210 protein-coding genes, 2 tRNA genes, 1 other RNA gene and 1 pseudogene (2 of these 214 only partly in view) are annotated in these 230,686 nt (G+C 32.2%); 139 read left to right on the top strand and 75 right to left on the bottom strand.

Translation table 11 applies throughout. The features are described 5' to 3' along the window. The 14 genes and pseudogenes from K337_RS0111215 to K337_RS18345 form a co-directional block, all read left to right on the top strand. Positions 1-117 carry the final stretch of a hypothetical protein gene (locus K337_RS0111215; RefSeq protein WP_028856692.1) on the top strand. The gene continues 315 nt to the left of window position 1, outside the view, so 117 of the gene's 432 nt are visible here — the last part of the coding sequence; the start codon falls outside the window, past its left edge; it ends in the stop codon at positions 115-117. Between the two features lie 27 nt (positions 118-144). Continuing rightward, positions 145-609 (top strand): hypothetical protein, encoded by a 465-nt coding sequence (locus K337_RS0111210; RefSeq protein ID WP_028856691.1) that lies wholly within the window; start codon positions 145-147, stop codon positions 607-609. A gap of 14 nt (positions 610-623) precedes the next feature. Next, entirely contained in the window at positions 624-1,067 is a 444-nt protein-coding gene (locus K337_RS0111205) for an FMN-binding protein (protein WP_028856690.1), read from the top strand. A 16-nt stretch (positions 1,068-1,083) separates the two neighbouring features. After that, positions 1,084-2,364 (top strand): electron transport complex subunit RsxC, encoded by a 1,281-nt coding sequence (gene rsxC / locus K337_RS0111200; protein WP_028856689.1) that lies wholly within the window; start codon positions 1,084-1,086, stop codon positions 2,362-2,364. Further along, positions 2,357-3,883 carry an RnfABCDGE type electron transport complex subunit D gene (locus tag K337_RS0111195; RefSeq protein ID WP_028856688.1) on the top strand — a complete coding sequence of 509 codons (1,527 nt, stop codon included), beginning with the start codon at positions 2,357-2,359 and terminating at the stop codon, positions 3,881-3,883. Before rsxC ends, K337_RS0111195 begins: the two co-directional genes overlap by 8 nt. A 23-nt stretch (positions 3,884-3,906) precedes the next feature. Beyond that, positions 3,907-4,353: an NADH-quinone oxidoreductase subunit NuoE family protein gene (locus K337_RS0111190; protein ID WP_028856687.1), complete on the top strand. Its 447-nt coding sequence runs from the start codon at positions 3,907-3,909 to the stop codon at positions 4,351-4,353. A gap of 129 nt (positions 4,354-4,482) precedes the next feature. After that, the gene (locus tag K337_RS0111185; RefSeq protein ID WP_028856686.1) at positions 4,483-4,887 is read left to right on the top strand and encodes an SRA domain-containing endonuclease; all 405 of its coding nucleotides are present in this window, start codon (positions 4,483-4,485) and stop codon (positions 4,885-4,887) included. A 70-nt stretch (positions 4,888-4,957) separates the two neighbouring features. Further along, positions 4,958-5,662 (top strand): biotin--[acetyl-CoA-carboxylase] ligase, encoded by a 705-nt coding sequence (locus K337_RS0111180; RefSeq protein ID WP_028856685.1) that lies wholly within the window; start codon positions 4,958-4,960, stop codon positions 5,660-5,662. A 12-nt stretch (positions 5,663-5,674) separates the two neighbouring features. Next, positions 5,675-6,565 carry a potassium channel family protein gene (locus K337_RS0111175; RefSeq protein ID WP_028856684.1) on the top strand — a complete coding sequence of 297 codons (891 nt, stop codon included), beginning with the start codon at positions 5,675-5,677 and terminating at the stop codon, positions 6,563-6,565. Positions 6,566-6,744: 179 nt separating this feature from the next. Further along, entirely contained in the window at positions 6,745-7,788 is a 1,044-nt protein-coding gene (mnmA, locus tag K337_RS0111170) for a tRNA 2-thiouridine(34) synthase MnmA (RefSeq protein ID WP_028856683.1), read from the top strand. Next, entirely contained in the window at positions 7,785-8,234 is a 450-nt protein-coding gene (locus K337_RS0111165; RefSeq protein WP_028856682.1) for a hypothetical protein, read from the top strand. The genes mnmA and K337_RS0111165 overlap by 4 nt, the downstream gene beginning before the upstream one ends. A gap of 90 nt (positions 8,235-8,324) precedes the next feature. Beyond that, entirely contained in the window at positions 8,325-8,501 is a 177-nt protein-coding gene (locus tag K337_RS0111160; RefSeq protein ID WP_028856681.1) for a 4Fe-4S binding protein, read from the top strand. 105 nt (positions 8,502-8,606) lie between these two features. Further along, complete coding sequence (locus tag K337_RS0111155) at positions 8,607-9,566, top strand: KpsF/GutQ family sugar-phosphate isomerase (RefSeq protein ID WP_037029355.1); 960 nt, start codon at positions 8,607-8,609, stop codon at positions 9,564-9,566. Between the two features lie 75 nt (positions 9,567-9,641). Next, positions 9,642-9,842, top strand: a pseudogene (locus K337_RS18345) (DUF1858 domain-containing protein). Between the two features lie 77 nt (positions 9,843-9,919). On the opposite strand, the gene K337_RS0111145 reads toward K337_RS18345, so the two are convergent. After that, the gene (locus tag K337_RS0111145) at positions 9,920-10,669 is read right to left on the bottom strand and encodes a TSUP family transporter (RefSeq protein ID WP_028856679.1); all 750 of its coding nucleotides are present in this window, start codon (positions 10,667-10,669) and stop codon (positions 9,920-9,922) included. 487 nt (positions 10,670-11,156) lie between these two features. Here K337_RS0111145 and brnQ (K337_RS0111140) point away from each other — a divergent pair, with 487 nt between their 5' ends. Beyond that, positions 11,157-12,446, top strand: a complete 1,290-nt coding sequence (brnQ, locus tag K337_RS0111140) for a branched-chain amino acid transport system II carrier protein (RefSeq protein ID WP_037029353.1) — start codon at positions 11,157-11,159, stop codon at positions 12,444-12,446. Between the two features lie 274 nt (positions 12,447-12,720). Next, positions 12,721-13,626, top strand: coding sequence for a DMT family transporter (locus K337_RS0111135; protein WP_028856677.1), 906 nt, complete (start codon positions 12,721-12,723; stop codon positions 13,624-13,626). Positions 13,627-13,739: 113 nt separating this feature from the next. Here the strand turns inward: K337_RS0111135 and K337_RS0111130 are convergent, their stop codons facing one another. Both K337_RS0111130 and K337_RS0111125 read right to left on the bottom strand, forming a co-directional pair. Beyond that, complete coding sequence (locus K337_RS0111130) at positions 13,740-14,438, bottom strand: response regulator (RefSeq protein ID WP_028856676.1); 699 nt, start codon at positions 14,436-14,438, stop codon at positions 13,740-13,742. An 84-nt stretch (positions 14,439-14,522) separates the two neighbouring features. Further along, entirely contained in the window at positions 14,523-16,055 is a 1,533-nt protein-coding gene (locus tag K337_RS0111125; protein ID WP_028856675.1) for a sensor histidine kinase, read from the bottom strand. Positions 16,056-16,554: 499 nt separating this feature from the next. Between K337_RS0111125 and tyrS the strand changes: the two genes are divergently transcribed. Then, positions 16,555-17,772, top strand: coding sequence for a tyrosine--tRNA ligase (gene tyrS / locus K337_RS0111120; protein ID WP_028856674.1), 1,218 nt, complete (start codon positions 16,555-16,557; stop codon positions 17,770-17,772). Positions 17,773-17,836: 64 nt separating this feature from the next. Here tyrS and pdo read toward each other — a convergent pair whose 3' ends face one another. After that, positions 17,837-18,475: a protein disulfide oxidoreductase gene (pdo, locus tag K337_RS0111115; RefSeq protein ID WP_028856673.1), complete on the bottom strand. Its 639-nt coding sequence runs from the start codon at positions 18,473-18,475 to the stop codon at positions 17,837-17,839. 172 nt (positions 18,476-18,647) lie between these two features. Between pdo and K337_RS0111110 the strand changes: the two genes are divergently transcribed. From K337_RS0111110 to K337_RS0111100, 3 genes are all read left to right on the top strand, one after another. Then, complete coding sequence (locus tag K337_RS0111110) at positions 18,648-20,186, top strand: ATP-binding protein (protein WP_028856672.1); 1,539 nt, start codon at positions 18,648-18,650, stop codon at positions 20,184-20,186. Then, positions 20,183-20,851: a response regulator gene (locus tag K337_RS0111105; protein WP_028856671.1), complete on the top strand. Its 669-nt coding sequence runs from the start codon at positions 20,183-20,185 to the stop codon at positions 20,849-20,851. The genes K337_RS0111110 and K337_RS0111105 overlap by 4 nt, the downstream gene beginning before the upstream one ends. Before the next feature lie 63 nt (positions 20,852-20,914). Beyond that, positions 20,915-21,364: a hypothetical protein gene (locus K337_RS0111100; RefSeq protein WP_028856670.1), complete on the top strand. Its 450-nt coding sequence runs from the start codon at positions 20,915-20,917 to the stop codon at positions 21,362-21,364. Between the two features lie 118 nt (positions 21,365-21,482). On the opposite strand, the gene K337_RS0111095 is transcribed toward K337_RS0111100, so the two are convergent. Continuing rightward, positions 21,483-21,698, bottom strand: a complete 216-nt coding sequence (locus K337_RS0111095) for a hypothetical protein (protein WP_028856669.1) — start codon at positions 21,696-21,698, stop codon at positions 21,483-21,485. Positions 21,699-21,953: 255 nt separating this feature from the next. Here K337_RS0111095 and K337_RS0111090 point away from each other — a divergent pair, with 255 nt between their 5' ends. The 11 genes from K337_RS0111090 (at position 21,954) to K337_RS0111040 (ending at position 33,336) form a co-directional block, all read left to right on the top strand. Beyond that, positions 21,954-22,328 carry a hypothetical protein gene (locus tag K337_RS0111090; protein WP_028856668.1) on the top strand — a complete coding sequence of 125 codons (375 nt, stop codon included), beginning with the start codon at positions 21,954-21,956 and terminating at the stop codon, positions 22,326-22,328. A gap of 22 nt (positions 22,329-22,350) precedes the next feature. After that, complete coding sequence (locus tag K337_RS0111085) at positions 22,351-22,884, top strand: hypothetical protein (RefSeq protein ID WP_028856667.1); 534 nt, start codon at positions 22,351-22,353, stop codon at positions 22,882-22,884. 149 nt (positions 22,885-23,033) lie between these two features. After that, positions 23,034-24,335 (top strand): 2-hydroxycarboxylate transporter family protein, encoded by a 1,302-nt coding sequence (locus K337_RS0111080; protein WP_028856666.1) that lies wholly within the window; start codon positions 23,034-23,036, stop codon positions 24,333-24,335. A gap of 131 nt (positions 24,336-24,466) precedes the next feature. Continuing rightward, positions 24,467-25,465 carry a LacI family DNA-binding transcriptional regulator gene (locus tag K337_RS0111075; protein ID WP_028856665.1) on the top strand — a complete coding sequence of 333 codons (999 nt, stop codon included), beginning with the start codon at positions 24,467-24,469 and terminating at the stop codon, positions 25,463-25,465. Next, complete coding sequence (locus K337_RS0111070; protein ID WP_028856664.1) at positions 25,462-26,409, top strand: ROK family protein; 948 nt, start codon at positions 25,462-25,464, stop codon at positions 26,407-26,409. Before K337_RS0111075 ends, K337_RS0111070 begins: the two co-directional genes overlap by 4 nt. A 166-nt stretch (positions 26,410-26,575) precedes the next feature. Continuing rightward, a complete protein-coding gene (locus K337_RS0111065) occupies positions 26,576-28,249 on the top strand; it encodes an alpha-glucosidase (RefSeq protein WP_028856663.1) in 1,674 nt (557 codons plus the stop codon). 19 nt (positions 28,250-28,268) lie between these two features. Next, positions 28,269-29,903, top strand: coding sequence for a PTS transporter subunit IIBC (locus K337_RS0111060; protein ID WP_028856662.1), 1,635 nt, complete (start codon positions 28,269-28,271; stop codon positions 29,901-29,903). A 12-nt stretch (positions 29,904-29,915) separates the two neighbouring features. Next, on the top strand, positions 29,916-30,701 hold the full coding sequence (locus K337_RS0111055) for an endonuclease/exonuclease/phosphatase family protein (protein WP_028856661.1): 786 nt from the start codon (positions 29,916-29,918) through the stop codon (positions 30,699-30,701). Between the two features lie 118 nt (positions 30,702-30,819). Further along, positions 30,820-31,722, top strand: a complete 903-nt coding sequence (locus tag K337_RS0111050; protein WP_028856660.1) for a patatin-like phospholipase family protein — start codon at positions 30,820-30,822, stop codon at positions 31,720-31,722. A gap of 86 nt (positions 31,723-31,808) precedes the next feature. Then, positions 31,809-32,495, top strand: a complete 687-nt coding sequence (locus K337_RS0111045) for an undecaprenyl pyrophosphate synthase (protein WP_028856659.1) — start codon at positions 31,809-31,811, stop codon at positions 32,493-32,495. Then, positions 32,485-33,336, top strand: a complete 852-nt coding sequence (locus K337_RS0111040; RefSeq protein WP_028856658.1) for a phosphatidate cytidylyltransferase — start codon at positions 32,485-32,487, stop codon at positions 33,334-33,336. Before K337_RS0111045 ends, K337_RS0111040 begins: the two co-directional genes overlap by 11 nt. A gap of 169 nt (positions 33,337-33,505) precedes the next feature. Here the strand turns inward: K337_RS0111040 and K337_RS0111035 are convergent, their stop codons facing one another. The 12 genes from K337_RS0111035 to K337_RS19250 all read right to left on the bottom strand — a co-directional run bounded on the left by K337_RS0111035 (position 33,506) and on the right by K337_RS19250 (position 42,875). After that, positions 33,506-34,645 carry a transposase gene (locus tag K337_RS0111035; RefSeq protein ID WP_084140860.1) on the bottom strand — a complete coding sequence of 380 codons (1,140 nt, stop codon included), beginning with the start codon at positions 34,643-34,645 and terminating at the stop codon, positions 33,506-33,508. Between the two features lie 434 nt (positions 34,646-35,079). Beyond that, entirely contained in the window at positions 35,080-35,523 is a 444-nt protein-coding gene (locus K337_RS0111030) for a hypothetical protein (protein WP_028856656.1), read from the bottom strand. Positions 35,524-35,574: 51 nt separating this feature from the next. Then, positions 35,575-35,952 (bottom strand): hypothetical protein, encoded by a 378-nt coding sequence (locus K337_RS0111025; RefSeq protein ID WP_028856655.1) that lies wholly within the window; start codon positions 35,950-35,952, stop codon positions 35,575-35,577. Then, positions 35,942-36,109 carry a hypothetical protein gene (locus K337_RS19890; RefSeq protein ID WP_156877360.1) on the bottom strand — a complete coding sequence of 56 codons (168 nt, stop codon included), beginning with the start codon at positions 36,107-36,109 and terminating at the stop codon, positions 35,942-35,944. Before K337_RS19890 ends, K337_RS0111025 begins: the two co-directional genes overlap by 11 nt. Then, positions 36,106-36,720: a hypothetical protein gene (locus tag K337_RS0111015; RefSeq protein WP_028856654.1), complete on the bottom strand. Its 615-nt coding sequence runs from the start codon at positions 36,718-36,720 to the stop codon at positions 36,106-36,108. Before K337_RS0111015 ends, K337_RS19890 begins: the two co-directional genes overlap by 4 nt. A 257-nt stretch (positions 36,721-36,977) precedes the next feature. Continuing rightward, the gene (locus tag K337_RS0111010) at positions 36,978-38,867 is read right to left on the bottom strand and encodes a hypothetical protein (protein WP_028856653.1); all 1,890 of its coding nucleotides are present in this window, start codon (positions 38,865-38,867) and stop codon (positions 36,978-36,980) included. A gap of 16 nt (positions 38,868-38,883) precedes the next feature. Then, positions 38,884-39,867 carry a hypothetical protein gene (locus K337_RS0111005; RefSeq protein ID WP_028856652.1) on the bottom strand — a complete coding sequence of 328 codons (984 nt, stop codon included), beginning with the start codon at positions 39,865-39,867 and terminating at the stop codon, positions 38,884-38,886. 47 nt (positions 39,868-39,914) lie between these two features. Continuing rightward, positions 39,915-40,757 (bottom strand): hypothetical protein, encoded by an 843-nt coding sequence (locus K337_RS0111000; RefSeq protein WP_028856651.1) that lies wholly within the window; start codon positions 40,755-40,757, stop codon positions 39,915-39,917. Positions 40,758-40,773: 16 nt separating this feature from the next. Continuing rightward, complete coding sequence (locus K337_RS0110995; RefSeq protein WP_028856650.1) at positions 40,774-40,962, bottom strand: hypothetical protein; 189 nt, start codon at positions 40,960-40,962, stop codon at positions 40,774-40,776. A 5-nt stretch (positions 40,963-40,967) separates the two neighbouring features. Then, positions 40,968-41,345, bottom strand: a complete 378-nt coding sequence (locus K337_RS0110990) for a DUF1353 domain-containing protein (protein WP_028856649.1) — start codon at positions 41,343-41,345, stop codon at positions 40,968-40,970. Beyond that, positions 41,345-41,602, bottom strand: coding sequence for a hypothetical protein (locus tag K337_RS0110985; RefSeq protein ID WP_028856648.1), 258 nt, complete (start codon positions 41,600-41,602; stop codon positions 41,345-41,347). The genes K337_RS0110990 and K337_RS0110985 overlap by 1 nt, the downstream gene beginning before the upstream one ends. Positions 41,603-41,606: 4 nt before the next feature. Beyond that, positions 41,607-42,875 carry a rolling circle replication-associated protein gene (locus K337_RS19250; RefSeq protein ID WP_028856647.1) on the bottom strand — a complete coding sequence of 423 codons (1,269 nt, stop codon included), beginning with the start codon at positions 42,873-42,875 and terminating at the stop codon, positions 41,607-41,609. Between the two features lie 439 nt (positions 42,876-43,314). Between K337_RS19250 and K337_RS0110975 the strand changes: the two genes are divergently transcribed. The 5 genes from K337_RS0110975 to rseP are packed head-to-tail and all read left to right on the top strand — an operon-like array spanning position 43,315 to position 47,909. Further along, the gene (locus K337_RS0110975; protein WP_211226090.1) at positions 43,315-44,478 is read left to right on the top strand and encodes a 1-deoxy-D-xylulose-5-phosphate reductoisomerase; all 1,164 of its coding nucleotides are present in this window, start codon (positions 43,315-43,317) and stop codon (positions 44,476-44,478) included. 48 nt (positions 44,479-44,526) lie between these two features. Further along, entirely contained in the window at positions 44,527-45,567 is a 1,041-nt protein-coding gene (locus tag K337_RS18335) for a metallophosphoesterase (RefSeq protein WP_169712885.1), read from the top strand. Continuing rightward, positions 45,560-46,216 (top strand): GDSL-type esterase/lipase family protein, encoded by a 657-nt coding sequence (locus K337_RS19245; RefSeq protein WP_051251727.1) that lies wholly within the window; start codon positions 45,560-45,562, stop codon positions 46,214-46,216. The genes K337_RS18335 and K337_RS19245 overlap by 8 nt, the downstream gene beginning before the upstream one ends. 2 nt (positions 46,217-46,218) lie before the next feature. Next, positions 46,219-46,893: a dTMP kinase gene (locus K337_RS0110960; RefSeq protein ID WP_028856645.1), complete on the top strand. Its 675-nt coding sequence runs from the start codon at positions 46,219-46,221 to the stop codon at positions 46,891-46,893. Then, entirely contained in the window at positions 46,890-47,909 is a 1,020-nt protein-coding gene (gene rseP, locus K337_RS0110955) for an RIP metalloprotease RseP (protein ID WP_028856644.1), read from the top strand. Before K337_RS0110960 ends, rseP begins: the two co-directional genes overlap by 4 nt. A 58-nt stretch (positions 47,910-47,967) precedes the next feature. Here the strand turns inward: rseP and K337_RS0110950 are convergent. Next, positions 47,968-48,044: transfer RNA gene (locus K337_RS0110950), tRNA-Arg, on the bottom strand. 347 nt (positions 48,045-48,391) lie between these two features. On the opposite strand from K337_RS0110950, the gene K337_RS0110945 reads away from it, so the two are divergent. Continuing rightward, positions 48,392-49,609 carry a DUF819 family protein gene (locus K337_RS0110945; protein ID WP_028856643.1) on the top strand — a complete coding sequence of 406 codons (1,218 nt, stop codon included), beginning with the start codon at positions 48,392-48,394 and terminating at the stop codon, positions 49,607-49,609. 68 nt (positions 49,610-49,677) lie between these two features. Here K337_RS0110945 and K337_RS0110940 read toward each other — a convergent pair whose 3' ends face one another. Next, positions 49,678-50,241, bottom strand: a complete 564-nt coding sequence (locus tag K337_RS0110940) for a pentapeptide repeat-containing protein (protein ID WP_028856642.1) — start codon at positions 50,239-50,241, stop codon at positions 49,678-49,680. Positions 50,242-50,846: 605 nt separating this feature from the next. Between K337_RS0110940 and K337_RS18325 the strand changes: the two genes are divergently transcribed. Further along, complete coding sequence (locus tag K337_RS18325) at positions 50,847-52,763, top strand: OPT family oligopeptide transporter (RefSeq protein WP_051251726.1); 1,917 nt, start codon at positions 50,847-50,849, stop codon at positions 52,761-52,763. A 37-nt stretch (positions 52,764-52,800) separates the two neighbouring features. Next, positions 52,801-53,142, top strand: a complete 342-nt coding sequence (locus K337_RS18320; protein ID WP_037029349.1) for a PqqD family protein — start codon at positions 52,801-52,803, stop codon at positions 53,140-53,142. A 72-nt stretch (positions 53,143-53,214) separates the two neighbouring features. On the opposite strand, the gene K337_RS18315 is transcribed toward K337_RS18320, so the two are convergent. Both K337_RS18315 and K337_RS19240 read right to left on the bottom strand, forming a co-directional pair. Next, the gene (locus tag K337_RS18315) at positions 53,215-55,275 is read right to left on the bottom strand and encodes a transglycosylase domain-containing protein (RefSeq protein WP_051251725.1); all 2,061 of its coding nucleotides are present in this window, start codon (positions 55,273-55,275) and stop codon (positions 53,215-53,217) included. A gap of 107 nt (positions 55,276-55,382) precedes the next feature. Continuing rightward, entirely contained in the window at positions 55,383-55,784 is a 402-nt protein-coding gene (locus K337_RS19240; protein ID WP_051251724.1) for a DUF2914 domain-containing protein, read from the bottom strand. A 268-nt stretch (positions 55,785-56,052) separates the two neighbouring features. Between K337_RS19240 and K337_RS0110915 the strand changes: the two genes are divergently transcribed. Genes K337_RS0110915 through K337_RS0110905 form a run of 3 tightly spaced genes read left to right on the top strand, consistent with a single transcriptional unit; the run spans position 56,053 to position 59,454 of the window. Further along, positions 56,053-57,114: a Fe(3+) ABC transporter substrate-binding protein gene (locus K337_RS0110915; RefSeq protein ID WP_028856641.1), complete on the top strand. Its 1,062-nt coding sequence runs from the start codon at positions 56,053-56,055 to the stop codon at positions 57,112-57,114. Between the two features lie 4 nt (positions 57,115-57,118). Next, a complete protein-coding gene (locus K337_RS0110910; protein WP_037029753.1) occupies positions 57,119-58,732 on the top strand; it encodes an ABC transporter permease in 1,614 nt (537 codons plus the stop codon). A gap of 2 nt (positions 58,733-58,734) precedes the next feature. Further along, a complete protein-coding gene (locus tag K337_RS0110905; protein WP_037029348.1) occupies positions 58,735-59,454 on the top strand; it encodes an ABC transporter ATP-binding protein in 720 nt (239 codons plus the stop codon). 77 nt (positions 59,455-59,531) lie between these two features. Here the strand turns inward: K337_RS0110905 and K337_RS0110900 are convergent, their stop codons facing one another. Next, positions 59,532-59,915: a cupredoxin domain-containing protein gene (locus K337_RS0110900; protein WP_051251722.1), complete on the bottom strand. Its 384-nt coding sequence runs from the start codon at positions 59,913-59,915 to the stop codon at positions 59,532-59,534. Positions 59,916-60,057: 142 nt separating this feature from the next. Here K337_RS0110900 and K337_RS0110895 point away from each other — a divergent pair, with 142 nt between their 5' ends. Beyond that, the gene (locus K337_RS0110895; RefSeq protein ID WP_028856637.1) at positions 60,058-60,618 is read left to right on the top strand and encodes a manganese efflux pump MntP; all 561 of its coding nucleotides are present in this window, start codon (positions 60,058-60,060) and stop codon (positions 60,616-60,618) included. 82 nt (positions 60,619-60,700) lie between these two features. Here the strand turns inward: K337_RS0110895 and ctlX are convergent, their stop codons facing one another. From ctlX to K337_RS18305, 3 genes are all read right to left on the bottom strand, one after another. After that, positions 60,701-61,651: a citrulline utilization hydrolase CtlX gene (gene ctlX / locus K337_RS0110890; RefSeq protein ID WP_037029346.1), complete on the bottom strand. Its 951-nt coding sequence runs from the start codon at positions 61,649-61,651 to the stop codon at positions 60,701-60,703. Between the two features lie 139 nt (positions 61,652-61,790). Then, complete coding sequence (gene sstT / locus K337_RS0110885; RefSeq protein WP_037029344.1) at positions 61,791-63,026, bottom strand: serine/threonine transporter SstT; 1,236 nt, start codon at positions 63,024-63,026, stop codon at positions 61,791-61,793. A gap of 356 nt (positions 63,027-63,382) precedes the next feature. Further along, complete coding sequence (locus K337_RS18305) at positions 63,383-65,092, bottom strand: flavocytochrome c (protein WP_051251721.1); 1,710 nt, start codon at positions 65,090-65,092, stop codon at positions 63,383-63,385. Positions 65,093-65,313: 221 nt separating this feature from the next. On the opposite strand from K337_RS18305, the gene K337_RS0110875 reads away from it, so the two are divergent. Continuing rightward, positions 65,314-65,745, top strand: a complete 432-nt coding sequence (locus tag K337_RS0110875; RefSeq protein WP_028856634.1) for a MarR family winged helix-turn-helix transcriptional regulator — start codon at positions 65,314-65,316, stop codon at positions 65,743-65,745. 47 nt (positions 65,746-65,792) lie between these two features. Here the strand turns inward: K337_RS0110875 and K337_RS0110870 are convergent, their stop codons facing one another. The 10 genes from K337_RS0110870 to K337_RS0110825 all read right to left on the bottom strand — a co-directional run bounded on the left by K337_RS0110870 (position 65,793) and on the right by K337_RS0110825 (position 75,206). Then, positions 65,793-66,041, bottom strand: a complete 249-nt coding sequence (locus K337_RS0110870) for a hypothetical protein (RefSeq protein ID WP_028856633.1) — start codon at positions 66,039-66,041, stop codon at positions 65,793-65,795. A 22-nt stretch (positions 66,042-66,063) separates the two neighbouring features. Next, entirely contained in the window at positions 66,064-66,624 is a 561-nt protein-coding gene (locus K337_RS0110865; RefSeq protein ID WP_051251755.1) for an NUDIX hydrolase, read from the bottom strand. A 113-nt stretch (positions 66,625-66,737) separates the two neighbouring features. Continuing rightward, the gene (brnQ, locus tag K337_RS18300; protein ID WP_037029343.1) at positions 66,738-68,015 is read right to left on the bottom strand and encodes a branched-chain amino acid transport system II carrier protein; all 1,278 of its coding nucleotides are present in this window, start codon (positions 68,013-68,015) and stop codon (positions 66,738-66,740) included. A 234-nt stretch (positions 68,016-68,249) separates the two neighbouring features. Beyond that, the gene (locus K337_RS0110855; RefSeq protein WP_028856631.1) at positions 68,250-68,939 is read right to left on the bottom strand and encodes a DUF554 domain-containing protein; all 690 of its coding nucleotides are present in this window, start codon (positions 68,937-68,939) and stop codon (positions 68,250-68,252) included. A gap of 109 nt (positions 68,940-69,048) precedes the next feature. Then, positions 69,049-70,458 carry a sensor domain-containing diguanylate cyclase gene (locus K337_RS19235; RefSeq protein ID WP_051251720.1) on the bottom strand — a complete coding sequence of 470 codons (1,410 nt, stop codon included), beginning with the start codon at positions 70,456-70,458 and terminating at the stop codon, positions 69,049-69,051. 188 nt (positions 70,459-70,646) lie between these two features. Then, the gene (locus tag K337_RS18290; protein ID WP_051251719.1) at positions 70,647-71,585 is read right to left on the bottom strand and encodes a DMT family transporter; all 939 of its coding nucleotides are present in this window, start codon (positions 71,583-71,585) and stop codon (positions 70,647-70,649) included. 151 nt (positions 71,586-71,736) lie between these two features. Then, on the bottom strand, positions 71,737-72,048 hold the full coding sequence (locus tag K337_RS0110840) for a PTS lactose/cellobiose transporter subunit IIA (RefSeq protein ID WP_037029341.1): 312 nt from the start codon (positions 72,046-72,048) through the stop codon (positions 71,737-71,739). Between the two features lie 48 nt (positions 72,049-72,096). Beyond that, positions 72,097-72,405, bottom strand: coding sequence for a PTS sugar transporter subunit IIB (locus K337_RS0110835; RefSeq protein ID WP_028856629.1), 309 nt, complete (start codon positions 72,403-72,405; stop codon positions 72,097-72,099). A gap of 63 nt (positions 72,406-72,468) precedes the next feature. Continuing rightward, complete coding sequence (locus K337_RS18285; RefSeq protein ID WP_037029340.1) at positions 72,469-73,797, bottom strand: PTS sugar transporter subunit IIC; 1,329 nt, start codon at positions 73,795-73,797, stop codon at positions 72,469-72,471. Further along, positions 73,797-75,206: a glycoside hydrolase family 1 protein gene (locus K337_RS0110825; protein ID WP_028856628.1), complete on the bottom strand. Its 1,410-nt coding sequence runs from the start codon at positions 75,204-75,206 to the stop codon at positions 73,797-73,799. The genes K337_RS18285 and K337_RS0110825 overlap by 1 nt, the downstream gene beginning before the upstream one ends. A gap of 213 nt (positions 75,207-75,419) precedes the next feature. Between K337_RS0110825 and K337_RS0110820 the strand changes: the two genes are divergently transcribed. From K337_RS0110820 to K337_RS0110810, 3 genes are all read left to right on the top strand, one after another. After that, the gene (locus K337_RS0110820; protein WP_028856627.1) at positions 75,420-76,256 is read left to right on the top strand and encodes a replication initiation protein; all 837 of its coding nucleotides are present in this window, start codon (positions 75,420-75,422) and stop codon (positions 76,254-76,256) included. Positions 76,257-76,767: 511 nt separating this feature from the next. Further along, entirely contained in the window at positions 76,768-77,901 is a 1,134-nt protein-coding gene (locus K337_RS0110815) for a betaine/proline/choline family ABC transporter ATP-binding protein (RefSeq protein WP_028856626.1), read from the top strand. Beyond that, on the top strand, positions 77,888-79,435 hold the full coding sequence (locus K337_RS0110810; RefSeq protein ID WP_028856625.1) for a glycine betaine ABC transporter substrate-binding protein: 1,548 nt from the start codon (positions 77,888-77,890) through the stop codon (positions 79,433-79,435). The genes K337_RS0110815 and K337_RS0110810 overlap by 14 nt, the downstream gene beginning before the upstream one ends. 510 nt (positions 79,436-79,945) lie before the next feature. On the opposite strand, the gene K337_RS0110805 is transcribed toward K337_RS0110810, so the two are convergent. Then, on the bottom strand, positions 79,946-80,473 hold the full coding sequence (locus K337_RS0110805) for a GNAT family N-acetyltransferase (protein WP_051251718.1): 528 nt from the start codon (positions 80,471-80,473) through the stop codon (positions 79,946-79,948). 322 nt (positions 80,474-80,795) lie between these two features. Between K337_RS0110805 and K337_RS0110800 the strand changes: the two genes are divergently transcribed. Beyond that, the gene (locus K337_RS0110800) at positions 80,796-81,170 is read left to right on the top strand and encodes a hypothetical protein (protein WP_051251717.1); all 375 of its coding nucleotides are present in this window, start codon (positions 80,796-80,798) and stop codon (positions 81,168-81,170) included. Positions 81,171-81,261: 91 nt separating this feature from the next. Here K337_RS0110800 and K337_RS0110795 read toward each other — a convergent pair whose 3' ends face one another. Continuing rightward, complete coding sequence (locus K337_RS0110795; protein WP_028856622.1) at positions 81,262-82,089, bottom strand: MerR family transcriptional regulator; 828 nt, start codon at positions 82,087-82,089, stop codon at positions 81,262-81,264. Between the two features lie 126 nt (positions 82,090-82,215). Between K337_RS0110795 and K337_RS0110790 the strand changes: the two genes are divergently transcribed. Further along, on the top strand, positions 82,216-82,833 hold the full coding sequence (locus K337_RS0110790; RefSeq protein WP_028856621.1) for a GNAT family N-acetyltransferase: 618 nt from the start codon (positions 82,216-82,218) through the stop codon (positions 82,831-82,833). Between the two features lie 138 nt (positions 82,834-82,971). On the opposite strand, the gene ssrA is transcribed toward K337_RS0110790, so the two are convergent. The 3 genes from ssrA to K337_RS18280 all read right to left on the bottom strand — a co-directional run bounded on the left by ssrA (position 82,972) and on the right by K337_RS18280 (position 84,722). Continuing rightward, positions 82,972-83,319, bottom strand: a transfer-messenger RNA (tmRNA) gene (ssrA, locus tag K337_RS19610). A 34-nt stretch (positions 83,320-83,353) separates the two neighbouring features. Then, the gene (gene smpB, locus K337_RS0110780; RefSeq protein ID WP_028856620.1) at positions 83,354-83,800 is read right to left on the bottom strand and encodes an SsrA-binding protein SmpB; all 447 of its coding nucleotides are present in this window, start codon (positions 83,798-83,800) and stop codon (positions 83,354-83,356) included. Positions 83,801-84,083: 283 nt separating this feature from the next. Further along, a complete protein-coding gene (locus K337_RS18280) occupies positions 84,084-84,722 on the bottom strand; it encodes an outer membrane beta-barrel protein (RefSeq protein WP_051251716.1) in 639 nt (212 codons plus the stop codon). 200 nt (positions 84,723-84,922) lie between these two features. Here K337_RS18280 and K337_RS19230 point away from each other — a divergent pair, with 200 nt between their 5' ends. The 6 genes from K337_RS19230 (at position 84,923) to K337_RS0110745 (ending at position 91,931) form a co-directional block, all read left to right on the top strand. After that, positions 84,923-86,080, top strand: a complete 1,158-nt coding sequence (locus tag K337_RS19230) for an RNA polymerase factor sigma-54 (RefSeq protein ID WP_028856619.1) — start codon at positions 84,923-84,925, stop codon at positions 86,078-86,080. After that, positions 86,073-87,404: a sigma-54 interaction domain-containing protein gene (locus tag K337_RS0110765; RefSeq protein ID WP_028856618.1), complete on the top strand. Its 1,332-nt coding sequence runs from the start codon at positions 86,073-86,075 to the stop codon at positions 87,402-87,404. Before K337_RS19230 ends, K337_RS0110765 begins: the two co-directional genes overlap by 8 nt. Positions 87,405-87,621: 217 nt before the next feature. Then, positions 87,622-88,758, top strand: coding sequence for a mandelate racemase/muconate lactonizing enzyme family protein (locus tag K337_RS0110760; RefSeq protein ID WP_028856617.1), 1,137 nt, complete (start codon positions 87,622-87,624; stop codon positions 88,756-88,758). A 15-nt stretch (positions 88,759-88,773) separates the two neighbouring features. Next, positions 88,774-90,387: a BCCT family transporter gene (locus K337_RS18270; protein ID WP_084140857.1), complete on the top strand. Its 1,614-nt coding sequence runs from the start codon at positions 88,774-88,776 to the stop codon at positions 90,385-90,387. Next, the gene (locus tag K337_RS18265) at positions 90,362-90,766 is read left to right on the top strand and encodes a UxaA family hydrolase (protein ID WP_245584883.1); all 405 of its coding nucleotides are present in this window, start codon (positions 90,362-90,364) and stop codon (positions 90,764-90,766) included. Before K337_RS18270 ends, K337_RS18265 begins: the two co-directional genes overlap by 26 nt. Then, positions 90,756-91,931, top strand: a complete 1,176-nt coding sequence (locus K337_RS0110745) for a UxaA family hydrolase (protein WP_028856616.1) — start codon at positions 90,756-90,758, stop codon at positions 91,929-91,931. The genes K337_RS18265 and K337_RS0110745 overlap by 11 nt, the downstream gene beginning before the upstream one ends. Before the next feature lie 76 nt (positions 91,932-92,007). Here K337_RS0110745 and K337_RS0110740 read toward each other — a convergent pair whose 3' ends face one another. From K337_RS0110740 to K337_RS0110695, 10 genes are all read right to left on the bottom strand, one after another. Next, positions 92,008-92,790, bottom strand: coding sequence for a Cof-type HAD-IIB family hydrolase (locus K337_RS0110740; protein ID WP_037029338.1), 783 nt, complete (start codon positions 92,788-92,790; stop codon positions 92,008-92,010). Between the two features lie 8 nt (positions 92,791-92,798). Then, a complete protein-coding gene (locus K337_RS0110735; RefSeq protein ID WP_028856614.1) occupies positions 92,799-94,565 on the bottom strand; it encodes a hypothetical protein in 1,767 nt (588 codons plus the stop codon). Positions 94,566-94,574: 9 nt separating this feature from the next. Then, on the bottom strand, positions 94,575-95,183 hold the full coding sequence (locus K337_RS0110730; protein ID WP_028856613.1) for a metallophosphoesterase family protein: 609 nt from the start codon (positions 95,181-95,183) through the stop codon (positions 94,575-94,577). A gap of 249 nt (positions 95,184-95,432) precedes the next feature. After that, complete coding sequence (era, locus tag K337_RS0110725; protein ID WP_028856612.1) at positions 95,433-96,329, bottom strand: GTPase Era; 897 nt, start codon at positions 96,327-96,329, stop codon at positions 95,433-95,435. 70 nt (positions 96,330-96,399) lie between these two features. Next, entirely contained in the window at positions 96,400-97,257 is an 858-nt protein-coding gene (locus K337_RS0110720) for a tyrosine-type recombinase/integrase (protein ID WP_028856611.1), read from the bottom strand. Positions 97,258-97,261: 4 nt separating this feature from the next. Further along, a complete protein-coding gene (gene recN, locus K337_RS0110715) occupies positions 97,262-98,920 on the bottom strand; it encodes a DNA repair protein RecN (RefSeq protein ID WP_028856610.1) in 1,659 nt (552 codons plus the stop codon). Then, on the bottom strand, positions 98,914-99,708 hold the full coding sequence (locus tag K337_RS0110710; protein ID WP_028856609.1) for an NAD(+)/NADH kinase: 795 nt from the start codon (positions 99,706-99,708) through the stop codon (positions 98,914-98,916). The genes recN and K337_RS0110710 overlap by 7 nt, the downstream gene beginning before the upstream one ends. A 142-nt stretch (positions 99,709-99,850) precedes the next feature. Then, on the bottom strand, positions 99,851-100,969 hold the full coding sequence (locus K337_RS0110705; protein WP_028856608.1) for a murein hydrolase activator EnvC family protein: 1,119 nt from the start codon (positions 100,967-100,969) through the stop codon (positions 99,851-99,853). 4 nt (positions 100,970-100,973) lie between these two features. Next, positions 100,974-101,825, bottom strand: a complete 852-nt coding sequence (locus K337_RS0110700; RefSeq protein ID WP_028856607.1) for a cell division protein FtsX — start codon at positions 101,823-101,825, stop codon at positions 100,974-100,976. Beyond that, complete coding sequence (locus K337_RS0110695) at positions 101,818-102,468, bottom strand: ATP-binding cassette domain-containing protein (RefSeq protein WP_028856606.1); 651 nt, start codon at positions 102,466-102,468, stop codon at positions 101,818-101,820. Before K337_RS0110695 ends, K337_RS0110700 begins: the two co-directional genes overlap by 8 nt. A 224-nt stretch (positions 102,469-102,692) precedes the next feature. Here K337_RS0110695 and K337_RS0110690 point away from each other — a divergent pair, with 224 nt between their 5' ends. From K337_RS0110690 to K337_RS0110675, 4 genes are all read left to right on the top strand, one after another. Beyond that, entirely contained in the window at positions 102,693-104,768 is a 2,076-nt protein-coding gene (locus K337_RS0110690) for a DNA topoisomerase (RefSeq protein WP_028856605.1), read from the top strand. A gap of 236 nt (positions 104,769-105,004) precedes the next feature. Then, positions 105,005-105,919 (top strand): S66 peptidase family protein, encoded by a 915-nt coding sequence (locus K337_RS0110685; protein WP_028856604.1) that lies wholly within the window; start codon positions 105,005-105,007, stop codon positions 105,917-105,919. Beyond that, a complete protein-coding gene (dacB, locus tag K337_RS0110680; protein ID WP_028856603.1) occupies positions 105,916-107,412 on the top strand; it encodes a D-alanyl-D-alanine carboxypeptidase/D-alanyl-D-alanine endopeptidase in 1,497 nt (498 codons plus the stop codon). The genes K337_RS0110685 and dacB overlap by 4 nt, the downstream gene beginning before the upstream one ends. Positions 107,413-107,824: 412 nt before the next feature. Further along, the gene (locus K337_RS0110675; protein WP_028856602.1) at positions 107,825-108,988 is read left to right on the top strand and encodes a M20 metallopeptidase family protein; all 1,164 of its coding nucleotides are present in this window, start codon (positions 107,825-107,827) and stop codon (positions 108,986-108,988) included. Positions 108,989-109,043: 55 nt separating this feature from the next. Here K337_RS0110675 and K337_RS0110670 read toward each other — a convergent pair whose 3' ends face one another. After that, a complete protein-coding gene (locus K337_RS0110670) occupies positions 109,044-109,583 on the bottom strand; it encodes a helix-turn-helix domain-containing protein (RefSeq protein WP_028856601.1) in 540 nt (179 codons plus the stop codon). Positions 109,584-109,837: 254 nt separating this feature from the next. On the opposite strand from K337_RS0110670, the gene K337_RS0110665 reads away from it, so the two are divergent. The 8 genes from K337_RS0110665 (at position 109,838) to speB (ending at position 117,471) form a co-directional block, all read left to right on the top strand. After that, positions 109,838-110,941, top strand: coding sequence for an ABC transporter ATP-binding protein (locus tag K337_RS0110665; RefSeq protein WP_028856600.1), 1,104 nt, complete (start codon positions 109,838-109,840; stop codon positions 110,939-110,941). Beyond that, positions 110,942-111,778, top strand: coding sequence for an ABC transporter permease (locus K337_RS0110660; RefSeq protein WP_028856599.1), 837 nt, complete (start codon positions 110,942-110,944; stop codon positions 111,776-111,778). A gap of 2 nt (positions 111,779-111,780) precedes the next feature. After that, complete coding sequence (locus K337_RS0110655) at positions 111,781-112,554, top strand: ABC transporter permease (RefSeq protein WP_028856598.1); 774 nt, start codon at positions 111,781-111,783, stop codon at positions 112,552-112,554. Positions 112,555-112,569: 15 nt separating this feature from the next. Beyond that, positions 112,570-113,589: an extracellular solute-binding protein gene (locus K337_RS0110650; protein WP_028856597.1), complete on the top strand. Its 1,020-nt coding sequence runs from the start codon at positions 112,570-112,572 to the stop codon at positions 113,587-113,589. A 293-nt stretch (positions 113,590-113,882) separates the two neighbouring features. Continuing rightward, the gene (locus tag K337_RS0110645; RefSeq protein WP_028856596.1) at positions 113,883-115,319 is read left to right on the top strand and encodes an aminotransferase class I/II-fold pyridoxal phosphate-dependent enzyme; all 1,437 of its coding nucleotides are present in this window, start codon (positions 113,883-113,885) and stop codon (positions 115,317-115,319) included. Between the two features lie 2 nt (positions 115,320-115,321). Continuing rightward, positions 115,322-115,756 (top strand): adenosylmethionine decarboxylase, encoded by a 435-nt coding sequence (gene speD, locus K337_RS0110640; RefSeq protein ID WP_028856595.1) that lies wholly within the window; start codon positions 115,322-115,324, stop codon positions 115,754-115,756. 19 nt (positions 115,757-115,775) lie between these two features. Continuing rightward, positions 115,776-116,633: a polyamine aminopropyltransferase gene (speE, locus tag K337_RS0110635; protein ID WP_028856594.1), complete on the top strand. Its 858-nt coding sequence runs from the start codon at positions 115,776-115,778 to the stop codon at positions 116,631-116,633. Beyond that, complete coding sequence (gene speB / locus K337_RS0110630; protein WP_028856593.1) at positions 116,623-117,471, top strand: agmatinase; 849 nt, start codon at positions 116,623-116,625, stop codon at positions 117,469-117,471. The genes speE and speB overlap by 11 nt, the downstream gene beginning before the upstream one ends. A gap of 59 nt (positions 117,472-117,530) precedes the next feature. Here the strand turns inward: speB and K337_RS0110625 are convergent, their stop codons facing one another. The 5 genes from K337_RS0110625 to K337_RS19885 form a co-directional block, all read right to left on the bottom strand. Continuing rightward, positions 117,531-118,805: an ArsB/NhaD family transporter gene (locus K337_RS0110625; RefSeq protein ID WP_028856592.1), complete on the bottom strand. Its 1,275-nt coding sequence runs from the start codon at positions 118,803-118,805 to the stop codon at positions 117,531-117,533. Between the two features lie 19 nt (positions 118,806-118,824). Then, the gene (locus K337_RS0110620) at positions 118,825-119,748 is read right to left on the bottom strand and encodes a PTS sugar transporter subunit IIA (protein ID WP_028856591.1); all 924 of its coding nucleotides are present in this window, start codon (positions 119,746-119,748) and stop codon (positions 118,825-118,827) included. A 218-nt stretch (positions 119,749-119,966) separates the two neighbouring features. Next, complete coding sequence (locus tag K337_RS0110615) at positions 119,967-120,635, bottom strand: FadR/GntR family transcriptional regulator (protein ID WP_028856590.1); 669 nt, start codon at positions 120,633-120,635, stop codon at positions 119,967-119,969. Between the two features lie 109 nt (positions 120,636-120,744). Next, on the bottom strand, positions 120,745-123,441 hold the full coding sequence (gene ppdK, locus K337_RS0110610) for a pyruvate, phosphate dikinase (RefSeq protein WP_028856589.1): 2,697 nt from the start codon (positions 123,439-123,441) through the stop codon (positions 120,745-120,747). Between the two features lie 183 nt (positions 123,442-123,624). Beyond that, entirely contained in the window at positions 123,625-123,798 is a 174-nt protein-coding gene (locus tag K337_RS19885) for a hypothetical protein (protein ID WP_156877359.1), read from the bottom strand. 168 nt (positions 123,799-123,966) lie between these two features. Between K337_RS19885 and K337_RS18260 the strand changes: the two genes are divergently transcribed. From K337_RS18260 to K337_RS0110450, 31 genes are all read left to right on the top strand, one after another. Next, the gene (locus K337_RS18260; RefSeq protein ID WP_051251715.1) at positions 123,967-125,037 is read left to right on the top strand and encodes an AI-2E family transporter; all 1,071 of its coding nucleotides are present in this window, start codon (positions 123,967-123,969) and stop codon (positions 125,035-125,037) included. A 32-nt stretch (positions 125,038-125,069) separates the two neighbouring features. Further along, positions 125,070-125,966, top strand: a complete 897-nt coding sequence (locus tag K337_RS0110595; protein WP_028856588.1) for a fumarylacetoacetate hydrolase family protein — start codon at positions 125,070-125,072, stop codon at positions 125,964-125,966. 219 nt (positions 125,967-126,185) lie between these two features. Then, positions 126,186-126,611: a hypothetical protein gene (locus K337_RS0110590; protein ID WP_028856587.1), complete on the top strand. Its 426-nt coding sequence runs from the start codon at positions 126,186-126,188 to the stop codon at positions 126,609-126,611. A gap of 152 nt (positions 126,612-126,763) precedes the next feature. Continuing rightward, positions 126,764-127,825 carry a heat-inducible transcriptional repressor HrcA gene (gene hrcA / locus K337_RS0110585; RefSeq protein ID WP_084140855.1) on the top strand — a complete coding sequence of 354 codons (1,062 nt, stop codon included), beginning with the start codon at positions 126,764-126,766 and terminating at the stop codon, positions 127,823-127,825. Then, a complete protein-coding gene (gene grpE, locus K337_RS0110580) occupies positions 127,818-128,357 on the top strand; it encodes a nucleotide exchange factor GrpE (RefSeq protein WP_028856585.1) in 540 nt (179 codons plus the stop codon). Before hrcA ends, grpE begins: the two co-directional genes overlap by 8 nt. Positions 128,358-128,430: 73 nt before the next feature. Beyond that, a complete protein-coding gene (gene dnaK, locus K337_RS0110575) occupies positions 128,431-130,257 on the top strand; it encodes a molecular chaperone DnaK (protein ID WP_028856584.1) in 1,827 nt (608 codons plus the stop codon). 172 nt (positions 130,258-130,429) lie between these two features. Then, positions 130,430-130,882, top strand: a complete 453-nt coding sequence (locus K337_RS0110570) for a GNAT family N-acetyltransferase (RefSeq protein WP_028856583.1) — start codon at positions 130,430-130,432, stop codon at positions 130,880-130,882. 35 nt (positions 130,883-130,917) lie between these two features. Next, positions 130,918-131,790: an aldose 1-epimerase family protein gene (locus tag K337_RS0110565; RefSeq protein ID WP_028856582.1), complete on the top strand. Its 873-nt coding sequence runs from the start codon at positions 130,918-130,920 to the stop codon at positions 131,788-131,790. 100 nt (positions 131,791-131,890) lie between these two features. Then, positions 131,891-133,033, top strand: coding sequence for a molecular chaperone DnaJ (gene dnaJ / locus K337_RS0110560; RefSeq protein WP_028856581.1), 1,143 nt, complete (start codon positions 131,891-131,893; stop codon positions 133,031-133,033). Between the two features lie 210 nt (positions 133,034-133,243). Then, positions 133,244-133,546, top strand: coding sequence for a preprotein translocase subunit YajC (gene yajC / locus K337_RS0110555; protein ID WP_084140854.1), 303 nt, complete (start codon positions 133,244-133,246; stop codon positions 133,544-133,546). A 35-nt stretch (positions 133,547-133,581) separates the two neighbouring features. Then, entirely contained in the window at positions 133,582-134,067 is a 486-nt protein-coding gene (locus K337_RS0110550; protein ID WP_028856579.1) for a hypothetical protein, read from the top strand. 422 nt (positions 134,068-134,489) lie between these two features. Further along, on the top strand, positions 134,490-135,566 hold the full coding sequence (gene glpQ, locus K337_RS0110545; protein WP_028856578.1) for a glycerophosphodiester phosphodiesterase: 1,077 nt from the start codon (positions 134,490-134,492) through the stop codon (positions 135,564-135,566). 59 nt (positions 135,567-135,625) lie between these two features. Then, complete coding sequence (locus K337_RS0110540) at positions 135,626-136,645, top strand: C4-dicarboxylate TRAP transporter substrate-binding protein (protein ID WP_028856577.1); 1,020 nt, start codon at positions 135,626-135,628, stop codon at positions 136,643-136,645. Between the two features lie 123 nt (positions 136,646-136,768). After that, positions 136,769-137,251, top strand: coding sequence for a TRAP transporter small permease (locus K337_RS0110535; RefSeq protein WP_028856576.1), 483 nt, complete (start codon positions 136,769-136,771; stop codon positions 137,249-137,251). 24 nt (positions 137,252-137,275) lie between these two features. Then, the gene (locus tag K337_RS0110530) at positions 137,276-138,562 is read left to right on the top strand and encodes a TRAP transporter large permease (protein ID WP_028856575.1); all 1,287 of its coding nucleotides are present in this window, start codon (positions 137,276-137,278) and stop codon (positions 138,560-138,562) included. Between the two features lie 7 nt (positions 138,563-138,569). After that, entirely contained in the window at positions 138,570-139,364 is a 795-nt protein-coding gene (locus tag K337_RS0110525; protein WP_028856574.1) for an HAD-IIA family hydrolase, read from the top strand. A 121-nt stretch (positions 139,365-139,485) separates the two neighbouring features. Then, positions 139,486-140,205 carry an MgtC/SapB family protein gene (locus tag K337_RS18255; RefSeq protein ID WP_051251714.1) on the top strand — a complete coding sequence of 240 codons (720 nt, stop codon included), beginning with the start codon at positions 139,486-139,488 and terminating at the stop codon, positions 140,203-140,205. A 199-nt stretch (positions 140,206-140,404) separates the two neighbouring features. After that, positions 140,405-141,838, top strand: a complete 1,434-nt coding sequence (locus K337_RS0110515) for an NAD(P)/FAD-dependent oxidoreductase (protein WP_028856573.1) — start codon at positions 140,405-140,407, stop codon at positions 141,836-141,838. 154 nt (positions 141,839-141,992) lie between these two features. Beyond that, positions 141,993-143,246 (top strand): NAD(P)/FAD-dependent oxidoreductase, encoded by a 1,254-nt coding sequence (locus tag K337_RS0110510; RefSeq protein ID WP_028856572.1) that lies wholly within the window; start codon positions 141,993-141,995, stop codon positions 143,244-143,246. 11 nt (positions 143,247-143,257) lie between these two features. Next, the gene (locus K337_RS0110505; protein ID WP_028856571.1) at positions 143,258-143,602 is read left to right on the top strand and encodes a DUF1667 domain-containing protein; all 345 of its coding nucleotides are present in this window, start codon (positions 143,258-143,260) and stop codon (positions 143,600-143,602) included. Between the two features lie 286 nt (positions 143,603-143,888). Beyond that, positions 143,889-145,658 (top strand): phosphoenolpyruvate--protein phosphotransferase, encoded by a 1,770-nt coding sequence (gene ptsP, locus K337_RS18250; RefSeq protein WP_051251713.1) that lies wholly within the window; start codon positions 143,889-143,891, stop codon positions 145,656-145,658. Further along, a complete protein-coding gene (locus tag K337_RS0110495) occupies positions 145,633-145,902 on the top strand; it encodes an HPr family phosphocarrier protein (RefSeq protein ID WP_028856570.1) in 270 nt (89 codons plus the stop codon). The genes ptsP and K337_RS0110495 overlap by 26 nt, the downstream gene beginning before the upstream one ends. Next, positions 145,892-146,767, top strand: a complete 876-nt coding sequence (gene ispH, locus K337_RS0110490; protein ID WP_028856569.1) for a 4-hydroxy-3-methylbut-2-enyl diphosphate reductase — start codon at positions 145,892-145,894, stop codon at positions 146,765-146,767. The genes K337_RS0110495 and ispH overlap by 11 nt, the downstream gene beginning before the upstream one ends. Beyond that, positions 146,760-148,370 carry a S1 RNA-binding domain-containing protein gene (locus tag K337_RS0110485; RefSeq protein WP_028856568.1) on the top strand — a complete coding sequence of 537 codons (1,611 nt, stop codon included), beginning with the start codon at positions 146,760-146,762 and terminating at the stop codon, positions 148,368-148,370. Before ispH ends, K337_RS0110485 begins: the two co-directional genes overlap by 8 nt. 224 nt (positions 148,371-148,594) lie before the next feature. Beyond that, positions 148,595-149,662, top strand: coding sequence for a DUF1254 domain-containing protein (locus K337_RS0110480; RefSeq protein WP_028856567.1), 1,068 nt, complete (start codon positions 148,595-148,597; stop codon positions 149,660-149,662). A gap of 104 nt (positions 149,663-149,766) precedes the next feature. Beyond that, positions 149,767-150,393 (top strand): Crp/Fnr family transcriptional regulator, encoded by a 627-nt coding sequence (locus tag K337_RS0110475; RefSeq protein ID WP_028856566.1) that lies wholly within the window; start codon positions 149,767-149,769, stop codon positions 150,391-150,393. Between the two features lie 87 nt (positions 150,394-150,480). After that, positions 150,481-150,969 carry an LA_2272 family surface repeat-containing protein gene (locus K337_RS0110470; RefSeq protein WP_028856565.1) on the top strand — a complete coding sequence of 163 codons (489 nt, stop codon included), beginning with the start codon at positions 150,481-150,483 and terminating at the stop codon, positions 150,967-150,969. 135 nt (positions 150,970-151,104) lie between these two features. Further along, on the top strand, positions 151,105-151,650 hold the full coding sequence (locus tag K337_RS0110465) for a glycine zipper family protein (RefSeq protein WP_028856564.1): 546 nt from the start codon (positions 151,105-151,107) through the stop codon (positions 151,648-151,650). Between the two features lie 181 nt (positions 151,651-151,831). Further along, complete coding sequence (locus K337_RS18245; RefSeq protein WP_037029336.1) at positions 151,832-153,418, top strand: AbgT family transporter; 1,587 nt, start codon at positions 151,832-151,834, stop codon at positions 153,416-153,418. Positions 153,419-153,622: 204 nt separating this feature from the next. After that, positions 153,623-154,114 (top strand): nitroreductase family protein, encoded by a 492-nt coding sequence (locus tag K337_RS0110455; protein ID WP_028856563.1) that lies wholly within the window; start codon positions 153,623-153,625, stop codon positions 154,112-154,114. A 449-nt stretch (positions 154,115-154,563) separates the two neighbouring features. Further along, the gene (locus K337_RS0110450) at positions 154,564-157,218 is read left to right on the top strand and encodes a hypothetical protein (RefSeq protein WP_028856562.1); all 2,655 of its coding nucleotides are present in this window, start codon (positions 154,564-154,566) and stop codon (positions 157,216-157,218) included. Positions 157,219-157,949: 731 nt separating this feature from the next. On the opposite strand, the gene K337_RS0110445 is transcribed toward K337_RS0110450, so the two are convergent. Next, positions 157,950-159,734 carry a cation:proton antiporter domain-containing protein gene (locus K337_RS0110445; protein WP_028856561.1) on the bottom strand — a complete coding sequence of 595 codons (1,785 nt, stop codon included), beginning with the start codon at positions 159,732-159,734 and terminating at the stop codon, positions 157,950-157,952. A 184-nt stretch (positions 159,735-159,918) separates the two neighbouring features. Here K337_RS0110445 and K337_RS0110440 point away from each other — a divergent pair, with 184 nt between their 5' ends. From K337_RS0110440 to kdsA, 5 genes are all read left to right on the top strand, one after another. Beyond that, entirely contained in the window at positions 159,919-160,782 is an 864-nt protein-coding gene (locus K337_RS0110440) for an RluA family pseudouridine synthase (RefSeq protein ID WP_037029335.1), read from the top strand. A gap of 136 nt (positions 160,783-160,918) precedes the next feature. Further along, entirely contained in the window at positions 160,919-161,875 is a 957-nt protein-coding gene (locus K337_RS0110435; RefSeq protein WP_028856559.1) for an ornithine cyclodeaminase family protein, read from the top strand. Positions 161,876-161,960: 85 nt separating this feature from the next. Continuing rightward, positions 161,961-163,433 carry a UDP-N-acetylmuramoyl-L-alanyl-D-glutamate--2,6-diaminopimelate ligase gene (locus K337_RS0110430; protein WP_037029334.1) on the top strand — a complete coding sequence of 491 codons (1,473 nt, stop codon included), beginning with the start codon at positions 161,961-161,963 and terminating at the stop codon, positions 163,431-163,433. A gap of 67 nt (positions 163,434-163,500) precedes the next feature. After that, positions 163,501-164,274, top strand: coding sequence for a YdcF family protein (locus K337_RS0110425; RefSeq protein ID WP_028856557.1), 774 nt, complete (start codon positions 163,501-163,503; stop codon positions 164,272-164,274). A gap of 106 nt (positions 164,275-164,380) precedes the next feature. Beyond that, positions 164,381-165,220, top strand: a complete 840-nt coding sequence (gene kdsA / locus K337_RS0110420; RefSeq protein WP_028856556.1) for a 3-deoxy-8-phosphooctulonate synthase — start codon at positions 164,381-164,383, stop codon at positions 165,218-165,220. 58 nt (positions 165,221-165,278) lie between these two features. Here kdsA and K337_RS0110415 read toward each other — a convergent pair whose 3' ends face one another. Continuing rightward, the gene (locus K337_RS0110415; RefSeq protein WP_028856555.1) at positions 165,279-166,001 is read right to left on the bottom strand and encodes an FCD domain-containing protein; all 723 of its coding nucleotides are present in this window, start codon (positions 165,999-166,001) and stop codon (positions 165,279-165,281) included. A gap of 294 nt (positions 166,002-166,295) precedes the next feature. Between K337_RS0110415 and K337_RS0110410 the strand changes: the two genes are divergently transcribed. From K337_RS0110410 to K337_RS0110345, 14 genes are all read left to right on the top strand, one after another. After that, on the top strand, positions 166,296-166,607 hold the full coding sequence (locus K337_RS0110410) for a (2Fe-2S)-binding protein (RefSeq protein WP_028856554.1): 312 nt from the start codon (positions 166,296-166,298) through the stop codon (positions 166,605-166,607). Further along, positions 166,607-167,707 (top strand): NAD(P)/FAD-dependent oxidoreductase, encoded by a 1,101-nt coding sequence (locus K337_RS0110405; protein WP_028856553.1) that lies wholly within the window; start codon positions 166,607-166,609, stop codon positions 167,705-167,707. The genes K337_RS0110410 and K337_RS0110405 overlap by 1 nt, the downstream gene beginning before the upstream one ends. After that, the gene (locus K337_RS0110400; RefSeq protein ID WP_156877358.1) at positions 167,700-168,200 is read left to right on the top strand and encodes a 4Fe-4S binding protein; all 501 of its coding nucleotides are present in this window, start codon (positions 167,700-167,702) and stop codon (positions 168,198-168,200) included. The genes K337_RS0110405 and K337_RS0110400 overlap by 8 nt, the downstream gene beginning before the upstream one ends. 4 nt (positions 168,201-168,204) lie before the next feature. Then, positions 168,205-168,468, top strand: coding sequence for a (2Fe-2S)-binding protein (locus K337_RS0110395; protein ID WP_028856551.1), 264 nt, complete (start codon positions 168,205-168,207; stop codon positions 168,466-168,468). A 5-nt stretch (positions 168,469-168,473) separates the two neighbouring features. Beyond that, complete coding sequence (locus K337_RS0110390) at positions 168,474-169,652, top strand: NAD(P)/FAD-dependent oxidoreductase (protein ID WP_037029333.1); 1,179 nt, start codon at positions 168,474-168,476, stop codon at positions 169,650-169,652. A gap of 82 nt (positions 169,653-169,734) precedes the next feature. After that, a complete protein-coding gene (locus K337_RS18240; RefSeq protein WP_051251712.1) occupies positions 169,735-171,156 on the top strand; it encodes a sodium:solute symporter family protein in 1,422 nt (473 codons plus the stop codon). 2 nt (positions 171,157-171,158) lie between these two features. Further along, positions 171,159-171,506, top strand: coding sequence for a RidA family protein (locus K337_RS0110380; protein WP_028856549.1), 348 nt, complete (start codon positions 171,159-171,161; stop codon positions 171,504-171,506). Between the two features lie 453 nt (positions 171,507-171,959). Continuing rightward, a complete protein-coding gene (locus K337_RS0110375; RefSeq protein ID WP_028856548.1) occupies positions 171,960-172,880 on the top strand; it encodes an ABC transporter permease in 921 nt (306 codons plus the stop codon). A gap of 10 nt (positions 172,881-172,890) precedes the next feature. Next, the gene (locus K337_RS20380; protein ID WP_028856547.1) at positions 172,891-174,063 is read left to right on the top strand and encodes an ABC transporter permease; all 1,173 of its coding nucleotides are present in this window, start codon (positions 172,891-172,893) and stop codon (positions 174,061-174,063) included. A gap of 8 nt (positions 174,064-174,071) precedes the next feature. Beyond that, on the top strand, positions 174,072-175,070 hold the full coding sequence (locus K337_RS0110365) for an ABC transporter ATP-binding protein (RefSeq protein ID WP_028856546.1): 999 nt from the start codon (positions 174,072-174,074) through the stop codon (positions 175,068-175,070). Between the two features lies 1 nt (position 175,071). Next, complete coding sequence (locus tag K337_RS0110360; RefSeq protein WP_028856545.1) at positions 175,072-176,082, top strand: ABC transporter ATP-binding protein; 1,011 nt, start codon at positions 175,072-175,074, stop codon at positions 176,080-176,082. A 94-nt stretch (positions 176,083-176,176) separates the two neighbouring features. Beyond that, positions 176,177-177,841 (top strand): peptide ABC transporter substrate-binding protein, encoded by a 1,665-nt coding sequence (locus K337_RS0110355; protein WP_028856544.1) that lies wholly within the window; start codon positions 176,177-176,179, stop codon positions 177,839-177,841. A gap of 241 nt (positions 177,842-178,082) precedes the next feature. Continuing rightward, positions 178,083-178,478 carry a MerR family transcriptional regulator gene (locus K337_RS0110350; RefSeq protein WP_028856543.1) on the top strand — a complete coding sequence of 132 codons (396 nt, stop codon included), beginning with the start codon at positions 178,083-178,085 and terminating at the stop codon, positions 178,476-178,478. A 97-nt stretch (positions 178,479-178,575) separates the two neighbouring features. Beyond that, on the top strand, positions 178,576-179,742 hold the full coding sequence (locus tag K337_RS0110345; RefSeq protein WP_028856542.1) for an iron-containing alcohol dehydrogenase: 1,167 nt from the start codon (positions 178,576-178,578) through the stop codon (positions 179,740-179,742). Positions 179,743-179,803: 61 nt separating this feature from the next. On the opposite strand, the gene K337_RS0110340 is transcribed toward K337_RS0110345, so the two are convergent. Then, on the bottom strand, positions 179,804-181,420 hold the full coding sequence (locus K337_RS0110340) for a putative manganese-dependent inorganic diphosphatase (RefSeq protein ID WP_028856541.1): 1,617 nt from the start codon (positions 181,418-181,420) through the stop codon (positions 179,804-179,806). Positions 181,421-182,231: 811 nt separating this feature from the next. Here K337_RS0110340 and ligA point away from each other — a divergent pair. Further along, entirely contained in the window at positions 182,232-184,262 is a 2,031-nt protein-coding gene (ligA, locus tag K337_RS0110335; protein ID WP_028856540.1) for an NAD-dependent DNA ligase LigA, read from the top strand. Between the two features lie 43 nt (positions 184,263-184,305). Here the strand turns inward: ligA and K337_RS18235 are convergent, their stop codons facing one another. Beyond that, positions 184,306-185,139, bottom strand: a complete 834-nt coding sequence (locus K337_RS18235; RefSeq protein WP_037029330.1) for a type II secretion system protein — start codon at positions 185,137-185,139, stop codon at positions 184,306-184,308. A gap of 117 nt (positions 185,140-185,256) precedes the next feature. Beyond that, positions 185,257-186,867, bottom strand: coding sequence for a ClC family H(+)/Cl(-) exchange transporter (locus K337_RS0110325; RefSeq protein WP_028856539.1), 1,611 nt, complete (start codon positions 186,865-186,867; stop codon positions 185,257-185,259). A gap of 389 nt (positions 186,868-187,256) precedes the next feature. On the opposite strand from K337_RS0110325, the gene secA reads away from it, so the two are divergent. The 3 genes from secA (at position 187,257) to K337_RS0110310 (ending at position 190,987) form a co-directional block, all read left to right on the top strand. After that, positions 187,257-189,962, top strand: a complete 2,706-nt coding sequence (secA, locus tag K337_RS0110320; RefSeq protein ID WP_028856538.1) for a preprotein translocase subunit SecA — start codon at positions 187,257-187,259, stop codon at positions 189,960-189,962. Positions 189,963-189,965: 3 nt separating this feature from the next. After that, positions 189,966-190,706, top strand: a complete 741-nt coding sequence (locus K337_RS0110315; RefSeq protein WP_051251711.1) for a hypothetical protein — start codon at positions 189,966-189,968, stop codon at positions 190,704-190,706. Between the two features lie 83 nt (positions 190,707-190,789). Continuing rightward, positions 190,790-190,987, top strand: a complete 198-nt coding sequence (locus K337_RS0110310; RefSeq protein ID WP_028856536.1) for a cysteine-rich CWC family protein — start codon at positions 190,790-190,792, stop codon at positions 190,985-190,987. A 107-nt stretch (positions 190,988-191,094) separates the two neighbouring features. On the opposite strand, the gene K337_RS19605 is transcribed toward K337_RS0110310, so the two are convergent. After that, positions 191,095-192,407 (bottom strand): IS3 family transposase gene (locus K337_RS19605; RefSeq protein WP_425414008.1). Its coding sequence is split into 2 segments (ribosomal slippage): positions 191,095-192,017 and positions 192,017-192,407, totalling 1,314 coding nucleotides; the frame shifts between segments, so codons are not numbered across the junction. A 123-nt stretch (positions 192,408-192,530) separates the two neighbouring features. After that, entirely contained in the window at positions 192,531-194,027 is a 1,497-nt protein-coding gene (locus K337_RS0110295) for a sensor domain-containing diguanylate cyclase (RefSeq protein WP_028856535.1), read from the bottom strand. Between the two features lie 451 nt (positions 194,028-194,478). Here K337_RS0110295 and K337_RS0110290 point away from each other — a divergent pair, with 451 nt between their 5' ends. The 10 genes from K337_RS0110290 to K337_RS0110245 all read left to right on the top strand — a co-directional run bounded on the left by K337_RS0110290 (position 194,479) and on the right by K337_RS0110245 (position 207,056). Then, entirely contained in the window at positions 194,479-195,366 is an 888-nt protein-coding gene (locus K337_RS0110290; RefSeq protein ID WP_051251710.1) for a DMT family transporter, read from the top strand. 95 nt (positions 195,367-195,461) lie between these two features. Beyond that, the gene (gene uvrB, locus K337_RS0110285) at positions 195,462-197,438 is read left to right on the top strand and encodes an excinuclease ABC subunit UvrB (RefSeq protein ID WP_028856533.1); all 1,977 of its coding nucleotides are present in this window, start codon (positions 195,462-195,464) and stop codon (positions 197,436-197,438) included. Between the two features lie 17 nt (positions 197,439-197,455). Further along, a complete protein-coding gene (locus K337_RS19225) occupies positions 197,456-198,595 on the top strand; it encodes a GTP pyrophosphokinase (RefSeq protein ID WP_051251709.1) in 1,140 nt (379 codons plus the stop codon). Next, a complete protein-coding gene (locus tag K337_RS0110275) occupies positions 198,592-200,052 on the top strand; it encodes a diadenylate cyclase (protein ID WP_028856532.1) in 1,461 nt (486 codons plus the stop codon). The genes K337_RS19225 and K337_RS0110275 overlap by 4 nt, the downstream gene beginning before the upstream one ends. Before the next feature lie 72 nt (positions 200,053-200,124). Next, positions 200,125-201,324: an exodeoxyribonuclease VII large subunit gene (gene xseA / locus K337_RS0110270; protein WP_037029328.1), complete on the top strand. Its 1,200-nt coding sequence runs from the start codon at positions 200,125-200,127 to the stop codon at positions 201,322-201,324. Then, positions 201,325-202,218, top strand: coding sequence for a tetratricopeptide repeat protein (locus tag K337_RS19220; protein ID WP_051251708.1), 894 nt, complete (start codon positions 201,325-201,327; stop codon positions 202,216-202,218). A gap of 70 nt (positions 202,219-202,288) precedes the next feature. Continuing rightward, positions 202,289-203,344 carry a DNA-processing protein DprA gene (gene dprA, locus K337_RS0110260; RefSeq protein ID WP_037029326.1) on the top strand — a complete coding sequence of 352 codons (1,056 nt, stop codon included), beginning with the start codon at positions 202,289-202,291 and terminating at the stop codon, positions 203,342-203,344. 27 nt (positions 203,345-203,371) lie between these two features. Further along, positions 203,372-205,993 (top strand): type I DNA topoisomerase, encoded by a 2,622-nt coding sequence (topA, locus tag K337_RS18220; protein WP_084140852.1) that lies wholly within the window; start codon positions 203,372-203,374, stop codon positions 205,991-205,993. A 122-nt stretch (positions 205,994-206,115) separates the two neighbouring features. Beyond that, positions 206,116-206,601, top strand: a complete 486-nt coding sequence (locus K337_RS18215; RefSeq protein ID WP_051251707.1) for a ferritin-like domain-containing protein — start codon at positions 206,116-206,118, stop codon at positions 206,599-206,601. Positions 206,602-206,843: 242 nt separating this feature from the next. Continuing rightward, a complete protein-coding gene (locus K337_RS0110245) occupies positions 206,844-207,056 on the top strand; it encodes a hypothetical protein (RefSeq protein WP_028856529.1) in 213 nt (70 codons plus the stop codon). A gap of 82 nt (positions 207,057-207,138) precedes the next feature. Here the strand turns inward: K337_RS0110245 and rpsI are convergent, their stop codons facing one another. After that, entirely contained in the window at positions 207,139-207,528 is a 390-nt protein-coding gene (rpsI, locus tag K337_RS0110240) for a 30S ribosomal protein S9 (protein ID WP_028856528.1), read from the bottom strand. 20 nt (positions 207,529-207,548) lie between these two features. Next, a complete protein-coding gene (gene rplM, locus K337_RS0110235; RefSeq protein WP_028856527.1) occupies positions 207,549-207,965 on the bottom strand; it encodes a 50S ribosomal protein L13 in 417 nt (138 codons plus the stop codon). A 422-nt stretch (positions 207,966-208,387) separates the two neighbouring features. On the opposite strand from rplM, the gene malX reads away from it, so the two are divergent. The 3 genes from malX to K337_RS0110220 are packed head-to-tail and all read left to right on the top strand — an operon-like array spanning position 208,388 to position 212,568. Next, complete coding sequence (gene malX / locus K337_RS0110230) at positions 208,388-209,956, top strand: maltose/glucose-specific PTS transporter subunit IIBC (protein WP_245584881.1); 1,569 nt, start codon at positions 208,388-208,390, stop codon at positions 209,954-209,956. Positions 209,957-210,009: 53 nt separating this feature from the next. After that, positions 210,010-211,158, top strand: a complete 1,149-nt coding sequence (locus K337_RS0110225; RefSeq protein ID WP_028856525.1) for a MalY/PatB family protein — start codon at positions 210,010-210,012, stop codon at positions 211,156-211,158. A 48-nt stretch (positions 211,159-211,206) separates the two neighbouring features. Next, positions 211,207-212,568, top strand: a complete 1,362-nt coding sequence (locus tag K337_RS0110220) for a helix-turn-helix domain-containing protein (RefSeq protein ID WP_028856524.1) — start codon at positions 211,207-211,209, stop codon at positions 212,566-212,568. Positions 212,569-212,635: 67 nt separating this feature from the next. On the opposite strand, the gene K337_RS0110215 is transcribed toward K337_RS0110220, so the two are convergent. Then, positions 212,636-214,477 (bottom strand): PTS fructose transporter subunit IIABC, encoded by a 1,842-nt coding sequence (locus K337_RS0110215; RefSeq protein ID WP_028856523.1) that lies wholly within the window; start codon positions 214,475-214,477, stop codon positions 212,636-212,638. A gap of 332 nt (positions 214,478-214,809) precedes the next feature. On the opposite strand from K337_RS0110215, the gene K337_RS0110210 reads away from it, so the two are divergent. Together K337_RS0110210 and K337_RS0110205 are read left to right on the top strand one after the other, a co-directional pair. Next, on the top strand, positions 214,810-216,900 hold the full coding sequence (locus K337_RS0110210; RefSeq protein WP_028856522.1) for a BglG family transcription antiterminator: 2,091 nt from the start codon (positions 214,810-214,812) through the stop codon (positions 216,898-216,900). A 13-nt stretch (positions 216,901-216,913) separates the two neighbouring features. Further along, on the top strand, positions 216,914-217,891 hold the full coding sequence (locus K337_RS0110205; protein WP_037029324.1) for a type I phosphomannose isomerase catalytic subunit: 978 nt from the start codon (positions 216,914-216,916) through the stop codon (positions 217,889-217,891). Between the two features lie 119 nt (positions 217,892-218,010). On the opposite strand, the gene K337_RS0110200 is transcribed toward K337_RS0110205, so the two are convergent. The 3 genes from K337_RS0110200 to recJ form a co-directional block, all read right to left on the bottom strand. Continuing rightward, a complete protein-coding gene (locus tag K337_RS0110200) occupies positions 218,011-219,054 on the bottom strand; it encodes a hypothetical protein (protein WP_028856520.1) in 1,044 nt (347 codons plus the stop codon). A gap of 278 nt (positions 219,055-219,332) precedes the next feature. Beyond that, positions 219,333-219,420, bottom strand: a tRNA-Ser gene (locus K337_RS0110195). A 342-nt stretch (positions 219,421-219,762) separates the two neighbouring features. Then, the gene (gene recJ / locus K337_RS0110190) at positions 219,763-222,333 is read right to left on the bottom strand and encodes a single-stranded-DNA-specific exonuclease RecJ (RefSeq protein WP_037029323.1); all 2,571 of its coding nucleotides are present in this window, start codon (positions 222,331-222,333) and stop codon (positions 219,763-219,765) included. A 206-nt stretch (positions 222,334-222,539) separates the two neighbouring features. Here recJ and K337_RS0110185 point away from each other — a divergent pair, with 206 nt between their 5' ends. After that, positions 222,540-223,289, top strand: coding sequence for a nitroreductase family protein (locus K337_RS0110185; protein ID WP_028856518.1), 750 nt, complete (start codon positions 222,540-222,542; stop codon positions 223,287-223,289). 86 nt (positions 223,290-223,375) lie between these two features. Here K337_RS0110185 and K337_RS0110180 read toward each other — a convergent pair whose 3' ends face one another. From K337_RS0110180 to K337_RS0110155, 6 genes are all read right to left on the bottom strand, one after another. Next, entirely contained in the window at positions 223,376-223,726 is a 351-nt protein-coding gene (locus tag K337_RS0110180) for a rhodanese-like domain-containing protein (RefSeq protein ID WP_028856517.1), read from the bottom strand. Between the two features lie 66 nt (positions 223,727-223,792). Next, complete coding sequence (locus K337_RS0110175) at positions 223,793-224,083, bottom strand: ArsR/SmtB family transcription factor (protein WP_028856516.1); 291 nt, start codon at positions 224,081-224,083, stop codon at positions 223,793-223,795. A gap of 152 nt (positions 224,084-224,235) precedes the next feature. Next, the gene (locus K337_RS0110170; RefSeq protein WP_028856515.1) at positions 224,236-225,012 is read right to left on the bottom strand and encodes an ABC transporter permease; all 777 of its coding nucleotides are present in this window, start codon (positions 225,010-225,012) and stop codon (positions 224,236-224,238) included. A gap of 4 nt (positions 225,013-225,016) precedes the next feature. Further along, entirely contained in the window at positions 225,017-225,631 is a 615-nt protein-coding gene (locus tag K337_RS0110165; protein ID WP_028856514.1) for an ATP-binding cassette domain-containing protein, read from the bottom strand. A 12-nt stretch (positions 225,632-225,643) separates the two neighbouring features. Then, positions 225,644-225,946 carry a PadR family transcriptional regulator gene (locus K337_RS0110160; RefSeq protein WP_028856513.1) on the bottom strand — a complete coding sequence of 101 codons (303 nt, stop codon included), beginning with the start codon at positions 225,944-225,946 and terminating at the stop codon, positions 225,644-225,646. A 119-nt stretch (positions 225,947-226,065) separates the two neighbouring features. Further along, positions 226,066-227,931 (bottom strand): transglycosylase SLT domain-containing protein, encoded by a 1,866-nt coding sequence (locus K337_RS0110155; protein WP_028856512.1) that lies wholly within the window; start codon positions 227,929-227,931, stop codon positions 226,066-226,068. 304 nt (positions 227,932-228,235) lie between these two features. Between K337_RS0110155 and mutL the strand changes: the two genes are divergently transcribed. Further along, the gene (gene mutL, locus K337_RS0110150) at positions 228,236-230,161 is read left to right on the top strand and encodes a DNA mismatch repair endonuclease MutL (RefSeq protein ID WP_028856511.1); all 1,926 of its coding nucleotides are present in this window, start codon (positions 228,236-228,238) and stop codon (positions 230,159-230,161) included. A 135-nt stretch (positions 230,162-230,296) separates the two neighbouring features. After that, a protein-coding gene (gene rlmH / locus K337_RS0110145; RefSeq protein ID WP_028856510.1) for a 23S rRNA (pseudouridine(1915)-N(3))-methyltransferase RlmH crosses the window boundary here: on the top strand, positions 230,297-230,686 show its 5' portion. 81 nt of this gene lie beyond the right edge of the window; 390 of the gene's 471 nt are visible here — the first part of the coding sequence; its start codon is at positions 230,297-230,299; the stop codon falls past the right edge of the window.

The following is a 230,686-nucleotide window of genomic DNA, read 5'->3' as shown; positions in this document are numbered from 1 at the left end:
GTAGACACCATAGCAGGAGCCACAGTCGTGTGTAATAAGTTTAATAAAATGACTGTGTTTTTAATAAAAAAATCTGAACAAGGGAAAATAGGTAAGTTTGAAGGTTGGTTTCATTAAGAGTAAATTATAAAATAGGAGGAAGCTATGAAGAAAATAATTTTATATCTAATTATGGCAACGAGTATTTTAGGAGCACAATTGATGGATGGACATTATGTAGCACAGGAAGCCAAATATTATGCAGATGGATATGCGGCAATTACCAGTATTAGGGTAAAAAATGGTGAGATAGTAGAAGTAGTGGCAGACCTGGTAGACAGAAAGGGAAACTTTGTCAGTGAGGATAAAAAGTATAATGAGGAGATGCTGGCTGTAACTGGAACCGATATGAAAGAGTTTTCAATGAGAGTCCCTGAAAAATTTATGAATTCATTGAAAGAAAGAGATGCCGTGGCAGGAGCATCTATGGAAAATGTTGATTTTCAGATGCCATATATAGATACTCTGGCAGGAGCTACAAGTTCCAGCAAAAAATTTAAAAAGATGATGAAATTTTTGGTGAAAAAGGCAGAGTCTGGAGATACAGGAAAACATAAAATTAAATTATAAAAATAGGGGGTACTATGAAGAAAATAATTTTATATCTAATTATGGCAACAAGTATTTTAGGAGCACAATTGATGGACGGGGAGTATTTTGTACAGCAGGATGAATATCCCCATGGATGGGCCTCAACTGCAGGTATTAGGGTAGAAGACGGAAAGATAGTGGAAGTTACAACTGATAAGGTTAATAAAGCAGGGAAATTAGTCAGCCAAGATGTAAAATATAATGAGAAGATGAGGGCCAAATCAGGAACTGATCCCAAGGAATATTCGGTAGTACTGACTGAAAATTTTATGGAAGGTTTGGAAAAAAAATCTATAGGAAAAGATGATTTTCAAATGCCGGAGATCGATATTGTAGCAGGGGCTACAAGTTCGAGTAAGAAATTTAAAAAAATGATGGAATTTTTAGTGGAGAAGGCAGAGTCTGGAAAGACTGGAGATCATAGGATGAAACTATAGATTTAGGGGGAAGGTCATGTTTTTAAAACCTACATTTTTTAGAGGGGGAATCCACCCCAGAGAGAAAGAGATAACTTCCGATAAAAAAATTGAACAGATGCCAGAGGTCGGGACGTATAGAGTAACGACCCTGCAGCATATAGGCGTCCCTGCGACTGTCATGGTTAAAGTAGGAGATCAAGTAAAAAAATACCAAAAGATAGGTAGAGCAGAGGTGAAATTTTCTGCCTTTATTCATTCTCCTTGTTCAGGGAAAGTTACCCATATAAAAAAAATTCATATAAAGGGACGGGAAGCAGAAGAGATAACTATAGAAAATGATTTTTTAGGAGAAGAATTTAAGAGGAAAAAGCTACAGAGTTTTACTCCTAAAAAATTACAGGAATTGGTGGATGATCTGGGGATAGTAGGTCTTGGAGGAGCTACCTTTCCTACTCATATCAAACTGGAAGGCAAGTTAAAAACTATCATAATAAATGGCGTTGAGTGTGAACCATATTTAAATGCTGATAACAGGATAATGATCGAAAATACAAATGAAATCTTAGAGGGAATAAAAATTCTTATGACAACATTTGAGATGGAAGAAGGAATAATAGGTATAGAGGAAAATAAAGCCGAGGCCATTGAAAAAATGGAAGAAGGCGTAAAGGAATATCAGGAGATAAGGGTTCAAAAATTACCAACTATATATCCCCAGGGAGGAGAAAAACAGCTTATAAAAGCTCTGCTGAAAAAGGAAATAAAATCTTTTCCAAGGGAGCTAGAGGCTATAACTTTAAATGTAGGGACTATTCTGGCTATCTACAGAGGGGTAACCCATGGAACACCAATAGTCGAACGTATAGTTACAGTATCTGGAGAAGGGATAAGAGATCCTAAAAATTTATCGATTCCTATTGGAACACCAATAGAAAATATTTTAGATTATGTAGGGCTTAAAGAGGATACAGCGGATAAAATCATAGCCTGTGGGCCTATGATGGGTCATGAAATAGGGGAAACAGATGTTACCTCTAAAGGAATGAATGGAATTTTGGCCTTAGGGAAGGGAAAATTTCCTCCTAAATTACCCTGTATAAGGTGTGGCAGGTGTGTAGATGTGTGTCCTATGGGACTGCTTCCACTAGAATATGACAGACTGGCAAAAAAAGGGAAGTATCATCAGATGGAAAAAGAATTTTCCCTGTCTTCCTGTATAAAATGCGGCAGCTGTGAATACATATGCCCCAGTCAGGTTCCTCTGATGGAGGCTATATTTTTAGGGTTGGAAAAGGGAAGGGATAGCGATGATTAAGACAGCTCCTTATATCAGTTCAGAGAATACAACTCAAAATATTATGATAGAAGTCGGGATAGCTCTTCTTCCATGTGTGGCAGTGAGCATCTACTTCTATGGGATAGCAGCAGTAAAGATCCTGTTAGGGACAGTAATATTTTCATTTTTTACTGAAATTTTTTGGCAAAATATAAAAAAAGACAGGATGCGTGATGGGAGCGGGATAATAGCCGGATTGATTCTGGGGCTGTCTCTCCCGTCTACAACTCCATTTTATGTAGCAGGAATAGGAGGAGTTGTAGCTATTTCAAGTAAATATATATTCGGAGGGCTGGGAAAAAATTTATTTAATCCGGCAATCTTGGGAAGGTTATTTTTAATGATATTATTTCCCATGTATCTTTATCAGGTAAATAACTTTGATGGAACCGCCGGTGTATCCCTCTACCCTGTGATAAAATATGGAGGGCTTTCTAAAATTATAAGTGACTTAGGAGAACCTTTATTTTATAGGGATTTAATCCTGGGGAACAGGCTGGGAAGTATCGGAGAAAGTTCTATGATAGCAGTTTTTTTAGGGTATGTTTATCTGGTCTATAAAAAAACCATAAGGTGGGAGTGCCCTGTAATTTTACTGGGAACAATATATATGTTGAATAATTTTGTTTCTCCTAATCCATTTGTAAATATGATTCTAGGTGGAGGATTGTTTGCTTCGGTATTTATAGCGACAGATCCAGTTACCAGCCCGTATACCAGGGTAGGATATGGTTTTTATCTGATGTTGATGGGAATATTGATTTTCGGGATAACGGAGTTTACCAGTCAGCCCACAGGGATAACCATGGGGGTATTAGGAGCAAATTTAATGGTTCCTATAGTCAATAGATATACTCCAAATAGAGTCTTTGCCAAATCTTATCCATATATTAAACTTTTAAAATTAATTTCGATCAGTGGTTTAGCTATAATGGGAGCACTTTATGTGATTACCTATGAAGATGAGAAGATGATTCCTAAGGGGATAAACTATATAAATTTAAGAAAATATTTCGGAAGTGATGTGGAGTTTGAAGATAAAATAATTGAGAATGGATTTGTCTATTATCCCTTAAAAAAAGATGATCTGAATGTAGGAACTTATGTTGTAGGGGACTCCAAGGGATATGGAAAGGAAAGGATAGGTTTTGATCTGGCTGTAGACACAGAACACAGGATAAAAGGGCTGACAATAACTCATGAGAAGGAAACATGGAGATTAGGGGATCAGATCTCTTCTTCTTACTGGCAAGATCAGTGGATAGGAAGAGATAGCAGCTATAAGTTTAATAAAGAAGTTGATGGATTTTTAGGAGCTACATATACTTCTAAAAATTTACATAGAACCTTTAAAAAAATCTTGAAAACTCATGAGGGACTCTTTGGTAGTGGTTATTCTGAAATAGATGGAAACGGAGGAGCTACCTATATGGAAAAGGCAGCAACAGATCCAGAAGAGACAATAGATATAGACGGAAAAGGTGGAGCTACAGAATAGAAAGATAAAAGGAGAGGGGAAATATGGATCTACATAAAGAGGTAGAAAAAATTATAGAAAATTTAGAGGATAAAAATAATGAATTAGAGGTTTTGGAATTTATTCAAAATTCTCAGGGTTATATATCTAAAGATATGATAAAATTTGTTGCAGATAAGATGGATAAGTTTGATTTTTCTGTTGAGAATACAATTAAGTTTTATCCCCACCTAAAGGGTGAGGGGAAGCAAATTATAGAAGTGAAGGTCTGCACTCATACAGCTTGTAAAAATAATGGCAGTGGGAAGGTCCTGGAAGAAGCTAAAAAAATATTAGGAGTAGAGACAGATGAAATCACTTCTGACGGGAAATACAAATTAATGACTCAGAGATGCTTTGGCCAATGTGGAAAAGGTCCTAATGTAAAGATAGGCGATGAGACCTATAATAAGGTAACCCCTGAAATACTAGATAATTTACTAAAAAAATAGAAAACCTAAAGGGTTATAATAGACATGAATTTATGATTAGAGGTATTTAAATAAAATAAGGGCTTTTACTTCTCTTAACTTAGGGGAAGTAAGGTGAGGTCTGATGAGGATAAAAGAAGGAGATATAAGATGTTAATAAAAGATTTAAAGGTAGATCAAGTTTTAGAAAATAAGGAGATAGCAGAAACTTTTTTATGCTCTAATCAAGGGGGAGTAAGAAAGAGCAAGAAAACCAATACGATAGTCTTATTGGCTAAATTTAATAATTGTTCATATAAACATAGGAAAGATGGAGATGTCTTATATTTTACCGGAATGGGTAAAAAAGGTGACCAGGAGATGAAAAGACAGAATAAATCTATCCTAAATGCCAAGGAAGAAGGATTTGTCCTTCACCTTTTAGAGTTATATGAAGATAAAAAATATATCTATAAGGGGGAAGTAGAATTGATTTCAACTCCTGTAATAGAGAGACAATTAGACGATAATAAAGAGGAGAGGGATGTATTTATGTTCCCCCTAAAGGTAAAGTAAAACAATTAAAGGACACTGATCACGGTGTCCTTTTTAATACTGGCTTTACTCACTAAATAGGAGGAAAAGGATGAGAATATTTCACTTTGATGAGCTGGGATCAACCAGTGACTATTTGAAGGAAAAAAAAAATAAAAAACAATGGGATCTGGTTATAGCAGATATTCAAAGTTCTGGACGGGGACGTAGAGGAAATCTTTGGGTATCTCCCCCAGGAGCAGGACTATTCAGTTTTGCGTTAAAGGAAGACTCTAATCTAAGTATGGAAGAGTATAGCAAACTACCTTTGATTGTAGGAATTGCATTGTTAGAGGGATTAAAAAATATAGTAGAATTAGACTATAAATTTAAATGGACCAATGATGTCTATCTTTCCGATAAAAAACTGTCTGGAATCTTGGTAGAGAAAGTAGGAGATTTTTTTATTATAGGAATAGGAATAAATATAAATAATTTAGAATTTTTAGGAGAGTCTAAAAATGGCATTTCCTTAAAAAGTGCAACTGGTGAGAAATATGAAGTTCTGGATACAATAAAAATAGTTGTAAATTCATTTGAAAAATATTGGAACAGATATATAAGGGGAGAATGGAAGGAAATTTTATACGAGATAAATGAAAAAAACTATCTTTTGAATAGAAATATAGAGATAGAATTTTTAGGGTCTAAAATATCTGGTATAGGAGGAAAAATATTACCAAATGGAAGATTAGAGGTAGAAACTCCAGATGGAATAAAAGAATTTATGGTAGGAGAGATTCATATAAAATTATAAAGGAGGCTGTTGGTGAGAAAAAAAGTAAAAAAAGGACTGAAAAATATAATAATTCTTATGATCCTCTCTATTCTTTTAGGAATTACCCTGAGGATAGATGCAGACATAAATGAAAATTTAAGAGTTAGAATGTATTATAGTTTAGCTATATTTATGAATTTAATCCCCATAGCCTATTTTTTACTTAAATTTAGAATGGCTAAAAGAAGACCGATGTTCTTCATAGGGTTTACATTTTACTATCTGATAATTTTACCTATATGGATAAGCTTTTCCTTCGAAGAGGGAATGGTAGGAAAATTTGGTTTAACAAGAGATAATTTAACATCATTAAAATGGGTAATAATATTAAATTTAATACTTTTATTGATCTCCCAATTTTTTATAATTAAATATGTATTTGTAGATATTTTATCTGGTAAGAGGAGAGCTAAGAGTGATGATATTGGGATAGTTCTTCTAACTTATATAACGCTTGGAATAATTTTTGGTTTTTTCTATATATTGTTGATAGAAAATAACCCCAACGCCTTAGATGGAATGGTATCAAAAGGTTTAGGAGCAGGAGGTCTCTACTTTAGAGGAATGTACTTTAGTTTCATAACCTTAACCAGTGTAGGCTATGGAGAGATAGTTCCAGTATCATTGGCTGCTCAGACACTGACTATATTAGAGAGTGTAATGGGTGTTTTACTCCTGAGTTTTTCATTGGGAATTGTATTTAGTTCAAACCTGAATATAAAGGAGGAACAGGAGAAAAAAGAAAAGTTGGAGAAAAAAAATATAGATAAGGATATTTCTCCGGAAAAATATAAGGCATTGAAAAGAAAGTTAATGGTAGAGTTTGAACAGAGTTTGGATAGGAATATCGAAAGGTATATTGAGGAAGAAGATCAAAATTAAATTAGAGTAAAAAAAATGATGTAAATCTGTGACAAAATAATACCCGTAAAGGACATCACCAATATACTACTCGCAAGGGGTATCACCAAGATTTCTAAAGATTATTGCATAATCTAAGAATCTTGAGATATTAGTTTACTTTGTAAACATAGGATATTGCGAAAAAAGGAGAATAAAAAATGGAAAAAGTAATAGTTGGATTAAGTGGAGGAGTTGATTCCTCAGTAACCTCATATATTTTGAGGGAAGAGGGATATGAGGTAATAGCAGTAACTCTCCAGGTAGATAAAAAATCCCAGGGTGAGATAGCAGAAGCTAAAAAAGTAGCGGATTCATTAAAAATAAAACACGTAGTTTTAGATGTGTCGGAAGATTTTGAAAATATAGTGATTAAGAATTTTTTAGATGGATATAGCGGGGGAACAACACCATCTCCTTGTGTAGTGTGTGATGAGAGAATAAAGATAAAAACTCTAATAGATTATGCAGATTCAGTAGGAGCCAAATATATAGCTACAGGACATTATTGTAATTTGGAATATTCTCCAGACATGGACAAATATCTCCTAAAAAATGCAGCAGATATACGTAAAGATCAGACCTATATGCTCTACAGGTTAGATGAAGATACCCTAAAAAGGATGAAATTTCCATTGTATAACTTTACAAAAACAGAGGTTAGGGAGATGGCTAAAAAAATAGGATTGGTAACTCACAATAAAAAGGACAGCCAGGGGATATGTTTTGCTCCAGAAGGATATAAAGGGTATCTGCAAGAAAAATTGAAAGATAAGATAGAAAAGGGGAACTTTGTAGATGAAGATGGGAATATAATGGGGACTCATGATGGATATCAGCTCTATACTATCGGTCAGAGAAGAGGTTTGAATCTAAAAAAACCAAGACCTTATTTCATACTGGATATAAGACCTTCTAAAAATGAGATCCTTTTGGGAGATTATGAAAAACTCTTTATAAAAGAGGTGGAGCTGATAGACTATAAATTCGTAGTTGAGATAGATAAATTGTTGGAGGTAGAACTCATGGGGAGGCCGAGGTTTTCAAGTCATGGGTTTATGGGAAGGTTAAAAAGAGTAGCTAAACCTGGTGAGGAAGACAGGATATATTTTGAATATGAAGAAAAAAATCCCCAAAATGCTAAGGGACAGCATATGGTGTTATATTATGGTAAATACCTCATAGGAGGAGGAGTTATAGGATGAAAAAAATATTGATAGTATTAATAATTTTAACCTTTATAGGGTGTAGCAGAGCGGAGAAAAAAACTGAAAAATTAGTTTTTAATAGACAAATGATCCAGGTTACTATAGATAGTTTAGAAGAGTTAGATCTTGGGAATGATTCAAAAATAACTTTTAAATTATGGGGATACGACCTGTATGTGGCTGATGTCAGTGCAACTTTATTGAAAGAATATAAATATAATCTTTCGAAATTACCGGTGACCTATGGGATAGACTATGAAAAAAAATGGGATAAAAAAATAGAACCTGCTGGAAGTGATAAATATGGATACTATATAACTTTGGAGATGGAAAGCCCAGATGGAAAGAAATATAAGGTAGATTACGAAGCTACAGATAAAGGTTATTTTGGGACTAGAAAAACTAAGGTTGAGGAACTCTCAGGAAAGATCTATATAAAATAAATAAAATAAATTATTATTTTAATATTTTAAATTTATAGAGTATACTAAAAATAGTTATATGGAAATAATAAGTAATCAAGGAGGGAAAAAATGTCACACAGAATAAGAAAAGATGAGTGTATTTCATGTGGAGCATGTGAAGATGTATGCCCAGTAACTTGTATTTCAGAGGTAGAAGATGGTAAGAGATTGATAGATGAGGATGCGTGTATCGATTGTGGAGCATGTGCAGGGGTATGTCCCGTAGCTTGCATAGATCAAGTATAAGATTATTAGAGGGTTAAAATATTCTATGAATATTTTAATCCTCTTTTTTATAGATGAATAAACTAAAAAAAAATGATATAATAAACAAAAACAACAGGGGGAATAATGGATATAAAAAAATATGCTCAGGAAATATTTGATATTGAAATAGAGGAACTAAAAAAAGTAAGAGATAAGATAGGAAAAGAGATAGAGAAAACAGCTAAGCTGATCATGGACTGTAAAGGAAAGGTTGTTGTTACAGGAATCGGAAAATCTGGAATAGTAGGGAAAAAAATAGCTGCAACCCTGGCTTCTACAGGAACGTTGACAGTGTTTATGAATTCAGCTGAAGGTCTTCATGGAGACCTTGGGATGGTAGATAGAGAAGACGTGGTAATAGCTATCTCAAATTCAGGAAACAGTGATGAAGTGGTATCTATAATTCCGTCTATAAAAAAAATAGGTGCAAAATTAATAGCTATGACTGGAAATAAAAATTCTAAATTAGGAGTGCAATCTGATGCTATATTGGATATAGGTGTAGAGAGGGAAGCTTGTCCTATGAACATAGCTCCTACTTGTTCGACTACAGCGACTATAGTTATGGGAGATGCTTTAGCATCAGTACTTATTAAACTCAGAAATTTTAAACCAGAAAACTTTGCTGTGTATCATCCGGGAGGAAGCTTAGGAAGAAGGCTCCTTATGAAGGTAAAAGATGTAATGCACAGTGGAACTGATCTTGCAGTTGTAGAAAAAGATACCAATATAGATGAGATATTAGTGACTATGACAAAGAAAAAATTAGGAGCTGTCTGTGTGTTAGAAGATGAAAAGATGGCAGGAATAATAACAGAAGGGGATATTAGGAGAGCATTGGGAAATAAAGAGGAGTTTTTTACCTATAAAGCTGTGGATATTATGATCTCAAAATTCACCTATATTGAAGCTGAAAAAATGGCTGTAGATGCATTGGAGCTCATGGAAAATAGGGAAAGTCAAATCTCAGTTTTACCTGTATTAGATGGGCAGAAATTAATAGGAATGGTAAGGATTCATGATTTGTTAAATAGTGTTAATTAATCTTGACAAGATTACTATGATAATATATACTTTATACATTAAGAGAACATAATATTGATTTTAGGAGGAGTAAAAATGGTAAATAAAGATATGAACATATTAGAAGCTGTACAACAGTATCCAGTAATCGTTCAAGTATTCCAAAGATACGGACTTGGGTGAGTAGGTTGTATGGTAGCCTCAGGTGAGAGCTTAGGAGAAGGAATCGCGTCACACGGATTAAATGCAGATGTTGTAATCGAAGAAATGAACAAATTAATCGAAGAGACTAAGTAATTTTATCAAGTGATTTATATAAAAAAGACCTTTGAAGATTTCAAAGGTCTTTTTTTTTACATATTTTATAATTTTTATTAGATAACCATGCCATAAACCATCTTGCTGGCCATTACTAAAGACATAACGATAAAGATCGGTTTTATAAATTTAGCTCCATTTTTTACAGCCATCTTAGATCCTAATTTAGAACCTAAGATCATAAATACAGTGGAGATAAGACCATATCTAAGGTCTACTTGTCCATTGTATAAAAAAGTAAGTAGAGCTGCAATACCGGTAGTTAAATTTAAAACCTTAGTATTAGCAGTAGCAACGGTGAAATCAAATTTAAAGATTTTGACTAAACCAAACATAAAAAATGTTCCTGTTCCGGGACCAAAAAATCCATCATAAAAACCTAATATAGAAGTTAAAACCTTACCTAAAAATTTATTTTTAGGAGTAAATCCATTAAAGGAATTAGTCATTCCTACTTTTTTAGAAACAACAGTATAGATAGCTACTCCAAAAATCATAAATGGAATTATCATCTCTAAAATATCAGGCGTAATAAATTGTAAAGCAGTTACACCAATAACTGCTCCTACAAATGCAAAGGGAATCATAAGTTTAAGTAATTTAAAATTTAATTTATTACTTTTAAAAAATTCATGACTGCTGACCATTGTTCCAGCAGAAGCAGCCAATTTATTTGTTCCTAAGGCAAGGTGTGGGGGAAGACCAACTAATAACAGTGTAGGAGTACTGATCAGACCTCCGCCTCCAGCAATAGAGTCTATAAATCCAGCGATAAACATACCTAATCCAATCAATAAAATTTCCATAATACCTCCATAATTTTTAATAACTAATATAATATAGCAAAATCAAGAAAAAATCAAGTACAACTATATCAGATAAAAGTAAAGTTAAAATATTAATTATAACAAATAATTAAGAAAAATTTATATTTATTGTTTTTATTTTACTTTAGGTGATAAAATTTATAATTTTTATTAAAACATTGTTAAAAAAATATCAAACTAAAAATAATTTTTATTTAAAATGTTAAAAAAATAAACGTTTTGAATTAAAAATGAACTAAAACATTGTTAAAAAATAATCAATTATTGATTTAACCGAAATATAGTTGTATATAAGTGATGTAGCTAATGTGTTACTGAACTTGACTTTTTAGTAATGTTGTTATAAAAAAATGGACAGGTTTGGATTTTGAATGATAATTTATAAAATGAATTACCATCAAGATGTTTATTTTTTTTAAGTGATAATGTTTATAAAATTTTGAGTAAAATTTTTTTAGGAGGTTTTATGAAAAATAAAGATGTGTTTATATTTGGTTTAGCAATATTTGCCATGTTTTTTGGAGCGGGGAATTTGATATTTCCACCAGAAATAGGTATGGTGTCTGGAAAAGAGTGGTTAAAGGCTGCTATAGGTTTTTTTGCAACGGGGATATGTCTGCCTGTCTGTGGTCTACTGGCTTTTAGCCAGGTTGGTGATATAGATAATTTTGCAGTGAAAGTATCGGATAAATTTAATACGGTATATTTTATGCTTTTGATTATAGCGATAGGTCCAATGTTAGGGATTCCAAGGACTGGGGCTACAGTATATGAGATGGGAATAGTACCAAATTTCGGAAATATAAATTCATTGCTGGTTTCTTCTATATATTTTTCCATTGTACTTATGTTGGTTATAAAGCCTACTAAATTAATAAATACAATAGGAAAATATCTTACTCCGATAATTCTTGGTATATTGGCAATTATAATAATAAAGGGAATTTTATTTAAAATAGGAACACCAGGGGCAAAAATGATAGAGCAAAGTGCATTTTCTTATGGTTTTTTAGGTGGATATCAGACTATGGATGCCATTAGTTCTGTTCTTTTGGGAATAATAGTTATAAAGGGACTTAAGGAAAGCGGGTATACAGATATAAAGGTTCAAAAATCTATGATTATGAAGTCAGGGTTGATAGCAGGATTGGGGATGGCTTTGGTATATGGAGGACTCTTATACCTGGGGTCTATGGTAAATGGAAGCGGACAGACATTAAATAGAACAGGGCTGACGATGTATCTTGCTGTGGCTACTCTAGGGAAATTTGGAAAGATTGCCCTTGGAGTTTGTGTAACGGTGGCATGTTTGACAACTTCTATAGCCTTGGTTGCTATAACTTCTGATTTTTTTTCCAATCGGTTAAAAATATCGTATAAGGTAACAGCCATAGTGGTTTGTGTGTTGTCAGCGATATTGGCGGCTACAGGGGTTGGATTCATAGTGAAAATTGCGGTTCCTATTTTGACGTTACTCTATCCTGTAACCATAGTACTTATATCTCTAAATATCTTTAGAGTTAAGGAAAATTTGGTTTTTAAAATAGGTGCCTATACAACCTTATTTTGCAGTATATTTGAGTTGATCAATAAATATGAAATTCTGCCTGCAATTGGAGGTTATTTTGAACTTATACCTCTTAGTTCATTTGGTTTTGGTTGGGTGATACCGGCGCTACTGGCAATTATGTCAACAAAGTTAGCCATAGATATATTTCCTAAATTGGGAGTTAAAACAGAAAAAAAAGCACATTAAACATCAAGGGGAATTATAGTCGATTGGATAAAAAATATATATAAAGAAAACCTCTGAATTTTCAGGGGTTTTCTTTATATATTTTAGAAGATTCTGGGATAAAAATTAAATATACAGTTAATAGATGTTTAATATACACTCAGTATATATTAAATATATATACTGGATGAACGTAGTTATAAATTTGAATGAAAGTGGGAGAGAATTATATTGAATGAAAGTGGCAGATGTTCTATAATAGATTGTTATGTTAAATTATTAAAGGAGGATTGGTGTGGAACATAAAGGGTATGGACTTGCATTTTTAGCAGGAGTTACATGGGGAACTTTAGGTATTATCTCGTATTATCTAGGAAAAACAGGAGTTGGACCATTTGAAATAGCTTTTTTAAGATTGTTATTTGCTTTTTTATCGATGTTTATATTTTATTTGATTACAGATAGAGAAAAGTTAAAAGTAAAGAAAGAAGAGGTAAAACATTCTCTGTTAATCGGTATAATAACACAGGGAACTATGAGTTTGGCAATCTATAAATGTATCTCTATGACATCTACCACAGTTGGAGTAATGATGGTTTGTTTAGGGCCTCTTTTTACAGCAATATTGTCAAGAATATTTTTTAAAGAGAAGATCACTCTTTTTAAAGGTTTAGCTCTGACACTGGCATTTTATGGGGCATTTCTTGTAGTGACTGGAGGAGACGCATCAGCTTTAAAAGCTAATGGAATCGGACTTTTGATAGGTTTAGTGTCAGCATTGGCATATGGATTTTTTCCTATATTGACTAAGAGAATACCTGAAAAATGTAATTTAACAGGGATACTTATGTATAGCTTTTTAGTGGGAGCTATATATGTATTTTCCATGGTGGATATCAAAATATTATTAGAAGCATTTAGTTTAAAAATGGTTGTAATATCTGTGATATTAGGATTAATTCCAACAGTTTTATCTTGTACTTTTTATTCTTTGGCACTTAAATATACTACTCCTACAAAGGCTGGAATAATGAGTCTGGTGGAACTTCCAACAGCTGCCATTATAGGGCACTTCTTCTTGAGTGAATATTTATTTGTTGTGAATGTAATAGGAATTATTGTATTGCTCTTAGGAACAGTCGTATCAAAGGTAGAATTACCGAAGAAAAAAAATATACTTGTAACAGGAAATTTGAATTAAAAAAAGACTCCTAAAATTTAGTTTTAGGGGTCTTTTTTTTATGGGTATTTAAATTAAAGAGTTCTAAATTCAACTAATATACCTAGAGTGAAGTTATTTTTATTCTTTAATGTTTACATTTTGATCTTATATTTTACTTCGGGTCGTCCTACACTTCCGTAAGAAATATCACTTTTTATCTTTCCTATTTCGGTCAAATAGTCTAAATATTTTTTTACAGTGACAGCACTGCTTTCCAAAAGATCAGCTATCTCTTTAGAGGACCATTCTTTCATTGGGTCAGAGACAACGGCATTCATAACTTTTTCTAAAGTTTTTTCACTTATTCCTTTTGGAAGCTCATTTTCTAAAGTGTTTATTTCGTTATTTCTTCCATGATAAAGTTTATCTAATTCATCCTGTGTTAAAATTTTCTTTTTAGAAGAAGAAACTATTTTTTTTGAAAGATATCTGCCTAATGCCTCCTCTAACCTTTCAAATTCAAATGGTTTTATGAGGTAATCAACTATTCCTAACTTAAATGCTTTTTCTATATGCTCTTTGTCATTAGAAGCGGTAACAAAAATGGTGTTGGTATACTGATTTTCTTTAACTTCTCTTTTTCTCAATTCCTCTAAGATATTCAAACCTTCAGTATCAGGCAGATACATATCCAAGATGATTAATTCTATATTGTTTTCTATTATATAATCTACTACCCCTTCTCCTTTAAAGAAAGTTTTAGAGACATTAAACTCTTTTTCGGTGTTGATTATCTTCTCCGTTATCATACTCACCATGGGATCGTCTTCTATAATAACTACGTCTATCATTTGTATTCCTCCTTGATTGCCTGCAGTGACATCAAACTTTTGTGTTATTTTAACATTTTAAAGTTAGTAATTTTTTATTTCTTACTATTTGTTTAATTTTATATAAAAAGTTTTATAATTTTCTTTGTTAATGATTTCAATATTCCCATTATATAATTTTACAAGATTTTTAATAAGTGCCAGTCCGGAGCCCCGCCCCTCCCCTTTAGAGGAGTAACCTATCTCAAAAATTTTCTTTTGATCTGAATCTTCTATCAGACCACTATTATCACTGATCTGGATAAGAATTTGTTTACTATCCTCTAAAATTTGAAGGATAATTTCTTTATTGTCTATATCTTTTAGGTCAAAGGATTCAGTGGCATTTTCAATGAGGTTTCCAATTATAACGATGAGGTTGTCTGATTCTATGAAACCATGGGTTTTCATGAGATTACTCATTTCATTGATGGTAAGGGTGATCTTCTTTTCTTTGGCCAGACTTATCTTAGTCAGTAGGAGCGCAGAGATAACAGGATCATTGATTCCTTCGATCTCTTTATTTTCATTATCTAATTCATTTTTTATAGTTGAAACATACTTTTTGAGCTCTTCATATTCTTCTAAACGTAATAAGCCGGATATTACGTGGATCTTATTTTTAAATTCATGTACATTGGCTCTCATGGAGTTAATTATCTGGGTAACTCCTGTAATTTCACGGGCTAATTTTTTTATTTTTTTACCCTGTTTAATAATAAATAAAACTTCAGAATCATTATTTTTCTGGATAATATTTATGGCGGTAATAAAAACTTTACGATTAGTTAAGATTATTTCTCGGTTATCAAAGGTAATGTTTTTAGAAATAATTTCATCATATAATTTTCTCAAAATAATTTCATCGGAAGGTTCTAACTTTTCTTTTGCAACTTTATTAGCTTTAGTTAGTTTTCCATGATTATTGATAGTTACAATCTTATCGCTGAGATGATCAAATAGAATTTGTCTTTCAGCATAGATATGTGCGAATTCTAGTGGTTCATATCCAAAAATTTGTTTTTTTATGTTTTTGGCTAAAAAGACAGAGAACAGTATAGACATAACAATAACAATAAGAATAGCAACCAAGACTTCTATAAAGAATATATTTTTTAAGTCTTCATTTTTATGATGATATTCCTGAACTCCTAACATTCCAATTAATTTACCTCGATGGGTTATTGGTATAAACTCCTGGAGAAAATTATTGACGGGATCTAAATTATAATATTGAATCGGTTTATCGATTATTTTTTTTAACATATTCTTATAATTTTCTTCTAGAAATGGAGTATTATTTTTATTTTTATAGGAAAAAACTTCTCCTTTTAGATCCATAATAATAACATAGTTTAAATTTATTAGTTTTGGCCATATAGATGCTATATATATATTAAGGGTATCTTGATTTTGTTTAGATAAATTGTCTCTAATAACTGGATCCTTAGAGAGAACATAGGCATAGCTGTTTAGAACACGTTTTTTATTTAAATCCAATAATTTATATGAATTTCGAAAAAAGATGAATTGCATAAGAAACATAGCTAGGAGTACTAATATCAACATATATATAGTCATTTTTTTTTCTAATTTCACAGGCACCACCTCTTAGAATTAATTTGGGATATATTTCTTATACTAGTATATACTATATATTGAAAATAATCTTAGTTATCATTTTATTTCTTTAAAAAAAAATCTTATTATGTTATAATTAGGAAAATATAGACTAAGAAATTAGGAGAAAGATATGAAATTTAATGACAACCAAACTTATTATTACTATTATTAATTGAGGGACTGTGTAGAGATATTACAGCCCATTTTATAGTATACTAATAGGGGTTGTATCTGAATTAAACTTTTTAAAGCTTGCAGATATAATCTGTGAGCTTTTTTTTATAGTATAGGAAATCAAACCCGCAAGGGGCATCACCAAAGTATCTATAAATTTACGATATAAGTTAAGAACTTTGAGATAAAATTTATGAAATAAATAAAAAGTTATAAAAGGTTGAATTGTGCTTGTCTGGATGCAACGTCATGTTGCTTTTTTAATAAAAAATAAAATTATATATAGAAAAGGAGATTAACTATGGATATCAATGTAGAGGTTCAAAGACAGTTAAATATATTAAAAAGGGGAGTAGAGGAATTAATTTCTGAAAAGGAATTAGAAAAAAAGTTAAAGAAATCATTGGAGACTAACACTCCGTTAATCGTAAAATTAGGGATAGATCCAACTGGTTCAGACTTACACATAGGTCATGCAGTACCCCTTAGAAAGTTAAAGCAATTTCAAGATCTAGGACATAGAGTGAAATTTTTAATAGGTACATTTACAGCTAGAATAGGAGATCCTACAGGAAAATCTGAAACTAGACCAATGTTATCTTCTGAAGATATCACAAAGAATATCCAAACATATTTAGACCAGTTAAAGCTGATCTTAGATATGGAAAAAACAGAAGTTGTATATAACGGTGACTGGCTGGAAAAATTAAAATTAGAAGATGTATTGAAGTTATTGTCTCAATTTACAGTAGCACAGATGATTCAAAGAGATGATTTTTCTAAAAGGTTAGCAGCAGGAAAACCTGTATCATTGGTAGAATTTATGTACCCAATCTTACAGGGATATGACTCTGTAGCTATCGATGCAGATGTAGAATTAGGAGCAACTGAGCAGACATTTAACTTATTGAGAGGTAGAGATCTGCAAAGAAATGCAGGAACAGAACCACAAATATGTATGATGATGCCTATCTTAGAGGGACTAGATGGAGTAGAAAAGATGTCTAAATCATTAAATAACTATATCGGGATAACAGAGGCTCCTAACGATATGTTTGGAAAGGTAATGTCTATCTCAGATGACCTTATGTGGAACTACTATGAGGTAGCTACAGATGTTCCTATGGAAGAAATTGCAAAATTAAAGGCAGGAGTAGCCGATGGAAGTATCCATCCTATGGATTGTAAAAAGAGATTAGGAGCAGAAATTGTAACTATCTACCACAATGAAGAAGAGGGAAGAAAGGCCTACGACTGGTTTGAAAATGTATTCTCTAAGAGAAACATGGATGTAGACTTACCAGAAGTAAAGGTAGATGAAGATGAAGTGGGAGCAATAGACCTATTGGTAAAAAAATTAAATTTCTTTAAAGGAACTTCAGATGCTAGAAGATTGATCACTCAAGGTGGATTTAAAGTAAATGATGTAGCGATTAAAGACGTAAAAGCAATGGTAAAAATTGAAGCTGGAATGATAGTAAGAGCAGGAAAAAAGAAGATAGTTAAGATAGTTAAATAAGAGCCCTTAGTAGGGTCTAAAAAAATCCCTGAATTTCAGGGATTTTTTTAATTTCTATGAAAATTTATAATTTTTTTAATTTATCTACAAACATTTCTATAGGCTGTACACCCAACAGATCATCACTGTCATTAAAAATAATCCTAGGAACAGAATTTATTTTAAATTTGTTGGCCAGATCACTATATAAATTGGTCTGTATCATCTCAGCGTCAATATTTTTATTTAATAAAGCTATTTTACAAGCTGTCATAACTGCCTTGGGACAATGTGGACATTGTAAACTTACAAATACCTTGATATTGATTTTTTTATTGATCTGTTTAATGGCATCTACTAATTTAGCATCTAATGGAGTAACTATTCCAGAACTTTCTAGGACAGCAAATAGGAGTGAATTGATTTCATGTCCACTGGGAATTCCGTAGAATTTAATTCCAGTAGGTTTATCTGATGCTAAAATAGTAGTTCCAGGGACTTTGTCAATTCCATATTTTTCAGCTAAATCAGCGTTTTTAATAAGATCATATTCGACAAATTTTATCTTGTTATTTAATGCAGCTAACTGCATCATCATGGTGACTACCTCATCACACAGAGGTTTTCCACTTTCTATGAAGGTAATAATTTTAATTGGGTTTTTTATTTTGTTCAGTCCTTGTTTTAATTGATTTAAAACTTCTTTATTGAATATTTCCGACATCTCTTCCCTCCCTTATCATCTATATGAAACTTATATTGAATATCTAGTGTCCTAATTTTTATTTATTCTCTAATTATATATTTACCATAGATGAAAAAATCCTTTAAGAAAAGAGAAAAAATATGCTAAACTTTTACCATAATAGTTTGCTTAACCAAAATAGGGGGATAAAATGAGGTTAGAAAAGAAAATATATATATATTTAGTGGTTTTGATAACGGTTATATTACTTATAACACACTTTATTTTTTTTAAAAATAAAGTTCAAGTAGAAAATTTGAATGAACGAAAAAATCTTGGAAATATAGCACTGACTCTCAGTCATGACCCGTTTATAATAGAAAATTTATATAAAAAAAAACCTGAAAACATACAAGCTTACACCAATAAAATATGGTCTAAATTAGAGGATATAGATTTTATAACAGTAGCAGATATGGAGAGTAGAAGATACTCCCATGTAGATCCCCAATATATAGGCAAAATATTTAAGGGCGGGGATGAAAAGGTGGTTGTAGAAGAGGGAAAATCCTATTTTTCAATGGCCAAGGGAACTCAGGGAGTATCTCTCAGAAAATTTGAACCTATAAATTATAAAGGAAAACAGATAGGATTTATAAGTGTGGGAAAATACCAGGTAGAGCGGGATAAGTGGAAAAATAATTTTATTTTAGAATCAGTGTTTTTATTTTTACTAATCCTTTCATTCGGAGCTCTTTTATCATATTTTTTAGCAAAGAGTATAAAAAAAGAAATTTTTGGATATGAACCTGTGGAAATAGGAAGGTTTTATGCTGAAAAAAAAGTTATATTCGACAATATGCATGAGGGGATAGTAACTATAAATGGTAAGGGAGAAATTACCAAAACCAATAGAGCTGCTCAAAATATGTTAACTTCCAGAGATGATGAGGTGTTTAAACGGTTATTTGAAACAGTGATAAGTACCCAGTCGGGATTCAATGACAGAGAGATAGTTGTAGAAAGTGGAAAATTATTTGTAAGTGCGATAAAATTAAATAAAACAAAAAAAATATTAGATGTCATCTTTATATTGAGAGATGGTGGAGAGGTAAAAAGAGTAGCTGAGGAGATAACGGGAGTTGCTCAGATAATCAACTCTATGAGAGCCAATGTCCATGAATTTAAGAATAAGATCCATGTAGTTTCGGGACTATTGCAGCTAGAAGAATATGAGAAGGCTAAAGATTATATACTCTACTTAGAATATGAAGTTGAAAATGAAAAACATAATGTGGTAGGAGTAAAAGATCCAATAATTGAAGCACTTATCTTGGCGAAGATGAGTTTAGCCAGGGAATCCAGAATAAATTTTAATGTAGATGAAAAAACTAAATTAGATAAAACTCACGACAATATAGATACCAATGATTTGGTTGTAATAATCGGCAACTTATTGGAAAATGCCAGGGAAGCCTGTGAAAATAGTATAGAGAAAAAGATACAGGTTGGGTTCTTTGAAGATGAGAGTAAATTGAGAATAGAGGTTACAGACAGCGGCCGAAGTATAGACACCCATGAGATGGAAAAAATATTTAATGTAGGTTATTCCTCTAAGGGTGAGGGACGTGGCTCTGGATTGGCACTCATTAAAAATCTTGTGGAGGTATATAAAGGAAGTTTGAACATTAAAAGTCGTAAAAATAGTAAAACATTTTGTGTGGAACTCAGCAAGGAGGGCAAGTTATGATAGATGTAGTTATTATAGAAGATGATCCCATGGTAAGTATGATAACAGAGAAGATAATAAATTCTGTAGGGGAATTTCGTGTAGTCAAAACTTTTAAAGAGGGAAAAAAAGCTATTAAATATTTAGAACAACATCATGTAGAACTAATAATATTAGATATGTTTTTACCTGATACCAATGGTTTGGTAACTTTAGAAACTATAAGAAAGAAAAAAGTAGGAGTTGAAGTTATTTTCCTGACAGCTTCAAATAATACTGTGGAGATAGAAAGAGCATTTAAATTAGGAGCAATAGATTACCTCATAAAACCCTTTGATTTTAACAGATTAAAGGATTCTTTGGGAAGGTATTTAAATAAAAAATCAAATATTTCAGGAAAGGAAGTTTTAAGCCAAGGAGAGGTAGATAAATTATTTTTAAGAAATAAAACTAAGGGAAGCAGTGTCAAAGGAATCAGTGAAAAAACTTTGAAAAAAATAATGGATATATTATTATTAGATTCATCCAAGGAGTGGTCCTCTAAGGAAATTTCTGACATTTTAAACACAAGTACAGTAACAGTAAAAAAATATCTAGATTATCTTATGGAATTGGGAAGGGTAGAAAATTCTATCTATTATGGAAGTGTAGGTCGTCCAGAATATAAGTATAAGGTAATACTGTAAACATTATGTTTATATAAGTGTCATTGGAATTAATTTAATTATTTTAAAAGAAGGTGTTAAAGCATGGAAATAAAAGAAAGTATAAAAAGGTTACAGATTGCTAAAAATTTAATTTCAGAGATAAAAGTTCTAGAAGTTCTAAAAAAATATGGAGTTCCTCTTGTTATAGGAAGTGTAGCTCAAGAAGTTGTTTGTGACAGAGATATTGATATTGTTATAGAAACTAAAAACTTGAGGGATACCTCTAAAAAAATTCTGTATGAATTTATTGAAAATGAAAATTTTAAAAAGATTCAATATGGGGATTTTGTTAAATTTCAACGACGTAATAGACCTAAGGGGTTTATTATAAATATTTTTGTAGATGATAGTGAAGGAAACCCTTGGGAATTTGAAATTTGGATTTTAAGTGATATTAAAAAATATAAGGTCGAATTAGAAGAATTAAGCCATAGATCACGTGAAGAAAAAAATAATATTATTATAAAAAAGTTTAGAAATATCATAATATAATATCAGTTATGTAAATTCCGTAATATGTATTTCGTAAACTTCAAAACTTAACCTAAAAATATCAAGAAAAAGGACACTAAAATTAGTGTCCTTTTATTTTAGGGCCTAAAAAAATAACTTACGATTTTTGATTGAATTTGTCTTCGAGATCAGTTAGACCTTCTAAATCTTTCTCCAATTGATTTATTTTTCTTTTAATATTTTCTATTCTTTGGGCTATTTCTTCATTTTTATCTTTAGATTCATAGTCTTTTTCTAATCTCTTTAATTCTTCTTCAGCGACTAACTTCCTTGTCTTTCTTAATTCTCTGATTTCTTTTAATTTATTAATCATAAAAAACGACCTCCTAAATGATCTTATTTAAATTATTCAATTTTAAATAATTTTTCCTTTAAGTCTAATTCTATTTTAGGGTATTTTTTCTCAATTATGAAAATACATTAAATTTTCTTCATTTGTTTTTCTTTATTAAATATGATAAAATTTTAGATAAATTAAAATTAACTTAAAGGAATAAAAAGATCGGCTAAAAAAAGAATAAGTTGTTTTTAAAGTTTAAAATAGATAAAAAAATTAGGAGGTAAAATTTTGAAAAAAATATTTTGTTTATTATTGTTATTAAGTTTATTAGGGTGTAGTTCTACTACGGTTCCACAACAAAAATCTAATTTAACAGTGGGGGTAATTAAATCAGAGGTTGTAAAGGGTTCAACTACTCAAACTGAAATATTAGGGATATTTGGTGCACCTAATATGATCACAAAGAATAGGGCCGACAATGAAGTTTGGAGCTATAATAAAATGTCTTCAGAAAGTGCTCAGAAAAGTGGGTTTGAAAATTTTTTATTCGTAGGAAGTAATTCAGCATTAAGTAGTTCTACTACCAGTAGTTTTGACTGGATAATTACATTTGATGAAAATGATATAGTAGAAGATTATAGTTTAATATCAAGCGTTTACTAAAAAAATTGGAGGATTGTAAGAAATGAAAAAATTTATATTAATGTTGATAGGAATCACAATATTTATGACTGGGTGTTCTTCAAATACACCAAAAGTTTCATCGTTACAAAGGTCACAGATGAGAACCAAAACAATAAAGGCTAATTATGATATTGCATTTCGTTCTGTTATGATAGTTTTAGAAAATCAAGGATATACAGTTGAAAACACTGATTATAAAACCGGTTTAATCAAAGCTACAGCTGTAAGAGACGCAACATCTGGTGCAGAAAAATTTTGGCTGGATAGAAGTGGAGTAATTACCTATGATATCAGTACGACTATTACAGAAATATCTAAAGTAAACAGTAGAGTTAGAATTAATATAAGGGAAAATACAGATATAGTCCAGGGGGCATATGGATCTAAATCTGCCAAGGATATAGATGAACCGGCAGTTTATGCATCTTTATTCAATGAACTTAGAACTGAAACAGAAAGAATGAAGGCCATCAATTACACCTCTATATATGAGGAGCTTAGAACTGAACTTGAAAGGGTAAAAATGATTAAATAATTTTTAAGAAAAAGATTGCTAATTTATTAGCAATCTTTTTTTAATTTAATAATTATTTTTTTAGTTTTGTTTTATATCTTTAAGAAAAAATAAGGAATATACTAAATATATAGATAATAAAGATAAAAAATGAAACAGGGGGGAAGAAGATGAAAACAGCAGTTTTGTCTAAGGATAAGGTACAGAAAAAATTTAAATTATTAGGTTTGGAGATGAAATATTTTATACCTATAACAGCAGTAGTATTAGGTGCAGCATTTACAGGAGCACTGCCAAAAGGGATGGAGGGCGTGATACCTTTTTTACTTATAATGGGAGTATTGTTAAATGAGATAGGTAACAGGACACCTATTATAAAAGATTATTTTGGTGGAGGACCTATAGTAGCTATATTTGCAGCGGCAGCATTGGTTACATATAATGTTTTACCGGAAACAGTGGTTAGTTCTTCGGCAACGTTTATGAAAAGTGGAGGATTTTTAAATTTTTATATAGCTGCCCTTATAACAGGTAGTATATTAGGAATGGACACAAAACTGCTTATAAAGGCTGGGTTAAAATATCTTCCAGTAATAATAGGTGGAGTATTTGTATCGATCTTAATGACTGGAACAGTAGGAGCATTGATGGGTTATGGATTCACCAATGCAGTGTTTTATATAGCTATCCCAATAATGGGTGGTGGAATGGGAGCAGGAGCAGTACCTCTAGCTCAAATCTTTGGTAAAGCAATGGAACAGGATCCTACAAAGCTTTTATCTATAATGGTTCCGGCAGTAGCATTAGGTAATGCAGTAGCTATAGTTTGTGCAGGAATATTGAATAAATTAGGTAAAAAATATAAGAAAATTTCTGGTGACGGTAAATTATTAAAGGGACAGGATGACGTAGGTATTGAAGAAGAAAAAGAGTTAAAGATAGACTATGCATCTCTAGGAAAAGGTCTATTGATAGCGACATCATTCTATGTATTAGGGAGACTTTTAGGAAAATATATACCACTGCATCCCTATGCACTTATGATCTTATCGGTAGCTTTCGCGAAGTTGACAGGTATTTTAAAGAGAGAACATGAGGAAGCAGCAACAACATGGTTCCAATTTGTAATGAAGAACTTTACACTGGCACTATTAGTAGGAATCGGGATAGCATACACAGATTTAGGAGCAGTAATCAGTGCATTTAGTTTAACTTATCTATTATTAGTAGTTACAACTATCGTAGGAGCTATGATAGGAACTGCAATAGTTGGTCGTATGTTAGGATTTTATATGATCGAAGGAACAATAACAGCAGGATTATGTATGGCAAACATGGGTGGAACAGGAGATATCGCAGTATTATCAGCTGCTAACAGAATGGAATTATTGCCATTTTCACAGATATCATCTAGGATTGGAGGAGCATTTATGCTTATCCTGACATCATTACTTATAAATTTATTTGTTTAGAAAAAGGTGCCCTAGGGCACCTTTTTTTTACATAATTTAGTAAAAAAATATGCATCTAAAGGTTTGAAATAAAAAATAAAGTTTTATTTTTTAAAAAAAAATGATAATCTTTTAGAAAGGAGGCTGAGAAAATGAAAGTAACCATAAAAGATGTAGCTAAGGATGCAGGAGTAGCACCTTCTACAGTATCCAGAGTAATATCCAATACCTCTAGGATAGGAGAAGCAACCAAGATAAGGGTTCTAAACTCCATTGAAAAACTAGGGTATACGCCGAATATACTAGCTAGAAGTTTGGTGAATAAACAAACTAAGATAATTGGTGTAGTCATGCCCCATGAAGCTGATTCCCTCTTTTCCAACCCTTTTTATATTCAAGCTATGAAGGGGATAAGTATAGCTGCAGAAAAACATAAATATCATATTATGTATGCCTTTGGAAAAAATAAAGACAATGAATTAGAAGCGGTAAAAAACTTTATTTCATCTAATATAGTGGATGGGATATGCCTGCTGACTACGAGGAAAAAAGATGAATGTCTTGAGTATTTAGAAAAACATAAATTTCCATGTGTAGTAATAGGCCGGCCGGAAAAAAATGATTCTGCCAATATTCTCTGGGTAGATAATAACAACGAAGAAACTACAAAGCACCTTGTAAGAAAACTAATCTTAGATGGTCATAAAAATATAGGTTATCTTGGAGCAAAAAAAAATTGGACTGTATCCATTAACAGAGAAAAAGGGTTCAGAGAAGAGTGTAAAAAAGAAAATATAGATTCAGAAATTGTATATAAAGCTGATTTTAGTAGGGAAAATGGTTATAGTGGGGCTGAAAAATTACTTTCAAATAAAAATTTAACAGCAGTAATATGCACCGATGATATCTTAGCTTTTGGCGTTCAAAGATATTTAATTGAAAAAAATATAAAGGATATAAAGATAATAGGATTTAATAATATTGATCCATTGGGAAATTTTGGTCCTAAATTTTCATCTGTTGATATAAATGCATTAAAACTGGGAAAAGAAGCCATGAGTTTACTCATATCAAAACTTAATAAAAGTAATAAAAGTAATTATAAAATTGTTAGATCAAAATTAAGAGACATAGAGGAGGAATTATATTGAAATATTATGCTGGGGTAGACTTAGGAGGAACAAACACAAAAATAGGGCTTTTAGATGAAAGCGGTGAAATTTTAACAAAGGAAACAATAAAGACGTTTTCGGAAAAAGGTATGAAAATAACATTAGAGAGAATATGGGAAACTATAGAAAAGTTAATGGATCAAAAAGAAATAAGTAAAGAAAAGATAGGTGGAATAGGAATAGGAATTCCAGGACCTGTAATAGATCAAGAGATCGTAGCTTTTTTTGCTAATTTTGACTGGGAAGCTAATGTAAATATCAGTGAAGCAATGGAAAAAATCTCAGGTGTGTCGACAAAATTAGAAAATGATGTAAATATGATCGCTATTGGAGAGAGTAAGTTTGGAGCAGGAAAAGGAAGTACCAGCAGTATAACAGTGGCTCTTGGAACTGGAGTTGGCGGTGGAATAGTAGTAAATTCTAAATTAATTTCTGGGATGAATGGTGCTGGTGGAGAGATTGGTCATATGAAATTAGTTGAAAATGGTAAATTATGTGGTTGTGGGCAAAGAGGCTGTTTTGAAACTTATGCATCTGCTACTGGAGTAATCAGAGAAGCTAAGTCACGTTTGGCTGTAAATAAAAATAATCTTTTGTATAAGAGTTTAGATGGGAATATGGAAAAATTAGAAGCTAAAGATGTTTTTGATTGTGCTAAAGCTGGAGATGAATTTTCTATGGAAATAGTTAATTATGTAGGAAATTATTTAGGTATGGGAATAGGAAATTTATTAAATGTAATAAATCCGGAAATAATTATTTTATCAGGTGGAGTTGCGTTGGCAGGAGAAATACTTCTAGACGTAGTTAAGGAAAAATTAAAACAATATGCTATGCCGGTAACTTTGAAAAATTTAGAAATCAAATTAGGAGAGCTGGGAAATGATGCAGGGATTAAAGGTGGAATAGCCCTTTTCTTATAAGAAAGTGTGCACAAAACAGAAAAATGTATTTATTTGAGTACATTTTTCATTATATTTAACTAGACAATGGAAAAAAAATATGATATAAATTATCTATAAAATATCTGTGGGTGGATGTTTTAATTTTTATTTATTTGCGCAAACGTTTGCGCACTTAGGAGGAACTATGGATAAAAAATGGTGGAAGGAAGCTATAGGGTACCAGGTATATCCTAGAAGTTTTAAAGATTCCAACGGAGACGGAATAGGTGATTTACAGGGACTTATTTCTAAATTAGATTATTTAAAAGACTTGGGAATAGACATTATTTGGATATGTCCTATGTATAAATCACCAAATGATGATAATGGATATGACATCAGTGATTATAAAGAGATATTAGAAGAATTTGGAACAATGGAAGACTTCGACGAACTATTGAAAGAAGTTAAAGATAGAGATATGAAACTTATTATAGACTTGGTGATAAATCATACAAGTGATGAACATCCGTGGTTTGTGGAATCGGCGTCATCAAAAGATAATCCAAAAAGAGACTGGTATATCTGGCGTGATGGTAAGGATGAAAAAGAACCAAATAACTGGGAAAGTATTTTTAGTGGTTCCGCTTGGGAGCACTCAAAAGAAAGAGAGCAATACTATCTTCATCTTTTTTCTAAAAAACAGCCTGATTTAAACTGGGAAAATAAAGAGATGAGAGAAGAAATCTACAGTATGATCAACTGGTGGTTAGAAAAAGGAATAGATGGATTCAGGGTAGACGCAATAAGTCATATAAAAAAAGAAGATGGCCTTAAAGACATGCCTAATCCGGATGGGTTAAAATATGTATCTTCTTTTGATAAACATATGAATCAAAATGGAATCCATAAATATTTAGATGAACTTAAAGAAAAAACATTTGAAAAATATGACATCGTAACTGTTGGTGAAGCAAATGGCGTTAGTTCTCACAATAGTAAAGATATCAAGGATTGGGTATGCTCAAAAGATGGGAAATTTAATATGATCTTTCAATTTGAGCATTTAGATCTATGGAACAGTTGTGGAAATAAAGCCTTTGATGTAAAAAAATATAAAAAAATATTGAGTAAATGGCAAAACACGGTAAATGACATAGGATGGAATGCATTGTATATTGAAAATCATGATATTCCTAGATCCATCTCTACACTGGGAAATGATGAAAAATATAGGGTCCAGTGTGCAAAATCATTTGCTGCAATGTATTTTTTACAAAAAGGGACACCTTTTATATATCAAGGTCAGGAGATAGGAATGACAAATATTTCTTATCCTAGTATAGATGATTATAACGACGTTAGAATCATGAATGAATACAAAGAGTTAGTTTTAGATAATAAAGCAACTGAAGAAAATATAGAAAATTTAAAAAGTTCTTCTAGGGATAATGCAAGGACACCTATGCAGTGGGATGATGGTCAAAATGCCGGATTTACTAGTGGGATTCCTTGGATAAAGATAAATGAAAATCATAGTCATATAAATGTAAAAAATGATTTAGAAGACGAAGATTCGATCTTAAACTTTTATAAGAAGATGATTGATTTGAGAAAGCATTCTAAGGAAATGTTATATGGCGATTACAAGTGTTTACTTGAATCAGATGAAAAAATCTATAGTTATACAAGGTTAGTGGATGGGAAAGGTTATATTGTGATTTGTAATTTAACCGAAACTACATGTGAGTTTAAAGAAGAAAATTACCTTTTAAATCCTGAAAATATTGTATTGAATAATTATAAAGTAGAAGATCATAAGACAACATGTGAATTATTATTGAAACCTTATGAGTGTAGAGTTTATAAGTTGAAATAAAAAACAAAAGGGGGGAAAGATGAAAAAATTTAAATTCGGTTCATTTGATTTTTGGCAGAAATTTGGAAAATGTTTAATGGTAGTTATTGCAGTAATGCCTGCAGCTGGGCTTATGATTTCACTGGGGAAATTAACGACTACATTTTTAGGAATAGATCTAATTGGAAGGGTAATGGAAGATATCGGTTGGGGAATAATTGTAAATTTACACCTGTTATTTGCAGCAGCTATTGGTGGATCTTGGGCTAAAGAAAGAGCCGGTGGAGCTTTTGCAGCGGTACTGGCATTTATTTTAACAAATAGACTTACAGGAACAATATTTGGTGTTAACGGTGGGATGATGAGTGATCCTACTGCAACTATCAGTGTATTCGGTGGGAAAGAATTATTAGTGAAAGATTTTTTTACAACAGTATTAGGAGCTCCGGCTTTAAATATGGGAGTATTTATAGGAATAATCACAGGATTCTTGGGAGCAGCTCTATACAATAGGTTTTATGACTTTGATGGATTGCCAGAACCATTGGCATTCTTTAATGGTAAAAGATTTGTTCCCTTTATGGTAATAATCGGTTCAGTTGTAATGGCATTTTTTCTATCATTTACGTGGCCGTTTATCCAATATTCTTTGAATATGTTTGGAAATTGGATTGCTACATCTAGAGATACAGCTCCAGTAATTGCACCTTTTGTCTATGGGGCATTGGAAAGAATGCTGTTACCATTTGGTCTGCATCATATGTTAACTATTCCAATGAATTATACGGAGTTAGGAGGGACATACCAAGTATTAACTGGCTCAGAAGTCGGTGCAGTAATTGCTGGTCAAGATCCTATTTGGTTAGCTTGGATTACGGATTTAAATAACTTAAAAGAACTAGGGAATATGGACGCATACAAGGAATTATTGAAATCGGTTGTTCCAGCTAGATTTAAAGCCGGACAAGTTATCTTATCATCGGCCTCACTATTGGGATTCTCATTAGCTATGTATAAAAATGTAGACAATGATAAGAAGCATAAGTATAAGATGATATTCTTTTCGGCAATATTAGCTGTATTTTTAACAGGAGTAACAGAACCGATTGAATTTATGTTTATGTTTGTAGCACCAATTTTATATGTGGCTCATGCCATATTAACTGGTTTAGCATTTGCGTTGACGGATATTATTGATTTAAGAATACAAGCCTTTGGATTCTTAGAGTTACTTACTAGAACACCTCTAATGATTCATGCTGGAATTGGAAGAGATCTAATAAATTTCGTAGTAAGCTGTATCGGATTCTTTGGATTGAATTTCTTCATTGTAAACTTCTTAATCAAAAAGTTTGACCTGCCAACACCAGGAAGAAAAGGGAACTACCTAGATGAAGAAGTAGAGGAAACTACCGATAAAAAAGCTAATAAAAATAACGATACATTGATTGAAACAATTATTGACCTTTTAGGAGGAGAATCTAACATAGCAGAGGTAGATGCCTGTATGACTAGGTTACGTGTATCTGTAAAGGATAACGCTTTAGTAAAAGAAGAATCAATGTGGAAAAAAGCAGGAGCTATTGGATTGATAGTAAAAGGAAATGGAATCCAGGCTATCTATGGTCCCAAAGCTGATAACATTAAAAATAAAATAATTGATGTTTTAAATTAATAGGGGATAAAAATGAAAATTCTTACATTAAACTGCCATTCGTGGCAGGAAGAGGATCAGCTGGAGAAGATTAAGTATCTGGCTGAGACTATATATGAAAAAAACTATGATGTCATAGCTCTTCAGGAAGTCAGCCAGCATAGGGAAAGTCAGATAATCTATGATAATATAAGGGAAGATAACTTTGCTCTCCTCCTAGTTGAAGAGATAAAGAAGTTAGGAGTAACTTATAATTTTATCTGGGATTTTTCCCACTATGGATATGATATATATGAAGAGGGGGTTGCTCTTTTGAGTAAACAGCCATTTATTAGATCTGAAAGTTTATATATTTCCCAAAGCAACAGCATAGAAAACTGGAAGAGCAGAAAAATTGTAGGGGGATCTATTGATCTGCATGATGAGAGCTATACTTTTTACAGCTGTCATACAGGATGGTGGAACGATGAAGAGGAACCTTTTAGATATCAGGGGGAAAAAATATTAGAAATTTCAAAAAATACAGATAATAAAGTATTTTTTATGGGAGATTTTAACAATGATGCAAGTGTAAGTGGAGAGGGATATGATTTTTTAATAAAAAATGGTCTGATAGATACTTTTATAACAGCTGAAATAAAAGATGACGGTTGTACTGTCCCGGGGGAGATTGCAGGGTGGGAAGATGATCTATCCAAGAAAAGATTAGATCTAATTTTATCTAGAACACCTATGAAAATATCATCGAGTAATGTTATTTTCAATGGGAAAAATAAAAAGATAGTTTCAGATCATTTTGGTGTTGAAATAATTTTATAAAAAAGAATCGAGAATTAATTCTCGATTCTTTTTTTGACACAATAAAATTTATAGTGAAATATATAGTATAAAGAAGTATATATTATAGTATAGAAAATATTTATAGGAGGTGAGAAAAATGAAGATAGGTTTAGCACTGGGAAGCGGCTCATCCCGCGGGTGGGCACATATAGGTATAATAAAGGCTCTGGCTGATCTAGGGATCGTGCCAGATATTGTGTGCGGGACTTCTATAGGTGCAGTGGTTGGGGCATCTTATCTGTCGAACAACCTTGAAAATTTAGAGGCGTGGGCATGCTCATTGACTAAATTTGAGGTGGCTAAATTTTTTGAGATAAATATGTCTTTGAATGGATTTATTGATACCCACAGACTTCATCATTTTTTAAATAAATATGTAGCATCTGATAATGCCAGCATAGAAGAATTTAGTAAACAATATGCAGCTGTAGCAACAGACTTAGAGACTGGGAAGGAAATATGGTTAACTAAAGGGTCGGTTTTAGAAGCAGTCTGGTCTTCAGTTTCATTGCCGGGATTATTTCCTGCTATAAAAACCAATGACAGGTGGCTTGTAGATGGAGGGTTGGTGAATCCTGTACCAGTATCTACATGTCGTGCTTTGGGAGCTGATATAGTGATAGCTGTGGATTTAAATGGTGACATTGTTGGAAAACACTTTAAAAAATCTCTCCCTCCTAAAAAAAGATCGGGAATGATAAGTAAGATAAATAATTTGGTCAGAGAGTATACACCTTCTATATTTGACACAGATGAAAATAATGAATCTCCTCCAAATTTATTTGATGCTATCGCCAGTTCAATTAATATAACCCAGGATAGAATTACCAAAAGCCGTATGGGAGAAGATCCGCCGGATATCCTTCTTTCTCCTAAGTTGGCTCGTATAAAACCCCTGGAGTTTTATCGGGCAAGGGAGGCCATTGATGAGGGTGTAAAGTGTGTTAAAAATAACATGAGAGACTTAAATGCTATTCTAGAAGTTATAGACAGGGAATAGTTTCCCTTAGAGTTCCAAAGTAGAAAAATAGGAAGTAATATGATAGAATATAAAGAATAGAATGTATTAAAGTTAAGGGGAGATAGATGATACCAAAACATATAGCAATTATAATGGATGGAAATGGAAGATGGGCTCAAAATAGGCACCTGCCTAGATTTGTCGGGCATCGTGAAGGTGCTAAAAGGATAAAAGCAATAATAGAGCACGCAGGGAATATAGGGATTAAATATTTGTCTGTATATGCTTTTTCTACAGAAAATTGGAAAAGACCTCAAAAAGAGGTAGATGCTCTTATGGATATCTTTCAAAAATATCTAAAGGCTGAAGCTAAAAATATGTTGAGAGATAACATAAGACTGATAGTTACAGGAAGAAAAGAAGGAGTATCTTCTAAACTTCTAAGTGCTATATCTGAGGTAGAAGAATTGACTGCAGGTAATGACGGATTGACCTTCAATATCTGTTTTAACTATGGAGGAAGATCGGAAATAATAGATGCAGTGAAAAAAATAATTGAATCGGGAGAAAAAAATATCAATGAAGAGAACTTTAAAGACTATCTTTATTCTGATATACCGGATCCTGAATTAGTTATAAGAACCAGTGGTGAATTCAGAATCTCTAATTTTTTACTTTGGCAGATAGCTTATTCAGAAATATATGTAACAGATGTATTGTGGCCGGATTTTAACGAGAAAGAATTTGACAGGGCAATAGAAAATTTTGAAAATAGAGACAGAAGATTTGGAGGAGTAAAAGATGTTAAATAGAATAATGGTGGCTTTAATATTGGTTCCTCTGACGGTGTATGTATACCTCTATGGAGACAAAAGCTTTATGGCATTTACAGTGCTTTTAACCGGGATAGGAATATATGAGATCTATCAAATGATGGAATCAAAGGGAATAGTTGTAAATAAGGTTGCAGGTATAATACTTGGAGGAGCAATACCACTGGCATTGTATTCTAGTATTTCATCGAGTAAAGATCTACTGGGGAAATTTATCGGAAATAATGTTGATATGTCTATGGGAACTATGGTTCTTATTTTGGGGATATTTATCCTGATGTTCATCAGAATATATCAAAATAAAGTAGAAGGTAGCAGCAGTTATATTGGATATACAATGTTAGGAGTACTATATGTAGGATTTTTATTTTCCCATATAGTCCCTATAAAATATATGTTGAATGGAAGTAAGTGGCTGATGACCATTCAAATAATGGTTTGGATATCGGATACATTTGCATATCTTGTAGGAGTAAAATTTGGAAGGAAAATATTTTCTCGTGGACTCTGTGAGATAAGTCCTAAAAAATCCATAGAGGGATCTTTGGGATCAATAATATTTACTGTTATAACTATGTTACTTATAAAAGGGTTTTTATTTAAAGACTTAAATATATCGGGAATTCATCTGATAATAGTTCCTATATTAGTAGCTGTGACTGGTCAAATCGGTGATTTGGCAGAATCGGTATTTAAAAGAGAATTTGGTGTAAAAGATTCAGGAAAAATATTAGGTGGACATGGGGGAATCTTGGACAGATATGATAGTTTAATCTGGGTGTTCCCGCTTATGTACTATTATATTAATTTTTTCCTATAAAAAGCAACGTGACGAATACAATATCTAAATTTAGTGTCAAAATTTAAAAGTATAGAAACCCCTTGGTTTTTCTATGCTTTTTTAATTTATTCAAAATATCAATATATACTATTACTTTTATTTATAGTTCATCAAAATACGTAGTTATCCCAGTAAAACCTAGCTTTTTTTAAATATATTGTTTTTGTTCTAAAAACATCATAATTCTCATTTTTAAGATGTTTGAATTTGTATAATTTACTGTTTTCTTTAAATAAAATTTTAGATCTGCATGAAAACTTTCAATATCCATATTTTGCATAAGATCTTTAGTACTATACCCTTTCTCTTTTAAATCATCATATACCCTCAGATAATTAAAGTTATCTTCATAATGTACATTTAACATTCCATCTATATTTTTTTTATTTACATATTTTACTTTTTTTACTTGATTTAACATTTTTTTCAAAAGATATATATCTTTTGTAGTTTTAAATTTGGAATAAAATAAACTAAATAATTTATGTTTTAATTGCATTGGAAGAGTAGACACATCAAAGATTGAATACAATCTATGCCAAATACAATTTTGATAGAGAATATGTTTTAATTGAGGAGTACTTTCTTTAATATCACGTAATGAAGTTTTTAGTGAGTTAAACATATCACTAATAATTAGTCTGGTCTTTTTCAAATTTACATTTTTAACTAGATAATATATAGCTTTTTCCCATTCTTGCTTGTTCTCATTTCCCTGGGCAATATGAAAATATAAACACTCTTTTTTTACTGCATTATTTTCTGTATAAAATCCCCATGCAAAGTATATATTATATTTAAATTTATTTTTCTTTTTACCTTTAAAAGTCGAATCTAATTTGATTAAATCATAATCTCTTTGTTTCATTTTCTCGAGGAAATCCTCATATTTTTGAATATATTCACTTAAAATTTTATCTTTCCTACATTGTGATATTTTAGAAATCCCTAACATTTTTACTATATCTTTTTCAAAGATCCTAGATGAATATAAATCTATCAAATTAGATTCAAATCCATTACTATTTCTTTTGTATTTATCAAAGATACTATAAACAAGATCCCTAGAATTTTTTCTTACTTTAGGAACTCTTATTTTTAATATCTTGGCATCACTCAATTTAAAATCCCGATCATTGAACCCATTACCTCTATTCTTTATATAAGCCTCCCTTTGCTCATATAAGAACTCTTCCCTCTCATAATACAAGATATCGTTTACAGCTCCCTCCATAGCTCTAATAGCTATATCAAACAATTGTGTTTCTAAAGTACCCATTTTAATCATCTCCTTCCCCTAATAGATATAAAAAACTTAATTTTTGTTTAATCTAATTATAAAGGTTTTATTCAATTTTAGTACTATAATCAATTTTATTTTTTTCTTATCATCTCGCCCTTACGGGACTACTATGGCAAATTTTAAGTATAATATTCTATTTTTATTGGTTTAGAACTCCATGCTTTAGAGTTTCCCCTACGGGTGTTATCCTATCGGATCTTTTCTTTAAGGCGATAATTCAAGCCCCTGTCCACTAGTCGTAAAATCATGATAAGAATATAGGGATGACTATTAAAAATCCTCATAAAGGCTTTAGGTGGAGAATAAGCACTATATCTATACAAAAACAAAAAAGTCTCTAAACTATTAAGTAAAGAGACTTTCAAGTTCTTATAAAGTTTTGACTCCAGAGTCAAAACTTATTTCTTACTAGAAATTAACTAGAAAGATTGTTTAACATCTACCTTAGAAATAGTTAATGCTTTTCCATCTTTATCCTTAAAAGCTTGAGTTTTTAAGAATGCTGCGATTGTTCCAACATTTCCTGTAATTTTAACAGCTGGAATAACTATTGCACAAGTTTCTTTAGTATCACTAAATGCTACAGTGAAAGTTTTGTTTGCTGAATCCCCTCTAGTATCATTAGGGATTACTGCATCTTCATCGTAATAAGTTCCTGCAGGACAGTTATACTTGTTAACTACTCCATCAAGTTCACTTGCTATCCCTCCAATAAATGATTCTACATCAGAAGAAGAACCTAAACCAACATGAATTCCATTACCTTGTTTCATAAACGGTGAATCTTGTAACATAAATACGATCCCTTTAGAATCCCCTCTACGTAAAGTTAGACTTGTACCTTTTCTTAATTTGAATGACATAATTTGTTACCTCCATTTTTTTGTTTTTTTTGCATATATATTAATCGCGAATTAATAACTTTTTTTATAATTCATATCCAAATCTTTTGAATAATCTTGTATATACACTAATATTTTTTCCACATCTTTTTTGTTGATTCTAGCTTTTTCCAAGTATGGAATTGTCATATTAAATCTTTCTTTGGTAATAGTTTCATATAGAACTTTTAAATTAAAATAATCATTTTTATTTATGTTTTGGTTACCAAATTTTACTTTATCTTTTAATGATAATTCAGCTACTAATTTATTTACCCTTATAATTTTAGCACCAGTATTTAAACTGTTATATGCTTGAAGAAAATCCAGTGCTTTAGCTTCACTCGCAAAACTTGCATCTCTAATACTTGTATCACCAGAGGCAAGGGAGTAAGTCAGTTTAAACAACATTTTTTTCACCTTGAATTTTTTCAAAAATTGCAAGTGGAACACTCATCAATAGTTTTTTATCTTTATCATAAAGATTGACTTTTTTATCCTTAGTTATAGAGATCTCTTCAACAAATTTTAAAAGCCCCCATATTCTAAATATCTCATTCATTGTCATATAGCTAATACCCCCTCTTTATTTTCATAGTTTCCTAACCCATTTAATAATCTATTTATACTTACAACGAGATCCGCGTTTGGATTACCTTTTAAGTTTTGAATAGTTCCATCATGACCAGTTTTTAAAGCTCCTGTACCATTTGAAAAAGCATTGGCTTCCGTTGCAGATGAACTTCTTATTTTTGTATACCGATCACTAGAACGATCTAATCTTTCCATTTCTTTATCATATGAATTTTTTAATTTATCTAATGCCCTTTTTTCTCCTACTAATGCTAAAGTTGAATCCTTTATCCCTTGTCTTTGACGATTATATTTTTCTTTTGATTTTTGTCTCAATAAATCCATACGTCCCTCAAATTTATTTTGAGATTTAAGAGCTGCTCCCATAATCCGAGCATTAGTTGCAGTTGCTGCTCCCATTCTAACTTGATTAGTAAATTGTTTCATGTATGAGCTTTCAAAATTTGGCATAGCTTTTTGCATTGCTTCATCTATACCGTCAATAACATAATCTACAGTAGTATCAACCAAGGACTCTACTAAAATATTAGACATTGCATTAGCTACTCCAACTAAAGCATATGAAACCATAATAGGAATTGCCATATAAACCTCCTTTTATAAAATTGAATTACATAAAAATATAATGTATAATTAATCGAGGTGATTAATATGTTAAGAGAAATAATCGGAACGATTTTATTTATATTTGTACCACTTTTAATTATATATATTCCATATAAAATTTATGAACATTTCTTTTTTAAACATTGTCCTTATTGTAGGGAATCTATTAATAAAAAAGCAATTAAATGTAAATATTGCCATTCAGATCTTAGAGGGAAATAACCCCTCTTTTTTCTTTACTTAATCAAATCTAAGTCACCATCAATATTTTGTACCTCTGAATTATCAAAGAATTTTATACCGACATCTTCTACTATCTGATAATCTGTTAATTCCTGTGGTAACTCTGATTTCACTATTTCTATTTTTTCTACCTCTTTTGAAACTTCATTAGGGGTTTCTTCTAAATCGGTTAAATTATTAGCGATATAAATATCTGCTTGATTTTTCCCTAAAGTCCTATGATTAATTTCATGATAAGCTTTTATTAATGGATCTTGATTACTATAATAACCTTGTTTAATTTCTACTGTTTCACCATAAGAATCTTTAAACTCTCCTTTTTTCTTTGTACTATGTTTTTGTTCCCACTCTTGAAGTTCTCTTTGGATCAAATCTTTTCTTCCATCAGGTTCAGTTACTATAGTTTCAAATCTTTTCTTTTTATACTTTGAAACCTCTTTTTCTATTCCTCTAGCGGGATCATTAACATATTCAAATCTATAAGCATCAATATTATTTTGATCAATGATTTTTAACTTTTCTTGTCTTATACTTAAAGCCCCAATCAAAGTATTCCATTCATCAGTACCTATTCCATCTATGGCAATCGTTTTTGTTTCACCATTTTCATCTGTTACCTTTAATTCAACTTGTTTTAATTTTCCTGTATCATCAGTAGTTTTTAAACCTATTTGAGAATCTTTAGGAACATTTAAATTAATCTCTTTTCCAGTAATATCTAAAGCCACTTTCTTATTTTTAACATTTAAATCTACCGATTTATTGGCTGTATTTAAAGCCACTGATTGACCATTACCATCTAGTTTTACAGATTGACCACCTGTATCAAGTCCAACCTTAGACCCCTCTGTAACTGCCAAATTGACACTGGCATTGTTTTCCATCTTCAATTCAGGATTTTGAATATATAATTTTCTACTTTCAGGGTCTATTTTTACCACTGTTGCACCTGCCTTTTCTAAGATATCGGATACATTAGGATTATAAACTTCCTCATTTTTTTCTGATCCTTCCTGTTTATTACCATCTGTTTTGATTTTAAAAGTTTCAAGAGTATAATAAAATTCATCATCTTTATTTATCCCATAGTCTAAGTTATAACCAAAACTAGGATCTAATCTTTTCTTATTTTCTAAATTCTTTACTATCCCAGAGTTAGAAAGATAATATAAAAATTTTGCTAGTTCATTTTCTGCTTTTTCTTTTTTAGTTAATTCTTTTTCAAATTCTGATATCCCATCTGATTTATCAATTAATTTTATTTCTAGCTTTTTCTTATCTACATGATGATCTAATATTAAAAATACTCTTTCGTGTCCTTTTTCTGCTATGATCTGAGGAACATTTGGATTTGTTTCAGGATCATAATCAGGGTTATGGATTGGATAAAGATCTTCACTAAAATCATTTGAAAAATTTCCTAATTGGCTTAAAGATAAATCATTCATTATATAATAAAATTTATAATTTTTTTCTAGCATTTCAACTTCAAAAGTTGTGTGTTTTTGTTGAGCTAAATCCCATAAGGGATGACTTTTAAATAACCATTTAAAGGTTTTTAAGAAATTAAATTCATCCTGTTTTGACTTTTCATCGAAAGGAATAGTATATCTTAAGTGACCGCTAGAATAATTAGGGTTGTTTGTTACTACATTTAAATGTAAATTATTAGAATCTATAAGAATAGATTTAATCTTGCTATCTACTGGAAACGGGTCTAATCCCTCATATATTTGAGGTAAACTATTAATTAATTTATCAATCATTTCATTAAATATTTCATTTCTTTTTTCATCATCAGGACTAAAAAAGTAATAATTTATAGAATAAAATAGAAGTAAATGTGAAAATGATGTTACAAGAAATAAACCTAAAAATCCCATTCTATCCCCCTTTTAACTAATTTTTTATATAAATTTCATTAAACATAATTTCAAAATCTAATTTATCAAAATTCTTTGAAATGTTTTTCCCGATACCATCAAGAGTTATAAAGATTTCATCTACAATAAAGCCTTTTTCTTTAATAATTATGCCAAGTTTACTATCTGAACCATTAAAATATTCTTTTACTTCATAATCAAAATCAAGATTTAATCTTTTCTTTTTCTCTAGTTTATCTAAGTATTTTGATTTTAGTTCTTCATACAAAAGTTGAAGATTTTCTTTTTCTTTTAACTCTGGACTATCTTCTTTAAAAAAATCACTTTTTATATTTGATAAATAATCCTTTGAATTATAGTGAACTTTTAATACTGGGTAATTAAATTTAAATAGACGTTTAAACCAATAATCATACATTGCCCCATCCTCAGTAAAAGAGTTTAAATAAAATCTAAAATATAAGTATTTTTTCATATAACTAAAATCAGAATAACCTCTTAAAAAATAATTAAAATCATTTTTTGAAATTCTATAACCTTTCCATGACCTCTTAAAAAAGTTTATATATTCCTGAGTAAGTGCGGAATACTCTTCTGAATTATATCTAGTTAAAGCACCCATAGTAGTGAATACAAACAAATACTTTTCTTCATTTGGTGCGATCACTTCAATATAATGGTTAAAAAATAAATAATAATTACCATATAAAACATCACCATTGTCATCATCATCAACAGGATTAGGCTTTACATCTGAATATTCAGTTTGTCCATAAGAAGAAACCATTGTAAAACTGTCAGAATAAGGGAATAAATAAGACATTACAGGTTTAATATAACGAGCAAATGAATAGAAACTTGTTATTCCTCTTAATTCACTTATTGTATTAACTTTTTGCATATCCATAAAAAAAACTTTCCTAAAGTGTTTATCATGCCTAAAATATGTATGATCTTGTGCAATTCTTGAATTTTCTATTATTTTTGAAACAGAAACCATAAAATCAACCTCATTTTAAGGGGGAACTTAATCCCCCATTGTATTTATTATTGTGGTGGTCTTGGTCGTCTTCCTGAATTGTTTATTCCTGCACCCTCTAAGACTCTTTCATCTCTCTCAAAAGGATCAACAGTTAACAAGATTTTACATAATGCTTTACTTATCAACTCTGCTTGAATTGGACTAAATGGAGATCCACCACCACTTCCCCCACCTGAACTTTCAACATTAATTTCTTTATTATCACCAAAATAAGTAGGATATAAAAATGGATTATTTATTTTTGGTTTAATAAAATTCAACATATCAATAGGATATCCACTTGAAAATTTTGAATCACCTACCATAAAAGCAAATTCTAAATAATTTTCATTATATCCATTTCTTTGTAAGACAGATAGATTAGTACTAAAGTCATTTCCTCCATCAAAACTTACATTTCCTTTTTTTATTTCATCAAATAAAGATTTTAATCTTATACAATATCTACCATTTCCTAGATTTAATAAAACAGTTTCATAAGTATAACTATTTAATTCTTCTGTATCTACTGATGATATTGATTTAAATCCTATAAATATATCATCAAATTCAACAGACAAATAATCAATTGGTCTACCAAGATCTTTATAAATTAGATACTCATCATAAGTCATGTACTCTTCTATATCTTTCCCATTATCCGAACCGCTTACTTTAACAATCATTATCAAATCATTGAAATATGCAGTAATACCATTAACCTGTAATGGCTCAAATTTTCCTGTAATACCTTTTTTAAAACTTAATTTTGAAAATTTTCTATCAGTTCTAAATTTACTTAGATAATAAAAAATATCTTTTGCTAAGAGTTCACCACTATATAGGCTACTATCAAATAACAATCCCATCTAATCACCCCTTTTTCTATTTTTTTAATATAAACTGAAAGACTACTAAATACACAGGAAAAAGGAAAGATATTAATATATAAATCAATATTTTTAAATCTCTATTAAATTTGTTCATTTTTCCCATTAAAAACATAGTCATTTCAAATACTGGAGGATGATCATCTTTATATTTTTTTAAAAATTCTTTTTCAAAATCATCCAAACAAGTCACCTCCCCAGTTGTTTTTTATTTTTATTCCATGCGACCCAACCAAATGATCTAAGCCCCCAATAGATAGAATATCTTTTATAGTATTTTATGCCCTGGTCTTTTAAGATCTGTAAAAGGACATTATCCCAAAATTTACGATTTGTATTTTTTGGCTGCACTCTATAACCATAGTCATGTATTACATAGCCAGTAGTTTCAAGTCCATATCTAGGAAAAATTATCCTTAAAGGTTTAGGAATAGATCCTAAATCAGTTTTTAATCCTTTTAAAATGTAAAATCTTTCTGAATCAACTATAAGTCTTACAGTTTTAATGGTTTCAAATCCTAATTTATAAGGTTTTAATTCTATTATCCCAAAGATAGAAATATTCATTATACGATTTCATAAGATACTAATTTATTACCGTTGTGAACACATTTTGTTTTATCTGAATATTGAACATCAAATTCTATGTTTAATACTGAGTTATGACCTACACCATCTTTTTTTAACTTTTTGAATTGCTCATGAGTTAATTTTACTTTTGGAGATACAAGCCCACCATTTAATAAAATTGAATAATATTCTTTTCCCTCCCATTCACTGACTTTTAGCTCCTGAACTGTTGCATTTCTTAGTAACATATCCATTTTTTTATTCCCCCTTATTTTTTATTATAAATTGTTTTATTTCATTACTTAAATCATTGATATCTAAAATATGATTAAATAGATTTTTATCTATTTCTATGAAATTACTATTATCAATATACATTAATTTATTTTCTTTATAATTTATAAAAAATTTATTTATTTTATAATGTTTTAATTTATCTATATTTTCATTTTCTTCTATGTATTCATAACTAAAGCCTAAAGTATCTAGGACACTATCCACTAGATCGCTTTTACCCCTATGGTCTACAAATTTATATAAATCTATCCATCCGAGAAATTCAGTATTGAAACTAAAATGATCTTTAAATTTATAGTTATCAAATGCCTTGTTTAATTCATGTTCAAATTCTTCATTTGAATACAAATTAATAACTTCAGGTTTAATTAATTTCCCAACTTTGAATAGTGTTTTTCTGTTAAGTTCATTTTTTAATTTTGCCATTAGCTCTTTATCTTCTCTAAGATCCATTGAGTAATCTATTTTATATAGATCATCTAATTCCTTAGATAAATAAGTTAGTGCCTTAGACAGATATGAGACTGGATTTTCAACAAAACTTATTTTTTCTTCTATTCCATCACTACTATAATCAATATATTTCTTTTTAAATTGCTTTAATACTGATATTTCAACTCTGCCACTATTAGTAGATTCTTTTTCACCAAATTTTTTAAATTTATCTCTGTCAATATATGGAAGATTAAAGGCTATAAAATGAAAATGATATCCCTCTCTTTTCTCTTTGTGAACTTCTCTTACTCCTACAGCTCTTAATTTGAAATTTTTATCAAATCTTGTCTGGACAAAATATTGAATCCTTTTAATAGTTTTATCCATTTCTAAAACTGCCACTTCATAATCTTTAATATCATTTTTAAAGGTGATAGTTATCATCTTAGGTAAACAGATCTGTCCTTTATGATCTTGATATTTTAAAACATTACATAGGTATAAATCTTTAAATTCTGCAATTTTTCTTCTTATGTTAATTGATTTATTATTTAAATATGAATATAGCTCTCCTTTTTGTAATTGTGATAGGTCTTTTTTTTCTCCACGACCTACTTTGACTTCTTCATAGATTGGAAGAGATCCCATAATATGCTTTTTTTTCCAATATTTCCCATTTTCACACTTGTAGTCATACTTTTTATCACCTGTAACTACTCCAGTATCATAATTTGAATATTGAAATACATCACCTGTTTTTTTAATTTTTCCAGTAATAACAGTAACCCCTGACATTAAATCACCCTTTTTTATTGATAAATAAGACTTTCTCTGAATTAATACGTTGTGACAAGGAAAGCCTAAAACCTCTATCGAGGTTTTAAAAAAAAGGTGGGAAATTACTATTTTCCAAACCTTTAAAAATTTTCTGCTATAAATTTATAAAAAAAATAGCAAAATTCTAATGTCAATCTCTTGACACTAAAATTCTACTATATCTTCGTGACGTTGCATCCAAACAAGCATAATTTAAGTTTTTATAATATTTTATTTATTACATAAATTTTATAATTTCTTAGATAATAAAAAAAGAGAGCGAAAGCTCCTTTTTTTTTGTATAATATAGTAATAAACTTTCATTCTTTATGAATATGAATCTCATAGGAGATATTAAAGCTAAAATGAATGGTTGAGAAAAAACGGTGTCCGTTAGGATGAGTGATAAACTAAGGGGTTGATTAAGATTAAAAATATAACAATATTAGGAAGTACAGGAAGTATTGGAACAAATGCACTGGAAGTAATTAGGAATAAAAAATCGGAATTTAATGTGGTTGCAATGAGTGCCCACTATAACCATAAATTATTGATAGAACAGATAGATGAGTTTAAACCAAGCTATGTATCTATTGGAACACAAGATGGATATGAAGAGATAACCAAAAAATATCCTGATTTAGAGGTATATTTAGGGAATGAAGGACTTAAAAAATTAGGAGCTTTAGATGAAGCGGATATAGTTCTTACAGCAGTAAGTGGAGCAGTAGGAATCGAAGCAACTATAGAATCTATTAAAAAAGAAAAAAGAATAGCTCTTGCTAATAAGGAAACTATGGTGGCAGCAGGAGATTTGATAAATAATATGTTAAAGGAGTATAATGCAGAAATAATTCCTGTAGACAGTGAACATTCAGCTATCTACCAATCTCTTTTAGGTGGTAAAAAAGAGGAGGTAAATAAGATAATTATCACAGCTAGTGGTGGAACGTTCAGAGGGAAAACACTGGAAGAACTAAAGGATGTAAGGGTAGAAGATGCTCTGAAACATCCAAATTGGTCTATGGGTAGAAAGATAACCATAGATTCATCTACCCTCTGTAATAAAGGATTAGAAGTTATAGAAGCACACCAGCTTTTTAATGTTTCTTATGATGATATAGAGGTATTGGTACACCCACAGAGTATAATTCATTCAATGGTAGAATTTAACGATATGTCTGTAATAGCTCAACTGGGAGTACCGGATATGAAGGTACCTATCCAATATGCTTTTACCTATCCAGATAGAGCATCTAACAAGGTTTTAGAAAGTTTAAATTTTAAAACACTCTCTAATCTTACTTTTGATGAGGTAGATAACGATGTATTTAAAGGTGTAGAGTATGCGTATTTTGCAGGAAGGACAGGAAAATCCATGCCGGCGGTCTACAATGCAGCCAATGAGATAGCTGTAGATCAATTTATAAATGGGAATATTAAATTTTTAGAGATCTATAAAGTTATAAAAAATACTATGGATAATCATGAGGTACATTCAGTAGATACCTTGGAAGCGGTTATAAAAGCTGATGCCTGGGCAAGAGAAGAAGCTACAAGAATAATAAAAACTTATCAATAGGAAAAATCAAATTGAAAACTTTATAGATCGAAACAGGGGAGGAATATGTTGAAGTTAATTGTATATTATCTGCCTATGCCCTTTGTTATATATCTATTATATTTATTGTCAGGTACTTACTTGGCAGGAGGGTTATTTTTTCTAGGTTCTTTTTTATTTTTAATAAATGTCACCGAGATAAAGAGTGAAAACTTAAGGAAAAAATTAAAGATCGTTGTAGCTAACTATTTATTTTTATATAAAACGCTATGTTTTATAACTATTTTAGCCATTGGTTTAGAGGTTTTAGGATGGGAAAGGGTAATTAGGACACCTATATTTCTTTTGTTCAGCCTTATATTCTATATTTTATTGATGTGGAGAGGGTACCAAAATTATATTAAAATAAATATAAAGGAATATACGGTGGAACTATCTGACTATGACACTGAATTAAACCTGGTGTTTTTATCGGATATTCACCTAAGCGAATTAAGGCCTATAAGTTATGTGGAAGAAATAGTTGAAAAAGTGAATAGGTTATCTCCTGATTGTGTATTGGTCGGAGGAGATACCATAGAATCCCATATGGAATATTTAGAAGATAGAGGATTTGATAAGATATTAAGAAAGATAAAAACTGAATACGGAGTTTATGGGATTTTAGGAAATCATGAGTATACAGGTTATTTGGATAAAAATATAGAGTATTTAGGCAGATGTGGAATCAAAATTTTGAGGGATGAATCGGTTGTAATAAAAAAATTAGAATTTATTTTTAGAGATGATGAGACCAATCATTCGAGAAAAAAAATAAATGAAATTTATAATACCACTTATCCAAAGGTTGTAGTGGATCACCGGCCAAAACTTGAGGAAGCACTCAGTGAAAATATAGCATTACAACTTTCCGGCCATACCCATGGAGGGCAGTTTTTCCCTGTAAATTTAGGGTATATGCTCAAATACAAGGTTGTCTACGGATATAAAAAAATAAAAAATATGGCAGTAATAGTATCTTCTGGAGTAGGAACAGGATTTTTTGCCTATAGAACCTGGAGTAAATCTGAAATAGTAAAGATAATCATTAGGGGGAAAGCTCATGAATAAGGTTATAATAACTTTAGTAGTGGTGGTTTTCATCCATATGGGTTATAATTTTTTTAATAAGGATTTAGGAGATAAAAATTTGACTAAAGAAAGTATTTTGATATGTTATGGGGATAGTTTAACTGCTGGGTATGGGGCTCCTACAGGGGGAAGTTACCCGGATTATTTACAGTCTAAACTCGAATTAAAGGTGATCAACAAGGGGATAAACGGGGATACGACAGTGTCTGCACTACAAAGGTTTGAAACTGATGTTTTAGATTATAATCCAGATGTGGTTATAGTGGAATTAGGAGCAAATGATCTGATTCAAGGATTAGACACGTCTGAAACAAAAAGGAACTTAAACTATATTGTAGATGAACTCCTAAAAAGAAATATAAGAGTTTATGTAGTAAAATTTTATGGTAATCAGTTAATTTTTAATATCTTAAAAAATGGTTCTAAAAATGAATTTGATAAAATTTTTGAAGAGTTAGAAGATAAAGAAGGGGTGTATCTTATAGAAGATATATGGAAAGGCGTATGGAACAAACATATGTACGACAATATCCATCCCGATGAAACAGGGTATAAAAAGATGGGAGAAATTTATCTAGAGGAATTGAGACCTATCTTAGAAAAAAATAGATTGATTATAGGAGAGTAAAAATGGGAAAATTAATAGTAATAGAAGGAACTGATTCTAGCGGGAAACAGACTCAAGCAGAATTATTGTATGAAAAATATAAAAAAATGGGAAAGAAGGTTATGAAAGTTACCTTTCCAAATTATGAAAGTCCATCATCAGCACCTGTAAAGATGTATTTAAATGGTGAATTCGGAGAGAATGTAGGAGAGGTGAATACCTATGCTGTATCTACTATGTTTGCAGTGGATAGATATGCATCTTTTAAAACTACTTGGGAGGAGTTCTACAACGATGGAGGAATAATCATCTCAGACAGATACACAACTTCCAATATGGTTCATCAGGCATCAAAGATGGATGACAAGGTGGAAAAAGATGGATATTTAGAGTGGCTGGCTGAGTTGGAATATGAAAAGATGGGAATACCAAAACCAGATATGGTAGTATTTTTAAATATGCCTACTGAGATGGCGTATAAATTGATGGAAAAGAGAAAAAATAAGATTACAGGGGAAGATAAGAAAGATATTCATGAAAATGACCGTGAATATATGCAGAAATCCCACGACAATGCTTGCTATATAGCAAATAAATATTCGTGGAAGGAAATAATGTGTGTAAAAGGCGGAGAATTAAAAACTATAGATGAGATTGGCAATGAAGTTTTGAGAGTTTGTGAGGAGTTGTCTAGATGAATATAATAATAACGATACTTATACTTGGAATTATAATAATGGTTCATGAATTGGGGCATTTTCTGACGGCTAAATATTTTAAGATGCCGGTGGAGGAGTTTTCTCTGGGAATGGGACCTGTTTTATTTTCCCACGAAGGACTGCATACGAGATATTGTCTGAGAGCTATACCTATTGGAGGATTTGTAAATATCAAGGGGATGGAGGTAGAATCTGTAGTAAAGGACGGATTCAACACTAAATCTCCATTTCAAAGATTTGTAGTTTTGGTTGCAGGTGTAGTGATGAACTTTATATTGGCTTACATTATAGTCTTTGGAAGTTTACTTTATAACGGAAAGGCAGTTCAAAATGAAAAACCTGTAATTGGAAATATGGTAGAAACTTCTAAGTCCTTTGGAAATTTAAAAACAGGGGATGAGATCCTGGAGATAGATGGAAATAGGATAGACAGATGGGAAGATATAAGTCGTGTAAACGGTGAGATAGAAAGCAGCAGTATGGAATTTCTTATAAAAAGAGATGGAGAGATCATAAAAAAAGAAGTTGAACTTACTTTTGATGAGCAAAGAAATGATTATTATATCGGTATATTACCAGAATATAGTATCGAAAAATATGGATTTATAGATGCTGTATCCGAATCCGGGACTGCTTATAAAAACTTATTTACAATGATCTTAAAAGGATTTAAGCAGCTTGTCACAGGGCAGGTAAGTGCTAAGGAAATATCTGGGCCTGTTGGTATAGTTAAGATTGTAGGAGATGCCAGTCAAGGTGGGGTTGGAATCTTATTTTGGTTAACGGCATTACTCTCAATAAACATAGGGTTCTTTAATCTACTTCCATTTCCTGCTCTAGATGGTGGAAGGATAATATTTGTCCTTTTAGAAGTGATAGGTATAAAGGTCAATAAGAGGTTTGAGGAAAAGTTTCATATGGTGGGAATGATCATATTATTTGGACTTATTATTCTGATAACATTTAACGATGTATTGAATATATTTAATAGATAAAAATAAAAAAAGAAGGTGAAATTCTTAAATTTCATCTTCTTTTTAATTTTATTAAGAATGGTGACCCTGACGCGATTCGAACGCATGGCCTACTCCTTAGGAGGGAGCCGCTCTATCCATCTGAGCTACAGAGTCATCTCATAGATTATATAATATTTTTTCAAAAAAAGAAATATAGTTTTTATTTTTTTTTGATTATTAGTAAAAAAAGTATAAAAAAAATTAGTTTTTTTGAGAAAACCTTTAATTATTTTCTAAGAAAACTGTATTCGTTGATAACTACATACGTTATAAAAAGTAGTTAAAAAATGATACTTTTGCTTTTTTTATTTAAGAGAATTACAAAAAACTTTGAATTCTTATAAAATTGTGCTAAAATATATTGGAAACAAAACGTATTCTTCGTTTTTTGTACAGTTTGTGTACAGGTGAAGAGACGTTAAAAAACAGTTAAAAACAGTTAAAAATAGGAGGATATTCAAATGATAACAAGTGTATTTAGTTATTTTTCGTTATTGATATTATTCATAACGGCAGTATTGTATTGTGAAAAAACATTAAAGTTAAAATTATTCAAGGTTATACCGGGATTAACATTTATTTATTTTGGTGGAATGATAGGTGCAACAATGCACATTTGGGAATTAACACCACAATTATCGAGCTTTATCGGGCAATTAAAATATTTTTTATTACCAATGATGTTATTTTTATTACTATTAAAAAATGATATTAGAGATGTATTTAAATTAGGACCAAAATTAATGGGTTCATTTTTAGCAGTAACAGCTAGTATCATAATTGGATTTATAATTGTATTCGTTGCATTAAAATCAAGATTTGATACAGATGCATGGCAAACATTCTCAATCTTATCTTCTTCATGGGTTGGAGGGTCAACAAACATGGCCGCTGCTCAAGCAGGATTAGGAGTAAAAGATGGTTCGCAAGCACTGACATATGCATTCTTAATGGATAATATCTGTGCATCATTCTGGTTAGTATTACTTATCAGTTTGGCTCCAATGAGAGAGAAGTTTAATAAATTTTCTGGTGCAAACAGTGATGAAGTAGATAAAATCATAAGTCATATTCATGCTACAGCAGCTAAAAATGAAGACAAGAGAGACTATGAATTTATGGACTTTATGTTAACATTAGGATTAGGTCTTGGAGTAGCAGGAATAGTATTAGTTCTTGGAAAACAAGTAGTTAACCCAGGTGGATTAACTGATGCGAACTTCTTATCTGGTCTTAGAGGATTCTTTAGTGGATCTGGATGGGTAGTAATCTTAGCTACAATCTTTGGTATCTTAGGAAGTATGACACCGTTAAAGAGAATCAAAGGAACTGACCATGTAGGTAGTGTACTTTTATATGTAGTAGTAGGATTAATAGCAACAGCAACAGACTTCTCTACTATTGATATGGGTCAAGCAGCTATCTATATAGTAGCAGGAGTATTAGTATTATTATTCCATTTAGTGGTATTATTAGTATTAGCAAAAGTATTCAAGTTAGATCTTTATATCTGTGGTATAGCTTCTCAAGCTAACGTAGGTGGATCTGTATCAGCTCCAATATTAGCAGGAACATATGATGAAGCATTAATTCCAGCAGGGCTTATGATGGGAATATTTGGATCGGCAATAGGAACGGTAACAGCTCTTATGTTAGCGAAACTATTAATGACATTATAAAATTAGATAATAAAAATAGGAGAGTCCGTTGGACTCTCCTATTTTTATTATCTTAAAAACGTTACCTCTTACACTATCTTAATATCGAAATCTCTGACTAATCCGATTAGGTCAGGGAGGGAAAATTTGGCTCCTTTAATACGATTTGTCATAGGATTGATCCTATAATTGGTAGCATCTTTAAAGTCAGCCCTTTCTAAGTTGCACCTGTCAAAGGATGAATTCTTTAAATTGGAGTTGTTGAAAGAAGCCTGACTCAGATTAGTTTCAAAAAATAGACACTCTTTTAGAGTTGAATTTAAAAAATTTGCTTTATTCAGATCTAATTTACTGAGATCGCAATATTTTAAATAGGAATCAGTAAATGAGACTTCAACTATAAATTTATTGATGTGGCTTAAGTTGATACTGATAAGTTCGGAATTTTCAAAATTAAGATCTATAAATTTGGCATCTCGGAAGGTAGAAGAAGTTAACTGGCAGGATTTAAAGGTACAATTTTCCAGTATAGTTCCATTAAAACTTATTTTATTAAAAGTTATTTCTTTAAAAACACAGTTTAAAAATTCACTATTTTCAAAAACCAACAGATCGATATCTTCTTTGGTAAAGATCATATCTTCGTAATACATATATCACTTCCTTTAATATAGTTTGAATATTGTGTATATAACTATTTTTTAATTAATTTATTGTATAGAAATTATATCATTTCCTTTAAATTTTATCTATTTCCTTGCTTTGAAATTTTTTTTAATGGCAAATTCTATATTATTTTTGAGGGGTAAATTATAGCAGTTGTTTATTGAAAGAGGAATTTTCATACAAAGACCATATATTTCCATAAATTAAATTTAATTTCATAAAAAAATTAAAGGAATTTATGGAAAATTAAGAATATTCGAAAGAAGAGAAAAAAATATAGTTAGGTGAATAATTAAAATCGTATAGTCTGTTTCACAGGGAGTTATCCGCCTGATAAGGAGTTTTATTTCATTTTTCTGTAATAAAAGTTATTTAAGTGATTATTTTCTTAAGTAAAACATTACTATTTTAAACTTAATTTAAGAAATTTAGGAATTTTTTGTATTTTTAAATAAAACAAAGTGCAGTTTATGTCATAGATAAACGAACTTTCGTGTCAAAATATAGGTTCTTGACTTAAAACCGAAAGAAGGTTATCATTATTGTACAATATAGTGAAAATTAACTTTATTGAAATTTAAGGAGGAAAGAAATGAACGAGAAAAAACATCAATTTAAACCTTTTGTATCTATGGATACAGCGATGTCTGAGACTACAGCAGTTTCTATAGGATTAGGAATCTTATTCGCAGTAATATTTGCAGCATCAAATGTATATTTAGGATTAAAGACTGGATTAACAATTGCAGCAGCAATTCCAGCTTCAATATTAGGAACAGGAATATTAAAAGCAGTATTTAGAAAGGATTCTATATTAGAAGCTAACTTAGTGGCTTCAGTAGCAGCAGTAGGAGAATCTATCGCAGGTGGAATTATCTTTACATTACCGGCTATTATTATATGGGGACATGACTTAAGCATGGTTTCTATAGCTATCATAACTATATTAGGTGGATTAATCGGAACTTTATTTGTTATTCCATTTAGAGAGTACTTAATCGTAGAGGAACATGGAGTATTAATGTTCCCTGAATCAGTAGCAGCTTATGAGATCTTAGTAAATGCCAACAAAGGTGGAGAAGGATTTAAAACTGTATTGAAAGGTTTAGGAATGGGTGGAGCTTTCAAATTCCTATCTGGTGGATTAGGACTTTGGTCAGAAGGACCAGTTTGGGCTATTACAAAGTTAGGAACAGCTTTTGGATTTAATGCAGTAGCATCTTTATTAGGTGTAGGATTTATCGTAGGAACTGGAGTAGCTATCTTAATGTTCTCTGGAGCATTATTAGCATGGTTTGGTTTCATACCGTTAATTAAATTCATAGGATCAGGAGCTACAACTCCTATATTCCCAGCAACTCAATTAATATCAGAAATGTCAGCTATAGCTATCTGGTCTAACTATATTAGATATATAGGAGCAGGAGCAGTAGCAACAGGTGGATTTATCTCACTAGCTAAATCAGCACCAGCAATCATCAGCTCTTTCAAAGAAGCTATGAAAGGTTTAAAAGCAGAAAAAACTGCTCATAAAATAGAAAGACAACACATCGATACTCCACTAACATTTGTTGGAGCAGGAGCTATCGCAGTATTCTTAATAGTATGGTTATTACCATTATCAACAGGAATACCTAAAGTAGGATTTATCGTATCATTCTTAGTAATATTCTTCTCATTCTTCTTCGGTGTAGTATCTGCAAGAATGACAGGAATCATGGGTGCATCAAATAACCCTGTATCTGGAATGACTATCGCTTCATTATTAGTAATCGCATCAGTTATCAAAGCAACTGGTGTAAACCCTGAATTAGGAAAAATCATGGCTATTATAGCTGCCGGTGTAGTTTGTGTATCTATTTCAACTTCTGGTGGAGTAGCACAAAGTTTAAAACATACATACTTAATAGGTGGAACACCAAAGAAAATCGAATGGTCAATGTTTGCTGGATTAGTAGTAGCAGCATTTGCAGCTGGTGGAGTAGTACTTATGTTACATAAAGCTTTTGGACTAGGATCAGTAGACGTTCCTGCACCTCAAGCTGGATTAATGAGAATGTTATCTGAAGGTGTTATGACAGGAGAGATCCCTTGGACATTGGTTATCATCGGTGTAGTTATCGGTATAGTTATTAACTTCTTAGGTTTATCTATCTTACCTATCGCTTTAGGATTATACTTACCAATTCAATTATCAGCTGCTATCTTAACTGGAGCATTGGTAAGAGAAGTTGTTGAGATGAAATTTAAGAAAAACAAAACAGAGCAAAAAGGAAGAATAGAGAAAGGTATCTTATTATCTTCTGGATTAGTTGCTGGAGATGCTTTAATTGGGATATTATTAGCAGTATTTATCACTTTAGGAAAAGACTTATCAGCATTCGGTGCCAAATTTGGAGCTATCACTACAAATTCTACTGTAGGGTTTGTAATCTTTGCGGCATTAGCTATTTGGATCTATGCTCAAGTAGTTTCTGGAAAAGCTTCGGATGAACAATTACCTGAATAAGAAAATTAATAAGTTACACTTAGAATAAGGAGTTAAAATGAAAAAAAATGAAGAAAATTTTCTAGATATTGTCCCTGTAAAACTTCATTTGGATTGTAAAAGGCAGGATGGAAACATCCATCTTGTCTTTACCCATACTAGTTTTCTTCAAAAAACTTTGAGGTGGATGACTAAAAAATCTAATACCAGTACTTTGGAATTGGATGGATTAGGTAGTTTAGTCTGGGAGAATATCGATGGAAAAAATACAATATATGATATCATTAATATTCTTTTGGAAACAGAGGAAGATACATATGAATCTATGCAAGAGAGAGTATTTATGTTTATCAGAATATTAAAAAATAGAAAAATAATTGCTTTTAAAGAATTTGATTAGAAGCAAAAGACTCCTCCAAAACTATGTTTTGGAGGAGTCTTTTTATCTATATTTTAACATCAATTTCAAGTTTTAATTGAACCATCCTTTGATCCCTTTAAATATTTTTTCAGTAATTGTATCAGGAACCTCTCCCTTTTTAAATAAGACTTCCCTTTTGAATTCCTTGGGAGCTCTCTTTACCTCTCCACTCCGGAGATCAATATTTCTGCTGACCAATTCTCCATTCTGGATATTTTCATCTATAAAATCAAATGAAGAAGGATTATATATCCCCTTATCGATCATTGTCTGATAGTAGTCTTTCCATAGGGGAACTGCCATACGTCCACCGGAAGAACTCTTTGGCATAGGAGTATTATCATCATAGCCCATATATACCACAGTGACATAGTCAGGGGTGAAACCGGCATACCAGGCAGATCTGAAATCATTGGAAGTTCCTGTTTTTCCACCCTGATCCACATTAAATCCAAGACGAGAGTTTAACTTTGCTCCCCTTCCAGATCCATATTCCACAACTTTTTTAAGCATATAGGTCATGAGAGAGGTATCTACCGAATCATAGATCTTTTCGCCCTCTAAAACCTCATTTTCATAGATAATGTTTCCATCTGTATCCTCAATTCGAGTAATAAAAGAATCTCTGTGTGCAATACCACCATTAGCAAATGGAAGGTATGAAGTAGCTAACTCCAATGGACTGGCACTGGTAGAACCTAGAGCTATTGTAAGATCTTTGGTAAATTCTACATCTACTCCTGTCTCATTAAAATTACCTATAACATCATCTATTCCTACATCATTTAATAGTTTTACAGCTACTGTATTGATTGATTTTTCTAGGGATTGAATGAGGGTAATATTTTTATATCTAGCATTATTATAGTTTTTAGGAGACCAGTTACCATATTTTGTGTTGGAAGCATCTACAATTTGATTCATAGTGTATCCTTTTTCTAGAGCTGTATAATATATAAATGGTTTAAAGGTGGATCCAATCTGTCTTTTAGCATCGATACCACGATTAAAGTTACCGGATCTATATCCCTTTCCTCCTACAATACTCCTAACTTCCCCTGTCTTAGCATCCAAAGTGACCATAGCCCCCTGGAGCTTTTTATCGGATTTAAATTTTGAATAATTTTCAAAGGTGTTTTTTGCAATTTTTTGCATCTCATTATCTAAAGTGGTGTATACTTTGAATCCACCTCGAGAAAAGACAGAAGGGTCAACTAGGTCGACAAGTTTTTCTTCGACTATATCCATAAAATCAGGTGCTTTGGTAGATTCTCTTTTTCTTCTACCGTCTTTTACGATGACAGTTATATCTCTGTCAGGAAAAAAAGTTTTTTTGTAGTCAGATTCCATGACAAATTTATGTTTTATAGCTGTATCATATTGCTCCTGAGAGATATAATTTTGATTTAGCATAAGCTTTAAAATAAGGTGGGCTCTCTTCATGGAAGCTTCTAAATTTTTTCTGGGATTATACATATTAGGTCTATTGGGAATACCAGCCAGCATAGCACTTTCAGCCAGATTTACCTTTGAAATATCCTTATTAAATATATCTTTGGCAGCTTCCCTAACCCCATAGGATCCAGAACCAAAATAGATCTCATTGAGATATTTTTCTAAGATCTCATCTTTAGAATAAACTCTTTCGATTTCCAATGTTATGATAACCTCTTTAAATTTACGGCTAAATGTACGTTCGTTGGATAAAAATGCATTTTTAGCCAGCTGTTGTGAGATGGTACTTCCCCCTTGAGCTATCCTCCCTTTAGAGAGATTTACTAGAACAGCTTTTCCAAGACGCCATATATCTACTCCATGGTGGGAATAGAATCTTCTGTCTTCTACAGAGATAAAAGCTTTTTGAAGATAATCGGGGATCTCTTTGATATCTGCACTCTCACCTTTTTGTTTGGACAGATAGTCTACAATATGCTGATCCTTATCGTAGATTATAATAGGTTCCGAAGCTGTATAGGAGGTAATTTTTCCTTTGACACTAAAATACGTAATAGTCGTCAATGCTGTAAGGCATAATATTACTCCTAGGATGGCAATAAATATCTTTTTTCTTTGTTTTTTCAAAAAATTAACAATTTTTTTTACATAGCTCATTGAATAATCATTCCCTTTATTTTATTTTTATCAACTATATTATATCATAAATATAATAAAAAAGGAGTCTGACATTTGTCTGACTCCTTTTCCTGTCTTTATTTTACTTATTCAACGGTAAATTCTTTTTTAGAAAGAACGTTATCATCTTCATCGACTACTTCTACACTCCATTTTCCAGATAAAAATAAATTTTTTCTAGACCAGGTTCTCCATCTAGGTCCTGAAATTTTTAATGGAACGCTGGCCATAAGGGTTTTTTCCCCATCCTCTTCTAGAAGATACCAGTTGTGATAGATAGTTTTTTCTTCCCCTATATCTTTAAATTCTGTATAAAAATAACCTTGAGAATACAGTTTAAAGGTATCCATTACTTTTACAGGCTCTTTTTCTAAAATTTCATTGGTTAAAACTGCTCTGCTCAGATAATAAGAGCTTTCCCCGTTTGATTTTCCATAGGCTGCAAGAGTTCCAAGGATAATTAGTATACATATCAATAATTTTTTCATAATTTTCTTCCCCCTTTGAAATAGTTATTATATAAATTTAATTTGAATATAATCTACACACTTTCATCTTATTAATATTTTAGCTTTAAATCCAAAGTTTTACAAGTGTTTCTATAAAATCATGAATCAGTAATTTTTCAATTCCTTACTGCTTTGATAAAAAAACTTGCAAATATTCTAATTCCATCATATAATACTTTCATAAAGTTTGTTAATCAAAGTTTTTTATATTGGCTTACAAATTAAATATATTGTCAGGAGGAAAGAAATGAAAAAAATTATACCGTTCATATTATTATCTGCCGGGTTATTAACTGGATGTTTTAAAGGGAAAGAAGAAGTAAAAACTGTTGAAGAAACAAAAACGCCAAAGGCTACAAAAGAATTAAATATATATACAGAAAGACATTATGACATAGATAAAGAATTAATTGCAGAATTTGAAAAAGAGACTGGAGTTACTGTAAATGTAGCTAAAGCTGGAGCAGATGAACTATTAAAAAAATTGGAGATAGAAGGAGCTGATACTCCTGCTGACCTATTCATTACTAAAGATGCTGCAAGACTTGGAAGAGCAAAAGATTTGGGATTATTACAACAAATAAAAGATGAAGAAGTATTAGAATTAGTCCCTGCAAATATAAGGGATAAGGATAACTACTGGACTTCATTTACTTATAGAGCCAGAATATTTGCATATAATAAAGCGACTACAGATCCATCTATATTTTCTACATATGAAGATTTAGCGGATCCTAAGTGGAAGGGAAAAGTTTTAGTCAGAAGTTCAACAAATTCATATAATCAGGCATTGATAGCTTCTATGATTGCTGCTAATGGTGAAGAGGCAACTAGAGGATGGATACAAGGGTTAGTGGCTAATATGGCAAGGGAACCTAAGGGAAATGACAGAGATCAAAGTAAAGCAGTAATTGCCGGAATTGGAGAAGTTGCTATTATGAACTCTTATTATCTTGGAAAAATGATCCACTCAGCAGATCCTGAAGAGAGAAAAGTTGGGGAACAAATAGCTATATTCTTCCCTAATCAAGATGGTAGAGGAACTCATATAAACGTAAGTGGAATGGGAATCACAAAATATTCAAAAAATATTGTAAACGCTGAAAGATTCATAAAGTTTTTCTTAAGTGAAAAATCACAGGCTAGATTTACAAATGAAAATTATGAGTACCCTTCAAATAAAAATGTAGAAATAAATGGGACAGTTAAGTCATGGGGAGATTTCAAAGTAGATAGCTTGACTTTATCTGAGTTAGGAAAGAACTTTAAAAAAGGAACAATCATAGCCGATGAGGAAGGTTGGAAATAAGCCAATGAATTTAAAACTTTTAAAGAGGAATCTAAATATTAATTTAGATTCCTGGCTTTTTATAAGCATAATTTTGTCGTTTTTCTTGTTAGCTCCCATTATAACTCTATTTACAAGTTTAGCGACTCAAAATATAGAAACTTTTATCCACATAGCTGAAACTCTTTTACCCGAATATATAAGGAACAGCTCTATAATAGCATTGTTTACTGGTTTATTTACCATGATTATAGGGGTATCTACAGCCTGGATTTTGACTATGTATGAATTTAAATTTTCTAAATTACTTCATGTAGGGTTAATTTTACCCTTGGCAATACCCACCTATATAGCGGGGTATGTTTATTCAGGAATATTTTCCTATACGGGGATAATAAGCAGGACAGCCAGGAATTTATTTGGATACAATTTAAATTTAGATATTATGAATATATATGGTGTAACCTTTATATTTACATTTTTTCTCTATCCCTATGTGTTTATAATAGCCAGATCATTTTTTGCTAAACAATCTTTATCTATGCTAGAATCAGCTAAGGTACTGGGGAAATCCGATACACAGACATTTTTTTTAGTGGTATTGCCTATGGCAAGAACAGCTATTATAGGGGGAGTTACCCTGGTTATAATGGAGGTTTTAAGTGCTTTTGGATTACCAAGTTATTTTGGAGTTCAGACCTTTAGTACAGGTATATTCAGGACGTGGCTGACATTAGGAGATACCGATGCAGCAATAAATTTGGCGATTATTCTTATGGGACTCATCTTTACAATCATCTTTATAGAGAGGAAATCCCGTGGAAGAAAACAATATTCTTTTACTAATACTAAGATAAAACCAATAAACAAAAAGCCACTTTCGACTAAACACAGTGTTATAGCAATTATTGTCTGTATGATCCCTATATTATTTGGGTTCATTATACCTCTTATGCAGCTATTCTCATGGTCATTCATGACTTATAAAGAAGTTATAGATGAAAAATTGATAAGAATAATAATGAATACATTTTTTATTGGTATCGTAGGAGCAGTGTTTGCGACTATAATAGCAGTTATTATCTCTAATACATCCAGACTGAAAAAAGGAAAGATATCTAAATTCTTATCGAAATTAACTACAATAGGGTATTCTATTCCAGGGGCAGTAATCGCCATTGGAGTTATGACATTTTTTATCTTTGTAGATAGAAAAATTTTAGGAGAAAAAGTATTCTATGGAACTTTATTTTTAATGGTTTTTGCTTATGTAATAAGATATTTAGCGGTGGCATACAATAGTGTGGAGAGTGGATTTGATAAGATTGGAATGAAGTTTCATGAAGCTTCCAGGAGTCTAGGAGAAGGAAAAACCAAAACATTTTTTAGGGTAGATTTACCCATGATAAAGGGAAGTGTTATAGGGGCAGTCATTTTAACATTTTTAGAAATCATAAAAGAATTACCTCTTACCTTGATTTTGAGGCCATTTAATTTTCAGACTCTATCTGCCTATGCGAAACAGTATGCAGATGATGAGATGGTACAACATAGTGCAATTCCATCTATTATACTTATTCTGATCGGGATAATAATAATTCTATTCTTTGAGATGATCAACAAAAAAAAGGAGAAATAACAATGAATTATATAGAATTAAAAAATTTATTTTTTAAATACAGGAACTCTACAGAAGATATTTTAAAAAATATAAATTTTAATGCAAATAAGGGAGAAATTACAGCTATTATAGGCGAGAGTGGGAGCGGAAAATCTACCCTGTTACGTATTTTAGCAGGATTAGAAGTTCCACAAAAAGGAGAATTAACTATCCATGATAGGGTTTTTATAGGTGAAGAAACATTTGTTCCAGTAGAAAAAAGAGGAATTGGGATGGTTTTTCAAGATTATGCTCTCTTTCCTCACCTATCTGTTGAAAAAAATATTTTATTTGGAATGGGAAAAGTAGAGAAAAAATCAGCTAAAAAAAGAGCTGACGAGGTATTGGATCTAGTGAGTATGAAAGATTTTATAAAAAGATATCCCCATGAACTAAGTGGAGGTCAGCAGCAGAGAGTGGCATTAGCACGTGCTTTAGCTCCTAAACCAGAAGTTATTCTTTTAGATGAACCATTTTCAAATTTAGATGCTAATCTTCAGGGAAAGATAAGAAATGAATTGAAAGTAATTTTAAAAACTACTGGAGAAACAGCTATTTTTGTGAGTCACGATAAGGATGATTTAGAGATAGCGGACAGAGTTGTTATCCTATATATGGGTGAAGTTATTCAGGTAGGAGCTCCAGCAGAAATTTTTAAAAATCCTAAAAATGAATATGTAAGGCATATTTTAGGTATATAACTAAATAGTGAATAGATAAATCTTAAAAAAGAAGAAGTCTGCCCTGCTAGGGCAGACTTCTTCTTTTTTATAGCAGCCTACCTTACAACCAGCCTTCCCGTCATTTTTTTATGTCCTGAACCACAGAATACAGAGCATGTTATTTCATAGATACCAGATTTAGGAGCTATAAAGTCACCTTCTGCGGGTTTTCCTTTTTTAGCTTTAAGATCAAAATTTATTTCAGAAATTTTAAATCCATGTTCTGTGTCTCCCGTAGAAAATTTTATCCTTATCTTTTCACCGTTATTTACAACAATAATGCTGGGAGAATAGGAGTATCTAAAAGATTCAACCTCTATAATTCTGACACCGGAAATTATTTCACCGGAAAGATTATAGGATGAATAATCCATCTTTTGAGTAGTGGCAAAACTAAGCATAGAAATAATAAAAGTAAATAAAAATATTAATTTTTTCATACATCTTCCTCCTTGTATTTATTATAAATTGTTCTATGAATTTTACTGTACCTCAACTAAAATTCCTTTAAAATTAATTTAGAAGACATAGTGGAAGTTTTTTAGTATAATACTAAAATAAATATAAATTTAGGAGGGAAATATGAACTTTACATCACTTTTTTTTATCTCCATAGGGTTAGCAATGGATGCATTTGCAGTGTCCTTGACTGAGGGAATATCCTTGAGAAAACTATGCGTCAAATCGATACTTAAAGTAGCATTGGTATTTGGAATATTTCAAGGGATTATGCCCTTATTAGGCTGGGCAGTAGGAGGATTATTTTATGATAAAATATCTAGATTTGATCATTGGATAACTTTTGGACTCCTTGCTTTTATAGGTATTAAGATGATAATAGATGCCAGAGAATTCGGGAAATGTGATATTCATGGGAATTGTGAGAAAAATACTAATATTATAGTCTTAGGAATAGCCACCAGTATCGATGCATTGGCAGTTGGATTTTCATTTTCACTATTACCTGGGCTAAATATCTATTTTTCCATAGCTGTAATAGGGTTGATCACTTTTATTTTATCCTCTGTAGGAGTTTATCTAGGGAATAAAATGGGGCAGCTATTAGGAGCTAAGGCCGAGTATATAGGAGGAATAATTCTTATAGGGATGGGAATCAATATACTTATACAGCATCTGACATAGTGAGAATTACTTTTTAAAATTTTAATAGTATAGAAAAAAGATGAGTTAAGCAAAATAGCTGACTCATCTTTTTATTTGAAATTTATTTAGATCTGGAAAGAAAAATTTCTGCCATCATACACCTGACACTTCCTCCTCCATATTTTTGAATAGTACCTATATTGACACTTAATATCTTGGAAGTTTTTTCTATGGATAGTATCTGATCTTCAGACAGGATCTCTTTAGCTGTTTTGGATAAGATAAGATATTTATCTCCTCCAGAATTTTTTACTTGAAGAGCGTTTCCGGCAAAGTGTTCCACCTGTTTCTCTGTGATATCTATAATTATCTTCCCATCGGATCTTAATTCTGAAATAACCCTATTTTTCTCACTTATATCATCGATAGAGCTAGAACAGATAATGGCAAACTCCTCTCCAATCGCCATCAAAACATTGGTATGGTAGATAGGCAGTCTCTCTTTGTTTGACCATTGATAAGCGTGGAATGAAATAGGTGTATAATCAAAATCACTGCAAAATTTATTTAAAAGAGTAAGGTCGGCTCGAGGAGAGAGGGCACAGTAAACTTTTTTAGCTGCCCTGTCTAATATCATGCTGCCTGTACCTTCAAGAAAGATACCTTTTCCCTCAAACTTTGAATAGTCTATAATATCATCAATTTTAAAATTTTTAGATCTTAATTTATCTAAAATATCCATCCTTCTTTCAAGCCTTCTATTTTTTGCAAACATTGGATATAGAGCTATCCTACCATCACTATGAAAAGATATCCAGTTATTTGGAAAGATGGAGTCAGGCGTAGGAGGGTATAAGGTGTCTTCTACAACCAAAACTTCAATACCTTTATTTTCTAAAGTATTTACAAAGTTATCGAATTCTATTAGTGCCTTTTCCTGGATTGAGGTGTTATTTATTCCACAGGGAGGAGTCTGATAGTAGTTGTTGACCGCAGTTTCAGGATTATAGTGAAATCTTACAGGTTTGATCATCAAGATAGTGTCTGTAATCTGGGAAACTTTATTGTTCATATTAATATCTCCTTTTATAAAATATTGTATATTAGATAATATTTTAATACTTCATAAATCTGGTAATAGTCAAGTATTATGATTATATTTAGACAAAAAAAGACCTCAGAATTTTCTGAGGTCTTTAATTTATTTATTCTTATAGATTAACTTCTTTATTGATAACAATTTTCTTTCCTTCTTTTCTCCATTCAGCAAATTCAGCTACAGCTGTAAATAATGCGTCTGTTGAAGAGTTAAGACCAGTTTCTACTGAATCCTGGATTACTCCAATTACGAAACCTACTCCAACTACTTGCATTGCTACTTCATTTGGGATACCAAATAAACTACAAGCTAATGGGATAAGAAGTAATGATCCACCTGCTACACCAGATGCTCCACAAGCACTGACAGCTGATAAGATACTTAAGATAAGAGCAGTTCCGAAGTCTACTTGTATTCCTAATGTATGTACTGCTGCAAGAGTTAATACAGATATTGTGATAGCTGCTCCTGCCATGTTTATTGTAGCTCCTAAAGGTATAGATACTGAATACATGTCTTTATCTAATCCTAATTCCTCACATAATTCCATGTTTACCGGGATGTTAGCAGCCGAACTTCTAGTGAAGAAAGCTGTAAGTCCACTTTGCTTTAGACATCTGAATACTAATGGATAAGGGTTTTGTCTCATCATAACAAATGCGATAGTTGGATTAACTACTAATGCCATGAATGCCATAGATCCTAATAATAATCCTAATAATTTACCGTAAGCTAATAGTGAACCTAATCCACTAGTTGCGATTGAGTTGAATACTAATCCCATGATACCGAATGGTGCTAAGTGAATAACCCATCTAACAACTTGAGATAGTGCGTTTGAGAAATCTGTGATCATTGTTTTAGTAGAAGCTGGTGCATGCTTTAATGCTACTCCTAATAATAAAGCCCAAACTAAGATTCCGATATAGTTAGCATTTGATAATGCATTGATTGGATTGTCTACAACGTTCATTAATAATGTTTTTAATACTTCACTTACACCACTTGGAGGAGATACATTTTCTACTCCTTTTCCTAGAGCGATAGTTACTGGGAATATGAAACTTCCTACTACTGCAACTACACCGGCTAAGAATGTTCCGATAAGGTAAAGACTGATAACTGATTTCATATTTGTTTTTTGACCAGGTTTATGTTGTGATACTGCTGACATTACTAAGAAAAATACTAAGATAGGTGCTACTGCTTTTAGTGCTCCTACAAATAATGATCCTAATAAACCAACTGGTGCAGCTGCCTCTGGTGCAGCGATTGATAAGATAATACCAACGATTAGACCTATAACTATTCTTTTTACTAAACTTAATTGATTCCATTTACTAAACATAATTTTACCACCTTCTAAATTTATTTATCCTAATCAGTTAATTGATCTCCTTTAATTTGTTTTTTGAAATGTTAATCTGATAGGATACTTTTTTATTTGATAATATAATACCATACTTTCAGTTTATTTTAAAGTTAAAACGTAATAAAAAAGGTTTTTTAGTGCGATAAGAATACAAAAGTTGTGTTTTTTGCATTTTAATAGTGCTGAAAAATAACTTTTTCGCAAAAGGTACCATTTTTTTGTGATGCTTTATAAGAAGATTAAAAAATAATGATTTCATTATTTCATTAAAGTGAAAAAAGTATCTTAAAAAAGAGTTAAGCCAAAGGCTTAACTCTTAATATTTGATAAAATTATTTCATTATTTTTTCTCCGGCTCTTTTTCCAAAGACTAAGATATCGGTTATTGCATTTCCTCCAAGTCTATTTGTTCCGTGAATACCACCTACAATCTCACCGGCAGCATAAAGACCTTTTATGATATTTCCTTCAATATCTAAAACTTCATTTTCGCTGTTTATCTTTATTCCACCCATAGTGTGATGAACTGCTGGTGCAACAGTCTGGATATAGAAAGGACCTTTTTCTATCTTTATAAGGTTTCCCCTTCTATCAAAATCTTGGTCTTTTCCATTTTCTACATATGAATTATAGATATTTATAGTATTTTTCAGTGTATCTAAGTTTATATCAAGTTTTTTACTGCACTCCTCTATACTACCTTCTATAAATAGATCACCTCTTTTTAAGCTATTTACTTCTGCTTTGTTTTCAGTCGTTCTATTTGCGACCCCTTCTATTTCCTGTGCCCATACAAGGTATCCCACTCCGCCATCTTGAGCTAAGATAGCTTGAGAGACTACATCCCTTCTTTCTAATTCTTCTACAAATCTTTTTCCTGATCTATTGACTAAGATTGCACCGTCAAATCTAGAACCGCCCACATGGGATAATGCTCCAGTTAGAGGGTTAGCAATAGGGAAGGTTTGTATATATGACATGTGGATAAAGTCTACTCCTAGTTTTTCACACATTATGTGTCCATCTCCAGTTATACCGCTTTGATTAGTTGTTTTATATCTTTCATCTAACTGGGGATTGTATTTTTTTCTCATCTCTATATTTCCAGAAAACCCACCTGTAGCAAAGATAACTCCTTTACTAGCAAAAAATTCAACAGTCTTTCCTTCAGTGATAGCTTTGATACCAATTACTTTCTTATCTTTTGTTATTATCTCCTTAGCATCTACCCCTGTTCTGATATCTACTCCCAGATTTTCAGCTTTTTTTCTTAATTTAGAGATCAGTTCTACGGCATATTTACCTTTAAATACTGCTGCTCTTGGAACAGTATGCCCACCAAAATGAATAAGTTCATCTTTTTTAAACTCTACTCCTACCTCTTTTTTGAGCCAGTTATATGTGTCCAATGCATTTTCAGATAAGATCTTAAATAATTCCTTATTATTTTCTCCATCTCCTCCAGCAAGAGCATCATTGTAGTAAAGCTCTGGATTGTCTTCTATTTTTTTAGATACTTGAGCATCACTTCCAGGAATATTTATTCCACCCATAGAAACCAAGGTATTTCCCCCAACAGCTGCCATCTTTTCAAGTAAAACAACCTTAGCTCCTAAGTTTGATGCAGAAATTGCTGCACTGAGACCAGCTCCACCTCCACCAACAATAACTATATCGAAATTTTCAACAGGTTTAAATTTATTTTTATTGACTACAATCTTCTCTAAATTTTCAGCACCTTTAAATTCCTTCATTAAATCTTCTCTATCTTCTCCAGAGAGGATAAGAGCATTCATAACTGCTTCCCTTATACCACGGGAACTCATAGAACATCCCTTTACATTGGGAACCATTATAGTATTATTTTCTATTATTTTAGTAGGGATATGATTAAAAGCAGGTTCAGATATTACCGGTGTCTCATTATGTGATAAAAATTTAATACTATTAATTTTACTTTGAACAATCGTGACTAAAGCCTCGATCTCTCCTGCATACCCAATACCAATACCTTTAAATGAACCATCTTTATATATTTTCATATTATTTACTCCTTAAATTAATTTATTTACTATTTACAAAATATAGTACGAAGTCGTACTATATAGAGTATAGTATACCAATAAGCAAAATAAGTCAACCAAATTTTCATCGGACTTATTGCTCTGGACCCTATACTTAATTTAATATTTGGGTTATTATATATGTAAGTAATTATATCTATGAGCATACATTTATAGATAGTAATATTTAGGAGGTGTTTATGAGAACAGATATAGTAATTGGGATAATATCAAATATAAGAGAAAAAAGTGCTCAGTTTATAAATGGAGAGTTAAAAGAAAGAGAGATCTCCGGACTTATCAATAGTCACGGGACTATTTTATCTGCAATGTATGATAATGATGGTGTGATGACAATGAATGGGATCGCTAAATTTATAGGGAAGAGAAAATCTACAGTAACTGACATGGTAAAAAAATTAGAAAAATTAGGTTATATAAGTCGTCAAAAAAGTGAAAGAGATGCTAGAGTCATAGAGGTTACTCTTACAGAAAAAGGGTGGATTTTTAGGGATACATTTAAAGAAGTCAGTGCAAAGCTTTTGGAAAAAACCTATGATGGTTTCACAGAAGAAGAAAAGGAAGTTTTGATGGGGCTGCTTTTAAAAATTAGGAAAAATTTTAAAGACTAAAATCTTCTGGAATTTTATAGTCTTTAAAATTTTCTTTTTTATATAGTCTATTCGCACTCAGTGCAATAGTCTTCTTGGGTGTTAGGAGACATGAATTTTTTTCCACAACTTTTACAAGAATGCAGCTTTAACTTTCCTATAATACTATTAGAAGGTTTTTTCCTTGATTTTTCCTTATTAGCTTGAATACGACATCCTTCACAACAATAAAGCTCATTGATATCAAATGTTGTAAATGTTACTCCACAGAATTCACAGATACGAGTTATAAGTTTATCTTCCTTTATTTTTGTCATACTAGACCTCCAATTCTATTTTTTATAATTCATTTAATTTCTTATTGAGTTTTGTATAGATCCTTTCTTTAAACCATACTTCTGTAGATTTATCTATAGATTCGTCTAATCCAAACCATTCCACACCACTATTTTCGTCTTCTTTTATGGTCAAAATTTCTTTTTCGTCGGCTTCAAATAAGTATGTTATATTTAAATGCAGGTGGGAAGATACGTATTTTCCTTTTTTTATATGCCCATCAACAGTCAGTACTTCAAGAGAAAATATATCTTTTGATAGAGGTATAATCTTATTAAGACCACTCTCCTCCTTGACTTCCTTTATGGCCACAGCGAATAGATCTTCTTCACCATCAGCGTGACCTCCCATCCAAGACCATGAATCATAGATATTATGGTATATCATCACTACTTTATTTCTATCTTTATTTACAACCCATGCAGAGGCTGTCATATGTGCTATTTTATTATCTCTGCTGAAAATATTTTTTTCTCTTTCTAAATAATTTAATATTCCTGCTTTATCATATTTTTCTTGCTCATTATATGGTTTATAATTTTTTATTTGATTTAGAATATTCATCTCCAAAGTCCTCTCCTTTGTATACTTGTTGATGGAATTATAACATATACTTATTGAATAAAAAAAGGAATTAGATAATTTCCTAATTCCTAATTCCTTTATTATTATTATTACTAATCAGCTTCTACTGTTGTCATAGTTTCATTCTTTATTAAAGCTGTAGCAATTGATCCAATTAATGTTGGAGCCAGCCATGCAAATCCTTCTGAAGCCATAGGTAAAGAATTAAAGACAGCTGTTAATACAGGTAAAATATTAAAGCTGGCCAAAACCTCAAAGACACTAAAAATTAGTCCAATGGTAACACTGACTTTAAAAACCCTAGTATTTTTTATTTTAAGGATATTTAAAATTATAAGTATAATAGTTACCGGATATAAAATTATAAGTATTGGGACAGCTATATCAACTATGAACCCTAATCCAGTAGCACCTAGAATAGTCGAGATAACGCAGGTTACTATAGTTATGGTTTTGTAAGAAAACTTTGATTTTGCAGCAAAGAAATTAGATACTGTAGCTACCAGAGCTATAGATGTCGTAAGGCATGCTACTATTGCACATATTCCAAAAGCCATTACACCAAATGATCCTAAAGAATTTTTTGCAAGATACATAACAAGCTCAGCTTTTCCAAGGTTTAAATTATTTCCATTCGCCATGGCACCTAGATATAATAGTCCTCCGTATACCAATGCTAATCCCAAGGCTGCTATGATACCGGATTTTACGATCATAGAACTCTGTACCTTGTCATCTGTATATCCGTTTCCTTTTAAGCTTTCTACAATTACAGAACCAAATATAACAGAAGCTATTGCGTCCATTGTCTGATATCCTCCAAAGAAACCATAGGAGAATGAATTTTGAATTATAGTTTTTTCTCCGGGAACTCCAAAACCTAGGAATATTCCCTTAACTATAACCAGCGAAAGAATGATAAGGATAATAGGAGTCATATATTTTCCTATATTATTAAGGAGCTGAGAGGGCTTTATTACCAATATATAAACTATTACGAAATATACAATTGAGGCTATCAAGGGATTGATCTCTCCAAAATTTGGAACGATTCCCATCTCATAAGCAGTAGCTGCTGTTCTTGGTATGGCCAGCATAGGACCTATAGCAAGTATTAACAGTGAAAAGTAAATTGTGTTAAAATTTTCCGAAACTTTATTTGCAAAATTATCGGTACTCCCGGCTCTGCTGAAAGCAATCAACCCTCCTACAGGAAGACAAATTCCCGTAAGGAAAAATCCAGCGGAAGACATGAGCCACTCTTTACCAGTGACGACACCTATCTCCGGTGGGAAAATAAGGTTTCCAGCTCCAAAAAACATAGCAAATATTGCTAATCCAAATATAAGTATATCATTATTTTTTTTCATAGTAGTTTCCTCCTAGTAGTACTATATTATGTAGTATTGTACTTGTTTTTGATGATTGTATAAGTTTAACACAAATAAAAAAAAAAGTATATTGGTTTTGTGCTTTTATTCACTCTTGTATGAAGATTAAAAAATTACAAGTTATTTAATTGAGAAAATATTTTTAGGAGATAAAAAAAGCAGATAGAAGGTTCTATCTGCTGATTGATTATAATAATTATATTTTGCAGCGAACTAGATAAATAAATAAATAAATATAGGAATAAATGGAGCCAGACTGAGGTTTGCAACTTTTATCTTGGTTATTCCTAAGATATTAAATCCGATGGCCATGATTACCAGTGATCCTACACATGTTATTTCGTCAATAACAACTGCCGATAAAAATGGTGAAAGAGTTCCTGCAAATAAAACTATGGCTCCTTCATAGAATAAGATTAAAAATGCTGAGAAAAATACACCTATTCCCATTGTTGCTGACATTGCAAGAACTACAAAGAGATCTATAAATGCCTTAGCATATAATATTTCATGGTTGCCAACAAGTCCGCTTTGAAGTGAACCTACTATTGCCATTGCTCCTACACAAATTACCATGGTAGCATTTAGAAATCCTTCCACTAAGGATTCTTTTTTATCTTTACCTTTCTTGAATTTATTCTCTACAGTTAGACCGAATTTTCTGAGCCTGTCATCTATATCGATTAATTCTCCAAGAATACCTCCTAAAGCTATTGAACCTATTGCTACCAATATGTTCTGGCCTTTCAAGGACCCTGATATTCCAATATAGAGTACACACAGCCCCATACCACTCATAACAGTGTCAATTATCTTTTTATTAAATTTATCTCTGAAGAAAACTCCCAATAAAGACCCAAAGCCCACTGCAACGGAATTTACAATTACACCACTTAATATCATTTCTCAGCCTCCAAAATTTGATTTGAAGTATTTTAGCAGTTCTTGTTGCTTTTGTAAAGGTAAGATAACCATTGAGAGGTTCGGTGATTAAATAGGGGACCTTATATTTCTATCCTATAGAGATGCTGTTTTTATTATTTTTTTTGGAAATATACATGGCATTATCAGATCTTTTTATTATCTTGTCTACGATATCACCCTTTTGTACCTCTGTAACTCCAAAACTGCATGTAAGATTCCCTCCTAAAAAGTCAAATGAACTGATCTCATCTTTTAATCTTACAGCCAATTTAAAGGCCTCATTTTGATCTGATTCTGGAAGGAGGATTAGAAATTCATCCCCACCAAGTCTGAAAAGTTTATCAATTCCCCTTATATTTTTTGTTACTAATCTGCACAGTTCTTTGAGAACTTTGTCCCCAGTACAGTGTCCAAAGCTATCATTTATAATTTTGAAATTGTCTATATCATACATTATCACAGAAAAATGAGTGTTATATCTCTCGAAAATTCTGATATCCTCTTTAACGGATTTTTCGAATTCATACCTGTTATATACATGGGTCAGAGGGTCCTTTGTGGAAAGCTGGTAAAGTTTATTCATGGTGTTTTTAAGGTTTTCATCTGTTTCAAAAGTATCGATTCCAAGGGACAGTATATTTCTTATGTCTTTTAAGAAAAGCAGCCACTCCTCTTCAAAGGGTGTCAGGTCCTTTAAGTGGATAAAAAAATCAATTTTATTTACACTGATTTTTTTATTTGAGGTAATAGGAAGTATAACAAGACTCTCGTTGGTTCCAAGCTGTGAATTGATCCCCTCAAAAATTTCACTCTTTGAATTAGAATCTATTATGAATGTTTTGTCTAATATTTCTGACATACACCTTTGACATCCAAGTGATTTTTTCATAGTTTCTGAAAATTTTGACTCCGATTTATAATCAAATAAAATAGTTCTTTTTCCAAAAATATCCAAAGATGAAAGGTAAATTCCCATAACCTCTACCGGTTCTTTAAAAATTTTTGTAGCAGAATTCAGAAATTCATTTAAAGAATCGCTGTATAATATCGCCTGGGTTATTTGGGATTTAAAGAATAGATTTCCCTTTAAAAATCTTTCTTTTTCTAGAAGTCTCTGTATATAGTTGGAAGATTCCATAAAATAATTAAGGTTTCGCATCTCGCATCTTGTATTTATAAAGCGACCTTTCTCATCATAGATACTGATACCATTCAAAACAGTTTCTATAATAACGCCGTCTTTTCTTTTGAGTTTCAGCTGTACATTATTTACGAACCCATAATCTTTTAAATGGGGGAAATTATTTTCCACAGCAGTCTGCATATCCCCTGTAATAAAATCACCAAAAAATCTGCCTATAACTTCGTGGAGTTTATATCCCATCTCTTCTAACCATTTGTCATTTACATGAAGAATATCTCCATTTTTGTCCAGCATTTGAAACATGGTACTTTTAGGTTCTTCATATTGTGAATTATATTTTTCAAATTCCCTCATATATTCCTCCCCTAGATTCTATAAATAAATAAGCTTTAAATGTTTATCATATTTGTTATTAAAGTTTACCTTATTTTATAAGTTTATTCAAACTAAAGGGGTTTAATTGCTGTCATTAAAAAAATAAAAGAAGTTTATAAAAAGAGAGCTAAGATTTGCTCTTAGCTCCATATATATAATTTATAATTCTAGATTTGTTGTCGAGAAGAATTCTTTTTAGGAGAGTTATTTTTAAATTTGTTATTTACAATAAGTCCCGATATAGCAAGGAAAGAACCTAAAAAAGTATATGTTGTCATCTCTTCGTGAAATAATAGATTAGAAGTGATCGCAGCAACTAAAGGGTTAAGATAATTAAAAACTGAAGTTCTAGAAGCTCCTAATTCCTTAATTCCTCTATACCATCCATAATAACCGATCACTGTACAAAACATAGCCAAATACAGGGCTGCTAAATATGTTTTACTTTGGATATCACCGATCACACTAAAAAAAGAAGTTTTAGAGAGAAAGTTATTTGTGAAAGCCACAGGGATTAAAGTAATTAGAGCACTGATATTCATATAAGCAATTATGACAAAGGGATCATATTTTTTTAAAAGATCTTTTGTGCTGATTGTAAAGATTGCCAGCATGGCAGCGTTTATAATCATTAAACCATCACCGATTACTGAAGTTCCAGAAAATAACCCATCTATCTTCCCGTTTGTAATGATAAGACAGACTCCTAAAAAACTCAATAATATCCCCGAACCTTGCAGTTTGTTGATTGATTCATTTTTTGAAAAATGCATATATAGTGCTACAAAAATAGGGGAGATAGCTATAAATAAAGATGCGTTTATTGTGGTGGTGTATTTTAAAGCTGAATATTGAACAATAAAATACCCGCTGATTCCAATAAAACTTAAAAATACCAGGTGATAGAGGTCTTTCAGTGAAATTATTTTTTTAGATCTAGGGATCACCATTAAGCTGAGGCCAAAGATAATACTGGAAAATAACACCCTTAAAAATAAAAAGTGGACAGGGCTGAGATTGGCAATCCCTATCTTACTAAATGCAAAGGATGTTCCCCAAAGAGTTACTGTTAGTAGAACCCAAAGATAAATTCTTGTGTTTTTCAATTTTCTCATCTCCTAATTGATTGAAGCTCTAAAAATGTAGACAGAGCTCTGATTACTTTTATGTTAACACAAAGTGTATAATAACCACAAATGTAAAAAAAAGATATTAAAATAGGATGACTCTCTTTAGTCATCCTAATTTTTTTAGCTTTTATTTATTATTTAATTTTTCATGTAAATCAATGATTTCTGCCGCCAAATCTCTTGCTAAGATAGATGTCATAAGGTGATCTTGAGCATGAACCATTAATAAACCCATCTCCATTTTTTTCCCATCTGCTTCAGCACAAATTAACTCTGTTTGAGTTTCATGAGCTAATAGTGATTTCTTTTTAGCTTTTTCAAGCATTTCTCTTGCTTCATCATATTTTCCGTCTTTAGCTTTTTTTATTGCTTCAAAAGCTAGGCTTCTTGCCTCTCCAGAGTTTCCGACAAGTCCCATTGCAGCCATTTCCATATCCATTTTATTCCCCCAATTACTGATTTATATTATTTTAGATATAACTTGATTTTACTTTTCTAACTTTACTAAAGTTTCCTCCAGTATTTTTTCACCCTTCATCATTCCATAGTCCATAGAATTTATAACTTCTACTTTTTTGTTAACTGCATCAGCCTTTGCTTGAAGTTCATTTTTCTTGAAACTGATTTGAGGTCCTAGTAAAAAGATATCATATTTATCTAAATTCTCTTCGAATTTATCCATACTTACTGCATTTATTTCAGTTTCTATTTCCTTTTTTTCTGCTGCTTCCTTCATTTTTTTTACCACTATTGATGTAGACATTCCTGCGTTGCAGAGTAATAATATTTTTTTCATAATTTTTCCTCCCTAGTTTTCTATTAGCTTATTTTCACACTTTTTTCTGACCCTCTTCTTTTATTATGCCATTGCTTCCTTAGCATCACTTCCACCTGTTTCCGCAAGATACGCCATGTTGTCTTGGTATTTGAAAAACGGGAAATAGATTCCTATTGTCATTATAAATACTGCAAACTGTAGTAATGCGGCTTTAAATCCACCAACAATAAATCCACCTAGAATAATTGGGGTAGTCCAGGGAACCAGAACTCCTGTAAATGGCTCAACAATTCCCAGTGAGATACAACCATACACAAGAAGTGCTGAACAAAGCGGAGCTAGTACAAAAGGTATAAACATGATTGGATTAAATACTATTGGTGCAGCGAAAATTACGGGCTCATTGATGTTAAATAGTCCAGGTACGATAGCCAGTCTTCCAAGCTGTTTATATTGAGTTGACTTTGCAAATATAAGCATACTTACTACAAGTCCAAGAGTAAGACCTGAACCACCAACAGTTATAAATTGATCCACAAACTGCTGAGTTACTATTCTTGCATTTTCTCCTGCAACAAGGTCTGTTCCTGCATTTACCAGAGTCTGGTTGTGAATAGCATTAGCCATAACGATAGGACCCATTATCCCCATTATGATTCCTGACCCATGAATTCCACACCACCATAGTAGTGAGATAAGAACTGGTATTAGGATTACACCTGCAAATGAATCTGTCATTCCCTGAAGTGGAGTCTGAATAAGGGAATAGATTACCTCGATAAATGTTTTCTGGAATCCCACCTTAAAGAAGATAAATGTTAAAAATGATATAGTTATAATTATAAATCCTGGGATTAATGATGTGAATGCATTTGACACTCCTGTAGGTACGCTGTCAGGCAGCTTTATAGTCCACTTCTTCTTGATTACAAATGAGTAGATCTTTCCTACTGCAAGACCTATGATGATTGATGCGATCATCCCTCTTCCTCCAAGGAAAGCCTTTGGAATTACCCCTCCTATCTGAGTGCCATCAGCTGCTTCCACAAAGGATTTCATTACTGTAATAAGAGATACAATTCCCAGTATACCTGCATTTACAGCTCCGTCTATTCCCTCATGAACTACATAACAATAAGCAATTCCAAATACTCCTACAAGAGCTAATAGGTCAAATGTAGCCCCTACTACCTGAAACAGTGGACTCTGCCACTCAGCTCCAAATATTCCTGCCATAAATCCCTCATACCCTGAAATTGGTACAAAGGCTAGGAGTAAAAATACAGATCCTATAATTGTTAACGGCATGGTCATTAGGAACCCTTCCTTCATTGCCGTTACTGCCTTAGAATTAACAAACTTCATTACATGTGGCAATATTTTATTTATCTTTTCCATTACTGCTGCCATTATAATTCTTTCCCCCTCGTTTCTATTATATTTTTATACCAGTGGAATGACATTTTTTTCTTTCTTTCCAGGTTATTTTTATGATCTATATAGATAAATCCATATTGTTTTTTATATCCATTTAGCCAGCTTAGAAGATCTATTGCTGACCAAGCATAATAACCTTTTATATGAATTCCTCTTTTAACTGCTTCTTTTACTGACTTTAGATGTTCCTCGATAAATTTTATTCTAGGAATATCACATATAACTCCATCAATTATAGGATCTTCATCTCCTAATCCATTTTCAGTTATATAGAGTTTTATTTGACCATATCTATCTTTTAGCATCTCTAATCCCTCAAGAAACCCTTCTGGTGAGATTTCCCAGTCCCACTTAGTATATCTCTTGTCATCCATTTTTACACTTCTGTAATAACCGTCAAAACTTGGATTTCCTGGAGATCCAGTTGAATTTTCCCTGGTTATTTCAATCTTTTCGACCTCTCCACTGATCTTTTCAACTCTAATTGGCTGATAGTAGTTTAATCCCATGAAGTCATTCAGGGGAGCTGCCTTAGCCAGAGTTTTTAATTCCCCTGTTGTCCAATCTGGTAAGTACCCATTTTTTTCCAGTCTCTTAATTACATACTCAGGGTATTTTCCATGTAGAATAGGATCATAGAACCAGTGAGTCCCGTATTCATTAGCATGGATTGCTGCAAGTGTATCTTCATGACCATCTGTTACAGGAAAGGCGGGACTAAATACATTACTGAGTCCAATCTCTCCAAAGAGGTCTAACTTTTTATATTCAAGTACTGCACAGGCATGTGCATAAAATACATTGTGTATTGCTTGAAAATACTTTTTTACATCATTTTGAATCCCTGGAGGATGAGCTCCTGCAAGATACCCCGATCCGCAAAATACAACGGTTTCGTTGAATGTTATAAAATTTTTAACTCTATCTCCAAAAGCTTCAAAGCAGGTTTTGGCATAATTAACAAATGCTTCTCCTGTTTTTTTATTTAGCCATCCGCCCTCTTTTTCTAACGTTAAAGGTAGATCCCAGTGGTAGAGAGTTACAAATGGTACTATTCCATGCTTTAGGCATTCATCTATTAAATTATTATAAAATTCTATTCCCTTTGGGTTTATTTCATCGTCCCCATTGGGGAAAATTCTAGGCCATGAAATAGAAAATCTGTATGACTCTAATCCCATTTCAGCCATTAAAGCTATATCTTCTTTATATCTGTTGTAGTGATCAGCAGCAACATCTCCGTTTGTGCCGTTAAAAGTCTTTCCAGGTATTTTTGTAAATTCATCCCAGTTACTCATTCCCTTACCATCTTGATTCCAAGCTCCTTCTACTTGATAGGCAGCTGTTGCTGCACCAAATAAAAAGTCATTCGCAAACTTCATCTTAACCTCCTCTTGTTCCTATGTGTTAATCAGAGTATACTCGAATAAAAAAAACGTGTCAAAACTCAACGGGGTGTTCTTTTTCAGTGATTTTCGTGTAGTAAAGTTGAAAAAATATAGAATATGATGTAAAATATTTAAAAGTTGAAAAAATAACTTTGGAATTTTCGTTAGATATTTCTTTTAAATTTTTTTTTCACAAAAGGGAGGGTTATGTATTATTTTCTTAAAAAATCTGATTTTAATCTTGAAAAATACAATTTTAACATTGAGTTAGATTCAAAATTAACTAAAAAAGAATATCAAGTTTTAAAAATACTCATAGATAATTATAAACTTGATTCTACATATTCAGAATTGAAAAAAAATAAGTGGGATATCTCTGAAGATGAGATGTTAAAGGTAATTAACTTACTTATGAAAAAAAAATTTCAGTGTGAGTTTTATGATGAAAGTAGGGAAGTAAGTAAATTTTTTTTTAATATCTTTAATATTATTGCTTTTGAAGATGAGAAATTAATTTATGCTTTTTCTGACAGTATTATAAAGTCGTTTGAGAAACACAATGTATTTAACCGAATAGGCATTTTCTGCCGTCTTAATTTTATGTTTGCATCTACTAAAATAATTTATAATTTAATTCTGAAAGAAAATAAACATAAAGGTTTCATAGAACTTTCTCTTGAAGAGTTAAAAACTTTATTAGGGATGAGTAATGATAAATATCCTCGTTTCTATGATTTTGAAACTAAGGTATTAAATCCTATTGCTAAAGATATTGAAGTCTCTGAAAACTTCATTTGGTTTGAAAAAATTAAAGAAAGTAATTCAAAATCATCTAAAATTATAGGAGTAAAGATTCATTTCAGTAATCTTTATCATATTAAGCTACACAAAGAAACAAATAATTTTTTAAGAGAATATTCTGATTATATACAAGATTTTACAGCTTCATATAAGCTGATATATAGATATATAAATAAATATGGACTTGAAAAAGGAACTATATACTTAAAAAAAAATTATGATACTGTATTTAATATTGATTAAATTATACCCTGTTTTATAGTTGGATTTCAATGGTTTCATTTCGGGAATATCTATTGTATATTATATTGCCTTATTTGGCTCTTAAGGGCTCTCTAAATGTATGGAAATTGACATTATTCTATTTACATGTTATCATTGATTCAGTAAATGTACACGATATGATATGCATATGATTATGAAGTAAATTAAGTGATTACTTAATAAGTAAGGTCTACAATGTTTTTATAGCAGTGTTGATTCAAACTTGTTGTATACAGTGGAAAACTTAATTGAAAAATATTTTTAGAACTGGGGTTTATTCAGGGTCTTTTTTAGGCAATGAATTATACTACACTCTGTGGTATAAGGTGAGTCTTCTAGGCGAAACTTAAACACTCTAACTCTATTATCTTTCTTAGGGTAATTGAATTAGGGTGTTTTTTTATTGCTTTAAAATAATCATTCAATATATAGATAAATAAAATTGGAAAGATATAACACATTTTTTAAATAAAAAAAGGGGTGAAATATTTTGATAAAAATAGAAAATATCGAGAAAAGTTATATCGGTCAGAAAGTTCTTTTCGATATAAACTTAGAATTTGATGAAGGCGGACTATATTGTCTTATAGGTGAGAGTGGAAGTGGGAAAACTACTATTATGAAATTAATCAATAGGTTGATTACACCGACCAATGGTAAAATTTTTATAAATGATAAAGATATATCTACATTAAATCCTGTGAAATTAAGAAGAAGTATCGGATATGTGATTCAAAAAGTAGGTCTATTTCCGCATATGACTGTGGGACAAAATATTGAGGTTGTACTAGATCTTCTAAAGGTAGATAAGGTTAAAAGAAAAGAAAAAGCATTGGAACTCTTAGAATTAGTTGAAATTGAAAAGAACTATTATAATAAATATCCCTGTGAACTTTCAGGGGGGCAGCAGCAAAGAATAGGTATTGCAAGAGCACTTTCTACAGATCCAGAAATCCTTCTTATGGATGAGCCTTTTTCGGCATTGGACCCTATTACCCGTGAAAATCTGCAGGATGAACTGTTAGATCTACAAAGAAAATTAAAAAAGACTATAATTTTTGTAACCCATGATATGGATGAAGCTATAAAATTATCGGATAAGATAGCTATTATTAAGGATGGAAAGGTTATACAATTTGATTCTCCTGAAGAAATTTTAAAAAATCCAGCAGATGATTTTGTAGAGTATTTTATAGGTAAAGATAGACTTTGGAAAACACCGGAACTTTTCTTAGTAAAAGATATTATGAAGAAAAAATTTCCAAAAGTTTTGCCAGATATGAGTATTTCTAAGGCATTTGAAAAGATGAAACAACATGATAAAGAATTTGTCTTTGTTGTAGAGGAACAAAAATTGGTGGGAGGAATATCTAAAGATATTCTTTTTCAACAGGGTTCATCATCTCAAATAAAGGTTAAAGATATAATGATAAAAGATTTATTGACTTTAAATAAAAATGAAAATCTTTTGGATGCATTGACAAAGATGGAACAGAGTAAAAATAAAATAGTAGCAGTAGTGGATGAGTCCAGCAATATAAAGGGAATGGTAACTCCAACTGCACTTTTAAATGTGATATACGAAATCAAACCAGAGAGCGGTGATATAAATGAACTTTCTTAATCAATATTCAGACATAATAGTGGCTTTATGGGAACATCTTGAGATTACTTCTTTGGCTATAGGAGCATCAATATTATTAGGAGTACCCTTAGGAATATTAATATCAAAAAAACAATCTCTAGCAAAACCTATATTAGGGGTTGCCAGTGTATTTCAAACTGTACCTAGTCTGGCACTTTTTGGACTTATCATACCTTTACTTGGAATAGGATTAGTTCCATCTATAGCAGTATTATTTTTATACTGTCTTCTACCTATCATAACTAATACATATATAGGGATAAGTGAGATAGATGAAAATCTATTAGAAGCTGCTAAAGGAATGGGAATGAGTAAGACGGAGATGTTATTTAAGGTAGAATTACCCCTGTCTGTTCCAACCATCATGGGTGGAATAAAAATATCCAGTGTTACTTGTATTGGTACAGCTACAATAGCTGCTTTAATTGGAGCAGGAGGTCTAGGAAGTTTTATTTTTAGAGGTATATCAAGTGGTAATAATACCCTGATATTAAAAGGAGCTATTCCATCGGCTATTTTAGCTATCTTTGTTAACTATATCCTGGGACTGATAGAGAGAGCATTAAAACCTCTTCAGAGTTCACATAATATAGATATAGTGCATAAATTTAAAAAGGTGATAATTGGTTTTGGAATATCTTTATTTATTCTTCCTCTGATGTTTTCTGGTTTGAAACAATATAATAACTGGAAACAGGAGAAAAATACGATAATTATAGGTCATAAAAACTATACAGAACAGAGAGTATTAGGTCAGATATATTCTCTGTTAATAGAGGAGTATACAGATTATAACACCAAGGTATTAGAATTTGGTAGTACACAGATAGCATTCCAAGCTCTGAATAATCATGAAATAGATCTCTATCCTGAGTATACAGGAACAGCTTATTTGGCTATATTAAATAAGAGTGAGATATTTGACAGTAAAACTACATATGATATAGTGGCTAAGGGTTTGAAAGACCTCTATGAAGTAGAGATGTTGGAACCACTTAAATTTAACAATACTTATGTTTTAGTTTCAAAACCTAGTTTTTTAGATAAATATGGTATTAAAAAGATATCTGATTTAAAAAAATATAAAGATACTTTTAACCTAGCTGGTCCATATGAATTTTTGGATAGAAAAGATGGTCTTCCTGGAATTATGCTTGAATATGATATCTCATTCAAGGACTCCAAGGGGATGGAACCAGGGCTTATCCTAAATGCTGTTGCTAATAATAAAACAGAGATAGCTGTTGGATTTGGTACCGATGGTAGGATAAAAAAGCAAGGATTAAAAATAATTGAAGATGATAAAAGCTTCTTCCCTCCATATAATGTGGCTCCTATAATGAAGGAAACTTTCAAGACAAAATTTCCTAAGTCTATGGATGCTATAAAGCTTCTTGCTGGTAAGATAAGTAATGAAAAGATGCAAGAACTTAATTTAAAAGCTGCAGAATCTGATGGCGACTTGAGAATAATTGCTAAAGCATTTTTAAAGAAAGAGGGACTTATTAAATAGTATAGGTTGTAAAAAGGAGTTAGGCAATTGCCTAACTCTTTTTTTAAAACTTTAGAGAGGTAGGAATACTAATTTCATCTATTGATTTATTTTATGATGATTGGTGCAGATTGGTGGCAAAGGTTAGAGGTTCTAAAGAGTCCCTCTTTAATACGGGTTCATTTCAGATTCACGATTATTAAAATTAGATGTAACTAAATCTAATTTTAAATGTGAGTGAGCAAAGGAAACGAACCAAAGAAAAGCTCACTTTTTCTAAATCATGTTATAGGAGTAAGTCAGAGGTCATCTTCGTCTTTTTACAGCTACAGTCCTCGTTTCACTGCGGAACTTATTCTGTTGTACGACTAAGTAGGAAAACTTCTGAGAAGTAGAATAACATCTAGAAAAAGAATTAAAACAAAACCTAGACGACTATAAACTTTACTTAAAACTAAGTAATCTGTGTAGATTAAATTTGGTTCTTAGAAGTCAAAATAAGAGTTAGTATTTCTATATTTTTTTTACTAATTATAGTACAAATTCTAATTGACGATCATAGGGCTCATCTTCAACATGTTTTTTATCTATTTCTATTGCATCAACACAACCTAATTTTTTATAAAATGCTTGTGTTTCAACTGCTGAATGAGAAGATATATATAATTTTTTAGCCCCTTGTTCCTTAGCCCAGGATGCAACATATCCAAATAACACTTTGCCAATACCGTGACCACGTATATCATTAGATGTATATATATGAGACAACTCAATATATTCTTTCTTACTTCCGAATAATTTAGATTCTGCAGAAGCAAAACCTTTTAGTTGATTATCAAAAAATACACCTACAACCAACCCTCCTGTTTTATCTGTATTCTGTAAATGTTTTATTAAAAAACTATATTCGCCTTCTTCCCAATCATCCACAAAGTTAAAATCTATTTCATTCCATTCATCGTCTACTTGCTCCAAACGCTTAGTGACTACTTGTCTACGTTCAAAATTATTAAATAAAGATATATGTATATCATTAACTTTTAATTCTCTATATTCCATTTTTCCCCCTATAATCATTCATTTCAATATTGATTATACCCTCTAAAAAAAAGAAGTCAAAGAAGTATATAAAAAAGGAGTCAGATAATTGCCTGATTCCTTTTTCTGTTTAAAACTCCTCATAGCTATTAAAAAGTGTAAAAAAGGTTAAAATTTTGAAAAAATTAGAAAAAAAGGTTAAAATAGTTTTAACATGATTTTTAAAGAAAAGATTAGAAGAATTGGGAATTTAATTTAATGTGGTACCCAGTCAGATATCTAGGTGGCTAAAGAGTTTAAGGGTAAAGTATTTTTTTACAATATAGATAAAAGGGGGAAGAATATGGATGACAAGTTTTTAAAACACGAAATGGAAAACTATAAAAAAGAACAGGAAAAAATAAAAAAACTTATAGGAAGTATAGGAGCTACTCATAGTAGCAGAAACCATAAGATATTTAACGGACTTTTTCTTATGCTTGTTGTTCTTTCATTCTTTGCAGGGGGAGTTTTACACTATATCCCATTCAATCTTTCGATAGAGTTGGGAGTTCTACTGGTCTCCATAAAGATAGCATGGATGATCCATGAACAGCAGAAGGTTAACCACTTTCAGTTCTGGATATTAAACTCCATAGAGCTAAGATTAAACTCTCTTCAAACAAATTTCAGAAAAATGGATAAGGAACTTAAAAGGCAGGGAGAGGAAAGAAAATAGATTAGAATTGAGAAGAGGAGGATAACCCAAAAGGGTTATCCTCCTCTTTTTCTATTTCAAATTCCTAAACCATTTATTACTCATTAATCATCTACTTTAATGGTTCAACTCTAATTGACAACTGTGTAATATAATCATTAGTATTAAAAACTTCAAAATCATCGATTATAAAATCTACATAAATTACATCTTCAACTTTAAATCTTGCTTTTTCTACAAAAGCTGTTACCCTTTTATATGTCAAATCAAAATTTGTCATTCCTTTATGATAGAAGATAACATAGTTTCCAGCTGGTTTATCATGTAAATCTACATTGTTTTGATAATATTTTAAATCTAAATAGTAGTATGAAAAAGGTGACGAAATATTTTGGTTGAATCTATTGATATTGGTTATTCCGCCAATTGATAAATACGCTCCATCTGATTCATTTAAAGTTGCCATAAGATTTTGAAAGATAATTGAATCCTCTGCTAGAGGAGTATTTAAAGGTATTTTTTTTGATATAAATAGTTGTTTTTTTGGACAACTCATGATTTTAATTTGGTCTAAATTTATATTTATGGAATTTGATAAATTCCTTTTTTTAGACTTTACAAATTTTTGAATACTCTTTAATTTTTTCATCCTTAAATCAATATCATTATCTATTTTATTTAATAATTCGAGGGTTTTTTTAGGATTTCTATTATCTAAATAATCCTTTATCTCAATTAGTGAAAGACCAGTATCCTTAAGTAAAGTAATGATATTAAATAAATCAATTTGATGTTCTGCATAAAATCTATACCCTTTGTCATTTACTGTATAAGGTGAAAATAACCCTATCTTGTCATAATAAAAAAGTGTGTGCTTGGTAGTTTTAACTATTTCACAAAACTGCCCTGTGGTTAAATGGGCTTTACATATGATATTCATGACTTCCTCCTTAATCTTATAGTAAATAAAATTAATAAACTCCTTGACTATACGGTTACACTATACTTTAGAATTATAATTAACAACACTTTCGTTGTCAAATGATTTTAATAGAGGAGGAGAAATATGAACTATAAATTTGTAAAATATAAAAAGTTGTATCTAAAAGAAGCGGCTAAAATGATGGGGGAAACCTGGAGCATGGACAAGCATTTAAAGGGATTAAAAGATAGAAGTATAATTTATAGTATCCTATTTAAATTAAGTTATATCGATAGTGATTACTGTGACATGGTTGTAGATAAAAATGGTAAATTATTAGGTTTTTTGTTAGCAGGAAAGACTGAAAAAAGTAAACATATTGGAGCAGGGATAGAATTTATTTTCAATTTAATAATTGGTAAATTTGGAAAAAGAATCAATGCAGTCAAAGTTATGTTAAAAATGGCTAGAGATTTTAATGAAATAATGTCTGATAGTATCAACTATGATAATGAAATCAAACTATTCTTTGTTAGTGAAGATGCAAGGGGATTAGGTTTAGGAAAAAAAATGATGAACAGATATATAGGTTATTGCAAAAAAGAAAATATTAGAAGGATTATCCTTATGACTGATGAAGGGTGCAACTATGGATTTTATGATCACTATGGTTTTAGCCAAATAAATAGAACTCACAGTGTTTTGTTTGATAAACCTGAACTTAAATATAATGGCTATGCCTATGCTATGGTAATTAGATAAGTGATTATAGACCTTGGATGTTATGCATACACAGTTCAAAAAGAAGTATATAAGAAAGGAGTTAAGCAATATGCCTAACTCCTTTCTCTATTTAAAACTCCTACAACTCTCTAGAAAAGTTATAAGAAAAATTATTTTTGGTGGAAGTGACGGGAATTGAACCCGTGTCCAAGAACACCAGTATTATAGGTTTCTACAAGTTTATTTCGTGAATTAGTCTCGTATAAACTCGTCTCACAAACAGAACTAGTCTATACCAGTCAATTAAAGATGTCCCGCAGGTTTAATGACGAAACCCTTGGTAAGCCTGATGTTAATTATATTCTACCAGCCTGCACAGGCCTTAGGAAGGTAGAACACGCTGCACTATTAGGCAGCTATTGCGTAATTTTCATTTCCATTTAAAAAAATGGTTTGACCTCTCACAGCGATCAACCTGACCTGCTTCCTATAACCTGATGCCCCTGTCGAAACCAGTGCACTCCCGTAATGTCGAACCTTTATATTAAAGTCATATATTTTATCTATATGTATCTTTAAGAGCTCTGTCAATCTGCCTTTTGGCATCTTTTTTTGCTAGGGTATCTCTTTTATCGTAGTTTGTTTTACCCTTACCTAAAGCTATCTCTATCTTGATTCTTCCAGCTTTTTGGTATACTGAGATAGGTACTATAGCGTATCCTTTTTGAGATACTTTTTCATGAAGTTTTGCAATCTCTTTTCTATGAATAAGAAGTTTTCTTACCCTTTTCTCCTCAGGATTATATACGCTCCCAAAGTTCCAAGGAACTACACTCATACCCATAATGAAGATCTCTCCATTTATTATTCTGACAAAGGCTTCCTTTATACTTACCTGACCAGCCTTTATAGATTTTACCTCACTACCAATTAATTCTATTCCAGCTTCAAGTCTATCTTCTATAAAATATTCATGAAACGCTTTTTTGTTTTTAGCCAATGCCATAATATCACCTCATTCTACTAGGGTATTATACTATATATACATATTTTTTACAACTTCTACTTCCCTCAAATTTGAAGGAGATTATTAGGGATACCTGCTTTTATACGAAGCTCACGAAGAAAAGCCTAGAGAGAACATTAAGAGGTTGTTTTTTCTTAGGTTTAACCAAAATTTTTAAAATCCTGCGATCATTAAAGATCTTTCCGTGTATGTGATAACATCTGCGTTCTATTTCTTTTAGCTTAAAAATCAAAAAAAATAAAAAAGCAACATTTGCTGCTTTTTAAAAATTAAATCTATAACCGACTGAAAGGGAAATTCTGTCATAGTCAGCTCTTTTTTTTGAATCACTGCCCTTAGCTGAAGCTTTACACTTATTGACTGCATACATTAATTCCATCGTGTAATTTTTATATTCCATCCCGGCACCTATTCCCCAGTATAAACCGCTATCTACATCTGTTGCGTTTTTTTCTGTCTCGCCATTGGTTGTATTTTTTGCTTCTAAATCAGAAGAATCAAAATTGAATGAATACCCTAAATTGGTCTTTAAATACGGATCTATTTTTGAATTTAAAAGAAAATTATATCTACCAGTTACATATACTGGTACAGACCTATATTGTACACCTGAGACATCTACGTTACTTGTGTAGTCAAAATGTTTTCTAGGAGCGTGAATTTGATAAGCTACACCTACACCTAAATCTATATTTTCATTTAAAACTTTATACCCTTCTACTGCTACTTCTCCACCAAATCCTGTTGTTTTATTATTTAAGAGAGTTTTTCCATTATCATCATAAGTTCTTTCATATCCAGATGTTATATCTCCACCAATTTTTGTATTTATATAAAAATCAGATTCAGCAAATGATATAGTTGATAAGACTATTAATACGAATAAAAAGAATTTTTTCATGATTAAATTTCCTCCATAAACTTAAAAATTCAACACACAAATTAACTTTTTCGTTATTAATGTGCTTATTTTATACTACCATGTCGTTTTATTTTATTCAAATTAATTTATCTTAATCAACTTTTTTATGTGATTTGTAAATTAAATTTTTTAATGCTAACATATTTAGTACAAAGCATATGGGGGTAGAAGAGGTTATAATGGATATTTTATTAGGGACAAAACAGATGTTATCCCAAAAAAACATGAGAAAATTAAAATTTTTAGAGATGAATACAGATGAACTGAATAGTTTTTTATGGGAATTTAAGAATGAAAATTTTATACCTACAACGGAATTAACAGATGAGGTCTATGAGAAAAAAGGGGAATCGTTAGAGGAATTTTTATGGGAACAACTCAGATTTTTAAAAATAGGAAAGCTAGAAGAGGAGATCTGCAGATATTTTATAGAAAGCTTAGATGACAAAGGCTATTTAAATATTTCACTGAATTCAGTTGTAAAGAAATTTAAAACTACAGCCTTTAAGGTTAAAGAAGTAAAGGAAATATTAGAGACCCTGGAGCCGGCAGGGATAGGATCTAGAAACTTAAAGGAAGCCATTATTATCCAGAGCAGGGATTATGAGGAATTGAAAAAGATACCTCCTAAGATATGGGGTGATATTTTGAATATGAGGTTGGATCGCGCAGCTATAAAATTAGATATCTCAATGAATGATTTAAAGGATCTTATAGCTCCTGTGAGAAGTTTTATATCTCATCCCAGGAGAGATTTCACGGCCAAAAAAGCTATGATTCAAAGTTCAGATATAATAATATCCAATGAACTTATTTTAACTTTAGACAAAAGATATGAATATCAATTTGACGGTGGTGAACTATCTCAGTTTTTATCTAAAAAAAAATTAAAGGAGATAGATCTAATTAATACAGCTTTGAAAGAAAGAAGGAAGACACTTTTAAATATAGGTAAAATAATTTTAAAGAGACAGATGGACTTTTTTAAGGGGGGATATATGGTTCCTTTAAAGTTATCGGATATTGCTGAGGAACTGGAGCTACATATATCGACCATAAGCAGAGCATGTAAGGATAAGATATTGGAATATAACTACAAACAGTATAGGTTAAATGATTTTTTTGTAGGAGAGGCAGGAAAGGGGTGTTCATCCCAGAGGTTGTCTGTTGAGATCCAAAGGATAGTGGATGCAGAGGATAAAACTAACCCATATTCCGATGAGGAGATAAGAAAAAGGCTGGAACAAAATGAAATAGTGATTGCCAGGAGAACCATAACTAAATACAGGGAAAAATTGGGAATATTAAAGGGGAGGCTGAGAAAGATCTATGAGTGATAAAAATGAACTGAAATATTCAGTATTTAAAAATTTAGTGGATAATCTCTACGATGAAGTAATAGTGTGGGATGATAACTATAAGATAGTCTATGTGAATAAGGCAAGTTATCGGCACTATGGGGTATCACCGGAGGAACTTATAGGGAAATCATTTTTTGAATTGACGAAAAAAGAGTATTGGTATCCCTCTGTTTTGCCTGATGTATATAAAAATCCAAGAATTGTAAGTATAATTCAAAAAACTCATTTGGGGTCGAAAATAAAAACCACGGCAGTACCTATTTTTTCAACTAAGGGAAAATTAGAATATGTTGCTATGAATGTAAAGGATGTAGTTTCAGAAGAAACTTCTACGGTCAAAGATACTGTGGAATTAGAAAACAAAAATTTTATTACCATGAGTAAAGAGATGAATGATCTCTTAATCTTGACTGAAAAGATAGCAAAGATAGATTCAACAGTTTTGATTCAGGGAGAATCAGGAACGGGAAAAACATTTTTAGCCAAACATCTACATAAAAAAAGCAGGAGAAATAAAAATCCATTTATCTCTATAAATTGTGCTTCTATCAATGGGAATCTTTTGGAATCGGAGTTATTTGGATATGTAAAAGGAGCTTTTACAGGAGCTGTGGGAAGTGGAAAGAAGGGATTTATCCAGATGGCAGATAAGGGGATCTTATTTTTAGATGAGATAGGTGAGATGCCCTTAGAACTACAGGCTAAACTTCTCCATGTGATTCAAGACAGGGAGTTTATCCCGGTAGGAGGAACTAAACCTGTTAAGATAGATATTAAAATAGTGGCTGCGACCAATAGAAATCTAAAAGAGATGGTAAATATCGGAAAATTTAGGAGAGATCTTTATTACAGGCTGAATATTTTTGAACTTCTTATCCCACCTCTAAGAAAAAGAGAAAGAGATATAATTCCTTTAGCTAATTATTTTTTGAATAAAAATAATGAAAAATATGGAAGGAATTGTTATTTAGATGAAAAAACATTGAAAATAATGCTGGGATATTCCTGGCCGGGAAATGTGAGGGAGCTCTCCCATATAATTGAAAGATTGGTAGTGACATCTGAAAACACTAAGATAAAGCCTGATATTTTACCTAGTGAATTCTTCACACTTCAAGATGAAGGGGAGAATGATTTTGAAAGTACAGATATAAATTTAGATGAAATAATGGGAGAATATGAAGAGAAGATAATAAAAAAATACTATGAATTGTATCCAAGCTCCAGAAAATTGGCAAAGGAATTAAAAATAAGTCAAAGTAAGTCCAATCGATTGATAAAAAAATACATTGAGTCATAAAAAACTCGCGAGTCACAATGGACTCTCTGATTTGAAGTCTATATGTTCTATATGCAATATAAAAAAACTAAAATAAAACGAGTCTTTTAAGACTCGTTTTTGTTTTATATTATGAAAAAAAAGTTTTATTACTTTTTTTATCTTTTAAATCATTGATAAATAAGGTTTGGCACGATTTTTGCTAAACGTATAAGTGAAAAGATAATAGGAGGTTAACATGAAAATAACAGATATTGAGGTAATTATACTTAGAGTTCCAGAAATAGGGAAAACATGTACTTGGGGTGATGACGCAGTTATTGTAAAAGTACATACAGACTGCGGGATTGTAGGAATAGGTGAAAGTGATTCATCACCACTTGTTATAAAGTCAATAATAGAGACTCCCAATTCAAATCTATATTGCTATGGATTAAAGGAATTATTGATCGGTGAAAATCCACTAGAAATTGAAAAATTATGGAATAAGATGTATTGGGCATCTAATTATATGGGAAGAAGAGGAGCAGGGATTCACGCAATCAGTGCAATCGATATAGCTCTTTGGGATATTGCAGGAAAACACTATGGTGTTCCAGTTCATACACTCTTAGGTGGTAAATATAGAGATGAGATAATGGCATATGGAACTTTTATTCCATATAGTGATTTAGAAAAAAATAAAGAGGAAGCAAGACGTCTTGTGGACAAAGGTTTTAAAAGTCTTAAGTTTGGTGGAGGAGTTTTCGGAGAAGACCCAGATACAGATTATAATATTGTTAAGGCTGTAAGGGAAGAGATAGGAGAAGAAATTGAACTTCAAATAGATCTAGCTACCAAGTGGAGAACATCAGGTCACGCTATCTATATGGCGAATAGACTGAAGGAATTTAATTTAAATTGGATAGAGGAACCTATCTTGGCTGATGATTCAAATGGATATGCAAAATTTTCTAGCTGTGTAGAAGCTAAATTAGCAGGAGGAGAAGCTCTGACTACCGTGCATGAATTTAGAGAATTTTTAGAGAAATATGATGCCGATATAGTTCAGCCAGATATCACTAGATGTGGTGGGATTACTGAAATAAAAAAAATATATGATATGTCTCAAATGCATGGAGTAAGATTGATCCCTCATGGATTTAGTACTGGAATTTTACTTGCGGCTTCTGTACAGTTTTTAGCTTCAAGAGAGTATGGAACATTGATGGAATTCTCTGAAAGTCAAAGTCCTTTAGTGACAAAATTAGTTAAAGGAGCTCCAATTTTTAAAGATGGATATGTCAACGTCAGTAATAAACCAGGTCTTGGAATTGAACTTGATGAAGAAATAATTGAAAAATATAGGGTAAAGATTAGTGATTTATTTAAGTAAAAAATAGGGGGAAAAATGAATAAAAAAACAGGTGTAAATGTTGGAGAATTAAAAATAGAAAAAAAAATAGAAGGGGCCAGAATCGACAAAGTATTAATCTCAATTAGTATATTTTTTGTTATTCTACTCGTTGGATTATTATATACAAATCCTGAAGCTTCTCAGAAAATTGCAAATATAATATTCGGTAAAATGACAAATTGGTTTGGGTCGTTTACATTAATCTTTACTTTTTCAGGTTTTGTATTATTAATAGGTGTAGCATTGTCCAAATACGGAAACATTAAACTAGGTGATCATAAACCTGAACATACGACCTTTAAATGGGTTGCAATGATGATTAGTTGTGGATTGGGATCAGCTACTATTTATTGGGCATTTATAGAATGGGCTTATTATATAGGAAATCCTGGATTAGGAATAGAAGCTAATTCAATAAGAGCATTTGAAATGGCACTGCCGTACAATATGTTCCACTGGGGATTCAGTGCTTGGACGTTATATGCTTTAGTCGGATTACCAATGTGTTACCATTTTTATGTTAGAAAAAACGAAGGTCTTAGCCTTAGTTCTATAATCAGCAAAATTACCGGAATAAAAAAAGATGGTGTTCTTGCTACTATTATTAATGTTATGTTTATTTTCATCTGCTTTGGTGGATTAAGTATTACTTTAGGAGTATCAGTGCCTCTAGTTTCACAGGTATTATGTGCTGTAGTTGGGATCACACCTACTTTTGGAATGAATGTTGCATTAATTTTATTAATTTCCATAGTTTATTCCCTCAGTTCATATATTGGTATCGAAAAAGGAATGGCCAGAATATCAGATTGGAATGGTAAATTAGCGATTTTCTTCCTATTAGCAATTGTAGTTTTAGGTCCTAGTTTATTTATCATGAATAATATTACTAATTCACTTGGATTAATGTTACAAAATTTTGTTGGTATGAGTTTATTTACAGATTCAATAGGTCAAACTGGATTTCCTCAGTCATGGACAATATTTTACTGGTTATACTGGATAACTTATGCTCCATTTACAGGAATATTTATTGCAAAAGTTTCAAAAGGAAGAACTATTAGGTCAGTGATTATAAATACTTTAGTTAGTGGAAGTATTGGATGTTTTTCTTTCTTTGGAGTAATTGGAAGTTTATCTATAGACAGACAACTGAGAGGCTTGGTTGACATGACTGGTTTATTAGGTGCAGGTAAAGATACATTTGCCATAATCGAAGTTATGAAAACTTTACCTTTAGGTAGTGTATTCATGATGATGTTCTCAATTATAGCTGTATTATTTTTAGCAACAACTTTAGACGGAGCAGCGTTTACAATGGCGTCTACAGCTACACCTGGATTAAAATCAAATGAAAATCCACATCCAATTCATAGATTGTTCTGGTGTGTATTATTAGCTTTAGTTCCTTTAGTAATGATCTTTATAGGAGCAAATTTAAATACAATCAAAACAGCAGCAATTATTACAGGAGTACCGATAATATTCCTTATGATAATAATGGTTTATGGATGGATTAAATGGATGGTAAAAGATTACCAAGTTCATACAAAAAAAGAAAATAATTATGTTTTAATTGATAATGAAAAAGAAGAAAATTATAAATAAATTTAGTGAAAAGGATGAAGTTATGAATAGATTTAGTAAAAAGGATGAAAAAGATAATGTTGCAACAGCATTAGTTGATTTAGGAAAAAATAAAGAAGCCCATATTTACCTATCTAATGGAGAACATTTGACAAATATATACTCTAACGAAATGATACCCCATGGGAATAAAATCGCTCTAAATGATATTAATAATGGAGACAAAATTTATAAATATGGTGAAGTTATAGGGGTGTGTACAGAAGATATAAAAAAAGGAGACTTAGTGCATGTACATAATGTAAAAAGTTTAACAGTAGATATTCCAAGAGAATTTAAAAAAGAAATAATGAGACAAATTAAAGTTATACAAAAAGAAGGTGAAGTAAATGAACTTTAAAGGATATAGAAGAGAAGATGGAAGTATCGGGATTAGAAATAAAACTCTGATTATAGCAGTAGATGAATGTTGTGATGGAATTGCCAGAAATATTTCAGAAAAAGTAAAAGATTCAGTAGTTTTGACTAATTCGTATACTTGTATGCTTGGTGGAAATGAAGAAACTTTTAACCAAATGATAGCAGTTGGAAAAAATCCAAATGTTGGAGGAGTTTTAGTTATTGCAATGGGGTGTGGAAGTATTTTACCTGAGCAAATCGCTGAACCAATTGCCAAAATAGGTAAGCCTGTAGATATACTGACGTGTCAAAAAAATGGCGGGACACGTAGAACAATTGAGACAGGAATCCAAAAATTAAAAACAATATCAGATAAGATTAACAAAACTCCAAGAGAAGATGTTTCGATTGCTGAATTGATAGTAGGTGTCAAGTGTGGTGGGTCGGATACGAGCTCTGGAATGGCATCTAATCCTAGTGCAGGAAATGCTATTGATAAATTAATTGATGCAGGTGGAATAGGAATTGGTGGAGAATTATTTGAACTTCAAGGGTGCCAAGAAAATCTAAGAAGGCGTGCTGTTTCTCAAGAAGTGTTTAATAAAATAGATTCATTGATTGAAGCTGAAAGGTTAAGATGGAGTGTAGAAGGAACAAATGTTGAAACAATGAGTATTGGTAATAGTGTAGGAGGACTTACTACTATTGAGGAAAAATCACTTGGTGCACTTTATAAAATGGGTACCAAACCAATAAAAGATATTTTAGAGATCAATAAATATTTTATTGATAAACCAAAACAGAGTGGATTTTACCTATCGGAAACAACAATGTTATGTGGTGGAGCTGGAGTAAATTTTGCATCTTTAGGAGCTCAAATGGTTTTATGGACAAGTGGAGCTGCGGGATTTAACAACCCAATTATTCCTGTTATTCGTATAAGTGGAAATGAAGATCTATTCAATGATGATATGGATATCGATGCAAGAGGGATAATGAATGGATCAGATACTGTTGATAATGTAGGTAATAATATAATTAAAAAAATTATTGAAGTTGCAAACGGTGAAAAGACACAGTTAGAAGACCTTGGAAGTTCAACTCTGACGTTATATCAAAAAGATCAAAGATTAGATAAGCTATTGGGAAATTGTAAAAATAGATAAAAATGAGATAAAAAATCTCCTCCTAAATTAATTTAGGAGGAGATTTTTTATCTATTGTAAGTTTTTAAAGAAAGAGCTATAAATATTTCTTTAAAAATTCTCCTACTCCAGATTCATCGTTAGAGGCAGTTATATGGTCAGCAACCTGCTTTAATTCTTCGAAGGCACCGTCCATAGCAACTCCGACTCCGGCAGTTTCCAACATCTCCTTGTCGTTTAACCCATCTCCAAAGGCTATAACCTGAGACAGAGAGATATTCTCAGCCTCCATGATGTTTTTCATAGCCGTGCCCTTGTTGACATTCCCGTCTAAAATTTCCAGAAAAAATGGTCTTGAAAAAGTAGTATAGACGTAATCTCCTAACCTATCCTTTATATCTTTTTCTATCTTTAATAGATCTTCGTGATCCCCTACATAGAGGGCCTTTGTGGAAAACATCTCATCCAAATGATTAAAATCTTTTTCTACAGGTTCTAGTCCTGAAATCTCTTTATATATTTCAGTTTCTTTGTTTTGGATATTTTCAGAGTACCATATCTCATGCTGGTATAGATTTAGATGAGTTTTATGCTCCCTAGCAATCTCTATCAGTGCTTTTAGTGATCTTTCCTTTATAGGATACTCTTTTTCAACCCCGTTGTGATATATTATTTTGGCTCCATTATAGCAGATAGCAGGAGTCGTTAAATTAAGTTCCTCATGGTATGACCTCATAGATTCAAAACTTCTACCAGTTGCTAAAAATATCTTTACACCTTTATTCTCTAACTTTTTTAGTACTTTTTTATTTGTCTCGCTGATCTTATGAAGATTATCTAATAATGTCCCATCTAGATCGAGCATAATAGCTTTTATCATTTGTCCTCCTATCTGTTAATATACTGCATCAGTAACGTATCTATATCTATTGCATTTTCAATGTCATTTTTTTCCTTATAATGGATGATATCCATATAGAAATCAATGATGGTATAGGTGTTTGATTTTCCCCTGATAAAGTGCATAAATCTCTCGGTTTTAAAAAACTTTAACCCCTCTTTGTTGTGAGTTAAATTTTCTATATCAAGAGCAAATTTTTCTTTGACCCAGTCACCGGAATGATTTTGTTCTACAAAGTCCCATATCTGTTTTTTTATATGCAGGATAGTCTTATAGTTTGTAGTTCCCTCGTAAAGGTCCATCAATTCAACAAAAGTATCTACATCCTGCCCCTTTATAAGGAGGAGTTCTTTGACTCCCTTGAGGATATCACCCTTAAAAGTTTTTTCCTTTTTCAGTGTTTTAGAGAGCCAGTCCTGGATGGTAGAACTTTCCGATCCAATATCTAAGTAGAGGTCTTCTAATTCTTCCAAGCCTATATTTTTTCCATTTTTTAAAAATTTAATTTTTCTATGGCTGAATTTAAAGTATTGTTCAACAAATTCATCTTCATTTATTTTTTTATGGGAAAGATAGTCAAATGTCGGGATTAAAATCTCCAGGATATAGTCTAAAATTCCTTCTCTTATGGAGACATTGGAATAATTTTTTTTATAATAATTCATATAGTCTTTTAATTCTCTGTATAATTTAAGCTGATTATTTTGAATTAATCTGGATTGTTCGAATAATCTAGATTTGTCTTTAAAAATATCGATAGTTGTTCGAAGTTTTGTGTAATACCATGACCTGATATCCCTCCTAATTACTTTGGAAAAATAGAGTTCATCTGTAAAATCACCTCTAATTAATTCTCGGAGGTCTAAAAGTTTATCCTTTTGAAGTTGAGCCATAGAACTTTCTTTATCTAACTTATAGAGCCTTCTAATGAGGGAATCTATATAGCGATTGATCTTTATTTGAGTCTGGATAGTGTACTTATTTTGCAGGTAGACCATATTTAGATAATCTACCAGAGCATAGGAGTAATCATATTTTTTAGTGTTGTTGATCAAATATCTTCTATGCTCTAAAAATTTTATATAGAGGTCACCCTCTAACCTTTTCTCTAAAACCATCCCATTAAATTGCAAAATTTTTATAATTGGAGTGTATATATTTTGATGCCAATATTTAGATTTTTCGATAATGTTCCCATGACCTTCCAAACTTTGAATATCATACAGGATTTTTTTATAGTCACCGCTCTCTGTCAAATCAAGATTAAGCTGAGTTTGTTTGGTAAATTTAAATTTTTCCCTATAGTTTATCTCCTCTTCAGTATCTTTTCCTGAAAAAAATTCCGTTACAACTGCTTCTATAGATGAAAAATTAAGGAAATTAGCCACAGAGATCCTATGGTTACCGTCATAGACATAGTATTCATCTCTTATTTTATAAAGTTCAACTGGAGGGAGTTTAAAATCTCCCAGCATCTCGATATAGATATTGCACCATCTAATCTTGACGATACTGTTTTTAGGAATAAACCCCTTCTTAAAATCTTCAGTTTTCTGCACACTACCTACAATTTTAGAGAGGGGAACACTTTGAAGTCCTAGGTGGGAGTTGTTATAGGCTGAAAGTTTTTTTTGTATATCTGAAAACTTTTTTAATTCTTCCCTGTGGCCCACTGAAATTCCTAAGATCTTTCCCTTCCCGACAAATTTATCGTAAGCATTTTTAGCTTCTTCCTGGATATATGAATTATTCATAAAGACCTCCTAATTTTTCATATATTCTATAACTTTATATCCATAGGCATTGATAATCCGAGTATCACCTATGGTAGTCTCCTGGGTATCCATATGAGAAACCAGATGAATATGTCCGTGGATCCATAATTTAGGTTTAAAATACTTTAAAATTTTATGAAATACTTCAAATCCCTGATGGGTAAAATCTTCCCGATCATTTATCCTCCGTGGAGGAGTGTGGGTTACCATGATATCTAGTTTCCTTCCCCAGAAAAGGTAACCTAAATTTAAAATTATCCTTTGAGTCATCTCAAATTCTGAATATTGATTTTCCTGGTAGGAGTACTTTTTACTTCCTCCTAAACCAAATATTTTTAGACCTTTATATCTTATGATTTTTCCATCTATATTTTTACAGAATGAGATATCGTGTCCTTTTTTGTGGACATGATTTCCATTGACATAGATGATATCCTTATTGAGAGTTGTAAAAAGATAATCTAAATAATCATTTCCCAGATCTCCTGCTGAGATTATAAAATCAATATCAGAAAACATCTTTTTTAGCTTATCCATGGGATATCGTCCTAAAATTTCTGTATCACTGATAATAAGTATCTTATATTTTTTACCCATTTCCCTCTCCTTTTTGTTACGTATTATTACGAAATAAAAAATCATTTTTCAAAAGTGTTCTAAGTTAGTGTATAAGTTTTTTTTGAAAGTCGTTAAGGCTAACGAAATTGGTGGTTAACTTATAAGTATTAGCAAAAAAGGAGGAAAAATCCTCCTTTTATTATTATTTAAACAAAGTATAAATTAATGAAGTAAATTAAAGATTGTAAAATCCTAAATTATGCCTGTCTGGATACAACGTCACGTTGTTTATAATTCATCTAAGTTATATCCCATTTCCTTTAAGAATGGCTTTTTCTTTCTCCACTTATCTTTAACTTTAACCCAAAGGTTCAAGTAGATTTTTTTCTCTAATAAAGTCTCGATATCTTTTCTAGCATCGGTACCAACAGCTTTTAAAAGGGCACCTCTTTTACCGATAACTATTCCTTTTTGAGAATCTCTCTCTACATAGATATTGATATCATATTTATCTTTACCATTTTCTCTTCTCTCTACATTGATGATCTCAACAGCAATAGAATGAGGGATTTCATCTCTAGTTCTAGTTAATATTTTTTCTCTTACGATCTCTATAATCATCTTATACATAGGCATATCAGTATACATATCCTCTGGATAGTACATGATTCCTTCCTCTAAAAATGGATCGATAGCTTCTAATAATTTAGGAATACCGATAGCATATTCAGCTGACATAGTTACAATCTTATGGAAATCTCCTAATTTTGCTTTGATTTCTCCAATTTTTTCTTCGATTTCCTCATCTTTCATAAGGTCAATCTTATTGATAACGGCAATTCTAGGGGTATTAGGAGCTTTCATAATTTTATCAAAAACAAATTGGTCTCCTGTACTGATCTCTTGAGTTCCGTCTAATACCATCATAACAGCTTCTACTTCTCTTAATGCGCTGATAGCTGTGTTAGTCATATGTTCACCTAAAAGATGTTTAGGTTTATGGATTCCTGGGGTATCAATAAATACATATTGTGTATCTTGGATAGTTAATATCCCCTTGATAGAATCTCTAGTTGTTCCAGCTTTATTAGAAACTATAGCTACCTTTTCATTTACTATCTTATTCATCAATGTAGATTTTCCTACATTTGGTCTTCCTACTACTGCAATAAATCCTGCTTTCATTAAATCTCCTTTTTTCCTGTTAAATTTTAATCTTTATTATTATCTCCTGCTTTTTTAAAAAAAGCAGAGGTTATTCGTCTCCGATTCCTATCTCCATATATATCTTTTTAATCTGCTGAGTATTTCTGCTGCTGTAAAGACTGGTATTTTGAATGGTAGAATATCCCATTCTATCCTTTACAACATGAGCTCCCTCTGTGTCCAAAATATTTTTTAATACAGAATTTCTAATCATATGGGTATAGATCTCTCTATTTAGATTGGCTCTTTTACCATATTTTATAAGTCTGGCTCTATAATTTTGCCTGGAAACACTGGAAAATATCTTGGTATTTTTATTTCTTAATGAATCTCTTTTTTCTTCTATAAATATTTTCAATCGTTCACTTAAAGAGCTGTCTAAAGAAATCTTATTTATCTTAACACCCTTAATTTGAGTAATAATTTTATAATCTTCTGAGATTAGGTCTTCACATCTGAGATCTAAAACTTCTGAGATTAAAATACCGGTGTCATAGAGGATGTCTAAGATGATGTTGTCCCTGTATTCTTTGGGAGAATCATCCATAACTTCTCTTAATTTCTCAACCTCCTCGGAACTCAGTATCTCTAAAGTTCTTTTTTCAGGAGGAAGATTTTTTATCTTTTCCATGGGCAGACTATCAATTATACCATTTTTGTAAAAATATTTTAAATATCCTCGAATAGATATTATTTTTCTGTTGATACTGTTATTGGAATAGACTTTTTTTAGGTCTTTTATGAAGTTTAAGATATCTTCCTCTATTATTTCATTTAGAGGTTTATATCTTATAAAGATAAAAAAATCATCGATATCTTTTTTGTAGGCTTCGCAGCTGTTATAACTAAAGCTGCTGTCTTTCATATGTTTTTCAAATTCTTTGAATCCCGGTACTTTGCTGAGCATCTTCTCACCCCTTCAGCAGATCTTTTGCATGATTTTTTACACTGTCACTGACCTGATCTCCTGCCAACATTCGTGCGATCTCATCTATCCTCTCTTCTGGATTTAGATTTTTTACTGTAGCTATTGTTTTTCCCTGAATATTTTTTTTCTTAATATAAAATTGCTGGCTTGCCTTAGCTGCAATTGCAGGGGAATGAGTTATACATATGATCTGAGCATTCTCTCCAATATCATATAGTTTATCGGCGATCTTTCTCACTGTTTCCCCTCCTACCCCAGTATCAATCTCGTCAAATACCAGTATAGGAACATTATCTACAGCTGAAAATATTACCTTTAGAGCCAGCATGATCCTGCTCATCTCTCCCCCAGAAACTACCTTAGCAAGGGGTTTCATCTCCTGCCCTAGGTTGGGAGCAATCATGAATTCTACTATATCCATTCCAGACCTTGAGATCTTCTCATCGACTTTAAAATCGACTTTAAATCTAGCATCTTTCATATTTAAATATACAAGCTCAGAGGTAAGGTGTTCTTCGATAAGTTTAGCTTTACTCTTACGGACAGTAGATAATTTACCAGCGATCTCCTTATATTTTTTTAGGAGATCTTGTATTTTTTTATTTAATTTTTTTTCTTCAAAATCACTTTCATCTAAAAGATCTAATTCATTCTTTATCTTATCCCGATATTCTAAGATTTCTGAGATATCTTCTCCGTATTTTTTCTTGAGGTTATTTATCTTGTCTAATCTATCTACTACAGCATTCAGCCGGTACTCATCTACATCCATATTATCTTGAATGTTTTCTATATTATATGTGAGGTCCTCAACTTCATAGTAGATTTTTTCTACTTTTTCAAAGATAGCCTCATAGTCTTTCCCATATTGAGAAAGGGATTCCATATTTTTTTTCACTCCATGGAGTAAAGAAGTTACATTTACCTCTCCATCACTTATACTATAGTAGGAATTTTTTAATTTTTCAGTAATCTTCCCGGCATTAAAAAGGATCTTATATTCATCCTCTAATTCCTCATCTTCATTTTTAGATAAGTTTACCTCTTCAATTTCTGCCAGCTGATATTCGTAGAGATCTTTTTTCTCTTTGATATTATTTCTTGTTTCCGAAAGCTGTATGAGGAGTCTGTGGATCTCCTCATAGCTAGAAACAATATCTCCCAGTTGATCTTTGATAAGGTGTTCATCTTTATTTAAAAATCTATCGATTAATTTTATATGATTTCCTCTGTGAAGGAGCATCTGATGGGAGTGCTGGCCTACGATATCAACCAAGGTTCCCATGATCTCCTTTAGGTTGCTCATAGGGACTCTTCTGCCATTTACAAAAGCTTTTCCCCGGCCATTGGATTCCATCCTTCTCTGAACGATTATCTCATTATTTTCTACGTCTATTCCCATCTCATGGAGTTCTTCCACTTGATTTTCATTGGCATCAAAGACACCTTCAGCCAGAAGGTAGTCAGCTCCATCCCGGAGCATCTCCATATTAGTTTTTTCACCAATAAGAAGGTTGATACCTGTAAGGATAATAGATTTCCCTGCCCCTGTCTCCCCTGTGAGAGCTATTAATTTATCTTGAAATTCTAATTCTAATTTATCTATAATTGCTAAATTTTCAATTCGAAGTTCCCTTAACATATCTTATCTCCCCACTTTAATTTTTCCCTTAAAACAGAATAATAATTTCTCGACTTTGGCAGCACTAACTTCAGTTTTTTATCTGAATATCTGATCTTGATAGTATCCTCCTTGGTAACCTCGATAGCATCATCTCCGTCGACAGCTATATAGGCAGAATCCTCTCTACCCTCTAATCTTAGTGTGATTTCCTCTTTCCCGTCTACTATTATAGGTCTAGTGCTTAAGTTGTGTGGAGCGATAGGAGTAATTAGAAGTACGTCTAAATTTGATCTGATGATGGGTCCTCCTGCAGAAAGGGAATAACCAGTTGATCCTGTAGGAGTAGCAATAATTAATCCGTCTGCTCTGTAGGTATTGATATAGTATTCCCCTGAAGCTCTAATTCTGATTAATTTTTGCAGGATTCCTCCCTTTGCCAGAACCACTTCATTGAGTCCCGTATATTTTTCTCCTCTGACCTCTACTTCTAACATGTGTCTTTCCTCTAATTTGTAGTTTCCCATCAAAACATCTTCATAAACTTGAAGAGCTTCGATCCTTCTTATGTCTGTAAGAAATCCAAGACTTCCCATATTTACAGCAATAGCAAATTTATTGTGATTAGCTATATCTTTGCTGGCCTGTAGGAGAGTTCCGTCTCCACCGATAACCACGACAAAAGCTGATCCCTCTATCTCTGACTGGACCTCTACACCGCAATTTTCGAAGAATTCTTTGGATACTTCATAAAATTTTATTGCATCTTTTTTAGAGGTATTATATATGATACATACCTTTTTTTTCATCTTTCTCCCCCTATGTGACCAATGGTCAAATATATGATGTATATTTTTTCAACCTAGAGATATAGGTCTCTCTAGAAGCTTCTCATCCCTAGGCTGATTATGTGATCTTAGTTTTTTAACTATAGTTAGTCTTTAGATATCTCTAAAAATTATTTGGGTTAGAAGATTTAAGGTTAAATCTCGTCTCATAATAAAGATATGATCTTCCATCGGAGTTAAGTCCTAAAATTCCAATTTCACTACCTTTACCTACCGTCTGCCCTAATTTTACATAGTTAGAGATTAGGTTTCCATAGATAGTGATCAAGTTATATCCGTGGTCTATCATGACAACTTTTCCCATATTCATAAATTTACCTGCATAGATAACTTTACCTTTATTTGCAGAAACAACTCGGTCTCCTAAGTTTCCTTGGATCTCCTGTCCTGAACTACGAATTCCTCCGACCTTGGCTTGATTGAATCCGACCACAACTTTTCCTGAGATAGGTTTTTTAAAACTTCCCAAGTTTTTGGCAACAGTGGAATAATTTACATTTCCTAGTTGTTTGGTTCTTGTTCTGATTATATTATCAATCTCTTTTTCAATGGCAGCTTTTTGCTTTTGAAGGTTTGTTATCGTATTTTTGGCTTGTTTTGTCTTAGCGGTAGTTAGTTTCTTGTCTTTATTATACTGGGCAATCAGGTTATTATGCTGTCTCTTTTTGCTCTCTTGCTGTCGTTCTTTATACGCCAATTGGGATTGGAGTTTTTTTAGATTTCTCTGTTCTTTTTCTATGTCTTCTTTTACTTTTTTTATATTATTTTGGACACTTTTGATCTCATCCTGTCTCTCTTGGTTGGCTTTTAAAATCTCTTTAAAATTATAGGTATCGATCTCATCGGTTATATCTTTTTTCTGCCACGACTGAAGCATCGCTACATAATCATTTTCCATATTGGTAAGTTCCTTAGAACTGAATTTTAGATTCCGTTTACCATAGTCTACCTTTCTGCTGACTACGTTAATCTTTATCTTTAGGAGTTCTTTTTCACTTTCAATAATCTTTAATTCCTTTTCTACACGAATTATCTGTTCTTTCAGGGTTTCTGTTTTTTTATTTATAGTTTTGATTTTTTGAGTATTTTTTTTGATCTCTTCATCTTTTCTTTTGATCTCATTTTCTATTCTGTTGATCTGATTTTTTTTTTCATCGAGACTATTGGAGAATGTATTTGTGGTAATAATCATCAAAGTCAGGAAAAATATTAATTTTTTCATAGATCTACCTCTTAACCTTTATTAAGTTAAAAGATACAAATGGAAAAATTAAACTGACAAGGATAATTATGATTCCTACAACTATTCCAGCCTGGATGGTTGGAACTATATAATTTAATCCAGCTATCTCACTTCGAATAAATTCATAGAGGTTTAAAAATGTTAAACTCCCTATAATCGCTGCTGAGATAAATTTTATATTATTTATAAAATAATAAGGTCTTAAGATCTCCCTTTTTTCCATCCCCAAATATAATTTAGCTTCTATATCATGAGTTTGACTGACAACACTACTATGCATTATATTAAATATCATTATTTTTATAGGAAGCAATGTGATTAAAAGCAGTCCAATTAGAAGTTTATTATTTCTTTTGATTTTTTCATCTAATGTACTGATAGTTTTTTGATTGATGACGACTTCTTTTACACCGTCGATCTCATCGATGATAACTTTTGCTTGATTTAAGTTTTTTTCTCCCTCAGTCTTTAATATGAAAGAGTTTAAAAGAGGGTTACCTATTCCACGATTGCTGAGACCCAATTGATCAGCTAATTTTTTAAATGCTAGTTCTTTGTTTATATAGCTGATTTGTTCAATACCATCAAGGTTTAGAATGTTTTTTTCAATCTTCTCAATACTATTTTGAGAGACGTTGTTGTTCATATACACACTGAGAGTATAACTTTTGTTTAAAGTTTTATTGCTCTGATAGATGTTATAGATGGAGATAACACTTATATTAAAAAATAAAAATGCAAAGATCAAAGTAGTAAAACTAAGGGTATAGTAGGTTATATTTTTTTGGATCAATTCATTTATCTCGGTATTCATTTGACGTATTTTTTTAAACATTGGATATTGCTCCCTTCTCTAAGATATATTTGTCACAATTTATCATATTTTCAATTTTTTTATTGTTGGTAAAAATTACTATAGTTTTTCCCTTGCTGTTGAGATCTTGAAAATATTTCATCAAACTCTCAATTTTTTCGATTTTTAAATGAATTTGAGGATTATCTAAGATAATCAATTCAGGATCTAAAACTAGAGATCTGGCAATATTGAGTCTTTGCTTTTCCTCTAAATTTAGAGTTGTTAAAGAATTATTTTTTTTCTCTAAAAGACCGAAATTTTTTAACTGCTTCTCACCTGTTTCAATGAGTTTTTTAGGAGATAATTTTGTATGGATCTCCAAAGGAAGAGTTATATTTGCTAGGACATCTTTTGTTTGTATAAGTTTCAAATCTTCAAAACAAATTCCTATTCTTTTATGGATTATTTTTGAACGACAATTAAATTTAGAGAGGTTTTTACCTCCGATTATGATACCACCGGATTTAGGAGTATCAAGCTGGCAGATTAAGTCGATCATCTTATCTTTTTCTATTTTAGATTTATAATTTAAAAGGACAAATCTTCCATTTGAAACATTTAAATTTAAATTATTAAGATAGGGTTTCTTCTCATTGGTAGTTATATTTTTAAATTTTAACATATTGATTTCTCCTATGAAACAAGAGTTGATAATTGAAAGTTTACGGATAGAAAATAACTACCTGTTTATCATTAAATTATATCAATATTAAGAGGATAAGGTCAATTTTCTTTTTTTCTTGATTTAAACCTTCTAATACTCTAAAATTAAAAGAGAAAACCTTTGTTATGAAGAGTATAAAGTAAAAAAGAAAACCTTAGTTAGTCAAACAAGAGGAGTAAACGATGAAAAAATTAATTATAGCGGAAAAACCCAGTTTAGGGAGAAATATAGCCAGTGCATTGGGACTAAAAAAAAGAGGGAACGGGTATATAGAAGGGGAGAAATATATTGTTTCTTGGGCATTCGGTCATCTGTTCGAACTATCAAATGTGGATGATTATTTTGGTAAGAAGATGAAGTGGAAGGAGGTCGAGTTACCCTTTACACCACGGAAGTTTAAATTTAAATTAAAGGAGAGCAAGGGAATAGCTGAACAATTTAAAGTTCTTAAAAACCTTATGGAGAGGGAAGATGTTGAAGGAATTATCAATTGCGGAGATGCAGACAGAGAGGGACAGATAATAATAGACAGGATTATAAAGGAATCCAAGATAAAAAAAGAGGTATACAGGTTATGGCTTCCGGAACAAACTAAGGAAACCATCGTAGAGGAAGTTAAAAATATAAAACCTGACAGAGAATATATAAAATTAGCATTCGAGGGATATTCTAGAACTGTTATGGATTGGCTCTTTGGTATAAATTTGACCAGATATATCACCTTGAAAAGTGGTCAATTAATGCCGGTAGGTAGGGTATTAATACCTGTATTAAAATTTATCTATGACAGGGACACAGCTATAGAGAAATTTGTTAAGGAAAAATATATTCAGCTTGAGAGTGAGTGTGAGAAGGATGAGGTTAAATTTAAACTGTCTAAAAGCACAAAATATCTCATAAAAGATGAGAAAAAAGCAGATTCAAAGTGTGAAGAATTAAACTCCTGTGAGGGGGAAGTTTTATCCAAGGAAAATAAGGAGATTAAAAAACAGCCGGGGAAATTGTTTTCATTGTCAAAATTACAGTCCCAGCTTTCAAAAAAAAATAAGATAGATTTTAAAGGATCTTTGGAAATAATTCAGAAATTATATGAGAATGGATACATAACATATCCCAGAACAAATACAGAATACCTGGCTGTGAATGAAAAGGGGAAAGTTAAACAGCTCCTTAAAGCACTTTCAAAGGATCACAATGTAAAGTTTAAAGATTCCAAAAAGATATTTGATGATGATAAGGTGGAGAGTCATAGTGCAATAATTCCAACTATGAAATTTCCTAAGAACAATTTAAACGGCCGGGAAAAAATAATCTATGAAACTATCTTGAATCGTTTTATCTCAAATTTTTTAGCTGAGGAAACTATTACAGCTAAGGTTGTAGTAACAATAGGTGTAGGAAATGAAAAATTTAAACTTTCAGGAGAGAGTGTTGTACAGGTAGGATTTTACAAATACGAACCTGCAACTTTTGAAAATAAACTGCCTAATTTTATTGTAGGAGATACCTTCAAAGTTGAGTTCAAAAAAATACTAAAGGAAACTAAGCCTCCCAGGAAAGTGTCGGAAAGGGAACTGGCAGCCCATTTAAAAAATCCATTCAGAAAGGACAGTGATACCGAAGAAGACGAGTATAAGGCTATATTAAAGGGAATCGAGATAGGTACCGAGGCAACAAGAACAGGGATAATAGAAAATGCTAAAAAATATGAATATATATCCCAGAAGGGATCTAATTTTTCATTAGAACCGTTGGGACAAAAAGTAGTTGAGACATTGGATAAATTAAATATAGATCTATATAAAACAAAGACTGTAGAGTTTTCTAAACTCCTGAAAAAAGTGTATAAGGGAAATAGCACTATCCAGGAAACTATCGACCTAGTCACAGAGGAACTACAGAGAATTATTGGTCAGAATATAGAGATACCTAGGGTATACAATGATTCAGAAAGGGAGATAATCGGAGTCTGTCCCAGGTGTGGTAAAAACATCTATGAGAATAGTAAGGGATTTTCATGTGTCGGGTATAGAGACACCCCGCCGTGTAACTTCACTCTGTGGAAGGAGAGTAAATACAAGTCCATAGAGGTAAAAATATCTAAAACCAGGGCTAAAAAATTAATAAAAGGGGAAACGATTCCTGTAAAGAAGATAAAGGGTAAAAATGAAAAGGTATATTCAGCTGAATTTAAATTAGAAGATACTGGGAAATATGTAAACTTAAAGTTAGAAAAGTATTTTCCTGTGGAAGAATAAAAAATAGCGTGAGATTGCATTCAATTTGCAGGTGTAATTTCCTAAATAAAAAAATCCCCTCCATCGAATAGATGGAGGGGAATAACTATATAAAGTGAAAGAGCCAGTAAACCTTTTGAGAAAGTTTACTGGCTCTGCATTAGAAACACCATAATGTCGCTAACACATTTCAAAAGAATTATAACCTATTTTTGAAAAAATGTAAAGCTTTATTATTATCACAGGGGAGGCTGGAGATGTTAAAGGGGAAAAGTTTAAAAAAGGGAGATACCATAGGGATAGTGGCTCCTGCTAATTCAGGTTCTAAAGAGAAGGTACTTAGGTCAAAAAAAAAGTTAGAAAGCCTGGGATACAGGGTGAAATTAGGAAAGCACATCTTTGATACCTGGCATTCATTTGCAGGAACAGACAAAGGCAGAGTATCGGATATAAATAATTTTTTCAAAGATCCTGAGGTAGATGCACTCATGTGTCTTCGTGGGGGATATGGAAGTATCAGAATTGTGGAGGCACTGGATATTGAGATGATAAAGAGAAATCCTAAGATATTTATAGGGTACAGCGATATTACAACACTTCATAGTGCTTTGAACCAAAGAGCTGGTTTGGTTACATTTCATGGGCCCATGGCTGTTTCTAATTTTTTTGATATAGAAAAGTTTACGGTGGATTCATTTGTAGAAAGTCTGGAAAATATTGGTGGCAGAGAGATAATAAATCCAACAGAATTAAAATCTATGATAGATGGAAAGGCTACAGGAGTTGTGGCAGGGGGGAACTTAACGACTCTTATGGGGGATATGGGGACTCCCAATGAGCTTGATTTTAAAGGAAAAATATTGTTTATAGAGGAGATCAGAGAACCTACGTATAAGGTTGATCGCGCTCTGACCCAGCTTTTAAATTCGGGAAAACTGGGTCAGTTAAATGGAATTATATTGGGAGATTTTAACAATTGTATTCCTGCATCAGAATACGATATGCCCCTTATGGATCTCTTAGAGGACAGACTAAAGGGATTGGGTATTCCTATAATTTATAATTTTAAATCGGGCCATTGTAAACCCATGGTAACTCTTCCATTGGGGATAGAGGTAGAGATAGATTGTGATAAGTTAACGATTAGAAGTTTAGAGGGAGCGGTAAGATGAAGAATGTGTTAAAAAAATTGATTGTATTGATAATTTTGGTGTCTATAATTTCATGTAGGAGTGCCGAGGTACCCACTGTTCCAATAAGATCTAAGACAGAAACAGTGATAAGTGATTTTAGGGAACTGCCAAAAATAGAAAATGCCAGTTTAGGGATAAAGGTTATGAACTTAGAAACTGATAAAACTTTATTTGAATTAAATTCTGACAAGTCCCTGGTACCGGCTTCTAATATGAAGTTGTTGACAACAGGAGTAGGACTAGAAGTTTTAGGGGCAGATTATAGATTTAAAACTATTATAGCTTATGATGGGAAAATTAGAACAGATGGGACTCTAGATGGGAATATCTATATTATTGGAGGAGGAGACCCTACTCTGGGATCTAAATATCTGGTTGCAAAAGATCCTGAAAGGGTAACGATGGAGGAAAAAAAGAAACAACTGGAATTTTTAAATATCTGGGTAGAAAAAATAAAAACTATGGGGATAAAAAAAATTAATGGGCAGATAGTTGCTGATCAGTCTTATTATCCAGAAATAACTCTGTCTCAAACCTGGGAATGGGGGGATTTGAGGTATACCTTTGCTTCAAAACCCAGCGGACTTACTTTTTTGGATAACAGTATCAGGCTGACAATGAGAAAGGAAGGTAAAAATATCAGGGCAAGTGTGTCTCCATCATGGGTTAATACTGTGGTAACTAATAGAGTTGTAGGAGATGATAAAAAAGTATCTAAAATAACCTTGGTAGTACCTCCCTATAGCAATGAAATAATTGCAGTGGGAACTATGAATAGATCTATAATTTCATATAATACAGTGATGCAGGATCCGGCTTCTGCCTTGGGGAGAATATTTTCTGAAACTTTAGAAAGGGGCGGTATAGAAAATAATGGAAGCAGATTGAGGGATAGAGCTGAAACAACGAAAAATAAAAAGAACCTTATTTATACCCAATATTCTCCTAGGTTGGAGGAGATCATAGGCTATATGAATAAGTACAGTGTAAATTTATTTGCAGAACACCTAAAGATAGAAGTGGAGAAAAAGTTAAGGGAAAAAAATAAAGAGACAAAGGTAGATAACGTTGAAACAATGAAGGGATACTGGAGTAATCGTATATCTACAAGGGGTCTTTATATCTATGATGGAAGTGGGTTATCCCGTTACGATGGAGTGACTCCTAATACTGTAGTAGAGGTCTTGAAATATATGAATAAATCTAATGAATTTTTCAGTTTTTATAATTCTTTAGCTGAGCCTGGAAAGGGTGGAACCTTTAAAAATTTTCAAGAAAAGACAGTTTTAGTGGATAATCTTCATGGGAAAAGTGGAACCCTTACAGGAGTAAAATCTTATGGAGGGTATATGTATAATGTTGATGGAGATCTCCTGGCATTCTCTATAATAATAAATCATCATGGGATGAGCGGTACTGGGATATCTAAAAAATTAGAAAAAGTTATGGAAAGTATCTATTATTTGAAATAAAGAGTAAGGTAACATCTAGAAAAAGAATTTAAATTCAAAAAAAGTTCAAATCAAGAATAAAAGATAAAAAACTTTGGACACGGAGATACACAGAGGAGAAAAAGAAAGTACACAGAGAAAGCTCTGTGAAACTCTAATAATACATTTAAAATTTCTTCTAGTTATAAGTAATTTTAATACTCGTATAACCCCTCAGTGAGTCTCTGTGTTGATAGGTTTTCTTAATTTATAAAAATTAGATTATAGATTCGCGCAATTCGCGGTAAGAAGAAAAGAACCACTTAGTGAGTTATCTAATTTTTTCTTTGTGAGCTTAGTCTAAAAAAATTGGATTTTATCAGCGATAATGAGAGTTATTATAAGATTTGATCCGTGTGATATGGGTTAGATGTTTTTTAGGAGGTGATTTTTTATGGATAGCAATAAAATTTTAAAATTAGCCAAAGAGATATCTCCCTGGCTTTCCAAAGTCAGGGGAGACTTTCATATGTATCCGGAGTTGGGAATGCAGGAGTTTCGTACCCAGCGAAAAATTTGTGAATATTTAGATGAATTTGGGATATTGCATAAAAAGATGGCAAAGACTGGGGTAGTAGGTGAGATAAAGGGCAAAAATGTATTTAAAACTATAGCTCTTAGAGCTGATATCGATGCTCTGCCTATTTTGGAAAAAAATGAAGTTTCTTACAGATCTAAAAATTCTGGAGTTATGCATGCCTGCGGTCATGATGCCCATACTACTATCCTTTTGGGGGTAGCTAAAATACTCAGTGAACAAAAAGATGAATTAGGAGTAAATGTAAGATTTATATTTCAGCCTGCAGAAGAAACTGTAGGAGGAGCTGAACCTATGATTAAAGAGGGTGTTTTAGAAGGTGTAGACGCGATATTTGGATTACATGTGAGTTCTCTGATAGAAAAAGGAAGCGTGGAATACAGGTATAAGCAGATGAATGCTTCTTCGGACAGCATAGAGATAGAAATTCAGGGGAAATCTGCTCATGGAGCTTATCCTGGAGACGGGGTAGACGCAATTGTGATAACAGCTCAATTGATAACAGCTATGCAATCAATAGTCAGCCGAATAGATGCCAGAGACAGTGCAGTATTGACTGTGGGGATGATAGAGGGAGGTACAGCACCTAATATTATAGCGGATTCTGTGAAATTAACGGGAACTTTAAGAACTTTGGATCCTAAGATCAGAGAGTTAGTTAAAGAAAAATTAAAGATTTTGGTGGATACTCTACCTGTCTCCATGGGTGGAAAGGGGAAATTAAAGGTTGGAAGAGGATATTCAACTCTTATTAATGATGATAAGATGGTAGAGTTAATCAAGAAAAACGCCACAGATATTTTAGGGGCAGAGAATGTAATAGAAAAAGAAAAAGCTAATATGGGTGTAGAAGATTTTGGATATTATTTAGAAAAAATACCAGGAGTATTTTTTTATCTGGGAGTAAAAAATGAAAAAAAAGGTATAACGGCATCGGCTCACAATGAATGTTTTGATATAGATGAAGAAGCATTGCATTTAGGAGTTACTATTCAGATTTTAAATGTCTTGTCGGTATAATTTTTCTAAAAAAACTAAAAAGGTATCAAAAGTAATGTACTTTTGATACCTTTTTTTAAAATGCCGGCGGGTTAGATACCCATAGAACTTTAACTATATTTTTTCCTGCATTGGAAATGTAGTGATTTTTTCTAGATTTATAGTAAAATGACTCCCCTTTACGGGCCTTGTATGTTTTTTCTCCCAAATGAATTAAGACAGTACCGCTGAGTACATACCCAAATTCCTCTCCTTCGTGGGGGAGTTCTTCCTTATACCTTCCACCTTCTTCTATAGTTATAAGAATAGGTTCCATTTGATTTTTTTGTGCATTAGGAACGATCCACTCGATCTTATATTTTAATTCTTCATCGATATTCTCGAAGACGTCTTCCTTTTTAAAGACGATTTTTTCATCCTCATCTTCATTAAAGAAATCTCGAAGGTTGGTGCCCAATCCCTCTAATATATCTATTAGGGTAGTTATAGATGGAGATGTAAGATCTCTTTCTACTTGGGATATAAAACCTTTGGATAGTTCACACCTCATAGCTAACTCATCTTGAGTGAGAAATTTTTCCTGTCTCAGTCTTTTAATTTTTTTGCCTATATCCATTTTTTACTCCCTTTTATTTATTAAAATTATTTATTGAAATTTATAAATCTATTTAATATTATAGCTCGATATATGAAATAAATCAATTGACAAAGTATAGTTTTTTTTATAAAATATAACGCTAGATGTTTAGTAATACTATTTTTGTAAACGTATTATATAAAACATAAAATAGTAATAACTTAATGTGTTGAATTAAGTTTATTTTATCTGAAATTGATACTGTTAAAATTTATATAGCAAGGAGAGATTTTATGAAACAAGGAAATATAAAAATTGATTCTATATCTAAGTCTTTTGACGGAGTAGAAGTATTAAAAAAAATTAGTTTTGAAATTAAAGGTGGAGAGTTTTTTTCTATTTTAGGAGGATCTGGGTGTGGTAAAACTACCCTTCTTAGGATGATAGCAGGATTTATAGAAGCTGATGGCGGTGCAATCTATCTAGGAAAAGATGATATCACCCATCTAAGTCCGGACAAGAGAGATGTTAATACAATATTTCAAACTTATGCACTATTTCCTCATCTGACAATTTATGAGAACATAGCATTCCCATTGAGGTTAAAAAAAATAAAGGGTGCAGAAATAGATAGAGAGGTAAAAAAATATTTGGAGATGGTGAAACTGTCTGAACACGCAAATAAATATTCATCTCAACTTTCAGGGGGACAAAAACAAAGAGTTGCCATAGCTCGTGCACTGATAAACAAACCAAAGGTTCTGCTTTTGGATGAACCGCTATCTGCCTTGGATGCAAAACTCAGACAGCATATGCTGATAGAGTTAGATAATATCCATGAGGAGGTAGGAATTACCTTTGTATTTGTTACCCATGATCAACAGGAAGCACTCAGTGTATCTGATAGGATTGCAGTAATGAAAGATGGAGAGGTCCTCCAGATAGGAACTCCTAGTGAGATCTATGAGAGTCCGGCTAATGCATATATAGCTAACTTTATCGGTGAAACCAATTTTATCGAGGGTGAAGTTGTTGAGATAGAAGGAGAATTTGGATATCTGGAATCACCGAATTATGGAAGGATAAAATTTGAACTAGATAAGGAGGTCATAGTAGGAAATTCTGTGAAATTAACTATCAGGCCTGAAAAAGTAAAGATATCTAAATCGAAACCTAGATATTTAGATAACAATGATAATATATTCAAAGGAAAGATCGAGGAGGTTATCTACTCGGGATTCCAAAGTAAGTTTTTTGTAACTGTAGGAGACAGACTATTCAGTGCATTTAAACAACATGTAGATTTCTTTGAGGAAGATGCAGAAACTATCCGTTGGAAAGATGAGGTCTATGTTATTTGGGATTCAGCTGACAGTTTCCTCTTAGAGGTGATGTAGATGAAAAATAAAAGAAGCGGTTTAGTCTATTCAGCTCCTATAACCCTTTGGCTAACCTTATTATTTGTGGCTCCTACATTAATAGTTATAGTTTATAGTTTTTTAAAAAAAGGGATCTATGGAGGGGTGGAATGGATATTTTCTGCAGATGGATATAATTTTTTTAGCAGTTCATACTTTTTAAAAGTAGTTTGGAATACAGTGGAGATATCTGTAATTGCAACTGTAATTACAGTCCTAATAGCTATACCAACGGCTCTTTATATAGCCACATCTAAATATAAAAACTTTTTATTGTTTTTAATAATAATTCCATTTTGGACAAATTTTTTAATAAGGATCTATTCCTGGATAGCTCTTCTTGGAAATAACGGATTGTTAAATAATCTTTTGATAAAATTGGGGTTAGAACCACATCAGTTTATCTATAATAAGTTTGCAGTAATATTGGTAAGTGTTTATGCATATCTGCCGTATGCTATTTTACCCCTGTATTCTGCCATAGAAAAATTTGATTTTGCAATAATTGATGCAGCGAGAGATTTAGGCGCCAGTAAGATGAAGGCTTATACTAAAACGTTTTTACCCAACATAAAACCAGGGGTCATAACTGCTACATTATTTACATTTATACCAGCCTTAGGATCTTATGCTATCCCAAAATTAGTCGGAGGAAATGACTCTCAAATGCTGGGAAATATCATAGCCAGGGAACTTACAATTACTAGAAACTGGCCCAAAGCTGCAGCTATTTCAACAATTTTAACGATAATAACGGTTATATTTATCGTTGTTTTATCAAAATATGACAAGGGTCATAAGGGAGGGAAAGCATAGAGATGAATAAAAAGAAATTTTCACTGAATGTGTTTATATTAACTTTAATATTTTTATACCTTCCCTTGGTAGTTCTTATCGTTCAATCCTTTAATTCAGGTAAGGGAGTAGCATGGGATGGGTTTTCTCTCAAGTGGTACGATGAATTATTCAACCACTCTGCAAGGTTATGGAAATCCTTCAGATATAGTATCTTAATTGCCTTAACTTCCGCTGTTATATCTACAGCGATAGGAACTTTAGGAGCAATATCGCTTCAGTGGTATAGCTTTAAACATAAAAAATATCTTCAGGTAATATCTTATCTACCCTTAGTTTTGCCGGATATAATAATGGGTGTATCATTATTAATTTTATTTACTAGTATAAAGTTTAAATTGGGATTAATGACTATATTTTTGGCCCATACAACATTTAATATTCCCTTTGTGCTGTTTATAGTATTATCTAGGTTACATGATTTTGATTATTCTATAGTGGAAGCGGCATATGATCTTGGGGCTACTGAAAAACAAGCTCTTACCAAGGTGATATTACCGAACCTTATGCCGGGGATAATATCTGGGCTTTTAATGTCTATTACCCTGTCATTGGATGACTTTGTAATAACGTTTTTTGTGGCAGGACCGGGATCTTCTACCCTGCCACTACATATCTACTCAATGATTAAATTTGGAGTTTCACCGATTATAAATGCGCTTTCAGTGATACTGATTGCAGGAACAATAGCACTAGCTATGTCAACGAAGAAGATACAAAAATATATGGTAAATTAAAAAAGGAGGGGAAAAATGAAAAAAAGTGTTGTTTTTATTTTAATGTTATTAGCCTTGGTAGGTTGTGGAAAAGAGGAGCAGAAAAACGAGTTATATTTATTTAACTGGTCAGACTATATTCCAAATGAAGTGATTACTGAGTTTGAAAATGAAACAGGTATAAAAGTTATAACGGATTATTATTCTTCTAACGAAGAGATGTATGCAAAGATAAAGGCTGGAGGGGATGGCTACGATATAACTGTTCCATCTACTGACTATGCTGAGATCATGATGAAACAAGGAATGTTGGAAAAGATAGATAAATCTAAAATTTCAAACCTAAAAGAACTGAATGAAGAGATTGGATCTAAGATTAGTTTTGACAAAAATCACGACTATATCATCCCATACTCTGTAGGAGCAACTGGGATAGCTGTAAATACAAAATATGTAAAGAATTTTGAAAAGTCATTTGACATATACAACAGGGAAGATTTAAAAGGGAAGATGACTCTTCTAGATGATATGAGAGAGGTTATGTCTAGTGCATTAATCATTGCAGGACATTCGCCAGAATCTTCTGATCCACAAGACTTGGCAGATGCTAAAAAAATCATCTTAGGATGGAAGGAAAATATCTTGAAATTTGACAGCGAGAGTTTTGGAAAAGGATTTACAAATGGTGAGTATTTAGTGGTTCACGGGTACTATGAAAATATAGTAGCTCATATGACCGATGAACAGGCTGAAAATATGGTATTTTTCATACCAGAAAAGGGAGCTCAGATGTATATCGACAGTATGGTTATACTAAAGGGAGCTAAAAATGTTGAAAATGCCTACAAATTTATAGATTATATCTATAGACCGGAAGTGTATGTAAAGATTGTAGATTATTTAGAAACTCCTTCTATAAATGTAGGGGCAAATAAAATCAGAGAAACTAAACCTGTTTATGATGTAGAGGATCTAAAAGATGCTTACCTCATGAAAGATTTAGGTGAGGCATTGACACCTCAAAGTGAAGTTTGGAATGAAATTTTAACTCAATAAATAAAATAAGAAGGACCGTAGATAAACAGAGTTATCTATGGTCTTTTTTTATCCATTATAAAAAAAATTGACAAAGTTTTATTTTTTTTATACAATTAAATGAAAAAAGTTTAGTAATACTGTTTTTTAAAACGCGTTATATAAAACATAATAAGTTAAAAAAATAAGGTTTCTAAATTCTAATTTATGGGAAAAATAAATAATAAAATATTGCTCTTTCAAATTTTTGAAAGAACAATATTTTTTTTAGAAAAAAGGTTTAGTATTAGTAAACTTTGAATATAGGAGGGATCATGCAAAAAAAGACACCACTCTTCGACGCATTAAAAAACTATCATAAAACAGAGATAGTATCTTTTGATGTTCCGGGACATAAGAAAAGGTTTCAAAATGAATTTTCAGATTATATAGGTCATAAAATAATAGAATTAGACACCAATTCCATGAAGGAACTGGATATATTAAATAACCCAACTGGGGTAATAAGGGAAGCACATCAATTGATGGCTCAAGCTTATAGTGCAGATGAAGCTTTTTTTCTTGTCAATGGGACGACTTCTGGGATACAGACAATGGTTATGAGTGCCTGTAATCCCGGGGATAAAATAATCCTTCCTAGAAATGTTCATAAAAGTGCTATCAATGCACTTATTCTAAGCGGAGCTACTCCGGTCTATATAGACCCTGAAGTAGATGAAACTCTGGGAATAAGTTTAGGTGTAAGTATAGAAAAAATAAAAGAAGCTGTGATAAAAGATCCGGATATTAAGGCAGTATTTATAATAAATCCGACATATTATGGGGCTGTATCTGACCTAGAGGAGATTATAAAGTTCTGTCATAAAAAAGAAATAGTAGTATTGGTAGATGAGGCTCATGGGGCACATTTTCCATTTCATGATAATTTCCCTAAAAATGCTATGGCTTTAGGGGCGGACATGTCTGCAATAAGTATCCATAAAACAGGAGGATCTCTGACTCAAAGTTCGGTACTTCTTTTAAAAAGTGGATTTATAGATCAGCAAAGGGTAAAGAAAATGCTGAATTTGACCCAGACTACAAGTGCTTCGTATCTTTTAATGACCAGTTTAGATGTAGCTAGAAAAATTTTGGTTACAGAAGGGGAGGAGATCTTTACCAATCTTTTAGATATGATATCTAAATTTAGAGAGGAATTAAATTCCATTCCAGGGATAAGATGCTTTAAATCGATATTATCAGATAAACTCTATGATTTTGATGAGACTAAGATAGGTATCAATCTCCATGGTCTTGGACTTACTGGATTTGAAGGTTATGACATCCTGAGGGAAAAATATAATATCCAGATGGAGTTAGCTGATACCCATAATATACTTGGAATAGCCAGTATAGGAGATGTTTGGGAAGACTATCAAAAACTTATAGATGCATTAAAAGAGATGGCGAAAGATCACAAAGGGGCAAATAAAACAATAGATTTTAATGAACTTGAAAGTCCGGAACTAGTAGTGTCTCCAAGGGATGCTTTCTATTCAGAAACTGAAAGTATTCCATTAGAAAAAGCAATAGGTAAAGTAAGCGGAGAGTCCATTATGGTATACCCTCCAGGGATTCCACTGCTGATTCAAGGAGAAAGGATTTCAAAAGATTTGATAGACCATATATATTTTTTAAAGGAACAGAAGGCTGTTATTACTGGGATGAACGATAAAACATTGAATAATATAAGTATTTTAAAAGGAGAATAGAAATGACGTTAGAAACTTTAGGAAGACATATTTTGATAGAATTTTATAACTGTAATGAAGAGATACTGGCGAGTCCAGAACTTGTTGAAAAACATATGAATAAGGCGGCTAAAATAGCCAACGCTACGATAGTAAATTCGGTATTTCACCATTTTAATCCTTACGGAGTATCTGGAGCCGTTATTATCTCTGAATCTCACTTGGCTATCCATACTTGGCCGGAATATGGATATGCAGCAGTGGATGTATTTACATGTGGAGACAAGATAAATCCATGGACAGCTTTTGATTTTTTAGAGAGTGTATTTGAAGCAGATAGAAGTGAATCTATGGAAATCCCTAGAGGTATGGTGGAAAAGATCAGAAAATTCCATCCTGAACAACTGGGAAAGGTAACATTTAAACCGGAAGATAATCAAGAATCAGTTAATTATTAATTAAAATCAGGAGGAAGTTATGTTAGATTTATGGTATACAGAAAATTGGACTGAGAATACAAAATTCTCTATTAAGGTAAAAGAACACCTTCACAGTGAGATGAGTAAATTCCAAAAGATAGATTTTTTTGATTCGGAAGAATATGGTAAGTTTTTTACTCTAGACGGACTTATGATGGTCACAGAAAAAGATGAATTTATCTACCATGATATGATTACCCATGTAGCTATGGCAACGAATCCAAAGGTAAAAAAAGTATTGGTAATTGGTGCTGGCGACGGTGGAACTGTAAGAGAACTTACTAGATATAAAAATATAGAAAAAATAGATATGGTAGAAATAGATGAGAGGGTAGTAAGATTATCCCAACAATTTTTACCTGTTACAGCTGAAAAATTAGAGGATCCTAGAGTAACTATGTATTTTGAAGATGGATTAAAATTTGTAGAAGAGGCAGAAGCAGGAAAATATGACTTGATTTTAGTGGATTCTACCGACCCAATATCTGTAGGAGAGGGGTTATTTACAACAGAATTTTATAACAACTGCTTCAGAGTATTAGGAGAGGAAGGAATCTTAATAAATCAGCATGAATCTCCATATTTTGAAAAGTTTTCAAAAGAGATGCAGAAAGCTCATAGAAAAATATTGGATACTTTTCCAATAGCCAAAGTATATCAATTCCATCAGCCTACTTATCCTTCAGGACACTGGTTATTTGGATTTGCATCTAAAAAATTCGACCCTATAAAGGATCATAACCCAGAGGAATGGGAAAAATTAAATATAAAAACTAGATATTATAATTCAGAGCTGCACAGAGGTTGTTTTGCTCTACCGAATTATGTTAAGGAGATGTTAGAGATTGAGAAATAAAAATATTTCTACTTTTATTGGATTTGATAATGAATATCACGAATCTAAAATAGTAGTGTTTGGTGCTCCCTTTGATGGAACCACATCTTTTCGACCTGGTACCAGGTTTGCTCCAGAAGTAATGAGGAGAGAATCTTACGGATTAGAAACTTACAGCCCTTATTTAGAAAAAGATTTAGAAAATTATAATGTTTTCGATGGAGGAGATTTAGAGTTTTCATTTGGAAATCCAAAGAGTACTTTAGAAAGCATATATAAATATGCAGAAAAAATATTAAAAGATGATAAAGTTCCATTTATGGTAGGAGGAGAACACCTGGTTTCCTATGGAACAATAAAGGCTGTACATGAGAAATATCCTGATCTTCATGTTATTCATCTAGATGCTCATGCAGACCTGAGGGATGACTATATGGGAGAAAAATTTTCTCATGCATCGGTACTAAGAAGGTGCTGGGACCTTTTAGGAGACGGGAAGATCTATCAATTCGGCATTAGATCTGGGAACAAGGAAGAATTTTTGTGGGCTAAAGATCATACCTATATGGAAAAATTTGGTATAGATACCTTAGCTGAGATAACGGAAAAATTAAAAGATGTTCCAGTATATATAACTATTGATCTGGATATTCTGGATCCCTCTATTTTTTCTGGAACTGGAACACCAGAGCCAGGAGGACTTACCTTCACTGAGATTATAAAGGGAATAAAAGAATTTGAAAAATTAAATGTTGTAGGAGGAGATATAGTAGAATTATCTCCTAACTACGATACAAGTGGAGCTTCTACAGCAACAGCATGTAAAGTTTTACGAGAAGTAATCTTAACTATGGTATAAAAAAAAGCCGCTGACAATTAGATTTGTCAGTGGCTTTTTTTATTCTGATATTTTATTCTTTAAAAATACTTAATGAATAGATAGATGTTAGCTATGACTAAAGTTTGAACAGCTATGATAATACCGAACTTCATAAATTTACCAAAACTTATCTTGCATCCTGCCTTATTGGCGGAGTTTATAGCCACTACATTGGTTGCTGATGCTAAGATGGTGATGTTTCCTCCTAGGAGTGATCCCATAGATAGTGCCCACCAAAGTGACATGGTATTTCCCTCTGAAAAAGTAGGAAGCATAAAATGGATGATCTTAGAAACCATAGCCGCATTGGCTACATTTCCTATAACAGATGTAAAAGCAGCCGATACCCAAAGTACCATAGCTGCAGCATAGTGTAGATGACCATCTGCTAACTCTAAAACTTTATCTCCTACAAGATCTACTATTCCTGTAGCTTCTATCCCCTGGATTAACATGAATAATCCCATAAAGAAAAATAGTGTATCCCATTCTACATGTTTGAAAACTTCTATAGGTTCCCTTTTAGTTATCAGGATTAATACCACTGCACCAGTAAGTGCCATGATTGCTAATCCTTTATCGATGAAGTTGTTCATCAAAAATCCAAAAATTACCAAAGCAAATATAGTAGCTGATTCCTGAAGTAATTTCATATCTTTTAGGGATCTAGAGGCATCGAGTTCCATTACTCTGGCTTTTAGATCTCTAGAGACTACCATCTTTCTACCATACATAAAATAAACTGTGATAAGAAGTGCAACCAGTGAAATAACGGCAACTGGAGCTGTATTAACCAGGAAATCGTTGAAACCGAGCTTCCCCTCAGCACCTATGATAAGCTGAGTAGGGTCACCGATCAATGTAGCTAATCCACCTATGTTGGCTGACATTATAAGGGTCATAATATATACAAATGGGTCTACCTTTAACTGATTTGCCAGTAAGATAGATACCGGTGCCATGAGTAGGATAGTAGTTACATTATCTAAAAATGCTGAACATACAGCTGTAATTACTGCAAGGAGTACAAGTAATGGAAAAGGTTCCCCCTTTACTAATTGTGCTACCTTTACTGCTAGATACTGAAATACCCCTGTCTCAGAGATAAAATGAACTATTATCATCATTCCTACCAGAAGGAGGATGATCTCTAGTCTTGAGCCGATAGCATGGAGAGCTTCGTGCTCATTTATGATTCCTACAAGTGCCATAGAAAGACCACCCAAAAGAGTGGCTATGGGACCTGGAACCTTTTCTGTTATTATTAAATAAAATGTTGCTATAAATATAATTAAACCTATTGCTAACTGCATCTTTACTTTCCTCCTAAACTTATATATGTAAAACTTTTTTGATTATATGTGATCTTAAGATTGTACCGTAATACTTTCCTTTTTCAACCACATATATTCTGGTAAAGCCTTTATTTACCATGAGCAGGCATATTTCCATTATAGGAGTTTTTCTGTCTACAACTATTGTTTTTTTTCTATAAATTTCACTGATTGTGGCTGTTTTTTCATTCTTTAAATATTCCTCAAAGGGTTCTCCTATGGTGAAGAAATTTAAGTCATCCATTACCGAAGTATAATCAGTCATTCCGTAGGAGATAAGCTCTCTTTCAGTCATCTCACCTAAAAAATATCCCTTGTCATCTACTACAGGAAATCCAGGTTTTTCTTCAGTGATAAGTCTTCTCGCTATATCGTCTAAGGTATCATTTGGACTCGCTGGTTTTATTGTAGGATCCATAACATCCTCAGCAGTGATCTTATTCTCGATCTTTACATCGATATGGCTAAGTAAATCATAGACTTCAGATCCTGTCTTGGCATTTTTCAATTTTTCTAATAGGACTTTATCTTTGATAGCTATCTTAGTAATAGAAGACATGATCTTTAAGATGACTTTACTTTTTAGAGTTTCGGCAGTAATCATAAAGAAGATCTTAACCTGATCTTTATTTCTCATATCTGCCATATCACATTCAATAGGTTCTTTCATGATACCTATAGAGATGAGGATATCGTCATATCCATCTACCCTGGCATGGGGAATAGCGATACCGCTTCCCATTGCAGTAGAGACTTCAGCTTCCCTGGCAAAGACTGATTTCCTGATCAGGTCTACAGATTCATTGAATATTTTGTCATTTTTAGCAGTGTTGTCGATCATTTGACCGATGATATCTTCCTTGGTATCTCCCTCTAAATTTAAGTAGATACACCTAGGATTCAGATAACTTGATAATTTCATATATAACCCCCAAAATTTTTATTTTATATTTTATTATACAATTTATTCATATTTTTTTTATTTTTATTTTATTAAAATTATTAACATGGTAATATCTCTCAATTACTTCAAGGTATTATATAACTTTTAAGGAAAATTTAATAATACTAATTTCCTTTGTTATATATAAGTGAATCATTATGATAAAATCAAAATAAATTATATAAGATCAAGAAAGACTATTTTATTTTATCTAAATCTTTTAAAGACCTCAATATATGCAGTTTAGTTGATAATTTTGCCATCTCTATATCCCTGTCTAAGATAGCATCTAGTATTTTCTTATGTTCCTCTATTCTTTCAGCAGGAGGAAGTTTATGGTATTCTTCGGTATAATTATATTTTAGGATATTAAAAATTATCTGATTTACCTTAGATAACATCTTATTTTGGCTGCCACTTGCAATCTCTTGATGAAAATCCATATCCAAAAGAAAAAAATCCTCTCCTCCATGGCTGATTTTCATTTTATTAAATATAGATTGTAAGTTTTCTTTATTTTCTTTGTTAGCATTTTTTATAAAAAGTTCCACTGCAAGAACATCCATGTAACTACGATATTCTAAGATTTCGTGATAACTGCTTCCACTAATTGCCATAAAAGGAATAAGATTATTTAAATAAGTTCCTTCATCGACCTTATTTACAAAACTTCCCCCTCCTCTTTTTTTAGATAAGATATTTAGTGCTACTAATTTTTCAATAGCAGACCTTACAGAAACCCTGCTTATCCCCAATTCTTCGGCAAGTCTGACTTCGGGAGTGATCTTGTCCCCCGCCTTCCAATCACCTTTAATTATCATTTTTTCAATATATTCGTAGGCTATATCTATAGCTGTTTTTTTCATAAATTTTCAACTCCTTACTTTTCAACTATTAACATCATACCTTATTAAAGGCAAAATAAAAAGTAGCTAAACAGTGTGTTTAACTACTTTTTATTTAAAAATGCTAATTTTATTTTATCTCTGCCTTAGCTGCAGAGAGTCTTGCTATAGGAATTCTATATGGGGAACAGCTGACATAGTCAAAGCCCAAGCCATTTACAAATTTAATGGAATGAGGTTCACCTCCATGTTCGCCGCATATTCCAATTTCCAAATCTTTATTAATATTTCGTCCTTTAGTACTAGCAATATCCATAAGCTGGCCGACACCTTCTGTGTCTATTATTTTAAATGGATCAACTTCCAATACTCCTTCTTTTAGATAGGTCGGTAAAAATGTTCCTGTATCATCTCTAGAATATCCAAAGGTCATCTGTGTCAGGTCGTTTGTACCGAAGGAGAAGAACTCTGTCTCTGAAGCTATTTTATCAGCTGTAAGAGCAGCCCGGGGAACTTCGATCATAGTTCCTATTTTATATTTAATGCTGCTATTTTTCTCTTCAAATACCTTTGTAATAGTATCTAAGATAAGTTGTTTTTGTAATCTATATTCCTCGACCTTTCCAATGAGGGGAACCATTATTTCGGGATAGACATCGATTCCTCTAGAATGAACCTCCAGAGCAGCTTCTATAATAGCCCGGGTCTGCATAACGGTGATCTCAGGATAGGTAATTCCCAGACGGCATCCACGGTGTCCTAACATTGGGTTGGATTCTTTTAGATGCTCTACAGCTTCTCTGATTTTTCCAGCTGGAACATGAATTTCGTGAGCCAATTCCTCTTGTTTTTCCTTGGTATGTGGAAGGAATTCATGGAGAGGTGGGTCGAGCAGCCTTATTGTTACGGGTTTTTCTTTTAAAACTTCAAAGATACCTATAAAATCTTCCCTTTGAAGGGGAAGCATCTTGGCTAGAGCTTTTTCCCGTCCTTCTGTATTTGGAGCTAAGATCATCTCCCTCATAGCTTTTATCTTATCTTCTTCAAAGAACATATGTTCTGTTCTGCAGAGACCAATTCCTTTTGCTCCAAATTCAATGGCTTTTTTAGCATCTTTTGGAGTATCTGCATTTGCTCTGACTTCCATCCTGGCTAATTTGTCAGCAATCTCTAAAATTTGGTGAAAATTATTGTCTAACTTAGGAGCTTTAGTGACAAGTTTACCCTCGTAGACCATCCCAGTGCTACCGTCGATAGAGATAAAATCTCCCTCTTTGAATACCCTATCTCCTACTTTAAATTTTCTTTTTTTATAATCAATCACTATCTCTCCAGCTCCGGCAATACAGCATTTCCCCATTCCCCGGGCCACTACAGCTGCATGGGAAGTCATCCCCCCACGAACAGTCAAGAATCCTTGAGCTAAATTCATACCGTTGATATCCTCGGGAGAGGTTTCAAGTCTGACTAAGATTGCTTTTTCATACTTTTCTACCTCATCAGCAAAGAAAACTACCTGACCTACAGCAGCTCCTGGTGCAGCAGGGAGTCCACGGGTAAGGACTTCTATGTCTATTTTATCTTTATCAAATACTGGGTGTAGAAGTTCATCAATCTTGCTGAGTTTTATCCTTCTGATAACTTCCTCTGAATTTATCTTATTTTCGTTATAGAGGTCCATTGCTATCTTAATCATGGCCATACCGGTTCTCTTTCCAGTTCTGGTCTGGAGGAGCCAAAGTTTTCTATTTTGCACTGTGAATTCCATATCCTGCATATCTGTATAATGATCTTCTAATATTCTCTGAATCTTATAGAGATCTTTGTATACTTCAGGCATGAGTTCTTCTAGAGATGGATGGTTTCTTCTTCTCTCTTCCATAGGGATATTATTCCGAACTGCCCACTCAAGAGACTCTTTTTTAGTTATTTGCCATGGGGTCCTGACACCTGCAACTACATCTTCCCCCTGGGCATTTATTAAAAATTCTCCATTGAAATAATTTTCACCAGTAGCAGCATTTCTTGTAAAGGCTACCCCGGTAGCAGAATCAGAACCGGTGTTTCCATAGACCATAGACTGTACATTTACAGCAGTTCCCCAATTAGATGGGATCCCTTCGATAGCTCTATAGGTAATAGCTCTGTCATTCATCCAACTTCTGAATACCGCCAATATAGCCAGCCATAGCTGTTCATATGGATCCTGGGGAAATTGGATACCCATTTGTTCTTGTATAGCGTCTTTAAACCTACTCACTAATACTTTTAGGTTTTCCACATTGAAATCAAGATCAGTTTTTATCTTTAGTTCCTTTTTATAGTTGTCGATTATCTTTTCAAAGGGGTTGAGATCCTCTTTGGATTCTGGGGTCATTCCTAAGACAACATCTCCATACATTTGAATAAATCTTCTGTAGGAGTCCCAGGCAAATCTTGGATTATCAGTGATAGCAGCCAACCCTTCCACTATTTCGTCGTTGAGTCCCAGATTTAAAACTGTATCCATCATCCCAGGCATAGACTGTCTGGCCCCAGATCTGACTGAAAATAATAGTGGGTTTTTAGAATCACCAAATTTTTTATTTAAGATATTTTCAACTTCAAGAATCCCATCTTTTACGTCACTCCAAATAGAATCTTTCAGGGCTTTTTCCCCGAACTCAGTATAAAAATTGCACATTTCAGTAGTCAATGTAAATCCGGGAGGCACTGGGACACCAATTTTAGCCATCTCAGCTAGATTGGCCCCCTTTCCTCCCAGTAAATTTTTAAGTTCTGCTCCACCGTCGGCTTTTCCATTACCGAACCTATAAATCTTACCCATATCCAATACCTCCCTTATTTTTAAACTAAAACTTTATTGTTAATTTATAAAAATATGACCGATAAACTATTTTTTTCTGCTTTTTAACTTTCCTAACAGGTACTATTTATTTACTGCTTTATTTGTTATTTACCTACAAAATAAAAGAAGAGCAGAAAAAAATCTGCTCCTTTGTGAATTCTGTTAAAATGCTTCCATTGTATCTCCATAGATAGTTCTGCTGCCAACTATAATTGTACTTACATCGGAAAGGTTGCTTATTTTATCCCCTACTTTGATAGTACTGTCTTTACTGTCCAAATAAAATTCTTTTCGCCCGATATATATATCCCCATTTTTATAAATTACGACTAACATAATAATCACCTCTTAAAAAATATTTTGTTATTTTAGATAATACTGTATTTTATATATTTTCCTTTTAATATTTTAAATTAGGAGATTTATAAGAAAAAAGTGACAGGAAATAAAAAGAAGAAGTAGTATACTCTGTTAAGATAATTGTGTTATAACAGGGGGGAGATTATGGAAGATAAAAAAAATCAGGAAACACGAAAAGCTGTAGATATATTTATACGGATAAGTTTTATAGCGATCCTTTTTATATGGAGCTTTACAATAATAAAACCACTTTTTATGATTACCCTTTGGGGGATAATAATAGCGGTATCGAGCTTTCCGCTCCACAAAGGGCTAACCAAAATATTAAGGGGAAGAGATAAACTATCGGCAATATTATTGGTACTCACAGGCTTAATATGTGTGATCTTACCTGTGGTGTTATTTATGGATTCTACAATAGAGAGCCTGGGGAAGATAGCAGGAAATTTAAAGGCCGGAACACTGACAATACCTCCGGTGAGCGAAGAGATAAAAAAAATTCCTGTATTGGGGAAAAAAATAGGTGAACTTTGGACATTGTTTACAAGAGATTTTAGCGATATAATAGAAGGAGTGGCTCCTCAGCTTCAAATATATGCTCCTAAAATTTTAGGAATAATTTCAGCATTAGGGTTAACCATAGTTCAATTTATATTTTCCATATTGATAGGAGGAATATTTCTTATGAATGCAGAGGTTTCCAGCAGGGGAGCCGGTAAAATTTTTAAAATATTGATAGGAGAATTTGTTGAAGATTTTCATGAAGTAGCGGCAGGAACCATAAAAAGTGTCGTCCAGGGAGTTGTAGGAATAGCAGTAATTCAGGCTGTTTTTGCAGGAATCGGAATGCTGGCAGCAGGAGTCCCAGGTGCTGGGGTATGGAGTATATTGGTTATGATCTTAGCTATAATCCAATTGCCGCCAATGATAATACTGGTACCCATAGCTGTATATGTGTATTCCACGCAGACTATAACCATAGGTGTACTTTACATAGTATGGACTCTGTTTGTGGGAATATTAGATAACCTATTGAAACCGTTTCTCTTGGGGAGAGGTGTGGATATTCCCATGCTTGTGATCCTGCTGGGATCTTTAGGAGGGATGCTTACTTATGGAATAATCGGGCTTTTTGCCGGACCTGTAATTTTAGCTTTGGGATATAAATTTATAGTGGCCTTGGTAGAAAAAAATGAAACAAAAAATGGCGATTAGCTATTTAATTTTAAGATAACATGGGGGACAGGATGAAATTTTTTACATTTGAATACGAAGGGTTAGAAGAGATAGGTATACTAACAAAGGATGGGAAAAAAATAATACCCATAGATGAGGTTGAGTTGAGTCAGGAGTTCTTTGATATGAATGATTTTATAGAGACCCATGAAAAAAGTGATATAGAAAAATTAGATAAACTCTGGAAGGGGGAGAAAAAAGCAGATGTATATTACGATTTTGATAAGGTTTTAGTATTAGCTCCTATTCCTCTGCCCCTACACGACATTATATGTGTCGGGTTAAATTATAAGGCGCATATACTAGAGACGGTAGCTGAGTTAAATATGAAAAATGAGATCCCTGTGAGCCCTGTAATATTCAGTAAAAGAGCAAGACATGCAGGTGGCAGTGAAGCTGTAATACCATTACATGATGATATTACAAAAAAATTAGACTATGAAGTAGAATTAGGGGTAGTAATGGGAAAAGAAACCTCTAAGACTGCAAAATCAGAGGTAAAGGATAGTATCTTTGGATATACAATTATGAATGATATATCTGCCAGGGATCTTATGGTTAAACATCAGCAGTGGACTATCGGCAAGGGTCTGGATGGAGCTGTAGTAATGGGACCGTGTATCGTTCATAAAGACTATATAGATTATCCCGTTAAACTAAATATAGCCGCTAAGGTAAGCGGAGAATTGAGACAAAATTCCAATACTGAAAACTTTATATTTGATATAGATAGATTGGTTTCGGATATATCAAAGGGGATGACTTTAGAAGCAGGAGATATAATTTCTACAGGAACTCCAGCAGGGGTAGGGATGTCCTTTGATCCACCAAAGTACTTGAAAGATGGAGATGTTATAGAGTGTGAGATCGAGGGGATAGGAGTGTTGAAAAACATAGTGAAAGGATAAGATCTCATCCTTTTTATGCTTTCTCTTAAACTAGGAGAGACCAAAGAGAGAATACAGCTTTCTTTCTCCTGATATAAGAGAGAGAAAAAAAGAGAGAGGTCAGAAAAACGACTAAATCTGAAAAATGGATTTAGTCGTTTTTTTATAGAGTGTGGTATAATATAGAAAAAATTAATTCGTTCTTTGTGGGGAAATTAATTATTAAAGTTGGAGGTAAAGATGAAAAAATTTAACTATATGGAAATGACAAATGATGGGTATAAGATTACTTGCGGCATAGAAAATGAAGTAATGTGTAATATATATGTTTGTGTAAAAGAGGGAGTAGCTGAAAAATTAGCTAAGGAACTATCTGAAAAAAGAATGAATGCAGGAATGGAATGGGAACTGTATGATTTTGAAGAAGATAATGGAAATAAAGGAATAGGATATACATTTACTGCCGAGGAAGAGGAAGTAGAGTTTGAAGCTATGGTAGAACTATGTCATATCAATGACTTTAACTGTGTATATGAGATGGAAGCTCCCAATGGAGACTTAGATATCTATGAAGAGAAGATCGAGGAAGAGTTTGGAGAGTTCTTTGATGAAAAATTTGAAGAGATTGAAGAGTTAGAGGAGCAAATAGCTAAAGAAAGTAAATAATAAATTATGATATGGAGGGGCGGTTTAAATTTTAAAAAAACTGATTCCAACGTTTTAGCCACCTAGATGATAGGTGGCTAATTTTATAAGAAAAAGTGTTGACAAAGTTAGCAAAGAGGTATATACTCATCATAAGTTAGCAATCTAATCTAATGAGTGCTAACAACTGGCTGATTGGAGTGGTGAAGATGATTACAGATAGAGAAAAGCTAGTGTTAGGAGCGATAATTGATTACTACCTGACTTCAGGTGGGACCATAGGTTCTAGAACATTAGTAAAAAAATATAATATAGAGTATTCATCGGCAACCATTAGAAATGTAATGGCTGATTTAGAGGATTTAGGTTATCTGTCGAAAACCCATACATCATCGGGAAGGATACCCACAGATCTTGGATATAAATTTTATCTTTCGGAACTTCTAAAGATAGAAAAATTATCCAGGAAAGAGATGGAAAAGATACATCAAATATACGATGAAAAGATCGGAGAATTTGATGGGATACTGAGAAAGACTTCTAATTTATTGTCTAAGTTAACATCTTATGCAGGGATAGTACTAGAACCCAGTATAAGTCATGAGACAATAAAAAAGGTTGAATTAGTCCATGTAACTGACTATATGGCTATGGCTGTAATAGTTATGGATGACTCTACAGTAAGGACAAGAAAGATACATTTTGAAAACTCGATAAATGAAGTAGAATTAAAAAAAATATGTATAAAATTAAATGAAAAATCATCTAAAGGTGAAGTTCAGACCTTTGAGATAGAGGAATTTGTAAAGGAAAAAGGAAACCCAGTATTAGAATCTATATCGGATAAAGTATATCAGGATATGGAGGGAGAATTTTTTATAAATGGTGCTTCTACTATATTTGAGGATAAGACAGTAGAGGAAGCCAAAGAAGCCTTGGAAATTTTTAACAGACGTAAGGGCCTCGATGAGATATTCAAAGAACTGGTCAGTACAAGGGAGCATAAACAAGGTGAGGTGTATGTAGTATTTGGGGATGAACTAAATATAAAAGCCCTGAAAGATTTCAGCTTTGTATATTCTTTCTATAAAAATGGTGATTCCCAGGGAATTATAGGAGTAGTAGGACCTAAACGTATGGCTTATTCTAAAACTGTAGGCTTGGTAGAATACGTTACAGAAGAAGTTAATAGTATGATTAATATAGCACTAAAAAAAGGAGACAGTCATGAGTAAGAAAAAAAAGGTTGAAGAAGAAAAAGTAGAAGAAGTATTAAATGAGGAAAAAGTAGAAGAGGTTGTAGAGGAAACGTTAGATGAGAAAATGGCTAAGATCGAGGCTGACCTTGAAGATTGGAAGAGTGCATACGCTAGAAAGAATGCAGAATTTCAAAATTTTACTAAGAGAAAGCAAAATGAATTAGAAGAATTTAGAAAATATGCTTCAGAAAAAGTAATCTTAAAAGTATTAGAAGCTGTAGATAACCTTGAAAGAGGAGTTGCGGCATCTGTTGAAACAAAAGACTTTGATGCATTGGTAAAAGGTGTAGAGATGACATTATCTCAAATGCACGGAATCATGAATACAGAAGGTGTAGAACCAATTGAAGCATTAGGAGAAGAATTTGATCCTCATCTTCACCAAGCTGTAATGACAGAAAATTGTGAAGAGATCGATAACGATCACATCATAATGGAATTACAAAAAGGATATAAGATGAAGGAAAGAGTAATCAGACCTTCAATGGTAAAAGTTTGTAAGAAATAGTATTCATTGGTATAAAATTATAATATAAGGGTAGAGTCTTAGACTTACCCATGATAATAGGAGGCAAAACAAAATGGGAAAAATAATCGGAATTGACTTAGGAACAACTAACTCATGTGTATCAGTAATGGAAGGTGGAAACTTTACAATAATTACAAATGCAGAGGGAGCAAGAACTACTCCTTCAGTAGTAAATGTAAAAGATAACGGTGAGATCATAGTAGGAGAAATCGCTAAAAGACAAGCGGTTACTAACCCAGACTCTACAGTAGCATCTATCAAAACTCATATGGGAGAAGCTCATAAAGTAAATATCTTTGGAAAAGACTATGGACCTCAAGAGATCTCAGCAATGATCTTAAAGAAATTAAAGAAAGATGCAGAAGCATATTTAGGAGAAGCAGTAACTGAAGCAGTAATCACAGTTCCAGCATATTTCTCAGATGCACAAAGACAAGCAACTAAAGATGCAGGAGTAATCGCAGGATTAGATGTAAAAAGAATCATAAACGAGCCAACTGCAGCAGCATTAGCTTATGGATTAGATAAAAAAGAAGAGGAAAAAGTATTAGTATTCGACTTAGGAGGAGGTACATTTGACGTATCTATCTTAGAGATCGGAGACGGTGTAGTAGAAGTATTATCAACATCTGGAAACAATCACTTAGGTGGAGATAACTTCGATAAAGAGATCATCAAATGGTTAGAAGTAGAATTCAAAAAAGAAACTGGATTAGACCTGTCTAACGACAAGATGGCAGTACAAAGATTAAAAGATGCAGCTGAAAAAGCGAAAAAAGAATTATCTACAATGATGGAAACTCCTATATCATTACCATTTATCACAATGGACGCTACAGGACCAAAACATTTAGAAATGAAATTAACTCGTGCTAAATTCAACGAATTAACTTCTGCTTTAGTAGAAGCTACAAAAGAACCTGTAAGAATAGCTCTTAAAGATGCAGGATTAACTCCTTCAGATATCGATGAGATCTTATTAGTTGGTGGATCAACAAGAATACCAGCAGTACAAGAATGGGTAGAATCTTTCTTAGCTAAATCTCCTAACAAAGGAATTAACCCTGATGAAGTAGTAGCAGCAGGAGCAGCAATTCAAGGTGGAGTATTAATGGGAGACGTTAAAGACGTATTATTATTAGACGTAACTCCATTATCATTAGGAATCGAAACTTTAGGTGGAGTATTCACTAAGATGATAGAAAAGAACACAACTATACCTGTAAAGAAATCACAAGTTTACTCTACAGCTGTAGATAACCAACCAGCAGTATCAATCAACGTATTCCAAGGGGAAAGATCAAAAGCCGTTGATAACCATAAATTAGGAGACTTCAACTTAGAAGGAATCCCAGCAGCACCAAGAGGAGTACCTCAAATCGAAGTAACATTTGATATTGATGCAAACGGTATCGTACATGTAACTGCAAAAGATTTAGGAACTGGAAAAGAAAACAAAGTAACTATCACAGGATCTACAAACCTTTCAGATGAAGAGATCGAAAGAATGAAAAAAGATGCTGAAGCTCATGAAGCTGAAGATCAAAAATTCAAAGAATTAGTAGAGGCTAGAAACAAAGCTGATATGATCATCTCATCTACTGAGAAATCTGTAGAAGAGCATGGAGATAAAGTAACTGAAGAAGAAAAAACTGCTATTAAAGAAGCGGTAGAAGGATTAAAAGCTGTTAAAGATGGAGAAGATAAAGAAGCTATCGATACAGCAATGAAGACTTTAGAAGAAAAAGCTCATAAATTAGCTGAAGAAATATATAAAGAAGCTCAAGCAAAAACTCAAGCTGAACAAGGTGGAGCAGCTCAAGGCGGAACTGAAAACAAAGCCGATGAAGATGTAGCAGAGGCAGAAGTAGTAGACTAAGAACCCTCTTCCTTATGGTAGAATAAAGGGTTAAATATAGAAAGGGGCTAAGCTTATAGGGTTTAGCCTCTCTTCTTGTATGGTGTGGAAATTTATATTTTTCATATATGAATTGATATCTGAAAAGACAGATGAAGTAAAAAAAATGACTTGAAATAGGGGGATACAATAGATGTTAAAATTAGAGAGAATGTCAGAATCGGACTTTAATATGGTAAAGGGAAAGATGATTGCTGATTATGCTAAAGACAAGGTAAAGGTTGGACACTGGTCGGATAGAGATGCTTTAGAGTTATCTAAGGAAGCGTTGGATAAGATTTTAAGTGAAGGAATAGCTACTCCTAACCACTATTTATTAAATGCCTATGAAGATGAAATTAAGGTAGGATTTGTTTGGATGAATAAATTTAACAATGAAATGTTTGTAAATAACACTTCTATCTTTGAAGAGTTTCAGGAAAAAGAATATGAGTTAAAGTTCATCGAGCTAATCGAAGAAAAGGCTAATGAGTTAGATATAAAAAAAATAAATGTACATTCATATGGATATAATGAAAAAAATATAGCAGTATACAAGAAAATGGGATATGATATAACTGATATATATTTAAACAAAGGAATATAACTGTAAAAGTTGGACTTTGAATAAGGAGAATAACTATGGGATATAAGATAACTGATGGAATTGCGGAGGCTGTTATAGATAGTCATGGTGCAGAATTAAAAAGTTTAAAATTTTTAAAAACCAATGAAGAATTTATGTGGAATGCTGACCCTGAATTTTGGGGAAGAACTTCACCTGTATTGTTTCCTATTGTAGGGGGATTAAAAGATGGTAAATATAGTTACCATGGGATAACCTATGAGATGGGACAGCATGGATTTGCAAGGGACAATAAATTTGAGGTTATTTTCCATGGGGAAACTAAGGTAGTTTTTTTATTTGAATCAAATGAAGAAACACTAAAAAAATATCCATTTGAGTTTAAGTTATATATGGAATATAGTCTAGAAGATGGGCGTCTATCTATTGAATACAAGATAGAAAATATATCCCATGAGGAGATGTATTTTTCAATAGGAGCACATCCTGCCTTTAGTACTCCTGTAGATAAGGATATTAAAATTTCGGATTATTATTTGGAATTTGAAAAAAATGAAACAGCGTCAATACTTCCTTTAGAAGGAAGTAATATATCTAGAAATACCATAAAATTTTTAGAGGACACTAAAAAAATAGAGCTGACTGAAGATCTGTTTAAAAATGATGCTCTTATATTTAAAGATCTGGAGTCTAAAAATGTGTCTTTAAGATGTAAAAAAAATACTAGAGTTGTAACTATGGACTATAGTAACTTTAAATATATTGCATTCTGGAATAAGGTAGGAGCAGAATTTGTATGTCTGGAGCCTTGGAATGGAATAGCTGACTTTGTTGATGCAAGTGGCAGATTAGAGGAAAAAGATGGGATTCTTAAATTAGAGGGTCAGGGAAAATATGAAGCTAGTCTAAAGATAAAGGTTGAAGGTTAGAAATAACTGATAATTAAGATCTATATTAAAAAAATAGAAACTGAATCACTAAACAACTGTAAATTAGTGGCAAAAAGAAGAAGAAAAAAAGGAGAAAAAAATGTCTAAAAAAGATTTTTATGAAACGCTGGGAATACCTAAAGGAGCCAGTGAAAGTGAGATAAAAAAAGCTTATAGAAAGAAAGCTATGAAATATCATCCAGATAAATACAGCAATGCAACTTCAAAGGAAAAAGACGATGCAGAGCACAAATTTAAAGAGGTAAATGATGCATATCAAGTCCTTTCAGATGGAGAAAAAAAATCTAAATATGACAGATTTGGTCATGATGCATTTTCCCAAGGAGGAGGCGGAGCTGGAGGCTTTGGCGGATTCGGTGGATTCGGCGGAGGCGGAGGCTTTGAAGATATTTTCGGTTCATTCTTTGGAGGCGGAGGTTCTCGTGGTCCCCGTGTAGAACCTGGGGCGGATCTTAGATATACTGTAGAAATCACCCTTGAAGAAGCTGCAAAGGGTACAGAAAAAGAGGTTAAATATTTTAGAAAAGGTGAATGTCATACTTGTCATGGAACTGGAGCTAAGCCAGGAACAAGTAAGAAAACCTGCCCAAAATGTCATGGTAATGGAAGGGTAAAAGAAATTCAGAGAACTATGTTTGGAAACTTTGAGAATGTAGTTGAATGTGATAACTGTCATGGTCAGGGAGAGGTTCCTACAGAAAAGTGTCCTACTTGTTATGGAACAGGGGTAGAGAAGGAAAAAGTAGAAAAACATGTGAAGATCCCGGCTGGAATAGATGATGGTCAAAGACTTAGATTAGGTGGATTAGGAGAAGCTAGTGAAAACGGTGGACCAAATGGGGACCTGTATCTATTTATAAGAGTAAAAGAACATGCTATATTTGAAAGACACGGATCAGACATTGTTTGTGAAGTACCGATCTCTTATACTAAGGCTGTTTTAGGAGGAGATATACAAATTCCTACCCTAGATGAAGCAATAAAGATAAAGATCCCAGAGGGAACTCAAACTGGAAAGGTATTCAGACTTCGTGGAAAGGGAATACCTAGTACAAGAGGTGGAAGAGTAGGAGATGAATTGGTAAAAGTTGTAGTTGAGACTCCTACCAAATTAAACTCAGAACAAAAGAAATTATTGAAAGCTTTTGAAGATAGTTTAAAGGACAAAAACACAGGTATGAAAGAAGGATTTTTTGATAAATTAAAAGATCTATTTAAATAGATAGAAAAAAATAAAAAAAGAGAAGGAAATCTTCTCTTTTTTTTATATATTTAAGTAGAGTTATGGAAAAAAATAAGATTGAGGATTTAAAGTTTAATTATGTAGAAGTTTAATGAATGATTATTCCTAGAATAATCTAAAAAAAATTTTTAAAATGTGAAAGATAGTGCTATACTTTAGATAATAAAACTTAACAAAAAGGAGTACGATATGTTTAGTAATTTTTTAGCTTTTGGAGCGGATCAAGCAGGAAAAACATCTGGCTACACGGGGATGGCAGTAACACTTATTATATGGGGGGCAATTTTTTATTTGTTTTTAATCAGACCGAATAAAAAGAAGCAAAAAAAACATGCTGAAATGATAGATGCCTTACAACCTGGAAAAGATGTTATAACTGCTGGAGGAATCAAAGGCGAAGTTGTATCTGTAAGCGATCAATATATTGTGATCAGAGTAGATAAAGGAGTTAGACTTACTTTTACAAAAGATTCTATAAGAAAAGTATTATAGTAATTAAGAGTAACTCTAATAATAGGAGGTTAATCATGAAGAAGATAATGTTAATTTTAGCTATAACAGGAGTATTAGTAAGTTGTTCTAGCAAAGATGAAACTGTAAAAAAAGAAACGACAGTTGAAGTGGTGGCACCTCAAGAAGAGGCTGTTGTTCAAGAAGAGGTAGTAGCTACTGAAGTAGTTACGGTAGAGGTAGAAAAACCAGCTTTAACCGATGAGGACTATAAGTCAGTATCGGAACCGATAAAAAAATCAGTGAAAAAGCAAACTAAACCTGCTCCTAAACCTATGAAGGAAGAAGTAGTTGTAAAACCAGTAGAAGCAGTTATGGAAACATCTGTAGATGATACTGTAGATACAGACGTAGACAAGCAAGTAGCAAAGACAGAAATTGAGACTAAAGCCGTAGAGGTAGAAACTCCAGTTGAAGAGAGTAGCAGCAATAAAACTCTTTTTGGAATTTTAGGAGCTATATTAGTAGCAGCAGCAGCAGTATTTGTATTTAAAAAGAAATAAAAAAATTAAAACCACCTTTTAGGTGGTTTTTTATTTTAAAATGGACTTTTGTAATGAAAAATTATTTAAATAGCCCCGTAATTGCATAAAATGTGAAAAAAATAACCACTTTATATTATAAAACGAACAATTTTCTTGACTTTTGAGTATTTATGTCATATTCTTAATATAAGACAAAAATAAATACACCTAGAGTAAATAGAGTAGGGTTATTATAAATTGTATGGTTGCATACAATATTTTTATAATAACTTTTTTTGTTGTCTTTACGAAGAATTTACTCAGAAAATACGAAGAATTTACATGAAAGTGTTAAAATATCAGACGTTAGAGACGTTTAGGGAGAAAAAGGTTAAAAAAAGTCAGATTATGTTTATCTAGTGGAAAGGCGATATTTTATCGTAAATAAAAAGGGAGGGAAGATGAAAAAAATAATTGGTTTATTGTTGATGCTGGCATTTGTGGGATGTAGTAGTACAGGTGTTGCAGGGGAGAAAAAAGAAGAAACAAAAAAAATTGTAGTAGCTCACAGGGGAGCTAGTGGTTATTTACCTGAGCATAGTATGGCAGCAAAATCTATGGCATATGCAATGGGAGCAGATTATATTGAACAGGATGTAGTTATGACTAAGGATAATGAATTGGTTGTACTGCATGATCATTATTTAGACAGAGTAACCAATGTAGCTGAAGTTTATCCATATAGAAAGAGGGAAGACGGTAGATATTATGCTATCGACTTTACGTTAAAGGAGATAAAGGGTCTTAAGATGACTGAAGGGTTTAATGTTAAGGATGGGAAAACAGTAGCAGGATTTCCTGAAAGATTCCCAATTTGGAAATCAGACTTTAAAGTTCATACTTTAGCTGAGGAGATCGAATTAATCCAGGGATTAAATAAAAGTACAGGTAAAAATATTGGAATTTATCCAGAGATTAAGGCGCCTTGGTTCCATAGACATGAAGGGAAAGACATCAGTGTAGCAGTATTGAAAGTTCTTAAAAAGTATGGATATACTAAAAAAAGTGATCTAGTTTATTTACAATGTTTTGACCCGAATGAAGTTGTGCGTTTAAAAGAAGAATTATTACCAGAATTTGGAATGGATATTAAGTTAGTACAGTTAATAGCAGAGACTAGCTGGGATGAAACAATGGTATATGAAGATGGAAAAGCAGTTCCTTACAACTACGACTGGATGTTTGAAGATGGAGGGATGAAAAAGATATCTCAATATGCTGACGGAATAGGACCTTGGAAGCCTATGCTTGTAACAGACGAATCTACAAAAGACAATTTGATTATTACAGATATGGTGAAAGATGCTCATAGATATGGAATGGAAGTACATCCTTATACATTCAGATTAGATGAGGGTAGAATACCTGCGTATGCATCGGATTTTGAAGATATGCTGGATATCTTTTATAATAAGGTTGGAGTAGATGGGGTATTTACAGATTTCCCTGATCGTGCCGTAAACTTTATAAATAAATAAAAAAGTTATTAATAAGAACCGTTTATTAAAATAAAAAATTAAATAATAGGGGGAAAAAAATGAGGAAAGTTTTTAAGATGTTAACATTGTTAATAGCAGCTACTATGTTATTTGTTAGTTGTGGTAAAAAAGAAGAAGCAGCAACAGAAAATGGTGAGAAAAAGGTAGTTATTAAATTAAGTACTAAGTTTGTAGAAGACGAGCAGACAGCTAAGTCATTAAAAAGAGTAGCTGAAAAGATCAAGGAAAGATCTAATGGAAATGTTGAAATTCAAGTATACGCCGGTGGACAATTACCAATCGGTAAGGACAGTATGGAACAAGTAGCTAATGGTGCAAACTGGATATCAGTAGACGGACTTAACTTCATAGGAGACTATGTACCTGATTTTAACGCTATCAACGGACCTATGTTATATAAGAACTTTGATGAGTATTTAGCAATGACTCAATCAGATTTAGTAAAAAAATTAAAAGGTGAAGCAGACAAAAAAGGAATCAAAGTATTATCTTTAGATTACTTATTTGGATTCAGAAGTATGTTAACGGATAAAGTAGTAAAAACTCCTGCAGACCTTAAAGGGTTAAAAATAAGAGTACCAAACAGTCAATTATACATGTACACATTAGAAGCAATGGGAGCGAACCCTACTCCATTACCATTTACAGAGGTATACAGTGGAATTCAACAAGGAGTAGTAGATGGTTTAGAGGGATCTCTAATGACTATCTATGGAACTAAAATATATGAAGTTAGAAAAAATGTTTCTTTAACTAATCATTTATTAGGTGTATCAGCAGTTTCTATCTCTAAAACAGTATGGGAAGGATTATCTGAGAACCAAAGAACTATCATCCAAGAAGAATTTGATGCAGGAGCTAAATATAACAATGATGTTACTGTCGAGTTACAAACAGAATACAAAGTTAAGTTAGAGGAATTAGGAGTTAAATTCAATGAGGTAGATCTACCTTCATTCAATGTAGAAACTGCTAAAGTATTCTCTAAGTTCCCTAAGTGGACTCCTGGAATCTACGGTGAAATTGAAAAAGAATTAAAAGTAATCAGAGCTAAATAATAAGAAAAAATTAAAATTTTAAAGGTATAATTCGATAATCGTGACTAGTTGTGGTAGGAGTTTATCACTGACTGTTCACGATTATCCTTTATACATTAAAGATAATTGAATATGGGGTGGAATATGAAAAATTTCTTTAGAAATATAGAAGTAATTCTGGGGAGTATAACGATAAGTGTCACAGTATTATCTGTAATAACGAATGTTATTTTAAGATATGGTTTTGGAATTCAATTTGCTTGGATTGAAGAGGTATCTGTAGGATGTTTCATATGGACTGTATTTTTAGGAGCTACAGCAGCTTATAAAGACAAAGCATTGATAGGAGTGGAGGTTTTGACGCAGGCACTTCCATATAAAGGAAGAAGGTTTTTAGAATTAATAATATATAGTTTCTTATTTATTTTAACAGCAACCCTCTTTTATTTGAGTTACAACTACACAGTAGGATCAGATAAGATTACTTCGGCGTTAGAGGTATCTTATGTATATATAAATTCATCTATAGTGGTTTCATTCGGATTGATGACCTTTTATTCATTGGAATTTTTGGTTAAGGATATAATCTTATTCATGGATGAGCAAAGAAAAGTAGAAAAAAATTAATTTAGTCGAAAAGGAAGTGAGAAAGTGGAAGGTTTTTATCCAATAATAATTTTATTTATATTGTTTTTCTTAAATATACCGATAGCCTTTGCATTAATGGGTGCATCGATGTATTATTTTATCTTCGTAGATAATATTATGTCAATGAACATGATCATGCAAAGATTTGTAACCTCTATTGAGTCATTTCCATATTTAGCGGTACCGTTTTTTATAATGGTAGGATCGGTAATGAACTATTCTGGAATTAGTAATAGTTTGATGGCAATGGCAGAGGTATTAGCAGGGCATATGGCCGGCGGATTAGCTCAAGTAAATGTAGTTTTAAGTATGATGATGGGTGGTATATCAGGATCTGCAAATGCAGATGCAGCCATGCAATCTAAAATACTAGTGCCAGAAATGAGAAAAAGAGGGTTTAGTGCTCCCTTTTCAGCAGCAGTAACTGCGGCTTCATCTTCTGTCAGTCCAGTAATACCACCAGGAACAAATCTGATTATCTATGCATTGATAGCCAATGTATCTGTATCAAAGATGTTTTTAGCAGGATATACACCAGGTGTATTGATGACATTAGCGCTTATGATAACTGTTCATGTAATCTCTAAAAAAAGAGGATATCTGCCTTCAAGAGACAAGATGGCTACTCCTAAAGAGATTGCTATCCAGTTTAAAGATTCTATCTGGGCACTACTTATTCCATTTGGAATTATATTAGGAATGCGTTTTGGACTATTTACTCCTACAGAAGCAGGAGGAATGGCGGTATTATTTTGTGTAGTAATAGGAACTTTTGTATATAAAAAATTAAAGTTAAGACATATACCAATTATTTTAAGAGATACGGTATACGGTACCGGATCGGTTATGTTCCTTATCATAGGAGCTAAAGTATTTGGTTATTATCTAACTTTAGAAAGAATACCTCAAACTATTACAACATTCTTGATGGACTTTACAGACAGTAAGTTTGTATTACTAATAATAATTAACTTATTATTATTATTTATCGGGATGTTTATAGAGGGTGGAGCAGCTCTTATTATATTAGCACCATTATTAGTACCGGCAGTAACAAGTATGGGAATAGATCCTATTCACTTTGGGGTAATCCTGATAGTTAATATTATGATTGGTGGAATAACTCCTCCATTCGGGTCTATGATGTTTACGACCTGTACCATAGTCGGCGTCAAATTAGATGATTTCGTAAAAGAGATAATACCATTCATAGTGGCTCTGATGTTAGTATTGATACTTCTAACTTATTCAGCACCTGTAGCTATGTTTATACCAAATTTACTGGGGTAGATGAATTATGAGTGAATTGAAAAATAAAAAATGTTTTATATTTGATATGGACGGAACCATCTATTTGGGAGATAATTTTATAGATGGAGCTGTGGAGCTTTTAGAACATATAGAAAAGATAGGAAAAAACTTTGTATTTTTAACCAATAATTCCTCTAAAAATAGTGGAGTTTACTGTGAGAAATTAAAGAAGATGGGATTTGAAGTGGAAGAGGATAAGATATTTACCTCAGGGGAAGCAACCAGGATCTATATAAATAAGTTCAAACCAGGAGCCAAAATTTATTTACTGGGAAATGAATATTTAGAGGCAGAGTTTGAAGAAAATGGATTCATCTTAGTTAAAGACAGGGATTCTAATCCGGACTATGTAGTTTTAGGGTTTGATACCACTTTAACCTATGAAAAGATATGGATAGCTTGTGATTATATAAAGGATGGGGTGGAGTTTTTAGCTACCCATCCAGATTATGTGTGTCCTCTACCTATGGGAAAGAGTATGCCTGATACAGGTGCTATGATAAAGATGTTTGAAGCAGCTGCTGGTGTATCTCCAAAGATTATAGGTAAACCCAATAAACTGATAATAGAGTCTATCTTAGATAAGTATAATCTGGAACCGGAAGATGTAGTTATGGTAGGAGACAGACTCTATACAGATATGAAATTAGGAGAGAATGCTGGAATAGATTCTATCTTGGTGCTTACAGGTGAAGCTACAGAGGAGGATGTGAAAACATCTAATATCTTACCAACCTATATATTTGAATCTGTGAAAACAATACATAAAAATTTGAAATAAAAAAATAAAAAGGAAGTTTTGTAGATTAAGGTATACAAAGCTTCTTTTTTAGAATATAGTAGATGGTATCCGTTAAGGATGGATTAGGGCTAGGGTAGCCCGTGCAGGGAGTGGATAAATTATGGAAATGATAATGACGCTTTATGGAATGAGTTTATATGAATTTATGCTTCGAGTATTTATAGCCTGCGTAGTTGGGGCATTGTTTGGATTAGAGAGAAAAAGTCGTGGGAAACCTGCAGGAATGAAAACAAATATGCTGGCCTGTGCAGGAGCTGCAATAGTATCGGTAATCCAGCTTATGATATCTAATAAAACAGCCGAAGCAGGGTTGAATATAGGTAATGTAAAAGCCGATCCTACCAGACTGACAGCTCAGGTTATATCAGGGCTGGGATTTTTAGGTGCTGGGGTAATTATGACAGGGGGAGACAAGGTCAGGGGTCTAACTACTGCCGCGACACTTTGGCTTGTAGCAATATTAGGAATAGGAATAGGGTATGGATTTTATCCTTTTATCCTCCCAGCTTCTGCCATGATATTATTACTGTCGTATCTGATGAAAAAGATTGAAACGACATTTATTGAGAAGAGGAAGATAAAGAAGGTGATCTTAGAGTACGAACAAAGTGACGACTTAGAGAGTATAATTAAGGAGATTGCCAAAGAAAAGGATATAAAGATAGTTGTAGATAAAAAAATAAGTGAGATAGATGATGGAGAACGCATCCTTATAAAAAAAGTAATGCATTTTTCACTGCCTAAATATGTAAGTTCAAAATATTTTTTCAACATAATAAGGAAATTTGAAGAAGTTATAAGTGTAACCCGGATTAATTAAAAAAAGGTTTTAAAGAATAATAAATAGAAAATTAAATAAAAATTGTAAAAATAAGGGTTATAGTGTATAATTATGGTATAAATTGAATAGAAGCTAGAGATGAAGAGAGCTGGACAAAACAGAGTATACGTATTCTGTTTTGTTCAGCTATTTTTGTTTTCAAATAAAATTAGATTTAGTTATTTTTAAGGAGGTAGCAATGCAAGATATTTTAATAGTAGGGGCAGGAATAATAGGGGGATCTATAGCAAGGGAACTTTCAAAATATAGTCTGAATGTGGTGGTATTAGATAAGGAAACAGATGTAGCCAATGGAACAACTAAGGCGAATTCAGCCATTGTACATGCAGGATACGATGCTACAGAGGGAACTTTGATGGCTAAATATAATGCCTTGGGAAATGCAATGTTTGATAAATTAAGTGAGGAATTAGACTTTCCATTCAAAAGAATAGGATCATTGGTAGTTGCAAACAGTGAAGAGGAAAGAGCTCATATAGAAGAATTATTACAAAGAGGAATAGAAAATAATATTCCAGGTGTAAGAATAATAGAGAAAGAAGAATTACAAAAAGTTGAACCAAAGATAAATGAAGATGCAGTTGCGGCACTATTAGCTCCTACAGGTGGAGTAGTAGGACCATGGGAGATGACTATAGCACTTATGGAAAATGCTGTAGATAATGGTGTGAAATTAGACTTAAATACAGAAGTTTTGAATATAGAAAAAATAGAGGGTGGATATAGAGTAATCACAAACCAAAGAGATTATGAAACTAGATGTATCATAAATGCTTCTGGAGTATATGCAGACAAAATACATGGAATGGTAGCAGAGGAAACATTTAAAATAACTCCTAGAAGGGGACAATATTTCGTTTTAGACAAAACACAGGGAGAATTAGTTAATCACGTAATATTCCAATGTCCTACTAAATTAGGAAAGGGTGTTTTAGTAACTCCTACAGTTCATGGAAATGTATTGGCAGGACCAGATGCTGAGGATCTAAGTGACAGAGCTAACTTAGCTACTACAGCAGAAAGATTAGATTTTGTAAGGGAACACGCATTAAAATCTATAAAGGAGTTAAATTTCAGAGAAGGTATCAGAAACTTTGCAGGACTTAGAGCTCAGCCTAGTACAAACGACTTTATAATTGAAGAGGTAGAGGGAGCTAAAGGATTTATAGATGTAGCAGGAATAAAATCACCAGGATTATCATCAGCTCCAGCTATTGCAGCAGACGTGGTAGAGATAGCTAAAAAGATCTTAGGAGATGTAGAATTAAATAAAGAGTTTAAGCCTAACAGAAAAAAACACTATGAATTTATAAGTGAAACTGCTGAAAAAAAAGCAGAATTAATCAACCAGGACAGAAGATATGGAAACATGATATGTAGATGTGAAAATATCACTGAGGGTGAAATAATAGATTCTATTCATAGAAATGTAGGAGCGACTACAGTAGATGGTGTGAAAAAAAGATGCAGACCAGGAATGGGAAGGTGTCAAGGTGGATTCTGTGGTCCTAGAATACAAGAGATCTTAGCTCGTGAATTAGGGAAAAGTTTGGAAGAAATTGTATTAGATAAGGCAGATTCATACATATTAACTGGAGAAACTAAAAAATAAATTCAAGAAAATATCTGAGGTAGTACAATAGTTTCCTCTAATATCACATTTAGAAAATTCTTTTTAACTATAAGAAATTTTTAATATTCGTGACCTTGTGGAAACACCGAAGAGAAAGGAATTTAAAATTAAACTATAATTTTGGAGGAAATAGATGAAATATGAATTAGTAGTATTAGGTGGTGGACCGGCAGGGCTGGCTGCAGCAATAGAAGCTAAAAAAAATGGGATTAAAGAAGTACTTATTATTGAAAGAGATAATGAATTAGGAGGGATCTTGCAGCAGTGTATCCATAATGGATTTGGATTACATGAGTTTAAAGAGGAACTTACAGGACCTGAATATGCTCAAAGATTTATAAATCAAATGGCTGAACAGGGAATAGAATATAAATTAGATACAATGGTACTAGATGTAAGTGCGGAGAAAAAAATACAGGCTATCAACTCTGTAGACGGATATATGGAGATAGAAGCTCAAGCGATAGTTTTAGCTATGGGATGTAGAGAAAGAACAAGGGGAGCTATAGCGATTCCAGGAGATAGACCAGCAGGAATATTTACAGCAGGAACGGCTCAAAGATTTGTAAATATGGAAGGATATATGGTAGGAAAAAAAGTAGTTATCTTAGGATCTGGAGATATCGGACTTATCATGGCTAGAAGGATGACATTAGAGGGAGCAAAAGTAGAAGCTGTAGTGGAACTTATGCCTTACTCAGGTGGACTTACTCGTAATATAGTACAGTGTTTAGAAGATTATGATATACCATTACTACTCAGTCATACAGTTACAAATGTAAAAGGTGACGGTAGACTAGAAAGGGTAACAGTAGCAAAGGTCGATGAGAACAGAAAACCTATTCCAGGAACTGAGATCAACTATGATGTAGATACACTATTATTATCTGTAGGATTAATCCCAGAGAATGATCTTTCTAGAAATGCAGGGATTGTATTAGATAGAAGAACATCAGGACCTATTGTAAATGAGTCTATGGAAACATCTATTGAAGGAATATTTGCATGTGGAAATGTAGTTCATGTACATGACTTAGTAGATTTCGTAAGTGCTGAATCTAGAAGAGCAGGGATAAATGCTGCTAAATATATAAAAAATGAAATTAAAAGAAATGAAGAATTTGTAGAGATAGATGGAACTAACGGTGTCAGCTATACAGTTCCTCAAAAATTTAGAAAAGAAAATGTAGATAAAGGTTTAGAAGTATTTATGAGAGTTAGAGAAGTATTTAAAGATGTAAAATTAGAAGTAAGATGTGGGGATGAAACAATAATGAGTTTGAAAAAATCTCATATGGCCCCTGGAGAGATGGAAAAAATAATGATTCCAAAAGTATTTATGGATAAGATCAAAACAAATAAGATCGAAGTTACAATAAAGAGATAGGAGGAGAATAGATGAAAAAACTAATATGTATAGTTTGTCCAATGGGATGTCATATAGAGGTAGACGAACAAAATGACTACAAAACAACAGGAAATCAGTGTCCTAGAGGAGCTGTATACGGTAAAAAAGAATTGACTGCTCCTACCCGTGTAGTAACTTCAACGATTAAGATATCAGGTGGAATTCATAACAGGGTACCTGTAAAAACAGCAGGAGATATCCCTAAAGAGTTAAACTTTAAATGTATGGATTTGATAAATACCTTAGAGGTTAAATCTCCGGTAAAGATGGGAGATATTGTCAGTGAAAATATTTTTGATACAGGGGTAAATATAGTAATAACAAGAGATATGTAAATTATAAAGATAGAGTTTTCTCAATTGAAAACTCTATCTTTTTTAGTTTTGGAAAAACTAATCACAAGAAGTATCACCAAAATTTCTAAAAATTATAAAAATCTAGATTGTGCCTGTCTAGATACAATGTCACGTTACTTTTTGTCTCTAAAAAATAAATTAGGAGACGAATTATTACTTGTAATATTTAGTGTTATATATTCTTACGATAATTACAGAACTTCTTGAAAAAACTACGAAAATGGAATATAATTATAAGAGATAATAAATTAAAAGGGGTAAGTATATGGAAAAGATAATGGGAAAGGCTATTTTTGAAGGTATAGTAATAGGGGAACCATATCTAAGAGGGAAAAAACAGGCAGCACTAGAGGAATACAAGATAGAGCCACATATGCTAGAAGATGAGATAAAGAGATTTGAGGCGGCAATAAGAGATGCCAAACAAGAACTTAAATTTTTAAAATCGTCGTTAAAAGGAAAAGTAAAAAGCAATGATTTAAAGATCCTAAATGTACATCTTATGATATTAGATGACCCAGTATTATTATCAGAGATAGGTAAAAGATTAAAAAAAGAATTAGTTAATATTGAAAAAATTGTAGCAGATGTAGTGGAATTTTATGTAGATATGTTTAAAGACATGAAAGATCCTGTTTATAGACAGAGAGCTGTAGATATCCAAGACGTTGGAGAAAAGATAATAGGGCAGTTAATGGTGGAAAACTGTGAATTGCATGAATTAGATAATAAGATCCTAGTAACCAAGGAGATCCTTCCGTCGGAACTATTTAAGATGCATCATGATAAGATCAATTTATTGGGAATAGTTACTGAATATAGTGGGGCAACTTCACATGTGGCTATCTTAGCTAAGACTTTTGGGATACCTACCCTTATGGGGGTAAAAAATGTATCTCGAATGGAATGGAAAAACAAGATAATATTGGATACCAGAAAAGGTGAACCTTGTGTAATCAAAGATCCTACAGATGAGCAAATTATAGAATATAAGAAAGAAAAAGCAAAGTTACTGGCCATAAGGGAAGAGAATAAAAAATTAAAGGGCCTGCCTGCTGTAACTAAAGATGGTAAAGAGATAGTCTTAAATGCCAATATTGGTGGGATAACAGATCTTCTGTCACTAAATAATAGTATGGCAGATGGGGTAGGACTTCTCAGAACAGAATTTCTATATATGGAAAGTAAATTTTTCCCTACAGAGCAACAGCAGATAGAGCTATATGAAAGAGCCTATAAAAAAGTGGAAAAATTAGAGGGAGAGAGAGAGCTCATTATAAGAACTCTGGATATAGGAGCAGATAAACAACTTCCTTATTATGAGATGCCTTTTGAAGAAAATCCATTTTTAGGATTTAGAGGGATCAGATTTACCCTGGCCCATGAAAATATCTTTAGAACTCAGTTAAGGGCAATCCTAAGGGTAGCAAAGGATAGAAAAATAAAAGTTATGTTTCCTATGATATCTAATCTACAGGAGATAATTCAAATAAAGAAAATACTGGCTTCAGTAAAAAAAGAGTTGAAAGAAGAAGGGTTAGAATATGCTGGTTATATAGAAACTGGGGTAATGGTAGAGGTCCCTTCGACTGCATTCTTGATAGATAAATTTTCAAAGTATGTAGATTTCTTTAGTCTGGGAACTAATGATCTTACTCAGTATGTCATGGCAGCAGACAGGCTAAGCGCCGATGTTGCTTATCTGAATGATTATTTTGAACCTGCAGTTCTTCGGACTATAAATCATATAGCTGAAGAAGCTATAAGGCAAAAGAAGAAAATAAGTGTCTGCGGAGAGATGGCTAATGATCCAATGGCTATAGCAGCCCTTATGAGTTTTGGGATAGATAGGTTCAGTATGTTATCGACTTATATACCCATGGCAAAGAGAACAATTTTAAGATTAGATAGAAGAGATCTCCAAAACAAACTAAAACCTAAATTACTAAAATGTAATAATGGAAAGGAAGTTAAAGAGATTCTAAAAGAATATATAGAGGTGATTACAGTTGAAAACGATAGACGTAGAGATTAAAAATAAAGCAGGATTACATGCCAGACCATCTTCATTATTTGTACAGATAGCTACTGAATATGATTCAGAGATAATGGTTATTTGTGATGACGAAGAAATAAATGGAAAGAGTATCATGGGTCTTATGCTGTTAGCTGCAGAGCAGGGAAGAACATTAACTATCACAGCAGACGGTGAAGATGAAGGTGCAGCATTAGAAGCACTAAAAAAATTAGTAGAAGTAGACACCTTTAATGAAGAATAATTATATATTAAAAAGAGCAGAGAAGATGGGCTTTTGTTTTGGTGTAAAGGAAGCTGTAGATCTAGCTGAAACCATAAAATCAGATCAAAAAATATACATGCTGGGGATGCTAGTCCATAATGAACAGGTGATAGAGCAATTAAAGTCTAAGGGGATTATAGTTGTCACAGAGGAAGAAGTTCTAGAGGGAAGAGATGAAATCCGTCAGGGAGACTCTGTAATAATTCGTGCCCATGGAACAATAAAAAAAATATATGAGATTTTAAATCAAAAAAATGTTAGAATGTATGATGTAGCGTGTATTTTTGTAAAAAGAAGTAGGGAAGAACTTATAAATCATGAAAAAAGTGGATATAAGATCATCTTCATAGGAGATGAATTTCATCCTGAGGTTAGGGGGATCATATCTTTCGGATGTGATGTGAAAGTAGTAAAAGATTTTGATGAATTAAAAAAGATGAAATTTGAGGAATCAGAAAAATACTATATATTAGCTCAGACTACTTTAAATAAAAATCTCTATAAAGAGATGACTGAATACATAGAAAATAAATATGAAAACTGTAAGGTTGGAAATACTATTTGCGGTGCTACTTTTGAAAGGCAGAAAGCAGTAGAAAAATTATCTACCGAGGTAGATGTAATGCTCATTATAGGTGGGAAAAATAGTTCAAATACAAAAAAATTATACAATATCTCCAAGGGGATAAACCAAAAGAGCTATCTGATACAAACTTATAAAGATCTAGATTTTGAATGGTTTGAAAAGGGTAACAGAATAGGTATAACAGCAGGTGCTTCCACACCTGATGAAATAGTTGAAAAAATAGAAAGTATATTATTAGGAGGACGTTGTAATGGTTGATAACACAGAGAATTTTGAGGAATTAAGCTTTGAGGAAATGTTAAATCAATATGCACCAAAGCAGGTACAAAGAGGGGAAATAGTAGAAGCTGAAATAATTAGTAAGGAGAGAGATTATTCTTACTTAGATATAAAAGGAGCTACTGAAGGAATCGTTAGAACTGAAGAAATAACTGAATTTGAAGTAGGAGATATGATCAGAGTAGCTATCACTGAAGACAGTGATGATGAAGGACATATCAGAGTATCAAGAAGAGCAGTTGTACAAGAGGAAGCTGTAGTTAAATTAGAAGCTGCCCTTGAAAATAAAGAAGTAGTAACTGGTAAAATCGTAAGAAAAGTAAATGGTGGATATATAGTAGAAGTAATGGCTCACTCAGCATTCATGCCTAACTCTTTATCTCAAATCAGAAAAGATTCTACAGAAAACGTAATTGGTTTAGAAGTAGAAGTTATAGTTAAAGATATCAAAACAGAAAGAAACAGAAAGAAAGTATTAGTTTCTAGAAGAGATGTAGTAGCTATGGTAGAAGCAGAAGCATTTGCTAAATTAAGCGAAAATCAAATCGTTGAAGTAGAAGTTAAGAGTGTATTAAAATTTGGATTATCTGTAAGAGTAGAAAATGTATTAGGATTCATCCATATCTCTGAAATTTCATGGGGTAAGGTAGACGACTTAAACACTTTATATAAAGCAGGAGATAAGATCAATGCTCAAATCATCACATTAGATGCTGAGAAGAAGAGTCTTAAATTATCTATCAAACAATTATCTCAAGATCCTTGGGCAACAGCAGCAGATAAGTATACTGTAGATACAACTGTTGAAGGAGAAGTTACTAAAATTGTTAAATTTGGAGCTTTCGTTAAATTAGAAGACGGAATCGAAGGATTAGTTCATATCTCTGATTTCTCTTGGAACAACAAGAAAATCAACTTAGGTGAATTTATTTCAGCTGGAGATAAAGTACAAGTTAGAATCTTAGATTTAAACTCTGAAGACAAGAAATTAAAATTAGGAATCAAGCAATTAAGCGTAGATCCTTGGGCTATCATCGATGAGAAATTCAAAGAGGGAGATAAAGCAACTGGAACAATAGTTGATACAAAACCTTACGGAGTTTTCGTTGAAGTTGAAGAAGGAATCGATGCATTTATCCATACATCTGACTTCGCTTGGGCTAAGTTAGAGAACAAATTAGCTGTAGGAGATAAGGTAGAATTCCAAATTTTAGCTATAGATAAAGAAAACAAGAAAATCAAAGGTGGAATTAAGCAATTAACTAAAAGCCCTTGGGAAATCTTATCTGAAGAAGTAGGAGTAGGAAGCGTAGTTACTAAGAAAATCTCTAGTATCGCTGACTTCGGAATCTTCATCGACATGGGACATGGTTTAGATGGTATGATCCATATCTCTCAAGTTTCAAAAGACTTCGTTAAAGATTTAAAAGAAAAATTTGAAATTGGTCAAGAAGTAACTGCTGAAGTTATTGAAATCTCAGCTGCTGATCAAAAAGTAAAATTATCTATCAAGAAGATAGAATTAGATGCTGACAGAGATGAAGATGCAGAATTATTAAAGAAATATGGAATGACTGAATAATTTTAAAATTATAAAGTATATTATTAGGAGATGACCTAGGTCATCTCCTTTTTTTATTTATAAAAAGGAAAATTAAGAAAAAATTATATATATTAGGAGAGTATGGGAAAAAATTCCATATAACGGAAGAAATATAGTAAAGTATAAGATACTATAATTCTATAGAAAAAAATTGCCAAAATTATCATTATAATTTATATTCAGAATGAATAGGAGGGATATCGATGAAGAAGGTATTATTAGGAGTTATGCTGGTAGCTGCTTTAGGAGCATGCGTGAACAATGAAATGAAGACAGAAACAAATCAACAAGCAGGAAAAGAACAAACAGTTGATAAAACTAAATCGGTTATGGTAACTAAAACAAACTTTAAAGAAGCAGAAACAAATGCGTATTTTATGAAACAGTGGAAAAAACAAGGTGAAAAAGCTAATGTTTTGGTTCACGAAAGAAAATTTGTGACAGTAGAAACTCAAGATGTAGTTAGAATGAATAGAGATACCCTCTATTCGAGATCTATAATAGATGTATCGGAAGGAGCTACAATTTCATTAGAGAAATATGAGGGATATCAAACTGTATTGATATTAGATAGTCATCATAATCAAGTGGCTTCGATTCAAAATGGAGAATCACTGACTATTGATAAAGATAATCCAGAGATAGAAGAAGGTGAATTTCTCTATGTTCTTGCTAGAACAGGTGTAAACACTGGAGAAGATGGACTTAAAGATGCCCATGCAGCTCAAGATAAGATAAATATAGAAGCTAAATCAGCTCAAGAATGGATTCCTAAAAACTTTGATAAAGAATCACTTGATATTGTAAACGTTGAATTGCAAAAAGACTTTGCTTCAAAACCGTATAGATTAGAAAATGGGTTTGGAACTAAAAATTATGTAGATTTTGAAACAGCAACTGTAGCATCAGCTCTTGGATGGGGTGGGTACGCTAAGGAACAAGCAGTCTATTCGTTATTCAATAATGATAAACCTATTACAGTTACATTTGAAAAACCAGATTTAGATTTTGATAACTACGCATTTTATTCGATAACTGTCTATGATAAAACCGGATGGATTGCAACTAAAGAATTTGCCATAAATTCATCAAATATGGAGCCTAATGCAGATGGATCATATACTGTAAACTTTGGAAAACCAGGGACTAAAAATAACTTGGATATCCCAGAAGGAAGATATACTGGAGGAATCAGAGCTTATATGCCAAAAAATGTAGATGAAACTCTTGATTGGGCATATAAATCAGCAGATAAGATAAAAAATAAATAATTAAAGGATGTTGATGTAAAACTCGGAGTGATCAAAAGAGTGTAGATAAAAAATCTACAAACTTTTGTGATCTCTGAGTTTTTTATTAAAAAGGTGGTGATAAATTGAATAAAGAAGAATTTTTTAAGATAGCTAAAAATGATGAATATCAAATAAAAACTTTTAAAAAAGGTGAATTTATCTATACTTCAGGCTGGGATAGAGAGGTTGGATATATTTTAAATGGAGAAGTATTAGTTTCTAAACATCTTTCTGATAGGGTAATACTTTATCCAATTGGATTTAAATCAGGAGAATTTATGGGGATAAATTTATATATATTTGATTCCAACAATGATAATGTTTTTGATTGTGTAGCTAAATATGATGATACAAAAATAGCGTTTTTAGAAAAAAAATTATTTGAAAAGTTGCTAGAGAGGGCTGATTTTTTGAAGATGTTAGTCTATGACAATGAGAAAATAATATTGAATACAATAGCTTTGACAATGTTTTTAGCTTATGGTCCTTTGGGATATTTTGCCTATATATTGGATATAACAGCTGTAGAGGATAGGGTTTTTTATGAAAGATTCTTAGATTATTGTGACTATTTAAATATTAATAAAACAAGACTTTATGAGATAACCAATAAACTGATTGAGGAACAGGTTATTGTCAAAGAAAAGAAATATATAGAAATAATAGATAGGGATAGATTAAGGGAATTTTTTGAAGGAAATAAAAACTAAAAACTCCGTTTTTCGGAAACTTGCTTTTCACTTATAAGTTATAATCATCCTGTAAAGAATATATAATATAAACTCTGGAGGGATGAAGTGAAAAAAATAGTATTAATATTAATGTTGGTAATAGGTTCTATTTCTATGGCAAATGGAATAGATGAAAAAAATACAGGTGCAAGATTAAATGTTTTATTCTGGACGGCAGGTGGAACTTTAGATGGTGAAGTTGAGATGGGAGAAGGAAATAAAACAAGAGACTACAATGGACTAGATTTGAATTTATTATCACTATCTAAATCAAAAGATTTTACCGGATATCAGTTTTCAATTTTTGGAATGAATAAGATCGATGGAAACTTTACTGGTTTAGGTCAAGGGGCAATTAACTACCATAAAGGAAAAAGTGAGGGAGTACAGATTGGAACAATCAATGTAGCTCAAAATATTAAAGGAGCACAATGGGGATTGATCAATACAACAAAAAAATTAGATGGGTTCCAAATAGGTCTTGTAAATTATTCACCTGATGGATTCTTACCAATATTTCCATTTTTTAACATTTCAAAATCAATGATCGATTAATATTTTTTTAGAATTAATTCAGAAAATTAGTTGAGAATAAAACTAAAAAATCCGTTTTCCGGAAATTGTAAAGTTGGTTATATGTTATAATCACTCTATAAAAAGAAAGATAACCTGGTTTATGGAGGGATGATGATGAAAAAAATTATAACAATATTATTTTTAATGATGGGATTGGTAAGTTATAGTGAGGAAGGAAAGTTAGTTATACCAAGAGGAACTTCTATGATGATAAAAACTGTGGATACTATAGATGGGAGTAAACACAATGCAGGACATAAATTTTCTGCAATATTAGAAGGAGATATAGTTATAGATAATAAAGTAGCTATAAAATCTGGAAGTAAAGTTTATGGTACGGTTGTGGAATCTGTTCAGGCTGGAAGGCTGGTGGGGTCATCTAAACTAACCATTAAATTAACCCAGGTAATGGTTGATAATAGGTTGGTAGTAATAGAAACTAATATGCTAAATTATGTAGGAGAAGAAGGGTCAGGAAAGAATACAGCTAAAAAAGCAGCTAGAGGAGCAGCTATTGGCGGGCTTATAGATGGACATGATGGAGCCGGAACTGGAGCAGCAGTTGGTTTAGGAGCAGCATTATTAACAAAGGGAGGAGCCATAGGAATTCCTAGGGATACATATTTGGATTTCACCTTTGATCAAGAAGTAGTAATATAAGGAGATGACTCAGGTCGTCTCTTTTTTTATCTAGTAAAATAAATTTTCTGTAAAAAAACTAATGATTTTCTAATAATTCTAATAAAAAACTTGAAATAAATGAAGAAGTATATTAAACTAGTGCAATAGTTTAAAATAGGGGGCTTTGGTATCTATAAAAAATGATACAGGAGGCAAAAAAATGCAAGGTAGTAGTGTAGTAGGAGTTTCAAAGAAAAAAAGGATTCAACAATTTTTAAATGTAGTGGAAAAGGTAGGGAATAAGCTGCCTCATCCGGTAATTATGTTTTTCATGTTTACGGTAGGAGTATATGTATTATCATTTTTATTATCTAAACTGGGAATGGAAGTAACGTATAAAAGTGTAAAAGGTGGAGACATAGTAGACGTAACAACAGGTATAGTAAATTTAATCTCAGTAGAGGGAATAAGAAATTTATTTATGATGGTAATACCTAATTTCGTAAATCATCCAGCGATCGGAGCTATCCTTATAGCTATGCTGGGAGTAGGAGTATCGGAAAAATCAGGTCTTATAAATGCTATGATAAAGAAGATTGTATTAGGAGTACCTAAATCATTGGTAACACCGGTTGTAGTATTTGCAGGGATCATGTCAAATATGGCAGCAGATGCAGGATATGTAGTGTTGATTCCATTGGGAGCTATTATATTTATGGGATTCAAAAGACACCCATTAGCAGGTATGGCAGCGGCCTTTGCAGGAGTATCGGGAGGATTTTCAGCTAACTTATTAATTGGAACAGTGGATACAGTTATGGCTAGTATAACCACTCCAGCGGCTCAAATAATAGATTCTGGTTATGCAATAGATCCTATGAGTAACTGGTATTTTTTAATTGCATCGACAGTTCTTATAACTTTAATAGGATGGGTAGTAACCGATAAAATAGTAGAACCAACACTGGGAAAATATATAAGAAAAGAAGATACAGCAGATGAAGGGAATGAATTTGAGTTATCTAAGGGGGAGAAAAAAGGACTTAAGATGGCATTATTATCTATAGTTTTATTTATCTTAGGAATTTATCTATTGACGATGGAAGGGGCTCCGTTGGGAACTTATGTGGATGCCAATGGGAAGAGTGTTGACCCGTTTACAGGAGCTATAATCTTTATCTTAGGATTATTTTTCTTTATACCTGGAGTTGTATTTGGATTTGCAAGTGGTAAATTTAAAAATGGTGCACTAGATATAGTTGATGGTCTTGTAGATGCGATGAAGCAGTGTGCATCTGTAATAGTAATTATATTTATTTCAGCTCAATTTATCTATGCTTTTAATGCTTCTAAGATAGGAACAATAATAGCGGTTAATGGAGCCAATTTATTAAAATCAACAGGTCTTACAGGGGTTTCATTGATGGTTGCATTTATTTTATTGACGGCAGTAATCAATGTATTCATGGGTGGACTGACAAGTAAATGGCTTATGATGTCGCCGGTATTTATTCCGTTATTTATGCAGCTAGGATATTCTCCGGAGTATACGATGTTAGCTTATAGAATAGGAGATTCAACGACAAATATCATATCACCATTGATGACATATTTCCCGATTATAGTAGCTTTTGCGGCTAAGTATAAGAGGGATAAGGATGAGATGGGTGTAGGAACGATAGTTTCTATGATGGTGCCATATTCAGTAGCATTCTTAATTGGGTGGATAGTTTTATTTGTTCTATGGTCATATTTAGGAATTCCTATCGGACCAGGAGCAACATCGACTTATATAATGGGTGCCTAAAAAAATACGATGTAATAAAAAGCAAACTATAGAAGAGATAAAAGAAAAATTAAATATATTTTTAGGAGATGACTCAGGTCGTCTCTTTTTTATGATTTAATGTTTATTTTAAATGGAAAGAAACCGTGGTGGAGATAAGAGTAATATTAAATTTTGTGGTATACTTTTACTAAATAATTTAAATATATTCAGGGAGGATTGAAGATGTTAAAGATTTTATTGGAGAGAAGAAGTATCAGAAAATATAAAGAGAAAAAAGTAGAAGAGGAAAAAATAAATCATATATTAGCTGCCGGGAAAGTAGCTCCCAGTGGAAAAAATAAAAAACCATGGGAATTTATAGTAATAGAGGATAAAGACGTGTTAAAAAAATTATCCATGGTAAAACCAAAGGGAGGATTATTTTTGGCAGAATCTCCTACAGCCATAGCTGTAGTAGGAGATGAAGAGATATCTGACACCTGGATAGAGGATTGCAGTACTGCATCGACATTTATCCAGTTAGAAGCTCGTCACCAAGGATTAGGATCATGCTGGGTGCAGATGAGAAACAGGTTTACTAAAGATGGAGGAGATGCAGAGGTCCTTGCAAAAGAGATCTTGGAAGTACCAAATAACAAGAGACTCCTTTGCATAATTTCTATAGGATACCCATATCAGGAAAGACCTGCATATAAAGAGGAAGATCTTTTGTAGGAGGAGACCCTCTTCCCCTGTTGTCGGTGTTCTCCCTCGTAGGGAGAAACCTATAGTAAAATGTTTTTAGCATTAGGAGAGAAAAGTTCTACTCGCAAGGGGCATCCCCAAAATACTAGTAATTTACTTTGTAAACATAGAATTTTGAGATAAAGAGTCCCTCTTTAATACGGGTTATCTTTTTCTCTGTAGCAAGAAAAAGTAACCAAAAAGTGCCAGAAGGTTTATAAATTGTCTTTGTTAGTAAGACACAATCGTCATTGTAGAAACAGTACTGCTGAAGTAGAACGACTATAAACTTCGATAAAGGTCTAAAGATATTACTCTTAGTAGAATGATTATTGTTAAAGTGTGGTCGCCTTCAAAATTAAAAGGATTAAAAACTCTGACTTTGTATGGAGTTTTTTAAACTCGTCTAAATAAAGAAAATATAAATAGGGAGAGAGTAGATGATAGAATCTAGTGTAATTAAATTAATATTGATAGTAGCTTTAAATATGTGTTTTGTGTGGGTATGGATGAAAAAAGAAAGTCTTAGAAGTTTTATGCCTTTTAAAATCATAAGGAAGTTAGAAGAAAAAGTATCTTTTAAAAAGATTAAAAAATTGATTTCTTTTATAGGGAATATAAATATATTTTGGATACTAAATATTTCATATTTTCTTTTGATTAAATTTTTTGAGAAAGAGTTAAATTTAATTCTTGGTTTTTCAGAAGGAACAACAAAGGATTTGATCATTGAAAGCAATATTTTAAAATCAAGTTATATATATGCTAATTCGTTAGGTGGAGTAACTAAATTTTTATTTGATAGTGGAAATTTTATTGGTTTATTTATAGGGGTCACGGCTTTAATGATTCCAATTTATCTTTACATAATTGGGTTTAAAAGTAAATCAAAAAGACAGTTATTATTGATGCTGACTAAAAAAGGAGATATGTTTTATATATCATTTTTTATCTATATAATGTTGTTTTTTAAAATAGAAAAAATATTTTTAGTTGGTGCAATTGGATATTTAATTTTTCTATTGATGGAAGCAGTAAAATGGATTATGAAAATAGAAAATTCTTTATATTCTTTTGAAGGATTGGATAAACTTTTAAAACTGCAGGAAGAAGAAGAAATAGTAGAGTTATATAATGCTACACTAAATGAGTTATATCAAGGAGTAAAAGATAATGATGCATCAGCAACTGATGAAAATAAAAAATTATTATTATTACTATTAAGGAATAATGTAATAAGTTTAAAACATACAAAAAGTTTAATAGGATTACTATATGATCTCTATGATGTTGCAATAAAAAATCAAGATGATGATGTCTTTAGAAAAATATCTTATTTGCACATAAAAATAGCTGATTATTATTATAAAAATGATGATAAAGAAAAATTTAATAGAGCATTTTATGGAGTAACTAAAGTGTATGATTATTATTATAAAGATGGGACTGATAAATTTGCTTCAAAAGTTATTTTTGGATTAGACTTTGATGTACTTGGACTTTGGAAAATTTATAAGGAAAATTTTGAAGAAGGTATTAAATGGTATTCACAAATTTTTAAAGTTATTGTCGAGGGAATAAAAAAATCTGTAAAAAATGATGATTTTTATTTTTTTGAACAGTTTATTCGTTTGATAAAATATCAATTTAAATATAAGAAAGGACTAAAAAAAGATTATAAATTATTAGAAACCTCAATTTATTTTGGAGCTTTACTATATTTAAGAGAAGAAAAAAGTAAGAGAGAAAATAATAGAATTCAATATAAAAAAATCCATAAGTATATAAAATATATAGAAAAAATATTGTTAAAGAATAGTTTAATAGATTTAATAGAGTTATATGAATTTATAGAAGAAAAAGAAATAGCAACTGAATTGGATTGGGAAAATTATTTTGTACCAAAGTTTGAAATAATAGGAGTAACTATCTGGGATGGAAGAGAAACAGGTGAAATAAAAAAATTATTTTTTGAGTTGTTAGCCAAGGGTAGCCAATTCAAAAGGAATGAAAAAATATTGTCAGATGATGAGCATTTAAGACGATATTTTAAAAATAAAAATATGAAAGGGATAGAAAAATCAATTGAGAGAGTAAATAATTTTAAAGTGAAGGCTAGTGGGTTATTGAATGATTTAGAAAATAATAAAGATAAAATTAATATAACAGAAGAAAGTTATAAAGATGTAAAAGGTTTATTAATTGAATTTGAAAAAGACACAGAACAGAAGAAAAAGGAAAAAATAATAGAATCGGAAATATCGCTAGATAAAATAAAAACTATGAAAGAAATCTTAAAGAATATATTGAGTACTTCGAGAATTGTAAAAATGTTAAATAAATTTGATAAATATTTATATAAAAAAGAAGAGTCACCAATAGAATCAGTGGGAATAATTCGGTATATGGAAAAAGAGTTTTTTACTGAAATTTATTTAGGTGATAGAATAGAATTTATAATAGAACCTTTAGGAAAAGATCAAAACGAGAGGATAGAAAGAATAATTGTAAATTCACTAGATAAGAAAAGTATTAAAAGTGGAGAAAAGATAGAAAAAACTTTGGAAAAAATAAAAGGGAAACCATGGGTTATTTTGACCGGAATATATATAGGTGATTTTTTCTATGATAAAAAAGGTTCTGTAAAAGAAAATATTATAATTAAGTCGGATTTAGATGAAAAATATTTTGAAAAATATGGGGAAATATTGGAAGGAATTTATAAATACAATGGGGTGGAAAGTCCAATTTATAATTTAGATAGTGATAAGGAAGGGATCTATATATTGGATTCAAATGATATAGAAGGATTCATTCATTATGATTCTAATGATGAGAATGAATATGATAAGAATATATTGAAAAAATTTGATGATAATGTTGGTTATGCGTATCTAAAAATAATTGATACAAAAGATATCATTGAAGTTAAGGGAGAAGAAGAGGTTTTAAAATATAGGTTTTTAAAAGGCAACGGAACTCCAGAAGAAAAATTAGAAAAATTTAGACAAAGAATATTAATTTCATTTGTTCAAAAAGGTGAGTTGAAATTAAAAGAAGATGCCAAGGTTTATAAGGTGGAATTCAATGGATAAAAAAAGAGACCCTCTTCCCTTGTTGGCGGGGATTTCATAATTATTAAAATTAGATATAATTAAATCTAATTTTAAATATGAACCCTCGTAGGGAGACATCTATAGTAAAGTTTTTCTAAAATACTGTAATTTAACCCATTTTTTAGGGCTAAATAAGACCACTGAATGGACTAAAGGTCCAATCAGTGGTCTTTTAGTCTACTCACTGGTCTAAGTCATTTCTCATCTCTCAACCCCAATGGTACCAAGGAATATGGACGTTCCTAGTTTGAGTTTTAAGCAAACAACCTATATAATCACAAGGGGAAGTTTTTAGAAGGGCTTAGGAGGTAAATTAGGAGGTTTTTTTAAAGTGGGTAATGAAATAAAATGACATTATAAAAATTGTGTACATGAAATATGAAAAAAAATTTATAAAAATATTTGATTTATCTTTGGATTTAAAGTCTAATTTTGAAGTTTATAGTCGTCAGACTTCACAGTAAATATTTAGCGAGTTTCGTCGTACATACCATGCCCGTCAGGTACCCCACTAAGAAACAGGGATCCACTGACTTACTCACAAAGACAATTATAAACCTTCTTGAATTTTTCCGTTAGCTTTTTTTTCAAGAAAAAAGGTAACCCGTATCAAAGACGGAAACTTTGGAACTTTTTTCGAAGGTCATGATGGTCAGGTTCACGTTATAAAAAAAGAGCCACTCAGAAAATTTCTGAGTGGCTCTTTAATTTTATCCTACCAATATATTCCTCAACAAACTATGATTTAGTTCCCCTTCAAGACTTAACTCCTTTAAGGTAAGAATTATACTCCTAACAGTCTGGAGATATTCCTGAGGTTTATCCTTAGGAGTGATAACCAGAAAAACTATATCTATCGGTTTTCCATCTGGAGAGTTCCACTCTACAGGGTTTTCTAAGAACCCACACACACAGATAGTTTTACTCACTTCATCTGTACGGCAGTGAGGAATAGCGACTCCTTTACCCAAAGCTGTACTGGCTAACTTTTCCCTGGTTAAAATTGCGTGGGAAATTTCATGGGTATCTTTGATCAATGATTTTTCTTTAAGAAGTTCAGTTAATTTTTCAACTGTATTCTCTTTATTCTGGGCTTTAAATTCCCAAATATTTCCCACGATATCTTCAATGGCAAAATGTTTTTTCTTTTTATGGGATTTATATTTTTCACCCATAAATTTATTCCAGGAGATAAGGGTTCTCTCAGAGATCCATGCTCCTCCAATCTCAAAGATAACCAGAGCAGGAATGATAGTGTTGAAGATAAGATCTCCACCATTATTTTTTAAGACAGTAGCTACCAGGATAGTTTCGACTGCTGCCATTCCAGCCTGGGGAAGCATCAGTTTTGGTAAACTATTTGTGATCTCTTTTTCCTGACCTGTTATACGACATCCAAGCCATGTTCCTATAAGTTTTGCACTACCTCTTACCAACAGATATCCTAAGACAAAGACAAATGTTTTACTGGAGAAAGTTTCTAATTTTACACTGGCTCCGATTAGTGCAAAGAAGAATAAATTTAAGGCCGGCATAACATTACCTAATTGCAGGGAATGAAAGATAGCATGATAATGATAATTTGATACTAAAGCACCGGCAACTACTGCCATTACCAAGAATGGTAAGTGGAAATGCAGTGCCACAGCAGAACCTACAGCGATAATTCCTGAGATAATAAAGAAAAGTTCTATTGAAGGCATGGGCCCGTAAAAACTTTCAACTTCAATTTCAAGTCCCTCTGTCTCGTCTACCTTTTTAGGTTTAACAGTGAATTTTAGGAGGAAAAAAATAACAACTCCTATTAAAATAGCAAAGAAAAATTCCTTTATAACTTCAAAAGCAAGAAATCCAAAGGATAGTTCCTCCCCATTCTGCATCATTACGGCTATACCTAAAAATACAGAAAAGAATATAACTTCGATAATATCATCTAATACCACGATATTGGCCAAAATATTTTTTAATTTTCCTTCAACTTTTAATTTGTTCATAAGGATAAATGTAAGAGCCGGTGCTGTAGCTATTCCTATAGAACCTACAATGGCGGCATTTATAACTGGAAAATGAAACACTTTATAAAAGACCAGAGTTATAGAAACCCATGCAAGCATTGCCTGAGTAAGACATATGATGGTTGGTTTAATTCCCATCTGTTTCAATCTATCAAAGTGAAGTTCCTCCCCTAAACTGAAGGCTATCAGCCCTAAGAAGAAAAAGACGAAAAAATGACTTTCTTCTATAACATTTCCATAGGTTATAAAACCATGGGTATATAAATATTCTAATTTGTGAAAAACAGATGTAGAAACTAAATTTTCCTTTGTAGCAGCCCAATCATGTACAAGTGTCCAAAAATGCGGTCCTACAATCATACCACCTAAAATTTGACCTACAGTTTCCCCTAATTTTATCTTTTTAGCAATTACTCCCCCTGTGTACGCACCAAGTATCAGCATTCCGATAGCTAATATCTGGATTTTCATAAAATCCATGTAAATTCCCCCTAATAAAATTAATTAACATTATGAAACATTGTTTAAAATTTAACAATGATTACTCCATTATAAGATATTTTTAATAAATTGTAAAAATGTTATTTGAATTTATGTAATTTAGGAAAGAATGGGAATTATATGATATAATTTTAAGAAATAGAATAGTTTTAGAGGTGGAATAATGGATTATAAGATAACAGAGGAATACAAAGATACTAGAGTGGATAAGTTTGTCAGAAAAAAATATGAGGGAGTAAAATTAGGAGAGATATTTAAATATCTTAGAACCAAGAAGATCAAGGTAAATGGGAAAAAAGTAGAAGGAAAATACAGGCTCCAGGTAGGTGACGTAGTAAATGTATTTTTACGTGAGGGAGCTACTGTGCAAAAATCATTTATAGAATTGACAGAGAAGGAAATAAAATATCTAAAAGCCGGAATTGTGTATGAAGATGAGAGGGTACTGATATTTGATAAAAAACCAAATATGGTAATGCACAAGGGAAGTGGACATGACTATGGATTGTCAGAGATGTTAAAAGCATATACAAATAATATGAATTTTACCTTTGTAAACAGGATAGATAAGGCTACTTCAGGGATGATTATAGGAGCTAAGACCTTACCGGTAGTAAGAGAATTATCGGAAGAGATCAGAGAGAGAAGGGTAGAGAAAAAATATTATATCCTGGTAGACGGGAAACCGAAAAAAAATAAATTTACAATTAAATCTTATCTGAAGAAGACAGAAACAAAGGTGATAGAATTAGATGAGTATGAAGAGGGTGCTAAGGAGAGTATCAGTTACTTCAAGACAATTAAAAATGGAAAAGAAAGAACTCTGCTGGAAGGACTCCTTGGAACAGGAAGAACTCATCAGTTGAGAGTTCAGTTAGCCAATGAGAAGATGCCTATTGTAGGAGATATGAAATATGGGATCAGCAAGGAAAGTATGATGTTTCTTTATTCATACTATGTAAATATACCTAAGTATAACATCGAGATAGAGAGAGAGATACCTGAAAATTTTCTGAAGAAAATTTAAATAGTGAGGGTTAAAATAAAAAAAATATTTGGTATCTATAGAATTTAACTGCCAAAAATATGAGTAATAGATTAGGAATTTATATCTATAATGAAGAGGAGGGTATGATAAAAACTAATATTTATCATACAGAAATATGATTTTTTTAAATAGAGCAGCAATTGAAAAGATAATTTCTTTAGAAGAAGTTATGGATAGTGTAGAAAATGCATTTTTAGCTTATGAAGATAATAATTTTGATATGCCAGATAGGATCCATGTAAATAACAAAGAAAATACACTTCTCTATATGCCTTGTTTTACAGATGAAATTTTTGGGACAAAATCTTTGACGATCTTTCCTGAAAATAGTCAAGTAGGCAAGCCGGTTATAGATGGTTTTATGACTTTAAATGATCCTAATACTGGAGAACCACTAGCAATGATAGATGGAAAAACGCTGACAGAAGTTAGAACTGGGGCAGTGGGAGGAGTAGGAGCTAAGTATCTTTCTGAAATAAACTCCTCTACTTTAGGACTTATAGGAACAGGAGTCCAAGGTTTTCAGCAGATATTGTTTATATCAAAAGTCAGACCTATAAAAAAAGTGAAAATTTATGGACGGAATATAGAAAAATTAAAAGATTTTTCTAATCGTTTAAAAAAGAAGATCGATGTAGAGGTAGTTATTTGCAGTTCTGTAGAAGAGGTTTTAGAGGGGACTGATATTGTGGTTACTGCTACCAGCTCAGATAAGCCTGTTTTGCCTAACAAAGCTGAGCTTCTAAAAGGTAAAACTTTTATTGCAATAGGATCATATAAACCTACTATGAGGGAGCTTCCAAAGGATATATATTCTCTTGTAGATAAGATCTATACAGACACTTATTTTGCAAAGGAAGAATCAGGAGACCTTTGTTATCCATTAGCAGAAGGTCTAATTAAAGAGGAACAAATCCACACTATAGGTTCTTTTCTAAAGGATAAAGAAAAAAAAATTGATGAAACTGTCTTTTTCAAATCAGTAGGGATGGCTCTTTTAGATCTATATGTTGCAAAAACTATATATGAAAAAGCAGTTCAGTTGAATATAGGGCAAAAAATAAATATTTAAAATATAAAATCATTATAGATTAAAAGATTTGATACATTTAAAATTAAGTTTGAAACTTTGCTATAGGAGATTATAGGAGGTAAAAATGAAAGATATAGAAAAAATATTAAAAAATATTGAATATAAAATATTAAACTCCGGGAAAGAGATGGAGTTTACCGGAATGGAGTATGACTCGAGAAAAATAGTGGAAGGAAATATATTCGCTGCACTAGATGGAAGCACTGTTGATGGGCATGACTATATAGAAAAGGCTGTATCATTAGGTGCTAGATGTATATTGGTTTCTAAAGAAGTTGAGATATTAAATAAAGAGATTACATATATCTTGGTGGAAGATCTTAGGCTGCATTTAGGGGTTATAGCTTCTAATTTTTATGATTGGCCGCAAAATAAAATGACTGTAATAGGAATCACAGGAACCAATGGAAAAACAACAACAACATATATACTGGAAAAATTAATGGGTGATATAGAAGTAGCTAGGATAGGGACGGTAGAGTATAAGATAGGAAATAAGGTTATTCCTGCTCCAAATACGACTCCGGAATCTATGGATCTGGTAAAAATGTGTAAGGAATCTATTGAAAAGAATATAAATTATTTAATTATGGAAGTGAGTTCCCACGCTCTTGAAATGGGAAGGGTAGCAATGTTAAATTTTGATGTAGCTGGGTTTACTAATTTAACGATAGATCATTTAGATTTCCACAAAACGGTAGATGGCTATTTCAATGCAAAGAGAAAATTATTCTTAAAATTGAAAGATAAAAGTAATGGAGTATATAATATTGGAGATAAATTTGGAAAGAAGCTGTATGATGAATTTGGTGGACTTGGTTTTGGTGAAAATGTAGGTGACCTAAAAGGGAAAACTATAGAGATAACTAATTCAAGTCAAAAATTATCTATAACTTACGACAATAAAGAATATATAGTAAAGACTAATTTATTGGGTAAATTTAATATGTTAAATATATTAACGGGATTAGGTATCTGTATCAAATTAGGTTTTGATGTAGAAGAAACCATTAATAAAATAAAAAAAATAGAAGGAGTTCCAGGGAGATTTGAAGGTGTGAACTGTGGACAAGACTTTAGTGTTATAGTAGATTATGCCCATACAGGGGATGGTCTAAGTAATATACTCGGAGCACTCAATGAAATTAAGAATGGCAGGATAATAACAATATTCGGGTGTGGTGGAAACAAAGGTAGAGATAAAAGATTTGGAATGGGAGAAGCCTCTGCAAGACTCAGTGACTATACGATATTATCATCAGACAACCCAAGAACAGAACCTCTTGAAAGTATAATGTCGGATATAGAAAAAGCTTTTTTAGATAAAAATAATAAAAAAGAAACTGAAAAGTATGAAATAATCCCAGATAGAGGGGAAGCTATAAAAAAAGCAATAATGATGGCAAAAAAAGATGATATTGTATTAATAGCAGGGAAAGGGCATGAGGTTACACAAACTGTCGGAGAAGAAACATTTGATTTTGACGATAGAATAGTAGCGAGACAATGTCTAGAGGAAATGCTGGCAAATATTTAGAAATAACAAAAATATAGTCTGTGGGTAGTTGATGAGAAAATGTTTATAATTGAGAAGGAGGGGGAAGGTGTTTTTATTACAAAAATTTATATCGAATATATTGATATCTCCTGGGATATTTATAATTCTTCTGATCATTGTATTTATAATGAGTTTTCGTAAAAGATCTGCAGCGAAGGCAAAGTTTTTGTTGTTGATGACAATAACAGTTATCTATTTATTATCTATTGAACCGGTAAAAGATATGATAGTACAGCCCTTGGAAAAAAACTATCTTCCCATAGCTAGAGATCAGCTGGAGGAAGTCGATTGTTATGTGGTTTTGGGAGGAGGGATCTATGATAATTCTCCTAAAAGTTTATCTTCTTCAACTGGCAGTCCAAGTAAAGCAGCATTATTTAGGGTAATTGAGGGAGTACGTCTGTATAAAGAATCTCCTAAAAAAATAATAGTTACAGGTGGGATAGTGTATAATGGAGAAAAATCAGAGGGAAGTATATATAAGGAATTAATGGTGGATCTAGGAGTGCCTGCAAGTGATATAATAATTGAAGGTAGGAGCAGAACCACAGAAGAAAATGCAGAATTAACAAAAGGTATAATGGATAAAAATGGGTATAAAAAAGGAGCTCTTATAACTTCTGCAACACATATGAAAAGATCAAAATATATCTTTGAAAAATATGGTGTGGAGGTAATACCAGCTCCTACAGGGTATCTGTCCAGATATAAAGAGAGTTACGGGATGGATAGTTATTTTCCCAATGCCGGTAATTTTGCAGATATCAGGGCTGCTGTATGGGAATATATTGGAACAATATTTTATAAGGTAAAATCTTAATTTTGAATAAGTTTATGATTGAAAATAAAATTTGAGTTTATAGAGAGGCAATTCATGAATTGCCCTGTATTTATTATTTCGCCGTAGGCGATAGGGAGGAATAAATATGTTGATGAAAGAGGTAAAATCAGTAAGAATAGCAGATAGATTTGAGATAGGTGGAAATAAAGGTAAATTTACTCTTTTAGCAGGGCCTTGTGCAATTGAATCCGAGGAGATGAGTATCAGAGTAGCTGGTAAGATCAAAGAGATTTGCGACAGGTTAGAAATAAATTATGTATTTAAATCATCTTTTGATAAAGCTAACAGATCATCGATCCACGGATTTAGAGGAGTAGGGATAGATGAGGGATTAAGAATCTTACAAAAAGTAAAGGATACCTATGATATACCTGTGATTACAGATGTACATGAGCCTTGGCAGTGTGAAAGGGTAGCAGAAGTTGTAGATATGATACAAATACCTGCATTTTTATGTAGACAGACAGACCTATTAGTAGCAGCTGCTAAAACAGGGTTACCTGTAAATGTTAAAAAAGGTCAATTTTTAGCTCCTTGGGATATGAAAAATGTGGTAAACAAGATGCAGGAAGCTGGAAGTGAAAACTTTATGTTGTGTGAAAGGGGAGCAACCTTTGGATACAACAACTTTGTGGTAGATATGAGATCATTCATGGAGATGAGAGAATTTGGATATCCTGTGATATTTGATGCTACCCATTCAGTACAAATCCCAGGAGGACAGGGAACTTGTACAGGTGGAAATCGTGAATATGTATTCCCACTTATGAGAGCTGCACTAGCTGTAGGAGTAGATGGAATATTTGCAGAGGTACATGAAGATCCAGACTGTGCTCCTTGTGATGGGCCGAATATGTTAAAATTAGAAGATTTAGAAGAAATATTAAAGGTAGCATTAGAGATAGATGGAATAGTTAAAAGATAAAAAATTGTGAATAGAGAAAGAGCCTTCCTAAAAAAATTAGGAGGGCTTTTTTTTTTAATTAAATATATTTTGTTTCCTTAATTTTTTTGACCTTTTCTATAAGAGCTTCTATATGATTAGACATGGCTTTCTCAGCACCTTCAGGGTCTTTTTTTATTATAGCCGTAGCTATAATTTTATGTTCCTCAATAGTTTTTGTTCCCAAACTTTTTTCTATTTTTTTTAAGGCTGGAGTAAACCTAGTATCATCCATCACCATTTGAAGCATGAGTTCCAATATTTTATTTCCTGCAAGGGTAGCTACATACTTATGAAAGGGGATATTATATTCATATTCAGCAAGATTCTTTACCACCTTTTCATGACTTTCTATAATTACCTTAAAATCTTTTTCCGTTTGAATATTGGAATTCGTGGCGGCAAATTTAGCCATCTGGCTCTCTATCACCTTTCTAGCTTCTAAAGCTTCTAAAAGTTTGTCGATCTCCTGGATATCCAGAACATTTAAAAATAATTCTCCTTTTTTTCTTCTGTCTTTTTTCCTTTGGATATTTTTTAAATAAAGTTTTCCCTTGTCGGTTATAACTCTGCCCCTATACCCATCTTTTATAGTTAAGCCAATGTTATCTAAGTTGAAAAGGATTCTCCCAATAGTTGCTTCGCTGATACTTATCTTTAAATTTTTAAGTTCCCTTTTTATTAGGGAAGCACCTGTAGGCTTTTGATGTTTTTCAAGGATTTTCAATATAGAGTAGTCGTAGTTTATCTCATCACTGTTCACTTTTTTTCACCTCAATTTATTTGATTCTATTTTAATTATACTTCCATTTTATCTAAAAACAAAATTTTGGCTACTCATCTGTGAGGGGTGTTTTGAATCTGCAGAACAAAAACTTTAGTTTTTAAACACTTTAACTGAACGTCACAAAAATAAAGGGGTCAAAAAAATTAATTAAAAAGCATTTTTTTTTAATAAAAATAAATATTATTTTTTAGGTTGCTTTCACAGATAATCTCAGCCATATACTTATCATGTAATCATTTTATTAAGTGGATAAAAAAAGGAGGTTATAAGATGAGGGTAGTTGATCATCCGATACTAGGTGAGGAAGAAAGAAAAGAATATGTCACTATTTATTACAATGGAAAGCCATTAAATGCTATGGCAGGTGAGACAATAGCGGCAACTCTTATGAGTGCAGGGATAAGAAAATTTAGAAAAACTCCTAAATACAAGAGGGATAGAGGAGTCTATTGTGGAATAGGAAGGTGCACAGACTGTGTCATGGTAGTAAATGGAAAACCCAATGTCAGAACTTGTGTAACTCCTGTAGAGGAAGGAATGAGTGTAGAAACACAGATCGGATATGGAAAGGGGGAGGAGTAATGAAAGAAACTCAGGTTGTAATTATAGGGGGCGGACCTGCAGGTCTTGCTGCAGGAATAGAAATTGCAAAATCCGGAGGTCAAGTTACTGTTTTAGATGAAAATAAAAAACCCGGAGGGCAGCTTTTTAAGCAGATTCATAAGTTCTTTGGTTCAAGGGAACATCTGGCAGGAACCAGGGGATACGACATAGGAACTAAACTTTTGGAGGAAACGAAGGAGTTAGGAGTGAATGTTATACTGGATGCTCCTGTTTATGGGATATTTGAAGGAAGAACAGTAGTCTATTCAAAAGACGGTAAGCAGCATCAAATAAAAGGAGATAAAATTATCCTTGCAACAGGGGCTACAGAAAATACCCTTGCTTTCCCAGGATCTGATCTTCCAGGTGTCATGGGGGCAGGAGCAGCTCAAACGATGATAAATGTAAATAGAGTTTTACCAGGAAAAAAAGTTCTGATGGTTGGATCAGGGAATGTAGGATTAATTGTTTCTTACCAGTTGATGCAGGCCGGTGCTGATGTAGTCGGGTTGGTAGAAGCAGCTCCAAATGTTAGTGGATATGGTGTTCATGCATCTAAGATCAGTCGTGGAGGAGTTCCTATCTATACTTCTCATACTGTAAAAAGAGCCATGGGAGATGGTGAAGTAAGTAAGGTAGAGATATGTGAATTGGATGACAGATTTCAAATGATTGAAGGGACAGAGAAGATTTTAGATGTAGACACTATTTGTATTGCTGTAGGGCTTAGTCCTATGTCTGAAATAGCCTGGACTATTGGGTGTGATTTTACATTTATTCCGACTTTTGGAGGACATGTACCAAAACACAATGAAAATATGGAGTCTACAATTCCGGGAATATATGTGTCAGGAGATATTTCGGGAGTAGAAGAGGCCAGTTCTGCTATGGAAGAGGGGCGTCTAGCTGGTATAGCGGCTTCAGAATCTCTGGGACTTTATAGTAGAGAGAAAGCAAAAGAGTTGAAAGATCAGGTATGGAATAGATTAAATACTTTGAGAGATGGAGAATTTGGTGAAAAAAGAAAACAATCGAAAAATGTTCAGATAAGTAGATATATGGAGGATGCTAATGAATAGAGGAGTAAAGTTTACGGGAGTTCCTTCTATGGATGAGATAAAAGGCTGTCCTGGAACCCCAAGTGAGGAAAGATTTGAAAAAGGGCCTGTTGTATCAATAGAGTGTGTTCAGAAAATACCTTGTAATCCTTGTGAGGCAGCTTGTCCATTTGGTGCAATAGAGGTGGGAAGTTCAATTACAAATCTTCCTAAATTAGATGGGGAAAAATGTATAGGGTGTGGCGTTTGTATTCCAAAATGTCCTGGACTGGCTATTTTTAAAATTCATAAAAACTACAGTGAAAAAACATCAATGGTAGAATTCCCATTTGAATATCTGCCCCTCCCCCAAAAAGGAGATCAAGTTCCTTGTGGAGACAGATTTGGAAAATATATTGCTGACGGTAAAGTATTAAATGTAAAAAATGATAAAAAAAATGATGGTACAACTCTTATCAGTGTAGAAATTCCAAAAGAATATTTTATGGGAATAAGAACCATCTATAGGGGGTAAAATAATGTGTAATGATAAAGTTTTTGTATGCAGATGTCAGGAAGTAACAGTAGAGGATGTAAAAGAGGCTATAAAAGACGGGGCTACAACTGTAGCGGGAGTAAAGATAAGAACCCATGCAGGAATGGGTCTCTGTCAGGGAAGAAGTTGTGGGAAGATTATCGCTAGAATGCTTTCAGAGGTGGAATCTCCTGAAAAAATAACTCCAGGTTCATCTAGACCCCCTGCAAGAGTAGCAAAAATAAGTGAATTCTTGGAGGTGAAATAGAAACTATGAACAATAAAAATATAAATGATACAGATGTAATTGTAATAGGTGGGGGAGTAATCGGAACTTCTATAGCCTACAACCTCTCTAAAAGAGGAAAAAAAGTAACTCTCTTTGAAAAATATGACCATGCCAGAGGTGCATCGGGTTCTAGTGACCAGCTGGTGTTGATGCAGTCTAAAAAACCAGGTGTGCATTTAGCCTTAGCTCTTGAAAGTTTAAAGATGTACAAAACTTTAGAAGAAGAGTTAGGGGAACCTATCCACTTCAGGCAAAAAGGTGGGATGATCCTCATTGAAAATGAAAAAGAGATGGAGATAATGAAAGGGTTTGTAGAAAAACAGAAAAAAACAGGATTGGATGTTGATATTATTTCATTGGATGAGGTAAACAGACTTCAACCGGGAATCTCCCAGGATATTATAGGAGCTACTTATAGTCCAATGGATGGAGAAGTTGATCCTATAGCCTTAAACATAGCTCTTGCAAAGGGAGCTAAGGCTAACGGAACGAAGATAGTTTTGGGAACAGAAGTAAAGGAGATAATTACAGAGGGGAAAAAAGCAATAGGAGTGGAAACTTCAAAAGGTAAATTTTATGCTTCTACTATAATTAATGCAGCTGGTGTATGGGCACCTCTGCTATGTGAGAAATTAGGGATAGAAGCTCCTATAAAACCAAGAAGAGGCCAAATCTGTATAACTGATGAAGTAGATTATTTTATAGACATGCCTATTCTTTCGGCAAAATATATGATGGCAAAACATAATCCGGATCTTTTGAAAGATGCTCCTGAAATGATTGCTAAATTAGGAATTGGACTTGCTCTAAGTCAGTCTCCAAAGGGAAATATTATGTTTGGAGCGACAAGAGAATTTGTAGGCTATGATAAAAATGTTACCTATGAAGGGATCGGAGAGGTTATCAGAAATGCTGTTACTTATTTTCCTCAATTAAAAGATATGAGTATAATCAGAACTATGGGAGGATTGAGACCATTTACTCCAGACGGTCTTCCTCTCATTGGATGGACTGAGATAGAGGGATTTTTTATGGCTGCAGGTCATGAGGGAGACGGAATTGCCCTGGCTCCAGTAACTGGAAAAGTTGTGGCAGATATCATAATGGATGGGAAAACGTTCGTTGATATGTCGGGGTTTGCTCCGAATAGGTTTTCAAAATAAAAATAAAAAAGGCCGTCAAGCCTACTAATAATATTGAACTCATAATGATAGCCTTTTACCCAAATAAAATAGGAGGTATTTTATGAGTTCGGCATTAGTAGTTATAATTTTTTCTGTTATCATTATAGGTATAGGGTTTTCGATAACCTATGTAATAAGCAGAAAAACTAAGGGGAGTGAAGAGGCTTGGGTTAATGGGGGAAGATCACTACCATTATACGTAACAATAGGTACACAATTTGCAGCAATAATGGGTGGAGGTTTTGTTGTAGCCCATGTAGGTATAGGGTATACACATGGATGGAGTGTACTGACCTATGGAATCATAATGGCATGTATATTTTTTGTATTATGTTTTATAGCGGATTGGTTGAGAAAAGAAAATTTTAATACTATACCTGATGTTTTGGAAAAACTCTATGGGAAAAACAGGGGCTTAGCCTTATTTTCTACCATAGCAGCAATAATAGTACCGTTTGGATGGCTCTGTACACAGTTAGTAGCTTTTTCCAAATTATTTTCACCTATAATTGGAGTAGATCCTAAATATATGATCGTAGGATTTGCAACTCTTTGTCTGATATTTGTACTTCCAGCAGGACTTTCATCTGTAGCATGGACAGATTTTTTCTTTGGCTGTATGATGCTGATAGTAACCGCAGTATCTTTATTTTTCCTTATAAATATGAATGGAAGTGTAGGAGAGATGATCTCCAGGGTACCTAAAGATATGACAGAATTTCCAAAGGGAATGACCCTTATTGGATGGGGGACAATACTCCTCTGGGTTACCTCTGTAATTCCTGGTGGGATTACCAATCAGATGGCGATCCAAAGGATATGCGCTATTAAAGATGCTAAAAGTGTCAAAAAAAGTCTGATTATAACAGGAGTAGTAATAATAATAGTTGAAATATGGTCTGTAGTAACAGGAATAGGAGTTAGGAGTCTTATGCCTGGAATGGACGGAGAGATGGCTACAGGGTGGCTTTTAGCCCAATTTCCTAAATGGTTTATGGGTCTCTTCTCCGGATTTCTTATGGTGAGTATATTATCTACAGTGAATGGGTCTATCCAGTCAGTAGTAGTAAGTGTATCGGAAGATTTTTTTAAGAAGGTAATGCCTTTAAATAATTTTTCCAATAAACTTTTGATAACGAGGATAGCGGCAGTTGTGGTGACTTATTTAGCAGCTTTTCTTGCAATTTTATACCCTCAGGCTCTTCAGTGGCTTATATTATCATATGGACTGTCAGCGGTAGTTCTATTGGGACCTATTTATTTAGGTTATATTTTAAAGAAGCGAATGGTATTAAACTATAAGGGGGCCATCTTATCTATGGTTACAGGGATTTGTTTCACTGTATATAACCTTTATACAAATTCCACGATACCATTTACAATAGTTGGGATAGGATCTTCGTGTATTGTGCTTTATCTTTACCATCTGGTTACTGCTGAAAAAATAATTCCCGAAACTAAAATTGAAATAAAAGGAGAATAATCATGAGTATTGAACGACATAACACTAAAAAAAGGATGAGTCATGCAGTGATTCATAATAATGTAGCTTATTTATGTGGGCAGGTTCCCAAAGATGAAACAAAGGGAATGGCAGAACAAACAAAAACAACTTTGGAAAAGGTAGATCAGCTTCTGGCTGATATCGGGAGCCATAAGAATAAGGTTCTTTCGGCTACAGTTTATATTAAAGATATGGACCAGTTTAAAGAGATGAATGAAGTCTGGGACAGCTGGGTGGAGGAAGGAACTGCTCCGGCAAGAGCCTGTGTGGAAGCTAATATGGCCAGGGAATCACTCTTGGTAGAAGTATCTGTGATAGCGGCCGTATAGGCCGGATTATAAAAGTATGGACCCCTCCTAATTTTTAGGAGGGGTTTTATATGAATACTATAAAAAAGGTGTTTAGTCCTAAAAATTCAGTTTTCTATATTTTTTATAAATAATAATGTATATTGATTATATAAAAATAACTAAAAATTAAACTTCGTTTTTAGTTATTTTTATATTTTAACTTATGAAAATTTAAAATTTTATAGGGGAAAATAATTAAAAAATAAATTAATTTTTATTCATCTAAAATGTTATGGAAACCATTTTTTAATTTACAAAAGTGTTAAAAAAATGATACAAATGCGACGAAATGAAACTATAAAGTTATAAAAATGTAGTTTTTATCAGGTAGATTAATTTGGATTCTTAGAATTTATGTGCTATATTTATAGTTATATATATCGAGAATGATATGTATAGGTTAAGCAAATTTTAATAATAAGGGAGGAAGAAATGGGAAAGTTTATTTTTAAACGATTAGGTCAAATGTTATTTACACTGTATATAGTTATTACAGCGACTTTTTTCTTGATGCACGCTATTCCTGGGGGGCCTTTTACAAGGGAAAAGCCATTGCCACCAGCAGTAATCGCAGCATTAGAGGCCAAATTTAACTTGAATGCACCGTTACATATACAATATATCGACTATATGAAAGGGGTGTTTAGTTTTGATTTTGGTCCTTCGTTTCAAAAAGTGGGGGTAGATGTAATTGATTTAGTAAAAGTCGGGTTACCTATATCTGCAAAGGTAGGAGGAACCGCTGTATTAGTTGTGCTTATAATAGGTATTCCTTTGGGGATAATATCTGCACTGAAGCAAAATAAGTGGGAAGATTATATAGTAACGGTATTAGCTACTTTAGGGGTAACAATCCCGAGTTTTGTAATAGCGACTATGATTATATATATATTTAGTGGGAAGTTAGGGATATTGCCATCTTTCGGACTTACTTCTTGGAAACATTATATTGGGCCGGTAATAGCTCTCTCCGGATTCTCTTTAGCTTTCGTATCTAAGCTGACCAGGTCATCCATGTTAGAGGTATTACAGCAGGATTATATCAGGACAGCTAGAGCTAAGGGGTTATCAGAATTTGTAGTAATTGGTAAACATGCTCTAAAAAATGGATTATTGCCAGTAGTTACCTATGTAGGACCAATGGTAGCAGGAATTTTAACTGGATCATTTGTTATCGAAAAGATCTTTGCTATACCTGGAATGGGAAAATATTTCGTAGAAAGTGTAGGAAATAGAGACTATACAGTTATCATGGGAGTAACAATCTTTTATGCAGGATTTTATATAATTATGGTGTTTTTAGTAGATATCATCTATGTATTAATAGATCCTAGGATTAAATTACATGATTAAGGGGGAAGGTATGGATAATAGATGGGAAAAAGCATCGGAGGAAATTAAAGGCGAGAAGAAGATAAGACCGAGTCTTACATATTGGCAGGACGCTTGGAGAAGGTTGAAACAAAATAAACTATCTATGATAGGACTAGTGGTAATAATCTTATTATTTATAACAGCAATTTTCGGACCTATGTTATCTAAATTTAGTTATGAAGATCAAGATCTTAAATTTGGTAATATAGCTCCTAGATTTGATATATATGAAGTAGATAAATCAAATTATATATATGTACATCCAGAATATAAACTATTTACTGTGACTTCTGATGGGAAACTATTGGATTCATTGAAACCGGTTAAAAATGACATGATGAATTTACAAAAAATTTATAAAGTCGATGGAAAAAAGGTAGTATTGGATTATAAAAATGCTAAATTAGCTAGGAAAAATCCAAGTATTCAAAAATATAAAATATTGGTAGAAGGTAAAGAAACAGAAGTTGCAAAGAGAGTTTTTAATAAAACTTATTTCTTTGGGACTGACTCCCATGGAAGAGACCTCTTCATAAGGGTTCTCTACGGAGCAAGAATATCACTTACAGTAGCAATAGTAGCTACCCTGGTAAATTTCTTTATTGGAATCTTTTATGGAGGAATATCTGGTTATTTAGGTGGAAAAGTAGATGCAGTAATGATGAGAATAATGGACATAATAAGTACAATTCCATTACTGTTATATGTAATCTTACTTATGGTAATTATAGCTCCAGGATTAAAAACGATTATAATAGCCATGGGACTTACCTTCTGGGTAAGAATGGCTAGAATTGTAAGAGGTCAAACTCTTAGTATAAAACAACAAGAATATGTTATGGCTGCAAAAACTATAGGAGCTAAAAATTTTAGAATACTCAGCAGGCATATCATACCAAATGCAATGGGACCTATCATCGTATCACTGACTATGATGATACCAAATGCAATATTTACAGAATCATTTTTAAGTTTTATAGGGCTGGGAGTAAGTGCTCCTCAAGCATCGTGGGGAACTTTAGCCAGTGATGCCTTGGCAGGAATAAGAACTTATCCATATCAATTGTTTTTTCCATCACTTGCAATAAGTATAACAATGCTTGCATTTAACTTTTTAGGAGATGGACTTAGAGATGCATTAGATCCAAGATTGAGAAAATAGGGGGGAACATGGAAAAATTAATTGAATTAAAGGACGTAAAAACTTCATTTTTTACCCACCTAGGGGAAGTGCAGGCTGTAAGAGGTGTAAGTTATAGTTTAAATAAAGGAGAAGCCTTGGGAATTGTAGGGGAATCAGGAAGTGGAAAGAGTATTACTTCTATGTCTGTAATGGGATTACTGCAATATCCAGGAGTTGTAAAAAGTGGTGAAATAGTATTTAAGGGGGAAGATCTTTTAAAGAAAAATAAAAAAGAGATGAGGAGTGTAAGAGGAAATGAGATAGCTATGATATTTCAAGACCCTATGACCTCATTAAATCCTGTATATACTGTAGGGGACCAAATTATGGAGGCCATTAGAAAACATCAAAATGTATCTAAAGCCGAAGCCCTTGAAAGAGCCATTGAGATGTTAGAGTTAGTAGGAATACCTGATCCAGCAAAAAGGGTAAAAGCATATCCTCATGAATTCAGTGGAGGAATGAGACAAAGGGTAATGATTGCTATAGCTCTTTCATGTGAACCGGATCTACTTATTGCTGACGAACCAACTACAGCATTAGACGTAACTATCCAGGCTCAAATATTAGATCTTATGAAGGAATTAAAAAACAAATTAAATACATCGATAGTCTTAATAACCCATGATCTAGGTGTAGTGGCCGATGTCTGTTCGAGAGTATTGGTTATGTATGGTGGACTTATTATGGAGGAGGGAAAGGTAGAAGATATCTTCTATAACCCAAAGCATCCATATACAGTAGGGCTGTTAAAATCTATACCAAAGATAGAAAATAAGGAAAGGCTGGTACCTATAGATGGAACACCACCAGATCTATTACACCCTCCAAAGGGGTGCCCTTTTGCAGCAAGGTGTGAACATGCTATGAATGTATGTATGGAGGAGCGTCCAGAATTCTTTGAATGTGGAGAAGGTCACAAATCTATGTGTTGGTTACTTCATCCTGATGCTCCTAAGACAGAGTTAAAGGGAGGGGTTAGATAGAATGGACAATAAAAACGATAACACTCTAATAGAAATAAAGAATTTAAAAAAATATTTTTCTAAAAATACAGGATTTTTTAAGAAGAAGATGCAGCATCTAAAAGCTGTAGATGATATTAGTTTTCACATAAAAAAAGGTGAAACTTTTGGACTGGTAGGGGAATCAGGATGTGGTAAATCTACTACTGGAAGAACTATAATAAGACTCTATGATGTGACTGGTGGAGATATAATCTATGATGGTAAAAATATAAGTCACTTGAATGAAAGGGAGTTAGAACCTTATAGAAGGAAGATCCAAATGATCTTCCAAGATCCATATGCGTCATTAAATACAAGGATGACAGTAGGAGATATTATAGGAGAACCACTGGATATTCATAACCTAGCAAAGGGTGAAGAGAGACAAAAAAGAATCTATGAGTTATTAGATACTGTAGGACTGAGTAAGGAACATGCAAGTAGATATCCCCATGAATTTAGTGGAGGACAAAGACAGAGAATAGGAATAGCTCGTGCACTAGCAGTAGAACCAGAATTTATAATCTGTGATGAACCGATCTCTGCACTGGATGTATCTATACAGGCTCAGGTAGTAAATATGTTGGATGATCTTCAGAAGAAATTAGGATTGACCTATCTATTTATAGCTCATGATCTGTCTATGGTAAAACATATCTCAGATAGAATTGGAGTATTATACCTAGGTAAGATGGTGGAGATAGCAGAATCAGATGCTCTCTATGACAAACCTATTCATCCATATACGAAAGCATTGCTTTCATCAATACCTATTCCAGATCCAGAGCTGAATGCAGAAGTAGACAGGGAAATATTAAAGGGAGATGTACCCAGCCCGTTAAATCCTCCTAGTGGATGCAGGTTTAGAACTAGATGTAAATACGCAGAAGGAATCTGTAGTGAAAAAGAACCATTATTAGAAGAGATAGCTCCAGGAAGGATAGTAGCTTGTCATTTTTCCAAGGAGTTTTATGAGGGAACCAAAAAATAAAGGATTCCATAGAAAGAATATGTATAATAACTTATTACTTTAGTGATTGGTTTTTTAGTAACAACGTTTATCAATTTATTTGAGGAGGAAATTTATGAAGAAAATCTTTTATGTAGTGACGCTTCTAATGGCAGTATTACTTACTGCTTGTGGAGGGGAAAAAGAACAACCTAAAGAAACAGATGCAGCAGCAGTGGAAAAGCAGGTAGAACAAGTTATGGTATTTAACTTAGGAGCAGATCCAAAATCTGTAGACCCACAGCTAAACTCTGCAACAGATGGTGGAATAGTTGTAAACAATACTTTTGAAGGTCTTATGAGGACAGATGCCAACGGAAAAGCTCAACCAGCAGGAGCAGAATCTGTAGATATTTCAGATGACAAGATGACATATACATTCCATCTTAGAAAAGATGCTAAATGGTCTGATGGAAAACCTGTAACAGCAGCAGATTACAAATATGCTTGGTTAAGAGCATTAGATCCAGCAGTAGCTTCTGAATATTCATTCCAACTTTACTATATTAAAGGCGGGCAGGAGTTTTTTGAAGGAAAAGGTACTAAAGAAAATGTTGGCTTAGAAGCAGTGGATGACTTGACTTTTAAAGTTACGTTAAAAGCTCCTACAGCGTATTTCTTAGACTTAGTAACGTTCTATACATTTATGCCAGTTAGAGAAGATGCGGTAGTTCAAAAACCAGAAGGATGGGCAAAGGATCCTAGCATCACAATTTCAAATGGTCCATTCAAAATCTCTGAATATCATATGAATGACAAGGTTATCTTAGTTCCAAATGAATACTATTGGAATAAAGACAGTGTTAAGTTAGATAAAATTACTATGACTATGATAGTTGATCACGGAACAGCTATAACAGCATATGATAATAAAGAAATTGATGTATTAGGTGCTGGACAAGTACCGGTACAAGAGATTCCTAAAAGACAAGTAGAAGACCCTACTTTCCATATAACACCATTTTTAGGAACATACTACTATATCTTTAATGTAAACAAAGCACCAACTAACGATATCAATGTAAGAAAAGCTCTTACACTAGCTATAGACAGAGAACAAATTGTAACAGATGTTTCTAAAGGTGGGCAACAGCCGGCAACTGGATTTGTTCCAACTGGATTAGTAGATTCACAAGGAAATGATTTTAGAGCAACAGCAGGAGATTATGGAATCTCTACTACTGCTGATGTAGAAAAAGCAAAGGAATATTTAGCTAAGGCTGGATATCCAAATGGTGAAGGAATGGCTCCAGTAGAGCTTATCTATAACACTAATGAAGGACATAAGGCAATTGCAGAAGCAATCCAAGAGATGTGGAAAAAGAACTTAGGAATCGAAGTTAACTTAGTAAATCAAGAGTGGGCTGTATTCCAAGATACTAGACATGTAGGAAACTTTGAAGTAGCAAGAGCTGGATGGATTGGAGACTATAACGACCCTATGACATTCTTAGATCTATGGACTTCTTACTCAGGAAACAACGATGCACAATGGAACTATACTAAAGGAGATTTCCCTGAGAATAAAAAGTTTGATGCATTAATTGAGAATTCAAAGGTAGCTCAAGGTCTAGATAGAGATAAAGATCTTTATGGTGCAGAAAAAATCATGATGGATGAATTAATCACTATGCCTATCTATTACTATACAGGTATAATAATGGTTAAAGACAAAGTTAAAAACTGGGAAAGAGATATCTTAGGTACTTGGTACTTTGGAAATGTTGAAATAACAGAATAGACCTCATCTATCTTCTCCTAGATTAGGAGAAAAAAATAGAGATAAGAGAAACCTCCTAAAAGTATAAATACTTTTAGGAGGTTTTTTTATTGTTTTAAAAAAAAAAATATTTATGGATATATTTAAAGAATTCAAAAGCATAGGTCATAATTGGATGAAATGTCATATTTCTAAAAAAAAGTTTGCCTTAAACCATGGTTTAAGATGTATACTCAATATATAAGAAATTAGGAGGTGACCTATGACTATAGATGAGGTAGCAAAACATTTTAGAATATCTAAATCGAAGCTTAGATACTATGAAAAAAACGGTGTCATAAAGGAGATTGCTAGAGATAATAATGGTAACAGGGTCTACACAGATAGTGATTTAGTTTGGATAGATTTTTTTCTTAATCTCAAGGACACAGGGATGTCATTAAAAGAGATAGTATATTATATAGGTTTAAAAAAAGATGGTGAAAAAACTGTTGTAGAAAGAAAGGAAATTCTATTAAATCATGTAGATATAATACAGGAAAAAATAGAAGAATTAAATCTCATAAAAAAAGAGGTATTAGAACAGGTAAAAAGGTATGAGAATGAAGAAGGGAACTGCATCATTAAATCTAAGATCTATGATGAAGAAAAATGCTGAAATTTCAAAGAAGATAGATTTTTTTTGGATAGGTATGATACGAAAAAATAATTAATAAATGGACAATTTATGGATTGCCCGTACAAGGAGGAATAAAATGTTAAATTTTAATTTTTACAACCCTACACAAATTGTGTTTGGAAAAGGTGAGATGAAACAATTAGATAGTTTAGTGCCAAAAAATTCTCGTGTTCTTATTACATATGGTGGAGGATCAGTAAAGAAATTTGGAACTTTAGATAAAGTAATGGATGAGTTAAAAAAATCAAATAGAGAGATCTTTGAATTTGGAGGGATAGAGCCAAATCCTCAATTTGAAACTTTGATGAAAGCTGTTAAATTAGTGAGAGATGAAAAAATTGACTTTATCCTAGCTGTTGGAGGAGGTTCTGTTATGGACGGGACTAAATTCATTGGAATAGCTTCTTGTAAAGATGAATATATAGGAAAAGAGGACGAATTATTAACTCAAGGGATGATATCAGTTGATAAAACTATACCATTTGGAACTGTAGTAACACTGCCAGCTACAGGTTCAGAGATGAATAATGGAGGAGTAATCAGCAATGGAAAAAATAAATTAGCTATCTTTAGTAAAAAATCATTTCCTATATTCTCTATACTAGACCCAGAACTAACATTTACTTTACCAAAAACTCAAGTAGCTAATGGAGTCGTAGATACATTTGTTCATGTAGTAGAGCAATATGTTACTTATCCAATAAATGCTGGATTCCAAGATAGAGCAGCAGAAGGAATTCTTCAGACATTAGTAGAAGTAGGGAAAGAAACTATAGAAAATCCAACTAATTATGATGCTAGGGCTAATTTAGTATGGTCAGCTACAATGGGGCTCAATGGACTTATTGGTGCTGGAGTACCACAAGACTGGTCTGTTCATATGGTAGGACATGAATTAACAGCAATATTTGGTGTAGATCATGCTAAAACTTTGGCTGCTATTTTACCTGCTACCTGGAAAGTTAGAAAGGTTGAAAAATTTGAAAAATTACTTCAATATGCAGAAAGAGTATGGGACATAAGGGAAGGGACTGATGAAGAAAAGATAGATTTAGCTATTGTAAAAACTGAAGAATTTTTCCATAGTTTAGATATAACAACTAAATTATCAGATTATAAAATAGGAGAGAGTGATATAGATACAGTCATCAATTCTTTGGAATCTCATGGGATGGTAAAATTATCTGAAAGAGGGGATCAAACTCTAGAAATAACAAGAAAAATTATAGAAAAAGCACTGTAAACTAAAATATTAAATAAAAAGAGGAGATAGCTGTAAGCTATCTCCTCTTTTGTAATATGTCTTACATTCCCTGGCTGGCCGCCATAAGGAAAGGAACAATTTGTTTTTTTCTTGAAACTACACCGTCTAGCCATGCAGTCCCGACCTCTAATTCCACATTGAATCCTTTTTCTACTAATTCAGTAGAATCACCCAATGCTAGGATCTTAGAACCATTATTTACTATGTCGGTCATAACTAGTACGAATAAATCGTAGTTATTTTCATCTATCATCCCATTCATAGCAGATTCTAGATTTTCTCTATTACTTAATAATCCATCGATATCAACTGTATTGATCTGTGCTACAGCAGTTTGGAATTTTCCCATAGAAAATTCTTTCATATCCATAGTTATAATCTCGTTAGGAGTTTTATCTCCTAATGAAGTTCCTGCAATTAACATTTCCATACCATATTTTTCATAGTCAACTCCTGCAATAACAGCTAATTCTTTAGCGGCTTGAACATCTTTTGGTGTACAAGTAGGAGATTTAAATATCAATGTATCCGATAAAATAGCACTCAACATAAGTCCGGCTATAGTTTTATCAGGAGTAAGTCCTTCTTCTTTGAATAATCCATAAACTATTGTAGAAGTACAACCAACAGCTGCTGCTCTAATCATAAGAGGTTCAGAAGTTTCAAAGTTTCCAAATTTATGATGATCTACTATCTCTAATATTTTGGCAGTTTCAATTCCATCTACTGATTGAGAATTTTCATTGTGGTCTACTAAGATAACTTCATTTTTCCCAAAATTCATAATATGCTTAGATCTGATAGTCGAAAATATAGTTCCATCTCCATTTACAACTGGGAAATTAGTCTGAGAAGAATCTTTCATGATATCTTGGATATCTTCTATAAAATCAGTAGTTTTAAAATGGAAAAAGTTTTTGTGCTTTAAGATAGCCTTTACAGGTACTGATTGTGAGATCATCTTAAATGTTTTAAAAATTCCCTTATTAACTCTAACAAGTGGTATATTTACATCGTAATCAGGGATCTCATCATTTTTATCTACACATAAAAATATGATTTTTGCTCCGGCTTTTTCAGCATTTTTGATATGTCCAGAAAAAAGTGTAGTGATTACTACATCTCCCTCAGAAATTTTAGCTAATTCAGAAACTCCTCTCAATCTACCCTCTATCTTACCAGTAGGATAAACTCCGTTGATAACAACAGAAGAATCTTTTAAAGTTTCCCAAACATTTTCAAATGTTGTTTCATAGTCAAAGAAGATATCTCTAGTACTCATCTCTAAATATGCATTTGCAATCTCCGAGATATGGATCATATTTTCTAATTTATTATCTTTATTTACAACAGGTAAACTTGAATAATTTTCAGTAGTCATGATTTCTAATGCTTTTTGAATAGAATCAGTTTCCTTTATTAATTCTTTTTCAACCTTAGTCAGATCTTTGACCTGTGGCTTTATAGTAGTAAGTAACGGTGGTGTCGCTACTTTAAAATGATTTAAAATAAATTCAGTTTCCTTATTTAATTCTCCTAATCTAACAGCTTTTGTATTAAGTCCTAATTGATCCTTAAGGTTAGAATATGCAATAGCTGAACATATAGAGTCTGTGTCTGGATTCTTATGTCCAAAAATTAAAACCTTGTCCTTCATTGTTGACCTCCTAAAATTATAGTAAAATATTAGAAGCCTTACCTATTGCAGGTAGCAACTCCTAATTCACTGTGTTTATATTTCTTTTTAACCTAGATATATTACCATTTAAATCACTAAATAACAAGGGTAAGTTATAACTAAAAACGAACAAAAATGTTGAAAAAAATGAAAAGATTTAAAAGTTAGAGTTAGTTGGTGTCAAAGATATTTTTTTAAGAAAGTTAGCTTCTTTCTCCTAATCTAGGAGAGAGAAAAGAAGAGAGAGGTCAGTTGACTCAAAGAAGAAATTTCTAAAGAATTCCTCTTTAATAGGGGTACATGATAAAATTCCAAAGTTTTCGTCTTTGATACGAGATCATTTCGATTCACGATTATTAAAATTAGATTTAGTTAAATCTAATTTTAAATGTGATTGATCTAAGAAAAAGATCCAAAGAAAATCAGTGGCTAATAAAAATATCTATTTCGTAATTGAAAAGACTGAAAAAATCGAAACTCGCTATGCTCAGATAATCGAATATTTTTCAAGATCTTTTTATTCATACTAGATTTAACAATATTTTTATAATGCCGTTAAAGATGACTATAAACTTCGATTAAAACCAAGAAAAAGAAATTAAAAATAAAAAAATAAAAAATTAAATGGAAATACCCAAAACTACTAGCATTGTTTCTCCCTAGAGAGGGAGAAACTAAGAGGAGAGGGTAGAAGAATTTATAATCTAAAACTTGATATATCTGTTTCAGGGGTTTAAATTTTATGATATAATTTAGTATAAAAAAAGAAATTTTGAGGAGAAGAACAATGATGAAAGAGAAAGAAAATATAAAAGCAGAGATAGAAAAAATAAAAGAAGAGTTACATAAACATAACTACCACTACTATGAAAAAAACGAGAGTTTGATCTCAGATGTAGAGTATGATAAGTTATTAAAAAAATTAGAAAAATTAGAATTAGAAAACCCTGAATATAAGACGGAAACCTCTCCTACAGTAGTTGTAGGTGGAGGACTAAAAGATAGTAAATTTACGAAAGTTACCCATAAAAAACCTATGCTGAGTTTATCTAATACCTATAATTTAGGAGATTTAGAAGACTTTGATGGGAGAGTAAAAAGGATTTTAAATAAAGATAGTTTAGAAAACGACAATATCCAGGTAGACTATGTGTTGGAATTAAAATTAGATGGAATTTCTATAAGTATCCATTATGAGGATGGCCGTTTAATCCAGGCTGTAACCCGTGGAGATGGAAAAGTAGGAGAAGATGTAACTGAGAATATAATGCAGATAAGTTCTATCCCTAAATATCTAAAGGAAAATGTATCGATAGAGGTCAGAGGAGAGATTGTATTACCGCTAACTGAATTTGAATCATTAAATAAAAAAAGGTTGGAGTCAGGGGAGGAAGTATTCGCTAATCCTAGAAATGCAGCTGGTGGAACCCTTCGTCAAAAAGACGCTGCCATTGTAGGAGAGAGAAACTTGGATGCTTATATATATTATCTGGTGAACAGTGAAGAATTAGGGCTTGAAACTCATATTGACAGCATAAAATATTTAGAAGGATTGGGATTTAAAACTACAAAGGTCTATGACCTATGTGAAACTATAGAATATTTAGGAACCAGGATAAAATACTGGGAAGATGAGAGGAATCATTTAGACTATGAAACTGACGGGTTAGTAATAAAAGTCAATAATCTGAGTTTATATGAAGAATTAGGAGCTACAACTAAGGCACCTAGATGGGCTATCTCCTACAAATTTCCTGCTAAACAGGTAACTACAAAATTAAATGATGTAACTTGGCAGGTAGGGAGAACAGGGAAGGTAACTCCAGTGGCGGAACTAGAGGTAGTAGAAGTATCTGGAAGTATGGTCAGACGTGCCAGTCTTCACAACTATGACGAGGTACTTAGAAAAGATATAAAAATTGGGGATACAGTATTTATTGAAAAAGCTGCTGAGATAATTCCACAGGTTGTAAAACCAGTAAAAGAATTAAGAGATGGGACAGAAGGGGAGATAATCCCTCCTACAAATTGTCCTGTATGTGATTCAGAGTTAGAGAAAGAAGAAGGATTGGTAAATTTAAAATGTATGAATCCTCACTGTAGGGCAAAATTACAGGGGAAGATGGAGTATTTTATCTCCCGTGATGCTATGAATATAATCGGTGGAGCGAAGATAGTAGAAAAATTTATAGAATTAGGATTTTTAAGGGAAATAAGTGACTTCTATGAACTTTATCTAAAAAAAGATGAGTTAGAAAAATTAGATAATTTGGGAAGTAAGAGTATTGAAAAACTACTTACCTCTATTGAGGAGAGTAAAAGATTAGATTATTCTAAAACACTATATGCCTTAGGAATTCCATTTGTAGGGAAATTTTTAGGAGGATTACTGTCTAAAGAGAGTAAAAATATAGAAAATTTAGCAGCGATGGAAGTAGAAGACTTGCTATCAATAGATGGTGTAGGAGGGAAGGTAGCTCAGTCTGTGTATGGATACTTTAGAGATGAAGATAATATGAGAATTTTAGAAAAAATAAAGGATGCAGGAGTTAACTTTGAGATAGAAGAGGTAGATGAGGGAGCTCATTTGGAGGAGTTTGTGGGAAAAACCTTCTTAGCTACAGGAAAATTGATCCACTTTAAGAGACAGGAGATCAAGGATATCGTAGAAAAATTAGGCGGAACCAATATGTCTGGTGTATCTAAGAAATTAGATTACCTTATAGTAGGAGAAAAACCAGGAAGTAAGCTGAAAAAAGCAGAGGAGTTAGGCAGTGTAAAAATTCTTACTGAGGAGGAGTTTTTAGAACTGACAAAGTAGAGGTTAGAAGAAAAAAAGGATGCGATTTCGCATCCTTTTTAGGTTAGTAGAGTTCAAGTTCACTATAAATAATTTTTGTCACACCATTTTCTACATATTCAAAGGCTACTTTTAAGCTTTTAGGTTGAGTAATTCCAGCTTCTTGTCGAGATGGTGGTACATTGATAGAGTTCCCATCTTGTGTAGGAGATTTGTAACCGCTGTTGACTAAATTATCGTCTATATAAACATAGTAATTTCCGTTTAATTTACCACTGCCAGATATAAAATTTGGTAGCCAACCAATATTAGGTTTTATCTCAACTACATATTGGCCACCGAGTTCATAAGCATCTCCACCAGAACCGGTTAAACTACCACTAGTTTTAGAAATTGGAAATTCGATTTTATCCCAATCGTTTTTTTCGGTATCTGGATCTACAGGTTTATTGTTGTCCTCTGAACCGAGCTCATCCCATATTTCATACTTTGCATCTTTTGTATAGGCTCCATTTGGAAGGTTGGCATAGATTTCACCTGTTTCTCTAATGTAGAACCATCCTCCTGTATTATCTCTAGGAGTAACAACTTGGGAAGTTTCTTTATGATTAACTCCATCTGCGCCTGTAAATCCAGGGGTAGGTTCTATACTGTATGATTTTAATAAGTCTGTTTTATCAACATCTTCAACAGTAAAAAAATCTGGAAATTCCTCTGATAAAGTATCATCTAGGGATAACCTGGATCTGATTACACCTAAATTATGCTGAACTTCGGCTACTGTAGCCTTTCTTATCTCTTTTAAAAGTTTTGGAGCTAAAGTTGTGGCTAAGATACCTATTATAGCAATGACTATAAGTAATTCAATTACTGTAAATCCTTTATTTAGTTTTTTCAAATTAATCCCTCCTTAAAACGATATTATATCAAAAAAATCATATTTAAGATAGTGTATTATAGGGTAAAATAAAAGGAGTATCCCTTTTAGGGAGTACTCCTTGAACTGTTATATTTTCTATCCTACTGTTGTGACTGTTCCCATCTTATATAGTTTGGGACTGATTATTCCAGCATCTGTTTTATCTGTCAGTACAATAAGGAAATCTCCGTTTTTTATCTTGGTTATTCCTTTTGGAATGATCTCTTTTATCTCTCTTCTGATTCCAACAAGAAGACAATTTTCAGGCCATGATATTTCAAAAACATGTTTTCCATCTAAAAAAGAGTCTGCAATAACAGGTATTAATAGTGTTACTTTAGATGATTTAGATGAAACTTTTTGTGGTGTTTTTTCTGAAGCAAAAAGATTAGATATCATATTTCTATAAAGAATATCGTATATGGGGTCTAAATTAATAAATTCAGTCAAGACATAAGCTAGTGTTGAAACGAGAGTTAAACTGAATAGGTGATCAAATCTACCTGTCATTTCAAGGATAAGAACTATTCCTGTAATGGGGGCTCTTACGACTGCTGTCAGATATCCAGCCATACCCAGGATCATAAAATGAACTGCGTAGACTTCTTTTAGATCAAAAATATCCATTAAAACAAGGCCGTATATTTTACCTAGGAGACCTCCTACAACCAGCATAGGAAGGAAGATTCCTCCTGGAAATCCTGTACTATATGAAAATAATGTAAATATAAATTTAGCTATTAAAAGAATAAATAAAACTTTCATAGGAGTAGATCTATGAGCTATTTCTTGAATGAGGTGATGTCCTCCACCTGCAACCTCTGAAAAAAATAATCCAACACCTAAAGAGAGAAGAACGGCTAAAACGGCTTTGATATATGAATTGAGTTTTGCTTTTTTATATAAATTTTGAAAGAATACAATTCCATCAGTAAATAATTTTCCTGCTAATCCTATAATAATTCCAAAGATTATAAGTGAAATGAGATATTTTCCTATGGAAAGCTGTGCAGGTAACTTAGTATCGAAATCAAATACCAGGTCATATCCTAGAAATAATTTGGTTACGAAGTCAGAACTTATACTGGCTAATAGGGTACAAATAAGTAGTAATGGAGAAAAATATTTGTGAAGTTCTTCTAAAGAAAATATAACTCCAGCTAGAGGTGCGTTAAATGCCGCTGCTAGACCAGCACTAGCTCCACTAGAGATAAGATATTTTTTCTCAGCTTCTTTAGTTTTGAAAAAACTGTTGACTCCCTCACTTATTTGAGCTCCTAGATGTATAGATGGTCCCTCTCTTCCTAGAGACAGTCCACTTCCTATACTGAGTAATCCTCCTAAGAACTTACTGATCAGTTCATAGAACCAATTGAACTTAATCTGTTTCATCAAAAGGGCTTTTACTTGTGGAATTCCACTTCCGCTTATTAATGGAAATTTAGATAAGAGTATCTGTAAAATTATTGCTGCACCTATAAAAAGAGCTACTAATTGGGATATTCCTACAAAAGATGTTGTCCTTTTTACGTCCAATAAGGTAGTGTGTCTTATTGTATTTAAAAAATCCAGTCCCTCTCTATACGCTACAATAACTAAACCTGTTAATACTCCCACAATAATACTATAGAAAACTAATAGTAAATTGTGTCTACGTCTCCTCAAATTTTGCCATGTATTAACTGCTCCCTGTACATCCTCTTGCATATTTCATCATCCTTTTTTTTTATGAATTATATAATTGTTGCTGCAAAAACTAAGTAAAATAAAGCTTCTGAAGCGCAGTATATAATTATTCTTGCCTATAAAGTATAACAAATACATATTTAAACATCAAGGTGTTTTGTTAATCTATGAGAAAAAAACTTTATGAAATGTTAATTCTTTCTTAACAGTTTGTTAAGGTTCTATACTATATATACGTATAAAAAAGTCATGATAAATTCATATATAATTAAGAGATATTTTAGAGATGAAAATGAGGTTCATTTAATTGACGGTCTCTCCTTTTTTATGTTATCATTATAAGCGGTGAAGTGTATTGAAATCAAAGTTTTTGACTTTGAGAAATCAAAAATTGAGTGAGGTAATGACAGATGATCGGTAACTTAGTAAAGAAAATTTTTGGAACAAAAAATGACAGAGAAATAAAAAGGATTTTAGCTATTGTAGATGAGATCAATAACTTAGAACCTGAGATAAAAAAATTAGGAGATGAGGATCTTAAAGCTAAAACTATAGAATTTAGAGAGAGATTAGATAAGGGTGAAACTTTAGATGATATCTTAGCAGAAGCGTTTGCAGTAGTAAGAGAAGGAGCTATAAGAGTTCTTGAGATGAGACACTACGATGTACAAATGATAGGTGGAGTGGTGTTACACGAAGGGAAAATAACTGAGATGAAAACAGGAGAGGGAAAAACATTAGTTGCAACTCTGGCTGTATATTTAAATGCATTGAATGGTAAGGGAGTTCATGTAGTAACGGTAAATGATTACCTAGCTACCCGTGACAGGGAGTTAATGGGAAGATTATACGACTTTTTAGGACTAACTTCAGATGTTCTATATAATAACATGCCTATGGATAAAAGAGGGGCAGCCTATAGAGCTGATATTACATATGGAACAAACAGTGAATTTGGTTTTGATTATTTGAGAGATAACATGGTATCTAGAGTGGAGAATAGAGTTCAAAGAGACCTTCATTTCTGTATTGTAGATGAGGTAGACTCAATTCTAATAGATGAGGCTAGAACACCACTTATCATATCAGGAGCAGCTGCAGATACTCAAAAATGGTATAAAGTATTTGACGGGGTATCTAAAAAATTAGTTAGAAGTTATGAAACGGAAAAAATCAAGGATATAAAGAAGAAAAAAGAGATGAATATTCCAGATGATGTTTGGAAAGATTATGAGGTAGATGAAAAATCAAGCAACATAACTCTGACAGAAAAAGGAATAGCTAAGATAGAAAAAGAGTTAGACATTGAAAACCTATACTCTCCTGAAAATGTAGAGTTGACTCATTATATGATGCAGGCTCTAAAAGCTAAGGAATTATTTTATAGAGATAAGGAATATTTAGTTAGAGATGGTCAAATCGTAATTATTGATGAGTTCACAGGAAGAGCCATGGAAGGTAGAAGATATTCAGATGGTCTGCATCAGGCTTTAGAGGCTAAAGAGGGATTAAAAGTAGCTGGAGAAAACCAGACTTTAGCATCGATAACATTACAAAATTACTTCAGAATGTATGAAAAATTGTCTGGAATGACAGGTACTGCGGAAACGGAAGCACCTGAATTTATGCATACATATAAATTAGGAGTAGTAGTTATTCCTACAAATAGACCCATAGTAAGAATGGATAACCCGGATTTAGTTTATAAAACACATGATGAGAAAATAAATGCCATAATAGAAAGGATTGAAGAACTTTATACCAATGGACAGCCTGCCTTAGTAGGAACAATTTCCATTGAAAGTTCAGAAGTTTTATCTGAGCGTTTAAAAAAGAGAAAAATACCTCATGAGGTTTTAAATGCTAAATTCCATGAAAAGGAAGCAGATATAGTAGCTCAAGCCGGAAGATATAAATCAATTACTATCGCTACAAACATGGCTGGAAGAGGAACTGATATCATGTTAGGAGGTAACCCGGAATTCTTGACTTTAGATGAAGTTGGAACGATTGATGATCCTAATTATGAAGAAGTACTTGAAAAATACAAAGCTCAGTGTGCAGACGAAAAAGTAAAGGTATTAGAAGCCGGTGGACTATTTATCTTAGGAACTGAGAGACATGAATCTAGAAGAATAGACAATCAGTTAAGAGGTAGATCAGGTAGACAAGGAGATCCAGGAGCAACAGAATTTTATCTTTCATTAGAAGATGAGCTTATGAGATTATTTGGATCGGAAAGAGTAGCTGCTGTAATGGATAAATTAGGATTACCGGAAGGGGAGCCTATTGTACACAGTATGATAAGTAAAGCTATTGAAAATGCACAGAAAAAAGTAGAAGCTAGAAACTTTGGAATCAGAAAAAATCTATTGGAATTTGATGATGTTAACAATAAACAGAGGGAAGCTATCTATGAGAGTAGAAATACGGCTTTAGAAAAAGATGATCTTAGTGAAACTGTTTTTGGTATGTTAACTGATACAGTCTCATGTGAAGTCGTTGAAAAATTCGTAGGAGAATTTAAAGAAGATTGGGATATAGACGGGTTAGTAGAAAAAATAGAAGAACTGTTTGATTATGTTATAGAGGATAAGGAAGAATATAAAAGTTTAACTATCGAGGAATATTCTGATTCTTTATCGGAAAAAATAGTAGAAAAATATAAAGCCAAAGAGGAAGAATTTAGTACTGAACTTATGAGAAAGCTGGAAAAATATATATTATTTGAGATAGTGGACTCTAGATGGAGAGAACATTTAAAAACTTTAGATGCTTTAAGAGAGGGAATCTATCTTAGATCATATGGTCAAAAAGACCCACTTACAGAATATAAATTAATCTCTGGAGATTTATATGCTAAGATGTTAAAAACTATAAAAGAAGAGACGATCTCTTATCTATTTAAAGTACAGATCAGGGTACCTGAAGAGAGGGAAGTAGAGATAAAGGAAGCGAAAAATAGAAATAAAAATATAAGATATGAGGCTAATGATGATTCGGAAGGGAATACAGATTCAGCTAAAGAATCTAGAGTTTCTGATAAAGTAGGCAGAAATGACTTGTGTCCTTGTGGATCTGGAAAGAAATACAAAAAATGTTGTGGAAGGGTGTAGACTATGAAGAGAATGAATAAAATTTTGTTGGTAATAATGGTAGTATTTTTAGGAGCATGTTCATCTTTAGATGTGGATACTAGTAAATATAAGATCACTACAGAAACTTTAAAAGAGCCATATAAAGTAATGGATGAAATATTGGTAAGAGAATCTATCTTATCTGACTGGTATAACAATGAAGAACCGGTTCATTATTTGACAACTAGACAAATCATAAAAAAAGATAGTAAGGATGAGATCTTTTTAAATAGTTTAAAAACTAAAGAAATTAAAGATGAAGATATTGAAAAATTCAATAAATTGACTAAAAAATATCTGAATAAGCTAGAAAGAAAGTATAAGTTAAAAGATGAAAATATCAAAGATACCAAGGAACTAGTAAAGAACTTAGTAATTGGATATAATGTTGTTTATCCTACTACTTCAAAGCACTTGATGACAGTGGTTGCAACAGAAAATGAAAGAAATTATATCTTGGAATTAAATAAAAAAACTGAAGATGAGATGACTGATAAAGATAGAACAAAGGTAAGAAAATTATTAAATAAGTGGTTAGAAAGAAAGGAATTCTTTGATGGAGAATCAATCTATAGTGCTGAAATTTCGCAAGATACGGTGAAGCTTGTAGAACTATCTAAGAAGAAAAATTTAACAACTTTAGAACTCAACAACTTAAATGCAAAGGCTATGGAAATAGCATTCCCAGAATTAATATCTAGTTTATCTAGATGGGGAAAATAAAAAGATATGGAATTAGGAGATAGAATCATCTATCTCCTAATTTTAATATTTAATTTATAATAAAAATAGTCAGGAGGAGAGTTATGGATAAAAAAAAATGTCCTATTTGCGGGAATGAGAATAATTGTGCCCATGAAAATGGAAGAGACCCCCATACTTGCTGGTGTATGGATGCTAAGATACCAAAAGAAGTTCTGGAAAAATTAAAAAAAGCTAAAAAAGCCGATACAGGTGGTTGTTTTTGCAGGTCTTGTGTAGAAAAATTTATGAAAGGCGAATAGAAAAAATAGAATTAGAAATTATAGGTCATTTAAAATTAGCATAAAAAAAGAGAACTAAATTAATTAAACTGTACCCTTTGTCAAGGACACTTTAAAAAAAGGTATGGTTAAGATACTGTTAAAAGATGATTTCTGTATTGCACAGGAGTCATCTTTTTTAAGTTCCATTGATACCTATGGTTATTGTAATAATTCATATATTTAGATACTTCTTTCTTTACATCATCTAATGTTTTTAAGGGCTTTAAATTTATTTCATCTTTCATATGTCCAAAGAATGACTCCATAGGAGCATTATCCCAACAGTTACCTTTTCGCGACATTGATTGGATAATTTTCTTTGATTTCACTAATCTTTGAAACTTAGGATTAGTATAGTGAAAGCCTTGATCCGAATGAATAATGCACTCTGGATGGAGTTTAAACTTTCTTTTAACTAAGCGCTTAACCGTGTTTAAAGCAATATCAATACTAAGACTATGAGACACCTCATGAGCTAATACTTCATTAGTACTACCATCTTTTATTGTTGAAAGATAAGCTCTTTTTCCAATTCCATAAGTTAGATAGCTGATATCAGTTAGGAGAACTTTTTTAGGAACTTCTTGTTTAAATTCTCTTTTCAATATATTAGGGACAGTCGAATGTTCCTTAGTTGCTTTAGCTATGTTTTTATAGGGGTTCGGTTTTCTGTGAGGACATATTATTTCGTATTTTTTCATAATTCTTCTTATTTTTTTCAAATTAAAAATAGTATCAAATTCATTCTCTAAAATCATCCTGATACTTCGGGCGCCCTTCTTAAAACCTCTTCTATTAAAAGCTTTTAGAATTAATCTTTTGGAGTTTAAATCTTTAGCTTCTTTATTATTTCTATTTTTTTCTGAATTAATATAGTTGTAAAAACCAGACCTGGAAACCCCCGCTTGAAAACATAGAAATTTAATTTTTGATTTCAACTTATATCTTTTAACTATTAATTTAATAGCTTCAAAAATCTCAGTTTTATTTAAGCATCCCCCCTTTCGATCTCGTCTAACTTTTTTAAAAATTCATTCTCTATTTTTAAATATTCAATCTGTGCTTCTAAACGTTTAATTTTTTCTAAATCTGTTAACTCTCTTTTCAGAGGTCTTCCAGAAGATGTTTTCCTGGAATCCATTAAACCCAGTTCACCATTATCTTTAAAAGCTCTCCTCCAACGTTTAGAGGAAGTTTCAACTCTTTTCATACCTAAAATATCCACATCAAAGCCAGCTTCCTCAAAAATTATACGCGGAGGCTTTCCCATTTTATATTCCTCAATAAATTTCTTTTTAAATTCAAAAGTATATGTAATAGCTTTATTTGAAACTTTAGAAATATTTTTATTTTTAGATAATTTAGTAACTTCTATATCTGAAAATATTTTTTTAGACATTTAATTCACCCCTTTAAACTCTTATTAAAAAATTGTATCAAAAAAACCATGAAACTAACACTCTTTTTCAAGTGTCCAGTTTCATGGTTACAGTTTAAATTTAGTTCTCTTTTTTTATTATATTTATATATATATTCGTTCTGGTAATTTTTTCTTGTTTTTCTTATCTTTATACATCTCTATATCTGCTAGGTTGATATATTCTTCCAAGGTATCGTCTCCAGAGCATTCTACCATTCCAACACTTATACTGGTCTTGTATTGTTTTGAATTGTTTTTAGTATATTCTTCAAATTGTTTTTCAATATCATTAAATAATACCCTTACTTCTGCTATATTTAATCTATCAAATCCCAGGATAAATTCATCTCCTCCAAACCGTAGAAAAATATCTTCCGGGAGGAGGCTGCCTTCTATAGTTTTAACAATATTTTTAATCAACTCATCCCCTTCTTCATGGGAAAATCGATCATTTACATATTTGAGATTATTTATGTCGATAAAGACAGCTATTAGAGTACCTTTATTTTTCTTAACTTTTTTAAATTTTTTATTTAATTTTTCCAGGCCGATATGTCTGTTAAGTATCCCTGTCATTACATCATAGGTAGCTAAATTATAAAGCCTTTTTTTCATCTTTTCAATATCTTCTAAGAGGTTGTTTATATTTTTTCCTAAATCCCCAATTTCATCTTTCCCATTGATTTCAAGGCGTTTCCCTAAATCCTTATGTTTTATGATCTCTTTAACTGAGTGTTCCATATTTCTTAACCTCTTTACAATAAATCTTTCCATAAAGATATAGATAACAAAAATCAAAATTAAAAAGTTTATTAACAGCATTACTATATATTTCTTTATATTTTCCTTTCCTAAAAATAATATATTGGCATCTCTTTGATTTTCTAAGACAATGCTCCGGCCAGAAAGGGTTGGAATATAAAATTTATTGAGGACGGTATCTTTTTCTATTTTGATTTCATATGGATTTTTTGAATTTTCAGAAACTCCTAATATATTAAATGGAATTCCTAATTTTTCTTCTAAAGTTTTCAATTTTTTTTCATCTAGAAAATAACCCATAATTAAGTTACCAACTGGTTTTTTTGAATTATTGCTGTCTGTTATTCCTAAGTTGGAAAAAATTAAAATTTTATTATTTTTTCCAGCTATCATTCCTGTTTTTTGTTTATGAAACTCTATCTCGTTTTTTAATTCTATAACCTCTCTTGAAGAAAGATCCTCATCGGAGTCGTCATCAGAGCTTGTCTGGTATACTATTTTCCCATTATCATTTAAAAAGAGAATAAGGTTTAAATCTAAGTCTTCTAAAATGGTATCAACTAAGTTACTCTTAATATAATCTTCTCTTATTTTAGGATCACCTGAATCTATAAAATTATAGCTATCATCCCATTTAGACCAATCAACATTAAGTCTTTCTAAGTTTGAATATGAACTATGAAATTCATTGTTTATCAATTTATATATTGATTTAGATATTCCAACCTCTATCTGTTCATAATCTTTTTCTACTGATTTTTTTAGATTAACAAAAATCAAAATAAAGACTACAATACTAGAAATTGTTACTATAAATAAACTTTTTGCTCTTAACATTATGTTCAACTCCCTTTGGGTAATTTATTCAGATTTATTTCTATAATATACTTATGATAAAAAAGAAAACCTCTTATTTCTTAATAAATTATAATTATTTATAGATTGTAATAGAATAAAGTCATACTAATTATTATATTATAAAACGCATCTCTGAAGAAAGTTTGTCATTGTGATTCCAATAAAATAACAACAGCCCCTATTATTAGGAAGGTCTGCCCTATAATTCCACAAGAAAAAATCATGGTAGCAGAACAAAATCAAAATATTCCTAGGATGAATATAATATATAGTATAACATATACAGGATGAATAAAATGAATTATCTTTTTTTGTGAAGAAGAAGTAGAATGTATAGGTGGAAAGAAGATGAATATAGTGAATATTTCAATTTATTATATCTGTAGGTTAGGTTAGCATTTTGGTTATACAAAAGGGAAAGGTGATTAAAATGAAAAAAAGTTTAGTAGCAGATGTAACATTATTATTGGTATCAATTGTATGGGGGTCGGGCTTTGTAGCCACTAAGATATTATTGGATGCAGGGATATCACCATTTTATATGATGGGATTTAGATTTTTAATAGCAGGAATATCTCTAGGAGTTATTTTTTTTAATAGGATAAAGAAGATGAAAAAAGAGGATATATTGGGAGGATTTTTAGTAGGGATCTTATTGTATTTGGCTTTTGGAGCACAGACAGTAGGACTGCAGTATACGACGCCGTCTAAAAATGCTTTTTTAACAGGGGTAAATGTGGTTATAGTACCTTTTTTATATTGGGCTGTGACTCAGAAAAAGCCTGATAAATATGTTTTTGCAGCAGTTATTATTTGTTTTTTAGGGACAGCATTTTTATCTACAGGAAATAATATGAGTTTTGGATATGGGGAATTTTTGTCTCTAGTCTGTGCAGTTTTATTTGCGGGACACATAGTTTCAAATGGTCATTATGTAGATAAAACAGGACCTTTTATCCTTTGTTTCCTACAGATGATCTTTGCATCTATCTTTTCATTTGTGACAGCATTTAGTGTGGAAACACTACCACCGGTGATATCTTCTCAGACTTGGGCAGCCATATTTTATGTGGGATTAGTAACAACAATGTTGGCATTTTTCCTACAAACTTGGGCACAGGCTCATACAACTTCTACAAAAACGGCGATAATTATATCAACAGAAGCAGTTTTTGGAACATTGTTTTCAGTGGCTTTATTGGGAGAGTTATTAACTCTAAATATGATTATTGGGGGATTTGCTATCTTTATAGCAATAATAACCGCAGAAACAAAATGGAATTTTTTGAAATTTAACAAGAAAACAGTTAAGATATAAGAAAGATAAAAAAAGAGTAGCTTAAGCTACTCTTTTTTTATTCCTTTGCTCTTTGAAAGGAAGAGGAATGAGGATAAATATTAGGGAGGGCTAAGATGTTTAAATTAGTATCAAATTATACTCCTACAGGAGATCAGCCAAGTGCTATAAAGACTCTGGTAGAGGGGTTAAATAATAATTATAGAGATCAGACATTATTAGGAGTAACGGGATCAGGGAAAACATTTACTATAGCCAATGTAATTAAGGAAACTAATAGACCGGCCCTTATTATGGCTCCCAATAAAACTCTGGCAGCACAGCTGTATTCAGAGTATAAAAAGTTTTTTCCTGAGAATGCAGTAGAATATTTTGTATCCTACTACGATTATTACCAACCAGAGGCTTATATACCGTCTACAGACACGTTTATAGAGAAAGACTCATCTATCAACGATGAGATCGATAAAATGCGACATTCGGCTACTGCAGCCCTTTTAACTAGAAAAGATGTTATAATAGTAGCGTCTGTATCGGCTATCTATGGTTTAGGGTCTCCTGAAACATATAAGAAGATGACCTTAGCTATCGACCTTAAGAGTGGTATGAGCAGAGATGAAGTTATGAAAAAATTAATATACTTGAGATATGAAAGAAATGATATAGCCTTTGAAAGGGGAAAATTCAGGGTAAAGGGAGATATTATAGATATCTATCCTGTATATCAGGAGAGTGGATACAGGCTTGAATACTGGGGGGATGAACTGGAAAGTATCTCTGAAATAAACACCCTTACAGGGCAGAGTATAAAAAGGAATATTCAGAGAATAATGATTATGCCGGCCACTCACTACCTGACAGAGGGAGAGAAGTTAGAGCAGATCATGGAGGAGATAAAAAATGATCTGGAGATCCAGGTGGAAAAATTTGAAAATTCAGGAAAGCTCCTGGAAGCCCAGAGGATAAAACAAAGGACTGAATACGATCTCGAGATGATAAAGGAGATCGGTTACTGTAAGGGCATAGAGAATTATTCCAGATACCTGTCGGGGAAAAAAGAGGGGGAGAAACCTCATACACTACTGGAGTACTTTCCCGATGATTTTTTAATCTTTATAGATGAATCTCATATAGGGCTGGCTCAAATTGGCGGGATGTACAAGGGAGACAGATCTAGAAAAACAACTTTGGTAGAAAATGGATTTAGATTACCATCTGCTTTAGATAACAGACCTCTAAAATTTGAAGAGTTCAGAGAGGTAGGAGGTCAGATGGTATTTGTTTCGGCTACCCCTGGAGACTTTGAATTAGAAAATAGTGAAGCAGTAGCAGAACAACTGGTTCGTCCTACAGGAATTGTAGAGCCTAAAATAATAATAAAACCGACTAAAAATCAAGTGGATGACCTCTTAGAGGAGATAAGGTTAAGAGTAGAGAAAAGACAATGTGTTTTAGTGACTACACTGACAAAAAAAATGGCAGAAGAGCTGACAGAATATTATGCAGATTTAGGTGTAAGGGTAAAATATATGCATTCTGGAATAGATACCCTAGAGAGAATCGAGATAATTCGGGGGTTGAGAAAAAAGGAATTTGATGTATTAGTAGGAATAAATTTATTAAGGGAAGGACTAGATATTCCAGAGGTATCCTTGGTAGCTATATTAGAAGCAGATAAAGAAGGGTTTTTAAGGAGTAGGAGATCACTGATACAAACAATGGGAAGAGCCGCCAGAAATATAGAGGGAGAAGCTATCCTATATGCAGATATCATGACAAAATCTATGAAAGAGGCTATCTCAGAAACAGATAGAAGAAGAGAAAAACAAATAGAATATAATATAAATAATAATATAGACCCTAGGTCAACTATAAATGAGATCTCAGAAGATCTGCTCAATCTCGATTATGGTTTAGATATAGATGAGATAAATGAAGAGGTAATGATATACACTTCTAAAAAGGATATAATAGAGCAGATAGAAAGATTAAAGGTGGAAATAAGTCAGTTAGCTGGAGAATTAGATTTTGAAGGAGCTATAAAAAAGAGGGATGAAATGTTAAAATTAGACAAATTATTGTTGGAAATATAGGTGATTAGGAGGAAATCATGAAAAATATAAAAGTAGATCGATTTTTAAAAAAATATGATAAGATGGTGCCCGTCTATAATGAGATGATAGAGGTCATACAAGAGATCTTTGAAAATGAGATTGAAAATAGGGAATACAGACTTCAAAGTATAGATTTTCGAATAAAAACCAAGGGGAGTCTGAGTAAAAAAATTCATGATAAGGGGAGAAAGTATCAGAGGTTATCCGATATTACCGATGTTGTAGGAGTGAGAGTAGTTACTTTTATGGAGGATCAGGTAGACATAGCTGCTGAAAAAATAAAAGAATTTTTTGTGATAGATGAAAAAAATACTATCGATAAGAGAAAAGCATTGGATCCTAGATCTTTTGGATATATGTCCCTTCACTACGTGGTGTCATTCCCATTAGAAGAGAAGTATAAAAAATTTAAAGGGATAAGGTTTGAGATTCAGATAAGGAGTCTTCTACAGCATACTTGGGCTACCATAGAACATGATTTGGGGTATAAAAGCAGGATAGGAATCCCAGATGAATTAATAAGAAGTTTCTCTAGGGTCGCAAGTTTACTGGAGTTAGCTGATAAGGAATTTGTAAATATAAAACAGGATCTGATAAAATATGAGGAAAAAGTACATGATTCTATGAAGATGGGGAAAAATATGCCTAGTGATAGCCCGTTAAATAATATAACCATCAGGTATTTTATGGAAAACAATGTTATCTTAAATAATCTTTTTAGAGAGACTTTGGCAGAACTCAACTTAAAGGAAGAGGTAAGGGAAGAAGCTCCTGTAGAGATAATAAAATTATTGAATTATTTCAAATTAAAGAGGATAGGAGACCTAGAAACTATACTCCAGACTAAAAAAAGAGAAATAATTTTTGTAACCAATAAAATAGTCCAGGAAACAGGAGAAAATGTAATAGAGAAAAGAGGTATATTTTATTCCATGGCCTATGTACTGTTAGGAGGAGAACCGCTCAGCGAAAAGTTAAAATTTTTAGAGATGTTTAAGATATTGACCGACGACGAGAGAAAAGGAATGGCAGAAATGATGGAAAAATATCATCTAGAGTATAAAAACAAATCCAAAAAGCCTACTAAATATTCACTAAAGAATATTATTTTTAGAAACAAAAAGGGGGCTAAATGAAAAAAATAGATTATTATGGAGAATTTTTAGAGAAGCTCAGTGAGTATTTAGGGGTAAAATTAAAGCTGAAAGCTCATGGTAATCATGTGGAATTTATACCGGAATTTAATTCAAAATTTATAAAAAAAACTTTGGAACATATAGGTGAAATTTTTGAGATTCTGGATATAATTTTAGAGGAATACTATGAGGAAAATAATAATATCTACTTTACCGACCTGATAGAAGAGTTTTCTCAAAAATTAATAGGTCATATGGTAAAGGAAAAGCTGGTAGTTACAGGTGAACAGATGAACTTTATGGATACCATAAAGAGGATATGCAATGAAACTTATGAAAGTGAAAATTCAAACCTAAATATATTACTCTTTAAAAATAGAGAAATTATCCCAGAGGAATTGAAAAAAATGGGATTAAATTTCCTGCCCTTTGATACTCCTAAAAAAATAGAAGAAATATTCAAAGAGAAATTATCCCTAAAGATGTTAAATGGAGATAATTTGGTATTGATTATAGACAGTGATTTCAAAGGTTATGGGTTAGGAGTAAATGATGAAAAGCATACGGTGTTCAAAGAAAGGATGCTGGTTAATTTAAGGAGTCAAAATAACGGATATTTAATCTCATTTATATCTTTGTTGTCTAAAAATATTTTAAGCTATATAGATAAAGATAGTATAAGCATAGAACTTAAAGCTGGATTTAAGATGAGTGAGGATAAGATAGATAAATTGGTTAAATATTCCAACGAAGAGATGATATCCTCGAAAGTTCTTTTTAATACTTATAATAAGGAAAAGAGAGAAAGATTCCCTTATATATATATGGAAATTAAAAATAAAGAGTTGAAATTATATTTACAAAATTCTATAGATAACTATCTTTCGTATAGAAGTGGGAAATGGAAGTTAAAATCTTTTCATATTTTAAAATTTTTGATTATAGAAAAATTTTATATGGATTCTTTTGTATTTCACCTTTTTAATGATAAAATAGAGAAAAAAGATATAATTGAAAATATTATAATGAATGTAGATGTTTTGGTATGCCTTATTAAAAACCTCCTAGAAGAAGGTAAGGGAGGACTTTTTATAATTCTAGAAAGAACTATAAAAAAAAAAGAGAGAGAAAAAATATTTATAGGTGGGAATGAAGATAATAGTATATATAAGAGGACAGTGTTAAAGGGTGGGGAAAATACCAGAATAAAAAATCATAATTTTGAATACTTGAAATTAATATCTAAGGTAGATGGTGCTGTGACCCTTGACAATGAATTCAACCTTTTATCATTTGGAAGGTTAGTGAAATTGGATATGAATGGAAGTAAGGAGAAGGTCGAAGGGGCCAGGACGGCTGCTGCAATAAGTGGATCTAAATATGGTTTAGCTATAAAGGTGTCTGAAGATAAAAAAATAACTGTTTGGGAAGATGGAATAAAAATATTGGAGATATAATTCTTTTTTATTTATTTTAATATCCATAAAAATCGATATCTATAAATGTAAGAAGGTAAAGGAGAGTAGTATATGAAGGATAGGATATTTTCAGTAAGTCAAATAAATAAGATGGTAAAGGAATATTTAGAAGGGAACGATAGCTTTAATAATTTTTTTCTAAAAGGCGAAATTTCGGGGATAAATTATTATAAGAGTGGTCATCTTTATTTTACTCTTAAAGACAGTAAGGCCAGTGTAAAATGTGTGTCTTTTGGATATAAATTTAAAAAAATACCAGAGGATTTAAAAGAGGGAGACAAGATAAAATTATTTGGAAAAGTGACACTGTATGAAGCTAATGGGAACTATCAAATTTTGGTAGCTCATGTGGAAAAAGAGGGGACTCTGGGAAAACTCTTTGAGGAGTTGGAAAGAACTAAAAGAGAGCTGGCTAAAGAGGGTTATTTTGACACAAAATATAAACTGCCTATTCCAAAATTACCTCAAAATATTGGAATAGTAACTTCGGGAACAGGAGCGGCAGTAAAAGATATAATAAATACTGCTAAACTTAGATATGAAAATATAAATATCTATGTCTATCCTGCCAAGGTTCAAGGGATAGGATCTGAAGATGAGATCATAAAAGGGATAAAAACTCTGGATAAGATGGAGGAGATAGATCTTATTGTAGCAGGACGGGGTGGAGGAAGTGTAGAAGACCTATGGTCATTCAATAAAAAAGAGGTGGCTTTGGCATACTTTAATACTAAAACTCCCATTGTTTCAGCTGTAGGTCATGAGATAGATAATCTTTTGACAGATCTTACAGCAGATATGCGTGCTTCTACTCCGACCCATGCAGCGGAGTTAGTTGTTCCTAGAAAAGACCTGCTAATGGAGACTTTGGAAGACAGGAAGAAGAAGCTAAACAACAGCTTGCTGGGGAACCTACAGAAAAAAAAGGAAAAATTAGAAACTTTAAAAAGAAGCTATATCTTGAGGAGTTATTTAGAGACTGTTGTAGACAGAAATAATCTATTGATGGATAGGGAAGACAGGTTAAAAAAAGTTATTAATAATAGTTTAATACAAAAAAAATATCTTTTAGAAGTAAGGATGGAAAAACTCCGTTCATTGAATCCAGAAGGAATATTGAAGAGGGGATATACTATAACTAAAGCGGGTAACAAGGTTATAAGAGGTGCAGGAGAATTAGAAAAAGGTGAAAAAATAGAGATTATCTATCATGATGGTAGTGTAATCAGTAGAGTAGAGGAGATAAAATAGATGAAAAAATTATTGGTAGTATTATTTATTGGGATAGTTTCAATAGGATATGCAGAGGTTCAAGGTAGTCTTACTACAGAGGGCAGCTATATAAGCGCAAGTGAGTCTCTTGCAACTTATGAGAAGTATATGGAAGCAGGAGGAAATTCTTATATAGAGGGGAATTACAGTGATTCACTGGATTTTTATCTGAGTGCCTTTAAGGTGAAAAAAGATGATATAGAGTCTCTTCGTGGGGTGGCAGAGTCATATGAGGGCCTGAATCAAACGGATAAAGCCTTGGGAGTATATAGAAAAATTTTAAAATTAAATCCTCAGGATACGAAGGCAATGCAAAAAAAACTCACTATAGATAAAAAAAATGTTTCTAAGTGGGGATACGATAAAAAAGAGGAATATTTTGAGGAATTTGAAAGCTATCTGAAAAAAACTAATTATATAAACAGCGAGGATATTTATATTTTGGGAAGTATATATATGAATGATAAATCTTTTGAAAGAGCTTATACTGTATTTAAGAGAGATAAAGGAGGAGATTATAGAAATTATTTCGGTGCAGCTACAACAGCTAGATTTTTAGGGAAATATGATACGGCTATTACATTCTATAATAAACTTTTATCTGAAAAACCAGACTTTTATAGAGGATATCTCGGGTTAGGAAGCTCTTACCAGATGAAAGGTGATTATGGTAAGGCAATAGAAAATCTGGAAAAATACCTAATATACCAGGAGGATGAAAATGTCTATATAGCCATGGCAAATATCTATATGGCTGAGTATAAATACAGCAGTGCTAAAGATATTTTGGAAAAGGCACAGGCTAAATTTCCTGACTCTAAGAAAATAAGAAAAAATTTGGGGTATATATATAGTAAGCTAGGAAGAAATTAAGTGACAAAAAATTAAATAAAAAAGATTTTTAAATTATATTTTGATTGAAACTGTCGTGGAGGTGAAAGCTTTGGATTCTTGGTATAAATTGAGAGTAGCGGGAGTAAGAGACAGTATAATAATTAAACTGATGAATTTGTGTGAAGAATTTGAAGAAATTTTTCTCCATGACAGGTCATTTTATAATAAAATTATGAGGTTTAAATACGAAGATATTGATAAAATTTTAAATTCTTATAAAATTAATCTTGATTTTTATAGGGAAAAAATGCTAGATTTAAATATTGAAACAATTTCTATAAAGGAAAGAGAGTATCCATTATATTTGAAAAACATCTCTCATCCACCAGTTTTTCTATACATAAAGGGGAAGATGAACTTTTATGACAAAAATATAGGAGTGGTTGGAACACGGAAGATGACTAATTATGGAGAATCTGCGTGCAGGGAATTAGTGGGAGACTTAGTAGGAGCAGGAGTTACTATAACCAGTGGATTAGCAATTGGAGTAGATGTAACTGCTCATAAGAGGGCCTTGAACCTAGGTGGAAATACCATAGCTGTTGTAGGAAGTGGGTTAGATGTGATCTATCCTCCTGAAAATAAATATGAATGGGAACGAATCGCTAAAGAAGGGACCCTTATAAGTGAATATCCATTAGGTGCTCCTCCAGACAGGTATAATTTTCCCAGAAGGAACAGGATAATAGTGGGATTGACCAGGGGAGTTACAGTAGTAGAGAGTTATAAAAAAGGCGGAAGTTTAATAACTGCTAAACTGGCTTTAGAGGAAGGCAGAGATGTATTTGTTATTCCGGGATTTCCAGACTATATATCCTTTGAGGGGAATAATAATCTCATTAAAGACTCCTATGGTAAGTTGATTACCTGTGGAAAAGATATATTGGAGGAGTATGGCTGGGATGGAGAAAATCAAATTAATGTGAAAATAGATATAGATTCAGAAGAGGAAAAGGTGTATAGTGTATTGGTTGTAGAAAAAAGTTTGGATGAACTGATAACTGAAACACATATTCCTATAGGAAAACTTTTGGGATTATTAACAAATTTAGAATTAAAAAAACTTGTGAGAGCTATTGCAGGTGGTAAATATAGAAGAGTGTAGTAAAGACAAAATATTGGAGTGATAGAAGTGGCTAAAAAAAATCTAGTTATAGTGGAGTCGCCGGCAAAGGCAAATACTATAAAGAAAATATTAGGACGTAACTATGAGGTTACAGCCTCATATGGACATATAAGGGACCTTCCCAAGACAAAGATGGGGATAGATATAGAGAATGATTTTACACCCTCTTATTCGACAATAAAGGGTAAGGGTGAAATAACCAAAAACTTGAGAGCATTGGCAAAAAAATCAGATAAAATTTATCTGGCAGCCGACCCGGATAGGGAAGGGGAAGCTATAGCTTGGCATATAGCTCATATATTAAAATTAGATCCAAAAGAAAAAAATAGGATAGAATTTAATGAGATAACTAAAACTGCAATAAGAGACGCAGTAAAAAATCCTAGAACCATAGATCAAGACAGGGTCGATGCACAACAAGCAAGAAGATTATTAGACAGAATAGTAGGATACTCTATCAGTCCATATTTATGGCAACTAATATCTTCTAACACCAGTGCAGGAAGAGTTCAATCGGTATCATTAAAATTAATCTGTGACTTAGAAGATGAAATAAAGGCATTTATTCCTCAAAAATATTGGGAAGTAAGTGGAAATTTCAGTGATAACATAGATCTAAATCTCTATAAATCAGGGGATGACAGAGGAATCAAGATGTGGGATGAGGAAAAGATGGAGGAGTTAAAAAAATCTCTAGAAACACATCCGACTTTTGAAGTAACTAGCACTGAGATATCGAAAAAAACAAAGAAGCCGCCACTGCCATTAAAAACAAGTACATTACAACAATTAGCTTCATCATACTTAGGTTTTTCAGCTTCTAAAACTATGAGAGTAGCTCAGAGTTTATATGAAGGATTGAAAATAGATGGAACTCAAAAAGGTCTGATTACCTATATGAGAACTGACTCTACTAGAATATCAGAGGAAGCTCAAGGACAGGCTAAAGAATTTATTTTAGAGAAATATGGTGAAAAATATATAGGGAAAGAAAAGAAGAAAAAAACAGATGATAAAAAGAAAATACAGGACGCCCATGAAGCGGTAAGACCTACTTATATAGATTTAGAGCCAGAGAATATCGAGGAATATCTAAACTCTGACCAATACAGATTATACAAATTGATTTGGGAAAGATTCATAATTTCTCAATTAGCACCTATGGAATATGACCAATTTACTCTGATAAGTGGATATGATAAATACCAATTTAGAGGGATCGTAAATAAGGTAACCTTTGACGGATACTATAAAGTATTCAAAGAGGAAGATGAGATAAAAACAGCTAGTTTTCCTAGTATTGAAAAGGGAGATAAGTTAAATTTAGAAAAATTAAATATAAAGGCAGACGAGACTAAACCTCCTAAAAGATTTACTGAATCTTCATTGGTAAGAAAGTTAGAAGCGGATGGAATTGGAAGACCTTCTACCTATGCATCTATAATAGAAACTTTGAAGAAGAGAGAATATGTAGAGTTTATGGGGAAATCATTTGTACCTACTAAATTAGGTTATGATGTAGAAAAGATATTGAATAAATATTTCCCAAGAATATTAGGAGTAGAATTTACATCTAGTATGGAAGACGCTCTGGATTCAATCGAAGAAGGAGAAATAAAGTGGACCAATGTTTTAGATGACTTTTATGTAGACTTTAAAAAGGCTCTGGATAACTTTGATAAAGAGGTAGAAAAAATTACTAACAGAAGGATTGAATCTGATGTACCATGTCCAGTGGATGGCTGTACAGGGAAGATGCTCCTAAAAACAGGTAGATTTGGAAAGTATTTAGAGTGTGAACACTTTGAAACCTGTAGTGGAAGAATCCCATTAAAAACAGTGGAGATCGATGAGCAGGAATTAGAGGATGGGCATATCTTTATTAATGAGATAGTGCAGAAGAGAGAAAGAATTAAAAGGGGAATACCTACTGATATAGTGATCAAAGATGTCAGATATAACTTGAAAAAAGGTAGATTCGGGGAATACTTAGAGAGTGAAAATTATGAAACAGATAACAAAAGACTACCATTATCTAGTACTGTTATAGGTGTCTTGAGAGATGGAAGTATAGAGATCGATGTAGAGATGATAGCTCTAAAAGAAAGATTGTTAGAGATGAATGAATATTTTGAAGAAAAAGATACCGACATGAAAACACAAGATGGAACTATGATGATCTTAAAAAAGGGAAGATATGGAGAATATCTAGAAAGTGAAAACTTTGCTATTGATGAGATCAGAATACCACTGCCAACAAGCATAAAAAAGATGGTAAAAGAAGGGCAGTTAGAGGAAAAAGATGGAGTTATAATAATTAAATATCTATTGGATGAGATCAAAGCTGTAGAAGACAAGCTTATAGCTGAAGCTGGAGTATGTGAAAAGTGCGGTAGTAAATTTGAGATCAAGGCAAGTAGAAGGGGAAAATTCCTGGCTTGTAGTAACTATCCAACTTGTAAAAATACAAGGAAGATATTAAAAGATAAGGAAACAGGGGAACTTTCAGTAGCTCCTCCTGCAAAGAAAAAAGAACCAGTAAAAAAAGCTGTAGCTAAAAAAGCACCTGCAAAGAAGGCTCCGGCTAAGAAGAAAACAACAACTAAAAAAGTAAAAGAAGAAAAATAAAACTTGAAACCTCCTACTTATAAAAGTAGGAGGTTTTTTATATCTTCACATAAATTTCATATTTAAAGAGTAGAGTTAAGTAGGAGTAATTTAAAGAGGAATTCTAAAGGAGGCCGAGGAAGATGAAAAAGAAATTTATAGGAATTATAATGATATTGGTGTTGAGTAGTTTAACTTTTGCTGGTTACGGCCATACAGGAGCTGAAAAAGATAATAATGTGACGGTTCAGGAAATGATTAAATACGCAATAGAGGATGAAATCTTTGCAAAAACAGAGTATGACAAGATAATGAAAACTTTTGATATCGACAGACCATTTTCAAATATAAGAAGAGCTGAGGAAACTCATATGGAAATGTTAAAACCATTAATTGAAAAATATAATGTCAACTATGAAAAATTAGAGGAAAAAGATCTCGTAATTCCGGAAACTTTAAAAGAAACTTTTGAAATAGGAGTGCAGGCAGAGATAGATAATATAGCTATGTACGAAAAGTTTCTAAAAGATGAAAATTTACCTGATGATGTAAGGGAAGTGTTTACTTATCTCAGGGATGGATCGAAAAATCATCTCAGAGCATTTGAAAGACAGTTGAGTAAGTACTAACTCTAAGACCTCACTCTTCCTTCTTCTCTCTCCTAAATTAAGAGAGAGAAAGTTGAACAGAGAAGCGAAATTTGCGACGTCAAAAAAATAAAGTGAGTTAAAAAGCTTATGTTTTCGTTAGAGGGTGTGGGCTTTTTTTAATAAATATGAAATGAATAATGTTTTTAAAGGAAATTCAATAGAGTTAAATAATAACATTAATGTATATTGTTTTATTGGATAGCGAATAAGGGAGGTTTAATATGGTTCGATTTATTGATTTTCACGGAGAAATAAAAAGTTTTTATGGAGAACACTATCATACTTTTGAAGAAATAGAAGTAATAGGCTTAGAGGAAAAAGTATACATGTTAAAAATTGGAGAAGTAATTCATTATATCAGGAAAGACGTTTATGAAAAATTACAAAGGATACAAGCTTATAAAGAAAGTGAGGGAGAATCGTGTGAACATTGATGGTTGCCTTAAAGTTATAGATAAATAAAAAAAAGAGATGTATCTCCACAACAGTGGAAATATATCTCTTTTTGAAATAACCTTATCTCTTTGAGAATTGAGGTGATTTTCTTGCTTTTTTCTTTCCGAATTTCTTTCTTTCAACCATTCTTGAGTCTCTAGTTAAGAATCCAGCTTCTCTTAAAGCACCTTTTAAAGTTTCATCAGCCATTAATAATGCTCTAGCAACACCATGTCTGATAGCTCCTGCTTGACCAGTAGTTCCTCCACCATTTACGTTTACTTTAACTCCAAATTTCTCAGCAGTTTCAGTTAAAACTAAAGGTTGGTTTACGATATCTCCTAAGATTCCTCTTCCGAAATAGTCGCTCATTTCTTTTCCATTTATAGTAACACCTGTTTCACCAGGTACTAAGATTACTCTTGCTACTGAAGTTTTTCTTCTTCCAGTTCCTCTAAATTGTACAGCCATTTTAATTTACCTCCTATTTATTATAAAGATTTAGTTTCAGGGTTTTGAGCAGCATGCTCATGTTCAGATCCAACAAATACTCTTAATCTAGTTAATTGTTGTGCACCTAATCTGTTCTTAGGTAACATTCTCTTAACTGCTAAAAATAAAGCCTCTGCAGGGTTCTTAGCTAAAACTTCTTCTAATCTTCTCTCTCTTAATCCACCTGGGAATCCTGAGTGATTGTAATAAATTTTGTCAGTTAATTTTTTTCCTGTAACTGTGATTTTTTCCATGTTAGTGATTACTACGTAATCTCCACCATCGATATGAGGAGTATAAGTTACCTTATCTTTTCCCATTAATTTCTTTGCGATTTCTGCAGCTAATCTACCTAATACTACACCATCAGCGTCATAATGTAACCATTCTCTAACTACATCTTCTTTTCTTAACATAAAACTATATTTGTTTTTCACGTTTTGTTCCTCCTTGAAATAAATGTTATAAAATACTATTTATAACGGCTCCTCGTGGGAAAGGGCTTTATCTTTGATATTATATAACAGTTAGCTCATTGTGTCAATGATTTTTTGTTGACAGAATGATATTATTAGAGAGGGAAATTTAAATTTTTCTCTAATTTTATTAAAAAATCATATTGACTTGACTTATCTGTTATTTTTATTGGCTGAAAGAGTGAGATATAAGAAGGTTAATGTTTAAATATTTAAAGAATTTAACAGGGAGTAATTTCACTTCTCTTACTTTGATATGTCAAAACTTTTATTCCGAAAAAAGTGAAGAAAATAGAGAATTGAAAATAGCAGGACATGAAAGTATAATTTTAGTATATTTAAGTTTTAAGGGGGAAGGTTTTATGAGTACAGGTGCAATTAAAATGAAGAGTGCAAAAAAGTCAAACGGTGTTAGTGGATGGGAATTTTTTCAGAACTTAGGAAAAACTTTTATGTTACCGGTGGCATTACTGGCAGCTATGGGAATCTTGTTAGGATTAGGAGCCGCATTTACAGGGGCTACAACTATTGAGATGTTTCCATTTTTAGGAATACCAGCATTACAATTTATATTTAATTTTATGATCAAAATCAGTTTAGTAGCGTTTATTTTTTTACCATTGATGTTTGCAGTGTCCATACCTTTAGGATTAGCCAGGGAAAATAAGGAGATAGCAGCCTTTGCAGGATTAGTAGGATATATATCCCTGCAACTGGGAACAAATTTTTATCTGACATCTAGAGGAATATTGGAGTCTACCGATACAAGGATGATAATGGGAATAGAGAGTATAGATACGGGAGCCCTAGGTGGACTCATATGTGGTATCTTGGTTTATATGATTCATTCAAAGTATCAAAATATTGAACTTCCAGATGCATTTTCTTTCTTTGGAGGGACAAGATTTGTAGCAATAGCTACCGTACTTATTATGTCAATTGTGGGAATTATAGTACCTGTTATCTGGCCATTCTTTGAGACAGGAATATTAGCAGTCGGGAGCGGAATTCAAAAAGCAGGAATCTTTGGACCGTTTTTATTTGGAGCAGGGGAAAGACTCTTATTACCATTTGGGTTACATCATATATTAGTAGCGACAATAAGATTTACAGAAGCTGGGGGACAGATTGTGACTGCCAGTGGGGAAACTATATCAGGTGCACTAAATATATTTTATCATCAATTTACTCAGGGGCCAGAATTTGTATCCCCTCAATATACTAGATTTTTATCGCAAGGAAAGATGCCATCATTTATATTTGGATTGACAGGAGCAGCTTTTGCTATGTATAAATCATCTTTTTTAAAAAATAGAACGAAAGTAAAAGGTCTACTTATATCAGCAGTTGTAGCAGCAGCAGTAGGAGGAATTACCGAACCTATTGAATTCATATTTTTATTTATAGCACCAGTTCTTTACCTTTTTCATACTGTTATGACAGGACTTGGGTTTATGGTAATGGGGATCTTAGGTGTGGTTATTGGAAATACAGATGGAAATATAATAGATTTTTTCGTATTTGGAGTATTACAGGGATTATGGACTAAATGGTATTTAGTACTGCCAGTAGGAGTTATATGGTTTGGATTATATTATGTAGCATTCAAATGGTACATAGAAAAATATAATATATTGACTCCAGGAAGAGATGATTCTGAAGAAGCTGTAAACGCTATGGACAGCGGGGATATGGCAGGATATAATGCCAAAATAATGTTAGAGGCAATAGGCGGGAAAGAAAATATAGTCAGTTTGGACAACTGCATAACAAGGTTGAGACTGGTATTAAAAGATGCATCTATTATCGATGTAGAAGCTATAAAAAAAGCTGGAGCTGTAAATGTGGTAAAACTAAACGACACAAACGTTCAAATAATAGTTGGGACAAAAGTACAGGTATTAAAAAAACAGATGCAAAAACTTATTTAATAAAAAAGTATTTTAGGAGGCTGTCAAACTGCCTCCTATTCTTGGAGGAAAAGATGAATTTTGATAATGTAATTGATAGAAGAGGAACCTATTGTACCCAATGGGATTATATAGAGGATAGATTTGGAGAAGGAACGAAAAATTTAACGCCATTTACGATTTCAGATATGGATTTTCGTTCTCCAAAAGAGATAATTGAAAAAATAATTTCTAGAGCAGAACATGGTGTTTTTGGATATTCTCGTTGGAATCACACTGACTATAAGGGAGCGATAAAAAACTGGTTTTTTAAGAGGTGTGACACAGTTATAAAAGAGGAGTGGATCTCCTATTCACCATCGGTACTTTATTCTATTACATTACTTTTAGAAAAAATATTAGAAAAGAAGGGAAAAGTTATGACTCATACTCCTAAATATGATGGATTTACCAAATTATTACATCCTTATGAACTCTTTGAAATTCAGTTGAAAGAAGATGAAAAAGGGAAATATCATACGGATTTCATCAAGATAGAGGAGGGGTTCAAGGAGGGCGTTAAGGTTTTTTTACTTTGCAGTCCTCAAAATCCAACAGGGAAGGTATGGAGTATAGAGGAACTGACAACTTTAATAAGTTTGTGCATCAAGTATGATGTATATTTGATTTCAGATGAGATCCATATGGATGTTGTAAGAAAAAAACATACCCCAGTTTTAAAGTTGGATACTTTGAGATCCATCATTGTTTCATCGCCTTCAAAAACTTTTAATACTCCTACCCTTGGAGGATCATATGTGGTAATTCCTCAAAGAGATATCAGAGAGGCATTTATTGATCATATAAGGAATATAGACGGGGTCTCTACAGCAGCAGTATTTGGAGTTTTATCCACTATTTCTGCTTATAATGATTGTGATTACTGGGTAGATGAATTGAATAGATATATAGGTGAAAGTTTTGAACTAGTAAAGAAAGAATTGGATGGGTACATGGGGTTAAAAGTAAATATACCCGAGGCGACCTACCTTATGTGGATAGATTTTAAAGGAACAGGATTGAAAGCCGATGAATTTCAAGATCGTTTAATAAAAAAGGGTAAAGTTGCTATTATGTCGGGAGACGTTTACGGAGATTCTTATAAGATACGTTTAAATGTTGGATGTTCCAGAGAAAAATTAAGAAAAGGGATAGTGGGAATAAAATTGGCATTAAATAAATAGGAAAAATCTATCATCGTATTATATAATTTATATAGGCAGGTGATGACGATGAGTTTGAAACAAAAAGAATTAACTATTTTGATGTTGATAAATAAAAATCCCATTACAATAAAGAAACTTTCTCAAGAGATTAATCTCAGTGAAAGAAATCTTCGATATAGTTTGGAAAATTTAGAATATTATTTAAAACAATTTTTTAGAGAGACTGGGTTGATAAGGGCTCAAAAGAAGATATCTACAGAGATCACAGAGGAAGAAGTAAGAAATTTTTTAAATTATATATATAATGGACACTATATATATAGCAGCAAAGAGAGGCAGGATTATATATTAAATTTTTTCTTATTTGAGAATAAGCCGACTTTAAGAAAATTAGAAACTATTTTAGATGTGAGCAGAACTACATTAAAAAAAGATATACAGGGTTTAAAAAGTGAGTTGGAGGAATACAGCTTATATTTTAAATACGATGTAACCAGAATATATATAGGTGGAAGTGAAAAGAAGATCAGACATTTGATGATGTTAAAAGTGATCGATAGTTTGGGAAAATCAGAAGAAAAACATGTGAAACCAATAAAAACGATGGTAAAAAAACTAATTTTAACTCATCGAAATGAAATTGATAATAGGAAAATCGAAGAGGTTATCCATAGGATTGAAGAAGAATTTATGTATGGATTCTCTACAGAGTTTAATTTGATAATCAGACACTATCTCTGGGTGACTTTATTTAGAATATCCAGGGGACATTATATATTAAAAAAACACAATGCAGAATTTTTAAGAAATACATCTCAACATAAAATAGTTAAAAAAGCATTGGAGACAATAATCTCTCCAAAATTAACTTTTGAATTTATTCATCTGACAGAATATTTCTTAAGCAGTTCTTTAAATGGGAAGTATAATGATGAACTATTAAATATTCAACTATTTACATTTTATCTTTTAAAAAAAGTGGGGAAAACAGTAAATCATAATCTGTTAAAAGAGGAGTTATTTCAAAAAATATGCAGTTATTTAACTTCAGCCTTCTACAGGATGAAAAATAATTTCACCTTGGGAGCGACCCATAAAAATCAGTTAGAGGGAGATAAGATAATTACGATTTTAAATAAGATATCCAATAGAGATAAATATTTAAATGAAAAATTAAGGGATGAGGAGATCTATTTTATAGGAGAACTGATAGAAAAAGAGCTTGAAAATCAAGAAAAAAAAGTTATAAAACTTAGTAAGCTAATAGAAATTTCTAAAAAGAATAGCACCGATTTTAATGAAAAGTTATTTATAAAAGAGATATTAGAAGTTTATGGAGAGAGTATATTAGATGATATTAAGAGGAATTCATCAATTACTTCACCTTTAAAAAAATTGATAGAGGCAGATAAAGGTTCAAAGTTATGATAAATAAAAAGAAAAACAGGAATTTAATCACTCACGGCGATTAAATTCCTGTTTTTATATGTTAAGATTATTGTTTTTTAGGCTTTAATACAGAAGTAATAGTAGCAGTTATGATAGAACCAACGATTATAGCTATTAAGAACATGATCTTATTATCTACTACTGGAAGAACTATTAGTCCTCCGTGGGGGGCATGGTCAGCTACACTACCTATAGCAGCTATAATAGCTCCTATACCAGCACCAATCATATTAGCTGGGATTACTCTGAGTGGATCAGCAGCGGCAAAAGGAATAGCTCCTTCAGTGATACCAATACATCCCATAGCTAAGGCAGCTTTACCAGCTTCTCTTTCTTCACTTTCAAATTTCTTAGGAGCCATAAGGGTAGCTAATCCCATACCGATAGGTGGTACACAAATAGCAACTGCGATAGGTCCCATAACAGTAGAAACACCTTGACTAATCATACTAGCACCAAATAAAAATGCTACTTTATTAACTGGGCCACCCATATCGAAAGAGATCATAAGTCCCAAAATAAGAGCTAAGAGAACAGAACCTTGTTCCATGCTTTTAAGTCCATTAGTCATAAAATCCATAAATCCACTAATAGGGGCACCGACAATATGCATAATTAATCCAACTAAACATGTAGCAACCAAAGGAATAACGAAGATAGGCATAATAGGCTGCATACTTTGTGGAACTTTCCAACCTTTTACCCATTTAGCAATATATCCTGCTACGAAACCTGCGATGATTCCTCCTAAAAATCCTGCGCCTATATTGTTAGCAATAACTCCTCCAACAAGTCCAGGAGCTAAACCAGGTCTATCAGCGATACTAGAAGCGATAAATCCTGCTAAGATAGGAACCATAAGACCGAATGCAACTACACCTAAATCCAACATTTGCTTAAAAAATGGATTGGTAACAGCAGCACCTTCTCCAGCTTTAACTCCAGAAAGAGCAATAGAAAGAGCGATTAAAACTCCACCACAAACAACTAAAGGGAGCATATGAGAAACCCCATTCATAAGGTGTTTATATATCCCATTTTTTTCATTATTTTTAGAACTTTTACTTTTAGAAGTATTTCCTTTATATATAGGGGCTGTTGTAAGGGCCTGTGTTATTAGTTCATCAGGTTTTCTTAAAGCATCTTGAACTCCTACTTGAACTAGAGGTTTACCATGGAATCTATCCATATCTATATTTTTATCGGCAGCAACGATAATACCTTTGGCACGTTTTATATCATCATCTGTAAGTTGGTTTTTAATACCGATTGATCCATTTGTTTCAACTTTGATAGCAACTCCCATTTCTTTTGCTTTTTTTCTAAGAGAATCAGCGGCTAAATAGGTATGAGCTACTCCAACTGGACAAGCTGTTACTGCAAGTATTAAATCAGAAGATTTGGTAGAATTATCACTATCTTCTTCGATAATCTCTGTTCCTAAAATATTAATTATTTCATTTTCTGTGTTAGCTTTTTGTAATTTTTCAATAAATCTATCTTGAATGAATAAAGAAGTAAGTTTAGTCAATACCTCTATGTGAGTATCTCCTTGCTCTGATTTTGGGATAGCGAGTAAAAATACCAGAGTTACTTCATTATCTTCATCTATAGATTCCCAATCTTCGATAGGAGTTTTAAGTCTTGCGATTGCAAAAGTAGCTTTTTTTACAGCTGTAGATTTTCCATGTGGAATAGCGAGCCCCTCTTCTAAACCTGTAGGAGAAAGTTCTTCTCTGTCTAATACTGCTTTAAGGAATTCATCTTTGGATGCTAATACACCTTCACCATCTAATTTTTCTACTAATTTTTTAATGACTTCTACTTTAGTTTTTGCTTCTAAATCTAAAGTAATTAAATTCTTATTTGTTAAATTGCTTAACTTCATATTATTCCTCCCTTTTCTTTATGTTAAAATAGTACCACTTAAAATTTTGTTTTTAAATTATATATTTTTTTCAATCTTTTATGAATATTAGACGAAAAAAAATTAAAGGGATAGTTATTTTTATTTTGAAAATATAGATTAAAATACTATTGAAAATATGGCAATGCCTTACAATTGCTTGATTTTTTTAAAATTAATGTTGAAGTTGAAAGCCTGTACAAGACATTATTATAGTATTAAATTTTTTTCCTTTTTTTTTGAAGAAAATTTTGAAATGTATTTTTTTAATAATTTTTGTATAATTATAGTAATAAAAACTAAGGGGGAGGACGATGCTTAATAAAAGAATGCTTAATATTGTTGAGTATTTAATCAATAATAATGGACAGGGAGTTCTAAAAGAGATGCTTGGCTTAATTAAAGTAACTGAAAGAACTCTGAGGTACGATATAGACAAAATAAATGAATTTCTTTTAGAAAATAAAGTTGGAGAGATTATTAAAAGATCTAAGGGAAGGGTAGAACTTTTAAATTTTAATGGGGTAAAGCAATATTTAATAGCAAACTTTCATAGAATATTCTTTATAGAGTATAGAGATATCTCCATATTGATATCAATAATTTTTTGTGGAAAGGTAAATATATCTCATATCTGTGAAAAATTTGATCTCAGCAGACCTACGATAAATAATGATATGAAGGAAATAAAAAAAATGTTGTCTAAATATAATTTACAACTTATTTTGAACAATAAAGAAGGATTTCTTCTGGTAGGGAAGGAAGAGGATATTAGGAGGATACAATTAAAAATATTAAATAAATATTTTAATCTAAATAATTCTAATTCATTGGAAATAACTTATACAACTAGTTTAATAAAGGAAAATTTAGAGGACATTCAGTTAAATATGATTGGAAGCTTTATTGACTATATCACTAAATCTATAGATAAAGTTATCTCTGATGAAGCATATAGTATCATAAGAAATTATATTATCATTATGGTAGTTCGAGTAAAAAACGGTTTCTTTTTAAATAGTTCTTTAAATCAAATTTTTTTATCTAAAACAGATGAATTTTCAACTATTTCAAAAGCAATACCGATATTAGAAGCTGGGTACCAAATAAAACTAAATGAGTTTGAAATCTATAAAATCACAGATTATTTTTTAGGGAGTCATAGTTACAATCCCAAGATGTCTTTTTATGAGAATTGGATCGAAGTTGAGACCAATGTAAAGAAGATAATAGGAGAAGTTAGTGATGAAATACATTTAGATCTATCAAAAGATAAGTTTTTAATGGATGGACTTTTGAATCATATCAAACCTGCTATACATAGGGTTAAAAATAAAATAGAATTAAAAAGTTCAATTTATGCTGAAGTTATCCATGAATATCCAGAACTTTTTACAAAAGTAAAAAAATCTATGCTGCTTTTAGAAAAATTTATTGGGTTGCCATTTTCAGAAGATGAAATAGCTTATATAGTTTTACACTTTAAAGGGGCTGTAGATAGAAATTTATATCAAAAAAAAGAAACTAAAAGCATTTTATTGGTTTGTGGTGAAGGCTTAGGAACTTCTAGACTAGTAGAGCAGCAGCTAAAAGAAAGTTATAATATAGATGTAGTTGAAAGTATTCCGTTAAATCAGCTAAAAAACTTTATATCTAACGACAAGGAAAAAATAGATCTTATAATTACAACAGTAAAGATTAATGGGTTTGAGACTGGGATACCGGTAGTTCATGTAAAAACTATATTAAATTCAGAGGAACTGAAAAAAATAGACATGTATAATCTTCCAAAATATAATAAAAAAATCCTTTTATCTAATATATTAAATAGTTTAAAAAAGGGTGCTATTATTGAGAATGAAAAAATTATAATAGAGGAACTCAAGGCACATCTGGGAAATAAACTTGTGGATGATATAAAAGTAAAAGAATTATCGATATTAGATATTCTTCCACCTAGTAATATTAAATTAAATGTTAAAGTGGAGTCGTGGGAAGAGGCTATAAAAAAAGTTGGAGATATCCTTTTCGAAGGAGGGTATACATTTTGCGGCCATGGAGAAGAGATGGTAAGGTTGATAAAAAAACATGGTTCATATATTGTTGTAGTTCCTAATTTGGCTATCCCTCATACAAACAAAAAATTTGTAAAAAAAACAGGAATGAGTCTGATAACTCTTAGTGAATCGGTTTATTTTCCTGGGGAAGTTCCAGTTAATACAATTTTAGCGTTTTCTTCAGTAGATAACAAAAATCATTTTTCTGCTCTTTCTAATTTTTTAGAAATAGTGAAAAACTATGATTTTATAAAAAGGGCTCATAGAGCTTCTACACCGGAAAAAATTATAAAAATCTTTGAAAAATATGATTTTTTTATAAATTTAGGTAAAAATAAAAAAAATTAAGGAAGGAGACCTTATGGAAAACTTATATCCATTAAAATTTAAAAAGGTGTTTAAAGAAAAAATATGGGGTGGAAGAAGTTTTAGTGAAAAACTAAATATGGAACTGCCAACAGAGAAGTTATATGGTGAATCTTGGGAAGTTAGCTCCCATAAAAATGGAATGAGTGTCGTTGAAAATGGCGGATTAGAAGGAAAGACTTTGGAAGAATTATTTTTAGATTATAAAGGTGATTTGGTAGGAGAGAATATTTATTCTAAATATGGAGAAAAATTTCCTCTTTTAATAAAATATTTGGATATCAATGATAAATTATCTGTTCAAGTACATCCTAGTGACGATTATGCCCTAAGGGTAGAAGGGGAATTTGGGAAATCTGAATCGTGGTATATATTGGAAGCCAGCCCTGATGCCAAGTTGATCATGGGATTAAAAAATGGAATAACTCCAGAAAAATTTGCACAGAAAACAAAAAACAAAGATTTTGAAAATTTATTTAATATTATTTCAGTAAAAAAAGGTGATTTCATAAATGTAACTCCTGGACTTATCCATGCAAGTTTAGAAGGAAGTGTAGTAATATGTGAAGTACAACAAAACTCAGATATGACTTATAGAATATATGATTTTGATAGATTAGTTGATGGAAAACTTCGTGACCTTCATTTAGATAAAGCGATGGAAGTAATCGATTATGAAAACACTCCTCAGATTTCTACAAATAGAACGAGAAATAGTGTGGAGTTTGACGGCGGGTCAAAGCAGGAAATTGCTAGAGACAAGTATTTTAACATAGATAAGTTGTTATTGGATGGCAACTATAAAGATGTAGATAATGATTCTTTTATGATATATTCCATTTTAGAAGGAGAGGGAAACCTGAATTGTGGTGGTGAAACTTATCCTATAAAAAAAGGTGATACATGGTATATCTCTCCTAAATTAGAAGTAAGGATAGAGGGAAAATTAGAAATTTTAAAAACTTTCTTATAAAGTTAGTTTATATAGAGAGAAAAAATAGCTTCCCATAGGGAAGCCATTTTTTTATAATATGTATTTAGAGATTTTACATTATTTTTTAAACCCCCACCAAACTTAAGAGTACACTTTTTTTATTTTTCACTAAAAGAAGGTAATACATCTTCTTTAAAATATGGCTTTTGATCCACCCAAAAGATATAATTTACCTTCATAAAATCTTTTGCAAAGGCATGTAACATTGGTACAATATTTTTTCTTTTCTTTTGGATTTTAATAGAGTTTGTTTGTCCTATATAATTTCCATCTTGGATAGCAATTCCTAAAGGCACTGTATAACTATGCTCATGCATCATTGCAATAGTATGATTAAGTTGACCTTTTTTTGTTACCATTAAATCTGGCCCTCCTATACCTACACCTATTTTCTCTCCATAACTATATATCGATCTTAGATAACCATAATCGTCCCATGGTAACCACTCTCCTGGTATAAAATTAGCATATTGCATCGTTACAGATTTAGGGAATGCTTTTTTTAGAGCCAACATGTTATCTTTTATTGACTGAACATATTCCTTGGAAGTAAAAGTTTTATCGTATTTACAAGAAACTCCTATTGCTGTTTCTTGTAAGTTTACCCCTTCTATTCTTCCATCAAATTCTTTTCCAAGAGCTATCAAAAGTTTACTAAATCTTTTTTTCACTTCTGGATTCCAACTTTTGGCTACCCATCCTTCTGGTTGTCCATCATCTCCTCTTTGATACATCCCTCCATTATCATAAAAAGGTTTTTCTAAATAACTTGGGTATGCCTTTCTTTTTGTGCTAAAAGTTTTATCTTGTAATTGTATAAATAATTTTTTCCCATGAGATTTTAAGTATTGTAAATCTTCTTCTATTATAGAAAAATCATATATATCTTTTGATGTTTCTAATTGTTTCCATGAATACATTATTTGTGCCCCTTGAAAATTTGAATTTTTCAAAAAGGGATGATTGTGTATATCTTCTCTATCATGAGAAAAATAAACAAAGTTTTTTATACTCTTGTCCTTTATAGGAACTTTAGCATCCTCATATTTTTTATAAGCCTGCATATACCTTTCACTTTTATTCTTAGCACTAGCGCTTATTCCTAAAATTAGTGTGAATAATATTAACAATAATTTTTTCATCTTCGTCCTCCTCTATATTTTTATTTCTTTAAATTTATTTTAGCGAATTTTTGTGTTTATTTTGTGATAGAAAACTAATTAAATCAAAAATGATTATAAATATTCCAGTCCAACTCTTTAACAACCTATATCCTAAGAAATAAAAAAAGATGATCTCTGCAAATACAAAATCATCTATATATATTTCCTATAAAAAAATCTTTAAAATTTCTTATAAAGTTAGTTTATATAGAAATAAAAAAATGGCTTCCCAATGGGAAGCCTTAATTTTATATAAATGGCGATGAGAGAGGGATTCGAACCCTCGGTAGATTGCTCTACACATACGTTCCAGGCATGCGCCTTCGACCACTCGACCATCTCACCACTGCTCAACTATGATACTATATTCTATAGGATAAAGCAAGGAAAAACTCTAAAGATTCCATCTTTAATACGGGTCTATTTCGATTCACGATTATTAAAATTAGATATAACAAAATCTAATTTTAAATGTGATTGACGCAAAACAGACGAAAGAAGGTCAGTGGCTATAAAAACATCTATTACATAATCTAAAAGATTAAAAAAATCGAAACTCGCTATGCTCAAACAGTCGAATATTTTTTGAATCTTTTATTCCTATTTCATTAACGATATTTTTAAAAGGCCAAAAACAACAAAAGGATTACTTAAATTTTAAATGGTGGATATCAATGACAAATTTTTTTAAAGAACTCTTAAGATATCATCGGTAGAATAAATCATCTCAAATTTATCCAAATTGTCGATAATATGTGATTTTTTCTTAGTAGGCAGTTTTTTAGTGAAGTAAGTCTTAGTTTTATCATAATCTTTAACTATCTCAAACTCCTCCAAAATACTTATATTTGTAGGGAGGGTTAAGTTATCAACAATTTTAAGAGTCCCGTCTACATGGACATCTTCTTTTGTGATGACCATAAAATCTCCTTGAACTTGGGTAACAGGAAGTTCGTTGTAGAAAATATAGTAATCGTAACCATCAGAATATCTATCTGAAATATTTAAAAATTCAGAAAAATAATGGGGAAGGATATCTTTAGTTATAACTAAAGTTTTTTTGTTGTGTAATTTATTCCAAAGTCCCATGGTATAAATTATAGTTTTCATTCCACGATTTCCGGAATAGATAATTGTAGGGTTTTCTTTTTTTCTAAAAACTGTCGATAGAACTTCTTTTTGAAGAGTATTGTAATCCAAATCTCCTAAAATAAAAGTTTTAATATCCTTTAATATTCCCCCAGGTTTAAAATGATTAGTTTTAAAATTATGGTCATAATCTATAGTAATATGGATATTATAATTTTCATCTTTTTTTATAATTTCTGTAATTTTTACATTGAATTTTAAGTCGTAGTCGTAAGTTAAACTTTTTAATATACTTTCAGTCTGCTGGGGAAGGTAGCCTACAATAGATCTTCCAGAGTTTACAGTGATTCCATTGGAGTACTCAAGGTATGTAGAAGAATTGATATCTATGTCTCTTTTGGTATATATTACTTCTTTCATAGGAAATATCATATCATAGAGGTCGATGCTCTCCTTCAATAGATTTTTTTCTGAGTTCCCTTCTCTGATATCTTCTACAAACATCTTTACATTAAATCTATCCATATATGTATCCACCTTTAATTTAAAGGCCACATCAACAGATTTCATCTCCATTAACCTCTCAAAGTGATGAGAACTACCGAACCATACACAGTTTTTTAGAGCTGTACCGTTAGCAGAGACTGCATCAAACATGATATGAGTTTTATCTTTTCCTATCAATCTTACCCTATCTAAAATAACATTTTTTACCTCAAAGAGAGGTGTTGCATTTCCAAAACCATAGGGCTCAGCTTTTTCTAATTCATTGTTAAAATCATATGTAAGTTTTGTAAAACTAATCTCTTTGTCGATCTTTACAGGTTTTTTATAATCTTCATTGGACAGTTTAGAACCTGCCTCTTTATTTATTTTATTTCTGAATTCATTGACTTTGTCAGCATCTATGGAAAAACCTGCTGCTCCTGCATGGCCACCATATTTGATGAATATCTCCCTCATAGAATTTAATCCCTCGATAATTGAATATCCCTCGATACTTCTACAAGAAGCCTTTGAAATACCGTCTTTTTCCTCCATGATTATAGTAGGTTTATAGTATTTATCCACGATTTTAGAGGCTACAATTCCCACTACACCGTGATGAAACCCTACTCCAGAGACAACGATAACATTATCTTCGTAGTATCTATTTTTTTCAATCTCAGCTTCTACTTTTTCCAGGATATCAGCCTGTACTTCCTTTCTTTCAGAGTTCTGACCAATTAACTTCTTTGAGATCTCACGAGCTTCTACCATGGAATCACTGATTAGGAGTTTAACAGCCATCTTGGCATCTTCTAATCTGCCGGCAGCATTAAAGATCGGTGCGATTATAAATCCTACATCATAGGTATTAAATTTTTTCTCCTCTAAATCATCAAAGATAGTTTGGAGTAAGATCTGTAAACCTGAGTGATTTGTACGTTTTAACTGCTCTAATCCCAACTTAGTAAAAATCCTGTTTTCTGCCTTTAGAGGAACTATATCGGCAATGGTACCGATGGCAACTATATCCAAATATTGGTAGATCTCTTCCTTTCTGCCTAAAGTTTCATAGAGTCCCATCATCAGCATAAATGCAGTTCCAACACCAGCAAGATATTCAAATTTGTAGGAGTTGTCCTCCCTTTTGGGGTTGACCACAGCATATGCAGGGGGTAAAATATTATTTATGTCATGATGGTCGGTGATGATTACTTCTAAACCTATGGAGTTGGCATATTCCACCTCTTCTACAGACGAGACACCACAGTCTACAGTAATAACCAGGTCTCCTCCCTGTTCCTTGATGTGAGATAGAGATACATTATTTAAACCATATCCTTCATCTCTCAGTGGGATGTAGTAATCCACTTTATAACCTAATTCTTTTAAAGCTAAATAGCAAAGGGATGTAGAAGTTATTCCGTCTACATCGTAGTCACCATAGATAAATATTGTTTTGTCAGCCTTTCCCATCTCTATTATCTTATCTACAGATTTTTTCACATCGGAAAATTCAAAGGGTGAAACTATATTTTCTATCTTCGGGTGGATAAATTTTTCTATCTTTTCATGGGTATCTATCCCACGGTTAACCATTATATTAAGAAAATCTTTACTGAGTCCCAGGGACTCAAATTGTTTTGTATTGTGTACGTCTTTATGTATCCATCTTGTTTCCATATTTATTCCTCCAAACTCTCTCTAAATTCAAAATATTTTCCACAGATTAATGAGTTTAAACTCATTTTTTTTAGAACAAAAAATATCTGTAATCATGAATTATTTGAAATATTATTTTATAACTATATATTACCATAATTAATTTTTTTTGTTATCAGAATAAAAAGTTGTAGACTTGTAATAGAATAAAAAAATGGAGGTAAGGTATGAATGAAACTTTAAAAACTATAAATAACAGGGTATCCCTGAGATGGTATGATAAGAAAAAAATATCATCTGAGCATATGGATAAAATAATAGAATCGGCAATCAGTGCTCCTACAGCGGGGAATATGGTTATGTATTCAATTATTCATATTCAAAATAAGGAAACTATGGAAAAATTAGCGATATCCTGTGATGATCAACCTTTTATAAAAGCAGCTTCCGATATACTGATTTTTGTAGCTGACTTTAAAAAATGGAATGATTATTTCAAAGATGAAGGAATGTATAAAGAGGGGAATAGAAAGATTGGTAAAGCAGAGATGATATTAGCATTTGAGGATGCAATGATTGCCTCTGAGAATGCAGTAATTGCAGGAGAAAGCTTAAATATAGGAAGTTGCTATATAGGTGATATATTAGAAAATTGTGAGTATCACAAGGAATTATTAAATCTACCTGAATATACTATCCCAATTGGAATGTTAACCTTTGGATATTACCCGGAAGATTATAAAAGAATAAAAAGAAAAAGGTTTGACAAAGAGTTTGTGGTGTTCAAAGAGAAGTATAAAGAACTTGATAAAGAAGAAATAAAAACTATGTTTAAATTAAAAGAAGATGAATTTAATTCAAAAGAATCGAATAAAGGTAAGAGATTTGTAGAGGCTTTTTATAATAGAAAAACAAATTCAGATTTTATGGAAAACTTTGAAACTTCAATAGACGAGTGGTTTAAAAATTGGAAATAAAAAAAGATTACTTCTATGTATTAATACATAGAAGTAATCTTTTTTACTAAACGCATAGGTCTCCTACCAGAAGATAATTTCTATCCTCATGTAGAGCAACTATGAAAATAATTAAGGCCACCCTTAAGACTTTTCATAGATTTAAATCCGTTTTTTTCCATAGTAATGCAAGCACCCCTAGCATAATTTCCACGGGTACATACAACTAAATAAGTTTTATTTTTATCCAATTTTTTTATTTCACTTTCAAAGTTTTTATCTTCATAATCTATCATGACAGCATCTTCAACTAAAGAAGGAACTGTGATTATCTCCTTTGGAGTTCGGACATCTAAGACTATTGTGTTGTCACTTTCTAATAATTTCAAAGCTTCGTCTTTTGAGATATCGAATGCTTTACCTTTTTTTCCGAATCTTAAACCTAAGATTTTTAACATAGGTCAATTACCAGTTTTAATTTTTTCTATAATATTCATGACTTACACTCCCTTTATCTATAGTTTTTATTTACAAAAAAGAACTTCGATAATTTTTATTATCTTTTCATTGGAGATGGAATAATAAACTTCTAAGCCTTTTCTCTCACCTTTGATAATTTTTTCAGCCTTTAGTTTAGATAAGTGCTGCGATATTGTAGATTGTGGTGCTTCTAAACAATGTTGCATTTGAGTTACATTGGCTTTTTTTGCTGCAATTAAATTTTTTACTATGCATAATCTTATAGGATGAGATAGAGCTTTTAAGACACTAGCTTTATTTTCAAATAATTCTGGATCATCTTTGTAATATAACAAATTGTACCTCCTATATAAAATTCGTTTATTTGTATATTCAAATAATACGATTTAAATAGCTATATGTCAAGTAGTTATTAAAAAAACACAAAATATATGCTTGATTTCAAGTATATATTTTGTGTCTGAATAGATAATCTTAAGTTTGGTGTTTATCTAAATACATCTCTCTTTAATCTGCTGAATCGATCAAATGCAATTTTATTTATAGCAAAGGTTGTAAATAACAGAGATAAACCTCTGATACAAAAGATTGCAAGCATGATACTTATCTGGTATTTAATAGCTGTAAAGGGAGAGGCTCCGGCTAAGATTTGTCCAGTCATCATCCCTGGCAGAGCTACCAACCCGATGGTAGCCATATTTGCAAGACTAGGCTGAAGAGATGATATGATGGATCTCCTATAAAACTCTCGAAGTGCCTCAAACTTTGTGGCTCCCATAGAAAGAAGGTAAAAATATGAATCTTCTCCGTCTTTTATCTGGGTGAAAAAGTTATTTAAAAATATAATCTGTCCCTGTAATAGATTCCCCAAGAGCATACCGCTGACAGGGATAATATATCTGGATTCGAAAAAATTAATGTCATGTAAAATTATAAACTGGTACAGGGTATAGACTGTAACCCATGACAAGAATATAGACCCAAATAGGGGTAAGATGAACTTCTTATAGTTTAATTTAACTACATCTATTGTAGAGAGAGATGCAACTAAAACCATAATAAGGATATAGATGAAGTTTACAGCCCAGTTATTAAATTTGAAGATGTATTCCAGGTAGACACCTACTAAAAATAGCTGGAGAATCATTCGGCCGATAGAGGTGGCAGCTTTCTTTAAAAGGTTTATTCTAAAAAATCTCAATCCTAAAACTAATATAAAAAGCGGGATCAAAAGGAGTGAAATATTAAAAAAAGATATATTCATAAGATCACCACCCCACTACTTCAAATTCATCATAATCCAGCCACTGATTGTCGTGGGAGGAGACTATAACTGTTTTATCCAAATTTTTTATGATCTTGATAACTTTTATTTTTAAATCGTGATCCAGTCCAGAAGTGACCTCATCTAAGAGGAGGATCTCCCTATCTAAAAGTAAAACTAATATAAGTGCAATTCTCTGTTTTTCTCCTCCGGATAAAAGTGAAGGAGATTTTTTTAATATACTTTTATCCAAATCAAAATTTTCCAGGAGATCATAGAGGGCAGAATTAGACAACTCAATATCCTTGTTTTTCTGAAATGAAAATATAAGCTCTATGTATTTTTCTACACTTTCTTCTGTGAAGAAGATATTTTGACCGATGTAAGCAATTTTTTGACGTAGTATATCTACATTATTCTGTCCTAAAATTTCTCCATCTATAAGAATGTTTCCGCTGTTTACAGGGATATACCCCATAATTACCTTTAGGAGGGTACTTTTCCCAGCGCCAGAAGGCATTTTTAGGAGAATTTTTTTATTTTTCTTAATGTGTAAATTTAAGTTTGTAAAAATTGGTTGTTGTCTTAACATCAAATTTATCTGCTCTAACTTTATCATGAAATTACCTCCCTACATATTTTTGCTCAATTCACGGACTTTTTCTTCCCCTTTCTTTAAAATTATCTTACCCAGATCTGTAGTAGTATAATATTTCCTAATCTTTCCTTCTACTTTCTTTTCCTCTAAGGATAGCAGACCATCTCTGCACATATTTTTCAAAAGGGGATAGATAGTTCCAGAGCTCATATTGTAACCGTGATCTTTTAAATGATCCATAAGCCATACCCCATAGATGGGTTTTTTGCTGCCATGTCTGAGAATGTGTAGTTGGATAAATCCTAAAAATAACTTTCTTAATGTCTTTTCTTCCATAATTCCTCCTAATATCGTTTAACGATATCGAATATCGATATCAAAAGTTTAGCTTAGAAATTTTAATTTGTCAAGGGAAATGAAAGAAAAAAATCTTTCCTGAAAAGGAAAGATTTTTTTTAGTCTTTATAGAGACTTTTATATTTATAATAGTTGGTAATAACTCTCTTTATGAATCTTTGTGAATCTGAATATGGTATCTGCTCCACATCTATATCTCCGTTTTTATCTAATTTCCAATTGGAGATCAGTTTCTCTCCATCATGAAAACCAGCGATGGTCAGGCTGATATTGTCATCGGAATTAGATAAAAGGTATTCTAAATGCCTGACTCCAATACTGATGTTTACTTCGGGGTCTAAAAGTTTTTTAGTGGTTATATCAGGGTCATATAGTTTAGCTGTTTTGAGATCTAACTGCATAAGCCCGAAATAAGTACTTTTAAAAATTAGATTTGAATCAAACTTACTTCCCTCCTTAATAAGACTGAAGATAAGTGATTCCTCTACATCATATTTCTTACTGTATTTTTTTACCAAATCACCATAATATCTGGGATATAGGTAGGGATAAAGGTTTGAATATTTAGAAAACTCTTCCTCAGCAGAGAGGGAAGATTTCATAGCCAGATCATACAGTTTAATTTTTTCTAAATAAGATGTTTTAATAAAAGTTTCAAAAACCTTATCTTTGGAAAAATTAAGGGTATCGGATTCAATAATTAACAGTTGTGGATCACCTAATTCAGCTAACTGGTCTAAGATGCTTAAGGAATCTGTGTAGAAGCGCTTCTTATAATCTAGAGGATATTCCTCCAATACTCTGGTGGTTTTAGTAATGTTGAAAGCCACTTGATAGTAGTAGGAGTTTAGGTTGTGTTTGATTATCCAGTTTAAATAATTTGGATTTTTACTTTCATTGTAGAGCATATTCCTATAATAACCGGCCAAGTTAGAATTTGGATAGGACTGTATATACTTAATTGCAGATTCCTTAAATAGATCCATCTGGGATGAGTTGAAATAAGATCTGGTCAAGAGTTCATGAGCCTTGTCGTTATTTAATTTTTTACTCCATAGGATAGCTTCTTCATAATTTTCTAAAATAAAATAAATTCTTCCAATGGAATAGATAGATCTTTCTAGATATGGAGATTTATCTACTAGTTTATATTTTTCTATAGCCTCCAAGGGTTTATTGGACTTTTTTAAGGCGTTTCCCCAGAAATAATAGTAATCTGAATCTGTATTCCCCGAACTGAATTGATTTTTTATGAGTTCTATCATCAGGTCGTACTGGTTTGCTTCTTCTAAGATATTAAGGGTACCCACAACGATCTCCTTATTGTTAGAGGAAGAATTAATTGAGTTTTTATAAGATTTATAAAATTCTAAAAAGAGTCCCTTTGAATACAGGTAGTGTCCTATCATCTTTAGATCATCGTTTTTTAATTTGTCGATGTTTTTATAGTTGTTTTTGTATTTAATCTCTAATATATAGTTATAATAAGGGTCTTTAGAGGCCAGGATATTAAGTGCTTTTTTTTCAAGTGGTTCTAAATCAGGGTCATAATAATCCTTTATAAGGGTCAGATACTGGTAGTGGGCATTGGTAAAATATCCTAAACGAGAATAGATCTCACCCAGATAAAATCCACGTTTGAATTCAAAATAATTAGATTTTTTAAATTCTAAAAATTTTAAATATTTAGGAGTATAGATAGATGACTCTAAATATTTAAGGGCATTTTTCATTTCCCCAATCTCGTAGTAGTTCATGGCAATATAGTAATCAGGGTAGTGAGAATTAACCAATTTAGAGTCTTTATAGACCTCTACAAAATTTTCAAATTCTATTTTTGCCTGATCAAAATTTCCATTAAGATAATGATTCTTTGCCTGGATAAAGGCTCTATACCCACCTATATTATCTGAGGGGAATAGAGTGGTAAAAATAAATATATATAGTAAGATAATTTTTTTCATGAAAATCTCCTTTTTAATTAATATTTGAATTTTTAAGTTATTATAACTTTTTATTTGATATTTTCTAACCTTTAATTGCTGAATAATATCGCTAAATATATTGAATATCAATTAGAGTATACCATAAAAGTATTCGATTCAGAGTAGGCAATAAAAAGTAGTTCAATTTTTTAGTTTTAAGGGTCAAAAATAGGGTATAATAAGTTAAATAAAAAAATGAAATCATTAAACTAAAAAAGAAATGGTCAGAATTTTATAATTTTGCTATAATATTAAGGCTATTTTTTAGAAGGGGTAATATTATATGAGTAGGATAAGAATACTAGATGAAAGTGTATCTAATATAATCGCAGCAGGAGAAGTAGTTGAGAATCCAGCCAGCATGATAAAGGAGCTGATAGAAAACTCCCTAGATGCAGAAGCAGGATCTATTAGAATAGAGGTAAAAAATAATGGTCGAGATGTAAGGCTAGTTGACACAGGTATGGGAATGGGAAAGGAAGACCTATTTTTATGTGTGGAGAGACATGCTACTAGTAAGATTAAAGATAAAAGGGATATCTTTAATCTTACTAGCTATGGATTCAGAGGTGAAGCATTAGCTTCTATCGGATCTATATCCAAGATGATTATTTCTAGTAAAACCAATGATTCTAAAGTCGGGCATAAGATAAATTTAAATGCCGGTAAGATTACTAAATATGAAGAAATATCTAGAGCAGGAGGAACAGAGATAGTTATTAAAGATCTGTTTTTTAATACTCCAGCAAGACTTAAATTTTTGAGAAAAAAATCTACTGAATATGCACGAATAAGGGAAATTGTTTTAAAGGAAGCTCTATACAACACCGAGGTTTCATTTTCTTTACTTTTAGATGGAAGGGAAGTTGTGAAGACCAGTGGTCGTGGGATAGAAAATACAATTTTAGAATTATTCGGCAGGAATACATTAAAAAATTCAACAAAATTTTCTTTGGGATATTGGGGAAATATGAACCTCCTAAAATCTAATAAAGATTCTATATATACCTATGTAAATGGCAGATATGTCAAATCTAAGACTATTGAAAAAGCAGTTTTAGATGCTTATTATACTAAATTAGTTAAGGGGAGATATCCCTTTACAATAATATTTTTTAATGTTTCACCTGACTTAGTTGATGTCAATGTTCATCCCTCTAAAAAGATCGTTAAATTTGTGGATGAAGATGGCGTATACAAGGAAATATTAGATCAATTAACCGATGCTATCTATAGGGATGACAGGAAGAATTCGATCTCTTTAAAAATTGAGGAGGAAGAGGATAAAAGTCTAGAAGAAAATAACCTTTTGGATTTTGAGGAGTTGGAAAACTTAATAACTCCTACAGTCAATGAAGTCATAAAAACAGAGCAGCCTGTCCTAATAAAAGAGGAAAAATTAGAGAATAAGGTAACTGAGAGAATTGCTAAAGCTAATAGGTACAGTCAGGAATATGAGGCAACTCTTCCTTCAGATATTTCTTCTTTAGAAATAAAGGAGGATAAAATTGAAGGTGAAGATAAGAAAATTGAGAGTAGAGAAGATGAGGTTATTCCACAGAGAGGGAATAAATCCGTTGAGATCGAAAAGATCCTTGCAGCTGAAACACAGGATAGTGAAGACCATAAAGATCTAGAGATAGAAAAAAAGATCAAAACTGATTACAGGGTTTTAGCCCAACTTCACAATATGTATATCCTGGTTGAAACAGAGGAAGAATTAGAGATCTATGATCAACATATTGTCCATGAAAGGATCTTATATGAAAGGTTGAAAGAGAAGCATTATAACAAAAAAATATCTATTCAAAACTTATTAGTTCCTATAAAATTAGAGCTAAATGGTTATGAAACTGAGATTGTAAAAGGAAATTTAGAGTTATTTAGTGAATTTGGATTCGAAGTAGAGGAATTTTGTGACAATGAAATTTTAATCAGAGGAGTCCCTATATTTAACTTTAGAGTCAGTGTAGAAGATACATTTAGACACCTTTTAGAAAATTTAGGTGGCAGTGACCCAAGGGAAAAAGTTATCATATCCATGTCTTGTCGAAATGCTATAAAGGCAGGTGAAAAACTGACTTTAGAGGAGATGGAAACTTTGATATCGGATCTTCATAAGGTCGGGAAATATACTTGTCCCCATGGAAGACCCATAATATTAAAGATGACTTTTGATGAGATGAATAAAAAGTTTAATAGAAAATAATATTTTTTGGAAAAAAAAGAGCTGTTTGACGTCTAAAGAATAGTAGAAAGACAAAAAACAAAAATTAAGATAGGAAAATTCACATTTTTTGTGTAGAATTAATTAGGGACAAGGATCTTGAGTAAGGAGATAAAGATGGTAAATGTAAACATTGTTTGCGTAGGAAAAGTAAAAGAAAAATATATCAATATGGGAATAGATGAATTTACTAAAAGGTTGTCTGCCTATACAAGGTTAAAAGTTATTGAATTAAAGGAAGATGGGAACGATAAAAATAGAAATCAATCTATGGAGAAGGAAGCCAAGCAAATAATAGAGACAATATCTAAAAATAAAGGGTATTCTATTCTAATGGATATTGGTGGGAAAAAGTTTTCATCGGAAGAGATGGCTAAAAAAATAGAACAAATAACAGTCAACGGGAACAGCACAATTAACTTTATTATTGGGGGATCTTACGGGGTTACCAAGGAAGTGAGAAGTGCCGTAGATCTAAGAATGAGTTTTTCAGACCTAACATTTCCT

The sequence above is a fragment of the Psychrilyobacter atlanticus DSM 19335 genome (genome assembly GCF_000426625.1).
In the GTDB taxonomy this organism is placed as follows: Bacteria; Fusobacteriota; Fusobacteriia; order Fusobacteriales; family Fusobacteriaceae; genus Psychrilyobacter; species Psychrilyobacter atlanticus.
Note: the sequence above shows the minus strand (reverse complement) of the source record. Positions and strands in the feature narration are given on the sequence as shown.

What these genes read in the sequence shown, in the direction of transcription:
- K337_RS0110795 (WP_028856622.1), bottom strand. Translation starts at nt 82,089, where the DNA reads ATGAATATCATATGTAAAGCCCATTTAACCACAGGGCAGTTTTGTGAA.
- K337_RS0110315 (WP_051251711.1), top strand. Translation starts at nt 189,966, where the DNA reads ATGAAGAGAATGAATAAAATTTTGTTGGTAATAATGGTAGTATTTTTA.
- K337_RS0110510 (WP_028856572.1), top strand. Translation starts at nt 141,993, where the DNA reads ATGAAATATGAATTAGTAGTATTAGGTGGTGGACCGGCAGGGCTGGCT.
- K337_RS0110435 (WP_028856559.1), top strand. Translation starts at nt 160,919, where the DNA reads ATGATTTTTTTAAATAGAGCAGCAATTGAAAAGATAATTTCTTTAGAA.
- K337_RS0110450 (WP_028856562.1), top strand. Translation starts at nt 154,564, where the DNA reads ATGATAGAATCTAGTGTAATTAAATTAATATTGATAGTAGCTTTAAAT.
- ligA (WP_028856540.1), top strand. Translation starts at nt 182,232, where the DNA reads ATGAAAGAGAAAGAAAATATAAAAGCAGAGATAGAAAAAATAAAAGAA.
- K337_RS0111190 (WP_028856687.1), top strand. Translation starts at nt 3,907, where the DNA reads ATGGATCTACATAAAGAGGTAGAAAAAATTATAGAAAATTTAGAGGAT.
- dnaJ (WP_028856581.1), top strand. Translation starts at nt 131,891, where the DNA reads ATGTCTAAAAAAGATTTTTATGAAACGCTGGGAATACCTAAAGGAGCC.
- K337_RS18245 (WP_037029336.1), top strand. Translation starts at nt 151,832, where the DNA reads ATGCAAGGTAGTAGTGTAGTAGGAGTTTCAAAGAAAAAAAGGATTCAA.
- K337_RS0110390 (WP_037029333.1), top strand. Translation starts at nt 168,474, where the DNA reads ATGAACAATAAAAATATAAATGATACAGATGTAATTGTAATAGGTGGG.
- ptsP (WP_051251713.1), top strand. Translation starts at nt 143,889, where the DNA reads ATGGAAAAGATAATGGGAAAGGCTATTTTTGAAGGTATAGTAATAGGG.
- K337_RS19245 (WP_051251727.1), top strand. Translation starts at nt 45,560, where the DNA reads ATGAATAAGGTTATAATAACTTTAGTAGTGGTGGTTTTCATCCATATG.
- uvrB (WP_028856533.1), top strand. Translation starts at nt 195,462, where the DNA reads ATGTTTAAATTAGTATCAAATTATACTCCTACAGGAGATCAGCCAAGT.
- K337_RS18270 (WP_084140857.1), top strand. Translation starts at nt 88,774, where the DNA reads ATGAATAAAAAAACAGGTGTAAATGTTGGAGAATTAAAAATAGAAAAA.
- K337_RS18280 (WP_051251716.1), bottom strand. Translation starts at nt 84,722, where the DNA reads ATGAAAAAATTCTTTTTATTCGTATTAATAGTCTTATCAACTATATCA.
- ctlX (WP_037029346.1), bottom strand. Translation starts at nt 61,651, where the DNA reads ATGAACAATAAAGTTTCCCAGATTACAGACACTATCTTGATGATCAAA.
- K337_RS0110400 (WP_156877358.1), top strand. Translation starts at nt 167,700, where the DNA reads ATGAATAGAGGAGTAAAGTTTACGGGAGTTCCTTCTATGGATGAGATA.
- K337_RS0111210 (WP_028856691.1), top strand. Translation starts at nt 145, where the DNA reads ATGAAGAAAATAATTTTATATCTAATTATGGCAACGAGTATTTTAGGA.
- grpE (WP_028856585.1), top strand. Translation starts at nt 127,818, where the DNA reads ATGAGTAAGAAAAAAAAGGTTGAAGAAGAAAAAGTAGAAGAAGTATTA.
- K337_RS19250 (WP_028856647.1), bottom strand. Translation starts at nt 42,875, where the DNA reads ATGTCAGGGGTTACTGTTATTACTGGAAAAATTAAAAAAACAGGTGAT.
- K337_RS0110210 (WP_028856522.1), top strand. Translation starts at nt 214,810, where the DNA reads ATGCTTAATAAAAGAATGCTTAATATTGTTGAGTATTTAATCAATAAT.
- K337_RS0110570 (WP_028856583.1), top strand. Translation starts at nt 130,430, where the DNA reads ATGTTAAAATTAGAGAGAATGTCAGAATCGGACTTTAATATGGTAAAG.
- K337_RS19885 (WP_156877359.1), bottom strand. Translation starts at nt 123,798, where the DNA reads ATGTTAGTCGTAATTTATAAAAATGGGGATATATATATCGGGCGAAAA.
- K337_RS0111095 (WP_028856669.1), bottom strand. Translation starts at nt 21,698, where the DNA reads ATGATTAATAAATTAAAAGAAATCAGAGAATTAAGAAAGACAAGGAAG.
- K337_RS0110205 (WP_037029324.1), top strand. Translation starts at nt 216,914, where the DNA reads ATGGAAAACTTATATCCATTAAAATTTAAAAAGGTGTTTAAAGAAAAA.
- K337_RS0110405 (WP_028856553.1), top strand. Translation starts at nt 166,607, where the DNA reads ATGAAAGAAACTCAGGTTGTAATTATAGGGGGCGGACCTGCAGGTCTT.
- K337_RS0110380 (WP_028856549.1), top strand. Translation starts at nt 171,159, where the DNA reads ATGAGTATTGAACGACATAACACTAAAAAAAGGATGAGTCATGCAGTG.
- K337_RS0110410 (WP_028856554.1), top strand. Translation starts at nt 166,296, where the DNA reads ATGAGGGTAGTTGATCATCCGATACTAGGTGAGGAAGAAAGAAAAGAA.
- mnmA (WP_028856683.1), top strand. Translation starts at nt 6,745, where the DNA reads ATGGAAAAAGTAATAGTTGGATTAAGTGGAGGAGTTGATTCCTCAGTA.
- K337_RS0111195 (WP_028856688.1), top strand. Translation starts at nt 2,357, where the DNA reads ATGATTAAGACAGCTCCTTATATCAGTTCAGAGAATACAACTCAAAAT.
- K337_RS0110650 (WP_028856597.1), top strand. Translation starts at nt 112,570, where the DNA reads ATGAAAAAAAGTGTTGTTTTTATTTTAATGTTATTAGCCTTGGTAGGT.
- K337_RS0111160 (WP_028856681.1), top strand. Translation starts at nt 8,325, where the DNA reads ATGTCACACAGAATAAGAAAAGATGAGTGTATTTCATGTGGAGCATGT.
- K337_RS0110565 (WP_028856582.1), top strand. Translation starts at nt 130,918, where the DNA reads ATGGGATATAAGATAACTGATGGAATTGCGGAGGCTGTTATAGATAGT.
- K337_RS0110620 (WP_028856591.1), bottom strand. Translation starts at nt 119,748, where the DNA reads ATGAAATTATCAAGTTATCTGAATCCTAGGTGTATCTACTTAAATTTA.
- K337_RS0110710 (WP_028856609.1), bottom strand. Translation starts at nt 99,708, where the DNA reads ATGAAAAAAAAGGTATGTATCATATATAATACCTCTAAAAAAGATGCA.
- K337_RS0110245 (WP_028856529.1), top strand. Translation starts at nt 206,844, where the DNA reads ATGGTTCGATTTATTGATTTTCACGGAGAAATAAAAAGTTTTTATGGA.
- K337_RS0111060 (WP_028856662.1), top strand. Translation starts at nt 28,269, where the DNA reads ATGAAAAAATTTAAATTCGGTTCATTTGATTTTTGGCAGAAATTTGGA.
- K337_RS0110625 (WP_028856592.1), bottom strand. Translation starts at nt 118,805, where the DNA reads ATGCAGTTAGCAATAGGTTTAATTATATTTATAGCAACATTTTATTTA.
- K337_RS0111110 (WP_028856672.1), top strand. Translation starts at nt 18,648, where the DNA reads ATGAGGTTAGAAAAGAAAATATATATATATTTAGTGGTTTTGATAACG.
- K337_RS0110445 (WP_028856561.1), bottom strand. Translation starts at nt 159,734, where the DNA reads ATGGATTTTATGAAAATCCAGATATTAGCTATCGGAATGCTGATACTT.
- K337_RS0111055 (WP_028856661.1), top strand. Translation starts at nt 29,916, where the DNA reads ATGAAAATTCTTACATTAAACTGCCATTCGTGGCAGGAAGAGGATCAG.
- K337_RS0110910 (WP_037029753.1), top strand. Translation starts at nt 57,119, where the DNA reads ATGAATTTAAAACTTTTAAAGAGGAATCTAAATATTAATTTAGATTCC.
- K337_RS0110440 (WP_037029335.1), top strand. Translation starts at nt 159,919, where the DNA reads ATGGATTATAAGATAACAGAGGAATACAAAGATACTAGAGTGGATAAG.
- dacB (WP_028856603.1), top strand. Translation starts at nt 105,916, where the DNA reads ATGAAGAATGTGTTAAAAAAATTGATTGTATTGATAATTTTGGTGTCT.
- K337_RS18285 (WP_037029340.1), bottom strand. Translation starts at nt 73,797, where the DNA reads ATGGCAGCAGTAATGGAAAAGATAAATAAAATATTGCCACATGTAATG.
- K337_RS0110485 (WP_028856568.1), top strand. Translation starts at nt 146,760, where the DNA reads ATGGTTGATAACACAGAGAATTTTGAGGAATTAAGCTTTGAGGAAATG.
- K337_RS0110800 (WP_051251717.1), top strand. Translation starts at nt 80,796, where the DNA reads ATGGATGACAAGTTTTTAAAACACGAAATGGAAAACTATAAAAAAGAA.
- tyrS (WP_028856674.1), top strand. Translation starts at nt 16,555, where the DNA reads ATGGATATCAATGTAGAGGTTCAAAGACAGTTAAATATATTAAAAAGG.
- K337_RS0111035 (WP_084140860.1), bottom strand. Translation starts at nt 34,645, where the DNA reads ATGATTAAAATGGGTACTTTAGAAACACAATTGTTTGATATAGCTATT.
- K337_RS0110875 (WP_028856634.1), top strand. Translation starts at nt 65,314, where the DNA reads ATGAGAACAGATATAGTAATTGGGATAATATCAAATATAAGAGAAAAA.
- malX (WP_245584881.1), top strand. Translation starts at nt 208,388, where the DNA reads ATGAGTACAGGTGCAATTAAAATGAAGAGTGCAAAAAAGTCAAACGGT.
- K337_RS0110310 (WP_028856536.1), top strand. Translation starts at nt 190,790, where the DNA reads ATGGATAAAAAAAAATGTCCTATTTGCGGGAATGAGAATAATTGTGCC.
- K337_RS0110350 (WP_028856543.1), top strand. Translation starts at nt 178,083, where the DNA reads ATGACTATAGATGAGGTAGCAAAACATTTTAGAATATCTAAATCGAAG.
- K337_RS0110765 (WP_028856618.1), top strand. Translation starts at nt 86,073, where the DNA reads ATGAGTGATAAAAATGAACTGAAATATTCAGTATTTAAAAATTTAGTG.
- K337_RS0110295 (WP_028856535.1), bottom strand. Translation starts at nt 194,027, where the DNA reads ATGTTAAGAGCAAAAAGTTTATTTATAGTAACAATTTCTAGTATTGTA.
- K337_RS0111155 (WP_037029355.1), top strand. Translation starts at nt 8,607, where the DNA reads ATGGATATAAAAAAATATGCTCAGGAAATATTTGATATTGAAATAGAG.
- K337_RS19220 (WP_051251708.1), top strand. Translation starts at nt 201,325, where the DNA reads ATGAAAAAATTATTGGTAGTATTATTTATTGGGATAGTTTCAATAGGA.
- K337_RS0110225 (WP_028856525.1), top strand. Translation starts at nt 210,010, where the DNA reads ATGAATTTTGATAATGTAATTGATAGAAGAGGAACCTATTGTACCCAA.
- K337_RS0110220 (WP_028856524.1), top strand. Translation starts at nt 211,207, where the DNA reads ATGAGTTTGAAACAAAAAGAATTAACTATTTTGATGTTGATAAATAAA.
- K337_RS0110160 (WP_028856513.1), bottom strand. Translation starts at nt 225,946, where the DNA reads ATGGAAGAAAAGACATTAAGAAAGTTATTTTTAGGATTTATCCAACTA.
- smpB (WP_028856620.1), bottom strand. Translation starts at nt 83,800, where the DNA reads ATGGCATTGGCTAAAAACAAAAAAGCGTTTCATGAATATTTTATAGAA.
- ispH (WP_028856569.1), top strand. Translation starts at nt 145,892, where the DNA reads ATGAAGAATAATTATATATTAAAAAGAGCAGAGAAGATGGGCTTTTGT.
- brnQ (WP_037029353.1), top strand. Translation starts at nt 11,157, where the DNA reads ATGAAAAATAAAGATGTGTTTATATTTGGTTTAGCAATATTTGCCATG.
- K337_RS0111065 (WP_028856663.1), top strand. Translation starts at nt 26,576, where the DNA reads ATGGATAAAAAATGGTGGAAGGAAGCTATAGGGTACCAGGTATATCCT.
- K337_RS19235 (WP_051251720.1), bottom strand. Translation starts at nt 70,458, where the DNA reads ATGAGGGAATTTGAAAAATATAATTCACAATATGAAGAACCTAAAAGT.
- K337_RS0110535 (WP_028856576.1), top strand. Translation starts at nt 136,769, where the DNA reads ATGAAAAATTTCTTTAGAAATATAGAAGTAATTCTGGGGAGTATAACG.
- K337_RS0110905 (WP_037029348.1), top strand. Translation starts at nt 58,735, where the DNA reads ATGAATTATATAGAATTAAAAAATTTATTTTTTAAATACAGGAACTCT.
- ppdK (WP_028856589.1), bottom strand. Translation starts at nt 123,441, where the DNA reads ATGGGTAAGATTTATAGGTTCGGTAATGGAAAAGCCGACGGTGGAGCA.
- K337_RS0110290 (WP_051251710.1), top strand. Translation starts at nt 194,479, where the DNA reads ATGAAAAAAAGTTTAGTAGCAGATGTAACATTATTATTGGTATCAATT.
- K337_RS0110840 (WP_037029341.1), bottom strand. Translation starts at nt 72,048, where the DNA reads ATGGATATGGAAATGGCTGCAATGGGACTTGTCGGAAACTCTGGAGAG.
- K337_RS20380 (WP_028856547.1), top strand. Translation starts at nt 172,891, where the DNA reads ATGGATAATAGATGGGAAAAAGCATCGGAGGAAATTAAAGGCGAGAAG.
- recJ (WP_037029323.1), bottom strand. Translation starts at nt 222,333, where the DNA reads ATGGAAACAAGATGGATACATAAAGACGTACACAATACAAAACAATTT.
- speD (WP_028856595.1), top strand. Translation starts at nt 115,322, where the DNA reads ATGACGTTAGAAACTTTAGGAAGACATATTTTGATAGAATTTTATAAC.
- mutL (WP_028856511.1), top strand. Translation starts at nt 228,236, where the DNA reads ATGAGTAGGATAAGAATACTAGATGAAAGTGTATCTAATATAATCGCA.
- K337_RS0110430 (WP_037029334.1), top strand. Translation starts at nt 161,961, where the DNA reads ATGAAAGATATAGAAAAAATATTAAAAAATATTGAATATAAAATATTA.
- xseA (WP_037029328.1), top strand. Translation starts at nt 200,125, where the DNA reads ATGAAGGATAGGATATTTTCAGTAAGTCAAATAAATAAGATGGTAAAG.
- K337_RS0111165 (WP_028856682.1), top strand. Translation starts at nt 7,785, where the DNA reads ATGAAAAAAATATTGATAGTATTAATAATTTTAACCTTTATAGGGTGT.
- K337_RS0110685 (WP_028856604.1), top strand. Translation starts at nt 105,005, where the DNA reads ATGTTAAAGGGGAAAAGTTTAAAAAAGGGAGATACCATAGGGATAGTG.
- K337_RS0110325 (WP_028856539.1), bottom strand. Translation starts at nt 186,867, where the DNA reads ATGCAAGAGGATGTACAGGGAGCAGTTAATACATGGCAAAATTTGAGG.
- K337_RS0110375 (WP_028856548.1), top strand. Translation starts at nt 171,960, where the DNA reads ATGGGAAAGTTTATTTTTAAACGATTAGGTCAAATGTTATTTACACTG.
- K337_RS18255 (WP_051251714.1), top strand. Translation starts at nt 139,486, where the DNA reads ATGGAAATGATAATGACGCTTTATGGAATGAGTTTATATGAATTTATG.
- K337_RS0110215 (WP_028856523.1), bottom strand. Translation starts at nt 214,477, where the DNA reads ATGAAGTTAAGCAATTTAACAAATAAGAATTTAATTACTTTAGATTTA.
- K337_RS0110960 (WP_028856645.1), top strand. Translation starts at nt 46,219, where the DNA reads ATGGGAAAATTAATAGTAATAGAAGGAACTGATTCTAGCGGGAAACAG.
- K337_RS0110590 (WP_028856587.1), top strand. Translation starts at nt 126,186, where the DNA reads ATGAAAAAATTTAACTATATGGAAATGACAAATGATGGGTATAAGATT.
- K337_RS0111045 (WP_028856659.1), top strand. Translation starts at nt 31,809, where the DNA reads ATGATACCAAAACATATAGCAATTATAATGGATGGAAATGGAAGATGG.
- K337_RS0110360 (WP_028856545.1), top strand. Translation starts at nt 175,072, where the DNA reads ATGGACAATAAAAACGATAACACTCTAATAGAAATAAAGAATTTAAAA.
- K337_RS0110940 (WP_028856642.1), bottom strand. Translation starts at nt 50,241, where the DNA reads ATGTATTACGAAGATATGATCTTTACCAAAGAAGATATCGATCTGTTG.
- rseP (WP_028856644.1), top strand. Translation starts at nt 46,890, where the DNA reads ATGAATATAATAATAACGATACTTATACTTGGAATTATAATAATGGTT.
- K337_RS0110275 (WP_028856532.1), top strand. Translation starts at nt 198,592, where the DNA reads ATGAAAAAAATAGATTATTATGGAGAATTTTTAGAGAAGCTCAGTGAG.
- K337_RS0110805 (WP_051251718.1), bottom strand. Translation starts at nt 80,473, where the DNA reads ATGGAATATAGAGAATTAAAAGTTAATGATATACATATATCTTTATTT.
- K337_RS0111010 (WP_028856653.1), bottom strand. Translation starts at nt 38,867, where the DNA reads ATGGGATTTTTAGGTTTATTTCTTGTAACATCATTTTCACATTTACTT.
- K337_RS18325 (WP_051251726.1), top strand. Translation starts at nt 50,847, where the DNA reads ATGAACGAGAAAAAACATCAATTTAAACCTTTTGTATCTATGGATACA.
- K337_RS0110835 (WP_028856629.1), bottom strand. Translation starts at nt 72,405, where the DNA reads ATGAAAAAAATATTATTACTCTGCAACGCAGGAATGTCTACATCAATA.
- dnaK (WP_028856584.1), top strand. Translation starts at nt 128,431, where the DNA reads ATGGGAAAAATAATCGGAATTGACTTAGGAACAACTAACTCATGTGTA.
- K337_RS0111030 (WP_028856656.1), bottom strand. Translation starts at nt 35,523, where the DNA reads ATGTCATTCAAATTAAGAAAAGGTACAAGTCTAACTTTACGTAGAGGG.
- K337_RS0111130 (WP_028856676.1), bottom strand. Translation starts at nt 14,438, where the DNA reads ATGATAGACGTAGTTATTATAGAAGACGATCCCATGGTGAGTATGATA.
- K337_RS19225 (WP_051251709.1), top strand. Translation starts at nt 197,456, where the DNA reads ATGAAAAATATAAAAGTAGATCGATTTTTAAAAAAATATGATAAGATG.
- K337_RS0110660 (WP_028856599.1), top strand. Translation starts at nt 110,942, where the DNA reads ATGAAAAATAAAAGAAGCGGTTTAGTCTATTCAGCTCCTATAACCCTT.
- K337_RS0111015 (WP_028856654.1), bottom strand. Translation starts at nt 36,720, where the DNA reads ATGGCAATTCCTATTATGGTTTCATATGCTTTAGTTGGAGTAGCTAAT.
- K337_RS0110480 (WP_028856567.1), top strand. Translation starts at nt 148,595, where the DNA reads ATGAAGAAGGTATTATTAGGAGTTATGCTGGTAGCTGCTTTAGGAGCA.
- rpsI (WP_028856528.1), bottom strand. Translation starts at nt 207,528, where the DNA reads ATGGCTGTACAATTTAGAGGAACTGGAAGAAGAAAAACTTCAGTAGCA.
- K337_RS0110180 (WP_028856517.1), bottom strand. Translation starts at nt 223,726, where the DNA reads ATGTTAAAAATCTTAGGTTTAAGATTCGGAAAAAAAGGTAAAGCATTC.
- K337_RS0110550 (WP_028856579.1), top strand. Translation starts at nt 133,582, where the DNA reads ATGAAGAAGATAATGTTAATTTTAGCTATAACAGGAGTATTAGTAAGT.
- K337_RS0111025 (WP_028856655.1), bottom strand. Translation starts at nt 35,952, where the DNA reads ATGTTGTTTAAACTGACTTACTCCCTTGCCTCTGGTGATACAAGTATT.
- K337_RS0110455 (WP_028856563.1), top strand. Translation starts at nt 153,623, where the DNA reads ATGTTAAAGATTTTATTGGAGAGAAGAAGTATCAGAAAATATAAAGAG.
- K337_RS0111075 (WP_028856665.1), top strand. Translation starts at nt 24,467, where the DNA reads ATGAAAGTAACCATAAAAGATGTAGCTAAGGATGCAGGAGTAGCACCT.
- brnQ (WP_037029343.1), bottom strand. Translation starts at nt 68,015, where the DNA reads ATGAAAAAAAATAATGATATACTTATATTTGGATTAGCAATATTTGCT.
- K337_RS0110525 (WP_028856574.1), top strand. Translation starts at nt 138,570, where the DNA reads ATGAGTGAATTGAAAAATAAAAAATGTTTTATATTTGATATGGACGGA.
- K337_RS0110655 (WP_028856598.1), top strand. Translation starts at nt 111,781, where the DNA reads ATGAATAAAAAGAAATTTTCACTGAATGTGTTTATATTAACTTTAATA.
- K337_RS0111205 (WP_028856690.1), top strand. Translation starts at nt 624, where the DNA reads ATGAAGAAAATAATTTTATATCTAATTATGGCAACAAGTATTTTAGGA.
- K337_RS0110990 (WP_028856649.1), bottom strand. Translation starts at nt 41,345, where the DNA reads ATGAATATTTCTATCTTTGGGATAATAGAATTAAAACCTTATAAATTA.
- rplM (WP_028856527.1), bottom strand. Translation starts at nt 207,965, where the DNA reads ATGTTAAGAAAAGAAGATGTAGTTAGAGAATGGTTACATTATGACGCT.
- K337_RS18305 (WP_051251721.1), bottom strand. Translation starts at nt 65,092, where the DNA reads ATGAAAATATATAAAGATGGTTCATTTAAAGGTATTGGTATTGGGTAT.
- K337_RS0110705 (WP_028856608.1), bottom strand. Translation starts at nt 100,969, where the DNA reads ATGAAAAAATTAATATTTTTCCTGACTTTGATGATTATTACCACAAAT.
- K337_RS0110200 (WP_028856520.1), bottom strand. Translation starts at nt 219,054, where the DNA reads ATGAAAAAATTATTGTTAATATTATTCACACTAATTTTAGGAATAAGC.
- K337_RS18215 (WP_051251707.1), top strand. Translation starts at nt 206,116, where the DNA reads ATGAAAAAGAAATTTATAGGAATTATAATGATATTGGTGTTGAGTAGT.
- K337_RS0110745 (WP_028856616.1), top strand. Translation starts at nt 90,756, where the DNA reads ATGAACTTTAAAGGATATAGAAGAGAAGATGGAAGTATCGGGATTAGA.
- K337_RS0110820 (WP_028856627.1), top strand. Translation starts at nt 75,420, where the DNA reads ATGTATTATTTTCTTAAAAAATCTGATTTTAATCTTGAAAAATACAAT.
- hrcA (WP_084140855.1), top strand. Translation starts at nt 126,764, where the DNA reads ATGAGTGCTAACAACTGGCTGATTGGAGTGGTGAAGATGATTACAGAT.
- K337_RS0111085 (WP_028856667.1), top strand. Translation starts at nt 22,351, where the DNA reads ATGAAAAAATTTATATTAATGTTGATAGGAATCACAATATTTATGACT.
- K337_RS0110340 (WP_028856541.1), bottom strand. Translation starts at nt 181,420, where the DNA reads ATGAAGGACAAGGTTTTAATTTTTGGACATAAGAATCCAGACACAGAC.
- K337_RS0110810 (WP_028856625.1), top strand. Translation starts at nt 77,888, where the DNA reads ATGAACTTTCTTAATCAATATTCAGACATAATAGTGGCTTTATGGGAA.
- K337_RS0110985 (WP_028856648.1), bottom strand. Translation starts at nt 41,602, where the DNA reads ATGGATATGTTACTAAGAAATGCAACAGTTCAGGAGCTAAAAGTCAGT.
- yajC (WP_084140854.1), top strand. Translation starts at nt 133,244, where the DNA reads ATGTTTAGTAATTTTTTAGCTTTTGGAGCGGATCAAGCAGGAAAAACA.
- K337_RS18260 (WP_051251715.1), top strand. Translation starts at nt 123,967, where the DNA reads ATGGAAGATAAAAAAAATCAGGAAACACGAAAAGCTGTAGATATATTT.
- K337_RS0110645 (WP_028856596.1), top strand. Translation starts at nt 113,883, where the DNA reads ATGCAAAAAAAGACACCACTCTTCGACGCATTAAAAAACTATCATAAA.
- K337_RS0110870 (WP_028856633.1), bottom strand. Translation starts at nt 66,041, where the DNA reads ATGACAAAAATAAAGGAAGATAAACTTATAACTCGTATCTGTGAATTC.
- K337_RS18240 (WP_051251712.1), top strand. Translation starts at nt 169,735, where the DNA reads ATGAGTTCGGCATTAGTAGTTATAATTTTTTCTGTTATCATTATAGGT.
- rsxC (WP_028856689.1), top strand. Translation starts at nt 1,084, where the DNA reads ATGTTTTTAAAACCTACATTTTTTAGAGGGGGAATCCACCCCAGAGAG.
- K337_RS0110165 (WP_028856514.1), bottom strand. Translation starts at nt 225,631, where the DNA reads ATGATAAAGTTAGAGCAGATAAATTTGATGTTAAGACAACAACCAATT.
- K337_RS0110465 (WP_028856564.1), top strand. Translation starts at nt 151,105, where the DNA reads ATGAAAAAAATTATAACAATATTATTTTTAATGATGGGATTGGTAAGT.
- K337_RS0111000 (WP_028856651.1), bottom strand. Translation starts at nt 40,757, where the DNA reads ATGGGATTGTTATTTGATAGTAGCCTATATAGTGGTGAACTCTTAGCA.
- K337_RS19230 (WP_028856619.1), top strand. Translation starts at nt 84,923, where the DNA reads ATGGATATTTTATTAGGGACAAAACAGATGTTATCCCAAAAAAACATG.
- secA (WP_028856538.1), top strand. Translation starts at nt 187,257, where the DNA reads ATGATCGGTAACTTAGTAAAGAAAATTTTTGGAACAAAAAATGACAGA.
- K337_RS0111180 (WP_028856685.1), top strand. Translation starts at nt 4,958, where the DNA reads ATGAGAATATTTCACTTTGATGAGCTGGGATCAACCAGTGACTATTTG.
- K337_RS0110855 (WP_028856631.1), bottom strand. Translation starts at nt 68,939, where the DNA reads ATGATATTAAGTGGTGTAATTGTAAATTCCGTTGCAGTGGGCTTTGGG.
- K337_RS0110945 (WP_028856643.1), top strand. Translation starts at nt 48,392, where the DNA reads ATGATAACAAGTGTATTTAGTTATTTTTCGTTATTGATATTATTCATA.
- K337_RS0110690 (WP_028856605.1), top strand. Translation starts at nt 102,693, where the DNA reads ATGAAAAAATTAATTATAGCGGAAAAACCCAGTTTAGGGAGAAATATA.
- K337_RS18265 (WP_245584883.1), top strand. Translation starts at nt 90,362, where the DNA reads ATGAAAAAGAAGAAAATTATAAATAAATTTAGTGAAAAGGATGAAGTT.
- K337_RS0110540 (WP_028856577.1), top strand. Translation starts at nt 135,626, where the DNA reads ATGAGGAAAGTTTTTAAGATGTTAACATTGTTAATAGCAGCTACTATG.
- K337_RS0110675 (WP_028856602.1), top strand. Translation starts at nt 107,825, where the DNA reads ATGGATAGCAATAAAATTTTAAAATTAGCCAAAGAGATATCTCCCTGG.
- K337_RS0110740 (WP_037029338.1), bottom strand. Translation starts at nt 92,790, where the DNA reads ATGATAAAAGCTATTATGCTCGATCTAGATGGGACATTATTAGATAAT.
- era (WP_028856612.1), bottom strand. Translation starts at nt 96,329, where the DNA reads ATGAAAGCAGGATTTATTGCAGTAGTAGGAAGACCAAATGTAGGAAAA.
- K337_RS0110825 (WP_028856628.1), bottom strand. Translation starts at nt 75,206, where the DNA reads ATGAAGTTTGCGAATGACTTTTTATTTGGTGCAGCAACAGCTGCCTAT.
- K337_RS19890 (WP_156877360.1), bottom strand. Translation starts at nt 36,109, where the DNA reads ATGACAATGAATGAGATATTTAGAATATGGGGGCTTTTAAAATTTGTT.
- K337_RS0110185 (WP_028856518.1), top strand. Translation starts at nt 222,540, where the DNA reads ATGAATGAAACTTTAAAAACTATAAATAACAGGGTATCCCTGAGATGG.
- K337_RS0111040 (WP_028856658.1), top strand. Translation starts at nt 32,485, where the DNA reads ATGTTAAATAGAATAATGGTGGCTTTAATATTGGTTCCTCTGACGGTG.
- K337_RS0110615 (WP_028856590.1), bottom strand. Translation starts at nt 120,635, where the DNA reads ATGAAAAAAACAGCTATAGATATAGCCTACGAATATATTGAAAAAATG.
- K337_RS0111185 (WP_028856686.1), top strand. Translation starts at nt 4,483, where the DNA reads ATGTTAATAAAAGATTTAAAGGTAGATCAAGTTTTAGAAAATAAGGAG.
- K337_RS0111145 (WP_028856679.1), bottom strand. Translation starts at nt 10,669, where the DNA reads ATGGAAATTTTATTGATTGGATTAGGTATGTTTATCGCTGGATTTATA.
- K337_RS0110665 (WP_028856600.1), top strand. Translation starts at nt 109,838, where the DNA reads ATGAAACAAGGAAATATAAAAATTGATTCTATATCTAAGTCTTTTGAC.
- K337_RS0110720 (WP_028856611.1), bottom strand. Translation starts at nt 97,257, where the DNA reads ATGCTCAGCAAAGTACCGGGATTCAAAGAATTTGAAAAACATATGAAA.
- K337_RS0110595 (WP_028856588.1), top strand. Translation starts at nt 125,070, where the DNA reads ATGAAATTTTTTACATTTGAATACGAAGGGTTAGAAGAGATAGGTATA.
- K337_RS0110735 (WP_028856614.1), bottom strand. Translation starts at nt 94,565, where the DNA reads ATGAATAATTCATATATCCAGGAAGAAGCTAAAAATGCTTACGATAAA.
- K337_RS0110865 (WP_051251755.1), bottom strand. Translation starts at nt 66,624, where the DNA reads ATGAATATTCTAAATCAAATAAAAAATTATAAACCATATAATGAGCAA.
- K337_RS0110915 (WP_028856641.1), top strand. Translation starts at nt 56,053, where the DNA reads ATGAAAAAAATTATACCGTTCATATTATTATCTGCCGGGTTATTAACT.
- K337_RS0110515 (WP_028856573.1), top strand. Translation starts at nt 140,405, where the DNA reads ATGCAAGATATTTTAATAGTAGGGGCAGGAATAATAGGGGGATCTATA.
- K337_RS0110395 (WP_028856551.1), top strand. Translation starts at nt 168,205, where the DNA reads ATGTGTAATGATAAAGTTTTTGTATGCAGATGTCAGGAAGTAACAGTA.
- K337_RS0111100 (WP_028856670.1), top strand. Translation starts at nt 20,915, where the DNA reads ATGGAAATAAAAGAAAGTATAAAAAGGTTACAGATTGCTAAAAATTTA.
- kdsA (WP_028856556.1), top strand. Translation starts at nt 164,381, where the DNA reads ATGTTGATGAAAGAGGTAAAATCAGTAAGAATAGCAGATAGATTTGAG.
- K337_RS0110730 (WP_028856613.1), bottom strand. Translation starts at nt 95,183, where the DNA reads ATGGGTAAAAAATATAAGATACTTATTATCAGTGATACAGAAATTTTA.
- K337_RS0111050 (WP_028856660.1), top strand. Translation starts at nt 30,820, where the DNA reads ATGAAGATAGGTTTAGCACTGGGAAGCGGCTCATCCCGCGGGTGGGCA.
- K337_RS0111105 (WP_028856671.1), top strand. Translation starts at nt 20,183, where the DNA reads ATGATAGATGTAGTTATTATAGAAGATGATCCCATGGTAAGTATGATA.
- K337_RS0110355 (WP_028856544.1), top strand. Translation starts at nt 176,177, where the DNA reads ATGAAGAAAATCTTTTATGTAGTGACGCTTCTAATGGCAGTATTACTT.
- K337_RS18320 (WP_037029349.1), top strand. Translation starts at nt 52,801, where the DNA reads ATGAAAAAAAATGAAGAAAATTTTCTAGATATTGTCCCTGTAAAACTT.
- K337_RS0111005 (WP_028856652.1), bottom strand. Translation starts at nt 39,867, where the DNA reads ATGGTTTCTGTTTCAAAAATAATAGAAAATTCAAGAATTGCACAAGAT.
- sstT (WP_037029344.1), bottom strand. Translation starts at nt 63,026, where the DNA reads ATGTTTAGTAAATGGAATCAATTAAGTTTAGTAAAAAGAATAGTTATA.
- K337_RS0111080 (WP_028856666.1), top strand. Translation starts at nt 23,034, where the DNA reads ATGAAAACAGCAGTTTTGTCTAAGGATAAGGTACAGAAAAAATTTAAA.
- speE (WP_028856594.1), top strand. Translation starts at nt 115,776, where the DNA reads ATGTTAGATTTATGGTATACAGAAAATTGGACTGAGAATACAAAATTC.
- K337_RS19240 (WP_051251724.1), bottom strand. Translation starts at nt 55,784, where the DNA reads ATGAAAAAATTATTGATATGTATACTAATTATCCTTGGAACTCTTGCA.
- K337_RS0110700 (WP_028856607.1), bottom strand. Translation starts at nt 101,825, where the DNA reads ATGTTTAAAAAAATACGTCAAATGAATACCGAGATAAATGAATTGATC.
- K337_RS0110505 (WP_028856571.1), top strand. Translation starts at nt 143,258, where the DNA reads ATGAAAAAACTAATATGTATAGTTTGTCCAATGGGATGTCATATAGAG.
- K337_RS0110670 (WP_028856601.1), bottom strand. Translation starts at nt 109,583, where the DNA reads ATGGATATAGGCAAAAAAATTAAAAGACTGAGACAGGAAAAATTTCTC.
- K337_RS0110760 (WP_028856617.1), top strand. Translation starts at nt 87,622, where the DNA reads ATGAAAATAACAGATATTGAGGTAATTATACTTAGAGTTCCAGAAATA.
- glpQ (WP_028856578.1), top strand. Translation starts at nt 134,490, where the DNA reads ATGAAAAAAATAATTGGTTTATTGTTGATGCTGGCATTTGTGGGATGT.
- K337_RS0110365 (WP_028856546.1), top strand. Translation starts at nt 174,072, where the DNA reads ATGGAAAAATTAATTGAATTAAAGGACGTAAAAACTTCATTTTTTACC.
- K337_RS0110790 (WP_028856621.1), top strand. Translation starts at nt 82,216, where the DNA reads ATGAACTATAAATTTGTAAAATATAAAAAGTTGTATCTAAAAGAAGCG.
- K337_RS0110895 (WP_028856637.1), top strand. Translation starts at nt 60,058, where the DNA reads ATGAACTTTACATCACTTTTTTTTATCTCCATAGGGTTAGCAATGGAT.
- pdo (WP_028856673.1), bottom strand. Translation starts at nt 18,475, where the DNA reads ATGTCGGAAATATTCAATAAAGAAGTTTTAAATCAATTAAAACAAGGA.
- K337_RS0110695 (WP_028856606.1), bottom strand. Translation starts at nt 102,468, where the DNA reads ATGTTAAAATTTAAAAATATAACTACCAATGAGAAGAAACCCTATCTT.
- K337_RS0110345 (WP_028856542.1), top strand. Translation starts at nt 178,576, where the DNA reads ATGTTAAATTTTAATTTTTACAACCCTACACAAATTGTGTTTGGAAAA.
- K337_RS0110155 (WP_028856512.1), bottom strand. Translation starts at nt 227,931, where the DNA reads ATGAAAAAAATTATCTTACTATATATATTTATTTTTACCACTCTATTC.
- K337_RS0110900 (WP_051251722.1), bottom strand. Translation starts at nt 59,915, where the DNA reads ATGAAAAAATTAATATTTTTATTTACTTTTATTATTTCTATGCTTAGT.
- K337_RS18315 (WP_051251725.1), bottom strand. Translation starts at nt 55,275, where the DNA reads ATGAGCTATGTAAAAAAAATTGTTAATTTTTTGAAAAAACAAAGAAAA.
- K337_RS0110170 (WP_028856515.1), bottom strand. Translation starts at nt 225,012, where the DNA reads ATGAATATATCTTTTTTTAATATTTCACTCCTTTTGATCCCGCTTTTT.
- recN (WP_028856610.1), bottom strand. Translation starts at nt 98,920, where the DNA reads ATGTTAAGGGAACTTCGAATTGAAAATTTAGCAATTATAGATAAATTA.